At 63.5% G+C, this 223,287-nt stretch carries 220 protein-coding genes, 2 tRNA genes, 2 other RNA genes, 2 pseudogenes and 2 riboswitches (2 of these 228 only partly in view); of the genes and pseudogenes, 85 read left to right on the top strand and 141 right to left on the bottom strand.

Translation table 11 applies throughout. From position 1 onward, the window contains the following. The 4 genes in view from AC1D0N_RS14670 to AC1D0N_RS14655 are tightly spaced (at most 15 nt apart) and all read right to left on the bottom strand, a layout consistent with a single transcriptional unit that may run on beyond the window. Positions 1–765: the 5' portion of a cytosine deaminase gene (locus AC1D0N_RS14670; protein WP_477244983.1), read on the bottom strand. It extends 549 nt beyond the left edge of the window; only the first 765 of its 1,314 coding nucleotides appear in the window; it begins with the start codon at positions 763–765; its stop codon lies beyond the left edge, outside the window. A gap of 1 nt (position 766) precedes the next feature. Continuing rightward, a complete protein-coding gene (locus AC1D0N_RS14665; RefSeq protein WP_477244981.1) occupies positions 767–1,618 on the bottom strand; it encodes an ABC transporter permease in 852 nt (283 codons plus the stop codon). Continuing rightward, the gene (locus AC1D0N_RS14660) at positions 1,605–2,435 is read right to left on the bottom strand and encodes an ABC transporter ATP-binding protein (protein ID WP_477244979.1); all 831 of its coding nucleotides are present in this window, start codon (positions 2,433–2,435) and stop codon (positions 1,605–1,607) included. The genes AC1D0N_RS14665 and AC1D0N_RS14660 overlap by 14 nt, the downstream gene beginning before the upstream one ends. A gap of 15 nt (positions 2,436–2,450) precedes the next feature. Beyond that, complete coding sequence (locus tag AC1D0N_RS14655; protein WP_477244977.1) at positions 2,451–3,455, bottom strand: ABC transporter substrate-binding protein; 1,005 nt, start codon at positions 3,453–3,455, stop codon at positions 2,451–2,453. A gap of 253 nt (positions 3,456–3,708) precedes the next feature. On the opposite strand from AC1D0N_RS14655, the gene AC1D0N_RS14650 reads away from it, so the two are divergent. After that, complete coding sequence (locus AC1D0N_RS14650; protein ID WP_477244975.1) at positions 3,709–4,092, top strand: RidA family protein; 384 nt, start codon at positions 3,709–3,711, stop codon at positions 4,090–4,092. Positions 4,093–4,147: 55 nt separating this feature from the next. Continuing rightward, positions 4,148–4,951 carry a creatininase family protein gene (locus AC1D0N_RS14645; protein ID WP_477244973.1) on the top strand — a complete coding sequence of 268 codons (804 nt, stop codon included), beginning with the start codon at positions 4,148–4,150 and terminating at the stop codon, positions 4,949–4,951. Between the two features lie 217 nt (positions 4,952–5,168). Here the strand turns inward: AC1D0N_RS14645 and AC1D0N_RS14640 are convergent, their stop codons facing one another. Then, positions 5,169–5,678, bottom strand: coding sequence for a tyrosine phosphatase family protein (locus tag AC1D0N_RS14640; RefSeq protein ID WP_477245025.1), 510 nt, complete (start codon positions 5,676–5,678; stop codon positions 5,169–5,171). Beyond that, the gene (gene cobD, locus AC1D0N_RS14635; RefSeq protein ID WP_477244971.1) at positions 5,678–6,733 is read right to left on the bottom strand and encodes a threonine-phosphate decarboxylase CobD; all 1,056 of its coding nucleotides are present in this window, start codon (positions 6,731–6,733) and stop codon (positions 5,678–5,680) included. Before cobD ends, AC1D0N_RS14640 begins: the two co-directional genes overlap by 1 nt. Between cobD and cbiB the strand changes: the two genes are divergently transcribed. Next, positions 6,732–7,721 carry an adenosylcobinamide-phosphate synthase CbiB gene (cbiB, locus tag AC1D0N_RS14630; protein WP_477244969.1) on the top strand — a complete coding sequence of 330 codons (990 nt, stop codon included), beginning with the start codon at positions 6,732–6,734 and terminating at the stop codon, positions 7,719–7,721. The two genes, cobD and cbiB, sit on opposite strands and share 2 nt — an antisense overlap. A gap of 14 nt (positions 7,722–7,735) precedes the next feature. Here cbiB and AC1D0N_RS14625 read toward each other — a convergent pair whose 3' ends face one another. The 6 genes from AC1D0N_RS14625 to AC1D0N_RS14600 all read right to left on the bottom strand — a co-directional run bounded on the left by AC1D0N_RS14625 (position 7,736) and on the right by AC1D0N_RS14600 (position 11,113). Beyond that, a complete protein-coding gene (locus AC1D0N_RS14625) occupies positions 7,736–8,050 on the bottom strand; it encodes a hypothetical protein (protein WP_477244967.1) in 315 nt (104 codons plus the stop codon). A 24-nt stretch (positions 8,051–8,074) separates the two neighbouring features. Beyond that, positions 8,075–8,689: a cob(I)yrinic acid a,c-diamide adenosyltransferase gene (gene cobO, locus AC1D0N_RS14620; protein WP_477244966.1), complete on the bottom strand. Its 615-nt coding sequence runs from the start codon at positions 8,687–8,689 to the stop codon at positions 8,075–8,077. After that, positions 8,690–9,070: a bifunctional adenosylcobinamide kinase/adenosylcobinamide-phosphate guanylyltransferase gene (locus tag AC1D0N_RS14615; protein ID WP_477244964.1), complete on the bottom strand. Its 381-nt coding sequence runs from the start codon at positions 9,068–9,070 to the stop codon at positions 8,690–8,692. It lies immediately after the preceding gene. Between the two features lie 56 nt (positions 9,071–9,126). Next, positions 9,127–9,924: a CbtA family protein gene (locus AC1D0N_RS14610; protein ID WP_477244962.1), complete on the bottom strand. Its 798-nt coding sequence runs from the start codon at positions 9,922–9,924 to the stop codon at positions 9,127–9,129. A 15-nt stretch (positions 9,925–9,939) separates the two neighbouring features. Beyond that, on the bottom strand, positions 9,940–10,119 hold the full coding sequence (locus AC1D0N_RS14605; RefSeq protein WP_477244961.1) for a CbtB domain-containing protein: 180 nt from the start codon (positions 10,117–10,119) through the stop codon (positions 9,940–9,942). Positions 10,120–10,156: 37 nt separating this feature from the next. Then, positions 10,157–10,353: riboswitch (cobalamin riboswitch) on the bottom strand. Positions 10,354–10,420: 67 nt separating this feature from the next. Further along, positions 10,421–11,113, bottom strand: a complete 693-nt coding sequence (locus AC1D0N_RS14600) for a gamma-glutamylcyclotransferase (protein ID WP_477244959.1) — start codon at positions 11,111–11,113, stop codon at positions 10,421–10,423. Positions 11,114–11,249: 136 nt separating this feature from the next. On the opposite strand from AC1D0N_RS14600, the gene AC1D0N_RS14595 reads away from it, so the two are divergent. After that, entirely contained in the window at positions 11,250–12,431 is a 1,182-nt protein-coding gene (locus tag AC1D0N_RS14595; RefSeq protein ID WP_477244957.1) for an aromatic ring-hydroxylating oxygenase subunit alpha, read from the top strand. A 3-nt stretch (positions 12,432–12,434) separates the two neighbouring features. On the opposite strand, the gene AC1D0N_RS14590 is transcribed toward AC1D0N_RS14595, so the two are convergent. Next, positions 12,435–13,634 carry an MFS transporter gene (locus tag AC1D0N_RS14590; RefSeq protein WP_477244955.1) on the bottom strand — a complete coding sequence of 400 codons (1,200 nt, stop codon included), beginning with the start codon at positions 13,632–13,634 and terminating at the stop codon, positions 12,435–12,437. Between the two features lie 215 nt (positions 13,635–13,849). On the opposite strand from AC1D0N_RS14590, the gene AC1D0N_RS14585 reads away from it, so the two are divergent. Both AC1D0N_RS14585 and AC1D0N_RS14580 read left to right on the top strand, forming a co-directional pair. Continuing rightward, a complete protein-coding gene (locus AC1D0N_RS14585) occupies positions 13,850–14,848 on the top strand; it encodes an acetyltransferase domain-containing protein (protein WP_477244953.1) in 999 nt (332 codons plus the stop codon). Next, positions 14,845–15,321, top strand: coding sequence for a methyltransferase family protein (locus AC1D0N_RS14580; RefSeq protein ID WP_477244952.1), 477 nt, complete (start codon positions 14,845–14,847; stop codon positions 15,319–15,321). Before AC1D0N_RS14585 ends, AC1D0N_RS14580 begins: the two co-directional genes overlap by 4 nt. A 43-nt stretch (positions 15,322–15,364) precedes the next feature. On the opposite strand, the gene AC1D0N_RS14575 is transcribed toward AC1D0N_RS14580, so the two are convergent. Then, positions 15,365–16,543, bottom strand: coding sequence for an ROK family protein (locus tag AC1D0N_RS14575; RefSeq protein WP_477244950.1), 1,179 nt, complete (start codon positions 16,541–16,543; stop codon positions 15,365–15,367). A 114-nt stretch (positions 16,544–16,657) separates the two neighbouring features. Here AC1D0N_RS14575 and AC1D0N_RS14570 point away from each other — a divergent pair, with 114 nt between their 5' ends. From AC1D0N_RS14570 to AC1D0N_RS14550, 5 genes are all read left to right on the top strand, one after another. Next, complete coding sequence (locus AC1D0N_RS14570; protein WP_477244948.1) at positions 16,658–17,929, top strand: ABC transporter substrate-binding protein; 1,272 nt, start codon at positions 16,658–16,660, stop codon at positions 17,927–17,929. 61 nt (positions 17,930–17,990) lie between these two features. After that, positions 17,991–18,875, top strand: coding sequence for a carbohydrate ABC transporter permease (locus AC1D0N_RS14565; protein ID WP_477244946.1), 885 nt, complete (start codon positions 17,991–17,993; stop codon positions 18,873–18,875). Beyond that, positions 18,875–19,726 (top strand): carbohydrate ABC transporter permease, encoded by an 852-nt coding sequence (locus tag AC1D0N_RS14560; protein ID WP_477244944.1) that lies wholly within the window; start codon positions 18,875–18,877, stop codon positions 19,724–19,726. The genes AC1D0N_RS14565 and AC1D0N_RS14560 overlap by 1 nt, the downstream gene beginning before the upstream one ends. A 73-nt stretch (positions 19,727–19,799) precedes the next feature. Then, complete coding sequence (locus tag AC1D0N_RS14555) at positions 19,800–20,945, top strand: ABC transporter ATP-binding protein (RefSeq protein WP_477244942.1); 1,146 nt, start codon at positions 19,800–19,802, stop codon at positions 20,943–20,945. Between the two features lie 26 nt (positions 20,946–20,971). Continuing rightward, positions 20,972–23,116 carry a beta-galactosidase gene (locus tag AC1D0N_RS14550; protein WP_477244940.1) on the top strand — a complete coding sequence of 715 codons (2,145 nt, stop codon included), beginning with the start codon at positions 20,972–20,974 and terminating at the stop codon, positions 23,114–23,116. A 28-nt stretch (positions 23,117–23,144) separates the two neighbouring features. On the opposite strand, the gene AC1D0N_RS14545 is transcribed toward AC1D0N_RS14550, so the two are convergent. Both AC1D0N_RS14545 and mgtE read right to left on the bottom strand, forming a co-directional pair. Then, positions 23,145–23,531 carry a MerR family transcriptional regulator gene (locus AC1D0N_RS14545; RefSeq protein ID WP_006203215.1) on the bottom strand — a complete coding sequence of 129 codons (387 nt, stop codon included), beginning with the start codon at positions 23,529–23,531 and terminating at the stop codon, positions 23,145–23,147. Positions 23,532–23,687: 156 nt separating this feature from the next. Then, positions 23,688–25,106, bottom strand: coding sequence for a magnesium transporter (mgtE, locus tag AC1D0N_RS14540; RefSeq protein WP_477244938.1), 1,419 nt, complete (start codon positions 25,104–25,106; stop codon positions 23,688–23,690). Positions 25,107–25,380: 274 nt separating this feature from the next. Between mgtE and AC1D0N_RS14535 the strand changes: the two genes are divergently transcribed. From AC1D0N_RS14535 to AC1D0N_RS14505, 7 genes are all read left to right on the top strand, one after another. Continuing rightward, positions 25,381–26,055 carry a LuxR C-terminal-related transcriptional regulator gene (locus AC1D0N_RS14535; RefSeq protein WP_477244937.1) on the top strand — a complete coding sequence of 225 codons (675 nt, stop codon included), beginning with the start codon at positions 25,381–25,383 and terminating at the stop codon, positions 26,053–26,055. A 108-nt stretch (positions 26,056–26,163) separates the two neighbouring features. Continuing rightward, on the top strand, positions 26,164–27,354 hold the full coding sequence (locus AC1D0N_RS14530; protein ID WP_477244935.1) for an aminotransferase class V-fold PLP-dependent enzyme: 1,191 nt from the start codon (positions 26,164–26,166) through the stop codon (positions 27,352–27,354). A gap of 14 nt (positions 27,355–27,368) precedes the next feature. Continuing rightward, entirely contained in the window at positions 27,369–28,331 is a 963-nt protein-coding gene (locus AC1D0N_RS14525) for an HpcH/HpaI aldolase/citrate lyase family protein (protein ID WP_477244933.1), read from the top strand. A gap of 18 nt (positions 28,332–28,349) precedes the next feature. Further along, a complete protein-coding gene (locus AC1D0N_RS14520) occupies positions 28,350–29,534 on the top strand; it encodes a malate--CoA ligase subunit beta (protein ID WP_477244931.1) in 1,185 nt (394 codons plus the stop codon). A 14-nt stretch (positions 29,535–29,548) separates the two neighbouring features. After that, a complete protein-coding gene (sucD, locus tag AC1D0N_RS14515; protein WP_477244930.1) occupies positions 29,549–30,448 on the top strand; it encodes a succinate--CoA ligase subunit alpha in 900 nt (299 codons plus the stop codon). A 92-nt stretch (positions 30,449–30,540) separates the two neighbouring features. Then, a complete protein-coding gene (locus AC1D0N_RS14510; RefSeq protein ID WP_477244928.1) occupies positions 30,541–31,509 on the top strand; it encodes a 2-hydroxyacid dehydrogenase in 969 nt (322 codons plus the stop codon). Between the two features lie 66 nt (positions 31,510–31,575). Beyond that, complete coding sequence (locus AC1D0N_RS14505) at positions 31,576–34,260, top strand: phosphoenolpyruvate carboxylase (RefSeq protein WP_477244926.1); 2,685 nt, start codon at positions 31,576–31,578, stop codon at positions 34,258–34,260. A gap of 63 nt (positions 34,261–34,323) precedes the next feature. On the opposite strand, the gene AC1D0N_RS14500 is transcribed toward AC1D0N_RS14505, so the two are convergent. Both AC1D0N_RS14500 and AC1D0N_RS14495 read right to left on the bottom strand, forming a co-directional pair. After that, the gene (locus AC1D0N_RS14500) at positions 34,324–35,250 is read right to left on the bottom strand and encodes a TauD/TfdA dioxygenase family protein (protein WP_477244924.1); all 927 of its coding nucleotides are present in this window, start codon (positions 35,248–35,250) and stop codon (positions 34,324–34,326) included. 405 nt (positions 35,251–35,655) lie between these two features. After that, a tRNA-Leu gene (locus AC1D0N_RS14495) sits at positions 35,656–35,740 on the bottom strand. A gap of 180 nt (positions 35,741–35,920) precedes the next feature. Here AC1D0N_RS14495 and lipB point away from each other — a divergent pair. Then, complete coding sequence (lipB, locus tag AC1D0N_RS14490; protein ID WP_477244923.1) at positions 35,921–36,664, top strand: lipoyl(octanoyl) transferase LipB; 744 nt, start codon at positions 35,921–35,923, stop codon at positions 36,662–36,664. Between the two features lie 140 nt (positions 36,665–36,804). On the opposite strand, the gene AC1D0N_RS14485 is transcribed toward lipB, so the two are convergent. The 6 genes from AC1D0N_RS14485 to mce all read right to left on the bottom strand — a co-directional run bounded on the left by AC1D0N_RS14485 (position 36,805) and on the right by mce (position 43,140). Further along, positions 36,805–38,055, bottom strand: a complete 1,251-nt coding sequence (locus AC1D0N_RS14485) for a site-2 protease family protein (RefSeq protein WP_477244921.1) — start codon at positions 38,053–38,055, stop codon at positions 36,805–36,807. A gap of 500 nt (positions 38,056–38,555) precedes the next feature. Continuing rightward, on the bottom strand, positions 38,556–39,239 hold the full coding sequence (locus AC1D0N_RS14480) for an ABC transporter ATP-binding protein (protein WP_477244919.1): 684 nt from the start codon (positions 39,237–39,239) through the stop codon (positions 38,556–38,558). Beyond that, positions 39,236–40,522 (bottom strand): lipoprotein-releasing ABC transporter permease subunit, encoded by a 1,287-nt coding sequence (locus AC1D0N_RS14475; RefSeq protein WP_477244917.1) that lies wholly within the window; start codon positions 40,520–40,522, stop codon positions 39,236–39,238. Before AC1D0N_RS14475 ends, AC1D0N_RS14480 begins: the two co-directional genes overlap by 4 nt. Then, on the bottom strand, positions 40,519–41,847 hold the full coding sequence (gene proS, locus AC1D0N_RS14470; protein ID WP_477244915.1) for a proline--tRNA ligase: 1,329 nt from the start codon (positions 41,845–41,847) through the stop codon (positions 40,519–40,521). Before proS ends, AC1D0N_RS14475 begins: the two co-directional genes overlap by 4 nt. 607 nt (positions 41,848–42,454) lie before the next feature. Further along, complete coding sequence (locus AC1D0N_RS14465; RefSeq protein WP_477244913.1) at positions 42,455–42,739, bottom strand: DUF1467 family protein; 285 nt, start codon at positions 42,737–42,739, stop codon at positions 42,455–42,457. Further along, positions 42,736–43,140, bottom strand: a complete 405-nt coding sequence (gene mce / locus AC1D0N_RS14460) for a methylmalonyl-CoA epimerase (RefSeq protein WP_477244911.1) — start codon at positions 43,138–43,140, stop codon at positions 42,736–42,738. The genes AC1D0N_RS14465 and mce overlap by 4 nt, the downstream gene beginning before the upstream one ends. Between mce and AC1D0N_RS14455 the strand changes: the two genes are divergently transcribed. Continuing rightward, positions 43,139–44,131 carry an MBL fold metallo-hydrolase gene (locus tag AC1D0N_RS14455; RefSeq protein WP_477244909.1) on the top strand — a complete coding sequence of 331 codons (993 nt, stop codon included), beginning with the start codon at positions 43,139–43,141 and terminating at the stop codon, positions 44,129–44,131. The genes mce and AC1D0N_RS14455 overlap by 2 nt on opposite strands. A 16-nt stretch (positions 44,132–44,147) precedes the next feature. On the opposite strand, the gene AC1D0N_RS14450 is transcribed toward AC1D0N_RS14455, so the two are convergent. From AC1D0N_RS14450 to AC1D0N_RS14370, 17 genes are all read right to left on the bottom strand, one after another. Then, positions 44,148–45,818 carry a ribonuclease J gene (locus tag AC1D0N_RS14450; protein ID WP_477244907.1) on the bottom strand — a complete coding sequence of 557 codons (1,671 nt, stop codon included), beginning with the start codon at positions 45,816–45,818 and terminating at the stop codon, positions 44,148–44,150. A 21-nt stretch (positions 45,819–45,839) separates the two neighbouring features. Then, positions 45,840–46,661: a biotin--[acetyl-CoA-carboxylase] ligase gene (locus AC1D0N_RS14445; RefSeq protein WP_477244905.1), complete on the bottom strand. Its 822-nt coding sequence runs from the start codon at positions 46,659–46,661 to the stop codon at positions 45,840–45,842. Between the two features lie 2 nt (positions 46,662–46,663). Beyond that, a complete protein-coding gene (gene nuoN / locus AC1D0N_RS14440; RefSeq protein ID WP_477244903.1) occupies positions 46,664–48,100 on the bottom strand; it encodes an NADH-quinone oxidoreductase subunit NuoN in 1,437 nt (478 codons plus the stop codon). Between the two features lie 19 nt (positions 48,101–48,119). Beyond that, on the bottom strand, positions 48,120–49,628 hold the full coding sequence (locus AC1D0N_RS14435) for an NADH-quinone oxidoreductase subunit M (protein WP_477244901.1): 1,509 nt from the start codon (positions 49,626–49,628) through the stop codon (positions 48,120–48,122). Further along, positions 49,628–51,601, bottom strand: a complete 1,974-nt coding sequence (nuoL, locus tag AC1D0N_RS14430; RefSeq protein WP_477244899.1) for an NADH-quinone oxidoreductase subunit L — start codon at positions 51,599–51,601, stop codon at positions 49,628–49,630. The genes AC1D0N_RS14435 and nuoL overlap by 1 nt, the downstream gene beginning before the upstream one ends. An 11-nt stretch (positions 51,602–51,612) precedes the next feature. Further along, a complete protein-coding gene (gene nuoK, locus AC1D0N_RS14425) occupies positions 51,613–51,921 on the bottom strand; it encodes an NADH-quinone oxidoreductase subunit NuoK (RefSeq protein WP_477244897.1) in 309 nt (102 codons plus the stop codon). A gap of 1 nt (position 51,922) precedes the next feature. Further along, positions 51,923–52,543 (bottom strand): NADH-quinone oxidoreductase subunit J, encoded by a 621-nt coding sequence (locus tag AC1D0N_RS14420; protein ID WP_477244895.1) that lies wholly within the window; start codon positions 52,541–52,543, stop codon positions 51,923–51,925. A gap of 123 nt (positions 52,544–52,666) precedes the next feature. Next, positions 52,667–53,158, bottom strand: a complete 492-nt coding sequence (gene nuoI, locus AC1D0N_RS14415; RefSeq protein WP_023812382.1) for an NADH-quinone oxidoreductase subunit NuoI — start codon at positions 53,156–53,158, stop codon at positions 52,667–52,669. After that, a complete protein-coding gene (nuoH, locus tag AC1D0N_RS14410) occupies positions 53,158–54,201 on the bottom strand; it encodes an NADH-quinone oxidoreductase subunit NuoH (RefSeq protein ID WP_477244894.1) in 1,044 nt (347 codons plus the stop codon). Before nuoH ends, nuoI begins: the two co-directional genes overlap by 1 nt. A gap of 2 nt (positions 54,202–54,203) precedes the next feature. After that, positions 54,204–56,285 (bottom strand): NADH-quinone oxidoreductase subunit NuoG, encoded by a 2,082-nt coding sequence (gene nuoG, locus AC1D0N_RS14405; RefSeq protein ID WP_477244892.1) that lies wholly within the window; start codon positions 56,283–56,285, stop codon positions 54,204–54,206. 115 nt (positions 56,286–56,400) lie between these two features. Beyond that, positions 56,401–57,108 (bottom strand): NADH-ubiquinone dehydrogenase, encoded by a 708-nt coding sequence (locus AC1D0N_RS14400; RefSeq protein WP_477244890.1) that lies wholly within the window; start codon positions 57,106–57,108, stop codon positions 56,401–56,403. A gap of 81 nt (positions 57,109–57,189) precedes the next feature. Further along, positions 57,190–58,494: an NADH-quinone oxidoreductase subunit NuoF gene (nuoF, locus tag AC1D0N_RS14395; RefSeq protein ID WP_477244889.1), complete on the bottom strand. Its 1,305-nt coding sequence runs from the start codon at positions 58,492–58,494 to the stop codon at positions 57,190–57,192. A gap of 10 nt (positions 58,495–58,504) precedes the next feature. Then, a complete protein-coding gene (locus AC1D0N_RS14390; protein ID WP_477244888.1) occupies positions 58,505–59,812 on the bottom strand; it encodes an NADH-quinone oxidoreductase subunit E in 1,308 nt (435 codons plus the stop codon). A gap of 438 nt (positions 59,813–60,250) precedes the next feature. Beyond that, a complete protein-coding gene (locus AC1D0N_RS14385) occupies positions 60,251–61,441 on the bottom strand; it encodes an NADH-quinone oxidoreductase subunit D (protein WP_477244887.1) in 1,191 nt (396 codons plus the stop codon). A gap of 9 nt (positions 61,442–61,450) precedes the next feature. Then, complete coding sequence (locus tag AC1D0N_RS14380; protein WP_477244885.1) at positions 61,451–62,056, bottom strand: NADH-quinone oxidoreductase subunit C; 606 nt, start codon at positions 62,054–62,056, stop codon at positions 61,451–61,453. 5 nt (positions 62,057–62,061) lie between these two features. Further along, positions 62,062–62,643 carry a NuoB/complex I 20 kDa subunit family protein gene (locus AC1D0N_RS14375; protein ID WP_027025969.1) on the bottom strand — a complete coding sequence of 194 codons (582 nt, stop codon included), beginning with the start codon at positions 62,641–62,643 and terminating at the stop codon, positions 62,062–62,064. Beyond that, entirely contained in the window at positions 62,634–62,999 is a 366-nt protein-coding gene (locus AC1D0N_RS14370; protein ID WP_477244883.1) for an NADH-quinone oxidoreductase subunit A, read from the bottom strand. The genes AC1D0N_RS14375 and AC1D0N_RS14370 overlap by 10 nt, the downstream gene beginning before the upstream one ends. A gap of 332 nt (positions 63,000–63,331) precedes the next feature. On the opposite strand from AC1D0N_RS14370, the gene AC1D0N_RS14365 reads away from it, so the two are divergent. The 8 genes from AC1D0N_RS14365 (at position 63,332) to AC1D0N_RS14330 (ending at position 73,477) form a co-directional block, all read left to right on the top strand. After that, positions 63,332–64,531, top strand: a complete 1,200-nt coding sequence (locus tag AC1D0N_RS14365; RefSeq protein WP_477244881.1) for a winged helix-turn-helix domain-containing protein — start codon at positions 63,332–63,334, stop codon at positions 64,529–64,531. 29 nt (positions 64,532–64,560) lie between these two features. Further along, a riboswitch (cobalamin riboswitch) is annotated at positions 64,561–64,764 on the top strand. Between the two features lie 39 nt (positions 64,765–64,803). Next, the gene (locus AC1D0N_RS14360) at positions 64,804–65,232 is read left to right on the top strand and encodes a DUF1636 family protein (RefSeq protein WP_477244879.1); all 429 of its coding nucleotides are present in this window, start codon (positions 64,804–64,806) and stop codon (positions 65,230–65,232) included. 2 nt (positions 65,233–65,234) lie between these two features. Beyond that, positions 65,235–66,272, top strand: coding sequence for a cobalamin biosynthesis protein CobW (gene cobW, locus AC1D0N_RS14355; RefSeq protein WP_477244877.1), 1,038 nt, complete (start codon positions 65,235–65,237; stop codon positions 66,270–66,272). A gap of 18 nt (positions 66,273–66,290) precedes the next feature. Beyond that, on the top strand, positions 66,291–69,860 hold the full coding sequence (gene cobN / locus AC1D0N_RS14350) for a cobaltochelatase subunit CobN (RefSeq protein WP_477244875.1): 3,570 nt from the start codon (positions 66,291–66,293) through the stop codon (positions 69,858–69,860). Further along, entirely contained in the window at positions 69,857–71,326 is a 1,470-nt protein-coding gene (gene cobG, locus AC1D0N_RS14345) for a precorrin-3B synthase (RefSeq protein WP_477244874.1), read from the top strand. The genes cobN and cobG overlap by 4 nt, the downstream gene beginning before the upstream one ends. A 2-nt stretch (positions 71,327–71,328) precedes the next feature. Then, positions 71,329–71,961: a precorrin-8X methylmutase gene (locus AC1D0N_RS14340; RefSeq protein ID WP_477244872.1), complete on the top strand. Its 633-nt coding sequence runs from the start codon at positions 71,329–71,331 to the stop codon at positions 71,959–71,961. Continuing rightward, positions 71,958–72,716: a precorrin-2 C(20)-methyltransferase gene (locus tag AC1D0N_RS14335; RefSeq protein ID WP_477244870.1), complete on the top strand. Its 759-nt coding sequence runs from the start codon at positions 71,958–71,960 to the stop codon at positions 72,714–72,716. Before AC1D0N_RS14340 ends, AC1D0N_RS14335 begins: the two co-directional genes overlap by 4 nt. Beyond that, complete coding sequence (locus AC1D0N_RS14330; protein WP_477244868.1) at positions 72,713–73,477, top strand: precorrin-3B C(17)-methyltransferase; 765 nt, start codon at positions 72,713–72,715, stop codon at positions 73,475–73,477. Before AC1D0N_RS14335 ends, AC1D0N_RS14330 begins: the two co-directional genes overlap by 4 nt. Here AC1D0N_RS14330 and AC1D0N_RS14325 read toward each other — a convergent pair. Further along, positions 73,441–74,208, bottom strand: a complete 768-nt coding sequence (locus tag AC1D0N_RS14325) for a cobalt-precorrin-6A reductase (protein WP_477244866.1) — start codon at positions 74,206–74,208, stop codon at positions 73,441–73,443. The two genes, AC1D0N_RS14330 and AC1D0N_RS14325, sit on opposite strands and share 37 nt — an antisense overlap. Before the next feature lies 1 nt (position 74,209). On the opposite strand from AC1D0N_RS14325, the gene cbiE reads away from it, so the two are divergent. The 8 genes from cbiE to AC1D0N_RS14285 are packed head-to-tail and all read left to right on the top strand — an operon-like array spanning position 74,210 to position 81,278. Further along, positions 74,210–75,439, top strand: a complete 1,230-nt coding sequence (gene cbiE, locus AC1D0N_RS14320) for a precorrin-6y C5,15-methyltransferase (decarboxylating) subunit CbiE (protein ID WP_477244864.1) — start codon at positions 74,210–74,212, stop codon at positions 75,437–75,439. Next, positions 75,436–75,822: a cobalamin biosynthesis protein gene (locus AC1D0N_RS14315; protein ID WP_477244862.1), complete on the top strand. Its 387-nt coding sequence runs from the start codon at positions 75,436–75,438 to the stop codon at positions 75,820–75,822. The genes cbiE and AC1D0N_RS14315 overlap by 4 nt, the downstream gene beginning before the upstream one ends. Then, a complete protein-coding gene (gene cobM / locus AC1D0N_RS14310) occupies positions 75,819–76,583 on the top strand; it encodes a precorrin-4 C(11)-methyltransferase (protein WP_477244860.1) in 765 nt (254 codons plus the stop codon). Before AC1D0N_RS14315 ends, cobM begins: the two co-directional genes overlap by 4 nt. Beyond that, positions 76,580–77,398 (top strand): uroporphyrinogen-III C-methyltransferase, encoded by an 819-nt coding sequence (gene cobA / locus AC1D0N_RS14305; protein ID WP_477244859.1) that lies wholly within the window; start codon positions 76,580–76,582, stop codon positions 77,396–77,398. The genes cobM and cobA overlap by 4 nt, the downstream gene beginning before the upstream one ends. Continuing rightward, positions 77,395–78,705, top strand: a complete 1,311-nt coding sequence (locus AC1D0N_RS14300; protein WP_477244857.1) for a cobyrinate a,c-diamide synthase — start codon at positions 77,395–77,397, stop codon at positions 78,703–78,705. The genes cobA and AC1D0N_RS14300 overlap by 4 nt, the downstream gene beginning before the upstream one ends. Before the next feature lie 3 nt (positions 78,706–78,708). Then, on the top strand, positions 78,709–79,485 hold the full coding sequence (locus tag AC1D0N_RS14295; protein WP_477244855.1) for an adenosylcobinamide-GDP ribazoletransferase: 777 nt from the start codon (positions 78,709–78,711) through the stop codon (positions 79,483–79,485). A gap of 24 nt (positions 79,486–79,509) precedes the next feature. Next, on the top strand, positions 79,510–80,520 hold the full coding sequence (gene cobT / locus AC1D0N_RS14290; protein ID WP_477244853.1) for a nicotinate-nucleotide--dimethylbenzimidazole phosphoribosyltransferase: 1,011 nt from the start codon (positions 79,510–79,512) through the stop codon (positions 80,518–80,520). Between the two features lie 20 nt (positions 80,521–80,540). Beyond that, positions 80,541–81,278, top strand: coding sequence for a hypothetical protein (locus tag AC1D0N_RS14285; RefSeq protein ID WP_477244851.1), 738 nt, complete (start codon positions 80,541–80,543; stop codon positions 81,276–81,278). An 80-nt stretch (positions 81,279–81,358) separates the two neighbouring features. Here AC1D0N_RS14285 and AC1D0N_RS14280 read toward each other — a convergent pair. Together AC1D0N_RS14280 and AC1D0N_RS14275 are read right to left on the bottom strand one after the other, a co-directional pair. After that, positions 81,359–81,434: transfer RNA gene (locus tag AC1D0N_RS14280), tRNA-Lys, on the bottom strand. A gap of 206 nt (positions 81,435–81,640) precedes the next feature. Further along, a complete protein-coding gene (locus AC1D0N_RS14275) occupies positions 81,641–82,549 on the bottom strand; it encodes a PhzF family phenazine biosynthesis protein (protein WP_477244849.1) in 909 nt (302 codons plus the stop codon). A gap of 101 nt (positions 82,550–82,650) precedes the next feature. On the opposite strand from AC1D0N_RS14275, the gene AC1D0N_RS14270 reads away from it, so the two are divergent. From AC1D0N_RS14270 to AC1D0N_RS14260, 3 genes are read left to right on the top strand one after another with little or no spacing between them, the layout of a single operon-like run. Next, the gene (locus AC1D0N_RS14270; RefSeq protein ID WP_477244848.1) at positions 82,651–83,943 is read left to right on the top strand and encodes an efflux RND transporter periplasmic adaptor subunit; all 1,293 of its coding nucleotides are present in this window, start codon (positions 82,651–82,653) and stop codon (positions 83,941–83,943) included. A 3-nt stretch (positions 83,944–83,946) separates the two neighbouring features. Continuing rightward, entirely contained in the window at positions 83,947–84,654 is a 708-nt protein-coding gene (locus tag AC1D0N_RS14265) for an ABC transporter ATP-binding protein (protein WP_477244846.1), read from the top strand. Between the two features lie 2 nt (positions 84,655–84,656). After that, entirely contained in the window at positions 84,657–85,874 is a 1,218-nt protein-coding gene (locus tag AC1D0N_RS14260) for an ABC transporter permease (RefSeq protein WP_477244844.1), read from the top strand. Positions 85,875–85,992: 118 nt separating this feature from the next. On the opposite strand, the gene AC1D0N_RS14255 is transcribed toward AC1D0N_RS14260, so the two are convergent. Continuing rightward, positions 85,993–86,508 carry an SRPBCC domain-containing protein gene (locus AC1D0N_RS14255; protein ID WP_477244842.1) on the bottom strand — a complete coding sequence of 172 codons (516 nt, stop codon included), beginning with the start codon at positions 86,506–86,508 and terminating at the stop codon, positions 85,993–85,995. Continuing rightward, on the bottom strand, positions 86,486–86,851 hold the full coding sequence (locus AC1D0N_RS14250) for an ArsR/SmtB family transcription factor (protein ID WP_477244840.1): 366 nt from the start codon (positions 86,849–86,851) through the stop codon (positions 86,486–86,488). The genes AC1D0N_RS14255 and AC1D0N_RS14250 overlap by 23 nt, the downstream gene beginning before the upstream one ends. A 168-nt stretch (positions 86,852–87,019) precedes the next feature. Between AC1D0N_RS14250 and AC1D0N_RS14245 the strand changes: the two are divergent. Beyond that, positions 87,020–87,263: pseudogene (locus AC1D0N_RS14245) on the top strand (hypothetical protein). Positions 87,264–87,290: 27 nt separating this feature from the next. Here AC1D0N_RS14245 and AC1D0N_RS14240 read toward each other — a convergent pair. Beyond that, positions 87,291–87,767 (bottom strand): Lrp/AsnC family transcriptional regulator, encoded by a 477-nt coding sequence (locus tag AC1D0N_RS14240; RefSeq protein ID WP_477244839.1) that lies wholly within the window; start codon positions 87,765–87,767, stop codon positions 87,291–87,293. A gap of 146 nt (positions 87,768–87,913) precedes the next feature. Here AC1D0N_RS14240 and AC1D0N_RS14235 point away from each other — a divergent pair, with 146 nt between their 5' ends. Continuing rightward, positions 87,914–89,035, top strand: coding sequence for a 1-aminocyclopropane-1-carboxylate deaminase (locus AC1D0N_RS14235; protein ID WP_477244837.1), 1,122 nt, complete (start codon positions 87,914–87,916; stop codon positions 89,033–89,035). Positions 89,036–89,087: 52 nt separating this feature from the next. Here AC1D0N_RS14235 and AC1D0N_RS14230 read toward each other — a convergent pair whose 3' ends face one another. Together AC1D0N_RS14230 and AC1D0N_RS14225 are read right to left on the bottom strand one after the other, a co-directional pair. Continuing rightward, entirely contained in the window at positions 89,088–89,819 is a 732-nt protein-coding gene (locus AC1D0N_RS14230) for a hypothetical protein (RefSeq protein ID WP_477244835.1), read from the bottom strand. Positions 89,820–89,826: 7 nt separating this feature from the next. Further along, positions 89,827–90,939, bottom strand: coding sequence for an endonuclease/exonuclease/phosphatase family protein (locus tag AC1D0N_RS14225; RefSeq protein WP_477244833.1), 1,113 nt, complete (start codon positions 90,937–90,939; stop codon positions 89,827–89,829). Positions 90,940–91,107: 168 nt separating this feature from the next. Here AC1D0N_RS14225 and AC1D0N_RS14220 point away from each other — a divergent pair, with 168 nt between their 5' ends. Together AC1D0N_RS14220 and AC1D0N_RS14215 are read left to right on the top strand one after the other, a co-directional pair. Next, entirely contained in the window at positions 91,108–91,713 is a 606-nt protein-coding gene (locus tag AC1D0N_RS14220; RefSeq protein WP_477244831.1) for a BA14K family protein, read from the top strand. Between the two features lie 175 nt (positions 91,714–91,888). Beyond that, the gene (locus AC1D0N_RS14215; RefSeq protein WP_477244829.1) at positions 91,889–92,179 is read left to right on the top strand and encodes a PilZ domain-containing protein; all 291 of its coding nucleotides are present in this window, start codon (positions 91,889–91,891) and stop codon (positions 92,177–92,179) included. Positions 92,180–92,217: 38 nt separating this feature from the next. Here AC1D0N_RS14215 and AC1D0N_RS14210 read toward each other — a convergent pair whose 3' ends face one another. Continuing rightward, complete coding sequence (locus tag AC1D0N_RS14210; RefSeq protein ID WP_477244827.1) at positions 92,218–92,709, bottom strand: MarR family winged helix-turn-helix transcriptional regulator; 492 nt, start codon at positions 92,707–92,709, stop codon at positions 92,218–92,220. 57 nt (positions 92,710–92,766) lie between these two features. Here AC1D0N_RS14210 and AC1D0N_RS14205 point away from each other — a divergent pair, with 57 nt between their 5' ends. Further along, positions 92,767–93,186 (top strand): cupin domain-containing protein, encoded by a 420-nt coding sequence (locus tag AC1D0N_RS14205; protein ID WP_477244825.1) that lies wholly within the window; start codon positions 92,767–92,769, stop codon positions 93,184–93,186. 119 nt (positions 93,187–93,305) lie between these two features. Here AC1D0N_RS14205 and AC1D0N_RS14200 read toward each other — a convergent pair whose 3' ends face one another. Both AC1D0N_RS14200 and AC1D0N_RS14195 read right to left on the bottom strand, forming a co-directional pair. Beyond that, positions 93,306–93,926, bottom strand: coding sequence for a hypothetical protein (locus AC1D0N_RS14200; protein WP_477244823.1), 621 nt, complete (start codon positions 93,924–93,926; stop codon positions 93,306–93,308). Beyond that, on the bottom strand, positions 93,919–94,440 hold the full coding sequence (locus AC1D0N_RS14195) for a hypothetical protein (protein WP_477244821.1): 522 nt from the start codon (positions 94,438–94,440) through the stop codon (positions 93,919–93,921). The genes AC1D0N_RS14200 and AC1D0N_RS14195 overlap by 8 nt, the downstream gene beginning before the upstream one ends. Before the next feature lie 73 nt (positions 94,441–94,513). Between AC1D0N_RS14195 and AC1D0N_RS14190 the strand changes: the two genes are divergently transcribed. Next, positions 94,514–94,873 carry a hypothetical protein gene (locus AC1D0N_RS14190; RefSeq protein ID WP_477244819.1) on the top strand — a complete coding sequence of 120 codons (360 nt, stop codon included), beginning with the start codon at positions 94,514–94,516 and terminating at the stop codon, positions 94,871–94,873. A gap of 19 nt (positions 94,874–94,892) precedes the next feature. On the opposite strand, the gene AC1D0N_RS14185 is transcribed toward AC1D0N_RS14190, so the two are convergent. The 5 genes from AC1D0N_RS14185 to AC1D0N_RS14165 form a co-directional block, all read right to left on the bottom strand. After that, complete coding sequence (locus AC1D0N_RS14185; protein ID WP_477244817.1) at positions 94,893–95,843, bottom strand: DUF3592 domain-containing protein; 951 nt, start codon at positions 95,841–95,843, stop codon at positions 94,893–94,895. A gap of 128 nt (positions 95,844–95,971) precedes the next feature. Further along, positions 95,972–96,280, bottom strand: coding sequence for a hypothetical protein (locus tag AC1D0N_RS14180; protein WP_477244816.1), 309 nt, complete (start codon positions 96,278–96,280; stop codon positions 95,972–95,974). Positions 96,281–96,378: 98 nt separating this feature from the next. Next, positions 96,379–97,398: a ketol-acid reductoisomerase gene (gene ilvC, locus AC1D0N_RS14175; protein ID WP_477244814.1), complete on the bottom strand. Its 1,020-nt coding sequence runs from the start codon at positions 97,396–97,398 to the stop codon at positions 96,379–96,381. 25 nt (positions 97,399–97,423) lie between these two features. Next, complete coding sequence (locus AC1D0N_RS14170) at positions 97,424–98,074, bottom strand: TetR/AcrR family transcriptional regulator (RefSeq protein WP_477244812.1); 651 nt, start codon at positions 98,072–98,074, stop codon at positions 97,424–97,426. Positions 98,075–98,229: 155 nt separating this feature from the next. Further along, positions 98,230–98,688: a MarR family winged helix-turn-helix transcriptional regulator gene (locus AC1D0N_RS14165; RefSeq protein WP_477244810.1), complete on the bottom strand. Its 459-nt coding sequence runs from the start codon at positions 98,686–98,688 to the stop codon at positions 98,230–98,232. A gap of 97 nt (positions 98,689–98,785) precedes the next feature. On the opposite strand from AC1D0N_RS14165, the gene AC1D0N_RS14160 reads away from it, so the two are divergent. The 3 genes and pseudogenes from AC1D0N_RS14160 to AC1D0N_RS14150 all read left to right on the top strand — a co-directional run bounded on the left by AC1D0N_RS14160 (position 98,786) and on the right by AC1D0N_RS14150 (position 99,824). Beyond that, positions 98,786–98,911 (top strand): Rieske (2Fe-2S) protein, encoded by a 126-nt coding sequence (locus AC1D0N_RS14160; protein ID WP_477244808.1) that lies wholly within the window; start codon positions 98,786–98,788, stop codon positions 98,909–98,911. Further along, positions 98,912–98,983 (top strand): annotated as a pseudogene (locus tag AC1D0N_RS14155) (Rieske (2Fe-2S) protein); the annotation flags it as partial. It abuts the gene before it with no gap. Between the two features lie 109 nt (positions 98,984–99,092). Next, a complete protein-coding gene (locus tag AC1D0N_RS14150; RefSeq protein WP_477244807.1) occupies positions 99,093–99,824 on the top strand; it encodes a glutathione S-transferase family protein in 732 nt (243 codons plus the stop codon). Here AC1D0N_RS14150 and AC1D0N_RS14145 read toward each other — a convergent pair. Beyond that, complete coding sequence (locus AC1D0N_RS14145) at positions 99,772–101,007, bottom strand: FAD-dependent oxidoreductase (RefSeq protein WP_477244806.1); 1,236 nt, start codon at positions 101,005–101,007, stop codon at positions 99,772–99,774. The genes AC1D0N_RS14150 and AC1D0N_RS14145 overlap by 53 nt on opposite strands. Before the next feature lie 71 nt (positions 101,008–101,078). Then, positions 101,079–101,489, bottom strand: coding sequence for a winged helix-turn-helix transcriptional regulator (locus AC1D0N_RS14140; RefSeq protein ID WP_477244804.1), 411 nt, complete (start codon positions 101,487–101,489; stop codon positions 101,079–101,081). 137 nt (positions 101,490–101,626) lie between these two features. On the opposite strand from AC1D0N_RS14140, the gene AC1D0N_RS14135 reads away from it, so the two are divergent. Next, entirely contained in the window at positions 101,627–102,520 is an 894-nt protein-coding gene (locus AC1D0N_RS14135) for an SDR family oxidoreductase (protein ID WP_477244802.1), read from the top strand. A gap of 46 nt (positions 102,521–102,566) precedes the next feature. On the opposite strand, the gene AC1D0N_RS14130 is transcribed toward AC1D0N_RS14135, so the two are convergent. The 3 genes from AC1D0N_RS14130 to AC1D0N_RS14120 all read right to left on the bottom strand — a co-directional run bounded on the left by AC1D0N_RS14130 (position 102,567) and on the right by AC1D0N_RS14120 (position 106,406). Then, on the bottom strand, positions 102,567–103,607 hold the full coding sequence (locus AC1D0N_RS14130; protein WP_477244800.1) for an SDR family oxidoreductase: 1,041 nt from the start codon (positions 103,605–103,607) through the stop codon (positions 102,567–102,569). Between the two features lie 35 nt (positions 103,608–103,642). Then, a complete protein-coding gene (locus AC1D0N_RS14125) occupies positions 103,643–105,562 on the bottom strand; it encodes a potassium transporter Kup (protein WP_477244798.1) in 1,920 nt (639 codons plus the stop codon). Positions 105,563–105,665: 103 nt separating this feature from the next. Next, on the bottom strand, positions 105,666–106,406 hold the full coding sequence (locus AC1D0N_RS14120) for a pyridoxine 5'-phosphate synthase (RefSeq protein ID WP_477244797.1): 741 nt from the start codon (positions 106,404–106,406) through the stop codon (positions 105,666–105,668). 170 nt (positions 106,407–106,576) lie between these two features. Between AC1D0N_RS14120 and AC1D0N_RS14115 the strand changes: the two genes are divergently transcribed. After that, a complete protein-coding gene (locus AC1D0N_RS14115) occupies positions 106,577–106,984 on the top strand; it encodes a SpoIIAA family protein (RefSeq protein WP_477244795.1) in 408 nt (135 codons plus the stop codon). On the opposite strand, the gene AC1D0N_RS14110 is transcribed toward AC1D0N_RS14115, so the two are convergent. The 11 genes from AC1D0N_RS14110 to tmpA form a co-directional block, all read right to left on the bottom strand. Beyond that, entirely contained in the window at positions 106,977–108,104 is a 1,128-nt protein-coding gene (locus AC1D0N_RS14110) for an ATP-dependent DNA helicase (protein ID WP_477244793.1), read from the bottom strand. The two genes, AC1D0N_RS14115 and AC1D0N_RS14110, sit on opposite strands and share 8 nt — an antisense overlap. Positions 108,105–108,428: 324 nt before the next feature. Next, positions 108,429–108,794 (bottom strand): nitrile hydratase accessory protein, encoded by a 366-nt coding sequence (locus AC1D0N_RS14105; RefSeq protein WP_477244791.1) that lies wholly within the window; start codon positions 108,792–108,794, stop codon positions 108,429–108,431. Next, positions 108,781–109,440, bottom strand: coding sequence for a nitrile hydratase subunit beta (nthB, locus tag AC1D0N_RS14100; RefSeq protein WP_477244790.1), 660 nt, complete (start codon positions 109,438–109,440; stop codon positions 108,781–108,783). The genes AC1D0N_RS14105 and nthB overlap by 14 nt, the downstream gene beginning before the upstream one ends. Next, positions 109,437–110,042, bottom strand: coding sequence for a nitrile hydratase subunit alpha (nthA, locus tag AC1D0N_RS14095; RefSeq protein WP_477244788.1), 606 nt, complete (start codon positions 110,040–110,042; stop codon positions 109,437–109,439). The genes nthB and nthA overlap by 4 nt, the downstream gene beginning before the upstream one ends. A gap of 62 nt (positions 110,043–110,104) precedes the next feature. Beyond that, positions 110,105–113,272 (bottom strand): efflux RND transporter permease subunit, encoded by a 3,168-nt coding sequence (locus tag AC1D0N_RS14090; protein WP_477244786.1) that lies wholly within the window; start codon positions 113,270–113,272, stop codon positions 110,105–110,107. Then, complete coding sequence (locus AC1D0N_RS14085; protein ID WP_477244784.1) at positions 113,269–114,531, bottom strand: efflux RND transporter periplasmic adaptor subunit; 1,263 nt, start codon at positions 114,529–114,531, stop codon at positions 113,269–113,271. Before AC1D0N_RS14085 ends, AC1D0N_RS14090 begins: the two co-directional genes overlap by 4 nt. A 318-nt stretch (positions 114,532–114,849) precedes the next feature. Beyond that, positions 114,850–115,446, bottom strand: coding sequence for a LysE family translocator (locus AC1D0N_RS14080; protein WP_477244782.1), 597 nt, complete (start codon positions 115,444–115,446; stop codon positions 114,850–114,852). Positions 115,447–115,565: 119 nt separating this feature from the next. Beyond that, a complete protein-coding gene (gene ilvN / locus AC1D0N_RS14075) occupies positions 115,566–116,138 on the bottom strand; it encodes an acetolactate synthase small subunit (RefSeq protein ID WP_477244780.1) in 573 nt (190 codons plus the stop codon). An 84-nt stretch (positions 116,139–116,222) separates the two neighbouring features. Next, positions 116,223–118,004, bottom strand: a complete 1,782-nt coding sequence (locus tag AC1D0N_RS14070) for an acetolactate synthase 3 large subunit (protein ID WP_477244779.1) — start codon at positions 118,002–118,004, stop codon at positions 116,223–116,225. A gap of 429 nt (positions 118,005–118,433) precedes the next feature. Beyond that, a complete protein-coding gene (gene tmpB, locus AC1D0N_RS14065) occupies positions 118,434–119,018 on the bottom strand; it encodes a (R)-1-hydroxy-2-trimethylaminoethylphosphonate oxygenase (RefSeq protein ID WP_477244777.1) in 585 nt (194 codons plus the stop codon). Then, positions 119,015–120,166: a 2-trimethylaminoethylphosphonate dioxygenase gene (gene tmpA / locus AC1D0N_RS14060; RefSeq protein WP_477244775.1), complete on the bottom strand. Its 1,152-nt coding sequence runs from the start codon at positions 120,164–120,166 to the stop codon at positions 119,015–119,017. The genes tmpB and tmpA overlap by 4 nt, the downstream gene beginning before the upstream one ends. A 96-nt stretch (positions 120,167–120,262) precedes the next feature. On the opposite strand from tmpA, the gene AC1D0N_RS14055 reads away from it, so the two are divergent. Beyond that, positions 120,263–121,162 (top strand): LysR family transcriptional regulator, encoded by a 900-nt coding sequence (locus tag AC1D0N_RS14055; protein ID WP_477244773.1) that lies wholly within the window; start codon positions 120,263–120,265, stop codon positions 121,160–121,162. Positions 121,163–121,335: 173 nt separating this feature from the next. Further along, a complete protein-coding gene (locus AC1D0N_RS14050; RefSeq protein WP_477244771.1) occupies positions 121,336–123,138 on the top strand; it encodes an NAD(P)-binding domain-containing protein in 1,803 nt (600 codons plus the stop codon). Positions 123,139–123,146: 8 nt separating this feature from the next. Here the strand turns inward: AC1D0N_RS14050 and AC1D0N_RS14045 are convergent, their stop codons facing one another. Genes AC1D0N_RS14045 through AC1D0N_RS14035 form a run of 3 tightly spaced genes read right to left on the bottom strand, consistent with a single transcriptional unit; the run spans position 123,147 to position 124,576 of the window. Continuing rightward, positions 123,147–123,674, bottom strand: coding sequence for a GNAT family N-acetyltransferase (locus AC1D0N_RS14045; RefSeq protein ID WP_477244769.1), 528 nt, complete (start codon positions 123,672–123,674; stop codon positions 123,147–123,149). 22 nt (positions 123,675–123,696) lie between these two features. Continuing rightward, positions 123,697–124,005, bottom strand: coding sequence for a hypothetical protein (locus tag AC1D0N_RS14040; protein WP_477244768.1), 309 nt, complete (start codon positions 124,003–124,005; stop codon positions 123,697–123,699). A gap of 4 nt (positions 124,006–124,009) precedes the next feature. Continuing rightward, entirely contained in the window at positions 124,010–124,576 is a 567-nt protein-coding gene (locus tag AC1D0N_RS14035; protein WP_477244766.1) for a helix-turn-helix domain-containing protein, read from the bottom strand. A gap of 151 nt (positions 124,577–124,727) precedes the next feature. Here AC1D0N_RS14035 and AC1D0N_RS14030 point away from each other — a divergent pair, with 151 nt between their 5' ends. Further along, entirely contained in the window at positions 124,728–126,554 is a 1,827-nt protein-coding gene (locus AC1D0N_RS14030; RefSeq protein ID WP_477244765.1) for an ATP-binding protein, read from the top strand. A 280-nt stretch (positions 126,555–126,834) separates the two neighbouring features. Here the strand turns inward: AC1D0N_RS14030 and AC1D0N_RS14025 are convergent, their stop codons facing one another. Both AC1D0N_RS14025 and miaA read right to left on the bottom strand, forming a co-directional pair. Continuing rightward, on the bottom strand, positions 126,835–127,626 hold the full coding sequence (locus tag AC1D0N_RS14025; RefSeq protein ID WP_477244763.1) for a GGDEF domain-containing protein: 792 nt from the start codon (positions 127,624–127,626) through the stop codon (positions 126,835–126,837). Positions 127,627–127,755: 129 nt separating this feature from the next. Beyond that, positions 127,756–128,724 (bottom strand): tRNA (adenosine(37)-N6)-dimethylallyltransferase MiaA, encoded by a 969-nt coding sequence (gene miaA, locus AC1D0N_RS14020; RefSeq protein ID WP_477244761.1) that lies wholly within the window; start codon positions 128,722–128,724, stop codon positions 127,756–127,758. Here miaA and serB point away from each other — a divergent pair. Then, positions 128,714–129,601 carry a phosphoserine phosphatase SerB gene (gene serB, locus AC1D0N_RS14015; RefSeq protein WP_477244759.1) on the top strand — a complete coding sequence of 296 codons (888 nt, stop codon included), beginning with the start codon at positions 128,714–128,716 and terminating at the stop codon, positions 129,599–129,601. The two genes, miaA and serB, sit on opposite strands and share 11 nt — an antisense overlap. Further along, on the top strand, positions 129,598–130,167 hold the full coding sequence (locus tag AC1D0N_RS14010) for a GNAT family N-acetyltransferase (protein ID WP_477244757.1): 570 nt from the start codon (positions 129,598–129,600) through the stop codon (positions 130,165–130,167). Before serB ends, AC1D0N_RS14010 begins: the two co-directional genes overlap by 4 nt. 49 nt (positions 130,168–130,216) lie before the next feature. Here the strand turns inward: AC1D0N_RS14010 and AC1D0N_RS14005 are convergent, their stop codons facing one another. The 7 genes from AC1D0N_RS14005 to AC1D0N_RS13975 form a co-directional block, all read right to left on the bottom strand. Further along, positions 130,217–131,734: a DegQ family serine endoprotease gene (locus AC1D0N_RS14005; protein ID WP_477244755.1), complete on the bottom strand. Its 1,518-nt coding sequence runs from the start codon at positions 131,732–131,734 to the stop codon at positions 130,217–130,219. Between the two features lie 123 nt (positions 131,735–131,857). Continuing rightward, positions 131,858–132,049 (bottom strand): DUF2065 domain-containing protein, encoded by a 192-nt coding sequence (locus tag AC1D0N_RS14000; protein ID WP_477244753.1) that lies wholly within the window; start codon positions 132,047–132,049, stop codon positions 131,858–131,860. Between the two features lie 5 nt (positions 132,050–132,054). Continuing rightward, positions 132,055–132,987: a protease modulator HflC gene (gene hflC, locus AC1D0N_RS13995; RefSeq protein ID WP_477244751.1), complete on the bottom strand. Its 933-nt coding sequence runs from the start codon at positions 132,985–132,987 to the stop codon at positions 132,055–132,057. After that, positions 132,987–134,105 (bottom strand): FtsH protease activity modulator HflK, encoded by a 1,119-nt coding sequence (gene hflK, locus AC1D0N_RS13990; protein ID WP_477244750.1) that lies wholly within the window; start codon positions 134,103–134,105, stop codon positions 132,987–132,989. Before hflK ends, hflC begins: the two co-directional genes overlap by 1 nt. Positions 134,106–134,259: 154 nt before the next feature. Beyond that, positions 134,260–134,874, bottom strand: a complete 615-nt coding sequence (locus AC1D0N_RS13985) for a dimethylsulfonioproprionate lyase family protein (RefSeq protein WP_477244748.1) — start codon at positions 134,872–134,874, stop codon at positions 134,260–134,262. After that, complete coding sequence (locus tag AC1D0N_RS13980; protein ID WP_477244747.1) at positions 134,871–135,401, bottom strand: dihydrofolate reductase; 531 nt, start codon at positions 135,399–135,401, stop codon at positions 134,871–134,873. The genes AC1D0N_RS13985 and AC1D0N_RS13980 overlap by 4 nt, the downstream gene beginning before the upstream one ends. After that, positions 135,401–136,414 (bottom strand): DUF4424 domain-containing protein, encoded by a 1,014-nt coding sequence (locus AC1D0N_RS13975; protein WP_477244745.1) that lies wholly within the window; start codon positions 136,412–136,414, stop codon positions 135,401–135,403. Before AC1D0N_RS13975 ends, AC1D0N_RS13980 begins: the two co-directional genes overlap by 1 nt. A 142-nt stretch (positions 136,415–136,556) precedes the next feature. Between AC1D0N_RS13975 and cobF the strand changes: the two genes are divergently transcribed. After that, the gene (gene cobF / locus AC1D0N_RS13970; RefSeq protein ID WP_477244743.1) at positions 136,557–137,318 is read left to right on the top strand and encodes a precorrin-6A synthase (deacetylating); all 762 of its coding nucleotides are present in this window, start codon (positions 136,557–136,559) and stop codon (positions 137,316–137,318) included. Between the two features lie 110 nt (positions 137,319–137,428). Here cobF and AC1D0N_RS13965 read toward each other — a convergent pair whose 3' ends face one another. The 4 genes from AC1D0N_RS13965 to modA all read right to left on the bottom strand — a co-directional run bounded on the left by AC1D0N_RS13965 (position 137,429) and on the right by modA (position 140,487). After that, entirely contained in the window at positions 137,429–137,770 is a 342-nt protein-coding gene (locus AC1D0N_RS13965; protein WP_258600902.1) for a winged helix-turn-helix domain-containing protein, read from the bottom strand. A 90-nt stretch (positions 137,771–137,860) separates the two neighbouring features. Then, entirely contained in the window at positions 137,861–138,973 is a 1,113-nt protein-coding gene (gene modC / locus AC1D0N_RS13960) for a molybdenum ABC transporter ATP-binding protein (RefSeq protein ID WP_477244741.1), read from the bottom strand. After that, complete coding sequence (gene modB / locus AC1D0N_RS13955; RefSeq protein ID WP_477244739.1) at positions 138,970–139,674, bottom strand: molybdate ABC transporter permease subunit; 705 nt, start codon at positions 139,672–139,674, stop codon at positions 138,970–138,972. The genes modC and modB overlap by 4 nt, the downstream gene beginning before the upstream one ends. Before the next feature lie 15 nt (positions 139,675–139,689). Next, a complete protein-coding gene (modA, locus tag AC1D0N_RS13950) occupies positions 139,690–140,487 on the bottom strand; it encodes a molybdate ABC transporter substrate-binding protein (protein ID WP_477244737.1) in 798 nt (265 codons plus the stop codon). Between the two features lie 172 nt (positions 140,488–140,659). Between modA and AC1D0N_RS13945 the strand changes: the two genes are divergently transcribed. Beyond that, positions 140,660–140,866, top strand: coding sequence for a TOBE domain-containing protein (locus tag AC1D0N_RS13945; protein ID WP_477244735.1), 207 nt, complete (start codon positions 140,660–140,662; stop codon positions 140,864–140,866). Between the two features lie 179 nt (positions 140,867–141,045). Here the strand turns inward: AC1D0N_RS13945 and AC1D0N_RS13940 are convergent, their stop codons facing one another. Both AC1D0N_RS13940 and AC1D0N_RS13935 read right to left on the bottom strand, forming a co-directional pair. Further along, a complete protein-coding gene (locus tag AC1D0N_RS13940) occupies positions 141,046–141,840 on the bottom strand; it encodes a thymidylate synthase (RefSeq protein WP_477244733.1) in 795 nt (264 codons plus the stop codon). A gap of 241 nt (positions 141,841–142,081) precedes the next feature. Then, positions 142,082–142,393 (bottom strand): DUF2853 family protein, encoded by a 312-nt coding sequence (locus tag AC1D0N_RS13935; protein ID WP_477244731.1) that lies wholly within the window; start codon positions 142,391–142,393, stop codon positions 142,082–142,084. A gap of 180 nt (positions 142,394–142,573) precedes the next feature. Here AC1D0N_RS13935 and ssrA point away from each other — a divergent pair. Next, positions 142,574–142,933, top strand: a transfer-messenger RNA (tmRNA) gene (gene ssrA / locus AC1D0N_RS13930). A 58-nt stretch (positions 142,934–142,991) separates the two neighbouring features. Here ssrA and AC1D0N_RS13925 read toward each other — a convergent pair. Continuing rightward, a complete protein-coding gene (locus AC1D0N_RS13925) occupies positions 142,992–143,855 on the bottom strand; it encodes a DMT family transporter (RefSeq protein ID WP_477244729.1) in 864 nt (287 codons plus the stop codon). 83 nt (positions 143,856–143,938) lie between these two features. Between AC1D0N_RS13925 and AC1D0N_RS13920 the strand changes: the two genes are divergently transcribed. After that, entirely contained in the window at positions 143,939–145,363 is a 1,425-nt protein-coding gene (locus AC1D0N_RS13920; protein ID WP_477244727.1) for an aminotransferase-like domain-containing protein, read from the top strand. 59 nt (positions 145,364–145,422) lie between these two features. Here AC1D0N_RS13920 and AC1D0N_RS13915 read toward each other — a convergent pair whose 3' ends face one another. Beyond that, the gene (locus AC1D0N_RS13915; RefSeq protein WP_477244725.1) at positions 145,423–146,628 is read right to left on the bottom strand and encodes a multidrug effflux MFS transporter; all 1,206 of its coding nucleotides are present in this window, start codon (positions 146,626–146,628) and stop codon (positions 145,423–145,425) included. A gap of 185 nt (positions 146,629–146,813) precedes the next feature. Between AC1D0N_RS13915 and AC1D0N_RS13910 the strand changes: the two genes are divergently transcribed. The 4 genes from AC1D0N_RS13910 to AC1D0N_RS13895 all read left to right on the top strand — a co-directional run bounded on the left by AC1D0N_RS13910 (position 146,814) and on the right by AC1D0N_RS13895 (position 148,610). Beyond that, positions 146,814–147,500, top strand: coding sequence for a TetR/AcrR family transcriptional regulator (locus AC1D0N_RS13910; RefSeq protein WP_477244723.1), 687 nt, complete (start codon positions 146,814–146,816; stop codon positions 147,498–147,500). A 119-nt stretch (positions 147,501–147,619) separates the two neighbouring features. Beyond that, the gene (locus tag AC1D0N_RS13905; RefSeq protein WP_477244721.1) at positions 147,620–148,162 is read left to right on the top strand and encodes an SspB family protein; all 543 of its coding nucleotides are present in this window, start codon (positions 147,620–147,622) and stop codon (positions 148,160–148,162) included. A gap of 23 nt (positions 148,163–148,185) precedes the next feature. Continuing rightward, positions 148,186–148,374, top strand: a complete 189-nt coding sequence (locus tag AC1D0N_RS13900) for a DUF4169 family protein (protein ID WP_477244720.1) — start codon at positions 148,186–148,188, stop codon at positions 148,372–148,374. Between the two features lie 11 nt (positions 148,375–148,385). Beyond that, complete coding sequence (locus tag AC1D0N_RS13895) at positions 148,386–148,610, top strand: ribbon-helix-helix domain-containing protein (protein WP_477244718.1); 225 nt, start codon at positions 148,386–148,388, stop codon at positions 148,608–148,610. 97 nt (positions 148,611–148,707) lie between these two features. Here AC1D0N_RS13895 and AC1D0N_RS13890 read toward each other — a convergent pair whose 3' ends face one another. From AC1D0N_RS13890 to AC1D0N_RS13880, 3 genes are all read right to left on the bottom strand, one after another. Then, positions 148,708–152,655, bottom strand: coding sequence for an AsmA family protein (locus AC1D0N_RS13890; RefSeq protein ID WP_477244716.1), 3,948 nt, complete (start codon positions 152,653–152,655; stop codon positions 148,708–148,710). A gap of 181 nt (positions 152,656–152,836) precedes the next feature. Further along, positions 152,837–153,310, bottom strand: a complete 474-nt coding sequence (locus AC1D0N_RS13885) for an STM3941 family protein (protein WP_477245023.1) — start codon at positions 153,308–153,310, stop codon at positions 152,837–152,839. A gap of 49 nt (positions 153,311–153,359) precedes the next feature. Continuing rightward, positions 153,360–154,775 (bottom strand): FAD-binding oxidoreductase, encoded by a 1,416-nt coding sequence (locus AC1D0N_RS13880; protein ID WP_477244714.1) that lies wholly within the window; start codon positions 154,773–154,775, stop codon positions 153,360–153,362. Positions 154,776–154,966: 191 nt separating this feature from the next. On the opposite strand from AC1D0N_RS13880, the gene AC1D0N_RS13875 reads away from it, so the two are divergent. Together AC1D0N_RS13875 and AC1D0N_RS13870 are read left to right on the top strand one after the other, a co-directional pair. Continuing rightward, positions 154,967–155,452, top strand: a complete 486-nt coding sequence (locus tag AC1D0N_RS13875; RefSeq protein ID WP_477244713.1) for a thioesterase family protein — start codon at positions 154,967–154,969, stop codon at positions 155,450–155,452. A gap of 148 nt (positions 155,453–155,600) precedes the next feature. Next, entirely contained in the window at positions 155,601–155,798 is a 198-nt protein-coding gene (locus AC1D0N_RS13870) for a hypothetical protein (RefSeq protein WP_056582983.1), read from the top strand. 18 nt (positions 155,799–155,816) lie between these two features. Here the strand turns inward: AC1D0N_RS13870 and AC1D0N_RS13865 are convergent, their stop codons facing one another. Next, positions 155,817–156,296: an Lrp/AsnC family transcriptional regulator gene (locus tag AC1D0N_RS13865; RefSeq protein WP_477244710.1), complete on the bottom strand. Its 480-nt coding sequence runs from the start codon at positions 156,294–156,296 to the stop codon at positions 155,817–155,819. Between the two features lie 89 nt (positions 156,297–156,385). Here AC1D0N_RS13865 and AC1D0N_RS13860 point away from each other — a divergent pair, with 89 nt between their 5' ends. After that, on the top strand, positions 156,386–157,285 hold the full coding sequence (locus AC1D0N_RS13860) for an EamA family transporter (protein WP_477244708.1): 900 nt from the start codon (positions 156,386–156,388) through the stop codon (positions 157,283–157,285). 10 nt (positions 157,286–157,295) lie between these two features. On the opposite strand, the gene AC1D0N_RS13855 is transcribed toward AC1D0N_RS13860, so the two are convergent. Further along, positions 157,296–158,186, bottom strand: coding sequence for a dienelactone hydrolase family protein (locus AC1D0N_RS13855; protein WP_477244707.1), 891 nt, complete (start codon positions 158,184–158,186; stop codon positions 157,296–157,298). Between the two features lie 212 nt (positions 158,187–158,398). Between AC1D0N_RS13855 and AC1D0N_RS13850 the strand changes: the two genes are divergently transcribed. The 4 genes from AC1D0N_RS13850 to AC1D0N_RS13835 all read left to right on the top strand — a co-directional run bounded on the left by AC1D0N_RS13850 (position 158,399) and on the right by AC1D0N_RS13835 (position 161,334). Then, positions 158,399–159,772, top strand: coding sequence for a cytochrome P450 (locus tag AC1D0N_RS13850; protein ID WP_477244705.1), 1,374 nt, complete (start codon positions 158,399–158,401; stop codon positions 159,770–159,772). 9 nt (positions 159,773–159,781) lie between these two features. Next, positions 159,782–160,576, top strand: coding sequence for a class I SAM-dependent methyltransferase (locus tag AC1D0N_RS13845; RefSeq protein ID WP_477244703.1), 795 nt, complete (start codon positions 159,782–159,784; stop codon positions 160,574–160,576). A gap of 136 nt (positions 160,577–160,712) precedes the next feature. After that, positions 160,713–160,871, top strand: a complete 159-nt coding sequence (locus AC1D0N_RS13840; protein ID WP_477244701.1) for a hypothetical protein — start codon at positions 160,713–160,715, stop codon at positions 160,869–160,871. A 22-nt stretch (positions 160,872–160,893) separates the two neighbouring features. Further along, on the top strand, positions 160,894–161,334 hold the full coding sequence (locus tag AC1D0N_RS13835; RefSeq protein WP_477244699.1) for a hypothetical protein: 441 nt from the start codon (positions 160,894–160,896) through the stop codon (positions 161,332–161,334). A 43-nt stretch (positions 161,335–161,377) separates the two neighbouring features. Here AC1D0N_RS13835 and AC1D0N_RS13830 read toward each other — a convergent pair whose 3' ends face one another. Continuing rightward, on the bottom strand, positions 161,378–161,932 hold the full coding sequence (locus tag AC1D0N_RS13830; RefSeq protein ID WP_477244697.1) for a TetR/AcrR family transcriptional regulator: 555 nt from the start codon (positions 161,930–161,932) through the stop codon (positions 161,378–161,380). A 105-nt stretch (positions 161,933–162,037) separates the two neighbouring features. On the opposite strand from AC1D0N_RS13830, the gene AC1D0N_RS13825 reads away from it, so the two are divergent. Then, positions 162,038–162,460 (top strand): tautomerase family protein, encoded by a 423-nt coding sequence (locus tag AC1D0N_RS13825; protein WP_477244695.1) that lies wholly within the window; start codon positions 162,038–162,040, stop codon positions 162,458–162,460. A gap of 18 nt (positions 162,461–162,478) precedes the next feature. Here the strand turns inward: AC1D0N_RS13825 and AC1D0N_RS13820 are convergent, their stop codons facing one another. After that, on the bottom strand, positions 162,479–164,794 hold the full coding sequence (locus AC1D0N_RS13820; protein WP_477244693.1) for a glucose/quinate/shikimate family membrane-bound PQQ-dependent dehydrogenase: 2,316 nt from the start codon (positions 164,792–164,794) through the stop codon (positions 162,479–162,481). Between the two features lie 261 nt (positions 164,795–165,055). Here AC1D0N_RS13820 and AC1D0N_RS13815 point away from each other — a divergent pair, with 261 nt between their 5' ends. From AC1D0N_RS13815 to AC1D0N_RS13805, 3 genes are all read left to right on the top strand, one after another. Continuing rightward, positions 165,056–166,696 carry a LuxR C-terminal-related transcriptional regulator gene (locus AC1D0N_RS13815; RefSeq protein ID WP_477244692.1) on the top strand — a complete coding sequence of 547 codons (1,641 nt, stop codon included), beginning with the start codon at positions 165,056–165,058 and terminating at the stop codon, positions 166,694–166,696. A 123-nt stretch (positions 166,697–166,819) separates the two neighbouring features. Next, the gene (locus tag AC1D0N_RS13810; protein WP_477244690.1) at positions 166,820–168,103 is read left to right on the top strand and encodes a flavin-containing monooxygenase; all 1,284 of its coding nucleotides are present in this window, start codon (positions 166,820–166,822) and stop codon (positions 168,101–168,103) included. 141 nt (positions 168,104–168,244) lie between these two features. After that, complete coding sequence (locus tag AC1D0N_RS13805) at positions 168,245–170,962, top strand: ATP-dependent helicase (RefSeq protein WP_477244688.1); 2,718 nt, start codon at positions 168,245–168,247, stop codon at positions 170,960–170,962. A 236-nt stretch (positions 170,963–171,198) separates the two neighbouring features. Here AC1D0N_RS13805 and AC1D0N_RS13800 read toward each other — a convergent pair whose 3' ends face one another. From AC1D0N_RS13800 to AC1D0N_RS13780, 5 genes are all read right to left on the bottom strand, one after another. Beyond that, positions 171,199–172,242, bottom strand: a complete 1,044-nt coding sequence (locus tag AC1D0N_RS13800) for an ABC transporter permease (protein WP_477244686.1) — start codon at positions 172,240–172,242, stop codon at positions 171,199–171,201. Further along, on the bottom strand, positions 172,239–173,036 hold the full coding sequence (locus AC1D0N_RS13795) for an ATP-binding cassette domain-containing protein (RefSeq protein WP_477244685.1): 798 nt from the start codon (positions 173,034–173,036) through the stop codon (positions 172,239–172,241). The genes AC1D0N_RS13800 and AC1D0N_RS13795 overlap by 4 nt, the downstream gene beginning before the upstream one ends. An 86-nt stretch (positions 173,037–173,122) precedes the next feature. Next, positions 173,123–174,130, bottom strand: a complete 1,008-nt coding sequence (locus AC1D0N_RS13790) for a substrate-binding domain-containing protein (protein WP_477244683.1) — start codon at positions 174,128–174,130, stop codon at positions 173,123–173,125. Between the two features lie 99 nt (positions 174,131–174,229). Beyond that, positions 174,230–175,135, bottom strand: coding sequence for a sugar phosphate isomerase/epimerase family protein (locus AC1D0N_RS13785; protein WP_477244681.1), 906 nt, complete (start codon positions 175,133–175,135; stop codon positions 174,230–174,232). Further along, the gene (locus AC1D0N_RS13780; RefSeq protein ID WP_477244679.1) at positions 175,135–176,169 is read right to left on the bottom strand and encodes a Gfo/Idh/MocA family protein; all 1,035 of its coding nucleotides are present in this window, start codon (positions 176,167–176,169) and stop codon (positions 175,135–175,137) included. The genes AC1D0N_RS13785 and AC1D0N_RS13780 overlap by 1 nt, the downstream gene beginning before the upstream one ends. 196 nt (positions 176,170–176,365) lie before the next feature. Between AC1D0N_RS13780 and AC1D0N_RS13775 the strand changes: the two genes are divergently transcribed. Beyond that, positions 176,366–177,385, top strand: coding sequence for a LacI family DNA-binding transcriptional regulator (locus AC1D0N_RS13775; protein WP_477244677.1), 1,020 nt, complete (start codon positions 176,366–176,368; stop codon positions 177,383–177,385). 34 nt (positions 177,386–177,419) lie between these two features. On the opposite strand, the gene AC1D0N_RS13770 is transcribed toward AC1D0N_RS13775, so the two are convergent. Then, positions 177,420–177,734 carry a ferritin family protein gene (locus tag AC1D0N_RS13770; RefSeq protein ID WP_477244675.1) on the bottom strand — a complete coding sequence of 105 codons (315 nt, stop codon included), beginning with the start codon at positions 177,732–177,734 and terminating at the stop codon, positions 177,420–177,422. Positions 177,735–177,968: 234 nt separating this feature from the next. Between AC1D0N_RS13770 and AC1D0N_RS13765 the strand changes: the two genes are divergently transcribed. Further along, the gene (locus AC1D0N_RS13765) at positions 177,969–179,444 is read left to right on the top strand and encodes an esterase-like activity of phytase family protein (RefSeq protein WP_477244674.1); all 1,476 of its coding nucleotides are present in this window, start codon (positions 177,969–177,971) and stop codon (positions 179,442–179,444) included. A 75-nt stretch (positions 179,445–179,519) separates the two neighbouring features. Here the strand turns inward: AC1D0N_RS13765 and AC1D0N_RS13760 are convergent, their stop codons facing one another. Next, positions 179,520–180,314: a L,D-transpeptidase gene (locus AC1D0N_RS13760; RefSeq protein ID WP_477244672.1), complete on the bottom strand. Its 795-nt coding sequence runs from the start codon at positions 180,312–180,314 to the stop codon at positions 179,520–179,522. A 170-nt stretch (positions 180,315–180,484) separates the two neighbouring features. Between AC1D0N_RS13760 and AC1D0N_RS13755 the strand changes: the two genes are divergently transcribed. Together AC1D0N_RS13755 and AC1D0N_RS13750 are read left to right on the top strand one after the other, a co-directional pair. Continuing rightward, positions 180,485–181,957: an MATE family efflux transporter gene (locus tag AC1D0N_RS13755; protein WP_477244670.1), complete on the top strand. Its 1,473-nt coding sequence runs from the start codon at positions 180,485–180,487 to the stop codon at positions 181,955–181,957. Between the two features lie 94 nt (positions 181,958–182,051). After that, positions 182,052–182,627 carry a TMEM175 family protein gene (locus tag AC1D0N_RS13750; protein WP_477244668.1) on the top strand — a complete coding sequence of 192 codons (576 nt, stop codon included), beginning with the start codon at positions 182,052–182,054 and terminating at the stop codon, positions 182,625–182,627. A gap of 12 nt (positions 182,628–182,639) precedes the next feature. On the opposite strand, the gene AC1D0N_RS13745 is transcribed toward AC1D0N_RS13750, so the two are convergent. Beyond that, positions 182,640–182,921, bottom strand: a complete 282-nt coding sequence (locus tag AC1D0N_RS13745) for a hypothetical protein (protein WP_477244666.1) — start codon at positions 182,919–182,921, stop codon at positions 182,640–182,642. A 130-nt stretch (positions 182,922–183,051) separates the two neighbouring features. Between AC1D0N_RS13745 and AC1D0N_RS13740 the strand changes: the two genes are divergently transcribed. After that, positions 183,052–183,918 carry an SDR family NAD(P)-dependent oxidoreductase gene (locus AC1D0N_RS13740; protein WP_477244664.1) on the top strand — a complete coding sequence of 289 codons (867 nt, stop codon included), beginning with the start codon at positions 183,052–183,054 and terminating at the stop codon, positions 183,916–183,918. A gap of 3 nt (positions 183,919–183,921) precedes the next feature. On the opposite strand, the gene AC1D0N_RS13735 is transcribed toward AC1D0N_RS13740, so the two are convergent. The 4 genes from AC1D0N_RS13735 to AC1D0N_RS13720 form a co-directional block, all read right to left on the bottom strand. Then, the gene (locus tag AC1D0N_RS13735; RefSeq protein WP_477244662.1) at positions 183,922–184,350 is read right to left on the bottom strand and encodes a low affinity iron permease family protein; all 429 of its coding nucleotides are present in this window, start codon (positions 184,348–184,350) and stop codon (positions 183,922–183,924) included. A 135-nt stretch (positions 184,351–184,485) separates the two neighbouring features. After that, on the bottom strand, positions 184,486–185,127 hold the full coding sequence (locus AC1D0N_RS13730) for a DapH/DapD/GlmU-related protein (protein WP_477244660.1): 642 nt from the start codon (positions 185,125–185,127) through the stop codon (positions 184,486–184,488). 68 nt (positions 185,128–185,195) lie between these two features. Next, complete coding sequence (locus AC1D0N_RS13725) at positions 185,196–185,684, bottom strand: CreA family protein (RefSeq protein ID WP_477244658.1); 489 nt, start codon at positions 185,682–185,684, stop codon at positions 185,196–185,198. A 62-nt stretch (positions 185,685–185,746) separates the two neighbouring features. Continuing rightward, positions 185,747–186,253 carry a cytochrome b gene (locus AC1D0N_RS13720; protein ID WP_477244656.1) on the bottom strand — a complete coding sequence of 169 codons (507 nt, stop codon included), beginning with the start codon at positions 186,251–186,253 and terminating at the stop codon, positions 185,747–185,749. A gap of 198 nt (positions 186,254–186,451) precedes the next feature. On the opposite strand from AC1D0N_RS13720, the gene AC1D0N_RS13715 reads away from it, so the two are divergent. The 3 genes from AC1D0N_RS13715 (at position 186,452) to AC1D0N_RS13705 (ending at position 189,866) form a co-directional block, all read left to right on the top strand. Continuing rightward, the gene (locus AC1D0N_RS13715) at positions 186,452–187,030 is read left to right on the top strand and encodes an SCO family protein (RefSeq protein WP_477244654.1); all 579 of its coding nucleotides are present in this window, start codon (positions 186,452–186,454) and stop codon (positions 187,028–187,030) included. A 10-nt stretch (positions 187,031–187,040) separates the two neighbouring features. Then, positions 187,041–187,913 (top strand): 50S ribosomal protein L11 methyltransferase, encoded by an 873-nt coding sequence (locus AC1D0N_RS13710; protein WP_477244652.1) that lies wholly within the window; start codon positions 187,041–187,043, stop codon positions 187,911–187,913. 108 nt (positions 187,914–188,021) lie between these two features. Then, positions 188,022–189,866, top strand: a complete 1,845-nt coding sequence (locus tag AC1D0N_RS13705) for an aminopeptidase P family protein (RefSeq protein ID WP_477244650.1) — start codon at positions 188,022–188,024, stop codon at positions 189,864–189,866. 98 nt (positions 189,867–189,964) lie between these two features. On the opposite strand, the gene AC1D0N_RS13700 is transcribed toward AC1D0N_RS13705, so the two are convergent. Continuing rightward, positions 189,965–190,261, bottom strand: a complete 297-nt coding sequence (locus AC1D0N_RS13700; protein WP_477244648.1) for an AzlD family protein — start codon at positions 190,259–190,261, stop codon at positions 189,965–189,967. Beyond that, complete coding sequence (locus tag AC1D0N_RS13695) at positions 190,258–190,986, bottom strand: AzlC family ABC transporter permease (RefSeq protein ID WP_477244646.1); 729 nt, start codon at positions 190,984–190,986, stop codon at positions 190,258–190,260. Before AC1D0N_RS13695 ends, AC1D0N_RS13700 begins: the two co-directional genes overlap by 4 nt. A 123-nt stretch (positions 190,987–191,109) precedes the next feature. On the opposite strand from AC1D0N_RS13695, the gene AC1D0N_RS13690 reads away from it, so the two are divergent. Next, positions 191,110–191,868 (top strand): SDR family NAD(P)-dependent oxidoreductase, encoded by a 759-nt coding sequence (locus AC1D0N_RS13690; RefSeq protein WP_477244644.1) that lies wholly within the window; start codon positions 191,110–191,112, stop codon positions 191,866–191,868. Between the two features lie 30 nt (positions 191,869–191,898). On the opposite strand, the gene AC1D0N_RS13685 is transcribed toward AC1D0N_RS13690, so the two are convergent. The 21 genes from AC1D0N_RS13685 to mraZ form a co-directional block, all read right to left on the bottom strand. Then, a complete protein-coding gene (locus tag AC1D0N_RS13685; RefSeq protein WP_477244642.1) occupies positions 191,899–192,591 on the bottom strand; it encodes a DUF2461 domain-containing protein in 693 nt (230 codons plus the stop codon). Next, positions 192,591–194,795 carry an NAD-dependent DNA ligase LigA gene (gene ligA / locus AC1D0N_RS13680; RefSeq protein ID WP_477244640.1) on the bottom strand — a complete coding sequence of 735 codons (2,205 nt, stop codon included), beginning with the start codon at positions 194,793–194,795 and terminating at the stop codon, positions 192,591–192,593. Before ligA ends, AC1D0N_RS13685 begins: the two co-directional genes overlap by 1 nt. Positions 194,796–195,078: 283 nt before the next feature. Next, positions 195,079–196,752 carry a DNA repair protein RecN gene (gene recN, locus AC1D0N_RS13675; RefSeq protein WP_477244638.1) on the bottom strand — a complete coding sequence of 558 codons (1,674 nt, stop codon included), beginning with the start codon at positions 196,750–196,752 and terminating at the stop codon, positions 195,079–195,081. Between the two features lie 280 nt (positions 196,753–197,032). Then, entirely contained in the window at positions 197,033–197,902 is an 870-nt protein-coding gene (locus AC1D0N_RS13670; protein ID WP_477244636.1) for an outer membrane protein assembly factor BamD, read from the bottom strand. Positions 197,903–198,109: 207 nt separating this feature from the next. Then, positions 198,110–199,057 (bottom strand): UDP-3-O-acyl-N-acetylglucosamine deacetylase, encoded by a 948-nt coding sequence (gene lpxC, locus AC1D0N_RS13665; RefSeq protein WP_477244634.1) that lies wholly within the window; start codon positions 199,055–199,057, stop codon positions 198,110–198,112. A 276-nt stretch (positions 199,058–199,333) separates the two neighbouring features. Next, positions 199,334–200,989, bottom strand: coding sequence for a cell division protein FtsZ (gene ftsZ / locus AC1D0N_RS13660; RefSeq protein ID WP_477244632.1), 1,656 nt, complete (start codon positions 200,987–200,989; stop codon positions 199,334–199,336). A 68-nt stretch (positions 200,990–201,057) separates the two neighbouring features. Further along, positions 201,058–202,365 (bottom strand): cell division protein FtsA, encoded by a 1,308-nt coding sequence (gene ftsA / locus AC1D0N_RS13655; protein WP_477244631.1) that lies wholly within the window; start codon positions 202,363–202,365, stop codon positions 201,058–201,060. Beyond that, the gene (locus AC1D0N_RS13650) at positions 202,362–203,300 is read right to left on the bottom strand and encodes a cell division protein FtsQ/DivIB (RefSeq protein ID WP_477244629.1); all 939 of its coding nucleotides are present in this window, start codon (positions 203,298–203,300) and stop codon (positions 202,362–202,364) included. The genes ftsA and AC1D0N_RS13650 overlap by 4 nt, the downstream gene beginning before the upstream one ends. Then, positions 203,288–204,214 (bottom strand): D-alanine--D-alanine ligase, encoded by a 927-nt coding sequence (locus AC1D0N_RS13645; RefSeq protein ID WP_477244627.1) that lies wholly within the window; start codon positions 204,212–204,214, stop codon positions 203,288–203,290. Before AC1D0N_RS13645 ends, AC1D0N_RS13650 begins: the two co-directional genes overlap by 13 nt. Positions 204,215–204,660: 446 nt before the next feature. Then, positions 204,661–205,626 carry a UDP-N-acetylmuramate dehydrogenase gene (gene murB, locus AC1D0N_RS13640; protein WP_477244625.1) on the bottom strand — a complete coding sequence of 322 codons (966 nt, stop codon included), beginning with the start codon at positions 205,624–205,626 and terminating at the stop codon, positions 204,661–204,663. Then, positions 205,623–207,029: a UDP-N-acetylmuramate--L-alanine ligase gene (murC, locus tag AC1D0N_RS13635; RefSeq protein WP_477244623.1), complete on the bottom strand. Its 1,407-nt coding sequence runs from the start codon at positions 207,027–207,029 to the stop codon at positions 205,623–205,625. Before murC ends, murB begins: the two co-directional genes overlap by 4 nt. Next, positions 207,026–208,153 carry an undecaprenyldiphospho-muramoylpentapeptide beta-N-acetylglucosaminyltransferase gene (gene murG, locus AC1D0N_RS13630; RefSeq protein WP_477244622.1) on the bottom strand — a complete coding sequence of 376 codons (1,128 nt, stop codon included), beginning with the start codon at positions 208,151–208,153 and terminating at the stop codon, positions 207,026–207,028. The genes murC and murG overlap by 4 nt, the downstream gene beginning before the upstream one ends. 1 nt (position 208,154) lies before the next feature. Continuing rightward, positions 208,155–209,306 carry a putative lipid II flippase FtsW gene (gene ftsW, locus AC1D0N_RS13625; RefSeq protein ID WP_477244620.1) on the bottom strand — a complete coding sequence of 384 codons (1,152 nt, stop codon included), beginning with the start codon at positions 209,304–209,306 and terminating at the stop codon, positions 208,155–208,157. Then, positions 209,306–210,706 (bottom strand): UDP-N-acetylmuramoyl-L-alanine--D-glutamate ligase, encoded by a 1,401-nt coding sequence (gene murD, locus AC1D0N_RS13620; RefSeq protein WP_477244618.1) that lies wholly within the window; start codon positions 210,704–210,706, stop codon positions 209,306–209,308. Before murD ends, ftsW begins: the two co-directional genes overlap by 1 nt. An 8-nt stretch (positions 210,707–210,714) precedes the next feature. After that, complete coding sequence (mraY, locus tag AC1D0N_RS13615) at positions 210,715–211,797, bottom strand: phospho-N-acetylmuramoyl-pentapeptide-transferase (RefSeq protein ID WP_477244616.1); 1,083 nt, start codon at positions 211,795–211,797, stop codon at positions 210,715–210,717. A gap of 26 nt (positions 211,798–211,823) precedes the next feature. Continuing rightward, positions 211,824–213,257, bottom strand: coding sequence for a UDP-N-acetylmuramoylalanyl-D-glutamyl-2,6-diaminopimelate--D-alanyl-D-alanine ligase (locus tag AC1D0N_RS13610; RefSeq protein WP_477244614.1), 1,434 nt, complete (start codon positions 213,255–213,257; stop codon positions 211,824–211,826). Continuing rightward, entirely contained in the window at positions 213,254–214,708 is a 1,455-nt protein-coding gene (locus AC1D0N_RS13605) for a UDP-N-acetylmuramoyl-L-alanyl-D-glutamate--2,6-diaminopimelate ligase (protein ID WP_477244612.1), read from the bottom strand. The genes AC1D0N_RS13610 and AC1D0N_RS13605 overlap by 4 nt, the downstream gene beginning before the upstream one ends. Positions 214,709–214,762: 54 nt before the next feature. Then, positions 214,763–216,490 (bottom strand): peptidoglycan D,D-transpeptidase FtsI family protein, encoded by a 1,728-nt coding sequence (locus tag AC1D0N_RS13600; RefSeq protein ID WP_477244611.1) that lies wholly within the window; start codon positions 216,488–216,490, stop codon positions 214,763–214,765. Beyond that, positions 216,487–216,879, bottom strand: coding sequence for a cell division protein FtsL (gene ftsL / locus AC1D0N_RS13595; protein WP_477244609.1), 393 nt, complete (start codon positions 216,877–216,879; stop codon positions 216,487–216,489). Before ftsL ends, AC1D0N_RS13600 begins: the two co-directional genes overlap by 4 nt. 4 nt (positions 216,880–216,883) lie before the next feature. Beyond that, a complete protein-coding gene (gene rsmH / locus AC1D0N_RS13590) occupies positions 216,884–217,900 on the bottom strand; it encodes a 16S rRNA (cytosine(1402)-N(4))-methyltransferase RsmH (RefSeq protein ID WP_477244607.1) in 1,017 nt (338 codons plus the stop codon). Further along, positions 217,897–218,355 (bottom strand): division/cell wall cluster transcriptional repressor MraZ, encoded by a 459-nt coding sequence (mraZ, locus tag AC1D0N_RS13585; protein ID WP_477244605.1) that lies wholly within the window; start codon positions 218,353–218,355, stop codon positions 217,897–217,899. Before mraZ ends, rsmH begins: the two co-directional genes overlap by 4 nt. Before the next feature lie 412 nt (positions 218,356–218,767). On the opposite strand from mraZ, the gene AC1D0N_RS13580 reads away from it, so the two are divergent. After that, positions 218,768–219,883, top strand: coding sequence for a cystathionine gamma-lyase (locus AC1D0N_RS13580; protein WP_477244603.1), 1,116 nt, complete (start codon positions 218,768–218,770; stop codon positions 219,881–219,883). A gap of 9 nt (positions 219,884–219,892) precedes the next feature. Here the strand turns inward: AC1D0N_RS13580 and AC1D0N_RS13575 are convergent, their stop codons facing one another. The 4 genes from AC1D0N_RS13575 to AC1D0N_RS13560 all read right to left on the bottom strand — a co-directional run bounded on the left by AC1D0N_RS13575 (position 219,893) and on the right by AC1D0N_RS13560 (position 221,719). After that, the gene (locus AC1D0N_RS13575) at positions 219,893–220,186 is read right to left on the bottom strand and encodes a type II toxin-antitoxin system RelE/ParE family toxin (protein ID WP_477244601.1); all 294 of its coding nucleotides are present in this window, start codon (positions 220,184–220,186) and stop codon (positions 219,893–219,895) included. Next, entirely contained in the window at positions 220,183–220,467 is a 285-nt protein-coding gene (locus AC1D0N_RS13570; RefSeq protein ID WP_477245021.1) for a type II toxin-antitoxin system ParD family antitoxin, read from the bottom strand. Before AC1D0N_RS13570 ends, AC1D0N_RS13575 begins: the two co-directional genes overlap by 4 nt. 177 nt (positions 220,468–220,644) lie before the next feature. Beyond that, an RNA gene (rnpB, locus tag AC1D0N_RS13565) (RNase P RNA component class A) lies at positions 220,645–221,042 on the bottom strand. An 80-nt stretch (positions 221,043–221,122) separates the two neighbouring features. Beyond that, on the bottom strand, positions 221,123–221,719 hold the full coding sequence (locus tag AC1D0N_RS13560) for a lytic transglycosylase domain-containing protein (protein ID WP_477245019.1): 597 nt from the start codon (positions 221,717–221,719) through the stop codon (positions 221,123–221,125). Between AC1D0N_RS13560 and AC1D0N_RS13555 the strand changes: the two genes are divergently transcribed. Continuing rightward, positions 221,616–221,846, top strand: coding sequence for a hypothetical protein (locus AC1D0N_RS13555; protein ID WP_477245028.1), 231 nt, complete (start codon positions 221,616–221,618; stop codon positions 221,844–221,846). The two genes, AC1D0N_RS13560 and AC1D0N_RS13555, sit on opposite strands and share 104 nt — an antisense overlap. A gap of 165 nt (positions 221,847–222,011) precedes the next feature. Here the strand turns inward: AC1D0N_RS13555 and AC1D0N_RS13550 are convergent, their stop codons facing one another. Beyond that, complete coding sequence (locus AC1D0N_RS13550) at positions 222,012–222,779, bottom strand: N-acetylmuramoyl-L-alanine amidase (RefSeq protein ID WP_477244599.1); 768 nt, start codon at positions 222,777–222,779, stop codon at positions 222,012–222,014. Continuing rightward, positions 222,776–223,287 carry the 3' portion of a TerB family tellurite resistance protein gene (locus AC1D0N_RS13545; RefSeq protein WP_477244598.1) on the bottom strand. 208 nt of this gene lie beyond the right edge of the window, so only the last 512 of its 720 coding nucleotides appear in the window; its start codon lies beyond the right edge, outside the window; the stop codon is at positions 222,776–222,778. Before AC1D0N_RS13545 ends, AC1D0N_RS13550 begins: the two co-directional genes overlap by 4 nt.

The raw sequence follows: 223,287 nt of genomic DNA, 5'->3' as shown, positions 1-223,287 counted from the left end.
CTCAAAACCGTTCCACAGAGCTGCCTCAGCAATCTTCTTCAGCGAGATCGCTGCGACATCGTCGGTCTCGTCGGCATGGAAATCGAGGTCGAGGCCATGTTTGATCGCTTGCGCAAACACCTGGTCGAGAAGCTCTTCCAGATCCGGCACCATATAGGTGACGACGCCGAGCACGCCCTTGGCCGCCGCCACCCGCTTGGCCAGTCTCTCGAACCATTTTCTGTCGCGCACGCCTTCGATGCCGAGCAGGCAGGCTGCCTGCAGCTCGATGCGGTCGCGCCATTTTTCCCGCATGGTCTCGAACACCGGCCAGGAAATCTCCTCCTGTGGCGGCACGCTGTCGAGATGGGTGCGCAGCGCCCTGGTGCCGTGCGCGTAGGCTGAGCGCAGCGAAAAATCCATACGGCGGGCGACATCCTCGGCGCTCCAGCGTGCCGAGCGGTCGGCGCCGGTGGCGTTCAGCGCGCCCATGAAGGTGCCGTCGGGATTGGGCTTGCGCGGCCAGATATGACCCTTGTCGATATGCGTGTGGCAGTCGACGAAACACGGCAGGATGATGCGGCCACCAAGGTCGACGCCCGCCGGAGCCTTCGCTCGTCCATGCGCGACGATGCTGGAAATCTTGCCGTCGGCGACGGAAATATCGGCCAGCGCAAATCCATCGGTGTCGAAAGTTGCGGCAAGTCCTGGCGTCAGCGATGCATGAAGCCGGACGTTGCTGAGGACATAGGAACTGTCCTGCGGAATGCTGAACGCTTCCGGCACGCTATCGCTCCTGCTTCAATGCACTTTCGTGCCAGCGCCGCAGGATCAGATGCGAAATCAGCGACAGCACCAGGAAGATCAAAATGCCGGTAAATGAAATCAGGATCAGCGCCGCAAACAGCCGCGGCGCGTTGAGCCGGTAGCCGGCCTCGATGATACGCGAGGCAAGCCCCGACGACTGTCCCTGAGCGCCGGCGACGAACTCGGCCACCACAGCGCCGATCAGCGACAGGCCGCCGGCGATCTTCAGTCCACCGAGGAAATAGGGCATCGCCGCCGGCAGCCTGAGATAGCGCAATTGCTGCCAGTGGGTCGCGCCGTTGAGCTTGAACATGTCGCGCAGATTGCGGTCGACGGAATTGAGGCCGAGCGTGGTGTTGGACAGGATCGGGAAGAAGGCGACGATCCAGGCGCACAGCAGCAGTTTCGTCGTCTGGTTGTCGACATAGATGTTGATCAGCGGGAAGATGGCAACGATCGGCGTCACCTGCAGCACGATGGCAAAGGGGAAGAACGACATCTCCACCCATTTTGATTGCGCAAACAGCACCGCCAGCCCGACGCCGCCGATGACGGCGAGCCCCAGGCTGAGGAAGGTGATTTTGAGCGTCACCAGCAGCGAGGAGAACAGCAACCCGGCATCGTCAAAAAGCGTCTGCAGCACCACGCCCGGGCGCGGCAGGATATATTTCGGGATCTCGTTCCAGACACAGACACGGTCCCACAACCAGATCGCCAGGATCATGATCGCCAGCGGCAGCAGCCACTTGCCGATCCGTTCCAGGCGCTCCTCGCGCACGCGGCGCGCCTCCTCCGGGTCGAGGTTCACCGCAGGTTGGTCAATGGCCGTCATGATGCGGTCCGGCGGTTGAGTTGATGGCGTGTACCAGGACATCTGAGGCCTGGCGGCAGAGCGCGGCATAGTCTGGCGAGGTGCGAAACACCTCGTCGCGCGGATAGGGCGCATCGACGGCAAGCTCGCCGAACACCCGGCCCGGCCGCGCCGCCATAACGACGACGCGGTTGGACAGGAACACGCTTTCGAAGACGCTGTGGGTGACGAAGACGACGGTAAAGCGCTCGTCCTGCCACAGTTCCAGAAGATCATTGTTGAGCTTGAAGCGGGTGATTTCGTCGAGCGCGGCGAACGGCTCGTCCATCAACAGCACGCGCGGCTTGGTCACCATGGCGCGCGCGATCGAAACGCGCATCTTCATGCCGCCGGAAAGCTCGCGCGGCACGGCATTCTCAAAACCGGTCAGATGAACCCGCGCCAGCATCTCCATCACCACCGGCGCCGCCTTGGCCCGCGACACGCCTTTCAGCCTGAGCGGCAGCCAGACATTGTCGAAGACATCCGCCCAGGGCAGCAGCGTCGGCTCCTGAAAGACGAAGCCGATGTTCGAGCGGTCAAGCGAGCCGCTGCCGCGCCAGTCGAGCACACCGGAAGTCGGCGTCGACAGGCCGGCAATCAGGCGCAAGGCCGTCGACTTGCCGCAGCCCGACGGCCCGAGAAGGCTGAGAAAATCGCCTTCCCGGATCGTCAGATTGACGTCGCTGAGTGCCGTCACGCCGTTGGAAAAAACCTTGCCGACGCCACGCAATGCCAGCAACATCGGGCTTTCTCCCGATGTGCTTGCCGGCGCTTGCGCCACTTTCTCCTGCATCATGTCAGGCAGACCGGCCTACTTCTTCAGCTCCAGCCCGACGCTCTTGTTGACGAAGGCAAGCGTGTAGGCCTTCTTGATATCGATGCCCGCCGGCGTGACCTTGGCCTTGACCATCTTGTCGTAGAAGCTCTGGATGCGCGCGTCGGTCATGGCGCCGATGCCCAGCTTCTCCGTGTCGCCGGAATCGACCACGCCGAACTTCTTCAGCTGCTCGATCGAGAAGGCGATCTGCGCATCCGTCATGTCGGGATTGTCTTTCTTGATCATGTCGTTGGCGGCCTTGTTGTCGCCGTAGAGGTAGTTGTACCAGCCCTTGGCCGAGCCATCGACGAAGCACTGCACCACCTCCGGCCGCTTGTCGATCGTGGCCTGCATGGTCTCGACCGTGGTCGCATAGGTGTCCCAGCCGTAGTCGGCCAGCAGGAACTGGTTCGGCAGGAAACCACCCTCTTTCTGGACCGCGAACGGCTCAGAGGTGACGTAGCCCTGCTGGATCGACTTCTTGTTGGCGATGAAGGGCGCGGAGTTGAAGGTGTAGGGCACCCGCTTGGCGGCGTCGAAGCCGAGTTCCGTCACCATCCACTGGAAGAAGGTCTGCACGCCCTCGTCGCCGAGGATGTACTGGTCGGCCGTCTTCAAATCCTCCCACTTGTCCAGGCCCTGACCGGGTTGGGACATGATGACCTGCGGATCCTTCTGAAAGTCCGCCGCCACCACGCGCATCGGAATGTCCTGCTGCACGGCATCGAACGCCGACAAAAGATTGCCGCCCATGTAGAAATCGATCTTGCCGGCGAGCAGCAGTGGCCGGCCACTGACCTGCGGGCCGCCCTGCATGATGGTCACGTCGAGGCCGCACGCGGCATAGGTGCCATCGGCCACGGCCTGGTAGTAGCCGCCATGCTCTGGCTCAGCTAGCCAGTTGGTGCCGAACGTCACCTTTTCGTTTGCTGCCGCGCTCAGCGCGCTCGAAGCCAGCATGGCGATCGCCGCCGCCGAAACCGTCAGTTTTCCGTACATTAACACCACCCTCTGTTTGCTCCGGCGCGCTCCGCGCCGGGCTCGACACCATTGGTTCAAGAAGCAAGACACATGCCACCGCCAGGACCCCGCGCTTGCGCAACAGTCGCGCGCGAAGGCCGGACGGGTCATGCTGTACGGGAGGCATCGTGCCTATTTTTTGGACGCCTGTCCACAATCGCGCCAATGCCATGCACTGCATCTTGAAGGTGCAATCGATCCGGTCTTAGGTGGCGGCAGATCGGAGATTGCCATGTTCAAATTTCTCAAACCGAAGTCGATCAAACCGCCCTTTGCCCGCTACAGCCACGGCGTCGAGGTGCCGGCAGGAAAGCGTCTGGTCCTGTGCTCGGGCCAGCTCGGTATCAGCGCGGACGACGTCGTTCCGGAAGATGCAGGCGCCCAGACCGAACTTTGCTTCAAGAACGTGGCAGCCATTCTGGGCGAAGCGGGATTGGGGCTGAAGGACATCGTGCGCGTCAACGCTTTCGTCACCGACCGCGCCTATCTGCAGCCCTATATGGACGTCCGCAACAGGCTGTTCTCCGACCCGGCGCCGGCCTCGACGCTGATCGTCGTTTCCGGCTTCGCCCGGCCGGAATTCAAGGTCGAGGTCGAGGTGCTGGCGGCGGGGTGATCGACAGGCCGCCCTTATGGCTCTAAGTCTGGCCCGTCCATCTGAGAGGCATGCGATGACCGTTGCAAAAAAACGCGTGTGGTGGGGCGACTATCGAACCACCGAATACGCCACGAGCGACCCGGAGGCGACGATCGCCGTGCTGCCGGTGGCGGCGATCGAGCAGCACGGTCCGCATCTGCCGGTTTCGACCGACACCTCGATCATGAACGGCATGCTTGAAACGGTGATTGCCCGCCTGCCCGGCGATCTCGACATCCGCATCCTGCCCGTCCAGGCGGTCGGCAAGTCGAACGAGCACCTGCATGCGCCGGGCACGCTCACGCTGCCGGCAACGACGCTGGTCGAAGCGTGGACCGAACTCGGCCTGTCGATCGCACGCGCCGGCGTGCGCAAGCTCATCGTCGTCAACTCGCATGGCGGCAATGAGGAGATCATGGGCATCATCACCCGCGAATTGCGGGTGCGCGCAAAGATGCTGGCGGTGAAGACCAGCTGGCAGCGCTTTGGTCGCCCGGCCGGCATGTACACCGACCTCGAGGATCGCCACGGCATCCATGGCGGCGATGTCGAGACCTCGCTGATGCTGCATTTCCGGCCGGACCTCGTCGACATGGCAAAGGCCGACAATTTTGTCTCGAATGTCGCCCGCGCCGAAAAGGAATTTTCGCTGCTGCGTCACACCGGCACCCACGCCTTCGCCTGGATCGCCAGCGACCTCAACCCGAACGGCGTGGTCGGCGACGCCAGCATTGCGACGGCCGAAAAAGGCCGGCTGACATCAGAGCATCAGGCTGACGGTTTCATCAGCCTCTTGCGCGATGTGCGCAAGGCGAAGCTCTCCGACTGGCTGGCCTAACAACCCCCAGGGTATGTTGAGATTCAGGTCAGGCCGAGCTGAGAATGATGGATTTCGAGAACCGGCCTACGCCGTCCGTAGCTCTTCATAGAGCGAAGGCACTTATGAGGGCTTCGGCCGGCGAAGGCCGGAGCGGAGCGTACATTTAGGTACGTGAGCACCGGAAGCGCAGAAAACCATCGTTCGCAGGCCGGCATCACCTGAATATCGACATGCCCTAGCCGTCGATCCTCAGTGCGAAGGGGGTGCCTTCAAAAGCGTCCGCGCCACGCCCGATCGCCTGGATCGCCTCAACCATCCGGCCATTGCGATCAAGCAGCGCATCGGCGACCGCAATCAATCGCGGATTGGGTGTCGCCGAGGGCGACAGGGCGCGCAGCGTCTGCGCCAACTCGACCTCGTCGCGCTTCGGCGCCAGCGCCGCGGCGATGATGTAGGCAGACGCCGTCGAACGGCTGATGCCGGCATAGCAATGCACGACCATCGGCTTCACACGATCCCATTGACGGGCGAAATCGAGCAGATTGCGCACATGCTCCTCGCCCGGCATGGTCATGCCTTCCTGCGCCACCGCAATGTCGTGCATGACCAGATGCAGATGATTTTCCGGAACGATCGAAGCCGGGCGCACCACTTCGGTTCCCGCCGCCAGCAGGGAAAGCAGCCGCTCGGCGCCGGTCTTCGTTACGGTTTCATCGACTTTTGCCAGTGAACAGACATGGATCATCATCGCGCGATCTCCTCAGCGACAGCGTCGCGCTTGTGCACCCACTCGGCAAGAGCGGATTCGAGCCGCTGCCATTCCTCCTGACTTCCCGGCAGTCCGGCGCGCAGCAGATGCGGCCGGTCGGTGAAATGGCGAAGCAGGACTCCGCGCTCGCCAAGCGCCGAAAATAGGCCGGCTGCGTCCGCCAGCCTTAGATAGCGGAACAGCGTGGTGCCGCCGGCGACCGGAACGCCAAAGCGGCCGAACAAGGCATCCAGCCGCTCCCCCTCAGCCTTGAGTGTCGCGCGCATCTCGGTCTGCCAGCCGCTGTCGGCGAGCGCCCGGATGCCGTATTCGAGCGCCGGGCCGGCAACCGCCCACGGCCCGAACTGCGCGTCCAGCCGTTCGACCGTCTGCGGATCGGCCAGCGCAAAACCTAACCGCAAGCCGGCGAGGCCAAAGAACTTGCCGAACGAGCGCAACACGACGATGCCGCCCTGGTCGACATCGCCGGCCAGGCTCTCGGCGCGCGGACCGACATCCATGAACGCCTCGTCGACGACCAGCAGCCCGCCCTTGGCGCGCAATGTCTCGGCAAGTTGCAGCAGCCTTTCGCGCTCTATGACGCGCCCGTCCGGATTGTTGGGATTGACGACGATGGCGAGGTCGGCACCGGCCAAAGCCTCGAAATCGTCGACTTCCGCGACCGAATGGCTGGCGATCGCGGCTGCGCGAGCATGTTCGGCATAGGTCGGACCGAGCACCAGCGCCCTGCCGGGGCTGACCAGCGAAGCGACGCGCGGCAACAAGATCTGTGTGCCGGGAGCCAGCACGACATGCGCTGCCGACGGCGCGCCATAGGCCGCGGCAGCGACCTTGGCCAGCTCGCGACCACGCCCGGCTTCCGGCAATCGCGACAGGGCGGTGGCGGGCAGCTCAAAAAGCGGATAGGAGTGCGGATTGATACCCGTCGAAAGGTCGACGAAAGGCTGTGGCGCGTGAGGGAAGAGCGCGCTCGCCCGGCCCAAGCTCCCGCCGTGATCCACGGCAGCAATCGCTCCTTCAAGAAGCTTCATGTCGATCCTGATCGCCTTCCTGTCATTGGCCATTGAACGTGCCCTGGGCTACCCGGACTGGCTGTTCCGCGCCATCGGCCATCCCGTCACCTGGTTCGGCAGGCTGATATCCTTTCTCGACCGCAGGCTCAACCGCGCCACTGATTCCGACGCGCTGCGTCGCCGGCGAGGCGTCCTGGCATTGCTGGTCATCGTGCTGGTGCCGGCGACAATCGCCTTTGTGCTGCAAATCGTGCTCTGGCAGATATTTCCCACCGGCATGATCATCACCGCCATTCTGGCGACGTCGATGCTGTCGCAGAAGAGCCTGGCCGAGCATGTCGAAGCGGTGGCCGACGCGCTCGATACCGGCGGTCTCGCCTTGGGTCGTATCGCCGTTGCGCGCATTGTCGGCCGCGATCCCGAAAAGCTCGACAAACCGGGCGTTGCCCGCGCCGCAATCGAAAGCCTGGCCGAGAATTTTTCCGACGGCATCGTCGCGCCCGCCTTCTGGACCGGCGTTTGCGGCCTGGCCGGCGGCGTCGCCTACAAGGCCGCCAACACCGCCGACTCGATGATCGGCCACCGCACCCCGCGCCACGAGGCCTTCGGCCGGGCGGCGGCGCGTTTCGACGACTGGATCAACCTGCCGGCTTCGAGGCTGACGGCGCTGCTGATCGTTGCTGCTGCCTTTCTCGTCCGCGACGCCGATCCCCGCAATGCCTGGCAAGCGGTGCGGCGCGACGCGAAAAAGCATCGCTCGCCCAATGCCGGCTGGCCGGAAGCGGCGATGGCCGGTGCGCTTGGCCTGGCGCTGGCTGGGCCGCGCAGCTATGGCGGTGTCATCGTCGAGGATGCCTTCATGGGCGAAGGTGGCCGGCGCGAGGCGGAGAGCACCGACATAAGGCAGGCGCTGAAGCTCTACCGGGTCGCGGACTGGCTGCTGATCGGCCTGTTCGCGATTCTGTCGGCGGCCCTCATTTGTCTGGATATCTTGATCTCGCAGTAAATGGGCCGCCTGACTCACCAGGAAACACGGACTTCCTTGGCGTTTGGATCCACGGCCGCGCCAAATCTTTTGATCGCGTAGCCACCGGCGGCCACAGCCGAGGATTTCAGCACAGGCTCAATCACAAGGAAAAGCCTCTCGGCGTCTGGCCCATACAGATAGAGGGTGCATTTGCCCTCGCCAAACTCGTCACCATCAAATTCGCCAACATGCGCATTCGTAACAGCTTGTTCCATCCGATCCTCCAGAACTTGGACCGATTGCCGCTCTTCCGGCGCGCCGAACTGACCGCCGCTCAGAAGAAGATAGACAATCACGGCTTGTTCCAACGGTCATCTCCCGAAGCTAGGCCCTCAGAACTCGATCCCCTGCTGCGCCTTCACGCCGGCCGAGAAATGGTGCTTGGTCACGCCCATCTCGGTGACCAGATCGGCGGCCTCGACCAGCGCCGGCTTGGCGTTGCGGCCGGTGACGACGACATGCAGGCCTTCGCGCCGCGCCTTCAGCGCCGCGACCACTGTGTCCAGGTCGAGATAGTCATAGCGCAGCGCAATGTTCAATTCGTCGAGCACCAGCAGGCTGATCGACGGATCGGCCATCAGTTCGAGCACCTTGGTCCAGGCAGCCTCCGCGGCGGCGATGTCGCGCTTCAGATCCTGCGTCTCCCAGGTAAAACCCTCGCCCATCGTGTGCCAGACGACGCGGTCGCCGAAGGCGGCAAAGGCGTCCTTCTCGCCGGTGTGCCATTTGCCTTTGATGAACTGGACAACGCCGACGCGCTTGCCATAGCCGAGCATGCGCAGCGCCAGCCCGAAGGCGGCGGTGGTCTTGCCCTTACCGGGACCGGTGTTGACGATCAAAAGTCCCTTCTCGACCGTCTTGGCTGCTACCTCGGCATCCTGCACCGCCTTGCGCTTGACCATCTTGGCGCGGTGGCGTTCCTCGTCTTTTGCATCGATATCGGTCATTTATTTCACCTTGAGCGGCAGCCCGGCCACCATCAATAGCACCGTATCGGCAGTTGCCGCGACCTGCTGGTTGAGTCGGCCGGCGGCGTCGCGAAACCGGCGTGCCAGCGCATTGTCCGGTACGATACCTTGCCCGACTTCGTTGGAGACCACGAACCACGGCCCGCGCGGCCGCGCCAGCACGTCGGCCAACCGCCGGCATTCTGCGTCGAGATCATGGTCTGAAAGCATATGATTGGTCAGCCACAGCGTCAGGCAATCGACGAGCACGGGCTGATCGTCAGGCAAGGTCTCGAGCGCACCGGCAAGATCGAGCGGCGCATCGATAGTCGCCCATCCCTCGCCGCGCCGCGAGCGATGCAGCGCGATGCGCTCGCGCATTTCGTCGTCTCTTGCCGGAGCGCGCACCGCCGATGATGAAGGTCAGTGCTTTGCGATCAGGCAAAGCTGTCGCGCAGGCTAGTCGCCGTTCCTGTGAAGCGTCCGCGCACCACGCCGACGGCTGCACCAAGCACCAGCCAGAACACCAGATTGGTCACCGTAACCGCCACCACGAACTGATGGTGCAGGCCTTCCGGGATTGCTGTCACGAAGCTGTCCGGCTGCGGCGCGCCGACGATATGTGGCGCCACGATCAAAGCCACGGCAAGGATCGCCAACGGCAGCGACTTGCGGAAGGCGAGAAGGCCCAGGCCAGCCGCTGTCGCCGCCACTGTTGCCCACCACCAGATCTGGCGCTGCATGAGGTCGGCCGCCGGCATTGCCGGCAGTTCGGGCGGCAGGCCAAGGCCCGGCGCCAGCGTGAACACCGCAAAGCCGGCCAGGCCCCAGAACACGCCCTGGCGCCAGCTGCCGATACCGCCAGCGAACTCGGAAACCGCGACCAGAATCAACGCGAAGCCGATGCCGGTGACGATATTGGCGACGACACTGAAGGCAAAGCGCTCGAAGCCGTCGGCCGGCGACCAGCCTTCGTCTTCAGCCGGAGCCGCCGCTTCGACAGGCGCTGGCGCTGAGCTCATGGCGTTTTCCGCCGGTGCGGCACTGCTCATGGCATTGGTGGTGCTGGCGGCGGGTGCCGCAGCATGATCGTGCTGGTGGCCGCCAGCCTTCTCAAAAACTTCGGCCTGGTAGATCAGAGGGTCGGTGGCAAAGGCCTGCATGCAGGCGAGAACGACGCCAGCCACGAGCCCTGCGATCGCCGCGATGAACACGACGTTGCGAAACAGGTTCATGATGTCAATTCCTCGTCAGTGGCAGGGGAACGCCATCGAGTGGCGATAATCGTGCGCAGCGTTGTGGACCACATCGATATGCGAGAAGCCGACAACCCCGACAACGAACATGCCGAGAAATGCAGTGAGCACCAGCTGCATGAAGCGCGACTGCGAGGAAACGGAAGCGCCGAGAGAGACGGAAGCGGTATTCATGTCTTGTCCTTTCGCCCTCCACCCGAGGGCATAGAAGTCACTGTCCCTGTCGCCGGCAGGTCTCCTGGCTCGCGGATCAGCGCCCTTCCCCACCTTCCCGAAGAAAAATCTTCAGTGGCATATGGAGAGGACTACCGCACACAGTTGCGGGGGCAGCCACGGCATTGGGCAACAACTCAGCCCGCACCGCATTCCCTCTTGGCTCCAAACGGAACCGACGACAGCCGCGACTATAGGCAAAATCGCAGCGCCCGGCAAACCAAATTCCGCCGGTTACCAGCGCGAATGCGCCACCTTAGCCTCAGGATGCGGACGCGGCGATCCGCTCGGCAACGAGGCGCTGCAGCCGCCACAGATGGCGGTCGTGAATGCCGCGCTCTTCCAGGTTTTTCACCGTGTTGTAGAGATAGTCGGCGCCTGAGCCCCAGTGCCCGCAAGATGTGGCCAGCCTGTCGACAACCCTCTCTTCGGCGAGCGGGCCGGCATAGGTCGTACCGTTGCGGTTGATGACGAAGGCCAAAGCCTTTACCGGGCCGCTGTCGCTGGACAGGCTGAGCATGCGGGGATGGTAGCTTGTCGGCTTCAGCGTCACTTCGCGCCGCAAAAGCTTGCCCAGCTGCTGCCGCCTGTTGTCGTCGGCCAGCCGAAAGGCGACGCCCTTGCACTGTCCGCCGCGGTCCAGCGCCATCATCAGGCCGGGGCTGTCCTTGGTGCCGCGCCAGCGCGTCATGTTCATGCAAAAGGACCGGTGCCAGCCGCGCGCCGTGGCGACACGTTCCTCGACATGGTCGATTTCGGGTTTCCAGATCAGCGAGCCGTAGCCGAACAGCCACAGCGGTTCCGAGTCGGGGAGTTCAGCCTGCAATGCGTCCAGCAACGAATCATAGTCGCCTTCATCCAGATGCGCAGCATCAGGATCGGGACCGGTATCCTCGATCGCGCGCCAGCAGCGCGCGACCAGTTCCGGCGTAAGCGACATCTGTCGTGCAGCCAAGTCTCGCTCCTCTTGTTCAACGACATGATTAGGCATCGTGGTAGAAACCGGCAATGCCGTGGCGTGCCAAATGCCGTCGCCAGAATTGACAAACGATTTGCCGGGGTGTCGGCTGGCGCATCACAGGAAACCAGCCATGCAACCCAACCCGGGCGAGCGCGACCTTTATAACGGCTTGACCCGGCTTGAGCCGACGCTGCCCTCCTCGGCCTATTGGGACGCAAACGCCTATCAGCGCGACCTCGACGCCATCTGGTACAAAAACTGGCTGCTGGTTTGCCGCGAGGCCGACCTCGCCCAGCCGCTGGCTTTCAGGACCTTTCGCGTCGGCACGCAGGAGATCGTCGTGCTGCGCGACGACACCGGCGTGCTGCGCGCCTTCCACAACACTTGCCGGCATCGCGGCTCGCAGCTTTGCCAGGAGAGCAAGGGCCGGCTGAAGGCGCGGCTCATCACCTGCCCCTATCACGCCTGGTCGTATTCGCTGCGCGGCGACCTCGTGCGCGTTCCCTCGAAATCGCTGCCCGAAGGTTTCGACAAGGCCGATCACCCGCTCTACCGCGTGGCGCTGTCGGTGTGGCGCGGCTTCGTCTTCGTCAATCTCGCCGAAGATGCCCACGGCTCGGCCGAAACATCTTTCGATCCTGCATCCGGCAGCCTCGCCAACTGGCCGCTGGAGACGCTGGTCAGCGGTCACGTGCTCAAGAAGGTGATGAACTGCAACTGGAAGATCTTTTGGGAGAACTTCAACGAGTGCCTGCACTGCCCCGGCGTCCACAAAGACCTGTCGCGGCTGGTGCCGATCTATGGCCGTGGCCTGATGGGCCGCCATGACGACCCGGACTGGGTTCGCCATGCCGACAATGACGCGCCGGAATTTTCCGGCGGCTTGCGCGCCGGTGCCGAGACATGGTCGCGCGACGGAAGGGCGCATGGACCGGTGTTTTCCGGGCTGACGCCGGCCGAGCGCGCCGCCGGCCAGACCTACGCCACGTCACTACCGTCGATGTTCATCGTCGGCCATGTCGACTATGTCAGGACCGTGCGGCTGGTGCCGCTTGGCCCCGAACAGACCGAACTCACCGCCGAATGGCTTTTTTCGCCCGAGGCACTGGCAGCACCCCAGGCCGATATCGACAACATCGTCGCCTTTGGCCGGCAGGTGCTGGAGGAAGACGCCGCGATCTGCGAGGTCAACCAGAAAGGACTGCGCTCGCTGCGTCACGAGGCTGGCGTGCTGATGCCCGAGGAGTACGACCTGCACCGCTTTCACAACTGGGTGCGTGACCAGCACACAGCACTGGCACCCAAGCCATGACCGTCAAAGCGATTTCGGCAGATACCGCCAGGTGACAAAACCGCAGACGGCTGCCAGCAGGCCAAGCGTCGCGAACACCGAGCCCAGTCCGAAGAACGCCAGCACCACCGAATAGACCAGCGGCGGCGTCAGCTCGGAAAAGTCGAGATAGGTGCGATAGACCGCCGCCATCTGCGCCCGCTCATAGGAGCGCACCGAGCGCATGAAGGCGGTGGAGCCCAGCGCATCGAGCGCAATGGTGAAGAACGCGCCGCAAAGCAGGAAGGCGCCGGTGAGCAACGGCACGGTTTCGCCGACCGCGCCCGCAGCCAACAGCATCGCCGACATGGCGAAATAGGCAAAGGTCATGGTGCGCCGGCCACCGAACCGCTTTCCCGCCTTGCCCCAGAAGATGGCCATGAACAGAAGTGCGTTGCCGGCCGAAACCAGCAGGCCGCCGGCGAGTTTGCCTTCCCCGGTGATCACCATGAGCAGCGGCCCATAGACGAAGAACGTCGTCCAGAAGCAAGAGCGGCCGAAAGCGATCAGCCAGGCCAGCCTTAGTCGCGGTTGTGCGACGAAGCGTCCGATATTGGCCAGCGGATTGGCCGGCCGCGTCTTGCCCGGCCGGATCGACGGATTGTCGCCGAGCCTGTAGGTCCAGAACAGCGCCAGCAGGATCATGGCAAAGACGGCAACCGCGCCATGCGCGGCATAGATGCCGAAGCGCGTATAGAGAAAGATGCCGAGCGTCGGCCCACCGGTCCAGGCAAACATCGACCATGCCATGCGCAGCGATTCTGCCTGCATGAAGTCGGTCTTGCGGATGTGGTCCATGATGTAGAGGTTGAGCGTGATCGACAGTGCGCTGGCGCCCATGACGCGACACAGCATGCCCGCCAATTGCCCGGCCAGCGTGTGGGTGATGAAGAACAGCGAGCCGATGGCCAGCAGACAGGCGCCGGCCGTGTAGACCCAGCGCCGGGCAAAGCGGCGGATCAGCATCGGCATGAACAGCGTTACCGACAGGCCGAGCATCGCCACGACGGTGTAGAGTATCGAGACGATCTGCTCGTTGTGCAGGATCTCGTAGGCCTGGATTGGGATGACGCTCGACACCGTGGCGCGCGCGAAGGACTCGACCGCGTAGAGCGAGGCAAAGGTGCGTGCATCCGCCGGCCGCAAGGCCGGAAGCCAGATCGGATGGCGCACATGGGTGGACATTGCTTTCCCCAAATCAGACTCGCGCGGCCAATCTGGCGTGGCGTTCCTGGTGTCGGTAACAGGAAACCGACCCGTTCCCGGCAAAAAGCGAAGCCGGCCAAAGGCTTTCCGGTGCTGGCCTAAAGCAAGCCCTGATGCGGTGTCTTCCCTGCCTTCTTTTGTCCGGTGCAACCGTGCTAGTCGTCTCGGGTCAGTTGAATCAGAATTACGAGACCATGAGCATCGATAAGCCGCCCGCCGCCATCCCGGATCAACCGAAACGCGTTGTCGCCATCGACATCGTGCGCGGCATCGCGCTCATCGCCATGGCCAGCTATCATTTCACCTGGGATCTGGAGAACTTCCACTACACCGATCCCGGCCTGACCGCCTTCGGCTGGTGGAAGATCTACGCGCGCTGCATCGCCTCGACCTTCCTGTTCCTCGTCGGCGTCAGCCTGTTTCTCGCCCATGGCGGGCAGATTCGCTGGAGCGGCTTCTGGAAACGCTTTGCCATGGTCGCTGTGGCGGCGGTCGCCATTTCGGCAGTCACTTGGTTCGTCACGCCGGACAGCTTCATCTTCTTCGGCATCCTGCACGAGATCGCGCTGGCTAGCCTGCTCGGCCTTTTGTTCCTGCGTCTGCCGTCAATGCTGACGTTGCTTGTGGCGGCGGTGCTGATCGCCGCGCCGATCTACTTCAGATCCGAAGCCTTCGACCATCCTGCTTTGTGGTGGGTTGGTCTGTCGGCGATCAACCCGCGCTCCAACGACTACGTACCCGTCTTGCCATGGTTCGGCGCGGTTCTTGTCGGCATCGCCGCTACAAAGCTCGCTTCCAACGCCGGCGTGCTGGCGCGGTTGGCGACGCTCACGCCCGGACGATGGGCCAACCCGCTGATCTTCATCGGCCGTCACAGCCTGGCTTTCTACCTGATCCACCAGCCGCTGCTGTTTGGCTGTGTCTGGCTGTTCTCGCAGATCATGCCGGCGCCGGTGGAAACAAGGGAAGTGACCTTCCTGAAAGAGTGCCAGGTATCCTGCGAGCAGCAGCGCGACACGGAGTTCTGCGCCAGCTATTGTGTGTGCATGCTGGATACGCTGCAAAGCGAGGCAACATTCGATCGGCTCTACAATGGCGACCAGACGCCGGAGTTCAAGGCGCATCTCGGCGAGCTCGCCGGCACCTGCACCGCCAAGACCGAGAGCTCGATGATGGAGGGAGGGCAGCAATGACCGACAGTCAGCCGAAACCCGGGCTCATACCATGGCCGCCGCTGATCTATGTCGCGGCCATCGCCATCAGCATCGCGCTCGGCCTGCTCTACCCGCTGCCATGGATCGGCGACATTGCCGGCGACCTGCTTTTCGCCGCCGGCTGGGTGGCGCTGTTCGGCGTCGCCGCACTCTGGTTCACCGCGATCCGCAGCATGATACGGGCCAAGACGACGTTCAACCCGAACGCCGTGCCGGACCATCTGGTAACGTCAGGCCCTTTCGGCATCACGCGCAACCCGATGTATCTCGCCAACACGCTGCTGTTGATCGGCGTCGCCTTCGTCTCGGGCATCGCATGGTTTCTGCCGCTGGCCCTGATCGCGGCCTTCGCAACGCAAAAACTCGCGATCGAGGGCGAGGAAAAGGTGCTGGCCGCCAAATTCGGCAAGAAATATCGCGACTACGCCAAAAGGGTGCGGCGCTGGATTTGAACAGCCAAGGCCACCGCTGCCAGACTTGAACAGGTTTTCTTGCCTAGACAACGACCCTGATTTCCCCAGGCCGGCTTTCGAAATCGAAAAGCCTCTGGGTAGCGAGGGCCGCGGCGCCCCGCGCCCAGGAATCGTCGGCCCAGTCCGGCGTGATCGGCGGCGGTGCCCACATGGCGTAACGCCCCAGCGCGTTGCGCATAGGCTCGAAGAGATAGTCGCCGAAGCTGACGGCTTCGCCGCCACCGACAATCACTTCCGGATCGATGATGTTGCAGAAGCCGCCCAGAAACCTGCCGATGCCTTCGCCCGCTTCGCGCAACAGATTCACCGCCGTCTCGTCGCCGGCCTTCGCCGCTTCGAGCATGTCGTAGCGGTCAACGTCGCGTGACAGGCCTTTCGCCTCACGCCACCGCTTCACCAATCCCGGCTCGGAGAAAAACGTTTGAAGGCAGCCGTGGCGGCCGCACTCGCATAGTGGCCCATTCGGATCGTAGATGGAGTGCCCCATCTTGCCCGCGGCCCCGCTCGCACCGTGATGCACCGCGCCATCGACCACCACAGCGCAACTGATGCCGGCGCCAATCGCCAGCGCGCCGACAGTGCGGTGATGCCGACCGAGGCCGAACAATTGCTGCGCCAGCGCGAAAGCATTGGTGTCGTCGTCGGCCCAGACGGGCACGTTCACGAGGTCGGCGAGCATGGCCGCTATCGGCACGTCGGTCCAAGCGAACCGGTGACTGAGCCGGCAGACGCCATTGTCGATGACGCCGGGCACCGCGATGCCGATGCCGCTGAGCTGCGCGCCGATTGGCGCATCGCGATCCGTAAGCAATTGCTTGACGGCGGCGGCACAGGCATCGACCACGCTCTGTGGTGACTGATCCGGCACTGCGACCTGCTTGGTAACAAGAGGCGTCGTGGCGAGGTCGGTCAGCACGCATTCGATTGCACCGACCATCAGCTTGAACCCGACAACGAGGCGGCCCGCATAATTTATGTTGATCGGGATGGGCCGCCGTCCCGGTGCTCCGACGCTGGCTTCTCCCTCTACCAGTATGTTCTCGGTCAACAGGTCGGAGACGACGAACGTCACCGCCGCAGGGCTTAATCCGGTGATCGCGGCGATCTCGGCGCGGCTGATCGCCCCTTCCCTTCGCAGCAGGTTGAGGATCAGTCGACGATTGATCGACCGCGACGTCTGCTGGTCACCTTTGAGTTTCATTCCTGCCTCATTGTTAATTTTGTAAATTAAGTATTGACCGGCTTCGCCTGCATACGCTACGACTTGCCTCGGTTCAATTGGAATCCGGCTGTTCTCAGGGAGGAGATAAAAGCCATGACCATCACCGCTACGACTCTGTTCACGACAAGGCGCCGCTTCCTGAAGGGCACCGGCGCTGCTCTTGCGGCATCCGCCACCGGGGGCCTTTGCTTGCCGGCTCTGGCGCAGTCGCAGGAAATCACCATCATCTCCAATATTGGCAACGCGGCTCAGCGCGAGGTGCTGCAGCGTCTGGCAGGCGAATACGAGAAGGCCTCTGGCGCCAAGGTTACCATCAACAACATGGACCACGAGGCGCATAAGACTGCAATCCGCAGCTACCTCGTCGTTGGCGCCCCCGACATTTGCTTCTGGTTCTCGGGAAACCGCATGAAGGCCTTCGTGAAGAAAGGTCTATTCGACGATATCTCCGACCTGTTCGCCCAAGAGAACTACAAGGACGTGCTTGGCGCCACGACGAATGCGGTCACGGTCGATGGCAAGCAATACGGCCTGCCGATGGGCGGCCTGCTTTGGGGCCTGTTCTACCGCAAGGACGTCTTTGCGGAACACAATTGGACGCCACCGAAGACCTGGGGCGAATTTCTCGCCCTTGGCGAGGCGGCGAAATCCGCAAGCATGATCCCGATGAGCATGGGCACGAAAGAACTCTGGCCTGCGGGCGGCTGGTTCGACCACATGAACCTGCGCATCAACGGCCTCGACAAGCACATCGCCCTGATGGACGGAACGGTGCAATACACCGATCCGATGCTGACGCCGGTCTTCGACAAATGGAACGACCTGCTCAAGGCCGGTTTCTTCTCGCCCAACCACAGTTCCTTCGGTTGGGAACAGGCAGGTGCTGCGCTGGCGCAGAAGAAGGCCGCCATGATGGATCTCGGCGGTTTCGTCAGATCCGCCTTCCCGGAGGCAGACATCCCGCAACTCGCCTACGCGCCATTTCCCGAAATCGTCCCTGGCGTCGCCAGGTATGAGGATTTTTCGGTCAACTCCGTCCATGTCCCTGCCAATGCCAAGAATAAGCAAGGCGCGCGCGAATTCCTCGCCTATTTCTACAAGCCGGAAAACCTGGCGGCTTTCCTCGCTGCCGAGGGAGCCATCCCGCCGCGCAACGACTGCCCACCAAGCAAGGATCCGCTGGTGAACGCCGCCGTCGAGGAACTGAAGAAAGTGGTCGGCACGTCCCAGTACTACGATCGCGACACCGATCCTGATATGGCGCAGGAAGGCATGACCGGGCTTCAGGAATTCATGGTCAAGCCTGAACGGCGAGACCAGATTCTCGCGCGGCTGGAAAAAACCCGCAAGAGAATTTTCGGCTAGTCCTCCCGGACCAGGCGGGAGGCAGTCCAGGGCTGCTCCCGCCCCTTTTTGGATGAATCCAATGCAACGCTTCTGGCGCCGAAATCGTCATTGGTTGACGCCGGCCTTGTTCCTCCTGCCGGGCCTCGCCCTGTTCAGCGCGGTTATCCTCGCCGCCTCGCTGGAGACGATCTGGATCTCCCTGCACGAATGGGACGGCATAGGCCCGAAGATCTGGGTCGGTGTCGCCAACTATGTCGAACTGGCCGACGACCCGCAATTCTACGTCTCGCTGAAGAACAACGTCATCTGGTTGCTGATCTTCATGCTGGCGCCTCCGATCGGACTCGCGCTGGCGTTGATCGTCAACCAGCAGATCGGCGGCATGCGCATCTTGAAGTCGCTGTTCTTTGTCCCCCTGGTGCTGGCGACGGTGACCGTGGGCGTCGTTTTCGGCTGGGTCTATGATCCCACTTATGGCCTGCTGCAGTTGATCTTCGGCCTGTTCGGCGGCACCGCGCCGGCGCTGCTGTCCGACGAGAACTTCGCCACCTTCGCGGTTGCCGCCGCAGGCCTTTGGCCGCAGATCGCCTTCTGCATGGTGCTGTTCCTGGCGGGGTTGAACAATCTCAACGATGACCTGATCGGCGCCGGGCGCGTCGATGGTGCGCGCGGCTGGCCCATGCTGCGCCATGTCGTCCTGCCGCAGCTATCGCAGGTCGGCTTCATCGCTATCGCGGTGACGGTCATCGGCGCGCTGCGCTCCTTCGACATGGTCGCCGTGATGACCAGTGGCGGCCCTTACGGTTCCTCGACGGTGCTCGCCTACCAGATGTACGAGGAATCGATCTTTTCCTATCGCTTCGGCTACGGCGCGGCGATCGCCACCGTGCTCTTCGTGATCATGACCGCCTTCATCGCCTGGTATCTGCACGGCCTGATCAAGGCCGAACGGAGCAACGCCTGATGTATCCGCGCCCCATTCCCGAAGACGCCAAAATCAAGCGCGCGCTTTACGTCGGTGGCGTAACCCTCGTCGTTGCGCTTTGGCTGGTGCCGCTGCTTGCTGTCATGCTGACATCGATCCGCTCCAACGAGGAGCTGATGGCGGGCAACTACTGGGGCTGGCCGCAGAAATTCAGCCTGATCGAGAACTACACCGCGGTCTTCGAGCAGACCGCAATGCTGCGCTTTTTTCTCAACAGCCTGCTGATCACCATTCCCGCGGTGATCGGCGTCCTGATCCTGTCGACATTGACCGGCTTCGTTCTGTCTCGCTATCCATTCCGCGGTTCAAATCTCATTTTCGCGCTGTTCGTCGGCGGCAATTTCCTGCCGGCACAGGTCATGATGATCCCGGTGCGCGACCTGATGGTGAGGCTCGGTCTCTATGACACCATCTACGCGTTGATCATATTCCACGTCGCCTTCCAGACCGGCTTTGCGACGCTGTTCATGCGCAACTTCATCGCCGCCCTGCCGGGCGAATTGTTCCAGGCGGCGCGCGCCGAGGGCGCGTCACCATTCCAGGTGCTGCGCCATGTGGTGATTCCCCTGGTGCGGCCGGCACTGGCGGCGCTCGCCATCCTCACCTTCACCTTCGTCTGGAACGACTATTTTTGGGCGATCGTCCTGACCCAGAGCGACGCGGTCAAACCCGTTACCGCCGGGCTGAACAATCTGCGCGGCGAATGGACGTCGGCCTGGAACATCGTGTCGGCGGCAACGATCTTCGTCGCCCTGCCCCCGGTCGTCATGTTCTTCCTGATGCAAAAACACTTCATCAGCGGCCTCACCATGGGGGCGGTGAAGGGGTGATGTTTGGCAACCGCCGGAAATCCAAATCGGGTCGCATGGGACGCAACCCGCAAACACGGAAAGGCGCCTGGCAATGAGCAGCGTGGAATTGCGCAAGGTCGACAAGCACTATGTCGGCTATCACGCCCTGAAGACCATCGACCTGAGGATCGAAAAGGGCGAGTTCGTCGTCATGGTCGGACCGTCCGGTTGCGGAAAGTCGACCTTGCTGAAGACGATCGCCGGACTTGAGACCATTAGCACCGGCCAGATCGTCATCAACGGGCGCGATGTCACCAAGGAAGAACCCGGCGATCGCGGTATCGCGATGGTGTTCCAGTCCTATGCGCTCTACCCGCACATGACCGTGGCCGAGAACATGGGTTTCGGTCTCAGGATGGCCAAGCGGCCGAAGGCAGAGATCGACGCCGCCGTCAATCGCGCAGCACAGATCCTTCGTCTGGAAGAACAGCTCGACAAGCGTCCGAAGCAACTGTCTGGCGGACAACGTCAGCGCGTCGCGATCGGCCGTGCGATCACGCGTTCGCCGGAGGTCTTCTTGTTCGACGAACCACTGTCGAACCTTGACGCGGCGCTGCGCACCCAGATGCGCGTCGAACTGTCGACCCTTCACAGCCAGCTCGGTTCCACCATGATCTACGTCACCCACGACCAGGTCGAGGCCATGACGATGGCCGACCGGATCGTGGTGCTGAACAAGGGCCAGATTGAGCAGGTCGGCTCGCCTCTCGAACTCTATGCCAATCCAGCGAACATCTTCGTCGCGGGCTTTCTTGGTGCCCCGCGCATGAACTTCGTCGAAGCGCGGGTGGCGGACATTCGCGGAAACAGCGTCAAGGTGACGTTGGAGAGCGCCTCGGCATTCTCCTTCGAAAGTGCCGACATATCAGGTCTCTCCGTCGGCACCAGGGCAACCGTTGGCGTTCGACCGGAGCATCTGCGGATCGTCGAGCAATCGGCGGGCGAAGCGGCCATATTTGGCGGCGAGGTGCGGCTGGCGGAACATCTGGGGCGAGAAACCGTTCTCTATCTCGACGCCTCTCCCCTCGAGACGGTCAACTCGGACAGCGGCACCGGGAATTTTACGGTCCAGCTCAACAAGGTCTCCCCGGTGAGCGTCGGAGCTCCATTGAGGATCGGCTTCGCGACCGGCGACGCATATCTGTTCGGTCCCGATGGCCGCACGCTCACGCCGCGCAAGCCACTGCCAACAACTTGACCCCTGAATTTGAAAGCCGATCGACTATGCATCGCATGAAACCGGCCCCGCTTTCCGTGTGGCGACCACTCAATCTCGACCGCTTCTTGCTGGGGGCACCGCACTACCCGGAACATGTCGACGAAAGCTCGTGGCAACCCGACGCCGAGCGCATGGCCGCCGCCGGCGTCAATACGGTTCGCATGGGTGAATTCGCTTGGCATATTTTCGAACCCCGCGAAGGCAAGTTCGACTTCGGGCTTTTTGACCGGGCAATCGAGGTTCTCGGCGCCGCAGGCATCGACACGATCATGTGCACGCCAACCGCGACGCCGCCGCGCTGGCTGACGGTCAACTATCCCGAAGTGCTGCGGGTCGACCTCAACGGTCACCCGACAAGCCATGGATCGCGTCAACACGCCGACACCACCAGCCCGGTGTTTCGCAGCCACAGCCGCCGTATCACGCGCGCCATGGCCGGGCACTACAAGGACAATCCCCGTGTCATCGGCTGGCAGACCGACAACGAGCTCAACACCACTGTCTCGGAATCCTATTCGGACGTCACACGGCTGGAGTTCCAGAAATTCCTGCAGCAGAAATATGATGCGATCGACGCGCTGAACTTCGCCTGGGGCGGCCATTTCTGGGCGACGGCCTATGACGATTTCTCACAGATCGAACTGCCGCGGCCGCTGATGCCGTCCTTTCCCAGCCCCGGCCACGTGCAGGACTACCACCGCTTCCTGGCTACGGCGACCGCGGCTTTCCAGCACGATCAGGTCGAGATCCTGCGTGCTACCAATCCGGACTGGTTCGTCTTCCACAATCTCGGCCAGCTCGTCGACATCGACTTCCGCGGCCAGTTCGGACAAGACCTCGACTTCATCGGCTTCGACATCTACCCGATGCTGTACGATGAAATGCGGCGCACCGGCGGCCATGCGGCCACACAGGCGCTGCATCTCGACATCTGCCGCTCCTATACCGGCAACTACATCGTGCCGGAGCAGGCCTCTGGCTTCGGCAGCCAGCCGGGCTTTTCAACCATGACCCCGGAGCCTGGCGAGATGCGCCGCATGGCGATGACGTCGGTGGCGCGTGGCGCCGATGGCATCATGTTTTTCCGCTGGCGCCCTGCACATTTCGGCGCCGAGATCTACTGGATGGGGGTCATCGACCACGACGATGTGCCCCGCCGCCGCTACGACGAAGCAAGCCGCTTCTTTCATGAGATCGCCGCCATCAAGGACCAGATCCTCGGCACGGTCGTGCGTATGGACCTCGGCATCGCCGGCGCCGATTTCGACAACCAGGAAGCGCACAAGACCTATCCGATGGGATTGCCGAGCCCGCTGGAAGACGCCACGCTGCTGCACCGGTACTGCTACCGGAACGGCATAGCCTGCGGTTTCATCCATCCCGAAGACGACCTGTCGCGACTGAAGGCGCTCTATGTTCCGCATTGGGTGATGTGGAAGCAGGAATGGAATGCCGCGGTCGAGACCTTCGTGCGCAACGGCGGCACGCTGATCCTGTCGGCGCTAACCGGCACAAGGGACGACAACAACCACATCGTGCGAGAACAGGCACCCGGGCACGATCTTTCTGCGCTCAGCGGCGTCAGGGTCGCCGAGTTCGGCCGCCTCGTTCCGACGGGCGGCACCGGACTGTTTCCCTTGTTCCGCCAGGCCGCGATGGGCGCCTATGTGCCGCCATCGCCTCTCCCTGCCTCGTCGGCGGAGCGCAAATATCACTTCACCTTCGGCAACAGGCAGTTCGAGGCCGCGCATCTCTACGAACTGCTCGAGGTCGAGCCGCAAACCGAGGTGCTCGGCACATGGTCGAGCCGCTTTTGTGCCGGACAGTCGGCGATCACCTCTAGGCAACTCGGCAAGGGCCGCGTCGTCTATGTCGGCACCTATCTTACTTCAGAGCTTGCCGAAGCCGTTGCCGATGTCGTTCTTGCCCAGGCCGGTGTCGCGCCCTTGCTTCCTGAATTGCCCGCCGGAGTGGAAGTGTCGATCCGCGAGGCTGAAGATCGCCAGCTGATGTTCATCCTAAACACCACGGAAACTCCGGTCACCGTGCCGGGCGTTCCCTCTGGTACTGACCTGCTGACCGGTCACCCGACTGCAGGCCCCCTGCAGCTCGAAGCCTATGGCTGCGCGGTGATTCACCTCGGCCCTTGAGAAAGGCCGTAGAAAGGGGCGACGGCGTTCAGGTGTTGACGCCGAGCTCCACCAATCGCTCGACGCAGGATTCCTCGGCCTGGTCGAGTTCGGCAAGCGTCTCCTCGAGGTCGCGTCGCTTCTGCCTGAGATCTTCGCGCTTTTCCTCGATGCGCTTGATCATCAGCTTGAGTTGACCGACCTCGCCGGGCGGCTCCTTGTACATCTGGATGATTTCGCGGATTTCGTTGATCGAGAAGCCGAGCCGTTTTCCCCGCATGATCTGGCGGATGAGATGCCGGTCCGAGGGGCGAAACAGCCTCGTGCGGCCGCGCCGCACCGGTTGCACCAGCCCTTCATCCTCGTAAAAGCGCAGCGTCCGCGTCGACACGTCGAATTCGCGCGTCAGTTCGGTGATCGAGTAGTATTCCCGCATTGTCACTCCAGATGCCGGAATCCCGGGCGATCGCCAAGCGGCGTCGCCCTTTTGTCCCGAACCAAACCCATGCCATGCCGGAATCGACAAGGCGCCCCGCGCAAGCCTCGCACGGCATTTACGTAAAAGTCAATTGAGGGCGTATCACCGTGGCCCTCAGGGCACGGCGAACCACCACGTGGCAAGCCCCAGAAAGGCAAAGAAGCCGACGACGTCGGTGACCGTGGTAACGAAAACCGCCGAAGCCACCGCCGGGTCGATCTTGAAGCGGTCGAGCAGCAGCGGGATCAGGATGCCGGCAAGGGCTGCCACGAACATGTTGATGATCATCGCCGCCGCAATGATGCCGCCGAGATTGGGATCCCAGAACCACGCCGCCGCGGCGATACCGATGAGGATGGCGAAGATGATGCCATTGATGAAGCCCACCCCCATCTCGCGACGGATGATGCGGCCGGCATTGTAGATGTCGAGATCCTTGGTCGCCAGCGCGCGCACGGTGACGGTCATGGTCTGCGAACCGGCATTGCCGCCCATGCCGGCAACGATCGGCATCAGCACGGCAAGCGCCACGATATGCTCGATCGTGTGGTCGAACAGGCTGATCACCGACGCCGCCAGGAATGCCGTCAAGAGATTGATGAGCAGCCAGGGAACGCGCGAACGCGAGGTCGAGACAATGCTGTCCGACAGCTCTTCGTCGCCGACGCCACCCATGCGCAAAAGGTCCTCTTCAGCCTCCTGCTGGATGACGTCGACCATGTCGTCGATGGTCAGCACGCCGACCAGCCGCTCGTTCTCGTCGACGACGGCGGCGGAGAGAAGATCGTATTGCTCGAAATCGCGCGCCGCCTCTTCCTGGTCCATCGTGGCCGGAATGGCGTGCCTTGTCTCATGCATGACCTCTTCTACCTTCACCGAGCGCTTGGTGCGCAGGATCTGGTCGAGATCGATGGCGCCAAGCAGCTTGAAGCTAGGATCGATGACAAAGATCTGGCTGAAGCGGTCGGGAAGGTTCTTGTCCTCGCGCATGTAATCGATGGTCTGGCCGATGGTCCAGAACGGCGGCACGGCGACGAACTCCGTCTGCATGCGGCGACCGGCGGTCTCTTCCGGGTAGTCGAGCGAGCGGCGCAGCCTGATCCGTTCGGTGAACGGCAGTTGCGACAGGATCTCGTCCTGATCTTCCTTTTCGAGATCTTCGAGAATGTAGACCGCGTCGTCGGAATCGAGTTCCTGCACCGCCTGGGCAATCTGCGCATTGGGCAGATTGTCGACGATCTCCATGCGGATCGCCTCGTCGACCTCGGTCAGCGAGGAAAAGTCGAAGTCGGCGCCCAGGAGTTCGACCAGCACGCGCCGCTGTTCTGGGTGAAGCGCTTCGAGCAGGTCGCCGAGTTCCGACTGGTGCAGATCGTCGACTTCGCGCTTCAGTGTCAGCGTGTCGCGATCGGCGATCGCCGCACCGATCTGGGCCAGGAATGACGATAGAATGACGCCGTCCTCGCCATAGATATCGGCGTGGCTGTCTTCAGCGGCTCTGGCGCCGGTCGTCTGTTCGTCCTGGCGTTCCACCAGCGCCTCCCGCCATCGGAATCCCGGAAAAGGTGCCTGTCAGGTCTAGCGCGCAACGCACGGGAATATCAAACGAAATGCGCCCTGCCCTGCAGACGGGACGAGGGTCCTTTCATCAAAAGATGACACTGCCCAGACTTCAGGCAGCGCGACAGCGCATGTCGCTGGGGAAAGAGCACCCATTCGCGGATAGGGCAGAATTGCCGTCGTGTAAGCGCTGGAAAACCACCGCATCCGCCTGTGCCCGTAATGTGGCCAAGATAACCGGAAGCCCTTGACCGTAAAGTCACAGAGAACGAATGAGACAATCGCAGGACAACGCGTTCGCGTCGTCGTCGCCGAGCGCAATCCGCTCGTTGTGTCGGCGATGCGCGAAATGCTGGAATGCGACGGGCGCTTCGAGCTTTTGGCCTGCGTGCAAAGCGGCAGGCATTTCCTCGAACTGGCAATGGCAGGCGAATTCGACGTCGCCGTCATCGGCTGGAAACTCGCCGACATGGACGGCGCCGATGTCCTTGCCGAGATCCAGAGCCGCAAGCTCAATGTGCGCATCACGGTCTTTTCCAACGACCACGATATCGGCATCCTGAAGCAGTGCGTGCGCCTCGGCGCGCATGGCTACTGTTTTCAGTTCGACGACCCGCCGATCATTTTCGAGACGATCCTGGCGGTCGCGCATGGCCGCATCTGCATCCCTTACATCGACATCAACAAGGTCAACGACACGCCGTTGGCGCAGCTCACGGTTCGGGAACGGGAACTGCTGGCGGTGCTTTCCGACGGTTGGACCAACCTTCAGATCGCGACCCGCACCGGCATCTCCGAGAATACAGTGAAGTACCACCTGAAAAATCTCTACGACAAGCTTGCCGTTCGCAACCGGGCGATGGCGGTCGCGCTATATTCGAGCGAGAAGCGGCGTCCCCTTTCGGGTAGGCCGACCGGGTAGGACGAACCTACCCGCGCGCCGCGAATACTTACCCGGCAAGGTGTTGTTGCGACACGCCGTCCAAACGACACTTCCTCCACAATCCCTAGGCATCGGAGGAGATCGCATATGGCCGGGTTCACCCATCTTTTCATTCCAGGACCCACCAACATTCCGGAGCGGGTCCGGCAGGCGATGAACCTGCCGATGGAGGACATGCGCGCCGGGTCATTCCCCGATCTCACCCTGCCGCTGTTCGAGGACATCAAGAAGGTCTTCAAGAACGAGACCGGCCGCGTCTTCATCTACCCCTCCTCTGGCACCGGCGCCTGGGAAGCAGCGATGACCAACGTGCTCAGCCCCGGCGACCGGGTGCTGATGTCGCGCTTTGGCCAGTTCTCGCATCTGTGGATCGACATGGCCGAGCGTCTCGGCTTCGAGGTCGATGCGATCGACTGCGAGTGGGGAACAGGTGTTCCGCTCGAGCTCTACGCCGAGAAGCTGAAGGCGGACAAGGCGCATCGCATCAAGGCGGTCTTCTGCACGCAGAACGAGACCGCCACCGGCGTCACCAGCGACGTCGCCGGCTGCCGCGCCATACTCGATGACGCAAGCCACCCAGCCCTGCTTTTCGTCGACGGCGTGTCGTCGATCGGCTCGATCGACTTCCGCCAGGAGGAGTGGGGCGTCGACTGCGCGGTCAGCGGCTCGCAAAAGGGTTTCATGCTGCCCGCCGGCCTCGGTTTCCTCTCCGTAAGCAAGAAGGCGCTCGTAGCCTCGAGGACGGCGACCCACCGGCGCTGCTTCTTCTCCTTCGAGGACATGATCCGCGCCAACGACGCCGGCTACTTCCCCTACACGCCGGCGACGCAGCTGCTGCGCGGCCTGCGCGCCTCGCTCGACCTCATCGCCGAGGAAGGGCTGGACAACATCTTCGCCCGTCACCATCGCCTCGCCGAAGGCGTGCGCAAGGCGGTCGACGTCTGGGGGCTGAAACTCTGCGCAAAAGCGCCGAAATGGCATTCAGACACGGTCAGCGCCATCCTGGTGCCTGAGGGCATCGATAGCGGCGATGTCGTCAAGCGCGCCTACCAGACCTATCAGACCTCGCTCGGTGGCGGCCTCAACAAGGTGTTCGGCAAGGTCTTCCGCATTGGCCATCTCGGCTGGCTGAACGAGGTGATGGTGCTGGCCTCGCTTTCCGCCGCCGAACTGGCGCTGCTCGACTGCGGCGTCAAGCTGGCACCGGGCTCCGGCGTCGGCGCAGCGATCGCGCATTTCCGCCGCTCGCAGCAATCCGCCATCGCCGAAGCCGCCTGATCCCGGAGCGCACCATGAGCCACACAATCAACCACCTCAGAAAACTCCGGCTGCAGCGCAGCGAACTGGCCGTTCCCGGCTCAAGCCCGGAGATGATCGACAAGGCGGCGAACAGCGCCGCCGACTTCATCTTTCTCGACATCGAGGACGCGGTCGCCCCGCCCGACAAGGAGCGGGCCCGCAAGAACATCATCCAGGCGCTCAACGACATCGACTGGCACGCCAAGGGCAAGACCGTCTCGGTGCGTATCAATGGCCTCGACACGCATTACATGTATCGCGACGTGGTCGACGTGATGGAACAGGCCGGTGACCGGCTGGATACGATCCTGGTGCCGAAGGTCGGCGTCCCGGCCGATCTCTATATGGTCGAGGCGATGGTCAACCAGATCGAGATGGCCAAGGGCTACAAGACCCGTGTCGGGCTGGAAGCGCTGATCGAGACCGCGCTCGGCATGGCCAATGTCGAGGCGATCGCAGCGTTTCCGGGGCGGCTGGAAGCGATGCATTTCGGCGTCGCCGACTATGCCGCCAGCAACAAGGCGCGCACCGTCAACATTGGCGGCCTCAATCCCGATTACCCCGGCGACCAGTGGCATTTCGCCCTGTCACGGATGACCGTCGCCTGCCGGGCCTACGGCCTGCGCGCCATCGACGGACCGTTCGGCGATTTCTCCGATCCGGAAGGCTACATCGCCGGCGCCAGGCGCGCGGCAGCTCTTGGCATCGAAGGCAAGTGGGCCATCCATCCCTCGCAGATCGCGCTTGCCAATGAGGTCTTCTCGCCGCCGGAAAAGGACGTGACGCGGGCCAGGCGCATCCTCGAAGTGCTCAAAGAGGCTGAGGCGCAGGGCAAGGGAGCGGCGGCGCTTGACGGCAAGATGATCGACGCGGCGTCGGAACGCATGGCGCGCAACGTGTTGGTGGTGAACGAGGCAATCGAACGCGCCGGTCAACCGCGCGCTGCCGCGCATTGATGATCCGGGGAGGATAGAATGGACATTCACGAATATCAGGCCAAGGAACTGCTCGCCCGCCACGGGGTCCACATCCCGCGCGGCGGCCTCGCCTACAGCCCGGAGCAGGCGACCTACCGCGCCCGCGAAATCGGCGGCGGCAAATGGGTCGTCAAGGCGCAGGTTCACTCCGGCGCGCGCGGCAAGGCCGGCGGCATCAAGCTGTGCGCCAATGACGAGGAGATCGCGGAAGCCGCCGAGGCCATGCTCGGCCGCAAGCTGGTGACCCAGCAGACCGGTCCACGCGGCAAGCTGATTTCGCGGCTCTACCTCGAGGAAGCCGTCGACATCGCGCAGGAACTCTATGTCGGCTTCGTGCTCGACCGGAAGGAGGAGCGCGTGATGATCGTGGCCTCGGCTGCCGGCGGCATCGAGATCGAGGACATCGTCGAAAGGGCTCCGGATTCCATCATCCGCACCACGGTCGATCCCGGTGTCGGCATGCAGCGGTTTCAGGCGCGCGAGATCGCGTTCGGGCTCGGCCTCGACCAGAACCTGATCGGCAAGGCGACCGAAACCATCCTCGGCTGCTACCAGGTGTTCCGCGACTACGACGCCTCGATGCTGGAGATCAATCCGCTGGTGGTGACCCGCGACGGCAACCTCGTCGCACTCGACGCCAAGATGTCGTTCGACGAGAACGCGCTGTTTCGCCGGCCCGAAATCTCCGAATTGCGCGACAAGAGCCAGGAAGACGCGCGCGAAACCTTCGCCAGCGACCGTGGCCTCTCCTATGTCGGCCTCGACGGCAATATCGGCTGCATCATCAATGGCGCCGGCCTCGCCATGGCGACGATGGACATGATCAAGATCGCCGGCGGCGAGCCCGCCAACTTCCTCGACATCGGCGGCGGCGCCTCGCCCGAGCGGGTTGCGAAATCGTTCCGCGCTGTGCTTGGCGACAAGAATGTCGAGACCATCCTGGTCAACATCTTCGCCGGCATCAATCGCTGCGACTGGGTCGCCGAGGGTGTCGTCAAGGCGATCCGCGAAGTCGGCGTCAACGTGCCATTGGTGGTGCGGCTCGCCGGCACCAAGGTCGAGGAAGGACGTCGCATCCTGGCCGATTCCGGCGAGGCGGTGATCGTCGCCGACACGCTGGCCGAAGCCGCCGAAAAAGCCGTCGCCGCCTGGCGCGCGGCCACCAAGAAAAAAGCAGCCTGAGGGAGGTCGAAAAAATGGCAATCCTGCTCAACCGCAGCACCCGCGTCATCGTCCAGGGCTTCACCGGCAAGATCGGCAGCTTCCATGCCGAGGACATGAAGCGCTATGGCACCAAGCTTGTCGGCGGCGTGACGCCCGGCAAGGGCGGGCAGACGCATCTCGGCCTGCCCGTCTTCAACACCGTCAAGGGCGCGGTGCGCGAAACCCGCGCCGAAGCCAGCATCGTCTTCGTGCCGCCGCCCTTTGCCGCCGACTCGATCATGGAAGCAGCGGATGCCGGCATAAAGCTCTGCATCTGCATCACCGACGGCATCCCTTCGCAGGACATGATGCAGGTCAAGCGCTACATGCGCCGCTACCGCTTCGAGGATCGCATGCGGCTGATCGGGCCGAACTGCGCCGGCATGATCACGCCCGGACAGGCCCTCATGGGCATCATGCCCGGCAGCATCTACCTGCCCGGCCGCGTCGGCATTGTCGGGCGCTCCGGCACGCTCGGCTACGAGGCGGCCTCGCAGATGAAAGCGCTCGGCATCGGCGTCTCGACCAGTGTTGGCATCGGTGGCGATCCGATCAACGGCTCGTCCTTCAAGGACATTCTGAAGCTGTTCGAGCAAGACGACGACACCGACGCCGTGGTCATGATCGGCGAGATCGGCGGGCCGCAGGAAGCCGAAGCCGCGCTCTGGGCGCGCGACAATATGCGCAAGCCCCTGATCGCCTACATCGCCGGACTGTCCGCCCCGAAAGGCCGCCGCATGGGCCATGCCGGCGCGATCATCTCGGCCTTCGGCGAGTCGGCGCAGGAGAAGGTCGAAATCCTGAAGGAGGCCGGCGTCGTCATCGTGCCGACGCCGTCGTCCTTCGGCGAAGTCGTGGCGGACACGCTGGCGCAAGCGAAGAAGGCGGCGTGAGCCGCCGACCTGCGAACGCCGCATACAGCAAGATGTGAAATCTGTTTCGGGTCGGCGCAAGCATCGCCGTCCTCCGATTGGCAGGATATCAGATGAAACCGCGTTTGATTGTCACCCGCAGATGGCCGGCCCCCGTCGAAGCGATCCTCGCCGAGCGCTTCGACACGACGCTCAACACCAGCGATACGCCGCTGAGCCCTGCCGCAATGACATCGGCCTTCGCGGATTTTGACGCGATCCTGGCAACGGTCAGCGACCGCTTGCCTTCCCAGGTGTTTCCCGACAGCGAGGCCCGCACCCGGATCATCGCCAATTTCGGCGTTGGCTTCAGCCATATCGATGTCGCGGCGGCGCGCGACCGCGACATCGTGGTGACCAACACGCCGGGTGTGCTGACCGATTGCACCGCCGACCTCGCCCTCAGCCTGATCTTGGCTGTCGCGCGCCGGACCGGTGAGGGCGAGCGGCAACTGCGGGCCGGACAGTGGCGTGGCTGGTCGCCGACCCACATGGCCGGCGCCAAGGTGTCGGGCAAGACCTTGGGCATTGTCGGCATGGGGCGCATCGGCAAAGCGACGGCCAGGCGCGCGCATTTCGGCTTCGGCATGAAGATCGTGTTCTTCAACCGGTCGCCCATCGATGATGACGAGACGCGCGCCATGGGCGCAGTGCAGATGCAGACTCTGGAAGGGCTGCTCACAGCATCCGACTTCGTCTCGCTGCACTGTCCGGGCGGCGCGGAAAACCGCCATCTCATCGATGCTCGCAGCCTGCGGTTGATGAAACGTGGCGCGTTCCTCATCAACACGGCGCGCGGCGACGTCGTCGATCAGGATGCCCTGATCGGTGCGCTGCAAAGGCGCGAGATCGCCGGCGCGGGTCTCGACGTCTTTGCCGAAGAGCCGGCCGTTCCGGAGGCGCTGAAACAGCTGGAGAACGTCGTGCTTTTGCCGCATCTCGGCAGTGCGACCGAGGAAACGCGGGTGGCGATGGGCATGAAGGTGGTGGAGAACCTGACCGCCTTCTTCGAGGGTCGTCCGGTCCCCGACCGGGTCGCCTGACAGCCGGCGCCGGTCTCGCTCCAGGGCGCGGCTGCAATTGCAATCGATGCGGACGAGGAAGCGGCTTTGGAACAGAGCAGACGCATCAACTTTCGTGAGGACGAGCGCAGCCTTTTGTTGCGCCTGCTGCTTCACGTCGCAAGCGCGCGTGAGCCCGAGATCGCCGCCGTTCTGAGCGGACGTAGGTCGCTTGTCTCGCTTGCCGCGGAGCAGCGCATCCCGGCGCTTCAGGCGAGCGGCGTATGGTTCCAGTTGCTGGCGATTGCCGACGAGTTGCTTGCCATGCGCGCGCGTCGCGAACTCGAACAAGGCGCGGGTGTCGACGAAGTGCCCGGGTCCTTCGCGAGCGTGATCGCGCAGATGGCAGCGAACGGTCAGTCAGCGGACGAAGTCCAGGCGGCGCTCGATGAGCTTTGCGTCGGTCCGACCATGACCGCGCACCCGACGGAGGCCAAACGCGTCACGGTGCTGGAGATCCACCGCCGTATCTATCGCAAGCTGACCGAGCTCGACCAGCCGCGCTGGGCGCCGCGCGAACGCGACCTGTTGGTCGCCGATCTGAAAAGCGAGATCGAGCTTCTATGGATGACGGGCGAACTGCGACTGGAGCGCCCGACGGTCGAACGCGAAGTCGCCTGGGGCCTGCATTTCTTTCGCGAGGTCATCTTCGAGGCAACGCCGCAGCTCTATGGCAAGCTCGAGGGCGCCTTCGAGCGTCATTATCCGGGAAAGCCGATCAGAATTCCCCCCTTTATGCGCTATGCCTCGTGGATTGGCGGCGACCGCGATGGCAATCCAAATGTAACGGCTGCGGTCACCAACCATGCCATGGCCGAATACCGCAATACCGCCATAGGCTGGTATCTGACGCAGGTTCAGCGGCTGGTGACGGTGCTCAGCGCCAGTTCGAACGTCATCGACCTGCCGGCCAGCTTCACGCCGGTGCTGCAGACGGCGCTTGATAGAAGCGGAGAGGCGCAAGTGATCGCCGCCCGCAACCCTGACGAACCGCTTCGCCAGTTCGCATCGGCCTTGTATGCCCGGCTGGAGGCCACGCGAGGTGGCGGTGCGGCGGCGTATCTCTCGGCGGAGGCATTTTGTGCCGATCTGAACGGGCTGTCTTGTGTTCTCGACGCGATCGGAGGGCGCGCTGTCGCCAAGCGCTTTGTCCAGCCTCTGCTTTGGCAAGTCGCAAGCTTCGGCTTCCGCACCGTCTCGCTCGACGTCAGGCAGAACTCCACGGTCGTCAACCGGGTGCTGGCTGAACTGTTTGCGCTGACAAATCCCGCCGATCCCGTCGCGGCCGGCACTCCGCAATGGTCGGCGCGCATTCGCTTAGGCCTCAGCCAGGGCGAGCGGCTGGAGATCGACGCTGGCCGGCTCTCGCCTGAAGCGGCTGAACTGCTTTCGACATTCTCCGTCATCGCCAAGCACATCTCCACTTCGGATGCCGACGCCGTCGGCTCGTTCATTCTCAGCATGACCCGCTCCGTCGACGATCTGCTCGCTGTCTATCTGCTGGCGCAATATTGCGGACTTTCAACCGCGCCCGGTGGCGGCGGCACAATCAGGCTGCGGGTCGTGCCCTTGTTCGAGACCATCGCCGATCTGCAGGCCGCCCCTGCCATTCTGAATGATTTGCTCGGCATTTCGCTGGTGAGGCGGACGGTGCGGGATTTTCGCGCGCGCCAGGAAATCATGCTCGGCTATTCGGATTCCAACAAGGACGGCGGTTTCCTGGCGTCCAATTGGGAACTGGCAAAAGCGCAAAAGCGCCTCGCTGCCGTGGGGCGCAAGCATAAGGTCAGGATCAGTTTCTTTCACGGTCGCGGCGGCTCGGTCAGCCGCGGCGGCGCGCCGACCGGCCGGGCGATCGCGGCACAGCCGCAAGGCACTGTCACCGGGTCCATGCGGGTGACGGAGCAAGGCGAGGTCGTATCGTCGAAATTCGCCAATCGCGGCACCGGCCTCCACCAGCTCGAGGTTCTCGCCGCCGGCGTGCTGGCCCACAGTGTCGGATCGCCCGGTGATGTCGAGCCGAAGGAAACGCCGGAGTTCGACGAGGCGCTGGAAGCCCTGGCAGGCATGTCGCAGGCATCCTATGCCAGGTTGATGGCCGAGCCCGGCTTTCTCGATTATTTCAACCAGGCAAGTCCGGTCGCGGAACTGGCGCTCCTGAAAATGGGCTCAAGGCCGGATCGCCGTTTCGGCGCCAGCGGCATTGCCGACCTGCGCGCCATCCCCTGGGTGTTTGCCTGGAGCCAGAACCGTCATCTGCTGACCGGCTGGTATGGCATCGGCAGCGCGCTCAGCTCTTTCGTCGCGGTGCGCGGCGAGGCCGGGCGCGACCTTTTGGCCCGCATGTTCGAGCACTCGCGCTTCTTCCGCCTGATCATCGACGAGGCCGAGAAGACGCTTTACCAGTCAGACATGGAGATCGCGCGGCTCTACGCCGGCCTGGTGTCCGACAGCGATGCCGCGGCAAGAATCTACGCCCGCATCGTCGCGGAATACGAGCTGACGCGACGCCTGATCGGTGACCTCACGGGAGGCGATCTATCCTCGCGCTTTCCTATGTTCAAGCGGCGTTTCGACAATCTGCGGCGACAGATGGACGACATTCACCGGCTGCAGGTCGACCTGCTGCGTGAAGTTCGTGCCAATACCGGGACAGTCGATCAAAAACGCGCGACCGACGCTTTGCTCGTATCGATCAATTGCATCTCGGCTGGCCTTGGATGGACGGGATAGGCTCGTTGCCGAGCTGTCTCGTCATCGCCCAGCGCTACAGCGGCTCCCTAGGTTCGACCGCGCTCAGGCGGCCTTGTCGGTCGCGGGCTTCGCGACCTTGGTGCGGGTGGCGCTGCGGCGACCGTCGACGCTGATCGGAACGTCGCCGTCGACGGTGGCGCGACGCACCACCCGGTGCTGATCGCCATAGTCGTTGACCGCGTAGTGCTGGGTCGCCCGGTTGTCCCAGATCGCCACGTCGCCGGCCTTCCAGCGCCAGCGGACGGTGTTCTCCGGCGCGGTGACATAGGACTGGAACACCTCGTAGAGCCGCGCCGAATCGCTTTTGGAGAGACCGACCAGCCGTTGCACGAAATTGCCGAGCAGCAGCGTGCGCTCGCCTGTTTCCGGATGGACGCGGACGACGGGATGCTCGGTCTCGTAGACCGTCGAGGTGAAGACCTCCTCGAAATGCTTCTTTTCGGCAGCGCTCGCGCGCGGCCGGACCGCGGCGTAGTCGTAGGCATTGCTGTGAACCGCCCAGAGATTGTCCGCCAGCAGCTTCAACGGCGCGGGCAGGTCCTGGTAGGCCGCGGCGGTGTTCGACCAGATGGTGTCGCCGCCGGCCGGCGGTATGACGACGCCGCGCAGAACGGAGAATTTCGGATAGGCGTCGACGAAGGTGACGTCGGTATGCCATTGATCGGCACGACCGCCGCCACGGCTTGAATCGAGCTCGAGAATGGACGCCGTTCCCTTGATGGGACCTTGGGTCGGATGCGGCACCAGGTCGCCGAGACGATGGGCGAAGCGCTCCTGCCCAACATCGTCGAGATGCGCCTGATCGCGGAAGAACACCACCTTGTGCCGCAACAGGATCTGGTTGATCGCCGCCACCGTCTGCTGCGGCAGGTCGCCGGAAAGCCGTATGTTCCTGATCTCGGCGCCGACACGTCCCGTCAGCGGGACAATATCGGCTTCCGGGATTATCTGCTCTACGAGTTTGGTCATGGGAACCTCCATTCTCTAAAATCGCTGGCGCAACTTTGCCGAGGAGGCGAAGGCCTCGTCAGAACTTGGCGACCAGTACCGAGATCCTATCCAAACATAATTCTACAAATTCCATAGAAAGAGTATTTCAAAGATCTGCAGCTGGGAGAAAAATGCCATCTGCTTGGATTGATTTGGGAGCTATCGGCGGCATGGAGCGCGCCGGCAATGGCAGGCGCCAAATCGTGCCGGCTTTGCCAGCGAGGGCTATAGGGAAGCTTTTCAACAGGGTGAGAGGCCGTTTCAGGACGGACGGACTGCGCTATACGAGAATGCATCTCCCGCCGGGACGACACTGGTTGCAGGCCCTGGATAGCGGCGGGCTCGATCGCCTTGTCGTTAAGGACAACAAATCGAGAGCAGATATGGTGCGGTCGAGAAGACTCGAACTTCCACGGGTTGCCCCACAGCGACCTCAACGCTGCGCGTCTACCAATTCCGCCACGACCGCACGTGGTAGGAGCCGGAACGAACCGGCTCGCGGCGTGTAGCAAATCGTTTCCGGCGAAACAAGGGCGCGCAGCGCAATAATCGCCGGGGATTTGGCATAAGTCTGCAAAGGCCTGGACCGCGCCCGGAACTGGACGTTTTGATCGATTGCCGCCATATGAGGGACAGCAAGAGATACGCCATGCCAGAACGCAGCCAGATCGCCACGTCGTTCCTGCCCTTGCCCGGTTCCGCGCCGGTCGAATGGCGGATCGAGCCCGGCTTGACCACCTACCCCGAAGCGCTCGCGGTGATGGAGGCGCGCGCCGATGCGATCAGAACCGGCGCTGCCGGCGAGATGGTCTGGCTGGTCGAGCATCCGCCGCTCTACACGGCCGGCACAAGCGCCCACGTCGAGGACCTGATCGAGCCCGACCGTTTCCCCGTGTTTGCTGCCGGGCGCGGCGGTGAATACACCTATCATGGGCCGGGCCAGCGGGTCGCCTATGTGATGCTCGACCTCAAGCGGCGGCGCGAGGACGTCCGCGCTTTCGTCGCGGCACTCGAACAATGGATCATCGGCACGCTCGCCGCCTTCAATGTGCGCGGTGAACGCCGTGAGGACCGCGTCGGCGTCTGGGTTGTGCGGCCAAATCGCCCTTCCCTGCCCGACGGATCGCCGGCCGAGGACAAGATCGCCGCCATCGGCATCAGGCTCAGGCGCTGGGTGAGCTTCCACGGCATTGCCATCAATGTCGAGCCGGATCTCGGCCATTTCAGCGGCATCGTGCCATGCGGTGTTTCGGATCACGGCGTCACCAGCCTTGTCGACCTAGGCCTGCCCGTGACCATGGCCGACCTCGACCTGGCGCTGAAGTCCGCCTTTGAGGATGTGTTCGGTCCGGCTGCAACTCCGCCGGTCGAGGCAACCCGCAAGGCAGGCTAAATTCTTATCCGGGTTAGGATGTGTCGAGATTCAGGTCAGGCCGAGTCGAAAATGGCTGATACCGAGAACCGGAGCGGAGCGTACTTTTGGGTACGGAAGCTGCCATTTGCAGGCCGGCCTCACCTGAATATCGGCACAGCCTAGAGGAGGCGCGCTGAGGCCCACAGCAGGCCGTAGCCGTGAATGGCGAACACTGCCAGCAGTGCACCGGCCATGGCGAAACGGTCGAAGGTGCGGATCGGCTTCAGCTCGTGGCGCGGTTTTACCGCGCTGCCCATGGTCAGCAGGCTGAGGATCGAAAAGACAGCACCCGCCACCAGCAGAAAGCCTTGGGAAAAGCCGGCCAGCCAACCAACTGCCAGCAAGGCGGAGAGCAGGGAAAACGACGCCAGCGCCAAGGCGATCGGGCCCGGGCAAATCTGGCGCAGCACCTGGCCGCCATCGAACTTCCAGACAGGTACCAGATTGGCGATGTTGAACAGGGCGGAACAGCCGGCAAGCGTCGCCAGCAATCCAGCGGCGAGCCGATGCCCCTCGCCGCCTGCGAACACGCTGGCGGCGATCAGCAGCGGCACCAGGAAAGCGGAAAAGCCGGCGCCCATCAGCGCCACGAAGGCCACTTCGAAACGGCTGTCATAGGGCCGCCCGCCAATGGCGATGCCGCCGAGCAGCGGGATGAAGATCATCCGCGCCTGGTGATGCCCCGCCAGCCGGAAGGCTGCCATGTGGCCAAGCTCATGCAGGGCCACTACCGAGGTCAGGATCGACGCCAGCGCCAGGCCGCCAAGATTGAGCCCGAAGAACGGCCACAGCAGGAACGCCGAAAGAACGGCAAAGCCGACCTGGCTGAGCGGGTGCTCGAACCAGCCGCCTTTGCGGTATTGTCCGGTCCTGGCCCAGATCTCAAGCTTGCCGAGTTCGCGACGCATGGCGAAGTAGCGGAAAACCAGGAAGGCGATGCCACGATAACGATCGGTCTGGCTGAGGCTCACCCGCGTGCTGCTGCCCTCCGAGACGAGTTCGGTGGTCTCGCAAAAGTCCTTCCAGAATGAAGCATCGAGCGCGGTATCCTCGATGACCCGCATCGAAAAACGACTGCCTTCGACAACATCTTCGAACTGCGACCTGCGCTCGATCGGCTGGCCATCGCGGCCTTCCCAGGACAGTATGATGCGAGCCACGCCCTGCCCGTCCAGCGCCTCGGCCGACAGGATCTCGCCCGACCAGCCGGCATCGCTGCCAAACGGCCACAGCGCCTGCCACAGACGCTGCCGGTCCGCTGACACCAGCCGGCTGAGCCTGATCGTGCGCATACCGAGCGGCGCGGTCATCAGCAGAAAGATCAGCCCGAGATTGCTGGCCACGAGGATGGCCGTCACGATCGGCGACACCGGCGTTGCTCCCTGTCTTGCAGAGGCACCCTAGCGTCATGGCGGCAAGAAAAGCTTAACGACACAACGCCCTCCTGCCCGCCTCAAAACACTGCGGCGAAACCGCAGATCCTCACATGGCGCCGATCCACATCGCCATGGAAACGAGAAACGCACTCATGCACACCAGCGAAACGACGTCCTGAACCAGATCGGCCATAACTCACTCCTGTTGTTGCTATGTTCATATTTTGTTCTAATTTTGTTCGAATGTCAACGACCGCAATCCCGGGCATTTCCGGAATCGACGGCGATCAATTTCTCAGGGTTAAGGAAAGGTTGACGCGGCGAATGCCCGGTCATCAAGCGCCGACCAGGGCACGTCGAGACTCAGGTCAGGCCGAGTCGAGAATGGTGGATTCCGAGAACCGGAACGGAGTGTACTTTTGGGTACATGAGTACCGGAAGCGCGGGAAGCCGCCTTTCGCAGGCCGGCCTCACCTGAGTATCGCCGTGCCCTACTAAAGCGGCACCACCTTGCCGTCGGCCAGCGTCACGCGCCGATCCATGCGCGATGCAAGCTCGTGATTGTGGGTGGCGATCAGTGCCGCAAGGCCCGACTGCCTGACCAACGCCTCAAGCGCTTCGAAGACATAGGAAGCGGTGACCGGATCGAGGTTGCCGGTCGGCTCGTCGGCCAGCAGCACCAGTGGCGCATTGGCGACGGCGCGCGCAATGGCGACGCGCTGCTGTTCGCCACCGGACAGTTCGGACGGACGGTGCGACGCGCGCTTGCCGATCTGCATGTAGTCGAGCAGCTGCGCCGCCCGCTCGGCGGCTTCCTTGCGCGTCAGCCCTTTGATCAGCTGCGGCATCATGATGTTTTCCAGCGCCGAGAATTCCGGCAGCAGGTGATGGAACTGATAGACGAAGCCTACATCGTTGCGGCGAATGGCCGTGCGTTCCTCATCGGAAAGCCGGCCGCAGGCACGTCCGGCCAGGATGACGTCGCCGGCATCGGGCCGCTCCAGCAGGCCGGCGGTGTGCAGCAGCGTCGACTTGCCGGTGCCCGACGGCGCCACCAGCGCCACCATCTCGCCGCGCTTCAGCGAAAAATCGGCACCGTTCAAGATGGTGAGCTTGCGCGGCCCCTGGACATAGTGCCGCTCGACGCTCTTCAATTCGATAATGGCCTCGGCCATCATTCGTACCTCAAGGCTTCGACCGGATCGAGGCGGGCGGCCCGCCATGCCGGAAACACCGTTGCCAGGAAGGAAAGCCCCAGCGCCATCAGCACGACATAGGTCGTTTCGCGCGGATCCATCTTCGCCGGCAACTGGCTGAGGAAGTAGAGCTCCGGATTGAACAGCACCTTGCCGGTCATCCAGGAGAAGAACTGGCGGATGGACTCGATGTTGAAGCAGATGAGAACGCCGAGCAGGACGCCGGCGAGCGTGCCGGTGACGCCGATCGCCGCCCCCGTCATCAGGAAGATGCGCAGGATGGCCCCTCGCGACGCGCCCATGGTGCGCAGGATGGCGATGTCGTGACCCTTGTCCTTCACCAGCATGATCAGGCCCGAGATGATGTTGAGCGCCGCCACCAGCACGATCAGCGTCAGGATCATGAACATGACGTTGCGCTCCACCTGCAGGGCGGAGAAGAATGTCTCGTTGCGCTGGCGCCAGTCGACCATGTCGATCGGTCGCTGCGCCGCCTCTTCGACCTTCGGTTTCAGCGCGTCGACATCGTCTGGATTGTCGACATAGATTTCGATCGTCTGCGCCCGGCCGTCCATGTTGAAATAGAGCTGCGCTTCGGAAAACGGCATGTAGACGATCGACGTGTCATATTCCGACATGCCGACCTCGAAGATCGCCGTGATCGGGTAGCCCTTCATCCGCGGCGTCGTGCCGATTGGTGTCACGTCGCCATCCGGCGAGATCAGCGTGATAGTATCGCCGAGCACCAGGCCGAGATTCTCTGCCATGCGCTTGCCGATGGCGACTCCTTCGCCGGTGTCGAAGCCGGCGATCGAGCCCTGCCTGATGTTGTTGGCAACGATGGCGATCTTGCCCAGATCGTCACCTCTTATGCCGCGCACCAGCGCGCCGGTGCCGCCGCCGACATTGCCTTGCGCCAGCACCTGCCCGTCGATCAGCGGAATGGCATATTTGACGCCTGCCACGCCGTTGATGCGGCTCGCAACCTGAGCATAGTCCTCCAGCGGTGAATCGAGCGGCTGCACGATCAGATGGCCGTTGACGCCGAGGATGCGCGTCAAAAGCTCAGCGCGAAACCCGTTCATCACAGCCATGACCACGATCAGCGTGGCGACGCCCAGCATGATGCCAAGGAAGGAGATCGAAGCGATGACCGAGATCACCGTCTCCTTGCGCCGCGACCGCAAATAGCGCCACGCGACCATGCGCTCGAACATGGAGAATGGGCCGGCGACCGTGCGCTTCGCTGCTGCCGCTTCGCTCATGCAGCAATCCCGAAGCGTTTCTTGACGTCCGCGATCGGCAGCGTCTCGCGCTCGCCGGTCCTGCGGTTTTTGATCTCGATCTCACCGGCGGCAACGCCGCGCGGCCCGACAATGACCTGCCAGGGCAGGCCGATCAGGTCGGCGGTGGCGAACTTGCCGCCCGGCCGCTGGTCGGTGTCGTCGTAGAGCACATCCCTGCCGGCAGCGACGAGGGCCGCATAGAGCTCGCCGCAAACGCGGTCGCAGTCGGCATCGCCGGCCTTCATGTTGATCAGGCCGACATCGAACGGCGCCACCGATTCCGGCCAGATGATGCCGTTGTCGTCATGGCTGGCTTCGATGATCGCCGCGACCAGCCGCGACGGTCCGATGCCATAGGAGCCCATCGAGACAAAACTGTCCTTGCCGTCAGGCCCGGTCACCTTGGCGCCCATCGGCTTGGAATATTTGTCGCCAAAGTGGAAGATATGGCCGACCTCGATGCCGCGCGCCGAAACCTTGTCGCTTGTCGCCAACTTTTCCCACGCCGCTTCGTCATGCATCTCGTCGGTGGCTGCGTAAGGTGTCGTCCAAATCTTGACGATATCGGCGATCTCGGCGTCGTTGGCGAAGTCGGTGCTCGCTCCGGGCACAGCAAGCGAAAGATAATCGCGATGGCAGAAAACCTGGCTCTCGCCGGTATCGGCCAGGATGATGAATTCGTGGCTGAGGTCGCCGCCGATCGGTCCGGTATCGGCGCGCATCGGGATCGCCTGCAGTCCCATGCGCGTGAAGGTCCTGAGATAGGACACGAACATGCGGTTGTACGCCGCCTTGGCGCCTTCATAATCGAGGTCGAAGGAATAGGCGTCCTTCATCAGGAACTCGCGCGAACGCATGACGCCAAAACGCGGCCGCACCTCGTCGCGGAATTTCCACTGGATGTGGTAGAGATTGAGCGGCAGATCCTTGTAGGACCTGACATAGGAGCGAAAAATCTCGGTGACCATTTCCTCGTTGGTCGGACCGTAGAGCATGTCGCGGTCCTGGCGGTCCTTGATCCGCAGCATCTCCTTGCCGTAATCGTCATAGCGGCCGCTTTCGCGCCACAGCTCGGCCGACTGGATGGTCGGCATCAGGATTTCCAGCGCACCGGCGCGGTCCTGTTCCTCGCGAATGATCCGGCAGACCTTGTCCAGCACCCGCTTGCCCAATGGCAGCCAGGAAAAGCTGCCTTGCCCTTGCTGGCGGATCATGCCGGCGCGCAGCATCAGCCGATGCGAGACGATTTCGGCCTCGCGCGGATTTTCTTTGAGGATAGGCAGGAAATAGCGCGACAAACGCATGGACTGGTCCGTGAGTGAGGATAGCCGCACCGGAATCGGCGCGCACTGGCTGCTTGCCCCGGCTTCATAGCTATTTCGTGACGGAATGGAAACCCGACCTGCCGCATCGGCCCGAAATCGGAAAAATCGATTTTACTTTGCTGACCTCCGGTTTGGACCGGCACGAAGCTTGGCTTCACAGTGCTGGAGCGTCCTTTGCACATTCAGGGACGCACGGCGCTCGGGGCCGCAACAATGCCGCATCCGGCCTGTTGATCGATTCACAAGCAAAGCCTGCCGTACTATTGTGCACTGCAGCACGAGAATGCCTGTTTCCGGGCAAAATTCTGCGTGACAATTTCATCCGCCTTAGGCTAGTGTGCCCCGATAACCGAGAGGGTAGAGAAAAATCTGCTCTCCTACGCGGTCAAAGTCTTGGGAGGATGCGATCTAGGCGCGGTTACTCGCTGCCGCCGGAAACCGGAAACAGATCGGACGCGTTTAAATTGCAAGGCCTTGTGCCTTGCATTTTTTTTGTGCAATCACCTGCTTAGCGCCAAAGATTACCAAACCACATGACCTTGCGTCAGCCTGTGTAGGCCCCGATTCCATCGGGACGAACCAGGCCCTATTGCGCTGGTGTCTGGTTGAACTCCGGTATGATGTGCGGGATCTGGTCGAGGCTGAGACCAAGCCCTCGAGTCAGGCCGTAGAAAATGCCCATGACGATCGCCGTAACGATGGTGGTGCGGATCACGGCGCGCAACATATGTGACCCGCGCGGTGCGCTGGGAACGGTACCGAGCGTCACATCGTGATCGTCATCCTGCGTGTGCACGCTGAACGGAAGCACGACAAACAGCACCAGCCACCATGTGATGAAGAACAGCGCTGCAAACGAAATCCAGCTCATGCCTGCTCCAGTTCGACCAATGTGCCGAAGAAATCCTTGGGGTGCAGGAAGAGCACCGGCTTGCCGTGCGCACCGATCTTCGGGTTACCGTCGCCCAGCACGCGGGCGCCGCCGGCCTTCAGCCTGTCGCGCGCGGCCAGGATGTCGTCAACCTCGTAGCACACATGGTGCATGCCGCCCGACGGGTTCTTCTTCAGGAAGGCCGCGATCGGCGAGCCCTCGCCCAGCGGCTCCAGCAACTCGATCTTGGTGTTGCCGACATCGACGAACACCACGGTGACGCCATGCTCGGGCAATGCCTGCGGCGCGGTCACCTTGGCGCCCAGCGTATCGCGGTAGGCAGCGATCGCCGCGGCCAGATCCGGTACGGCAAGCGCGACATGGTTCAGTCGTCCCAGCATGAAACCTCCAGCTTCGATGCTGGCGTCTTACGTCAAATCGGCCGATACCAATAGCCTCTCCCGAGGCGCGCAAGGTCGCACTTCGGTGAACCGCCAGCCTGTTCCAATCGACAACAGCGAAGTACAAACGGCAATGCCCGATCCTGTCCGCCCCCGTGTTTTCAGCTTCGATCTTGGCTCATTCAGGATCGCTGCCCTGCTCGACGCGGTCGACATCCGCGACAATCTCGCCGCGGCCTTCGCTGCCGGACAATCGCCAACCGCGGTGCAGGAACTCGCAGTCTCGAACTTTATCGACCGCGATCGATACGAGCATTGTTTCATCCCGACGCTGGTCGACACTGGTGCCGAAAAGATCCTGTTTGATACAGGATGCGGAGACGCGGACAGCTCGCTCCTGGAATGTCTGCAAGACCTTGGGCTCGGCCCGAACGACATTGACGTGGTGATCATCACCCATGGCCACCCGGACCACATCGGCGGCCTTGTGAGCAATGGCGAACCCGTTTTCAGACGCGCACGTTATGTATTTGGCGCTGCCGAATTCGCCTTCTGGACCGAGGGAAATGCAGTACGCGAGGCCCGACTGAGCAATCGCGATCTGTTCAGGCAAGTTTGTACCAACCTGGCCGACCGGGCGACATTCATAGCGCCCGGAGATCAGGTCGTGCCGGGTATTACCGCCATCGACGCAGCTGGTCACTCTCCCGGGCTCTTGGCATTTCTCGTCGAAAGCGACGGCCAGCAATTGCTCGTCTGGTCGGACGCCTTCCTGCACTACGTCGTGTCCATCCAGCATCCGGAATGGCACGCTGATTTCGATGATGACAAGAACCGGGCCGTCGAAACCCGCAAGCGATTGCTAAAGATGGCCGCAGAGCAGCGTCTGCTGATCGCTGGCCATCACATGCCATTTCCGGGTCTGGGCTACATCGTGCCGGTGAACGGCTCTTTTCGCTGGCTTCCTGTCAGCTATCAGCTGAACGTCTAGCGGTTTGCTGCCGCCCTCACCGCGTGACGAACACCGTCACCAGAGGCTTCTTGCCCCAGGCTTCGTTGGCGGCACCGCGCACGGCGCGCCGCACCGCCTCCTGCACCAGGTCGAGGTCCTTCCGGCGCTGGCGGGGAATCGAGTCCACGGCGCCGACTGCCGCGTCGATCATCAAATCTTCGAGGTTCTCGCCGCTGGCATCGGCCTCGGCAACGCCGATGGCGACCAGATCGGGATCGCCGGCCAGCTCATATTTGTCGTCGAGCACGACATTGACCGCGACATGACCGGCAAAGGATAGCTTGCGCCGGTCGCGAATGCCCATCGCCTGATCGCTGCCGATCAGCCGGCCGTCCTTGTAGATGCGGCCGAACGGCACCTGGTCGATGATGGTGGCAGCACCTGGAGCAAGCCTGAGCATGTCGCCGTCGCGCACCTGCGCCACCTGGCCGATGCCGGACGTCGACATCAGCGAGCCCTGCGCCACCAGATGCGCCGCCTCGCCATGCACGGGAACGCCGATCTGCGGCCGCACCCATTCATACATCTTGCGCAATTCGTTGCGCCGCGGATGGCCGGAGACATGCACCAGCGCGTCGCCGTCCTCGATGATCTTGATGCCGAGATCGATGAGACGGTTCTTGATCTCGAGGATCGCCTTCTCGTTGCCGGGAATGGTGCGCGAGGAGAACACCACCGTGTCACCGGCTGTAAACGACACCGATTTCATCTCGTCGCGTGACAGCTTGGCCAGTGCAGCAAGCGGCTCGCCCTGGCTGCCGGTGCAGATGATGACCAGGTTCTCGCGCGGGATGAAACCAAAGTCCTCCTCGGCGATGAACTCAGGCAGCCCGTCCATATAGCCGAGCTCGCCGGCCACATCGATGACGCGCTTCAGCGAGCGGCCGAGCACCAGGCACTGGCGGCCGGCATCGCGCGCCGCCCTTGCGATCGAAACAATACGTCCGACATTGGAGGAGAAGGTGGTGACGGCGACACGGCCCTTGGCGCTCTGGATGACGCCCTTGAGTCCCTCGCCCACGGCCACTTCCGAAGGCGACTCGCCTTCCCTGAGCGCATTGGTCGAATCGCAGATCAGCGCCAGCACGCCCTTGTCGCCATACCAGCGGAAGCGTGCCTCGTCGGTCTTCGGCCCGATCGTCGGCTCCGGATCGATCTTCCAGTCGCCGGTATGGATGACAGTGCCGGCTGGCGAGGTGATGGCCAGCGACATCGGCTCGGGGATCGAATGCGCGACCGGGATGGCTTCGATCTCGAAGGGACCGACGGTGAATTTTTCGCCGGCCCGGTAGATCGTCAGCGGGATCTTCGGTGCGCCTTGCTCGCCCTGCCGCTTGGCCTCCAGCAAGCCTGCGCTGAACGGCGTCATCCACACCGGCGCCTTCAGCCTCGGCCAGAGATCGAGCAGCGCGCCATAATGGTCTTCATGGGCATGGGTGATGATGATGCCGCGCAGATTGGCGAGGTTCTCCTCGATGAAGCGCGTATCGGGCAGGATCAGATCGACGCCGGGATGCGACGCGTCGGGAAAGGTGACGCCGACATCGATGATGATCCATTCGCGCGCGCTGGCCGGCCCATAGCCATAGAGGGCGAAGTTCATGCCGATCTCGCCGACACCACCCAGCGGCACGAACACGAGTTCGGCGTTGTCAGCTTTCGCCATGATCTTCCCTTTCCTGCCGGGTCAAACCCTGGCGGACGCAACCGCGCCGAAATGCACATCGCCGGCGGCAATCGTCAGAACCGAGCCCTCATCGTCGCGGATCACGAAACGGCAGTCCTCGTCAATGGTCTCAAAAGTACCGCGCACCACATTACCGTCAATCCTGACAGCAACCTCGCCGCCAAGCCCCGCCGCACGCACCAGCCAGCGCTGCCTGACGGCGGACAATCCGCGACCGTCGTTCCACAGCCGCGCATTGTCGCTCCAGGCATCCGACAGCGCCAGAAACAGCGTTTCCGCATCGCATGTCGCGCCCAGCGCGCGCAATGATGTTGCCGGATAAGGCAAATCCTCGGGATAAGCCACCACATTGACACCGATGCCGACCGCCACCGCGAAATGGCCACCGTCGAGGATTGCCGATTCCAGCAAGATACCGGCAAGCTTGGCGCCAGAGGCCAGCACGTCGTTCGGCCATTTCAGCTCGAACCGGTTCTTGCCCTGGCTTGCGCCGTCGAGACCTATGGCGATCTTGCCGTTCGGCACCACGGCGTCGAGCGCGTCGGCCAGCGCCAGTCCGGCAACAAAGCCGAGCGTCGCGGCAAGCCGCAGCTCTCCGGTCGTGATGACCAGCAGCGTCGCCGCCAGATTGCCTTCGGGCGTCGCCCACACCCGGCCACGCCGGCCCCGTCCGCTTTCCTGCTTTTTGGAAACGACCCAGAGTTTGCCCCGATCGCCCTTGCGCGCATGCTCCAGCGCCAGCGCATTGGTGGAGCCGACCGTGTCATGGGCCTCGAGCCGGAACCCTTCCGTCTCAGCGGTTGGAGCCAGCCTGAACGTCACCGTCAGAAGAAGGTCTTGGCGGCAGCTTCGGCATAGGTGCCGATCGGGCCGCCGATCAGCACATAGAACAGCACGAAGGCGCCACAGACGCCGAGCACGACACGCAGTTCGCTAGCCATCGGCACGAAGCCGCCGACCGGTTCATCAAACCACATGATCTTGATGATGCGCAGATAGTAATAGGCACCCACCACCGAGGCCAGCACGCCGATGATCGCCAACGCGTAGAGATTGGCGTTGATGGCGGCGAGGAACACGTACCACTTCCCCCAGAAGCCGGCGAGCGGCGGAATGCCGGCCAGCGAGAACATCAGGATGGTCAGGATCGTCGCCATGACAGGATTGGTCGAAGACAGGCCGGCAAGATCGCTGATCTGCTCGACGTTGCCTTCCTTGCGCCGCATGGCGAGGATGAAGGCGAAGGTGCCGAGCGTCATCACCAGATAGATCAGCATGTAGATGGCGACGCCGCGCACGCCGGCCTGGCTGTTGGCGGCAAGGCCGACCAGCGCATAGCCCATATGGCCGATCGAGGAATAGGCCATCAGTCGCTTGATGTTGGTCTGGCCGATCGCGGCGAAAGCGCCCAGCGCCATCGAGGCGATCGAGATGAAGACGATGATCTGCTGCCAGTCGGAAGCGATCGGCTTGAACGCACCCATGGTGACACGCACCAGAAGCGCCATCGCCGCCATCTTGGGTGCTGCCGCGAGGAAAGCCGTCACCGGCGTCGGCGCGCCTTCATAGACGTCCGGCGTCCACATGTGGAACGGCACCGCCGAGATCTTGAAGGCAAGGCCGGCCAGCACGAAGACCAGGCCGAAGACGAGCCCAAGCTGGCGCTCGCCGCTGCCAAGCGCCGTAGCGATCTCCTGGAAGCCGGTGTTGCCGGTGTAGCCGTAGACGAGGCTGATGCCGTAGAGCAGCATGCCCGACGACAGCGCGCCGAGGACGAAGTACTTCAGGCCGGCTTCCGTCGAGCGCAGATTGTCGCGATTGATCGCCGCCAGCACATAGATCGCCAGCGATTGCAGTTCGAGGCCGAGATAGAGCCCGATCATGCTGTTGGCCGAGATCATCAGCAACATGCCGAGCGTTGAGAGCAGGATCAGCACCGGATATTCGAACTTGTCGAAATGCTCCGCCTTGGCGAAGCGTATCGACATGACCAGCGTCACCGCCGAGCCGACCAGCGACAGCACCTTCATGAAGCGGGCGAAGGAATCCTGGACGAAGGCGTTGCCATAGGCACTGCCCTGCCCGGTGGAAAACACCATCCAGGCGCAGGCGACAACCAGGATGACGACGGCAAGAGCGGTCACGGTCGTGGTGGTGTTTGCGCGCGAATAGGCGCCCACCATCAACAGCGCCAAAGCACCGATGGCGAGGATCAACTCTGGCGTCGAGAGCGACAGGCTGGAGAGAAGGTCTGGCGTCATGGTTCGCAAAACCCTTGGGTTAATTCGCCGCCGCGGTCTGCGCGGAGCCGATGGATGCGGTGACATTGGTGACGAGCGTCTTGACCGATTCGGCCGTCGCGTCGAAGACCGGCGCCGGGTAGACGCCAAAGAAAATGACCAGCACGACCAGCGGATAGATGATCACCTTCTCGCGCGTCGACAGGTCAAGCAGGCCCTTCAGGCTTTCCTTGGTCAGCGCGCCGAAGATCACCCGGCGGTAGAGCCAGAGCGCGTAGGCCGCCGACAGGATGACGCCGGTGGCGGCGAAGAACGCCACCCAGGTGTTGACCCGGAACACGCCGAGCATGGTCAGGAACTCGCCGACGAAGCCGCTGGTGCCGGGCAGGCCGACATTGGCCATGGTGAAGACCATGAACACGGTGGCATATTTCGGCATGTTGTTGACCAGCCCGCCATAGGCGTCGATCTCACGCGTGTGCATGCGGTCGTAGATCACGCCGACGCACAGGAACAGCGCGCCCGAGACGAGGCCGTGCGATAGCATCTGGAAGATCGCGCCCTGCACGCCTTCCTGGTTCATGGCGAAGATGCCCATGGTGACGAAGCCCATATGGGCGACCGACGAATAGGCGATCAGCTTCTTCATGTCCTCCTGCATCAGCGCCACCAGCGAGGTGTAGATGATGGCGACGACGGAGAGCGTGAAGACCAGCGGCGCGAACATCTCCGAGGCGAGCGGGAACATCGGCAGCGAGAAGCGCAGGAAGCCGTACCCGCCCATTTTCAAGAGGATGGCGGCCAGGATCACCGAACCTGCGGTCGGCGCCTCGACGTGAGCGTCGGGAAGCCAGGTATGCACCGGCCACATCGGCATCTTCACCGCGAAGGAGGCGAAGAAGGCCAGCCACAGCCAGGTCTGCATGCTGGCAGGGAATTGGTGGGTCAAAAGCGTCGGGATGTCGGTGGTGCCAGACTGGTAGAACATCGCCATGATGGCGAGCAGCATCAGCACCGAGCCGGCCAGCGTGTACAGGAAGAACTTGAACGAGGCGTAGACCCGCCGCTTGCCGCCCCAGACGCCGATGATGATGAACATCGGGATCAGGCCGGCTTCGAAGAAGACGTAGAACAGCACGATATCAAGCGCGCAGAACACGCCGATCATCAGCGTTTCGAGCAGCAGGAAGGCGATCATATAGGCCTTGACCCGCTTCTCGATCGATTCCCACGACGCCAAGATGCAGAGCGGCATCAGGAAGGTGGTCAGGATGACGAACAGCATCGAGATGCCGTCGACGCCCATGTGGTAGGAGATGCCGGAATCCAGCCACGCAAACTTCTCGACGAACTGGAAGCCGGCCTGCGAATTGTCGAAACCGGTCCAGATGAACAGCGAGACCAGGAAGGTGATGCTCGTCGTCCACAGCGCGATGGCCCGGATGTTGCGGCGCGCATTCGGGCTGTCGTCATTGATCGGCAGAATGAGCAGCACACCAACCAGCGGCAGGAAGGTGACCAGCGAGAGAAGGTTGGACCAGGCGGTCATCAGAGCATCATCCAGGTGACGAGTGCGGCAACGCCAATCAGCATGGCGAAGGCATAGTGATAGAGGTAGCCGGTCTGCAGCTTGACGACGCGGTTGGTGACATCGACGACGCGCGCTGAAACGCCATCCGGGCCGAGGCCGTCAATGATCGTTCCGTCGCCGGTCTTCCACAGGAAGTGGCCGAGGGCCTTTGCCGGCCGCACGAACAGGAAGTCGTAGAGCTCGTCGAAATACCATTTGTTGAGCAGGAACGCGTAGAGCAGGCGATGGTTGGCGGCGACGCTTCGCGGCAATTCCGGCGAGCGGATGTAGAATTTCCAGGCCATGGCAAAGCCGATCAGCATGGCGATGAACGGCGCCAGTTCCACCCACAGCGGCAATTCATGGATTTCGTGCAGGATGTGGTTGTCCGGCAGCGTGAACAGCGATGCCTTCCAGAACTCGGCATAGCCCTCGCCGATGAAGGCTCCATGGAAGATCACGCCGGCAAACAGCGCGCCCGCCGCCAGGATGAACAGCGGCACCAGCATCACCGGCGGTGATTCATGGACATGGTGCATGACCTCGTGGCTCGCCCGCGGCTCGCCGTGGAAGGTCATGAAGATCAGACGCCAGGAATAGAAGCTGGTGAAGCAGGCGGCGATGACCAGCAGAATGAAAGCGAGGCCGGCGACCGAATTGTGCCCGGCAAAGGCAGCCTCGATGATGGCATCTTTGGAGAAGAAGCCGGCGGTCCCGATGACCGTCACCGGGATGCCGACGCCGGTCAGCGCCAGCGTGCCGATCACCATCATCCAGTAGGTCTTCGGAATGAGCGCCTTGAGGCCGCCCATCTTGCGCATGTCTTGCTCGTCGGAGACGGCATGGATGACCGAGCCGGAGCCGAGGAACAGCAGCGCCTTGAAGAAGGCATGCGTGAACAGGTGGAAGATCGCCGCGCCATAGGCGCCAAGGCCGAGCGCCACGAACATGTAGCCGAGCTGCGAACAGGTCGAATAGGCGATGACGCGCTTGATGTCGTTCTGGACGAGGCCGACAGTCGCCGCGAAGAAGGCGGTGAAGGCGCCGATGAAGGTGACCACCGTCAGCGCCGAATGCGACAGTTCGAACAGCGGCGACAGCCGTGCCAGCATGAACACGCCGGCCGTGACCATCGTGGCGGCGTGGATGAGGGCCGAGACAGGCGTCGGGCCTTCCATGGCGTCCGGTAGCCAGGTGTGCAGCGGCACCTGCGCCGACTTGCCCATGGCGCCCATGAACAAGAGCAGGCAGACGATGGTCATCGCCGACTGCTTGTCGAGCGCATAACCGAGGAAGGTCAGCACGGCGGCCCCTTGCGGGGCGCCTTCGGCGGGGATGAACGTCGCCGCATTGGCAAAAATGGTACCGAGATTGACCGAGCCGAACAGCACAAAGACGCCGAAAATGCCGAGTGCGAAGCCGAAGTCGCCGACGCGGTTGACGACGAAGGCCTTGATCGCGGCGGCGTTGGCCGACGGCTTCTTGTACCAGAAGCCGATCAGCAGATAGGAGGCGAGACCGACGCCTTCCCAGCCGAAGAACATCTGCACTAGATTGTCGGCCGTCACCAGCATCAGCATGGCAAAGGTGAACAGCGACAGATAGGCGAAGAAGCGCGGCCGGTTCGGGTCGTGGTGCATGTAGCCGATCGAATAGATGTGGACCAGCGCCGACACCGTGTTGACCACCACCAGCATGACCACCGTCAGCGTGTCGATCCTGAGCGCCCACGACGCTTCGAGCCCGCCGGACTGGATCCAGCGCATCACCGGCACGGTGAACACTTCACCGTCACCGAAGCCGACGGCGAAGAAGGCGACCCACGACAGCACGGCTGATATCACCAGGAAGCCGGAGGTGATGTATTCCGACGCCTTGGCGCCAAGCGACGAGCCGAACAGGCCGACGATCAGGAAGCCGAGCAGTGGAAGGAAGACGATGGCCTGATACATGGTGGTTCCCGTCAACCCTTCATCATGTTCACGTCTTCGACCGCGATCGAGCCGCGGTTGCGGAAGAAGACGACGAGAATGGCAAGACCGATCGCGGCTTCAGCCGCCGCGACCGTCAGCACGAACAGCGCGAACACCTGTCCGACAAGATCGCCGAGTGCCGCCGAGAAGGCGACGAAATTGATGTTGACGGCGAGCAGGATCAGCTCGATCGACATCAGGATGACGATGATGTTCTTGCGGTTGAGGAAGATGCCGAACACGCCGAGCGTGAACAGGATCGCCGATACGGTCAGATAATGTGCGATGCCGACGACCATCTCAGAGCCCCTCGCCTGTCTTGACCTTGCGGATTTCCATGCCGGTCGCCGGCGTGCGGCCGACCTGGGCCGCGATCGACTGCCGCTTGACGCCCGGCTTGTGGCGGAGCGTCAGCACGATGGCGCCGATCATGGCGACCAGCAGCACGAGGCCCGAAATCTGGAAGTAGTAGAGATAGTCGGTATAGAGGATGTCGCCGAGTGCTGCCGTGTTTGTCCGTGCGGCAAGATCGGGGATCGGTTTTGACACTGTCGACGCCAGCTGCGGCGCGAATGTATAGCCGCCGAGCACGACGATCAGCTCCGCCGCCAGGATCAGCCCGACCAGCGCGCCGATCGGCGCATATTGCAGGGCGCCTTCCTTCATCTCGGCGAAATCGACGTCGAGCATCATGACGACGAACAGGAACAGCACCATCACCGCGCCGACATAGACGACGAGCAGGATCATCGCCAGGAACTCGGCGCCGGTCAGCATGAACAGGCCGGCGGCGTTGAAGAAGGTCAGGATCAGGAACAGCACCGAATGCACGGGGTTGCGCGACGAAATGACCATGAACGCCGACGCCACCGCGACAAAGGCGAAGAGGTAGAAAAAGGCCGCCTCTAGTCCACTCAGCATGGGGTTCCCCCGGGTTCCTGTCCAAACAGGACGCTCGTCCTGTTTGATTTTTGCGACCGCCTCCGGTCGGCAAGTTGCGTGTTTCCTTAGACGAGGCCCCTCGCCCCGTCCATGCGTCAAATGTCAGCGATAGGGCGAGTCCAGCGAGATGTTGCGCGCCAGTTCGCGCTCCCACCGGTCGCCATTCGCCAAAAGCTTGTCCTTGTCGTAATAGAGCTCCTCGCGCGTCTCCGTCGCGAATTCGAAATTCGGCCCCTCGACGATGGCGTCGACCGGGCAGGCTTCCTGGCAGAAGCCGCAATAGATGCACTTCACCATGTCGATGTCGTAGCGCACGGTGCGGCGCGTGCCATCATTGCGGCGCGGGCCGGCCTCGATGGTGATGGCCTGCGCCGGGCAGATCGCCTCGCACAGTTTGCAGGCGATGCAGCGTTCCTCACCATTGGGATAGCGGCGCAGCGCGTGCTCACCACGGAAGCGCGGGCTGGTCGGCCCCTTCTCGTGCGGATAGTTGATCGTCTCCTTCGGCGCGAAGAACTGGCGCATCGACAGGAAGAAGGCGCTGACGAAATCCTGCAGCAGCAGCGATTTGGCGGCCTGGGAAAGAGCGGACATCACGCAAACCCCGTAAGCTTGAGGAAGGCGGCGACGATCACCACCATCGCCAGCGAAATCGGCAGGAAGACTTTCCAGCCGAGCCGCATAAGCTGGTCGTAGCGGTAGCGCGGCACGAACGCCTTCACCATCGAGAACATGAAGAACATCAGGCAGACCTTGAGCACGAACCAGATCAGCCCCGGCACCCAGGTGAAGGGCGCGAAGTCGAAGGGTGGCAGCCAGCCGCCGAGGAACAGGATGGTGGCCAGCGCGCACATCAGCACCACGGCGACATATTCGCCGAGGAAGAACAGCAGGAACGGCGTCGACGAATATTCGACCATGTGGCCGGCGACCAGTTCCGATTCGGCCTCGACCAGATCGAAAGGCGGGCGGTTCGTCTCGGCCAGCGCCGAGATGAAGAAGATGACGAACATCGGAAACAGCGACAGCCAGTGCCAGTCGAGGAAGGTGTTAGGCAGGCCAAGCTTCGTGCCCAGCCCATCCTGCTGCGACATGACGATGTCCGACAGGTTGAGCGACCCGACGCAAAGCAGCACGGTGACGATGACGAAGCCGATCGAGACCTCGTAGGACACCATCTGTGCGGCCGAGCGCAACGCGCCGAGGAACGGATATTTCGAATTGGATGCCCAGCCGCCCATGATCACGCCATAGACCTCAAGCGAGGAGATGGCGAAGACATAGAGGATGCCGACATTGACGTTGGCGATGGCCCAGCCTTCATTGACCGGGATGACCGCCCAGGCCGAGATCGCCAGCACCGCGGAAACCAATGGCGCCAGCAGAAAAACGCCCTTGTTGGCGCCGGACGGGATAACCGGCTCCTTGAAGACGAACTTCAGCAGATCGGCGAAAGCCTGCAGCGTACCCCAGGGGCCGACGACGTTGGGACCGCGGCGCAACTGCACCGCCGCCCAGATCTTGCGGTCGGCATAAAGCAGATAGGCGACCGCGATCAACAGCACGACGATCAGCACGACCGACTTCAACAGGATGATCAGCGCCGGCAGCACGTAGATGGAGAAGAAGGTGTCCATGTCTACTCCGCTGCCTGCCTGAAGCCGTTTTTCGCCAGCGCCGAGCATTCCGCCATGACGGCCGAGGCCCGCGCGATCGGGTTGGTCAGGTAGAAATCCTTGACCGGCGAAGTGAAGGTACCCTTGTTCAGCCGCCCGCCGAGCTTCGCCACCTTGGCGATGTCGTCAGCGTTGCCGGCGGCGACCTGGTCGATGCGGGCGAGATGCGGGTAGTCGCCATAGAGCTTGGCGCGCAGCTGCCGCAGCGAATCGAAGGGCAGCTTCTTGCCCAGCACATCCGACAGCGCCCTCAAGATCGCCCAGTCCTCGCGCGCATCGCCCGGCGCGAAGCCGGCGCGGTTGGTCTGCTGCACGCGTCCCTCGGTGTTGACATAGGTGCCCGACTTCTCAGTGTAGGCAGCACCCGGCAGGATGACGTTGGCGCGGTGTGCACCCTGATCGCCATGCGTGCCGACATAGACGACGAAAGCGCCGCCGGTCTTGGCCATGTCGATCTCGTCGGCGCCGAGCAGGAACAGCACATCCATCCCGCCTAGCATGCCGGCGACGTTCTTGCCGCCCTCGCCCGGCACGAAGCCGAGATCGAGGCCGCCGACGCGCCCGGCCGCATTGTGCAGCACGGCAAAGCCGTTCCAGTCGGCGCGGGCTGCGTTGACGGCGGCGGCCAGCCTGGCCGCCTGGCCAAGCACCGCCGCGCCATCCGGGCGCGCCAGCGCGCCCTGGCCGACGATGATCAGCGGATGCGTCGCCTTCTTCAGCACCTGGAAGAACTTGCCATTGCCGTCAGCCAAATCCTTCAACGATTCCGGCCCGGCGCCCAGCTGTTCGTAGTCGTAGCGCGTGTCGCCGATCTCGCCGATGACACCGACCGGCAGATTGCCGATGCGCCAGCGCTTGCGGATGCGGGTGTTGAGCACGGAGGCCTCGAAGCGCGGATTGGCGCCGATGATCAGCACCGCGTCGGCCTGCTCGATGCCTTCGATGGTCGGGTTGAAGATGTAGCTGGCCCGGCCGAGCGACGGATCGAGCGCTGCGCCATCCTGGCGGCAGTCGGTGTTTTTCGAGCCGAGCGCGGCCATCAACAGTTTCAGCGCGTAGATTTCCTCGACCGCCGCGAGGTCGCCGGAAATGGCGCCGATCTTCTCAGGCGCCGCCTTCGACGCCGCATCCTTGATCGCCGAAAAAGCCTCGGCCCAGCCTGTCGGCACGAGCTTGCCGTCCTTGCGCACATAGGGGCGGTCGAGGCGCTGCGTGCGCAGTCCGTCCCAGATGAAACGGGTCTTGTCGGAAATCCACTCCTCGTTCACCGCCTCGTTGACACGCGGCAGGATGCGCATCACTTCGCGGCCTCTGCTATCGACGCGGATCGCCGAACCGACGGCGTCCATCACGTCGATGGATTCGGTCTTGGTCAGCTCCCACGGCCGCGCCTGGAAGGCAAACGGCTTCGAGGTCAGCGCGCCGACCGGACAAAGGTCGATGACATTGCCCTGCAATTCAGAGGTCATCGCGCTTTCGAGATAGGTGGTGATCTCGGCATCCTCGCCGCGGCCGATCAGGCCGAGCTCGGAAATGCCGGCAACTTCCGTGGTGAAGCGGACGCAGCGCGTGCAATGGATGCAGCGGTTCATCACCGTCTTGACCAGCGGCCCGATATACTTGTCTTCGACCGCGCGCTTGTTCTCGTGATAGCGCGAGGAATCGACGCCGAAGGCCATCGCCTGGTCCTGCAGGTCGCATTCGCCACCCTGGTCGCAGATCGGGCAATCCAGCGGATGGTTGATCAAAAGGAATTCCATCACGCCTTCGCGGGCCTTCTTGACCATCGGCGTGTTGGTGAAGATTTCCGGCGGCTCGCCATTCGGGCCGGGGCGCAAATCGCGCACGCCCATGGCGCAGGAAGCCTGCGGCTTGGGCGGCCCGCCCTTCACCTCGATCAGGCACATGCGGCAATTGCCGGCGATCGACAGCCGCTCGTGGAAGCAGAAGCGCGGCACTTCCGCGCCAGCGTCCTCGGCCGCCTGCAGCAGCGTGTAGTGGTCGGGTACAGTGATCTCTTTCCCGTCGACCTTGAGCTTTGCCATCAATTGCCCCCGGCGGTTTTCGCCGTCTCATATGCCTGAAAAAGATCGCTCAACCTGATGCCATTCATCATCATGCCGGCGATCTCAGCGTTTCTATCTTCAATTTGCCCCGCCCCTACTTCTTGGCCTTGGCGGCCAGCACAAGTGCCGCCGCCTGACGGGCCCACTCATCGCGGCCGATGCGGCCGTTGAGCGACAAATAATCCTCGACCCAGGCGATCTCTTCCGGAGCCCAGGCTGCGACCTGGGCAAATGTCCAGACGCCGAGGCCGTTCAGCACCTTTTCGAGCTTCGGCCCGATGCCCGATATCGCCTTGAGATCCGACGGCTTTGCCGGACGGTCCATGGCTTTGGGCTGCCTGAAATCCTCAGGCATCAACCCGTTCGCCGCTTTGCCGACAACGGCGCTCGCATCGATTGCGGCCGGCGTCTCCTCGACGGTCCGCGCAGCAATATCGGTCACATCTTGGGCGAAGGTCTGCGCCTCGGCGATCAAGGTCTTGGTCGCCGCGCGCGCCTTGGTGGACGAACTTGTCGTGGCCTCTGAAAAGCGTTCGCTTCTTGCTTCGAAATCGTCGACGATCGGCTGGAGAAGCCGCTGCGACGCCTCGGCGGCACCTGAAAGCGCGCCCATCCAGACACCGAAGGCGTGGTTGGCCAGCCCAATGCCGAGCGCCGACATCGCGGCGGCCCCCGCGACAGGGTGCGCCAAAAGGTTGACGGCGCTGGCCATCTCCTTTGGCATCATCCTCGTCAGATCCTGATTCATCTTCTCGTATTGGTCCATGTCGGGCATCGGGTAGGGTATCGAATACAGCGCCATCAATATCTCCTGGTCGTTTCTTCGTATGCCCCGCCCCGGTATGCCAGTTTCGGGCTTTCGCCCGCATTTCAAATTCTTCGACTATTCCGCCGCCACCATCACCGGTTCGGCCCGATGCGCGTTGCGTGAAAACTCGTCGATGCGCCGCTCCACCTCGCCGCGGAAATGCCGCATCAGACCCTGGATCGGCCATGCCGCCGCATCGCCCAACGCGCAGATCGTGTGGCCTTCGACCTGCTTGGTCACGTCGAGCAGCATGTCGATCTCGCGCTTCTGCGCCTCGCCGCGCACCAGCCGCTCCATCACCCGCCACATCCAGCCGGTGCCTTCGCGGCATGGCGTGCACTGGCCGCAGCTCTCGTGCTTGTAGAAGTAGGAAAGCCGCGCAATCGCCTTCACGACATCCGTCGACTTGTCCATGACGATGACGGCCGCCGTGCCGAGGCCCGACTTCAGGTCGCGCAACGCGTCGAAATCCATCGGCGCATCGATGATCTGCTCGGCGGGCACCAGCGGCACCGAAGCGCCACCCGGAATGACCGCCAGCAGATTGTCCCAGCCGCCACGGATGCCGCCGCAATGCGTCTCGATCAGCTCGCGGAACGGGATCGACATCGCCTCTTCGACGGTGCACGGATTGTTGACGTGGCCGGAGATGCAGAACAGCTTGGTGCCGACATTGTTGGGGCGGCCGAAGGACGAGAACCACGACGCGCCACGGCGCAAAATGGTCGGCGCGACGGCGATCGATTCGACATTGTTGACCGTCGTCGGACAGCCATAGAGGCCGACATTGGCCGGGAAAGGCGGCTTCAGCCGCGGCTGGCCCTTCTTGCCTTCCAGGCTTTCGAGCAGCGCCGTTTCCTCGCCGCAAATATAGGCGCCGGCGCCGTGATGCATATAGATATCAAAGTCATAGCCGGAGGTGTTGTTCTTGCCGATCAGCTTGGCCGCATAGGCCTCGTCGATGGCGCGCTGCAGCGCCTCGCGCTCGCGGATGAACTCGCCGCGCACATAGATGTAGGCGGCGATCGCGCCCATGGCGAAGCCGGCGATCAGGCAGCCCTCGACCAGCGTATGCGGGTCGTGGCGCAATATGTCGCGGTCCTTGCAGGTGCCGGGTTCGGATTCATCGGCGTTGACGACGAGATAGCTTGGCCGGCCGTCGCTCTGCTTGGGCATGAACGACCATTTCAGCCCGGTCGGGAAGCCAGCGCCGCCGCGGCCGCGCAAGCCCGAGGCCTTCATCTCGTTGACGATCCACTCGCGCCCCTTGGCGATCAGGCCGGGGGTGTTGTCCCAGGCGCCGCGCGCCATCGCGCCGGCCAGCGACTTGTCGAAGCGGCCGTAGATGTTGTTGAAGATGCGGTCTCTGTCAGCCAGCATTGTTCGTCCCTCAGACCGGCTTCTTGCCGAAGACGCGGATGTATTCGGCGACCCCACCCTTGGCGAGCGCCTTGGCCTGCTTGACCCAGTCGTCGCGCTCGATACGGCCGTGGAAAGCGAGATAGCCGTCCACCCACTCGCGCTCTGCCTTCTTCCAGGAAGCGACCTGCGCATAGGTGAAAATGCCAAGCGTATGCAGGGTACCCTCGATCTTCGGGCCGACGCCCGAGATCAGTTTGAGGTCGTCGACCAGCGCCGGCTTCTCGATGCCGGCCGGACGGTTCTTGTCCTCGAGCGACGGTTTGGCCTTGGCGGCTGGAGTCTTGACTTCCGGCGCCTTGAAGGCAGTCACCGGCTCCGCTTTGTTCTTGGGGCCACTGCGCTGTTTCGAGACGCCCTCGACTTCCGTCGCAGCCTTGTTGGCATTGGCGGCCGAATGCAATGGCGCCGAAACGCTCGCCGCCTTTTCCACTTCGGGTGCGACCTTGACCGGTGAAGGCGATTTCAGCGCCGGGCTGGTTTCGAGCGCGTCCGTCTTCGGCTTGCCGGCCTTCGACGGCGCAACGGGGGAAGCCGGCGCCTGTGACACCTTGGCAGCCGGCGCGGCGGCGGCCTGCGCGGTTGGAGCCGAGGCAGTAGAGGCTGCATCCTGGGCGGCCTTGGCTGCTGCCCTGGCTTCCTTGTCGCGGGTCGTCTTGAGGATCGCCTTTTCGCTTTTCAGCGTCGTCAGACCGGTGATTGGCTCCGACGTGGTGCGGCCATTCTGCGGTCCCGGCTGGACCTGCGCGCCCTTGCCGGCGCCGTAGAGGTCGATGATTTCGGCAAGACGTTCCGGCGTCAAATCTTCAAAAGTGTCCTTGAAGATCATCACCATCGGCGCGTTGACACAGGCGCCGAGGCATTCGACCTCTTCCCACGACAGCGTACCCTTGTCGTTGGTGTGGAACTGGTCGTGATGGATTTTCGACCGGCACACATCCATCAGCGCTTCCGAACCGCGCAGCATGCAAGGCGTGGTGCCGCAGACCTGGATATGGGCACGGGTGCCGACCGGGTTCAGCTGGTACTGCGTGTAAAAGGTCGCGACCTCGAGCCCTCTGATATAGGGCATGCCGAGCATGTCGGAGATGGTCTCGATCGCCGCCTTGGTCACCCAGCCTTCCTGCTCCTGCGCCAGCATGAGCAAGGGGATGATCGCGGATTGCTCGCGGCCCTTGGGATATTTCTTGATCCATTGCTTGGCCGCTGCCGCATTCGCCCGGTTGAAGGCGAAGGAGGCTGGCTGGACGCTGGCTTCTGCGAGACGGCGGACTGACATTGCGATTTCGCTTCTTGTGTTTCTACTGGGTAGAGATGTAGGCGCGATAGCAATCCTCGGATCGCCCAACCACACATACGAACTCTTCATTTCCACGCCTCAGGCGGACGTACTCGTCGTAACGGTCATTCCACCAAGTTACTCGTCCACAATCACCGGGCCGAGCCAAGCTCGGTACCTCTGCGACAAAGGTTCTCTCGCTCTTGCTACAGGGTTGCCCGCGCGGTGGACCGAGTACAAAAATTCCGGAATCCAGAAGCACATCGCCACCGAATTCGCGCACTGCGAGCAGATCGCCTTCCGCTACCAGCTTGAACCCCTCCTTAAGAAGGTCGGCCGACGACAGACCATCGTCGGATCCAGCAAGGGACGCTTCAGCGGAAGCGGCAAGGCAAACCGCCGCTAGAAACGCTTTGGATGGCCGGGCAGCTCCCATCATCACCGATCCACCTCACCAAAAACGATGTCGAGGGAACCGAGAACGGCGGTGACGTCGGCCAGCATGTGGCCGCGGCACAGAAAGTCCATGGCTTGCAAATGCGCGAAACCGGGCGCGCGCAACTTGCAGCGATAGGGCTTGTTGGAGCCGTCGGAGACCAGGTAAACGCCGAATTCGCCTTTCGGCGCCTCGACGGCTGCATAGACCTCGCCCGCCGGCACCCGGTAGCCCTCGGTGTAGAGCTTGAAGTGATGGATCAGCGCTTCCATCGAGCGCTTCATCGCCTGGCGCTTCGGCGGCACCACCTTGCCGTCGAGGTTCGACACCGGGCCGGTGAGTTCCCTGCCGAGCAAAAGGTCGACGCACTGGCGCATAATCTTCGCCGACTGGCGCATCTCTTCCATGCGCACGAGATAGCGGTCGTAGCAGTCGCCGTTCTTGCCGATCGGGATGTCGAAATCCATTTCCGAGTAGCATTCATAGGGCTGCGACTTGCGCAGATCCCAGGCAGCCCCAGAGCCGCGCACCATGACGCCGGAAAAACCCCAGGCCCAGGCGTCGGCCAACGACACCGTGCCGATATCGACATTGCGCTGCTTGAAGATGCGGTTGCCGGTCAGCAGCGCGTCGAGATCGTCGAGCGACTTCAGGAACGGGTCGATCCACTTGCCGATGTCCTCGACAAGCTTCTGCGGCAGGTCCTGGTGCACGCCGCCGGGACGGAAGTAGGCGGCATGCATGCGCGAACCCGAGGCGCGCTCATAAAACACCATCAGCTTTTCGCGTTCGACGAAGCCCCATAGCGGCGGCGTCAGCGCGCCGATGTCCAGCGCCTGCGTCGTCACATTGAGGATGTGCGACATGATGCGGCCGATTTCGCAGTAGAGCACGCGGATCAGCTGGCCGCGCTTCGGCACGTCGATGCCGAGCAGCCGCTCGGTGGCCAGCGCAAAGGCATGCTCCTGGTTCATCGGCGCGCAATAGTCGAGCCGGTCGAGATAGGGCACGGCCTGCAAATAGGTCTTGTGTTCGATCAGCTTTTCGGTGCCGCGATGCAACAGCCCGATATGCGGATCGACGCGATCGACGACTTCGCCGTCCAACTCAAGAACCAACCGCAAAACACCATGCGCCGCAGGGTGTTGAGGTCCAAAGTTGATGTTAAAATTGCGGACGGAGGTTTCAGCCATGCTGGCGTCTCAATTCGTCTTGGCTTTTTCATCGCCCGGCAGGACGTAGTCCGTCCCTTCCCATGGCGAGAGAAAATCGAAATTACGGAATTCCTGCTTCAATTCCACCGGCTCGTAGATGACGCGCTTGGCCTCGTCGTCGTAGCGCACCTCGACGAAACCGGTCAGCGGGAAATCCTTGCGCAGCGGATGGCCTTCGAAACCGTAGTCGGTCAGGATCCGGCGCAAATCGGGATGGCCGGAGAACAACACGCCATAGAGATCGTAGGTCTCGCGCTCGAACCAGTCGGCGCCTGGGAACACGCCGGTGAGCGACGGCACCAAGGTTTCCTCGTCGGCCTGAACTTTCAAGCGGATGCGCACATTCTGCTTCGGCGACAGCAAATGATAGACGACATCGAAGCGCTTGGCCCGCGACGGATAGTCGGCGCCGCAGACATCGATGATCGAGATGAACTGGCAGCGCGCATCGTCGCGCAGGAAGGTCACCACCTCGATCAGATTGCCCGGCTCGACAGCAACGGTGAGTTCGCCATAGGCAAACACCGCTTCGCCGATCCGGCCGGCCAGCTTTTCACTCAGATAGATCGAGAGTTCGCTCAGGGATGCACTCATTGGGCCTACCGTTCGATTGTGCCGGTGCGGCGGATTTTCTTCTGCAGCAGAAGAATGCCGTAAAGCAGCGCTTCCGCGCTTGGCGGGCAGCCGGGCACATAGATGTCGACCGGCACGACGCGGTCGCAGCCGCGCACCACCGAATAGGAATAGTGATAGTAGCCGCCGCCATTGGCGCAGGAGCCCATCGAGATGACGTAGCGCGGCTCCGGCATCTGGTCGTAGACCTTGCGCAGCGCCGGCGCCATCTTGTTGGTCAGCGTGCCGGCCACGATCATGATGTCTGACTGGCGCGGCGACGCACGAGGCGCAACCCCGAACCGCTCCGAGTCGTAGCGCGGCATCGAGGTGTGGATCATCTCGACCGCGCAGCAGGCGAGACCGAAGGTCATGAACATCAGCGAACCGCTGCGCGCCCAGGTGATCAGCGCCTCGGTCGAAGTGACGAGAAAGCCCTTGTCGGCCAACTCGTTGTTGATTTCGAGGAAGAACGGATCGTCAGACCCCACCGGCCGGCCGGTGTTGGGATCGATCAGGCCCTTGGGCTTCGGCGCGACGAGCGTGCCGGAACTGTCGCTCAATCCCATTCCAGCGCTCCTTTTTTCCATTCATAGGCAAAGCCGATGGTCAGCACCGCCAGAAACACCATCATAGACCAGAAACCGAGCATGCCGATTTTCGAGAAGGAGACCGCCCACGGAAACAGGAAGGCCACTTCCAGATCGAAGATGATGAACAGGATCGACACCAGGTAGAAGCGGATGTCGAACTTCATGCGGGCATCGTCGAACGAGTTGAAGCCGCACTCATAGGCGGAAAGCTTTTCCGGGTCGGGGCTGCGGTAGGCCACCAGGAACGGCGCCACAAGCAGCGCCAGGCCGACGACCAGAGCCACGCCGATGAACAGGACGATGGGCAGGTACGAACTCAAAAGTGCGGTCATGCAGCAGCTTCCCGTTGGCGGCCAATCCACTCTGATTACAGCAACGAACCTCAATGCGGAAGCGTGACAGTTTAACCGCTGAACCGTTTTAAGTGCCTATGCTGCAACGCGGCGAGGGTTAGCGCAGCGCTTTCGGCGAAGCAAGTCAAACCTTGTTCAAAAGACGGTGCTGGATGGCACTTCGAGAGAAACTGGTCCGTTCCGCTCCTGTTTGATTTCCTTCACTTTTTACTCCACTTTTCTCTCCTGACATGGATCCCGCCAAAACCCTGCTAGCATGACCCGGAATCACCGGCTCCATTTGCTCGAAAATCATCAGAGTCTCGTCTCCCATGAAGGAAAAGATCTCGCTTGCCATGGCTCGCCGCATCGCGCTTGCGGCCCAGGGTTTCAATGATACCCGCCCCACCGGCACGCCTGACCGCCGGCACTTCGCCCGCGTGCTTTCCCGCACCGGGCTGCTGCAGATCGATTCCGTCAGCGCCGTGGTGCGCGCTCACTATATGCCGCTCTATTCGCGCCTTGGCCCCTACCCGCTCGCTTTGCTCGACAACGCCGCCGTGACGCGCAAGCGCACGGTCTTCGAATATTGGGCCCACGAAGCCTCCTTCCTGCCGGTCGAAACATACCCGCTGATGCGCTGGCGCATGCAGCGGGCCGAGCGCGGCGACGAGATGTATCTGGGCCTGGCAAAATGGGGCCGCGAACACGCGGCCTATATCGAAGAGATCTATCGAGAGGTCGTGTCGCGCGGCCCGATCGCCGCCTCCGCCCTCGAAGGCCAGAAAGGCTCGGGCGGCTGGTGGGGCTGGAGCCACGCCAAGCATGCCTTCGAATGGCTGTTCTGGGCCGGCCGCATCACCACGGCGCACCGCCGCGGCTTCGAACGCTTCTACGACCTGCCGGAGCGCGTCCTGCCGCAGGCGATCCTCGATCTGCCGGTGCCCGCCCCGGAGGACGCGCATCGCGAATTGCTGCGCATTTCCGCCCGCGCCCACGGCATCGCAACAGCAAGCGACCTGCGCGACTACTTCCGCCTTTCGCCCGCCGATATGAGGGGGCGCCTCGAGGAACTGGTCGAGACCGGCGAACTTTTGCCTATGCGCGTCGAGGGCTGGGACAAGCCGGCCTATATGCACAAAGACGCCCGTTTGCCGCGCCGGATTGAGGCTCGGGCCTTGCTGGCACCCTTCGATCCGGTCGTCTTCGAGCGGACGCGCACCGAAAACCTGTTCAACTTCCGCTACCGCATCGAGATCTACACGCCGGCCGACAAACGGCAGTACGGCTACTACGTCCTGCCCTTCCTGCTGGGAGACCGCATCGTCGCCCGCGTCGACCTCAAGGCCGACCGTCCCGCCAGCGTGCTGCGCGTCCACGCCGCCTACGCCGAGCCCGGCGCGCCGCCTGAGACTGCCGCAGAACTGTTCGAGGAATTGAAACTGATGCAGGGCTGGCTCGGTCTCGAGCGTATGGAAGTGACACCCGCCGGCGACCTCGGGCAGCCGCTCGCCGACATCGCCGCGTCGTAGACGTGCGTTGACACGCCTGCATACACAAGCCTAAATCCGGTCCAGACGGTCTCTTCTCTTCAAAGGGAGGAGCCAAGAGGGAATGCGGTGCGGGATTTCGATCTCAAATCCGCGGCTGTCCCCGCAACTGTAAGCGAAGAGCCTGGGCCGAAAACCACTGGGTAACACCGGGAAGGCGGCACCCAAGGCGATGACCCGCGAGCCAGGAGACCTGCCGTCTAGGACATAAAGTATCCGATCGCCTGGCGGGTCTTCCGGGCAAGGAGCCTGATTTGGAACGCGACAGCAGTTTTTCGGCTGAAACAGCGGATATTTTGTCCGACGACAGCGATGCCTTGGCCGGCGTCACCGTCATCGTGTGCGCCTCGTGCCGCGACGAGACCGGCTCCGACGCCCACCCCCGCGCCGGCGAACTGCTTGCCGACGACACGCGCCGCGCCGCATCGGAAGACAACATCCGCATCCGCACCGTCGAGTGCCTCGGCAATTGCAAGCGAAGGCTGAGCGCCGCGATCCTGCGTGACGGCTGCTGGAGCTATGTCTTCGGCGACCTAACCTTGACCAGCGGCGCCGATCTCGTCACCGGCGCCAAACTCTTCGCCACCTCGACCGACGGCCTCATTCCCTGGCGCGGACGCCCCGATAGCCTGAAGCGCGGCCTCGTTGCCCGCATCCCTCCCCTCGACATGCTGAAGGACTGATCATGACCGCCAACCTCTCCCGCGTTCCCTGCACCGTCGTCACCGGCTTCCTCGGCGCCGGCAAGACGACGCTGGTCCGCCATCTCCTGGAAAACGCCGGCGGCAAGCGCATTGCCATCATCGTCAACGAGTTTGGCGACATCGGCATCGATGGCGAAATCCTCAAAGGCTGCGGCATCGACACCTGCCCGGAGGAAAACATCGTCGAACTGGCCAATGGCTGCATCTGCTGCACCGTCGCCGACGATTTCGTACCGGCGCTCGACCAGATCCTCGCACTAACGCCGCGCGTCGACCACATCCTGATCGAAACCTCGGGCCTGGCGCTGCCCAAGCCGCTGGTCCAGGCTTTCCAGTGGCCGAGCGTGAAAAGCCGAGTGACGGTCGACGGCGTCATCGCCGTAGTCGACGGGCCGGCGCTGGCCGAGGGCCGTGTCGCCAACGACATGGACGCCCTGCAGGCGCAACGCGCGCAAGACGAGACGCTGGACCATGACGACCCGGTCGAGGAAGTGTTCGAGGACCAGATCGCCTGCGCTGACCTGATCATTCTGTCGAAGAGCGACCTGATGGACGCCGCCGGCTCGGCTCGCGCCAACGCCATCATCAACGAACATTCCGCCCGCGCCGTGAAAATCGTGCCGACGTCGCATGGCAAGGTCGATCCCTCGGTGCTGCTCGGCCTCGGTCTCGCCGTCGAGGACGACATCGAGAACCGCAAGTCCCACCATGACGGCGCCTTCGACCACGAACATGACGACTTCGACACCTTCATCGTCGACATTGCCTCGATCGCCAATCCGGACGAGCTGGCAAAACGCGTCGCCACTGCCGCCGAGCAAGAAAACGTGTTGCGCGTCAAAGGCTTCGTCGATGTCGGCGGCAAGCCGATGCGGCTTTTGCTGCAGGCCGTCGGCCCGCGCGTCAATCACTATTACGACCGCGCCTGGACCGCCGAAGACGATCGCCGCTCGCGCCTTGTCGTCATCGGCCTGAAGGGGCTGAACCGCCCGGCGATCGAGCGTATACTCGCCGGCTGATCTCAGGCACGAGCCGCGATGCACATCCTCACCACCACATCCGCCTCGCTCGACGATCTCGCCGAGCCGGTCGACCTGCGGCAGACGCCGGCGGATATCGTGGCGCTGTCCTTCACCGACAGCGATCTGGCCGGGCTGGCGGCGGCGTGGAAAGCAGATGCTGAACGCCTGCCGTCGATGCGGCTCGCAGCCCTTCGCGACCTGCGCCATCCGATGTCCGTCGACCTCTGGATCGACAGCGTCGCCCAGCACGCCAAAATCATCCTTGTTCGTATCCTCGGCGGTTACGACTGGTGGCGCTATGGCTGCGACCAGCTTGCCGCGACCGCCCGCGCACGCGGCATCAAACTGGCGCTGTTGCCCGGCGAAAGCCACGACGAAGATCTCAGGCTGATCGAAGCCTCGACGCTGCCGCGCGAGGAACTCGACGGCCTGCTCGACTATTTCCGCGAAGGCGGCCCGGCAAATATGACCGCTCTGGTGCAGCGGCTGGCGCGGCTGGCTGGGTCGGAAGCAGAAATTGTCGAGCCGGTCGCAGTTCCGAAGGCTGGCTACTATGAGCCCGAACGCGGCGTCGTCCCCCTCCCCCTTGAGGGCAGGGTCCGGCCGCAGGCCGGGGGTGGGGTCGCCCGTGACGCACGCCGACCTAAAGAAACGCCACATCCAGTCGTACCGACCCCACCTGGCCCTGCGGGCCACCCTCCCCTCGAGGGGGAGGGAAAGGTCGTGCCTGTCCTCTTCTACCGTTCGATGCTGCTGGCCGCCGATGTCGCGCCCATCGACGCGCTTGTTGAAGCACTTCGCCAGCGCGGCATCACCCCGGTCCCCATCTTCGTCTCCAGCCTCAAGGACCCGACGTCACTCGCCTTCGTCGAGACCGCGCTCGCAACGCTCAAGCCTGCCGCCATCATCAGCGCCACCGCCTTCGCCTCCGGCGCCGAGCCCGGCGTCGAAACCCTGTTCGACCGCGCCGGCGTGCCTGTCTTCCAGGTCATCGTCGCAACCACCCGCCGCGACACCTGGCAAAACAACCAGCGTGGCCTCGCGCCTGCCGATCTCGCCATGCATGTCGTGCTGCCCGAACTCGACGGCCGTATCCTCGCCGGCGCCATCTCCTTCAAGGGCGAGAGCGAGACCGACCCGGCACTGGCCTTCCGCGCCTTGGCCAACCGACCAGAGCCCGACCGCGTAGCGCAGGTAGCAAACCGCATCGAAGCTTTTGTTCGCCTGCAGCAAGCGCCACGCGCGACGCGCAAGCTCGCCATCCTGATCCCCGACTATCCCAGCGCACCCGGCCGCACCGGCTATGCCGTCGGCCTCGACGTGCCGTCCAGCGTGCTCGCCATGCTGCACGACCTGAGGCAACAGGGCTACGCCGTTGAAGGGATTCCGCAAACGCCGCGCGAGTTGCTGCAGATGCTGGAGCGGAGTGGCGACGGGCTGGGGCTGGATGAGTATCGTACCTTTTCGACGGAGCTGCCCACAGCGGCAATTGCAGCGGTAGATGCGGCGTGGGGCGCTCCTTCACCCTCCCCCTTGTGGGGAGGGTCGGTTCGCGACATTCGCGAAGCGGATGGCGCGAAACGGGGTGGGGGTAGCGGCGCACCACCCCCACCCGGCCCTGCGGGCCACCCTCCCCACAAGGGGGAGGGTAAGAGCGCTTTCCCCTTCCGCGCCGCGACCTTCGGCAACATCACCGTGGCGCTCGCCCCCGATCGGGGACGCTCGGCCGACCGCCGCGCCGACTACCACGACCCAACCCTGCCGCCGCGCCACGAGCTGATCGCTTTCGGCCTGTGGCTGCGCAAATCGCTCGGCATCCATGCCCTCATTCATGTCGGCGCCCATGGCACGCTGGAATGGCTGCCCGGCAAGACCGTGGCACTCTCGGAAAACTGCTTTCCCGAGATCGTCACCGGCCCGCTTCCCGTCATCTATCCCTTCATCGTTTCCAACCCGGGTGAGGCAGCGCAAGCCAAGCGGCGCATTGCCGCTGTCACGCTCGGCCATCTGCCGCCGCCGCTGGCTGGCGCCGGGCTGGACGAGAACCAGCACAGGCTCGAGCGACTGGTCGATGAATATGCCCAGGCCGACGGGCTCGACCGCCGCCGCCGCGACCGGTTGGCGAAGCTGATCGTCGAAACCGCGCAGAAGACTGGGCTCGCCTCGGAGGCCGGCGTCGCCAAAAGCGACGCGCCCGACGAAGCGCTGCGCCGCATCGACGCCTGGCTCTGCGACCTCAAGGATTTCGCCATCAAGGACGGCCTGCATATCTATGGCCGCTCGCCCGAGGGCGAGGCCGATCCGTTGCGCAAACAAAGCGCGGTGAACGAAAAGGCAGCACTGCTTGCCGCCCTCGATGGTCGCCATGTCGCTGCCGGACCTGCCGGGGCGCCGGCGCGTGGCCGACGCGACGTGCTGCCCACCGGCCGCAATCTGTTCACCTCCGACCCGCGCACCATGCCGACGCCGACAGCCTATGATCTGGGCAGGGCGGCGGCGGAAGAGGTGGTGCGCAGCTACATGCAATCGCATGGCGACTGGCCGCGTTCGCTGGTCATCGACCTCTGGGGCTCGGCCTCGTTGCGCACCGGCGGCGAGGAGATCGCGCAAGGCCTGGCGCTGATGGGCTGCCGGCCGCAATGGGATTCGGCAACCGGCCGTATCACCGGCATCGAAGTGCTGTCGCCGGCAACGCTCGGACGCCCACGCGTCGATGTCACCTGGCGTATTTCGGGCCTGTTCCGAGACATGTTCCCGACCCAGATCGCGCTGATCGATGCCGCCGCCAACGCCGTCGCCACCCGCGACGAGGACGATTCGGAAAATCCGCTCGCCGCCAGAACCCGCGCTGACGGCAGGATCAGCCCGCGCATTTTCGGCACCTCGCCCGGCACTTACGGCGCCGGTGTCGAGGATCTTCTGGCAAGTGGCGATTGGGGCGCGCGCGAAGAGATCGGCCGCGCCTATCTCGATGCGACGTCGCATGCCTACGGCGGCGCCGAGGACGAAGGCGTCTCGGCGCCCGGCGCCTTCGAGGGACGCATCGCCGAGGCCGATTTGCTGGTTCATACTGGTGACGACCCCGGTCGCGATATCCTCGAAGGCTCCGCCGATGTCGCCTTCATCGGCGGTTTTTCGGCGGCGCTTGCGGCACTCGGCAAGAACGCCGACGTCATTGTGCTCGACACCACCGACCCGCAAAAGCCGAAGCCGCGCTCGATCAGTGAGGCGGTGGCGCGGGTGGTGCGCGCCCGCGCGGTCAATCCGCGCTTCATATCCGGCCAGATGCGCCACGGCCCGCGCGGCGCCTCGGAATTCGCCGAGACGGTCGATCGCCTGGTCGGCTTCGCCGAAACCACGAATGCCATATCGGGCGCGCTGATCGAGGCCGTGCATGACGCTTATCTCGGCGACCCCGAGGTTCGCGCCTTCATCCTGCGCGAGAACCCGGCCGCCGCGAAGATCATCGCCGAACGTTTCCTGTCGGCACGGCGGCGCGGCCTCTGGCATCCCTTGCGCAATTCCATCGACGACGATCTGGCGGCCTTGATTGCCGAGGCTCAGGCGCTGGGGGTGGCGGCATGAACGCCTTCTCGCGCCGCGGCGCCTGCCCTGCTCTGTCCGCGCCGATGCAGACCGGCGACGGCCTGCTGGTGCGGCTCAACCCGGTCGCGGGAGGATTGTCGCCGAAGCTTTTGATCGGACTCTGCGAATCCGCCCTGCGGCACGGCAATGGCATCATGGAAGTCACCGCGCGCGGCAGTTTGCAGATACGCGGCCTGACAGCGGCTGGTGCTGCGCGGCTGGCGACGGAGGTTGATGCGCTGGGTATCGCGGTGCGTACCGGTGTGCCGGTCGAGACGGGTCCGCTGGCGGGCATCGATCCGCAGGAGATTGCCGATCCCCGGCCGCTGGCCGAACGCATTCGCGCTGCGACCGAGCAGGCCAGCCTTCCGCCACGCCTTGGTCCCAAGGTTTCGGTCGTCGTTGACGGCGGCGGACAGTTGGCCATGGATGCGGTGACCGCCGATGTGCGGCTGAATGCGGTACGGACCGGCACCGGTGTCCAGTGGAGCGTATCGGTTGCAGGTGACAGCCAAAGCGCCAAGCCACTTGCGACGGTCAATGAAGATGCCGCGCGGGACATTGCCGTTGCGGTGCTTCGGATGGTTGCCGAAAAGGGCCGCGAGGCGCATGCGAGGGATTTGTCGGGGAGGCAATTGATATCTCTGGCAGGCTGGCATTCTGTCACGCCCCCCTCTGTCCTGCCGGACATCTCCCCCACGGGTGGGGAGATTGGCAGCTTTGGCGCCGGCTCTCCTTCTGCGGCGTTGGTGATTGGCGAGGCCGGCAATCGCAGGGCAATCTCCCCGCTTGTGGGGGAGATGTCCGGCAGGACAGAGGGGGGCGCGAAGGAACTCCGGCCTATTGGTATTTTCGACCTCGCCACCTCTGGCATCGCCCTCGGCATCGGCCTCCCCTATGGCAGCATGCCGGCCGACAAGCTTATCAACCTCGCCCAGCACAGCCTCACCCTCGGCACCACCGAAATCCGGCTGGCGCCGGGCCGCGCCCTGATATTCCTCGGCCTAGCGCCATCTGACTGCCCTCCGTTCCAGGCCACCGCAGCCGCCCTCGGCTTCGTCACCTTTCCCACCGATCCGCGCACGCGCATTGCCGCCTGCCCCGGCACGCCCGCCTGCGCCTCCGGCCGGATCGCAACCCGCGACATCGCCGAAACCATCGCAGCGCAAAACCGCGACATCTTCGATTCCTCGCTCACCCTGCACATTTCCGGCTGCGCCAAGGGCTGCGCGCACCCCGGCCTGGCCACATTGACCGTGGTCGGCGGCGAAAACGGAGCCGGACTTGTCGTGAACGCGACGGCAAAGGCCCTTCCTGCCGGCTACAGGCCGGGCTATGACGCCGCGCGCGGCGTCAGTCGCGTCGCGGCCAGAGTCCGCAGCGAACGACTTCCCGGCGAAACAGCCGCCGCTTGCCTGACAAGGCTTGGCGCGGCCGCCATCACCGAAGCCTACCGACAGGAATGAGCATGGCCGCCTACGACTACATCCATGACGGCACGGCGATATACGAGCGCTCCTTCGCCATCATTCGCGCCGAGGCCGATCTGTCGCACTTTTCCGAGGCCGAGGCCGACGTCGCTATCCGCATGATCCATGCCTGCGGCCAGGTCGAGGCCGCGAAGCACTTCGTTTTCTCCAGCGATTTCGTCGCCGCCGCGCGCGCAGCACTTTCGGCCGGCGCACCGATCTTCTGCGACGCAGAGATGGTCTCGCATGGCGTCACCCGCGCCCGCCTGCCGGCCGGCAACGAGGTGATCTGCACGCTGCGTGACCCGCGCACGCACGGCATCGCCGCGAAAATCGGCAACACCCGCTCGGCCGCGGCCATCGACCTCTGGGGCGAGCGCATGGCCGGTTCGGTTGTCGCCATCGGCAACGCGCCGACGGCCCTTTTCTACCTCCTGGAAAAACTGCGCGACGGCGCGCCAAAACCAGCGGCGATCATCGGCATGCCGGTCGGTTTCGTTGGCGCGGCCGAATCGAAGGACGCGTTGGCCGAGAACTCCTATGGCGTACCCTATGCCATCGTGCGCGGCAGGCTGGGCGGCAGCGCCATGACTGCCGCCGCGCTCAATTCATTGGCGAGGCCTGGCCTGTGAACGCGCTTCCCAAGGGACGTCTGGTCGGCGTCGGCACCGGTCCCGGCGACCCCGAACTTTTGACGCTGAAGGCGGCCCGCGCGCTGGCCGAAGCCGATGTCGTGGCGTATTTCGCCAAGCGCGGCAACAACAGCAACGCACGCGCCATCGTCGAAGCGCAATTCCGCCCGGGCATGACGGAACTGCCGCTGCTCTATCCCGTGACCACCGAAATCGACAAGGATCATGACGATTACCGCTCGCTAATCACGGCCTTCTACGAGGAGTCGGCAGAAAAGGTCGCCGAGCACCTCGATGCCGGCAGGATGGTCGCGGTGCTCTCGGAAGGCGATCCGCTGTTCTATGGGTCCTACATGCATCTGCATGTCCGGCTGGCGCACCGTTTCCCCACAGAAGTCATTCCCGGCGTCACCGCCATGTCCGGCTGCTGGTCGGCGACCGGCCTGCCGATCGTCCAGGGCGACGACGTGCTGACCGTGCTGCCGGGCACGATGAGCGAGTTCGAACTGACCCGCCGTCTCGCCGACACCGATGCCGCCGTCATCATGAAGGTCGGCCGCAATCTGCCGAAGATCAGGCGCGCGCTGCAAGCGACCAGCAAGCTGAGCCGCGCGGTCTATGTCGAGCGCGGCACCATGCCGGGCAGCGTCTTGATGCGGCTTGCCGACAAGCCGGACGACAAGGCGCCCTATTTCGCCATCGTGCTGGTGGCCGGCTGGTCCGGCCGTCCGCCGGTAGCGGGGGGCGAAGCATGAGCGGCCGCCTGACCGTCATCGGCCTCGGACCCGGCAATGCCGACCAAGTCACGCCGGAAGCCAGCCGCGCCGTGGCGCAGGCAAAATTCTTCTACGGCTACAAACCCTATCTCGACCGACTGGAGCTGCGCCCGGACCAGACCCGCGTCGCCTCCGACAATCGCGAGGAGCTTGCACGGTCGAAGGATGCGCTGACAAAAGCTGCGGAAGGGCACGATGTTGCGGTCGTTTCCGGCGGCGATCCCGGCGTCTTCGCCATGGCGGCCGCCGTCTGCGAGGCGATCGAGGCTGGTCCGACCGAATGGCGCGCCGTCGATGTCGCTGTCGTGCCCGGCATCACCGCCATGCTTGCCGTCGCCGCCCGCATCGGCGCGCCGCTCGGGCATGATTTCTGCGCCATCTCGCTGTCCGACAATCTGAAGCCATGGGAGCTGATCGAGTTGCGTCTGCTGGCGGCAGCCGGCGCCGGCTTCGTCATTGCGCTCTACAACCCGATCAGCAAGGCGCGTCCTTGGCAGCTCGGCCGCGCCTTCGAATGCCTCACCGCGATCCTGCCGGGCACCACGCCGGTGATCTTCGGTCGCGCCGCCGGCCGCCCGGACGAGCGCATCGAGGTTTTTTTGCTAGCCGATGTCGAGGCTCAAAAGGCCGACATGGCGACCTGCATCATCATCGGCTCGCCGGAAACCAGGATCATCAAGCGCAGCGACAGGCCGGCGCTGGTCTATACGCCGCGGTCGGCAGCGGGCCCGAGAAAATGATCGACCATCGCGGCAAGCGTTTCCAAGGATTCGGCGGAGGGAACGTCCGGCAAGGCCGGCCGGCGGACCATCACCACGTCAATGCCCAGCACCCGCGCCGCGGCGATCTTGCCGTAGGTCCCCTCGCCGCCGCTGTTCTTGGACACGACGACATCGATGCGGTGATCCCGCAGGAGGGCGTTTTCGTCGGCCTCCCGGAATGGCCCACGCGCCAGCAGATATTCAGCATCGGGAACCGCAAGCTTCGGCTCGACCGGATCGACGCTTCGGATGAGGTAGTGATGCTGCGGTGCCACCTCGAAGGCGGCGACCTCTTGCCGGCCGAGCGAAAGGAAGGCGCGGCGCGGCGCCGGTCCAAGCGCCTCGACCGCTTCGGCTACGGTGCCGACCAGCGTCCAGCGGTCGCCTGCTACAGGTTCCCAGCCGGGACGCCGCAGGGCGATGATCGGCATGCCCGTCTTGCGCGCGGCTTCCGCGGCATTGGCGGAGATTTGCGCCGCATAGGGGTGCGTGGCGTCGATCAGCAAATCGATGCGCATATCGTTGAGGTAAGCCGCGAGCCCGTTGGCACCGCCAAAGCCGCCGATCCGCGTCGGCACATTTTGCGCAACCGGGTTTTCCGTGCGACCGGCCAGCGACAGCGTGATCGACAGATCATCGCGCGCAGCCAGTTTTCCCGCCAGCTGCCGGGCTTCGGTGGTTCCGCCAAGGATCAGAATGCGGTGGGTCATCATGCCTGCTAAGGATCACTCGCGCGCCGCCTGGCTCACTGTCGTCGGCATCGGCGAGGACGGTTTAGCGGGTCTCGGCGACGAGGCCAAGCGGCGCATTGCCGGGGCCGAAGTGATCTTCGGCGGCAAGCGCCACCTCGCTTTGGTCGCATCGTTCGTCAAAGGCGAGGCACGGCCATGGCCCACCCCTTTCGATGCCGAGATGGCTGACGTGCTGGCGCTTGCCGGCAAACAGGTCTGCGTGCTCGCCTCCGGCGACCCGTTCTTCCACGGTGTCGGTGTCACCCTCGCCCGCAAGGTGAACGCGCAGGACATGCACGTCATCCCGGCGCCATCGGCCATTTCGCTGGCCGCATCCCGTCTCGGCTGGCCGCTGCAGGACATCGAGACCGTCTCGCTGCACGGCCGCCCGCTCGACCTGATCCGGCCGCTGCTGCAGCCTTGCGCCCGCATCCTGGCCCTGACCTCCGACGCCGACGCACCGGCGGCGATCGCCCGCCTGCTGACCGAACTCGACTTCGGCGCCTCGCAGCTGACGGTTCTGGAGGCGCTGGGCGGCCCAAATGAGAAATCGCGTTCGAACCGCGCGGATTCCTTCGACCTCGCAAACATCAATCCGCTGAACGTGCTGGCCATCGAAATTGAATCGACGCCGCAAGCCCGCATCCTGCCGCTGACGTCCGGCCTTGCCGATCATTTGTTCGAGCATGACGGCCAGATCACCAAGCGCGAAGTGCGCGCCATCACGCTGTCGGCGCTGGCCCCCCGGCGCGGCGAGTTGCTGTGGGACATCGGCGCCGGCTCCGGCTCGATCGGCATCGAATGGATGCTGGCTCATCCCTCGATGCGCGCGATTGCCATCGAGGCCGACCCGACCCGCGCCGCCCGTATTGGCCGCAACGCCGCCACCTGCGGCGTTCCCGGCCTTGTCGTGGTCGAAGGCAGCGCACCCAAGGCGCTTGCCGTCCTGGACACACCAGACGCGATCTTCATCGGCGGCGGCGGTAGCGATGCCGGCGTGTTGAACGCCGCCATCAAGGCCCTGCGCGCCGGCGGCCGCCTCGTCGCCAATGCGGTGACGCTGGAGATGGAAACATTGCTGCTTGCCCGCCATGCCTCGCTCGGCGGCGATCTCACCCGCATCGCGCTGTCGCGCGTGACGCCGGTCGGCTCGATGCAGGCCTGGCGACCGGCCATGCCGGTCACCCAATGGAGCTGGGTGAAGCCATGATGGTCGCGGGCATCGGCAGCCGAAAGGGCGTCAGCACAGGTGAAGTGCTTGCGGCGATCGAAACCGCGCTCGAAGCGCATGGGCTGGCGATGACGGCGCTTTCGGCGCTGGCCACCGCCCCCCTCAAGCGCGACGAAGACGCAATCTTTGCCGCAGGCCGCGAGCTCGACCTTCCGGTTGTTGTTGTCGAAGACGAGGCGCTCAAGGTGGCCTCATCGGGCACACTCAGCCGTTCCGACCTATCGCAGACACTCGCCGGGACACCATCGGTTTCCGAAGCCTCGGCCCTCGCCGGCGCCGGCGCGGGCGCAAGACTGCTCGGGCCGCGCACGGTGCTCGGCCCGGTCACCTGCGCCATCGCCATCAGCGGAGATGCGCCATGACCGTCCATTTCATCGGCGCCGGTCCCGGTGCCGCCGACCTGATCACACTGCGCGGCGCGAGGCTGCTGGCAAGCTGCCCGGTCTGCCTCCATGCCGGCTCGATCGTCGCGCCTGAATTGCTGCAGCACTGCACACCCGGCACCAAGCTGATCGACACCGCACCGATGTCGCTCGACGAGATCGAGGCCGAATATGTTGCGGCCCACGAAGCTGGCCATGATGTCGCCCGCCTGCATTCCGGCGACCTCTCGGTGTGGAGCGCCGTTGCCGAGCAGATCCGCCGACTGGAAAAGCATGGCATACCCTACACGCTGACGCCCGGCGTGCCGTCCTTCGCTGCTGCCGCCGCAGCGCTGCGTCGCGAACTGACGATTCCCGAAGTCGCCCAAAGCCTGGTGCTGACCCGCATCTCCGGTCGCGCCTCAAAAATGCCGCCCGGTGAAACGCTGGCCGGTTTTGGCCGCACCGGCGCCACGCTCGCCATTCACCTGGCCATTCATGCCATCGACCGCGTCGTCACCGAGCTGACGCCGCTCTACGGCGCCGATTGCCCGGTGGCGGTCGTCTTCCGCGCCTCCTGGCCGGACGAGCGCGTGCTGACCGGCACGCTGGCGACCATCGAAGCACAATTGGCGGCCGATCCGATGGAGCGCACGGCGATCATCTTCGTCGGCCGCTCGCTGGCGGCGGAAGGTTTTGGCGAGAGTTCACTTTACGACGCCCACTACCAGCGGCGTTTTCGCGGACGGGATGGATTGTGAGCGGCAGCGCCAAAAACAAAAGCGGAAACGCCACGGTCGAGCAGGCGCTGGCCCGGCTGAACTTCAAGCCGCGCCAGCTTGAGCCGGGCCATGTCTGGCTGGCCGGCGCCGGCCCCGGCGATCCCGGCTGCTTGACGGTGGAAGTGCTGGCCGCCCTTGGGCAGTGCGATGCCCTCGTCTACGACGCGCTGGTTTCGCCTGATGTTGTCGCCGTCGCCGAGAGCGCGGAACTGTTCTATGCCGGCAAGCGCGGCGGAAAACCGTCGATGAAGCAGGACGACATCACCGCTTTGCTGGTGCGGCTGGCGCGCGAGGGCCGCCGCGTCGTCAGGCTGAAGGGTGGCGATCCCTATATTTTCGGCCGCGGCGGCGAAGAGGCGCTGGCGCTGGCGCGCGAGAACATTCCCTTCCACGTCCTGCCCGGCCTGACCTCAGGCTTGAGCGCGCTGGCCGCGACCGGCATCCCCGCCACCATGCGCGGCATCAACAAAGCGGTGATCCTGGCGACCGGCCATGCCGCCGGCACCGATGACGACCTGGACTGGGCGGCCATCGCCCGCACCGGCCAGCCGGTGGTGATCTATATGGGCATGGCCAATCTGCCTGTTATAGCCGCCTCCTTGCTCGAGGGTGGGCTGGCGCCGTCGACGCCGGCAGCCGTGATCGTCGCCGCAACGACGCCGCAGGAGCGCATCGTCGTCGCCACGCTCGCCACCATCGCCGAGCAGGCCGCCGCCGCCGGCCTTGCTTCTCCAGCCCTGATCGTCGTCGGCGGCATCGTCGCCATGCGCGCGGCACTGGCGGGCGAACAATGACCCGCGCCATTATCATCGGCGCACCGCGATCCGGCTCGGGCAAGACCAGCGTCACCATCGGCATTTTGCGGGCGCTCGCCCGTCGCGGCCAGAAGGTGCGCGGCGCCAAATCCGGCCCGGACTATATCGATCCTGGTTTCCATACCGCCGCCACCGGCCTGTCCGGCGTCAACCTCGACAGCTGGGCGATGTCGCCGGCACTGCTCAACGCGCTGGCCGGCAACGCCACCGAGGATGCCGATTTCGTCTTCCTCGAAAGCGCCATGGGCCTGTTCGACGGCATTCCCGCGGCTCCGGGCCGCACCGGTTCCGCAGCCGATCTGGCACGGCTCTACGGCCTGCCGGTGCTGCTGGTGCTCGATGTCTCGGGACAATCGACCACGGCGGCAGCCGTCGCCAAGGGTTTCGCCACCTATGATCCCGATGTGCGCATGGCCGGCGTCGTGCTCAACCGGCTCGGCAGCGAGCGCCACCGCAAGCTGTGCAGCGAAGCCATCGAAGCGCTTGGCCTGCCGGTCGTCGGCGCCATCCTGCGCGATCCCTCGATCAACCTGCCGGAGCGCCATCTCGGCCTCGTCCAGGCCGGCGAGTACGACAACCTGATGGTCCATCTCGACCGCCTCGCCGACATGATCGAACGCTCGCTCGACCTCGACGCCATCATGGCGCTGGCGGCGCCATTTACGCCTGCGTCAGGCAGTTTCGGCGACGCGCTGTCGCCGCCCGGCCAGCGCATCGCACTGGCAGAGGACGCCGCCTTCACCTTCCTCTACCCGCATGTCGCCGCGCACTGGCGCAAGGCCGGCGCGGAGATCGTCCCCTTCTCGCCGCTCGCCGACGAAGCGCCGGCAGAGGACTGCGATGTCTGCTGGCTGCCCGGCGGCTATCCGGAGCTTCATGCCGGCAAGCTCGCTGCTGCAGGAAATTTCCGCGCCGGCATGGCTAGCTTTGCCGCGACGAAGCCGGTGCATGGCGAGTGCGGTGGCTTCATGGTGCTGGGGGAAGCGCTGGAAGACGCGGCTGCCGAGACGCATAAAATGCTCGGCCTGCTCGGCCATTCCACCAGCTTTGCCAAGCGCAAGATGAACCTCGGCTACCGCGAGGCGCGGCTGCGCGCTGATTGCCCGCTGGGGGCGCAAGGCGCGCTGATCCGCGGTCATGAATTCCACTATGCGCAAATGATTTCGACCGGCAATGACGAGCCGCTGGCTGACCTTGCCGACGGACAGGGCAATCCGCTCGGCGCCTCCGGCTACCGGCGCGGCCATGTCAGCGGCACCTTCTTCCATGCCATTGCGAGGGGCTAGAGCATGAAGCTCCAGAACATGAGGCTTTCGCCACGCCAAGTCGTCGACGACATCGCGCTCTGCCTGGTCTTCTTCACCAGGCTACCGCTGCCCGTCTTCGACTTTCGCGGCCGCAGCCTTGCCGCAGCGATCTGGGCCGCACCGGTCGCCGGCCTTGTCGTCGGCCTGATCGGCGCGGTCGTCTATGCCACGGCGGAAAGGTTTGGCCTCGCCATGGGGCCGGCGGCGGCACTTGCTCTGGCCGCAACCTTGCTCACCACCGGCTGCCTGCACGAGGACGGGCTTTCCGATGTCGCCGATGGCTTTGGCGGCGGCAAGTCGCGTGGCCGGAAACTGGAGATCATGCATGACAGCCGCATCGGCGCCTATGGCGCGTCGGCACTTGGCCTGTCGCTGCTGATCCGCTGGAGCACGCTTTCGCAATTCGCCGATCCCAACCAAGCCCTCTTCGCCCTCGTGGCCGCAAACGCGGCCTCGCGCGGCTTGCTCGGCTCCTTCATGCATCTGCTGCACCCGGCGCGGTCCGATGGCCTCTCGGCCGCAGCCGGCACCGTATCGCAGGAAGTCGCCATAGCCGGCGCCGTGCTCGGCGCGATACCACTCCTCTTGCTCGGGCTTGGCGGCGCGGTTTTCGCGCTCATCCTGCTCGGTCTTTTGTTTTTCGCCTTCCGCGCACTCTGCCTCAACCAGATCGACGGCCAGACCGGCGATACGGTCGGCGCGCTGCAACAACTGGCCGAGATCGCAATCCTGCTCGTCGCTTCCGTTTCCCTTTCCTGACTCTTCCTCGGAGAATTTGCCCCCATGCCCTTCAAATCGCTTGCTGAACTGCGCGCCGCGTGTCTCGACCTGCCTGCCGGCAGTGACACTGCGGCCAATGCCGTCGCCCGCCGACAGGACACGCTGACCAAGCCGCAAGGCAGCCTTGGCCGCCTGGAGACCATCGCCGCCTGGCTGGCGCGCTGGCAGGGTCGCGACATGCCGAAGCTCGACCGCGTCAAAGTCTTCGTCTTCGCTGGCAACCACGGCGTGACCGCGCAAGGCGTGTCGGCCTTCCCGTCTGAGGTCACCGTGCAGATGGTGGCCAATTTCGCCGGCGGCGGTGCTGCCATCAACCAGCTCGCCCGCATCGCCGGCGCCGAACTCGATGTCATCCCGCTCGACCTCGACCATCCGACGGGCGACTTCACGCAAGCGCCCGCGATGGACGATAAGGCGTTCCTTGCCGCCGTCTCGGCCGGCTACGACGCGGTGACGAAGGACATCGACCTCGTCTGTTTCGGCGAGATGGGCATCGGCAACACCACGCCGGCCGCAGCCATATCAGCTGCGCTGTTCGGCGGCGGTGCGGAGAAATGGACCGGGCGCGGCACCGGCGTCGACGATGCCGGTCTTAAGCGCAAGGTCACCGCCATCGAAGCCGGCCTCAAGCGCCATGCCGAAGCCCTTGCCGATCCGCTGGGGATAGCCGCCGCGCTCGGCGGCCGCGAACTCGCCGCCATCTTCGGCGCGACGCTCGCAGCCCGCCATCTCGGCGTGCCGGTGCTGCTCGACGGCTTCGTCTGCACCGCAGCCGCAGCGCCGCTGGCAAAGCTGCACCCAACCGGCCTCGCCCACACACTCGCCGCGCATGTCTCGGCCGAGTCTGGCCATCGCCGTTTGCTCGAAGCGCTTGAGCTGCCGCCGCTGCTCGATCTCGGCATGCGCCTCGGCGAAGGCTCCGGCGCATGCCTCGCCGTCAACATCGTCCGCTCGGCGCTGGAATGCCACGCCCGCATGGCTAGCTTTGCCGAGGCTGGCGTTTCGGAGAAGTAACCGCAACGCTTGGGTTACCAATGAACGAGCCGTCGCAGATTTTTGGTGATCCCAAACAGGGTCTTCGCGAGATTTTTGCGCGGATTGTCAGAGATTTCGATCGAAAGGTCGGAGCTTTTGCGGGGCTGAAATACAACTCGCCATGGACATTAGCTACGGAGGACTGGGCAGAGCGCTCAGGCCATACGGTCGAAGAATTGTGTGAGATGATTTCTCAATGGCGGATTTCGGTCAGATCCGACCAACCGGATCGGAGAACCATCCAGATTTTTGAAGATCTTCGCAACGCCGCGGAAGAGTGGAGAGCAGAAACCGGCTATAACGATCCGCCCACCCATCTAACTCCAGAAATGACAAAATTCCCAAATCGCAAGGAATTGAAAGCCCATACGCTCAAGTTATGGAGCTCCCTGGGATTGGCGGGGCAATGGCATGACTACGATGCCAGAAACCTTACTTTTGGCGGAGCTTTCGAGGACAGATTTGGTCATAATGTTGCAGTCAGCATGACGTTCAAGCTTGGATATGGCGGGCCAGTTTGGCTGTATTTTCGCTTCCCTTACTACGAGCTTGGTGACCCGACATCTTTTGAACTCCTTATGCTCTCGGGCTGGGGAGTAAATCGCGAGCTTCGTCTGCCGGAAGCCCCGGACCTCGAATGGATCGTCGGCAAAAGCAAGACAAGCTTCGAAGCTGTCGACGGCGTCCTCGCCATAACGCGGGCGATCCTCACCTATCTGCGACCAACCATCAAATAGCAATCGAATGAATGCAGCCATCGAACGGTGGCGAAACATCCCGCTTTCAGGGTCTTTTTCCACCAAGTCTTTGAAGAATTTGGTGGGTGCGCACAGGATTGAACTGTGGACCCGCTGATTAAGAGTCAGCTGCTCTACCAACTGAGCTACGCACCCACTCGACCGGAAAACCGGCGTCGGCGGGCATATAGCCGCCGATACCGGCCGTGTCCAGCCCTGCCGGAATCATTTCCCGACAAATCGCCTGAAGCATGATCCCGAAAAGTGGAATCCGGTTTTCGGAATAGATCATGCTCATGCAAAAACTTAGAGCCCCATCCCGATTCCGTCGGGATGGAACAGGCTCTAAGTGCCGCAGACAGTCAGACGAAGAGCTTGCCCTCAGCCACCTTGATGGCATGGCCGCCGATGCGCGCCGAGGCCAGTTTTCCGCCTTGCACCGTCAGTTCGAGGCGGATGCGCGACGGCCGTCCCATCTCCAGCCCTTGCTCGATCCAAAGCTGCGAACTGCCATCCGTCGGGGCGTCGAAATGCATGATGGCGCCGGCAAAGGCGGCTGCGGCCGAACCGGTCGCCGGGTCTTCATAGGAAGGCGTGCCCGGCACGATCATGCGGACATGGAAGGCGCTGTCGTGGTTCACCGTCTCGCGGCAATAGACATACGGGCTGGCGAACGCCCAGTCGCTCTTGCGCGGCGCCAGTTCCGACCAGGCCTGGTTGTCCAGTTTGATCCGCGCCGCCGCCTCCAGATTGGCGACGGGAATGGTCACGTAGGGCACGCCGGCCGACCAGAACGAGACCCGGTGATTCTCGAAGCCGATCTCATGCGGCGTCAGGCCAAGTGCCGCACCAATCGCCTCCGGGTCGGCGGACAGTTCCAGCGGCTCCGGCAGTTTGGCCAGGTCGAACTCGGCGAAGGTGGCGCCATCGTGCTTGCTGACGGCGCAGCGCACCGGGCCGATATTCTCTTCCAGCACGAAGATGCCGGCGCCGCCCTCGCCTGCCAGCTCGGCGAGCGCAATGGCCGCGCCCACGGTCGGGTGGCCGGCAAACGGCATTTCGTAGTCGGGCGTGAAAATGCGGATGCGGTTTCGGTGCTTGGGATTGTCCGGCGGCAGCACGAAGACCGATTCGGACAGGTTGAACTCGCGTGCGATGGCCTGCATGGCGGCGGTGTCCAGCCCCTTGCTGTCCAGCACCACGGCCAGCGGATTGCCGGCCAGCCGATCGGTCGTAAACACGTCGTAGAGCAAGTAGTTCCGGGTTTTCATTCTTGCCTCAATCCCAACATGGGCGAAATTTAATTTGATATTCGAACCAGCAAGCCTGATCTGTGCACTGATAGGGACATTGCGCATTATAGGGGTCCGGCGTGGACCAGATTGTCAATCTGCCAAAGACGGAATCGGATTCCGCCATCGAGACGGCGCTCGGCCTTGATCACACAGGGCGGCGCAAGACACGTCGCCGTGGCTGGCTCTATGGCCTGCTGGCGCTGATCATCATCGCCGCAAGCCTCGCCGGTTACCAGTGGTATGCCGGGTCCCCTGCCAAGATCGACTACACCACGGCGCCGGCCGCTGTCGCCGACCTCACCGTCGCGGTCTCCGCGACCGGCACGCTGCAGCCCCTCACCCAGGTCGACATTTCCAGCCAGTTGTCCGGCGTCGTCCGCTCGGTCTCGGTCAACGAGAACCAACAGGTCAAGAAGGGCGACGTACTGGCCGCGCTCGACACCGCCAAGCTGGAGGTGCAGATCGAACGGGCGCAGGCCTCCGCCAAGGCGGCCGCCGCCAATGTCGAGGACGCCACCGTCACGCTGACCGAAAACGAAAAGGCGCTGGTGCGTGCCGCTGAGCTGACCAGGCGCGGCATGGCGACCGACCAGTCGCTCGAGGCAGCGACCGCGACGCGCGACCGCTCCAAGGCGGCGCTCGATAGTGCCGAGGCCAATCTCGCCATCGCCAATGCCGATCTGAAATCACAGCAGACGGATTTGGCCAACAGCACCATCTATGCCCCGATCGACGGCATCGTGCTGACACGTTCGGTCGATCCCGGCCAGACGGTCGCCTCCTCGCTGCAGGCGCCGGTGCTGTTCATCATCGCCGCCGATCTCAGGAACATGGAACTGGTGGCGGCGGTCGACGAGGCAGATATCGGCGCGGTCAAGACCGGCCAGCATGCCCGCTTCACCGTCGATGCCTTCCCCGACCGGCCATTCGACGCCGAGATCCGCGACATTTCCTTTGCCTCGGTGACCACTGACGGCGTCGTCACCTACAGTGCGCGGCTCGAGGTCGACAACAACGAGCTTTTGTTGCGGCCCGGCATGACCGCCACTGTCTCGGTCGTCACCAGGCAGGCCAAGGGCGTGCTCACCGTGCCGTCCACCGCCTTCCGCTATCGCCCGGCGCAGCAAGCCGCCCGCACATGGAGCCTGAGCGACCTGTTCACCGGCCGCATGGGGCGTCCTGGCGGCAATCGCCAGCGCCAGCAGCCGACACCGCCCACCGACGGCTCGCGCACGCTCTATGTGCTGGAGAACGGGCGGCCGCACCCGGTCAACGTCAAGATCGGCTCCACCGACGGCGAACTGACCGAGATCACCTCCGGCCTTGGCGAAGGCGCACTGGTCATCACCGCGTCGCAGCAGCGGAGCTGAGCCGTGGCGGCGGGCGCGACCCTCATCAGCTTCGACCAGGTCTGGAAAACCTATGGCCAGGGCGAGGCCAAGGTGCATGCGCTGGCCGGTGTCGATCTCGCCATCCGCCGCGGTGAATTCGTCGCCATCATGGGGCCGTCCGGGTCCGGCAAGTCGACGGCGATGAACATCATCGGCTGCCTCGACACGCCGACCGCCGGCACCTACGCCTTCATGGGCGTCGATGCCGGCCGGCTCGACCGCAACCGCCGCGCTCTGCTGCGCAATCTCTATGTCGGATTCGTCTTCCAGGGCTACAATCTCCTGCCGCGCACCACGGCGGCGGAAAACGTCGAACTGCCGCTGATCTATCGCGGCGTGGCAAGCCGCGAGCGGCGCGATCTCGCCATGCAGGCGCTGGCGCAGGTCGGCCTCGTCGGCCGCGAGCATCATACGCCGGCCGAACTCTCAGGCGGCCAGCAGCAGCGCGTGGCGATCGCGCGCGCCATCGTCACCAGGCCGACGCTGCTCGTCGCCGACGAGCCGACCGGCAACCTCGACACCGCCCGCACGCATGAGATCATGGAGCTGTTGACGCGGCTCAACACCGAGCTTGGCCTGACCATCGCCATGGTCACGCACGAGGCCGATGTCGCCGGCTACGCCGAGCGCACGATCCGCTTCCTCGACGGCCATGTCGCCTCCGACACCGTGAAGCGGGAAATGGCCTAACCATGCTCTGGGAAACCGTCCGCCTCTCGCTCCGCTCCATCCGCCGCAACGTGCTGCGCTCTTTCCTGACGTTGCTCGGCATCGTCATCGGCGTCGCCGCAGTCATCGCCATGCTGACCATCGGCTCGGGCACCACCGAAAAGGTCAAGGCTGACATCTCCAAGCTCGGCAGCAATCTGCTTGTCGTCCGCTCCGGCCGCCCGGCTGGCCCCGGCGGACCGGGCGGACTCGACCAGGTCGTCCGCCCGCTGGCCGAAAAGGATCTTGCCGCACTGGTCGCGCATTTGACCGGGGCGCGCGCCATTTCGCCGGCCTCGCAAAAACAGGTCCGCGTCATCTTCGGCACCGAGAGCCTGACCTCTGGCGTCACCGGCACCGACAGCGCCTATCTCGATGCGCGCGACTGGAAGCTGGTTTCGGGCCGCCCGTTCAGCGATTCCGAGACACGCTCCGGCACCGGCGTGTGCCTTATCGGCGAGACGGTACGCCAGCAATTCTTCGGCGCCGGCGACCCCGAAGGCGAGATCATCCGCGTCAACCGCACCTCCTGCAAGATCATCGGCCTGCTGGAGCCGAAGGGCTATACCGGCTTCGGCCAGGACCAGGACAATGTCGTGCTGATGCCGCTCGCCGCCTACCAGCGCCGCATCGCCGGCAATCGCGACATCGACAACATCTATGTCGCCGCCGACGACAGGACGCCGACCAGCGAGTTGCAGCCGCGCGTCGAGGACATCTTGCGCGACACGCGCCGCATCACGCCCGACCGCGAGGATGATTTCTCGATCCGCGACATGACCCAGATCGCCGACGCCATGGCCAGCGCCACCACCACCATGACCGGCATGCTGGGTGCGGTCGCCGGCGTCAGCCTGCTGGTCGGCGGCATCGGCATCATGAACATCATGCTGGTTTCGGTCACCGAGCGCACCCGCGAGATCGGCATCCGGCTCGCCATCGGTGCGCAGGAAAAGCACATCCTCATCCAGTTCCTGGTCGAGGCGACGGTGCTGTCGTTGCTCGGCGGCATCATCGGCATCCTGATCGGCCTGGCGCTGGCCGGCCTTGCCTCGCTGACACTGGCCATCCCCTTCGCGCCGAGCCCGGCGGTCATCCTGCTCGCCGTCGGCTTCTCCGCGCTGATCGGCATGGTGTTCGGCTTTTTCCCAGCGCTGCGCGGCGCCCGCCTCGATCCGATCGACGCGCTGCGGCACGAGTAAGACCAGGCCAGCTCCATCACTGCGACCTCCATCCGCAACCTTGGATGTTACCGATTCCCACAATGCTGTCGCCGTACCGATCAGCGACCGGTCAACGCTGCTCCATGCGCGGACGACCTCATGACCCTCCGCCGCCCGCGCCCAGGGCGACGAGAAGTTCATCCAGTTGCTCGAACTGCTCGCCCATCGCATCCGCCGCGCCGGTCCCGGCAGCGTCGAGAGCTTCCTTCGAGGGATAGAGTTCGTGCAGGACCACCAGCGTCTTGCCACCCTTTTCCTCGAAGGTCACCGTGGTGACGGGTCCAACGTCACCACCTTCGTCATTGGTCCAGACGATGCGCGAGTGCGGTATCACTTCGACATACCTGCCGAAGAACTCGTCAGAGTTTGAGGCATCGTGGCCGAACGCCAGGCGGTACGTGCCACCGGTACGAACATCCATCTCGCAGGAACGCAGGAACATGCCCATCGACTTCGGCGCCCACCACCGCTTGAACAGCTCGGGCTTGGTCCACGCCTCGAACACGATGCGCGCCGGGCCGTTGACGGTTCGCGTAACGACCAGCTCTCGGTCGGACTTCCGTTCGACCGTCGTGCGGTTGTTCATGGGCTCACTCTCGCTTCTTTTGTCCATCGGCTTTCTCCTTCTGTTTCAATTCCTCGACAACCTTGTCCAACGCGTCGAAGCGTGCGTCCCAGACTTGGCGGTACCTCTCGATCCATGCCGCCTCTTCCTCCAGTCGGCGCAGGCCGAGCTTGCAGGTTCGCACGCGCCCGACCTTTTCCGTGGTGACGAGCCCCGCCTGCTCCAAGACGCCGACATGCTTCTTCATGCCCGTGAGGGTCATGTGGAACTTCTCGGCGAGCTCCGTGATCGAAGCATCGGAACGTCCGAGCTGCTCCAGAACGCCGCGTCGGGTGGTGTCCGAGATCGCGGCGAACGAGGCATCGAGATGGGGGCGAATATACTGAACCATATGGTTCAGTATCTAGCAGACGAATTGGCGGCATGCAAGGGGGCCCGAGCCCGTGCCGCGTTGCCGGCCGCCTTCGCTCCCAAATCGACGTCATTCGATGTAGATTCGATCGACTCGGCGATCTCCTGGCCCTAAGGCAAGATATCTTTGGTCGGAGGCGAACAACGCATGAGCAAGAAGGCACGATCTGATCTTGGTGATGTTCATCATCGAGGCCGCGCTGGCAGGCCTCTGGTGGTATCTCGCCCGCTACGGCATGGCCAACCCCGATCGCGTCCACGCCGACTTCCAAGAGGTCGTCGGCCAGACGATGGGAATGGCGATGGGCGGATTGCTCGGTCTTGGCGTCATCCTGTTCTTTGTCGCCGCCCGCAACGACCGCAAGGCAGCGCAGAACAAGGCGCCGCACTGACCCTCGCTCGCCGTTTGGTTGCCGCTGTCAAAACGGAAGCCGCGCATTCTCCTTGACCTCCTTCATGACGAAGAAAGTCCGGGTTTGCCGAACACCAGGTAGCGCAATCAGCTTCTGCCCGTGGAGCTTGTTGAAATCCGCCATGTCGCGAACTCTTATCTTCAACAGATAGTCGAAGTCGCCGGCCACGAGATTGCAATCCAACACCTCTTTGAGCTCGTGCACGGCCGCCTCGAAAGCGGCGAAGCTTTCTGGTGTCGAGCGGTCGAGCACGACGCCGACCATCACCAGCGCGCCAAGCCCCACCGCAGCGGGCGCGATCTCGGCCCTGACCCCTGTGATGTAGCCTTCATCGAACAGGCGTTGTGTGCGCCGATGGCAGGTGGCTGCGCTGACATTCACGCGGGTCGCCAGGTCCGCATTGGTCAGCCGTCCCTCGGCCTGAAGGAGGCGCAGGATCCTGACGTCGACGCGGTCGAGAGCTTCATCGGAAGATTCTTCCATTTCTTAGGATCCAAGTGGATGATTAGGCCAATGATACCGCAATTTTTTGTATTGCGTGTAAATTCCATAAGGAAGTTCGAGAGCACCTTTCGCATGAGTCCGCTTATGATCAGCCCATAGAAAACGACCACGGCGGAGACAGATCGATGTCACTTCTCGCAAAGTTCGAACGCTATCCGCTGACCTTCGGCCCCACGCCGATCGAGCATCTGCCGCGGCTGAGCGCGGCGCTGGGCGGGAAGGTGCAGGTTTACGCCAAGCGTGACGATTGCAATTCCGGGCTCGCCATGGGCGGGAACAAGCTACGAAAGCTCGAATACATCGTGCCTGACGCTATTCGCTCCGGCGCCGACACGCTGGTGTCGATTGGCGGCGTCCAGTCGAACCATACGCGCATGGTCGCCGCAACGGCCGCCAAGATCGGCATGAAGTGCGTGGTGATCCAGGAGAAGTGGGTGCCCCACTATGATGCGGTCTACGATCGGGTCGGAAACATCCTGATGACGCGCCTGATGGGTGCGGACTGCCGGCTCGTCGACGACGGCTTCGACATCGGCATCCGCAAAAGCTGGGAGGACGCGATCCAGTCGGTCAAAGACGCAGGCGGCAAGCCCTATCCAATCCCGGCCGGCGCCTCGGTGCACAAGTTCGGCGGGCTGGGCTATGTCGGCTTCGCCGAGGAGGTAGCGAGCCAGGAGGCCGAGCTCGGTTTCACCTTCGACTACATCATCGTGTGCGTGGTCACTGGTTCGACGCAGGCCGGCATGATCGTTGGCTTCGCCGCACAAGACCGCGCCGACCGGGTGATCGGCATCGACGCCTCCGGGACACCAGACCAGACCCGCGCGCAGGTCCGCCGCATCGTCGACGACACCGCCGCCCTCGTCGGGCTTGGCCGCACTGTGCGCGACGACGAAATCGTGATCAATCCGGACTATGCCTATCCGGCCTATGGCGTTCCGTCGGACGCCACGAACGACGCGATACGATTGGCGGCCCGCACCGAGGCCATGATCACGGATCCGGTGTACGAGGGGAAATCGATGCAGGGCCTGATCGATCTAACTGCGAAAGGCTTTTTCCCTGAGGGCTCCAGAGTTCTCTACGCGCATCTGGGTGGCGCCCCGGCCATCAACGGCTACAGCTATTACTACAAGGACGACGGCGCCCGCCTTCCGAAGCGGCCGGAACCAGCGGTGGTCCCAGCAGACGAACCTAGCAGCCGGGACAACTCGCAGTACGACGCGCTGCCGCCACTCTTCCCGTAGTTCGGTTTCGATTCAGGCGCTCACTCTGACGACGAGTCACCGCTCGGCGACATCACAGGCCGGGGTCCAGTTCACCACCCGCAAAATGCCACTCGACCAGCGGCTTCATGTGCGGCGATAGCCCGTCCGGCAGGTCGGTGGCATGACGGATGATCACTGGCCCCTCGATCTCCGGATCGGCCTCGGTCGCGACGAAGGCGCTGATGCGTTGAGCGATCTCGTCGGCGGGCGCCGTCTCGTGATAGCGGCGGAAGATCACGGTGCCGCTGTTGGTCGACAGGGCATGCCAGCGCTTGCCGCGTTTCGCACCGAACAGGTCGAGGCCGGTCTCTTCGCGCACCTCACGGATCATATTGAAATCGACATCGACCAGCCCGTCGCGAAAATCGACAGGCTCGAACGATCCGGCGGCAAAGTAGACACGGCCGGCATTGACGGTGTGCGGCCCCATGCGAATCGCCACCAGCGCATTGTCACCGGCCACGAGCATGGCATGCGCATAGGCGTGCTCGGCGCCGGAATTCTCGCGCCGCTTGCGCCAAAGCATGAAGGTCGAATAGCCGACGGCGTGGCAGCGGCCGACGAGGCGGTTGTCGCGCCATGCAAGTTGCGAGAGCAACACCACCGTGCCGTCGAACAGGGCCGGGTTGGCTATTGTCTCGCGCTGCCAGTTTTCGGCAATCGCCTCCGCATTATCCAGCGCGAACGGGTGCGGGCCGGGATCCAGCCGCACGTCGATGGCGTCGACCGGCAGGATGACGTTGCGTGGCAGATCGAAACTCAACGCAGCCTCAGACCATATCCAGGGTGATCGCCACCGGGCAATGGTCGGAGGCCTTCGGCCGGTCCCAGCCGGCGCGCGGAAAGCGGTCCACCGCCTGTCCCGCCGGGAATATGGTGCGCCAGGGTTGGCCGTTGCGGATGATGTCGGGAACGGCCGTCGCGTTGCTGGCCGCCAAACCCTTCGACAACAGGATGTAGTCGAGCTGGCACAGATGCCGCTCCTCCGGTCCGCGCGTGTGATAAAAGCTCCAGCGGTCCATTTCCGGCCGCCGCTCAACGACGTTTTCGCAAAAGCCTCCAGCGGTGAGCACATTGAGGCAGGACTGGCTCTCGTCGACCACCGTGAAGCGATAGCCATCGATATTGTCGCCCTCGATCTTCACCCGTTGCCGGTAGTCGTTCATGTCGCCGCAGATCGCCCAGCGCTTGTCGGCGGCATGGTCCTTGCTGAAGCGCTCCTCGATGATGCGGCGCACCGCTTGCGCCTCGGCGATACGCACCGGCATTGTCGCCTCGCGTCCGTCGAGACCGTTGCGCGGCGAGCCCATCGATTTGAAATGCACGAGGTACAGCGTCAGCGGCACGCCACCCACCGTCACATCGACCTCGAGGCAGTCGCGCCGGAAGATCCGCTCATTGGCCTGGTTTCCCAGTGCCGCCAGCTCCGGCGTATGCAGGCCGAACTGCTCGAACGTGACATAGGCATGGCTGGTCATGCGCACGAATTCGATCGGCTGGCCCTGCGCGGTCTCGTTGCGCATCATCACCGCAACGTCGATGCCGCGCGAATCATTGCCGGCGGTTGTGTATTTCTGCCGGTAGCCCTGCCCCACCATCTTGAACAGATAGCCGTATTCGAAAGCCTTCAGCGCCTCGATATTGTCGACCTCCTGCATGCAGATGATGTCCGCGCGCGTCGCAGCTATAGCCAGCGCCGTCAGCTGGCGCGTGTCGTCGGACTGCGCGATGGCGCGGGCCTGCTCCAGCATCTTGTATTCGGCCTCGCTCTGGATATCGAAAAGCGCCAGCGTGCGATCTTCGTTGAGCTGGTTGCGGTAGCCGGAGAAATCGAACCTGTTCATCAGGTTTTCGACATTGAAGGTAGCAAGGCGCAGCGACATGACCGTGACCTTTGCCTGCAAGCGGCCGCGAAGACAAGGGGCCGCTCCCATGCCCGTCATGGTTGATGGAACCTTTCCGTTCATCCTCCGTTCAGACGGGAAGTTCCATCAATACGGTTCTTCCCCGGGGTAGTCTGGGCGTGGGGCCTGTATCTCCAGGAGAGTGCAATGAACTCGCTCTTTTTGTCTTCTGTCCGGTCCGGGGTAATGACCCTCGGTCTTTTGGCGAGCCTGACGGCCCCATCCCTGGCCGGGCCCATCCTGCAACCCGATCCATCGGTCCCGGCCAATGCCGCGGCGCCGGAAATCATACCTGTCCGCGACGAGTGGGCCGGCAGCGGCCCCAACGGGCAAAACGAGGAGGATTGGCGCTGGCGCCGCCACGATGGCCGTCGGTGGTCCAACAATTTCGGCGAGCGCCGTTTTACCCGGTCGAACGATTGGGACAATGGCAACTGGAACGGCGGAGACAACTGGCGTTGGCGCCATCATCGCCATCATCGCGGCGGCGATTTTGATGGCGGCGCCGCGATTCTCGGCCTCGGTCTAGGGCTCGGCCTCGGCAGCATCTACAACAATGGGTACTACAACAACGGCTACTACAATGGCGGCTACTACGTGCAGCCGGCACCGCGCCGCTACTATCGGGCGCAGCGGCTTTCCAGCGCCCATGTCCAGTGGTGCTATGATCGTTACCGGTCGTATCGGGTTCGGGACAACACCTTCCAGCCTTACAACGGCCCGCGCCAGCAGTGCTGGTCGCCCTATAGCTGAGCAAGGCAGCCTGGCGAATTCCCTACGGCGCCGCGCATCGCGGCGCCGTTTTTCGTCAGCAGGCACCACAAAATCTGCGCAGCATTCCCGACGCTAACGCTATGTTTATCCGGCAGGACTATCGCTCAATTGATCAGACCGCTCCCCACGCGACGATCGCCCGGGATTTTGTGCGATGGCCGACGACGAACACGAACACAGAGACAAACACAGACAGCGCGTCCTCAAGGGCGCGACGATCCTGACCGGCCTGACCAATTCCGAGGTCAAGTGCACGGTGCGCAACATGCATGCCGGCGGTGCCGAGCTGAAAGTAGCGATCGACGCGCGCGTGCCGGACGAATTCCTGCTCTACGTGCCAACCGACGGCATCGGCTACAAGGCGGTGGTCCGCTGGCGCCGTGAAGACCGCATCGGCATCGTGTTCACCGGCACCGAGCCGAAACCCCACTGGCACTACGGCTGAACACAACACACCGTCGCGATCGTTCGGCTTGTTGACTGCTAGCCTGGATCTTTGGCGTGGTCCTCCTGCGCCCTGGCGGACAGCTGCTTCAACACGTCAAGGAAGGCGTTGAATCGCTCCTCACCGATCTCCGCCGCCCATTCCGCGTGCAACCGCCGCAGGCAGGTGAAAATCGTCTCGACAAGCTGCCACCCGCGCGCGCTCAGGTAGATGAGGCGCCGGTCGCTGCCCTCGGGAGAGCGCCGCTCGATATAGCCGAGCTCCTCGAGCTGGATGAGGAGGTAGTTGATCGCCTGCCTCGACATTCGCTTCTGGCGAGCCAGTTCCGACGGCCTTACGCCATCCGGAAGGGGATAGGAGAACACGGCGAAGTGAGCGTCCTGGAAGTCGGTGAAGCCGGCGTCATGAATGGCCTTGTGCATCTGGTTGCGAACGTGCTGCCAGGTGATGCGCAGGAGAGCCCCGAAGAAGGGCGGGCGCAGCTCCCTGTCGGGCTTCGGCGGTTCTTCCGTCTGACTGGCTGTTGACATTGTTGTAAAGTCCTTTTACAAATTCTGTAAAACCACTTTACAACAAGGAGCATGTCGATGGAAGCGGGTACACAGAGCGTCTTGAGGATCGGTGAGCTGGAATTGCGCTTCCTGGTCACCGACAAGGGTGCAACCGTGTTTGAATTCGTTGTCCCGTCCCGCGCCCGCGTACCGGCGCCCCACTTCCATCAGGAGGCGGACGAAACGCTGTATGGGCTGGAGGGCATTTTGACGATCACCGTTGATGGGCGAAAGCAGGAACTCGGCGCCGGCGATGCCATCTTCATTCCGCGTGGAAGTGTCCACCACCACGAGAACCTGCACGACGATGTGTCGCGGACTTTGGCCGTGATGACGCCGGGGTCCATCGGGCGCAGCTACTTCGACGAGATTGCCGAGGTGATCAACGTCCCCGGCAAGCCCGACCTGGCCAAGGCGAAGGAGGTCATGCTGCGCCACGGGCTCGTGCCCGCGTAGGTCCCCAGCTGCGACGACCGCGTCGGCGTGCTGTTCACCGGCACCGAGCCAAAACCGCGCTGGCACTACGGCTGAACACCTCCGGGAATCGCTACTCTTTGCAGCCGGCGAGCGCGCGTCTAGCCAGGCGGCAGGATTTTCAGTGTCTGCTCGTCAAACAAGGGTTCGTCCTGGCCGACGCGAACAAACAGAAGTCTATCCGACTCGGACGATTGCACCTCGAAATACTGGATGCCATCGGGGGCTTCACCCCATTCGCCGCAAGGCGGCTCGCCAACCTCATCGGGATTGGCAAGGGCCTTCAACTCCTTTGCATAGGCGGCATTGGGGCTGAAAGTGTAGCGGATGACCCCCGCGGGCGTGGTCCCTTCGGTGTAACGCGTCAGCTCGCAGCGTTTGGCGACAGCCTTGTCGGTCTTTTCCTGGAATATGCGCTGCAATGCAGCCTCGGCGGTTTCGCCCGGCTGGACGTCGAAGACCTCGACCAGCGGATCGGCCGCGCCGCCATCGCTGTATTTGATGGCAAGTGCTCTGCCGACAAACTCGAAATGGATCTGGCGAAAGCCGAAATCACAGCGCTGCACCCAGGCGGCAAGCCCGACGCCCTGGTCCGCCAGCCTTTCCCAGGCGCATTTGTCGACAGGCGGACGTGACGGCTTGCCTTTGGCGGCATGCGCCCCGCCAGACATGGCGACAAGCGCCAACAGGGCGCGGGCGAACAATCTCACGCTTCTATTCATCGCTGCATCCAGTCAAGGTGAAGGCATCCCAGGCCGCGCTGTCGGGATTGGCATTGGCAAAATCGGGCCATTCGACAAAGGTCGCACCAAAATCCGGCAGCAACAGCCCTGTCGGCGCCGGCGACGCCTCATGGGCGTTCAGTTGCTCGGCACCACCTGCGTTCAACGCATAGACCTGCTCGTCCCACACCCGGCACAATCCACTGCCATCCTCGCTGCCAGCGTCGCGGTCATCGTCGGTGCAGGGATGCCGGATCGTGCCCAGTGGAAAAGAGTTCTTGCCATTGGTCCAGGTGATGTCGGACGGCAAACGGATGTCGGTATTGGGCACCGTCAGTGAAAACACCTCGGTCGTGAGCGCCGCCGGCTCGTTGGCGATGGGCCGGAACTGCATGGTCGCTCCCGAGCGCGGTTCGCGATAGGTGGCGTGGCTCAACAGACATTCCTTCGCATTCGCGACCTGCAACAGGCTGAGCATGCTCAGAACGATGACGCCTGCCTTGCGGATGATCATTGATTTCCCCCGTGAAGCATCAAGCGTGTAGCATCCGACCAGGGTCGTGGCCAAAGGGAAAGAAAATCCGGTGATGCAGCGTCTGATGGTGACGATCTCGATATGCGCATTGCTGGGCGGTCCTGCCCTCGGCGCCGAGCCCTATGTCGGCACCTGGTCTACGAATCGGCTGAACTGCACGGCTGCCGCCGACGTCCAGCGCCAGACGGTCTACACTCTGTACCGGAAAGCCCTTTCGGCTCCCGATCTCGGCTGCGAGCAGGCGAAATTTCGCAAGGACGCCACAGGCTGGCTGGTGCGGGCAAGCCAATGCTACGGCTCCGATCCATCGGCCGAAGAGCCATTCTCGCGGATCATCCATGTCGTTACCGACGGAGCGCTGTTGCGGTTGACCTGGCCTGGCTTCGACAGTGGACCGCTGGTCAGATGCTGAAGACAGTCGAGCTTGTCCCCTAGATCAGCCCGACGAGCAGCGCTGCCCCGCCAAGGAAGCCGGCAGCGCAGACCCAGAGAACCCATAGACCCCACACCTTGCATTCGAGCACGGCCGCGGCGGGATTGGCGGGATCATAGTGCACATCGACCTTGCTGCCCTCGACATAGCGTTTCGACTGGCCGCCGACGAGGCGCGGCAGCGTGGCCGTCAGCGTTCCACCGAAGGCGACGCGATCGGCGCTGTAGCGCTGGCCGGCGACGCTGTAGCTGTAGACGATTCGGGATTTGAAGACCGTGCGCCAGGGGCGGTAGCCACTGTTGCGGGTTTGAAATTCCTGCAGGCCGGAGGTGTCGATGCGTCCGGCGGTGACAGGCCATTTGGCCGCCTGTTCCGCCAGCGACTTCTGGGCAAAGCCCATGCGCAGGATGAACAATCCCATGACCAGCAAAAGCACCGCGGCGCTAAGGTTCTGCGGCTTGGGCAAATGCGGCCCGATCGCTTCCAGCGCACCGCCGACGGAAAGGACCAGCACAAGCGCACCAACCACCAGCCCCGTGGAGAGCGTGGCCATGAACTTGAAGGCGCCTTCAGGCATGGTGCGCTCGATCACGGCCTTGGCCGGATTGGACGGGTCGTAGAAAACGGTGACGGCGGCCCCCTTGGGAAAGCGCGCGAGGGTTTCAGGCACCTCGAAATTTCCGAGGTTCTCCTGCACACTGTAATGCGAACTTTGAAATGACTTGCCACCCACCTTGTACTGAAAGGTGATCGCCGGAAAATTGCGGATCTCGGTCGAAGTGCTGCTGTCCGAGCCGGATCCCGAACTGGTCACCTCACGGGCTTCCACCCGCGACGAGATGATCCTGCCCGGCGTCGGCAACCAGCGACTGACCGCGCGCACCTCTCGCCACTTCAACAACGTCACAAGGCTGAGCCCACCGGCGCCCAGGCATGCGAACCCGATCAACAGAAACTTGATATCCAAAACGCACCCCCTGGCATGCATGCCCAGGACCAATTGGTCCTACCCTGCACACGCATAGCACGGATGGTGAGAACAACGCGTCTGTTCAAAAACCTTGGGGAGATCGCGCCTCAGTCGACGAATTCGACGCCGACAAGCGTCATCGAGCGCCAGCACACGCGTGCTGCACGGCTTCGCGCCGCACCGTTGATCGCCAGATCGAACCCCGAAGGCACGCCGGTTGCATCGCCGAAGCTCAGCAGTGTCCCATTTTCGGACTCATTGCGGACGACGCCTTCCATTGTGCCAAAGCCTCTGTTGAAGCGCAGCACAGCGCCTTTGAGTGCGCGCCGCCGCCGATCCACGCGGCGCTCGCTGATCGCGTTGCTGTCAACCGTCATCTGCATCGTCCCAGCTCCGTTACCGTTGATGACGGTCAAGCGAGTTTCGTGCCAGTCTCTTCGTGCCGGAATGGCACGACCGCAAAAAGCCGGCGGATCGCTCCGCCGGCTTTCTTGTGCAGTGATGAAATTGCGAACTAGTTCTTGGCCTTGTCGACCAGCTTGTTCTTGGAAATCCACGGCATCATCGCGCGCAGCTTGGCGCCGACTTCCTCGATCTGGTGGCTGTCATTGTTGCGGCGGATGCCCTTGAAGCGCGACATGCCGGCGCGGTATTCCTGCATCCACTCCGAGGTGAACTTGCCGGTCTGGATGTCCTTCAGCACGCGCTTCATCTCGGCCTTGGTGTCGGCGGTGATGATGCGCGGACCCGAGACATACTCGCCCCATTCGGCGGTGTTCGAGATCGAGTAGTTCATGTTGGCGATGCCGCCTTCATAGATCAGGTCGACGATCAGCTTGACCTCGTGCAGGCACTCGAAATAGGCCATTTCAGGCGCGTAGCCGGCTTCCACCAGCGTCTCGAAGCCGGCGCGGATCAGTTCGACCAGACCGCCGCACAGCACCACCTGCTCGCCGAACAGATCGGTCTCGCATTCCTCGCGGAAATTGGTCTCGATGATGCCCGAACGGCCGCCGCCGACGCCGCAGGCGTAGGACAGAGCGAGATCGAGCGCGTTGCCCGAGGCGTCCTGGTTGACGGCGACCAGGCACGGCACACCGCCGCCCTTCTGGTATTCGCCGCGCACCGTGTGGCCAGGGCCCTTCGGCGCGATCATGACGACGTCGACTGTCGACTTCGGCTCGATCAGGCCGAAATGCACGTTGAGGCCGTGCGCGAAAGCAATCGCCGCGCCATCGCGGATGTTCGGGGCGATCTCGTTCTTATAGATGTCGGCCTGCAATTCGTCAGGCGTCGCCATCATCATCAGGTCGGCCCATTTGGCGGCGTCCGCCACGCTCATCACCTTGAGCCCGTCGGCCTCGACCTTCTTGGCGGTCGCCGAGCCGGCCTTGAGACCAATGGCAATCTCCTTGGCACCGGAATCCTTGAGGTTGAGCGCATGCGCCCTGCCCTGGCTGCCATAGCCGATGATGGCGACCTTCTTGCCCTTGATCAGGTTGAGATCGGCGTCGCGATCGTAATAAACACGCATCTTTTGCTTCCTTCCCGTTTGAAAATCAGAGGCCTTGCGGCCCGGCTTTTGCTCCGTATAGAGCGAGAAACTGCTGCGTCGCCCGGGCGGCATCGCCACCGATTGCCGCGTCAGTCGATTCCAGCCGGTCGCCGAGCAGCAGACGGATCTGCACGTCACGGGCGACCAGCCCGAAAAAGGTGCGGAACGCCGTTTCGGCATCCGTAAAGTCGAGCAACCCGGCCTGCTTGCCGGCTTCCAGCACCGGCTTCAGCCGCCTGGCCAGCGCAAAGCGACCATTCTCCAGCACGATGGCGCCGAGATCGTCCTTGCCGGAGCCAGCATGACTGACCGCCACGCGGTTGAGCGCGATCGAGGTGTCGCTCGAAATCACCTTGAGCCAGTCGCAAGCGAAGCGCTCGAGGCTCGCCGTCAGCGAGGCGAGATCAAGCCCCTTCCGGTCGACCTGTGCCACCCGCACTTTCGACGCCTGCCACTGCACGGTCGCCGTCAACAGCCCGTCGCGGTCGCCGAACCATTTGTAGAGCGTTTCCTTGGAGCAGCTCGCCCGCCGCGCCACGGCGGTCATGGTCAAATGATCGCCCTCCTCGACCAGCAAGCGCAGTGCAGCGTCCAGCACGGCCTGCTGCCGTTCTGTCAGCGCTTCGCTGCTGTCGATGTCGGCGCTTGCCTGCAACAAAATCTTTCCCTGCCCGCTGACGTCTGGGGTTCTCGCCCGAAGGCGTACCGTACGTTACGGTTCGGCATATTGCGCAATCCGGCGCCCGGTGCAAGAGCCGATACGGAAAAAATCACCAACTGCAGATGCCCAATGCCCGCTAAGGCCTTGGCTCAGTCGCTTGCGGGTGGGAGGCGCAGCCGTCCAAGCAGGCCAGACAAGGTGTCGAGTTCATTCTGTGAAAGCCTGGCACCGACCAGATCGGCGATCGACTTTCCGTAGACCGCCCACATCTGGCGGCGGGTCTCGCGGCCTTTGCCGGTGATGCGGATGGTCTGGCCACGGCCGTCATCGGCAACCCTGAGCTTCTCGACCAGGCCGTCGGCCTCGAGCCGCGCCAGCAGCCGCGAGATGTTGTATTGCGCAAACAAGGTGCGCTCGATGAGTTGGAACGGCCGCAGCCCGCCTTCGCCCGCCTCGGCAAGCTCATGCAGCACATCATACCAGGCAAGCGGCGGCAGGCCACCGGCCTTCAACGCGGCCTCGGCGCTTTCCACCAACTGGCGTGAAACCCGCATCAGGCGGGCCCAGCCTTTGATGGCCGCCGGCGAAGGCGTGGCTTTCTCTGTCATGGCCGTATCCTAGGCGATAGATGCAGTTGCATCAAGCTTGACGATCAATGCACATGCATCTATATAGATGCAATTGCATTAACTGAGAGAAAATCCGATGAAGCACGAAATCTGCAAACTCGCCGACATCCCGCAAACAGGCAGCCTGATCGCGCCGTTCTTCGGCCGCGAGGTGCATGTCTACCGCAGCGGCGACCGGATCCGCGCCGCCGCCAATGTCTGACTGCATTTCGGCGGGCCACTCGACTGCAAGGACGGCAAGCTCGTCTGCCAGTGGCACGGTGCCTCGTTCGATATGGAAAGCGGCGACCGCCTCGAAGGCCCGGCGCCAAAAGCCTCCCGGCTGATGTTCCTCTCCACCCGCGTCGAGGACGGCGCCCTGAACTATGTCTGGGGAGAGTGAGATGACCGACAAGTTCATCCTGGTCAGCCACCATCTCTGTCCCTATGTGCAGCGCGCGGCGATTTCGCTGGCCGAGAAGGGCGTGCCGTTCGAGCGCGTCACCATCGATCTTGCCAACAAGCCGGACTGGTTCAAGGCGATGTCGCCGCTCGGCAAGGTCCCGCTGCTGCGCGTGCGGCATGAAAGCGACGAAACGGTAATTTTCGAATCGGCCGTCATCCTCGAATTCCTCGAGGAAACACAGGACAACCCACTCCACCCTGCCGATCCCTATGCCCGCGCCCGACACCGCGCCTGGATCGAATTCGGCTCGGCAACCCTGAACGCCATCGGACGATTCTATTCGGCGCCGACGCAAGGATCCCTGCTTGCCGAAGCCGAGGCGCTGTCGGCGATGTTCGATCGTCTCGAAGCCGAACTCGCGGATGGTATCGATCGGTCAGGGCCATGGTTCGCCGGCGAGCGCTTTTCACTCGTCGATGCGGTCTACGGCCCGATCTTCCGCTACTTCGATGCCTTCGACCGCATCGCCGATTTCGGCATGCTGAGCGGCAAGCCGCTTGTTCAGGCCTGGCGCAAGGCATTGGCCGAACGCCGGTCGGTGAAGAACGCGGTCGCGCCCGACTATCCGCAGCGCCTTGACGCGTTTCTGCTGGCCAAGGGCTCGCATCTGTCGGCCCTCATTCGCCGAAACGATCCGGCCACTGCGCTTCAACAAGCCCGATCGGCCTGAACGGATCGATCAGCGTTCCGGCCACCATCGAGGCAAGCACGCTTGGCACTGGCGGGATTTTAGCGATGGTCGCCACCAGCCTGTCACGGAAAAAGGGCAGCATCGTTCCGTCCGACTGGTAGAATGGCGTCAGCGCCAGCGACAGCAGTTGAAAGACCCGGATATGCCATCGCCGCGCCCGGGCGTAGGCTTCCAGCGCTGCCTCGACGCTGCCCGCTTGTGCCAATGCATGGCTGAGCGCGGCCGCGTCGAGCAGCGCCATGTTGGCGCCCTGCCCGAGCTGCGGGCTGGTCGAATGCGCAGCGTCGCCGATCACCGCCAGCCTCCGGCCGGTCGGCAGCTTCATCGTGTGATGGCCATAACGCGCCAGCGACAGCTGGTCGAAACTGTCGATCTGGCTGGTGAACGCCTCGCACTCCGGCCATAGCGAGACCAGTCTTGCTTTCCAGGCGTCGAGTCCTGCTGCCCGAACCTGTTCGACATCCGCCGGCTTCAGACTCCAGAAAAACGCTGCCATCTTTTCAGCACTCGGCTCCGGGCGGCCGATCGGCAGCACGCCGATCATCACGCTGGCCTTGTGGTAGCGCTGCAACAGCGCGTTCTCGTCGAACCCTTCGCGCCAGCCGAGCGACGCCCAGAACGCGCCGTAGGTAAGCGGCCGCGGCTCGGCTGGATCGTTCAGGCACTGGCGCAGCTTCGAGCGCGAGCCACTGGCGTCGACGACGAGGTCGAACGGCCCTGCCTTACGGCCATTATCGAAGATCAGGCTCGCCCGCTCGCCCACGTCCAGCGTCTCGATCTCGACGCCGGTTTCGATGGCTATGCCTTGGCGCTGCGCGGCGCGGAACAACACGTTGAACAGCGCCGCCCGATGCACCGCCAACCCAAAGCGTCCGCCGCTCTGTGCATCGTAGCGCACGGCGAGCACGGTGCGGCCGGTGCTGGCGTCGGCGCCATGCAACCGGTCGATGCGGCTGCCCAGCGCCAGGATGTCGTCGAGCAGGCCAAGATCGGCAAGCACCGTCAGCCCGGTCGGCTGCAGGATCAGCCCGGAACCGACGGGCTTCGGCTCCTCGAAGCGCTCGAAGACGGTGACCCGGTGCCCGGCGCGCTTCAGATAGAGCGCGGCGGCCAGTCCGGCCGGCCCGGCGCCGGCAATCGCGATGTCGAGAGAAATGCCCATTGCCCGCCGAGTCTTGCCCAGGCCGGACAATCCTTCAGCGGTGTCGCTAAATCAAGTTGCGGTCGGGGCTTTCACGCCTGGTCAGCATCAAAAACAGCCCGCGCATTGCGCACTGCATCGTGGTTGAGCTCGGCCCACTGGATCAACTGGTGCAAGGCGCCGAACATCGAGCGCCCGAGATCGGTGAGACTGTATTCGACGCTTGGCGGTTTGGTCGGGAACACCTGGCGACGCACATAGCCGTCGCGCTGCAGGTCGTGCAGTGTCTGGGTCAGCATGCGCTGCGAAATATCAGGCACCAGGCGGCGCAACTCGCCGAAGCGATAGTTTTTTTCGGCAAGTGCCATCATCAACAGCGAACTCCATCGGCTGCTGATGCCCTGGATCACATCGCGCACCGGGCAATCGGCGAGATTTCCGCCGCCGCTCTGCGCTTTGTAGATCTCGAGTTTCGACCTCAGATTGACGATGTTGCTGTCCACGGCTGGTTCCCTGTCTGTGCCTACCTCCCGTAAAACTGCCTTCTTTACGGGGGTCGGTCAATTCCTATTTTAGTGCTGGTCTCTTTTTGAGACCTATGTAGGCACCCGCCGCTTCGGCGCAACGACAGGACCTCCCAATGACCGAAACCCTTCTCGTCACCGGCGCCGCCGGCCAGCTCGGCCGCGGCGTCATCAATCATCTGCTGGACACGCACAAGGTTGCGCCGGCGAACATCATCGCCACCACCCGCAATCCTGAAAGCCTGTCCGATCTGGCGGCGCGCGGCGTCGATGTCAGGGCCGCCGACTTCAACGACGCGGCCTCGCTGGAAAGCGCATTCAAGGGCGCCGACAGGGTGCTGATCATTTCGACCGGCGATCTCGACATCAAAAGCGGCAGGCGTCTGAAGCAGCATGAGACGGCTGTAGCCGCGGCGAAGCAGGCAGGCGTTTCACATCTACTCTACACATCGATGCCCAATCCGGAGCCGGGTTCACCGGTGCTGTTTGCCGGCGACCACTACGGCACCGAGCAGGCGATCAAGGCCAGCGGCATTGCCCATACGATCTTCCGCAACGGCTGGTACCAGGAGAACCTGTTCATGGCGCTGCCGCACGCCATTGCCTCGGGACGGTGGTATACGTCGGCAGGCGACGGCCGCGTCGCCCATGGTGCGCGCGACGACATGGCAGCAGCCATCGCCGCCGGCCTCGCTTCCGGTTCGACCGACAGCAAGACCTACACGCTGACCGGCCCGCAAGCCTATACGACGGCCGAGATCGCCGCCCTGGTCAGCGAAGTCACCGGCAAGAAGCTGGACGTCATCCAACTGCCTGAAGAGGCCCTGATCGAAGGCGTGAAAGCGGCCGGCGTTCCCGAGGATTTCGCCAGCGTCATCGTTTCCTTCGACACCAACACGCGCTCAGGCCGCATCGCCCTGGTGACGGACGCGGTCGAGAAATTGTCCGGCAGAAAGCCGCAAACGCTGAAGCAGTTCCTCGAGGCCAACAAGGCCGCCTTGGCCGGCTGAAGCCTGCGCTGCGGGGAGCCGAATTCGAGTTCGGCTTCCCGCACTGCTACTTCGATTTCTTGAGCAATCCCAGTCGGATCAGGCTTTCGCCGGTTGCAACGATGGCCTCTTCCCGCGAGCGTGGCGCCCAGCCGAGCATGCGCATGGCCTTGGCCCCCGTCGCGTTCCTCGCCTTGCCGAGCTCGGTCACGATCTGGGCTGCCTGCCCGTCGAACAGTCCGACGATCCTCACCAGCCAATCCGGCAGCACCCGCGTCGGCACGCGCGAGGCCGCATTGCCCAGCCGGGCTTTCAGCGTCTGTGCAATCTCCAGCATCGTCATGAAATCGCCGCTGATGGCCAGGAACCGCTCGCCCTTGGCCAGCGGATTGGTCATGGCGCGCAGATGCAGGTCCGCCACGTCCCGCACGTCGACCACGCCGAACAGCATGCGCGGCAGGCCCGGCATTGCGCCGTCCATCAGGCGTCCTATGAACTCCGTGGAGGTCGAATGATCCGGCCCCAGGACCGGTCCGAAGATCCCGACCGGATTGACGACCGCCAGCTCCAATGCACCGCCTTGACCGGCAATGAAATCCCACGCTGCCCGCTCCGCCAGCGTTTTCGATTTCACATAGGCGCTGACCTTTTCCGCCAGGTTGCTCCAGTTCTCCTCCGTGAACGGACGGCCGGCAACCGGCGCCTGGCCATAGCCGACGGCGGCGAAGGACGAGGTCAGCACGACACGCTTGACGTCGGCATCGCGCGCGGCCCGCAGCACGCGCAGGGCGCCTTCGCGCGCCGGGATGATCAGCTCGTCTTCATGCCTGGGCACATCGGGCGGGAACGGCGAAGCGACATGAAGAACATACGCGCATCCGGCGACGGCTTCCGGCCAGCCCGTGTCGGTCATCAGATCGGCATAGGCAAAGGAAAGCGCCTCGCCGGGCTCGCTACCGCCGACCTTCAGCATGGCGAGAACGTCGGCTTCGCGCTTGGCTGAGCGCACCGTGGTGCGCACGCGATAGCCTGCGTCCAGCAGAGCCAGGATGCAGTGAGCGCCGAGGAAACCCGACCCGCCGGTAACAAGCACCAGTTCGCCGCTCATGCCCGCCTCCGCAATGGTCTATGCGTTCGAGACCCTCAAATCGCCACCTGCGTTCCGATCTCGACCACGCGTCCGGTCGGGATCTGGAAATACTCCGTCGCATCTGCTGCCGTGCGCGCCAGGCCGATGAACAGCTTGTCCTGCCACACCGGCATGCCGGAATTGGGCGAGGCCTTGAGCGAGCGCCGCGACAGGAAGAACGACGTGGTCATGATGTCGAACTTCCAGCCCTGCTTGCGGCAGATCGCCAGTGCACGCGGAATGTTGGGCTGTTCCATATAGCCGAAGGTCAGCGTCACCCGCATGAACAGCTCGTTGACCGTCTCCATCTTGACGCGGTCGCTGTCGGGCACCACCGGCTGCGGCGCCGTCACCACCGACAGGATGACGTTCTGTTCGTGCAGCACCTTGTAGTGCTTCAGGCTGTGCATCAGCGCGGTCGGCGCGCTCTGCGGATCGCTGGTCAGGAACACGGCCGTACCGGACACCAGCTGCGGCTTCTTCTTCAACAGATTGCCGGCCAGGAAATCGAGCGGGATCTCGTTCCTGCGCGTCTTGTCGAACAGATAGCGGCTGCCGCGCACCCAGGTCGCCATGGCCAGAACGATGGTGAAGGCCACCGCCAGCGACGCCCAGCCGCCCTCGAACACCTTGACGATGTTGGAGGCGAAGAAGCCGATGTCGATGAACATGAATACCGCCGTCATAGCGATTGCCACCCAGAGCCGCCATTTCCAGATGCGGGTCATGACGACATAGAGCAATACCGTCGTCACCAGCATGTTGCCGGTCACCGAGATACCATAGGCGGAGGCCAGCTTGCTGGATTCACCGAAGCCGACCACCAGAAGCATCACCACCAGCGCCAGCAAAAGGTTGACGCGCGGCATATAGATCTGACCGGATTGCCGTTCCGACGTATGCAGGATTTCCAGGCGTGGCAGCATGTTGAGCTGCACCGCCTGTCTGGTCAGCGAGAAGGCGCCCGAAATCACCGCCTGGCTGGCGATGACGGTGGCGGCGGTCGCCAGCAACACCATCGGGATCAGCGTCCAGCCCTGGTTCATCTCGAAGAACGGATGGCCCACCACGCCGTTTTTCGCCAGCACGAAAGCGCCCTGTCCGGCATAGTTGAGCAGCAGGCAAGGGAAAACGATAGCCAGCCAGGCGAGCACGATGGGCTTGCGCCCGAAATGGCCGAGATCAGCATAGAGCGCCTCCGCGCCGGTGACGGCGAGGAAGATCGCGCCAATGGTGACGAAGGCAACATCGGGGGAATTGATCAGGAACGCGACAATGTAATGCGGGCTGACAGCCCAAAGGATTTCCGGATCGGCGATGATGTGGTTCAAACCGGAAAGGCCGATGGCCAGGAACCAGACCGCCGTGATCGGTCCGAAAATCAGCGCAACGCCACCGGTTCCGAATCGCTGCACCGAAAACAGGATCGCCAGGATGAGCAGTGTCAGCGGCACCACATAGGGCTGGAAGGTCGGCGTGACGACATTCATGCCTTCCACCGCCGAGAGCACCGAAATCGCCGGCGTGATCACGGCATCGCCATAAAACAACGACGCGCCAACCATGCCGATGCCGAGGATCAACGCCGAGCGCGTCGGGAAACTGCCGCGCGCCAGCGCCATCAACGACAGCACCCCGCCCTCGCCGCGGTTATCGGCCCTGAGCACGAAATTGATATATTTGATGGTGACGATGATCGTCAGTGACCAGATGATCAGCGACAGCACGCCGAGAATATCGCCGCGGTCTGCGACTTCGCCCCCGGACGACGCCACCAGCGCCTCACGGAACGCATAGATCGGGCTGGTGCCGATGTCGCCATAGACCACACCGAGCGCGCCCAGCATCAACACCTTGGTGCTATGCTGTTCGATCTCTGGATGGCTCGATTGTTCGACGGGTTCTGCCTCACTACCAGTGTTGGTAAGGGCCATGGACGACACTCCGATAAGCGCGCGGTGCTCTACGCTTGCTGCGATGCAATATCAAGTGCCCTCACGTAATGGCTGCCATGCCGTAACGCCAGGGTTCTTCACTCTACCACCCGCAGGCTTTCAGAAACCGCCCAACCGTGCCGGCCATGCCATACTCCAACGCATCGGCTGTCAACCCATGTCCGATTGACACTTCGGCCAAGGCCGGGATGCGCTTTGCCAGTGCCGGCAAATTGTTCACCACCAGATCGTGCCCGGCGTTGACCTGGAGCCCGGCGACAAAGGCTGCGTCGGCGGTTTTTCCCAATCTTTCCAGTTCCTTGGCCGCCTTGGCGGAATCGGAATGACAGCTGCCGTAAGGCCCGGTGTAGAGTTCGATCCGGTCGGCGCCGGTATCACGCGCGGCCTTAATGCCTTCGGGATCGGAGTCGGAAAACAGCGACACGCGAATGCCCGCCTTTTTCAGGCGCTTGACGATGGGCGTGAGGAACGCGGCCTCGGCGACAAAATTCCAGCCATGGTCGGAGGTCGCCTGCGCCGGGTCGTCCGGCACCAGCGTCACCTGTTCGGGCTGGTGTTTTTCCACCAGCGCCAGAAAATCCTCGTTCGGATAGCCCTCGATGTTAAATTCGGCCTTGGGGAACTCGTCGTCGATCAACGCCCTGATCTCCGGCAGGTCGGAGTGCCGCGTGTGCCGTTCGTCGGGGCGCGGATGCACCGTCAGCCCATGCGCGCCGGCGGCAAGAGCAAGGCGCCCGAGCCCGATCACGCTCGGCCATGGCAGGTCGCGCCGGTTGCGCAGCATGGCGATGGCATTGAGATTGACAGAAAGCTTTGCAGGCATGGGCTTCGGGTCCGGTTTGGTGCTTGTCGCCCAAAACTGCGCAGCGGTTTTGGGGCAACGACATGCATGGAAACAGAGATTTGCAGCGCATCTATACTGCCTTTGATGGGAACAGACAGGGGGTTTCGGGTGTTCCAGTCGGGTATGTGCCTGGCAAGAGAGGACAGCCAATGAATTTTCTCAACTCCGTGCCGGCGATCCGCCGCATCGACACCGACCGCGAGGACCTTTTCGCCATCGAAATCGTTGGCCATGTCTCGGCAGCCGACGCGGAGAACCTGTTCGGGTTGCTGGAGGCAGCCTATGCACTCCACGCCAGAATAGACATGCTGGTGCGGCTGATCGACCACGAGGGCATCGACTGGGCCGACATCGCGGACGACACGATAAAGCAGGGAACCGTCCACGCATTGGCGCATATCGGACGCTGCGCGGCGGTCGGCAAGCCGAACTGGGTCGCCGACGCGCAAAGCTTCCTGCCCGCTTCACCATCTGTCGAACTCAGGCATTTCAGCGTCGACGACGAAGCGGCCGCCTGGCAATGGCTCGGCGCCAAGCCGGTCGTATCAGCTACCTGACGATGGTCAGCCTCTCGGCAGCGCGGGTGATGGCGGTGTAGAGCCAGCGCTGGCGGGTTTCCTTGAACGCCCAGCTTTCATCGAAAAGCACGATCTCGTTCCACTGCGAGCCCTGCGCCTTGTGCACGGTCAGCGCGTAGCCATAGTCGAAATCATCAAAGCGCTTCTTCTGCTGCCAGGGAATATCGGCATCCGGATCCTCGAACGCCGATTTGAGCAGCTTGATCTTGGCAACGCCGCGGTCCGGATCGTCCTCTTCCGGCGACACCAGAAGGTTGATGCCGGGCTTTATCGTCTCGCGTGACGAGGTCATCACCTTCCACAGCGAGCCGTTGAGCAGCCCTTTGGCCGGGTCGTTGCGCAGGCAGACCAGCTTGTCGCCGGCCTGCGGGTAGTCGGCGTTGAAGCCCTTCAACTCACGCAGGCGCTGATTGTAGCGGCGCCGCGTGCGGTTGGTGCCGACCAGCACCTGGTCCGCCTTCAGCACCAGCTCCTGGGTGACGTCTTCCTTGCCGATCACTTGCGCCGTGCCATAGTCGCCGCGCATGAACTCGCGGCCCTCGCGCACGTCGAGCGCCAAGCGCAGGATCGGATTGTCGCGCGCCTGGCGGTGGATTTCGGTGAGCAGGATGTCTGGCTCGTGGTCGGTGAAGAAGCCTCCGCCGGAGATCGGCGGCAACTGGCCGGGATCGCCGAGCACGAGGATCGGCGTGCCGAAACTCATCAGGTCGCGGCCAAGCTGCTCGTCGACCATCGAGCATTCGTCGATGACGACAAGTTTGGCGCGCGAGATCGGGCTTTGCCGATTGAGCGAAAAGGTCGGCGTCATCGAGGTCTTGCCGGTGACTTCGTCCGACACCGATTCCTCGCCCTTGGGCCTGTAGATCAGCGAATGGATGGTGCGGGCATTGACCGCGCCCTTGGAGCGCAGCACCTGCGCCGCCTTGCCGGTGAAGGCGGCAAATTGCACCTGGCCATCGACATGTTCGGCAAAATAGCGCGCCAGCGTGGTCTTGCCGGTGCCGGCATAGCCGAACAGCCGGAACAGTTGTGGCCGGCCCTCTTTGAGCCAGCGCGCAACTGCCTGCAGCGCCTCATCCTGTTGGGGAGAGAATTCCATCAGCGCGAGAGACCGGATTCGCAAGGGAAAGACAAGGCCGCCACCATCAATGCCTTCAGGCGGTCAGGCTATCAGGGCTGAATTGGAACGTAAAGGGAACAAACGCAGCGAAGGAAGCAAATCGCACCCAGATAAAGGGCAACCGTCCGCGCTGCCCCTCATTGCCTTGCCGGGCATTTCTCCCCGTATAGGGACGGGGAGAAAGGGCTGGCCGCAGCCTCTGTGCCATCATGAGATGCTGGAGATTAGCGAAACCGTCGGCGACAGGCAGGTGAGGGGCAGCTCAAACGCCGCAAGGACTTCATCCACCGTCGAGAGACGGGCCTAGCCACCAAGTCCGGGATCGTTCTCCAACAAAATCGGCTTGCCGTGCGGCGTTGCATGCGCGGCGCGTTCCCAGGCGGCGGCAAGCGTGTCGACGTCGACCTTGCCGGCGACACCCTTGGCCGACAGCAGCGCTTCCAGCGCCGCCAGCCAATGCTCGTAGTAATCATGGCCATCTGCCGCTGCACCCGGCTGCTTGACCTCGGCGGACAAGGCGTCCGCCCACTCGCTCCAGGAAAACAGGCCCTTGTCATGCAGCGCCACCGTCATGGCGAAAGCTTCGGCTTGCCATGGCTCGGCGAAGACCGGCGCGTCGACGCCTGCAGGCAGACGGGCAGCGCGTGGGTTCGCCTCATGCCGGTTCAAGATAGCTCTCCCAAGCGTCGATCGACACAACAAGCGTCGGGTCGGCGCCCTCGCCCCAGATTTCTCCGCCGGTGAAAGCCACCGTATAGACCCATTGCGGATTTTCGCCCTGCCCACGCGCATTGCTGTCGGGAAACACAAAACCGTCGCGCACGGCCTCGATCGTCCCCTGCTTGCCGCGCGCATAGCGCGGTAGCCGCGTGTGGCCGGTGGGACTAAAATTCTTCGTCCGCACGGCCTGCCCTGCTTTGAATCGCGCCGGTGTCGCAACCGGACGATCGCACGGCCCACCCTTGGCCAGCACCGCAGGTACGTTTTCGGCCTTCAGCACCCGTTTGGGTGGCGCGGCGGGATCGACTGCTTTGCCGGCTGCGAGATCGCGCTCACTGATGAAGCCATGTCGCTTCAACAGCACCTCCAGCGCCTTGATCCAGATCTGGTAGTAGCTGGAGGCATAATAGTCGGCCGGATGCAGCGATTCCCTGGCATGCCGACTCTCGTCGATGTTCCAGGCGCCCATGGCGCCGGCGGTCAGCGTCACGCCAAGCGCCCGCCTCTCCCATGCGGCATGGAAATAGGGCTCGTCCTTTTCAGGCGCGACCGGCCCAAAACCCATCTGCCCACCGAGATCCTGAGGGCCGTTCATGCCGGCTCTCTCGCCAGCGCCGTGCCGATCATCGCATCGCGCGTCACCAGTTCCGCAAGCCGCTCCTCGCTCCAGCCCTCGGTGTTTTTGGGCCGCATCGGCACCACGAGATAGCGCAGCTCGGCGGTTGAATCCCAGACGCGGATCTTTTTCGCCGCCGGCAAGGTCAGCCCGAATTCCTCGAGCACGCCGCGCGGATCGATCACCGCACGCGAGCGATAGGGCGGCGCCTTGTACCAGACCGGTGGCAGGCCAAGCACCGACCACGGGTAGCAGGAGCACAGCGTGCAGACGACGAGGTTATGGGTCTCATCGGTGTTGAACACCGCCTGCATGTGCTCGCCTTGCCGGCCGGTATAACTCAGCGATTCGATCGCCGCCGTCGCATCGCGCTTCAGCCAGGCGGCGAAGTCGGCATCAGCCCAAGCCTTGGCCACCACCCTGGCGCCGTTGCGCGGGCCGATTTTCGTCTCATAGGTGTCGACGATGACGTCGATCGCCAACGGATCGATCAGCCCTTTCTGGGTGAGGATCGTTTCCAGCGCGCGCACCCGCGCGGCAAAGGGATCGAGTTCGTTGTCGTGGTCATGATCGTGTGCCATGGCGGCAAATTACGATCGGGAGCACGAGGCCGCAAGCACGACGGTTTGGGCCAGGACCGTCGCTACTCGGCGGCCGCCCTTTGCGGTTCGTCCAATGGCTCTTCTTTGGCGTCGAACAGCGAAGGCTGGTCGACGGCCTCGATCGGGCGCGGTTCGCTGCCCTGGGGCCGCGTCCACAGGCCAAGCAGCCAGCCGGAGAAGCGCTCCATGTAGACATAGATGACCGGTGTCACGAACAGCGTCAGCGCCTGCGAGGCGACAAGACCGCCGACGACCGCCACGCCGAGCGGCTGGCGCAGTTCGGCGCTGGCGCCGGTGCCGAGCGCGATCGGGATGGTACCCATAAGGGCTGCCAGCGTCGTCATCATGATCGGCCGGAATCGCATGATGCAGGCTTTGTGGATGGACTCGATCGGTGGCATGCCGTCTCGTCGCAGCTCCAGCGCGACGTCGATCATCATGATGCCGTTCTTCTTGACGATGCCGATCAGCATCAGGATGCCGATGACGGCAATCACCGACAGGTCCATCCCCGCCAGCCGCAGCGCGACCAGCGCGCCCAGCACGGCCGAAGGCAAGCCGGTCAGGATGGTGAGCGGGTGGATGAAGCTCTCATAGAGGATGCCGAGCACGATGTAGATGGTGAGGATGGCGCCACCGATCAGCAGGCCCTGGTTGGCCAGCGAATCCTGGAACGTCTTGGCCGTGCCGGCGAAGCTGGTCGAGATCGTCGACGGCAGCCCGATCTTGTCCTTCAGCGCATTGATGCGCGTGACGCTGTCGCCTAGCGCCACGCCTTGCGGCAGATTGTAGGAGATGGTCACCGCCGGAAGCTGGCCGAGCTGGTTGACGGTCAAGGCGCCGGCGGTGCGATCGACACGCGCAAAGGCGCCAAGCGGCACCAGGCTGCCGCTGGCCGTCCGCACCTGGATGGCCAGCATTCTCTCGGGCGACCACTCGATCTTCGGATCGAGCTCCATGACCACCTGATAGCTGTCTGCCGAACCAAAAATGGTCGAGACCTGCTGGGTGCCGAAGCCGCCATAGAGGCTGGAGCGCAGCGTATCGGTGTCGATGCCGAGCGTTGCCGCCTTGTCGCGGTCGACCACCAGCGTCGCCTGCAAAGCGTTGTTCTGCAGATCGTTGGTGACATCGGTGAAGGCGCTGTGATCCGCGGCCATCGCATCCGACAGTTTTTGCGCCCAGATGTCGGTCGCGCCGGTGTCGAGGCCCTGCACGACGAGCTGATAGGCGCTGGCGGATGAACGCGATCCCAGCCGCAGGTTCTGCACCGGCTGCATATAGGCCTCGATGCCCGGCACAGTGGCCAGTTGCTTGCGCAGATCCGACTGCACCTTCTCGATATTGGGGCGCTTGTCCTTGTCCTTCAACTGCACATAGAGCTGGCCCTGGTTCAGCGCGTTGCCGCCGCTGCCGGCCGACCACGCCACATGCGAGACATAGGGCGAATGCGAAAAGACGTTCGCCACCTGGCCCTGCAGCTTGACCATGGCGTCGAACGAGATGTCCTGGCGCGCGATCGTCGTCACCGAAATCTGGCCGATATCTTCCTGCGGGAAGAAGCCCTTCGGCGAAATCTGGATCAACCAGACAGACGCTGCCGCCGTGCCGATGAAGACCAGGAAAACCAGAAACGTATGGCGCAGGCAAAACGTCAGCAGCCAGTCATAGGCGCGGGTGACGAAGTCATGCCGGCGGCCTTCGCCACGCGCGGCGTCGCGCTCGGCCTTCGACACCGACAGCAGCCGCGAGCACAGCATTGGGGTCAGCGTCAGCGAGACGAACATCGATGCCAGGATGGCGACCGTCACCACCACCGCGAACTCGTTGAAGATGCGCCCGATCACCCCGCCCATCAAAAGCACCGGGATGAACACCGCCACCAGCGAGATCGAGATCGAGATGATGGTGAAGCCGATTTCGCGCGCGCCCTTCAGCGCCGCTTCCATGGCCGACAGCCCGTCCTCCTCCATATGGCGGAAGATGTTTTCCAGCATGACGATGGCGTCGTCGACGACTAGGCCGACGGCCAGCGTCAGCCCCATCAGCGAGATGTTGTCGATGGAAAAGCCGAACAGGAACATCACACCGAGCGTGGCGATGAGCGAGATCGGCACCGCCACCGCTGGGATGATCGTCGCCGTGACACGGCGCAGGAACAGGAAGATCACCATCACCACCAGCGCGATGGTGAGCAGCAGCGTGAACTGCACGTCATCGACAGCGGCGCGGATCGAGGTCGAACGGTCGTTGAGCAGTTTGATGCTGGCCGCCGCCGGCATCTGCTCCTTGAAGGACGGCAGCATCGCCTTGACGCGGTCGACCACCTCGACGGTGTTGGCGTCCGGCTGGCGCTGCACGGCCAGAATGACCGCGCGGGTGCCGTCATACCAGCTTGCCGTCGTCGTCGTCTGCACGGAATCTATGACGCGTGTCACCTCGCCGAGCCGCACCGGATGGCCGTTCTTGGTGGCGATGATCAGATTGGAAAAGCCCGCGGCATTGGTCAGCTGCGTGTTGGCCGTGATCGTCAGCTGCTGCTGATCGTTCTGCAGCACGCCGAGCGGCGTGTTGCTGTTGGCCGAGGCGATAGCCGTCTGCAACTGGTCGATCGAGATGCCGCGCGCGGCAAGTGCTGTCGGATCGATCTGGATGCGCACGGCGTATTTCTGCTGGCCGAAGATCGAAACCTGCGCCACGCCGTCGAGCGTCGACAGCGACGGCGAGATCACGTTCTCGGCGAAGGCGTCGAGATCGGTCAACGGGACCGTGTCGCTGACCAGCGACATCAACAGGATCGGCGCATCGGCCGGGTTAACCTTGCGATAGCTGGGCGGGCTGGTCATCTCCGGCGGCAATTGCCGCTGCGTGCGCGCGATCGCCGCCTGCACGTCCGCCGCCGCGGCATCGATGTCGCGGTCGAGCACGAACTGGATGGCGATCGAGGTCGAGCCGAGCGAATTGGTGGTCGAGATCGAATCGATGCCGGCGATGGTGGAGAACTGCTTGATGAGCGGCGTTGCCACCGAGGTCGCCATGGTTTCCGGCGAGGCGCCCGGCAGTGACGCCGAGACATTGACCACCGGAAACTCGGCGCTCGGCAAGGCCGCCACCGGCAGGAACTTGTAGGCAAACAGCCCACCCAGAACCAGGGCGAACGACATCAGCAGCGTGGCGACGGGCCTGCGTATGCAGAATTCGGAAATCATGGACGCGCCCCGCCGGCTTTATCGGCGCCACCGGCTTTGTCGGCTTGCGCGACCTTCGGCGCCGCCTGGTCATCGGCGGCAGTCGCCTTGCCTTCGTGGATAGCGGCCCCATTCTTCAGCCTGGTCTGGCCCTCGACCACGACCCGCTCACCACTCTTGAGGCCCTGGCTGATGGCGCTGTTGCCGCCTTCGGTCAGCGCCACCTGCACGGGCCGCATCTCCACCGTGCTGTCGGCCTTGATGACATAGACGAACGGCCCCTTCTGGCTGGGCTGAACCGCGACCGTCGGCACGGACGTCATCTGCGGCATGGTGCCGGCATCGAGCACGACATTCACATACTGCCCGGGCCACAGCGACAGATCGGCATTGGGTATGCTCGCCCGCGTTGCAATCGTGCCGGAGGCCGTGTCGACGCTGGAATCGACGAAGTCGAGCGTGCCCTTGCCGATCGGCGCCGGGTTGCCGTCCTTGGTCAGCGTCACCCCGCCCACCAGCGGTGCCGCCAGCGCCTTGTGCAGCAAAGCGAGATCGCTTTCGGGAAGATTGAAGTTGACCTGCAGCGGGTCCATTTCGGTGATCGTGACCAGCGGCGTTGCGGTGCTGCTGCTGCCGTTGCTGGTGGTGACGAGATCGCCGACCGCGACGTTGACCGCACCAAGCCTGCCCGAGATCGGCGCGGTGATGGTGGCAAAGCCGAGCTGCACCATATCGGCATCGAGCGTCGCCTTGTCGGCATCGACGGTGGCTGCGGCCGCCTTTTGCGCCGCGACCGCCTGATCGTAGGTTTGCTGCGTGCCGGCCTGCTTGGCGACGAGGTCCTTGGCACGCTGAAGATCCGACTGCGTGCTGGCCAGCAGCGCCTCGTCCTTGGCCAGCGTCGCCTGGTCCTTGGCCAGTTGCGCCTTCAGCGCCCTGTCGTCCAACGACAGCAGGACATCGCCGGCCTTGACCATCTGACCGTCCTTGACGGCGATCGACACGATCTGGCTGGAAACCCGGGCGTTGATGCTGACGACGGCCGGAGACGAGACAAATCCGATGGCATAACGCCGGACAGGGAAATCGGCCGTCGAGGCGGTGGCGGCCAGCACCGAGGTTGAACGCGGGGCGTTTGCCCCTGCCGCCGGCTTGTCAGCCGCCGTTTGCTTGCCTGCCAGCAATTGCTGAAGACTGCCCATGGCGGTGGGCGAAAGATAGAGCCAGGCCGCCACGACGCAGGCCACGGCCACCACCGCCAGAACGATCTTTCCACGCATCGACAACATGCCTTCTTCATCCGACACGCCGAAGCCGGTGGTCGCATTCTAGCGTAACTCGCAAGCTCTTGCCGCGATTTCGCCGAATAGATAGGACGAGCCTTTGGCGGAAAAGGGCCAAAACACGGCATTACGAAGATTTAATGTGCACTGCACAATAAGGCGGCAGTCGAACTAAGGTGTGTTGAGGTTCAGGTCAGGCTGAGCCGAAAATGGTGGTTTTCGAGAACCGGAGCGGAGCGTACTTTTTGTACGTGAGCACCGGAAGCGCAGAAAACCACCGTTTGCAGGCCGGCATCACCTGAATATCAATGCACCTTAGCGCAGCATAGGCCACAGCGTCGCCGCCAACAGCACACCCATGGCGATGTTGAACCATTTCAGCCGCACCGGGTCCGACAGAAAACCGCGCAGCGCCGTGCCGAAACCGGCCCATACCGAGACGCTTGGCAGGTTGACGACTGTGAAGGCGATGGCGACCAGCGCCACCGACAGAAACGGGTGCTCAGGGTTGGCATAGACGGCCATGGCGGTGATCGCCATCACCCACGCCTTCGGATTGACCCACTGGAATGCGGCCGCATCGATGAAACGCATCGGCTGCGCTTCCGTCTCGCCCTTGCCGCTCAGCGAGCGCGACATCGCGATCTTCCAGGCGAGGTAAAGCAGATAGACGCCGCCGGCGATCTTCAATCCCGCATGCAATGCCGGAAACGCCGTCAGCACCGCGCCAAGGCCGAAGCCAACGGCCAGCAGCAGCACGAGAAAACCCATGCTGATGCCGAACATGTGCGGAATGGTTCTGACGATGCCGAAATTGACGCCTGACGCCAGCAGCATCAGGTTGTTCGGCCCCGGCGTGATCGAGGTCACGAAGGCGTAGACCAGCAAGGCAAGGAAGGCGTCGAGGGACATTGTATCCTCCCAGATACGTCAGCAGTATTGTCCTTTCAAATCGGACGCACAAAGGCCACAGCTGCCTCGCTGCGGGGCCAGATGGTCACCTTTTGAAAGAGGCGGCGCGAGGCCGAGGGCTACATGCCCTGCGCGCCGCGGTTCAATGCCGCCACGCCGGTGCGGCAGATTTCGACCAGGCCGAGCGGCTTCATGATGGCGATGAACTGATCGATCTTGGAACCCTTGCCGGTGATCTCGAAGATGAAATGCTCGGTGTTGGCGTCGATGACGCTGGCGCGAAAAGCGTCGGCGAGCCTGAGCGCCTCGACACGGGCTTCGCCGGTGCCGGCGACCTTGACCAGCGCCAGCTCGCGCTCCAGCGGCCGCTCCTGGCCGAGCTCGTGCGAGCGCACGGTGAGATCGACGACGCGGTGCACCGGCACGATGCGTTCGAGCTGGTGCTTGATCTGCTCCAGCACATGCGGCGTGCCGCGCGTCACGATGGTGATGCGCGAGAGATGTTTCTCATGCTCTGTCTCGGAGACCGTCAGGCTCTCGATGTTGTAGCCGCGCCCGGAAAACAGGCCGATGACCCGGGCCAGCACGCCCGGCTCGTTGTCGACCAGCACGGAGAGCGTGTGGTTCTCCGGCTTTTCCGTTTCCTTGGCGATGAAATAGGCCGAGCCGGTCGGCTGAAGCTGTGCGTTCATGACATGAATCTCGATTTCAAACTTTTGAGCTAATTCTCTGTTTGCGCACGGCTTCTCTAGACAAGCCCTGCCTCGGCTTGTTGGCTACACCAGTTCCCTGCCCTTGGCGTCGATGGCGTTGGCCACGGCCTCGTCGGTGGCTTCGTCCGGCAGGAGCATCTCGTTGTGCGCCTTGCCCGACGGGATCATCGGGAAGCAGTTGGCGAGCGTCGCCACGCGGCAGTCGAAGATCACCGGCTTCTTGACCGCAATCATCTCCTTGATGGCGTCGTCGAGCTCGTCCGGCTTTTCGCAGCGAATGCCGTGGCCGCCATAGGCCTCGGCCAGCTTGACGAAATCCGGCATCGCCTCGGTGTAGGAATGCGACAGCCGGTTGCCGTGCAGCAGCTGCTGCCACTGCCGCACCATGCCCATATACTGGTTGTTGAGGATGAAGATCTTGATCGGCGCATTGTGCTGCACCGCGGCACTCATCTCCTGCATCGTCATCTGCACCGAGGCGTCGCCGGCAATGTCGATGACCAGCGCGTCGGGATGCGCGATCTGCACGCCGAGCGCGGCCGGCAGGCCATAGCCCATCGTGCCCAGCCCGCCGGAGGTCATCCAGCGGTTCGGCTTCTCGAAGTGATAGTGCTGCGCCGCCCACATCTGGTGCTGACCGACCTCGGTGGTGATGTAGGTGTCCATATGCTTGGTCAGCTCATAGAGCCGCTGGACGGCATATTGCGGCATGATCACGTCGTGGTTCATCTTGTAGGCGAGCGAATCCCGCGCCCGCCATTTGGCGATCTGCTCCCACCAGGGGTGCAGCGCCTTCTTGTCGGTCTTGGCGGTCGCCCGCCACAGTCGCACCATATCCTCCAGCACCCGGCCGACATCGCCGATGATCGGCACTTCGGTGTGGACGTTCTTGTTGATCGATGACGGATCGATGTCGATGTGGATCTTCTTCGAGTTCGGCGAGAACGCGGTCAGCCGTCCGGTGATGCGGTCGTCGAAGCGCGCGCCGATGCAGATCATGACGTCGCAATCATGCATGGCCATGTTGGCTTCATAGGTGCCGTGCATGCCGAGCATACCCATCCAGTTCTTGCCCGATGCCGGATAGGCGCCCAGACCCATCAGCGTCGAGGTGATGGGGAAGCCGGTGAGATCGACCAGCTCGCGCAGCAGATGGCTCGCCTCCGGGCCGGAATTGATGACGCCGCCGCCCGAATAGATGATCGGCTTTTTGGCACCGGCCATCAGCTCGACCGCTGCCTTGATCTTTTCCAGATCGCCCTGGACCTTCGGCTGGTAGCTGGTGCGCGGCGCCGTCTGCGGCGGCACATAAATGCCCTTGGCGAACTGCACGTCCTTCGGAATGTCGACCACGACCGGACCGGGACGGCCGGTGGTGGCGACATGGAAGGCTTCATGGATGGTGGCGGCGAGTTCGTTGACGTCCTTCACCAGCCAGTTGTGCTTGGTGCAGGGGCGCGTGATGCCGACGGTGTCGCATTCCTGGAACGCATCGGAGCCGATCAGCGAGGTCGGCACCTGCCCGGTCAGGCAGACCAGCGGGATCGAATCCATCAGCGCGTCCTGCAGCGGCGTCACTGCATTGGTGGCGCCCGGCCCCGAGGTCACCAGCATGACGCCGGCCTTGCCGGTCGAGCGCGCATAACCTTCCGCCGCATGGCCAGCGCCCTGCTCGTGGCGGACCAGGATGTGCTCGACTTCGTCCTGCTGGAAAATCTCGTCATAGATCGGAAGCACAGCGCCGCCGGGATAGCCGAAGATATGCTTGACGCCATTGTCCTTCAGCGCCTGCACCACCATTTCGGCGCCCGTCATCTCACGCCGTTCGTTCTGTCCGTTGCTCATCGGTCTGGTCCCGTACTGTCGCCGTTTGGGCGTTGCCATTTGGGTGTTACTGGTCGTTTAGTCGTGTTTCGGGCAATAAAAAAGGCCCCCGAGGGAGCCTGTGTCGTGCGCATGGGGGGATTTCGCCCGGCGGTTACACCGCCTTGCCCACGCGCTTTCCTACGAGAATGAGTGCCTTTTTCATGGTGGCGGACAATAGAATTGGTTTTGCGCGGATGTCAACGGCGAATGTGCACGTCCTCGGCCTGTCCGGACGCGCAGATCATATCAGGTTCAATCAACTTGCCGGGAGGAGACGTTGGTAGCGCAGCGGGGCTGCTTGTGGCTGGCAGGCGTTCCCGGCAGTCGGCGGGCCGGTATGCAGCCACCGTCCCTTCACCATCGAAGCAAAAACACATGGGCTGTCTCCTCACCGGTGATCCGTCACCGTCAGGCGCGTTTTTTGAAGTCGCGAACAACCCGCCGCAGCATCGGCACGTAGTCGCGGAACGCCCGCGTCTTCATGTTGGCGACCTTGCCGCCCTCGTCCCATCTGCGGACTCGCACCGCTTCTTCATGGTACGGATTCTCACGGAACTCGGCGACTTCCTCGGCGTTCATCGGCCCGCCCTGCAGCGACAGCGTGTGAACCGAAGCCGGCGACAGCCGGGAGAAATACGTTGGGTCGGTGGCGCAGAGATAGCGCTTGGCGGACACGTGCAACCTGACGCATTCGACGATGACCGGCGGGAAGAACGGCGCCAGCACCTCACCGCCGGCTTCGTCATGGTGCTTGTCCTCGACATCGTCGGGCGAATAGGTGCCGAACTCGCTGGTGTAGTGGCCGATATCGTGCAGCAGGGCTGCCGCTATCAGGACGTCGGGCGCGCCGTCCTTTTCGGCCAGCCAGGCGCCTTGCAGCATGTGCTCGGACATCGTCACCGGCTCGCCAAGATAGGACTCGGCACCGCGCCGCTCAAAGATGTCGGCGATGAATTCGACGATAGTGTCGACGGTCGGTTGTTGCTTGCTCATTCGGCTGCTTCCTTGAACCCATGTTCGATTGCGGCCAGCGTCGACAGCAGCCCGTCCTTGTCGGCGTAGCATCCTTGCAGCCAGCGCCTGCCGGTGCCTGAAAACGCCTTGCGCGCATGCATGACGCGGGTGTTGTCGACGATGAAAGCCTGTCCCGGTTCGAGCTTGAAGGCTACCTCGAAGGCGGGATCCTCGATCAGTTCGGCAAAGCGGCGATAGGCGGCGTAGTACGCTTCCATATCGGCGAACGGCACGTCGGTGGTGGCGGCAAGCGAGCGGTTGTTGAAGCGGATGGCGATCAGTTCGCCGTCCGGGCCGAGCTCGATCATCGGCCGCTTCGACTGAAGCCGCACACCGGACGAGCCGGCATATTCGAAACGGGCCGGACATGAGCTCAACAGACGAAACCCCTCGGGGTTTTCGGCTTGCAGCGCGGCGGCAACCGCAAAACCGTCGACGACGCTCGATTCACCGCCCTCGACGGTGTTTTCGATGCAGGCCAAAACCTGCAGCGTCGGCACCGGATCGCGATAGGGGTTGTCGGTATGCGCCTGCAGGCCGAGATTGGTGTAGGCGAGATTGCTTGGGTTGACCTCGGCGCGCACCTCGAACCAGCGCCCGTAATTGGTCTCCCTGATGTAGCCGAACAGGTCGACGACCTTGCACAGGGCTCCGGATTCGGTCGGCAGGCCATCCATCACGGCAAAGCCATAGCTCCTCACCGCCGCCAGCCAGCCTGCCAGCACCGCGGGATGGCGAGCCGCCGCGGCATAGCCGGCAAGTGGCAGTGTGTCCTGCATCGTCGCCTTGGTCCAGCGCCGGATGGTCTCGCCGGTCCAGCCTGCCGTGTCTGGCGCCTGGCGATCATAGCTGTTTGCGCTCAGCCACGCCGACGGGAATGTCACGTCCTTGCCTTCGGGCAGGAAACGCAGCCGCAGCTCGCCGTGTTCGATCGTAGCTTGGTCGATCCAGGTCTCCGCCGGAATGTCGAGAATGGTGATCAGCCGCTGGCCGTTGCCGGGGCTGCGTGTCTTGTCGTCGAGCGCGTTGTCGCGCAGCCAGATCGCATGAAAGCGGCCACGCTTGCCGCCGCTCCAGCTCAGTTCAACCGTTCGCCCGTCCTCGGCGATTTCCACATTGGTCAGCATGATCGGGGTCCCTGCCTGGCTTCCACCATTGCAACCTGACCCCTAGGCATGCATAATTCAAATTATCATTTTGCGACCTAAGGCCATAGAAATTTTATGACTGATGCGTCAGCAGGAAAGATGCCGCCACTGGACTGGCTGCGCAGTTTCGAGGCCGCCGCGCGGCTGTCGAATTTCACCGCTGCCGCCGCCGAGCTCGGCCTCACCCAAGCGGCCGTCAGCCAACATGTCCGCTCGCTTGAAGATCGGCTCAGGCAGCCGCTGTTCATCCGCCTGGCGCGCGGCGTCGAATTGACGCCGGAAGGTGCTGCCTACCTGCCGCATCTGCAATCGGCCTTTGCGGTGATCGGCCACAGCACGCGGGAGCTGTTCGAACCCAAGACGCTGCAGAGCGTGACGATACGCTCGCCGATTTCGTTTGCCGTGCTGATGATCGCGCCGATCCTGCCTGAAATGGCCAAAAGCCTGCCCTTCGTCCAGTTGCAGATCGAGACCATCCACACGCCCGCCGATTATGGCGAACGCTCCGGCGTGCTCGACATCCGCTTCGGCAACGGCTCTTTTACCGGCCGCCAGGCGGATCGCCTGACCCGGGAGACATTGATCCCGATGGCGGCGCCCGGCCTCGCCAAAACCCAGGATTGGACACAGCTGCCGATGCTGGGCGTCGTCGGCGCGCGCGAAATGTGGGGCGAATGGTTCGCCGCCGCCCGCATGACGCCGGCAATCGGTCCGACCCATAAATTCGATAGTTTCGTCACCGCCCTAGCGGCGGCAAAGCATGGCGCCGGCATGGTGCTCGGCTCACGCCCGCTGGCCGACGCGGCACTGCGCGACGGATCGCTCGTGACGCTGTCGGATTTCGCCCTGTCGAGCGGCGCCGGCCATTATCTGACCGCACCTTCCGGCGCCCATCTCAGCCGCGCGGAAGACGATGTCCGTCAATGGTTCGCGACTGTGTTCGCCCAACGCATGAGCGACCACCCCTCGCATTGATCCCGGCAGGGTCAGTCTCCCCGACTTTCCCGATAAGCCGCTGAAAACGCGCCAAACTATTTGACGACGTGACGCGGCGCCCAGTTTGCCGCGATACTGCGCAAGGCCGGACATCAAGCTTCGGCAGGTTCCGCTCATCCCAAGCGGCCACGAAAAAATTGCGGAGGAAACTGATGCTCGACAAGGCCCCCAACAAGAAGCTTTCCGACCTGCTCGACAAATTCGGCGCGGCACTTGCCGCCGGCGATATCGACAAGGCCGTCGCCTGCTTTCAGGAGGATTGCTACTGGCGCGACCTCGTCACCTTCACCTGGAACATCAAGACCATGGAAGGCCGCGACCAGGTGCGCGCCATGCTGGTGAGCCAGTTGGCGAAGACAAAACCATCGAATTGGGAAATTGCCAAAGGCGAAGACGCCAGCGAAAGCGACGGGCTGCTGGAAGGCTGGATCAGCTTCGAAACAGAGGTGGCGCGCGGCTTCGGCCACATCCGGCTCAAGGACGGCAAGATCTGGACGCTGCTCACCACCATGGTCGAACTGAAAGGCCATGAGGAACCGGCCGGCTTCGACCGCCCGCTCGGCGCCAAGCACGGTCATGGCAAGAACCGTCCAACCTGGAAGGAAGAGCGCGAGAAGGAGGCCGCCGAGCTCGGCTTCAAGACGCAGCCCTACACGCTGATCATCGGCGGCGGCCAGGGCGGCATCGCGCTCGGCGCCCGGTTGCGGCAGCTCGGCGTTCCGACCATCATCGTCGAAAAGAACGAGCGCGCCGGCGACAGCTGGCGCAAGCGCTACAAGTCGCTCTGCCTGCACGATCCGGTCTGGTACGACCATCTGCCCTATATCGATTTCCCCAGGAACTGGCCGGTCTTCGCGCCCAAGGACAAGATCGGCGACTGGCTGGAAATGTATGCCAAGGTCATGGAGCTGAACTACTGGTCGTCGACGGAGGCGAAGAGCGCCGTCTATGACGACAAGAAAAAAGAATGGACCGTTGTGGTGCGCCGCGACGGCAAGGACATCACCCTGAGGCCGAAGCAGCTGGTGCTGGCCACCGGACAGTCCGGCAAGGCCAATCTGCCGAAATTCAAAGGCATGGAAACCTTCAAGGGCGATCAGCACCACTCCTCGAAACACCCCGGGCCGGACGCCTATGCCGGCAAGAAGGCGGTTGTCATCGGCTCCAACAATTCCGCCCACGACATCGCCGCCGCACTTTGGGAAGCCGGCGCCGATGTCACCATGGTGCAGCGCTCGACCACCCATATTTCGAGATCCGACACGCTGATGGAAATCGGCCTGGGGTCGCTCTATTCGGAGAAGGCGGTGCAGAGCGGCATAACCACCGCCAAGGCCGACCTCATCTTTGCCTCCCTGCCCTACAAGATCCTGCACGAGTTCCAGATCCCGGCCTATGCCGAGATGAAGAAGCGCGACGCCGAGTTCTACAAGGGCCTGGAGAAGGCCGGCTTCATGCTCGACTGGGGCGACGACGAGTCCGGCCTGTTCATGAAATATCTCCGGCGCGGCTCAGGCTACTACATCGATGTCGGCGCCTCCGACCTGATCATCGACGGTTCGATCAAGCTGAAAAGCGGCGTCGACGTAAAGGAGATCAAAGAGCATTCGGTGCTGCTTTCCGATGGCTCGGAACTGCCGGCGGATCTCATCGTCTACGCCACCGGCTACGGCTCGATGAATGGCTGGGCGGCCGACCTGATCTCCAGGGATGTCGCCGACAAGGTCGGCAAATGCTGGGGCCTCGGCTCGAACACCACCAAGGATCCGGGCCCGTGGGAGGGCGAGTTGCGCAACATGTGGAAGCCGACGCAGCAGGAGGCGCTGTGGTTCCACGGCGGCAACCTGCACCAGTCACGCCACTATTCGCAATTCCTGTCGCTGCAGTTGAAGGCGCGGCATGAGGGCATCGCGACCCCGGTCTACGGGCTGCAGCAGGTGCATCACAAGAGTTAGACCAGCTGTTACCGACGCTGGCCGATGCGCTTCCAGTAGATGAGCGTGCCGGTCAGCCCGCCATGCGGCTTCAAGGCATAGTCCGGTATTTCGCCGGCAAGCGTGAAGCCGAGTCTCTCGTAGAGACCGGAAGCACCCTCCTCGGTGGCGGTGTCCAGCACCAGCAAGCTGCGGCCCCTCTCCACGGCAAGGTCTTCGGCGGCCCGCATCAGGCGGGTCGCAATGCCTTTGCCGCGATGGTCGACACGAGTCATCAGCTTGGCAATCTCGGCCCGGTGCGGCTGATTGGGCGGACAATCGAGCAGCAAGGTGACGGTGCCGACGAGAACCTCGCCATCCCATGCGCCGAGCACCGCTCTTTCGCCCCTCGCTGCCGCCGCCAGCGCGTTGTTCCAGAAGGCTTCCGCCAGTTGCCTCGACAACGGATGCATGAAGCTGACCGATCCGCCGGCCGCGACCGTTTCGATCAGCATGTCGGCCAGCATTTCTTGCGTTGCGGCAGCCTGGCTCAGAACTTTGATTTCCATGGAACCCATGCGTCCTGTGTCCTTGCTGTCTTCAATCCAGACGACTGACCCGGCGTCGCTTGCGCGCGGCCTTGATCGCGGCAATGCGATCGCTGTCCTGCGGCTGCAGATGCAGCCCGCGTTCGAGGATTTCGAGCGTGTATTCCTCATAGGTCAGGCCCAGCCGTTCGGCCTTTTCCATCCGCATCAGCATCACCTCGCGGCTCGGCGCTTTCCACGCCTTGGCGTGCGCGGCCTGCCAGGCGAGGAAGATGTAGGGGTCGCCCTTGCCCCATGGCGGCCCCTTGTAGTCGTCGAGCGGCGGCCCTCCATTGTCGGAGCGTTTGGGACGGCGTGCCATGCGTTCAGCCCCTGACCAGCGCGACCAGATAATCGGCGGCGTCCGGCCCGGCCGCGTGGAAGGTGCAGTCCGACGGCGCCCCGAGCGCCAGGCAGTCGCCAGGCTCGAGAGTGTGCACGACATCGCCCTCGATGAATTCCAGCCGCCCGGAGATCAACCACATCTGCTGCTTGATGAAGGCGTAGGATGCCGCGGGAAAACTCACCTTGGCGCCGGCCGGCAACTGCACCCTGACCAGTTCGAGCGGCATGTCCGACACCGGCGACAGATGCCGCCGGACATAACCCGTGGCGGGATCGCGCCACAGCGGCTGATCGCCTTCGCGAAGCAGGCCACCGCCTTGCAGTTCGGCCCGCGCGATGAGAGTCGAAAGCGTCATGCCGAAGGCTGCGGCGATGCGCACGAGCAGTGCCGCGGTCGGGCTCGTCTTGCCGCGTTCTATGGTGCTCAGCATGGCTTTCGACACATCGGAGCGGTCGGCGAGCTCAGCCAGCGACCAGTCCCGCAAAGTCCTCTCGGCGTGTATTCTTCTGCCGATGGTCGAGGAGATGTCATTCGCTATATCAGTCATTCGTCCAATATATCGAATTTATGAGACGGGAAAAGAGGCTAATCGAGTCAATTTTCGCAAAGAGCTTAACACCGCCTACACCATCCGACCTCACCCCGCCTTAACCCCGTCTGTGTAGGGTCGAAGCTCAGGGAAATGGGGACGGCTATTGATGTTTGTCGAACGCGAAGCCTCCGTCGGAGAACCGACATCGCAGGAGCGCCGCCACGCGGAACAGAACGACAAGCGCATTCTGGGCAATGTCGTGCAATGCGACGGCGCGCGGGCCACCATCAGCGCCTATGCCGACGACATCGAAGGCGCCATCACCGGCCTGTGGACGGTCGGCAAGATGATCTCCATCAATCTCGGCACGTCGCGAACCGTAGGTCTGGTCTATGAGATCGGCAAGTCGGATCGTGCCTGGAGCAATGAGGGCCAGAACCCGATCGAGGTCAGCGTCGAGCTCATCGGCGAGGTCCGCGACGGCGCCGAGCCTGGCGCCAAACCGATTTTCGACCGCGGCATCACCACCTATCCGCATATCGGCGCCATTGCCCACCGCATCCGCAGCCGTGACCTGCAGGCGGTCTACGATCTCGCCGGGCGTCATTCGATCACCATCGGCACCCTGTCGCAGGACGAGGCGATCGACGCCAACATCGCCATCGACGACACGCTGGCACGCCATTTCGCCATTGTCGGCACCACCGGCGTCGGCAAATCCACCGCCGTCTCGCTGCTGTTGCGCAAGTCGATCGCCGCCCGGCCCGACCTGCGTATCCTTATTCTCGATCCGCACAATGAATTCGCCGCATCGCTGCCCGAATATTGCGTCCGGGTCGATTCAAAGACGCTGGACCTGCCGTTCTGGATGTTCAGGCTCGAAGAGTTCGCCGAAGTGCTGTTTCGCGGGCGCGAGACTGTTCCGGAAGAAGTCGATGTCCTGCGCGATCTTATCCCGGCCGCCAAGAATCTGTACCGCAATCCGAATTCGGGCGCCTACATCAAGCGTGGCAGCGATGCGCTGACCGCGGACACACCGGTGCCCTATCGCATGGTCGATCTCATCAAGCAGATCGACGAGCGCATGGGACTGCTGGAAAGCAAGAACGACCGCCCCACGCTCAAATCGCTGAAGACGCGCATCGAATCGGCCGCATCCGATCCGCGCTACCGCTTCATGTTCAATTCGCGCCTGATCGAGGACACGATCCACGAGACGATCGGCAACATTTTCCGCGTGCCCCATCACGGCCGCCCGGTGACCTGCTTCGAGATGGCGGGCATGCCGTCCGAAGTGGTCAACTCCGTCTGTTCGGTGCTGGCGCGCCTGGCCTTCGACCTTGCGCTGTGGAGCGAAGGACGGCTGAAGCTGCTCCTGCTGTGCGAGGAAGCGCACCGCTACATGCCGGCCGATCCTCGCCTTGGCTTCGCGCCGACCAGGCATGCGCTGTCGCGCATCGCCAAGGAAGGCCGCAAATATGGCTGCTATCTCGGTGTCGTCACCCAGCGCCCGGGCGAACTCGATCCGACCATCCTGTCGCAGTGCTCGACCTTCTTTGCCATGCGGCTGGCCAATGAACAGGACCAGGCGATCATCCGCTCGGCGATCGCCGATTCCTCGGCCTCGACGCTGGCGTTCCTGTCGTCCATGGGCCAGCGCGAAGCCATCGCCTTCGGTGAAGGCGTAGCGACCACCATGCGGCTCAAATTCGAGAAACTGTCACAAGAACTGATCCCCGGCACCGCCAAGCGCGACGATTTTGAGTCCGAAACCAGCGGCGATGTCGATCTTGCCGCGATCGTCGAACGGCTGCGCAACGTGCCAAAGGCGCAATCTGCGATGGCCTTTGCCGAAGTCGTCGATTCGGGCCGGCAAGCCGGCGATCCCGACTACCGCAAGCCACCCGCGACGCGCATCCAGCCGGACGACGATTTCGACTTGCGCTACGGCCTCAAACCCGCAACGTTCGGCCTGCGCCCCCAGAACGACTGAGGCGAGAGGCCTAACCTCACTCCACCGAACGATCAAGAAGCCGCGTCAAGCTCTTGTTCGTTGCCCGCTTGGGTAAATCCCGTCAGGAAATTCGTCAGGCTGAGTCGGTTGGTGTCGACTTCGAGAACCGGAGCGGAGCGGACTTTTGGGTCCGTGAGCACCGGCCTACGCCGGCCGTAGCCTTGACAGTCACACCACTCATGACTGCTTCGGCCGGCGAAGGCCGGAAGCGCAGAAGCCGGCATCAAACGGCCAGCATCACGAATTTAATGACGGGATTTTAGGCGGAGACGCGATTGCGTCCCTGCCTTTTTGCTTCATACAGCTGGCGATCGGCGCGGCGATAAAAGTCCTCCGCCGATTCCTTGCGGTCCCAGACGGCAAGGCCGACGCTGGTGGTGATCTTCAGGCGGACATTGCCCGACAGTACCGACATATTGGCGACCGCCTTGCGGATGCGCTCGGCGAATTTGGCCAGAAGCTCGGCGTCCATATTGGGCGTGACCACGGCGAACTCCTCGCCGCCGAGCCGCGCCACCACATCGTGATAGCGTGTGATGCCCTTCAGGCAACCGGCGACGGCCCTCAGCACCTCGTCGCCGACATCGTGGCCATGGGTGTCGTTAACCTGCTTGAAATGGTCGAGGTCGAGGATCATTAGCCCGACGGGCTTCTCGATGCGGCGGAATTCCTCGAGATATTCCTTCAACGCATCGTCGAAATAGCGCCGGTTCTGCATACCCGTCAGGCCGTCGGTCAGCGCTGCGTGCTCCAGCGAATCCGAACGGGCGCTGAGCGAGACCGTCATGGCGCGCAGCTTGCCCTCTTCAGCCGCCTGCCTGCGGATCATCGGGTAGATGAAGAAAATACCGAAGAACAATGCGGTCGCCAAAAGCACGCCGGTCGCCAGCAACAGCTTGTTGAGATAGGCGATCTCCTCGGTCTTGGAAGGCGTGTGGACCTCGTCGGCAAAGGCCTGCAGAAGTCCATAGGCATGAAGCGTCACCAGGCCCGCGGCGAGGATCACGAAGATAAAGACGAAAAATGCGGATTCCGCCTTGTGGAAACGCATCTGCTCCCCGTTGGAAAAGTGCCCACAGACTTTATGGCATGCAGGGCCTTACGGAGGGTTAACCAGGACAACCTCGACGGGAAATCTACAATTAACGTCAACTTTTAAGATTGGTTGAGAAGCGTTGACTCAGATGGCGATTTCCGAGACGTCGCCGAGCAGCAATCTGCGCCATTGCGGGCCTAGCTGGTGCCTGAACCAGGTCGCCTGACGCTTGGCATATTGCCGTGTCGCGATCTTGGCCCGTTCAATGGCTTCGGCAAAGCTCATGTCCCCGGCCATCGCCGCCTGCAGTTCGCGCACGCCGATCGCCTTCATCGCCGGCATATCAGGGTCGAGGCCGAGCGCCACCAACTGTTTGACCTCTTCCAGCGCGCCCTGGTCAAGCATGCGGTCGAACCGCGCCTCGATGCGTTCCACCAAGGCCGCGCGGTCCGGCTCGATGACCAGGAATTTTGCGCTGTCGCGGTCGATCAGCGGCCGGCCGCGCGCCGCTTGCCACTCCCGGATGGAACGGCCAGACGCATCGAGCACTTCGAGCGCGCGCACGATGCGCTGGCTGTCGGTCGGCTTCAGCGACATGGCGACCGCCGAATCCTCATGCAGCAGGATGCGGTGCAGCTTTTCCGACCCCTGCTCCTTGAGTTCATAGCGCCAGCGGTCGCGGATCGACTGCGGAATGTCGGGCATTTCCGAAATGCCTTCCGCCAGCGCCCGGAAGTAAAGCCCGGTGCCGCCGACGAAAATCACTGGCCGTTCGAAGAACGTGCCATCAGGTCGCCCGGAAAGCGTGCCGTCGTCGATCAGCTTCATCACGTCGCGCAGCCAGGCGCCGGTGGAATAGGCGGTCGACGGAGGAACGTGGCCGTAGAGAAAGTGCGGCGCACGGAAGAGCTCGGCGGCACGCGGCCGCGCCGTCAGCACGTCGAGCACCGAATAGCCCTGCATGGAATCGGTGTTGACGATGACACCACCCTTGCGCTCGGCGAGATCGAGCGCCAGCGCCGACTTGCCGCTGGCGGTCGGCCCGGCTATCAGGATCGCGTTCTTCACGCGGCCCTCGCCCGCCTGCTCGTCGGAATTTTCAATGCCGCTCATCGCCACGCTTGTGTCCCATCCCGCCGGCCACGCATTGTCGGCCTCGCTTGCGAATATGGCGTCACGGTTGGTCGGCGCAAGCGCTGTTCGCTGGCTGGCCGAAGGCATCGCTTGCGATCTCGTCCTGCCCGAGGCGGCCAAAGCCACGGAGACGACCGCCAGCCTGCGCACCGCGCTGGCGTCCGAACCGCTCGACGTGATCGTCCAGCCATCTGACGGCAGGCGAAAAAAGATCCTCATCGCCGATATGGATTCGACCATGATCGACCAGGAGTGCATCGACGAGCTTGCCGACGAGATCGGCGTCAAGGATCGTGTCGCCGCCATCACGGCGCGCTCGATGAATGGCGAGATCGCGTTCGAACCGGCCCTGCGCGAGCGGGTGGCGTTGTTGAAAGGCCTCGACACTGCCGTGGTCGACCGCATCATCGCCAATCGGCTGACGCTGGCCTCCGGCGGCCGCGCTCTGGTGCAGACGATGAGGAAGAACGGCGCCTGGACGGCACTCGTCTCCGGCGGCTTCGACGTCTTTACCAGCCGCATCGCGGACATGCTCGGCTTTCAGGAAAATCGCGCCAACCGCCTGATCGAGGAAAACGGGCGCTTTGCCGGGCTGGTCGCCGAGCCGATCCTCGGCCGCGCCGCCAAGGCCGATGCCCTGAACGAGATTTCGGCCCGCCTGGGCCTGACTCCGGCCGACGCCATTGCCGTCGGCGACGGCGCCAACGACCTCGACATGATCCGGCTGGCCGGCACCGGTGTTGCGCTGCACGCCAAGCCGACTGTGGCCGCGCAAGCCAAGGTTCGCATCGACCATGGCGATCTGACGGCGCTGCTCTATCTCCAGGGCTATCACCAGGAGGAGTTTGCCGGATGAAACCGATGCGCACCGAGCGCCTGATCCTGCGCAACTGGGAAGACCGCGATCGCGAACTCTTTCATCGCATCAATTCGGACGAGCGGGTGATGGAATTCTTTCCGTTCCGCCGCGAGCGTGCCGAGACGGATGCCAAGATGGACGAATTTCGGGGCTGGATCGCCGAGGACGGCTTTGGTTTTGCCGCCGCCGCGATTGCCGCGACGGGCGAATGCATTGGCTTTGTCGGCCTCTTGGAGACCGATCACGTGCCGTCCATGCCTTCAGATACGATCGAGATCGGCTGGCGGCTGGCGCCCGAATTCTGGGGCAAGGGCTATGTCACCGAGGCCTCCGAAGCCTGGCTCGCCTTTGGCTTCGAAACGCTTGATCGCGACGAAATCGTCTCCTTCGCCGTAGCGGCCAACCGCCGCTCGACCGCCGTCATGGAGCGTCTCGGCATGACCGCCGATCCATCGAGAGACTTCGATCATCCAGAGATTCCCGACAGCCACCCTCATCTCAAGAGGCACGTCCTCTACAGGCTTTCGCGGCAGGACTGGCAGGCAAGAAAAAAGGCGGCTTAGTAGCCGCCTTTTTCATATCAGGATCAGAGCGTTATCGGCCCTTCCGGATTCAATCCATCCGGATCGTAACGAACCGCAATTCGCCGGTCTTGGACGCCAGCATCAGAAGTGCATTCTTGCGGCCCTGCTCCTTCAGCGCGCCGATCCGGTCCATGACGTCTTTCGGGGTCGCGACCGATTCCTGCGCGATCTCGGTGATCACCTCGCCGGCCTGGATGCCGCGTTCGGCGGCAGCCGAGTCCTTGGTAACGTCAGTGATGACGACGCCCGAGACATCGGCGGCGATGCCGAACTTGGTCCGCGTCTCGTCATTGAGTTCGCCGACGGTCATGCCGAGCACCGAAGCCGTTGAAACCGCAGGCGCCTTGTCGCCGCCCTTATCCTCGTCGGTAGTGCCGTCTTCGCCGCTGGCGAGCTTCTCGCCGTCCTCGAGCCGGCCGAGCGTCACTTTCACGGTCTGCTCGACGCCCTTGCGCACGATGATCACGTCGACCGCCTTGCCGACCGGGCTTTCCGCCACGACGCGCGGCAGGTCGCGCATTTCATGGATGTCCTTGCCGTCGAACTTGATGATGACGTCGCCGGCCAGGATGGTGCCGTTGTCGACCGGTCCGCCCTTGATGACCCCGGCGACCAGCGCGCCCTTGGCGGTCGCCATGCCGAGGCTCTCGGCGATGTCGTCGGTCACCGGCTGGATGCGCACGCCAAGCCAGCCGCGCCGCGTCTCGCCGAACTGGCGCAGCTGATCGACGACGCCCGAGGCAAGCTGCGAAGGAATGGAGAAGCCGATGCCGATCGAGCCACCCGACGGCGAGATGATCGCGGTGTTGATGCCGATGACCTCGCCGGTGCTATTGAACAGCGGCCCGCCGGAATTGCCGCGGTTGATAGCGGCATCGGTCTGGATGAAGTCGTCATAGGGACCGGAATTGATGTCGCGGTTGCGGGCTGAAACGATGCCGACCGTCACCGTGCCGCCGAGGCCGAACGGATTGCCGATCGCCATCACCCAGTCGCCGACTCGCATCTTGTTGGAATCGCCGAATTTCACCGCCGTCAGCTTGTGCCCTTTCGGATCGACCTTCAGCACGGCAACGTCGGTCTTGGTGTCGGTGCCGACCAGCGTCGCCTTTAGCGTGATGCCATCGGAGAAATTCACCTCGATATCATCGGCGTCGGCAATGACGTGGTTGTTGGTCACCACGATGCCCTGCTCGGCGTCGACCACGAAGCCGGAACCCAGCGACTGCACTTTCTGCGAGCCGCCATCCTTGTCGCCGCCACGGTTCTTGAAGAAGTCGTCGAAGAAGTCCTGGAAGGGCGAGCCTTCGGGAAGCTGCGGCATCGGCACAGCGCCCGGACCTTCCGTGCCCTTCACCGTCTGCGAGGTCGAGATGTTGACCACCGCGCCAAGCAGGCCCTCGGCAAGGTCGGCGACAGATGCCGGCCCGTCCGCGGCCACCGTCGGCGTCACGAAGGACGGGACGGCGACGGTGCCGACGAGAAGCGCCGCTGCGCCGGCGATGAACGTCCGCCTCGCTGCGCGCAGAAGGGTGTTGGATGTCATCGAGAGGCCTCCCGGTGTTTTAAGAAGAAGTAAAGCGCGTCGGCAAAATGCCGCGTCGCGCCATGTTGGCAAAAAATACGGCACGTTTGCGGCTATGACTACCGGCAGAGGATAAATCCTCCGTTACAGCCAGCCGCGCACCAGCCAGACGATGCCGACACCGATGGCGATCGCAGCCAGCCCGGCAATGCGCAGCGCATTCTCCGGCATCGACAGCACCTCCCCGGCGAGTTTTTTGGCGAGGTTCGGAAAACCGCCATAGACCAGGCCCTCGATGACGAGGACCAGGCCTATTGCCGCCAGGAAATCCTGCACCGGCCTTACTGGCCGGTGCTTGGCGGTGTAGCCGCTACAGCGGGAGCTGTCGGCGGAGCCTTGCCTTCGGGATCGCGGAAGAAGCGGAAGAACTCCGAGTTCGGCGACAGCACCATCGTCGTCCCGCTATTGTCCAGCGCCGTGCCATAGGCGCTCATCGACCGGTAGAAATCGAAGAAGGCAGGATCGCGTTTGTAGGCATCGGCGAAGGTGGCGCTGCGCTGGGCTTCGCCCTCACCGCGCAGTATCTCCGATTCCTTCTGCGCTTCGGCGACGATCTCAACCACTTCACGGTCGGCGCGGGCGGTGATGCGCTGCGCGGCTTCCTTGCCGCGCGCCCTGAGCCGCTCGGCTTCGGCCAGGCGTTCGGCCTTCATGCGGTCGAACGTCTGCTGCGAAACCTCAGCCGTCAGGTCGGTCCGGCGGATGCGCACGTCCTCGATCTGCAGGCCGAGCGAGGTGGCATCAGGCCTGAGCTGGTCGCGCACTTCGCGCATCATCACGGCACGCTCTTCCGAAAGCGCTGCCTCGAAGTCGCGCAGACCGTAGACACGGCGCAGTGCCGCATCGAGACGCGTCCGCAACCGTGCCTCGGCCAGTCCGATCTGACCGGATACGGCGGCGCGGAACACCCGCGGATCCGAGATGCGATAGGCGATGAAAGCATCGACCTCGTAGAACTTGCCGCCCGAAACCTGGACGCGGATGTTGTCGAGATCGAAGCGCAGCACCCGGTTTTCGATCAATTGCACGCTGTCGGCATCGAAGAAGGCGAAAGGCGCCTTGAAATAGATGCCGGGCTCATTCTTGACGTCGACGATCTCGCCGAAGCGCAGCACCAGCGCCTGCTGGCGTGCGTTGACCACGAAGACAGACGAATAGATCAGGAACAGGATGACCGCGGCGACGACCGCGAGGATGGGGAGACGGTTGGCCATCACTGGGCTACTCCCGTGGTCGTACCCAGCGCAGAAGGCGCCGGCGCCTTCTGCTGCAGTGCCGGCAGCGGCAGATAGGGAACGACCCCTTGCCCGTTGCCCTGTTCGACGATGACCTTGTTTGAGTCTTTCAGGACCTTCTCCATGGTTTCCAGATAAAGCCGCTTGCGCGTCACATCCGGCGCCTTGGCGTATTCGTCATAGACCGAGATGAAGCGCTGCGCCTCGCCTTCGGCCTCCTGCACGACACGGTTCTTGTAAGCGGCCGCATCCTCGCGGACCTGTGCCGCCGCGCCGCGCGCCTGGCCCAACTTCTGGTTGGAATACTGGTTGGCCTGCTCGACGAACTTGTCCTCGTCCTGCTCGGCGCGCTGCACTTCGTCGAACGCATCGGCGACATCGCGCGGCGGCGCCGCGTCCTCGATCGAAACCGCATTGACGTTCAGGCCGGCCTTGTAGCCGTCCAGGGTCGTCTGGATGATTTCGCGCACCGATGCCGCAATGCCCTGGCGGTCGTCGCGGAAGATGTCCTGGGCCGGTCGCCGGCCGACGGCTTCGCGCATGGCGCTTTCGGCGACCTGCTGCAGCATGCCTTCGGGATCGGAGACGTCGAACAGATAGGCCCGCGGATCGGAAACCTGATAGGCCACCGAGAACTGCACGTTGACGATGTTCTGGTCGCCAGAAAGCATCAGGCCGTTGCCGCTGGTGTTGCCGCCACCGATGTCGACGAGCTGCTCGGCGATGTTGGCCGTCTCGACCGTTTCGATCGGCCACCAATGGAAATGCAGGCCGGGTTGCGAGAGTTCGGCCTTCGGCTTGCCGAAGCGTAACTCCACCGCAACCTCATCGGGTTGCACGGTGTAGACCGCCTTGAATGCCCACAGCACGACCAGTGCGGCCGCGATCAGTGCGAAGACGGCGGGGCTGGCGCCGCCACCGCCGGGCAGCGCGCGCCGGAGCCTGTCCTGGCCGCGCCGGATGATGTCTTCAAGATCGGGAGGCGAGCCTTGCGGACCGCTCGGTCCCTTTGGTCCCTGCCCCCAGGGCCCCTGATTGTTGCCGCCGCCGCCGCCCCATGGGCCGCCGCCACCGCCGCTTTTATCGTTCCAGGGCATGAATGTCCTTTCGCTTGGAATTCCCTCGGCGCCGGCGTTGCGGCGCGAAATCCAGTTGTTCTTCTATAGGGATGCCCGGGCGCGCTTTCAACGCGATCCGACACTGCATTGTCCGATTTGAGCCGGCGAAAGCGGCAAATTCCAATAAGTCGCCCTATGAATGCGGCCCATTGTCTAAGGGCAGGCACCAAATAGCAAAAAGTGGCTTCGCGTTGGCACGCATGGCATGGACGATGTTAGCCGGATTGTAGACGACTCCGCCGACGCCCGGCTCGTGCCACGCGTCGGCATTCTGCCGCCACTCGCCCTGCGACAAGACAAGATAGAGCTCTTCCGGTGGATGCCTATGGTCGGGATACGTCGTGTGCGGCGCCATCACCGAGACTCCGATCTCGACTCTGCTGCTCGGGACGAAGCCTCGCGGACCGACAATGAAGGAATCGGCGTAGTTCTCAGCTAGCACCGCCGATTTGCGACGTTCGCTTTGGTTGTTCCAGCTGAGATTGGGTTCGATCTCACGCAACGCGACAGCGAGCTTGCCGAGATTGCCGCCGAGCTTTTCAAGATCGGCAAAGCACGCCGCAAGATGACGGCAGGCCGGCTGGCGTTGGGGCAGCTCATGGCTCGCCTGCGGCGCCTCAAGTGCCATGTCGCCGAAAATCCGCCTATGGGCGGCTTCGCGCGACGGATCATTTCCCATACGTGAGCGGATCTCCGTGCTGAGCAAATCCATGAAAGCACCGAGCGGCCGGTGCATGCTGACCGTCATGGAAATACCTGTGCCATTGGCCGGCGGCGTTCATAGACCGTATAGCGCGTCGCATGACTGTCCTTTTCACCGGCTGGGATATCCTGCGAACTGACAAGCCGCCACAAATCCGGGTCGATGTCAGGGAAATGCGCGTCGCCATCGACACTGGCCAGCACATGGGTGACGTGCAGACGGTCGGCCAGCGGCAGCGCCTGAGCATAGATCTCGCCGCCGCCGACGACGCAGATTTCGTCGGCGCCGGCCATGCAGCGCCCACGCACGGTCGCCAGTTTGATGGCCTCGTCGAGCGAATGCGCGATTTCGATGCCCTCGGCGCGCCAGGCCTTGTCGCGGGTCACCACAATATTCAGCCTGCCCGGCAAGGGCCGGCCGATGCCTTCATAGGTCTTGCGGCCCATGATGATCGGCTTGCCCATCGTATCGGCCTTGAAGCGCTTGAGATCGGTGGAAAGCCGCCATGGCAAGCCGCCATCGCGCCCGATCACGCCATTCTCGGCGATGGCAACATAGATCGCGACGTCCATCAGCCGCCATTCCCGTTGTCGCTGTCCGTCGGATCGAGGATCAGGATGTCGATGTCGTGCTCGGGGTAGAAATCGCTCGCCGTCATCTCGAATGTCGTCGCCCCGAGCTTCCTCACATTGTCGCCGCAGAACGAGATCAGCGCCTTCGGATTGCCCTTGTCGACGGTCAGCTTGAATTTGCCGATGGTTCCCGCCGCCCAATTACCGCCGGTGGTCAGGATATAGGCGATACGGCTCTCGAAATATTTCGGATAACCGTCGGGATCATCCTTCGCTGCCTTGCGCACCGCATTCTCGAAAGCGTCGTCCATGCAATAGCGGGGCTTGTAGGCGGCGTACTGGCCTTGGAACTGGCCGTCATAGAAGAAGCTGACCGAGGATGTGCCGCCGACGCTCGGCTTGTAGCGATGCGAAACCTTGACCGCCTTGTTGGCCGGAAAGGTCGAACGCCACCAATAGGTCGAACGCAATTGCCAGAACGGCGCGTAGACGGGTTTCGAGGCCGCGTCGTCAGACGAGTCCTGGATGATGATGCCGCGGTTGACCCAGTCATCGGCAACCGCCTGCGGTAGTTTTTCCAGCGCCGCCTTTGCCGCATCCCCGAACGGATTGAACGGCACGTTTTGCGCCTTCAAATCGGCGCCGATGTCGATGCCGAGTGCAAACACCTTCTGCTCGAGTTGCGGCTTTGCCGCGACGCCATCGATCGTCACTTCGAAACCGAGGAAATTGTCGCTTTGATTTTCAGGGATCGCCGGGCTCTCCTCGGGATCGCCTGAAATGTCGGGCATCGGGAAGGCAACGATCGCGTCGACATCCTTGTCGGTGTTGTTGCGGAAGACATAGTCGACCGTGACCTTTTCCGGCGAGATGTAGAGGTCCTCGCTTTCCATCGACACGGCGTCGCTGCGCGACAGGATCAGCCCGCCGGTGCCCAGTTCGGCAACCGAATCATTGGCCAAGGCAGGTGCGGCCGAAAGCGCCAGCGCTGCGGTCAGGATAGAGCGAAACATGGAAGCCCCCTCGGCGAGAATGCCGTCGCGACACTAGCCGTTTCAATGTGGCGTTTCAAAGCCCTTCGGCACGCTCGCCTACGCTTGCCCACACGTCATGCTTGTCTGGACATGCCGGTTCCGATCGGGCAGGAGTTCGCCCATGCGCACGCTTCTCGTCATCGGCATCGGCGCCGGCAATCCCGACCACATGACGGTCCAGGCCATTGACGGCCTGAACCGCGCCGACGTGCTGTTCATTCCCGACAAGGGCGCGAAAAAGATCGACCTCGCCGAACTGCGCCGCCAGATCTGCGACCGTTTCGTTACCAACCCGAACTCGCGCCGTGTCGAATTCGATGTGCCGGTGCGCGCCGAGCCAGCGCCCTCCTACCGCCCGACCGTCGATGACTGGCATGAGGCGATCGCCGCGATTTATGAAGACCTGATCCGCGACGAGCTTGCCGAAGACGGCTGCGGCGCCTTCCTGATCTGGGGCGACCCCTCGCTCTACGACAGCGCGCTGCGCATTCTGGAGCGCGTGCGCCTCAGGAACAATGTCGCGTTCGAGCTGGAGGTCATTCCCGGCATCACCGCCGTTCAGGCACTGGCCGCCGGCCACAAAATGGCGCTGAACCGCATCGGCGATTCCATCCTGGTCACCACCGGCCGCCGCCTCACCCACGAAGGCATGCCCGAAAATGCCGGCAGCACGGTCGTCATGCTGGACGGCAAATGCGCCTTCAACACGCTGGACGACAAGGATCTGGTCATCCACTGGGGCGCCTATCTCGGCACGCCCGACGAGATCCTCATCTCCGGCCGCCTCGGCGATGTCGGCGCCGAGATCGAGAAAACCCGTGAAGAAGCCCGCCGGAAAAAAGGCTGGATCATGGACACGTATCTGCTGCGCAAGCAGGAATAGGGAGTAGTCGATAGTGAGCGGTGAAGCCGGCGTCGTTCCCTACTGCCTACTGCCTACTGCCTACTGCCTACTGCCTACTGCCTACTGCCTACTCACTACTGCCTATTCCCTCACCCCGCATCAATCTCCGCCTGCAGTGCCTCCATATGCGTCGCTGCCGCGGACGTCGCCGCCCGTTCTATGGCGCGAAAGCGGCTGACCACGGCGAGCCCTACAGACGTCAATTGGGCGCCGCCGCCTTTTCTGCCACCGGTCTGCGCTGCGACCAGCGGCTTGCCGAACACCCGGTTCATGTCCTCAACCAGATCCCAGGCGTGCTTGTAGGACATCTCCATGCCGCGCGCCGCGGCCGAGATCGAGCCGAAGGCGGCGATCTGCTCGAGAAGCTCGATCTTGCCGGGTCCGATGCGCCCGTCCGGATCGAGGTTTATGCGCAAGCTCAGCGATGGCATTTCCGGTCCTCCGCAGTCACGTCCTTACCCACATTAGGCCCTCAACGCGCTCACCGCTATTCCAAATCGATATAACGACATCGTTCGCGACTATCCATGCGCCTCGGCAGGCAGGCCGGCGCCGGTATTCGCCCGATCGAAGCTCACCGTCTTGACCACCGCGAAGACTTTTCCGCCGAGCCGCAATTTCAGCGTCTGCCGCGACTGCTCGGTGATGCGGGCAAGCACGATGGCGCCGTTGCAGTCGATGCCGATTTCGACCGAGGGTCCCTCGCCCGGCTTTATCGCGATGATCGTGCCTGGCAAAATGTTGAGTGCACTGAGCCCCGCCGGCTGCTCGGTGGCGATCATCACGTCGCGGGCGCGAATACGGATGCGCACCGGGGCACCGGCCGCCATTGCCAGCCGCGGCACACGGATCTCGCCCGCTGCCGAGCCAAGCACGGTCATGCCGAACGCCTCGTCGTGGCGCAGCACGCTGGTGTCCAGGACCGCGCCGCCTTGTCCGCGCTCTTCCGCCGGCAGAAGGTCGAGCCGCTGCATGATCGCCCCGGTCGGGCCGAAAGCGGCTACCTGGCCTTGCGACAGCACCACCACGTCGCTTGCCAGCCGCGCCACCTCGGCGACGGAATGGCTGACATAGACGATCGGGATTTTCGTCTCGTCGCGCAGCCGCTCGACATAGGGCAGGATCTCGGCCTTGCGGGCTTCGTCGAGCGAAGCCAGCGGCTCGTCCATCAAAAGCAGTTTCGGACTGGCCAGCAGCGCCCGGCCGATCGCCACGCGCTGTTTTTCGCCGCCGGAAAGCTTTGCCGGCCGCCGGTCGAGCAGATGAGCGATGCCAAGCAAGTCGACCACCGCATTGAAATCCGCGTAGCGCTCCGCCGTCGGCGTAAACCAGTGGCCATAACGAAGGTTGCCGGCGACGCTCAGATGCGGAAACAGCCGCGCGTCCTGGAACACCATGCCGATTCGCCTTTTGTGCTTCGGCATGAACAGGCCGGCATCGGTATCGACCAGCACACGGCCGTCGACTTCGATCCGCCCCTTGTCGGGCCGGATCAGCCCGGCGATCAAATTGATCAGCGTCGTCTTGCCGGAGCCGGAGGGCCCGAACAGCGCGGTCAGCCGCCCGTCGCTCTCGAAGCGGGCGTCGATGCCGAAATCGCCGAGGCGATGGCTGATGTCGACGAGAACACTCATTCGATGTCCATCCGCCGGCCGACGCGCCGCGCCAGCACTTCCGAGGCGACCAGCGCCGCCATCGAGATGACGATCGAGATCAGCGTCAGCCGCAGCGCGCCTTCATCGCCGCCCGGCACCTGCGTAAAAGTATAAATCGCCGACGGCAGCGTCTGCGTCTCGTTGGGGATGTTGGAAACGAACGTGATGGTCGCGCCGAATTCGCCCATCGCCTTGGCAAACGACAGGATGGCGCCGGCAATCAGGCCGGGCAGGATCAGCGGCAAAGTGATGGTGGCAAACACCCACAGTGGGTTGGCGCCGAGCGTTCCCGCCGCCGCTTCCAGCTTGCGATCCACCGCCTCGATCGACAGCCGAATCGCCCGCACCATGAGGGGAAAGCCCATGACGCCGCAGGCGAGTGCCGCACCCGTCCAGCGAAAGGAGAAAACAATGCCGAAATGCTCGGCAAGAAAGGCGCCGGCCGGGCCGCGCTTGCCGAAGGTCAGCAGCAGCAAATAGCCGGTCACCACCGGTGGCAGGATCAACGGCAGATGCACCAGCCCGTTGAGCAGCGTCTTGCCCCAGAATTGGCCTCGGGCAAGCACCAGTGCGATCAATATGCCCGGTGGCAGGCTGGCGAGCATCGCCACCGTCGCTACCTTGATGGACAGCCGGACCGCATTCCATTCGTCGGGAGTGAGGTCCAGCAGCCAGTTCATGCGTCAGGCGTTGCCTTAGTTGCTCGGCGCCAGGATCGTGAAGCCTTGTGCCTTGAACAGTTCCGCCGCCTTGGCAGACTCAAGACACTTCAGGAAAGCCGGCGTATCCTTGTCCTTGGAATCGGCCGTCTGGGCAACCGGATAGATGATCGGCGGGTGCGAATCCTCGGGGAAGGTGCCGACCACCTTCACAGCTTTGTCGGCATGCGCGTCGGTGGCGTAGACGATGCCGAGCGCCGCTTCCCCGGTCGAGACCAGCTTGAGCGCTGCGCGCACATTCTCGGCCTGCGCCGCCTTGCCCTCGACCGAGGACCAGACGCCGAGCGATTCAAGTGCGGCCTTGCCGTATTTGCCGGCCGGCACCGCCTTGAAATCGCCCATGGCGAGCTTGCCGTCGCCGATAAGCTTGGCGAGGTCGAAACCCTTCTCGATCTTGGTCTCGGCCTTCGAATCCTTCGGCGCCACCAGCACGATCTGGTTGCCGAGCAGCTTCACTTCCGTGTCGGGCTTGGTCAGCTTCTTGTCGGAAAGGTATTTCATCCAGTCGAGATCGGCCGAGATGAACACATCGGCCGGCGCGCCGCCCTCGATCTGCTTGGCCAGCGCCGAGCTTGCCGCGTAAGAAATGGTCGCGGCTTCGCCGACATCGGCCTCGCAGGCCTTGTTGACGGCGTCAAGGCCGTCCTTGAGGCTCGCCGCGGCAAAAACCACGACCTTGTCTTCGGCATGCGCCGCCGGCACGGCAGCCATCAGCGCCGCCGCAAAACCACCGATCGCAATCGCCCTCAATCCGAAATCTTTGCGCGTCAGCATGAAACTCTCCCTGGGTTTGAAACCTGATCGGCTCGCGGCCTGCCGATCGATATATCCGGATGAACATAACAATGGAAGGTTTTTGCTCCAAGCCACCATTGTATCTTGAGGCTGCCGCGACCTACGATGATTTCAGTTGGATACAGCGAAATAGAGATCAAAGGAGACGTCTATGAAAATCAGTGCCCGCAATATCCTCAAGGGAACGATTGTCGAGATCGTCAAAGGTGCCACCACTTCGCACGTCCGTATCGACATTGGCGGTTCGGTCGTCACCGCCTCGATCACCAACGAGGCCGTCGCCGATCTCAAGCTCGAAAAGGGCAAGCAGGCCTTTGCCGTGATCAAGGCCTCGGACGTCATGGTCGGCATCGATTGACAGCGATGGTCGGGCAGACGTCCTGCAAATTCCGACATTGAACCTAAGGTGTGTTGAGATTCAGGTCAGCCCGAGTCGAAAATGGCTGATACCGAGGCGGAGCGTACTTAAGTACGTGAGCACCGGAAGCGCAGGTATCAGCCATTTGCAGGCCGACCTCACCTGAATATCGGCACGCCTTAGACCGCGATCGGCGCCTTGATCGTTGCGTCGGCGAGGTAGTTCTCGAGCCTGAAATCCTCGAAGCGGAAAGCAAAAAGATCCTTCACCTCGGGATTGATCCACAGCGTCGGCAGCGCCTTGGGCGTGCGCCGCAACTGTTCGCGCGCCTGCTCGAAATGGTTCGAATAGAGATGCGCGTCGCCAAGCGTATGGATGAAGTCACCCGGCTTCAGCCCGGTGACTTGCGCCACCATCAGCGTCAGCAGCGCGTAGGAAGCGATATTGAACGGCACGCCGAGAAAGATGTCGGCCGAGCGCTGGTAGAGCTGGCAGGAAAGCTTGCCTTCCGAGACATAGAACTGGAACAGGCAGTGGCAGGGCGGCAGCGCCATGGCTTCCACCTCGGCCGGGTTCCACGCCGAAACGATCAGCCGCCGCGAATTAGGGTTCTTGCGTATCTCCTTGAGAAGGTTCGCAATCTGGTCGATCCCGCCGCCACGGCCATCCGGCCACGAGCGCCATTGCTTGCCATAGACCGGGCCGAGGTCGCCGTTCTCGTCGGCCCATTCGTCCCAGATGGAGACGCCGTGGTCGTTGAGATATTTGATGTTGGTGTCGCCGGCCAGGAACCACAGGAGCTCATGCACGATCGACTTCAGGTGCAGCTTCTTGGTGGTGGTGACCGGAAAGCCGCGCGCCAGGTCGAAGCGCATCTGGTAGCCGAATACGCCACGCGTGCCGGTGCCGGTGCGGTCGCCGCGATCGGTGCCGTTTTCCAGCACATGCTTCAAAAGGTCGAGATATTGGCGCATCGGTTCGCCTCGATTCGGGGTCTCACCAATCATAGCGCAAGTATGCCCTGACGCCACGCCTGTCTGAAATCTTACCCATCCTGGCAGGCTGATGCGGTGGAGACCTTTTTCAGAATTCGCTCTGGCGAGTCGAATGGCGTGGTTTTCGAGAACCGGAGCGGAGCGTACTTAAGGTACGTGAGCACCGGAAGCGCAGAAAACCGCGCCAGTCGGCCGCCAGAGTAGAATTATCAAAAAGGTCTCAGAGGGAGCCGAGTTTGCCCAGGTCCTTTGCGACCAGATAGTAGAAGGTCACCCGGCTCTTGGTGTTGTCGGCCGCCATCGCCTTGCAGGCCTTTTCGATCGAGGCATCGGCCTTGCTGCCGTCGGTGATGCCGAGCTTCTTGGAAACCCAGCCCGCCTTGACCCGATCGAGTTCCTTGGGATCGGTGCACGACACCAGCGAGGAATCGCGGTTCCTCAGCGCGATGCCGAGATGCTTGACGATCTTGGCGACCGCATCGGCGCTTGCCGCGGCGTCGTATTTCTTCACGTCTGCGAGATAGTCGGCCATCAAAATTCCCCACGTCGGCGCCACGGATCCGATCGATGAGGGTTGTGGCGCGCTGCCGCAACCTGTGCGCTAGGTCGTTCACTCCTCACCACCGCGAAGCTTCGGTTGAGACCGTTTGCAAGTCAACCCTTCGTGTCGCCGTTTGGGGCACCCTTTGACGCGAGCACAAAGCATCAATGCGGCCTTTCATTTTTTGCGATGGGCCCCTATATTCGTTTTGTCGGCTTGACCGACTATGGCGATAAATGGGCGATGAAATAAGCCGTTCGGACCCGGGGGCGGTACCCGGCGCCTCCACCAAGAACCGCTCTGTCATTCGGAGCGGCTGTTGATGGGGGCGAAATAGGATCGACGAAGGTGTAAAGATCGTACTTTTGCCCGGCATGGTACCACCGTCATCGGGCTAAACCTGTAGTTGCAAATGACAACTATGCGGAAGCACGTCTCGCCGCGTAAGCGGTGCGATAGCTTCAATTCAAGCCCTAGAGGTTCGCACTTCTAGGCGGGGTTCGGAGGTACCTGGCAACAGAAACCTCCACTTCTCCTCTCACCTCATGTGTTTTCGCTGCAGCCTGAAGCTGTCTTCAAGCGGCACGCGTCATTTGGCGAAGCGTTTGGCGCCCGCGACACAGAGAACCACGGCGGCGGTGACGGCAACCATGGCCCAACTCACGGCTTCATGCAGCAAGGTCGCGGCCAGGATCAGCCCGAAAAACGGCTGCAGCAGCTGCAATTGCCCGACGGCGGCGATGCCACCCTGGGCGAGCCCCCGGTACCAGAAGATGAAGCCGATCAGCATGCTGAACAGCGAGACGTAAGCGAGACCGATCCAGGCCGCCTGCCCCGTTCCGGCAAAAGACGCCGGCATCATGGTGATGGCCAGTGTTGCCATGATCGGCAACGAGATAACCAGCGCCCAGGAAATTACCTGCCAGCCGCCGAGCGTTCGCGACAGTTTTGCACCCTCGGCATAGCCAAGGCCGCAAACGACGACGGCCGCAAGCATCAACATGTCACCGACCGGCGAAACGGAAGAACTCTGCGTCATCGCAAATCCGGCAACCAGGCTGCTGCCAAGGCAGGAGAACAGCCAGAAGGCCGGGCGTGGTCGTTCGCCGCCGCGTATCACCCCGAAAATCGCCGTCGCCAGTGGCAGCAGGCCGATGAAGACAATGGAATGCGCCGAGGTGACATGTTTGAGCGCCAGCGCCGTCAGCAAGGGGAACCCGACGACGACGCCAAGGGCGACGACGATCAGCGAAACGATATCGGTCGCCCCCGGCCGCTTCTCGCGAAAAGCCAGCAACAGACAGAGCGCCAGGACGCCGGCGATTCCCGCGCGAGCGGCAGTGAGGAACACCGGGTCAAAGGCGGCCACCGCCACCCGTGTCGCCGGCAGCGATCCGCTGAAGATCAGCACCCCGAGAAAGCCGTTGATCCAGCCGCTGGTCGCCTTGTCCATCACACCTGTCCTGTTTCGTCGCAGTATCGGTTGCACGGTGACGGATTCTAAGAGACAGTGCATGACAGTTTTGGCAAACTGTCATGGCTGCAGGAGCAGTACGGATGGACACCAGACTCGATAGTCCGAACGACACCGGCACGCTTGTCGGGCGCATCATGGCGGCGATACGGCAACGCATCGTGGGACGAACGCTCGCACCGGGCGCGAAACTGCCCTCCATCCGCGGCTTTGCCAAAGTCATGGACGTTTCGAAGTCGACCGTGGTCGAAGCCTATGACCGGCTCGTCGCCGAAGGCGTCGTCCAGTCGCGGCGCGGCTCGGGATTCTATGTCGCCGGCCACCTGCCGCCTTTGGCTCTTGCCGAGATCGGCCCGCGGCTGGATCGCGCCGTGGATCCGTTCTGGGTGTCGCGGCAATCGCTGGAAGCCGGCGGCGACACAATGAAGCCGGGCTGCGGATGGCTTCCCGCCACATGGATGCCGCAAGCCGATTTGCGCCGGTCGCTCCGCGGCCTTGCCCGCGCCGATGCCGCTGTTTTGACCGACTACGGCACGCCGCTTGGCCTTTTGCCGCTGCGCCAGCTTCTGTCGCGGCGCATGGCCGAGCGCGGCATCGAGGCAGCACCCGACCAGATCATGCTGACGGAATCCGGCACGCAGGCGATCGACCTGCTGTGCCGGTTCCTGCTCGAGCCAGGCGACACTGTGCTTGTCGACGACCCCTGCTATTTCAATTTTCTTGCCCTGTTGCGCGCGCATCGCGCCAAGGTCGTCAGTGTTCCCTACACGCAATCCGGCCCCGACATGGAGCTGTTCGGGCAAGCGCTGAGCGAGCATCGGCCGCGCCTCTACATCACCAATTCGGCGATCCACAATCCGACCGGGGCGACGCTCTCGCCTGTCGTTGCACACCGGCTGCTGAAGCTCGCCGAGCAATCGGGGCTGACCATCATCGAGGACGATATTTTCGCCGACTTCGAACACGAGCCCGCGCCGCGCCTGGCCGCGTTTGACGGGCTCGACCGGGTCATCCACATCGGCAGTTTTTCCAAGACGCTGTCGGCAGCAACGCGGTGTGGGTTCATCGCCGCCCGACGCGATTGGACGGATGGGCTGATCGACCTGAAAATCGCCACCTCATTCGGCGGCAGCCCGATTGCCGCCGAGCTTGTGCTCGGCATTCTCAGGGATGGAACCTATCGCAAGCACATCAACAGCCTGCGCGATCGCCTGTCCCGCGCCATGGCGGAAACCGGCGCGCGGTTGAAGGTCATGGGCATCAAGCCATGGATCGAGCCAAGGAGCGGCATGTTCCTGTGGTGCACGCTGCCTGAGGGCCTGGACGCGGCCGATATTGCGCGCCGCGCACTGGCTGAAAACATCGTGCTGGCGCCGGGAAATGCCTTCAGCCTCGTGCAATCCGCCACCGGGTATCTGCGTTTCAACGTTGCGCAATCATCGGATCCGCGCATCTTCTCGGCGCTTGAACGGGCGATGCAGGGCTGAAATGCGCTCATGAAAAAGGCCGGCACTGACCCGGCCTTTTTCGATCTCGGTGGTGTTGCTTATTCTGCCGGCGCTTCGACCGCGTCGCGCGAACGGCCAAGCGTCACCTTCGCCAGTGTGAACGAGATCACCGCGCAAAGCGTGATGCCGGCCACCATCGGCAGCGGCGTGCCGTCGAAGAACACACCGGCGACACCCATGGCGACTGCGCCGATGGCGAAGTGCAGCGTGCCCATCAGCGCCGAGGCCGTTCCGGCGATCTCGCCATGCTCTTCCATGGCCAGCACCGACGTGGTCGGGATGGCGAGACCGAGGAAGCCGTAGCCGACGAACAGCAATGCGGCCATCACGTCGAGCCGGTCGACGCCGGTTGCCATCACCGCAAACAGCACCACCATGGTCGTCGCATAGCCGGTCACCGCGACACGCACTACGCGCCGCAGCCCAAACCGCTCGGCTAGCAATCCGGTCAGCTGCGACATGCCGATGAAGGCAACCGCGTTGATCGAGAAGAACACGCTGTAGACCGAAGGCGACAGCCCGTAATGGTCGATCAGGATGAAGGACGAGCTGGAGAGATAGACGAAGAAGCTGGCAATGCCGAAGCCTGCGATGGCCACTAGGCCGAGGAAGTTGCGGTCACCCATCAGCAAGCGGTAGCCTGAGAGCGCGGTGCCGAAGGAAGAACCGACGCGGTCTTCGACCGGCCGTGTCTCCTTGAGCGAGGTCGCCAAAAGGATGGTGGCGAGCAGCGCGGCACCGGTCACCGTCCAGAACACGGCGCGCCAGCCGAAATTCTCGATGATCTGGCTGCCGGTCAGCGGCGCCAGGATCGGCGACACCGAAAACACCAGCATCAACAAGGACATCAGCTTGGCCGCTTCAGTGCCGGTGTGCAGATCGCGCACGATCGCCCGCGGCACCGCCATGCCGGCGCTTGCGCCAAGGCCCTGCAGGAAGCGGAAGGCGATCAGCCATTCGATGGTCGGCGCCAGCGCCGAGCCGACGCCGCCGATCATGAACAGCACCAGGCCGCCATAGAGCGGCAGCTTGCGGCCGACCATGTCGGAAATCGGCCCAACGACGATCTGGCCGAAGCCCATGGAGAGGAAAAAGATCAACAGGCTCATCTGTACGGCAGCGGTGCCGGCGTGCAGATCCTGGCCGATCGAGGGCAGCGCGGGAAGATACATGTCGATGGCGAAGGGGCCGATGGCGGACAACAAACCGAGCACGACCGCGATGCGGAGGAATTTGGGACTCATGATAATGGCTTCTTTCGAATTCTGGTTGCCGCCGCAAAGCGGCGTCTACCCTAGGACGTTCCATCCCGTGAAATCCCGACTCCAGAGCGAATAAATTCGTCTCTCCGGAGCGAAATCTCTTTGTGTTATGTCCACAAATTTAGACAGTCTTGTCTAATTCGTCAATCACCTCTATATAGATTTTCATGAAACTGCACGTCTCTCCTGACATTTTCCCGCCACGCGGCCATGAGGCCAAGCGCATATCGATTGTTGATGCTGCAGCCTCGGTGTTTTGCCGGGAGGGCTTCGCCGGCGCCAATATCGACCTTATCGCGGCTGAGGCCGGCGTCTCGCGCCAGACCGTCTACAACCATCATGGCGACAAGGAGAGGCTGTTCGTTGCCGTGGTGCGTGACCTCACCGAGCGCTGCAATGCCGGGATCTTTGCCACCTTCGCCAGCTTCCCCGACCAGCCCAGGGATCTCGAGGCCGACCTGATCGGCTTTGCGGTGCGCATGAACCGCAATTGCATCTGCAACCGCGATGGAAAATTCCTGCGCAAGCTGATCCAGACCGAAGGCGAGCGCTATCCCGAGCTTTTTGCCGAGTGGCGCGACCAGGGGCCAGGCCGGACATGGCCCGCACTTGCCGCCCGTTTCGCCCGCCTCGCCCATGCCGGGCACCTGACGATAGACGATCCCGATGTCGCGGCGCGCCAATTTCTGGCGCTGGCCAACGCCGAACTGCAGACAACCTTTATGCTCGGCGGCTCGCCTCGCGACGATGAGGTGCTGCAGTCGGCAACCAATGGCGTGCGCACTTTCCTGCGCGCTTTCGGCAAGCGGCAGGCGGTTCGCGCCGACAAACATAACGCCCTCGCCGGCGCCTGAGCGATCAAATCGCAGGCATCGCCCCCTCGCATCTGCGAAGTCGGGCGCTATATCCGGTTTACGCCGCCCTCAAGCTTGATTACAGCTATGCGGACGATTCAACGGAACCCGACCGCCACATGGCCGACGACCACATCCGCTACGACATTCTGGCCCAGGAGGCGTTGCGCGGCGTCATGCGCAAGGTCCTGGCCGAAGTCGCGCGCACCGGCCTGCCTGGGAACCATCATTTCTTCATCACCTTCCTCACCGGGGCGCCGGGCGTGCGCGTGTCTTCAAGGCTGCGCGAGCGCTATCCAGAACAGATGACCATCGTCATCCAGTTCCAGTACTGGGACCTGAAAGTGACCGACACCGGCTTCGAAGTCGGACTGTCCTTCTCCGACGTGCCGGAAAAATTGGAAATCCCGTTCTCGGCCGTGCGCGGCTTTTACGACCCCTCCGTCAACTTCGAACTCGAATTCGACGTCAAGACGGACACGGCGGCAGAGGACGAACCATCGGCCAAGCCGGCTCCCGAACCGCTGGCCATCGTCACCGAGAAAAAGCCGAAGGCGGAGAAGAAGGCTGCCGCCGAGGCCGAAAAGAAGCCTGCCGTGGCCGACGCCGCCGCCGGCAAGAGCGCCGATGTCGTCTCGCTCGACGCCTTCCGCAAGAAGTGAGCCCGACAGGTCTTCGCGAAAAAATGGCCGACATCGTCAATCTCCGCCAGGCCCGCAAGCAGAAGGCACGGATTGAGAAGGACCGTCTGGCCAGCCAGAACCGGGCGCTGCATGGCCGCACCAAAGGCGAGCGCGAGCACGATCGCCTGACCGCCGACAAGGCCGAAAAGTTCGTCGCCGGCCATCATCGCGACAAGTCCGACCCGGAATAGGGCGAGACGACGTGAGCCCGGTCGAAAAACGCTCGGTCACCATTCGCGGCCACCGCACCAGCTATTCGCTCGAAAAGCCGTTTTACGACGACCTCAGCGTCATCGCGGCTGCGCGAAAACTGACATTGGCGGCGCTGGTCGCCGAAATCGACGAAACCCGTCCGCGCGACGCCAACTTGTCCTCGGCGCTCAGGCTCTACGTGCTGGACTGGGCAAAGCGCGGGATGGGAGCCTAGAGCATGATCCCGAAAAGTGGGAACCGGTTTTCGGAAAAGATCATGCTCAAACAAAGAGATAGAGTCCCATCCCGATTCCATCGGGATGGAACAGGCTCTAGCCGCCGCCTAGCGACTTCAGCAGATTGTCTACCGAGAACGGGTTGGCCTTCGGCTTCGGCGGGGCCGGCGGTGGATTGTCGTTGACGCCAGGGAGCGATCGGTCGACCTTTGGCGCCTGCTCCGCAGCCTTGCGCTCGGCTTCGAGCCTGGCCTTTTCCTGCGACGCGATGCGCATCGCGTCTTCCGCCTTCTTGCGCTGCTGCTCCTCAGCCTTCGCTGCTTCCTCAGCAGCCTGCTGCTCGGCCTGCGCCTTCGCATCGGCATCTGCCTTGGCCTTTGCGTCAGCTTCAGCCTGGGCTTCCGCATCCGCTGCAGCTTTTGCCGCGGCGTCGGCCTTGGCTTTTGCGTCCGCCTCGGCCTGAGCCCTGGCGTCGGCTTCCGCTTTCGCCTTGGCGTCCGCTTCAGCCTGCAACCGCGCCGCCTCCTCCTGCTTGCGCAATTCCTCGGCCGCGTTGTCGCGTTCGGTCTGCAGCGCCGCGTAATAGCGGACCTCGCGCCGCAGCCGCTGTTTTTCAAGCAGTGCCGCCTGCATCGCCTCGACCCGTTGCTGTTCCTTCTCCAGCGCGCGCTGGGTCAGGAACTGCGCCAACGGTTCGCTGTCGAACTGCCGCTTCGCCGCACCGAACGGCCCGTCGACGCTGAAATTCATCGTCGGCTCGGAGCCGACCAGCGCCTCGTCGCCTGGTCTGTAGGCGATCGATCCCGCTGCAGCGACAGTGCCGGCATTCAGGTCCGCCGTGATGCCGGCGGACAGTGTCGCCTGCGGATTCTCCAGCTTGACGGGCGGTGCTCTCAGCGTGCCGCCGGCGATGGCGAAGGCAACATCCGTGTCCTGCGCCGGAAAACTGCCATCGGCGGCAATCTGCGGCGCAAAGTCGGCGGTCTTGGCGGCATCGATATCGCGCCCGATCGTGTCGGCCTCGGCAATGAAGGCGCCAAAGGCGTCAGGATTGACGCCAGCAATGGTCAGGCCTTTCAGCGCCGCCGTGCCGGAGCCGGACAACGCCGCCACCATTCCGTCGACCGATTTGCCGCTGGTCGAAAGCGACGTGGAGAAATCACCCTTTCCAGTCATTCCGGCGTCCGGCAGCACGGTGGCCAGATCGGCGCTCGACAGTTTCATCTGACCGGTGAAAAGCCCGGTGCCGTCAGTATTCTTCAATTCGAACAGCCCCGTCAGCGCACCACCCAGGAGCTTGGCCTTGAGGTCCGAAACGCGAATCCCTTCCTGGTCGAGCTTCAGCGTAAAGCCTGCGTCGTAGGCTGTGGCGAACGAGCCGGCGGCAAGGGCCGCCGTGGTCAGGTCGAGGTCGGCGGTAAACGGCAGGCTGGACTTCTGGCTGAAAGGCGCCGTCGGCCAAGCGCCACCTTCACCAAGGAAAGCCTGGTCGCCGAACAGCGTTACCGCCATCGGGTCGAGGTCCAGTTCGTCGAGTGTCAGCGCGCCGGCTAGATGCGGCAGGCCGTCCTTCGCGTCGATGTTGAGGTCGCCGGCAACCGCCGCTTCGTTGATGGCGCCGCTGAGCCCGCTGAGCACCAGCAGGCCGTTGCCGAAATCGGCGTCGGCCGCGAGCGACGTCGACATCCCTGCCCCCATGCCCGGTAGCCCGACCCCAGCCGTCATCAGCCATGGCTCGATGTCGGTGGCCTCGAGGCTGAGCTTGCCCTTGGCGGTCGCCCCTTGCGGCGTGTCGGCGAACGTCCCGTCAAAGCCAGCCTTGAAGTCGTCGGCGGCAAGGCTGACGCTCGTTGCCAAGCCGCCGCCAAGCGTGCCTTTCGCGGAGACGTCAGTGGTTGCCTGGCCGAGCATGCCGAGCGGCAGCGCCGGAAAACCATAGAGCGCCAGCAGCGCCGTGGCGTCAGGATTTCTCGCATTGAAGGTCAGTGTCATCGGCGCATCGAGAAGCCGGTCGGGCGCCCCCTTGCCGGACAGCGACGCCGAAAAGGCCGAGCCGCCGGCCTTGCCTTGCCCGCTGACCGCGAGCCCCGTGGTGCCGTCGCCATTGTCGGCGGCACTTGCCACCAAATCGATGCGCGCGTCCTGGAACAGGTCGGGATAGGCCGCTGCGCGTGCCGAGAGCCCTTTCAGCACCACGTTGTCGGGATAGTGTTGTGCGGCAACATCGATCAACGGCTTGAGGTCGACAGCGACCACCGACGCGTCGAGCTTGCCGGTCGGGCTCTCCGGAAAGTCCTTGATCCGGCCGGTGGCGCTGATCGATGCACCGGCCAGCCCGCCGAGCGACAGCCGGTCGATTTCGAGCAGCCCGTCACGCAGTCGCAACGCCGTATCGACCGTGTCGGCGGTCAGCCCGCCGGCACTGACTGGCCCCGCCTTGATCTGGAAATCGAGGTCGCGGTCGGAAAAACGGTTGGCGCCCTTGTCGCTGACGAAGATCGAGGCAAAGGCCGCGAGACCATCCACGTCGAGTTCGCCGCCTTGCAGCCGCATCAGCACCGACGGCTTGGCATCGTCCGGCTGGCTGGAATCGATGCGGCCGGAAAATTTCGCCTTGCCGAGGATGAGTTCGAGATCGCTGAAGGCCTGGCGCTTCTCCGAGAGATCGACCTTGGCCTTGAAGCCGGCAGCGGGCAGCAGCCGGATTGCCTCGTCGACATCCTTCGACACCCAGGCGGCAAAGCCGGAAGGCTGCGCCACGGCCAGCAGCAGCGAGCCGTTGAAGTTGAACTGATCCCCGACGCTGAGCAGGCCGTTGGCTTCCAGCGTGGCGCGGCCGGGCAGCGTCGCGGCCAGCGACTTCACCGACCAGCCGCCATCGGTCGGTTCGGCGGAGAGATGCACGTCGCGAACCGTCGTGTCGCCGGCCACCACCGCCGGCAGCTTGACCTCGACGGTGCCGGGTATGGTCGGCTTCGGCAAATCGAGCAGCGCCTGCTCCAGTGCTGCGATGCGCTTGGAAAGCGTCAGCCCAGTGCCGGCCGCGGCTCCGACAGCTTCGTCGAACTGCACCTGCGCGCCATTGGCCTCGATCGAAAAGCGCGGCTTCAGTCCAAGATCGACGGTGGCCTTGCCGTCGGCGGTGTAGGGATTGTCGAGCGGCCCGGTTTCGAAGCGGAATTCATCGACGCCGAGCTTCTGGTGGTCGAGCGAAAACTTGCCGTTCAGCCGGAACCCGGGATCCGGCTTGCCGGCGCTGACCTTGACCTTCTCGCCATCGGTGCCGCGCAGCTCGGCCGAGTTCTTGTCGGCACCGGAAATCTTGAACTGGCCCGAATAGACAGCCGCGCCCTTGACGATACCGGCATTGCCGTCGCTCTCGATGACAACAGGATAGGCATTCGGATCGGCCTTGAGCCGGAGCCGCATCTGGCCAGTGCCGTCAGCCTTGCCGGTGGAAGCGGTGATCGCGGTGCGCAACCCGTCGAGCCGCAGCGATCCATCCATCCGCCATGGCCCGGCCAGCGACTTGGCCGAGATCGTCGAATTGATTTCGGAAATGAGATGGCTGCGCCCGCCGGCGGCATGGCTCAACGCGATCTCTCCTTCGGTCACCGTCAGCTTCTCGATCGAGATCTGGTTGAGGTCGAAGGGCGAGGACGGCCGCATCGCCCAGTCGACGGTGCCGTCGGCGGCGATGTCGATGGTCGCCTTCGGCCGCACCAGCCGCATGTCGAAGATCAGCACCTCGCCGCGCAGGAAGGGCGCCAATTCCGCATCCATCGAAAACGTCTCGACGGTCATTGCCGGCTGGCCGCCCGGACCGCCGGCGACGGTGACGTTCGAAAACGTCACCGAGGGGAACGGCAACAGCCTCGCCGTCGCATCGCCCTCGACCGTGACCTTGCGGCCCAGGACCGCGCTCGCCTCGCGTTCGAACTCCGCGCGATAACCTGTCCAGTCGACAAAATACGGCACCACCAGCGCCGCACACAGCACCAGCACGAAAAGGCCACCGAAGATCACGAACAGGCGTGCGAGCATCAGCTCCGATTGGGTTGGTTGAATGCCAGCCGCACTCTACCCGCATCAGCGTGTCGATAAAGAGGCAATTCATCCGCTGTTGCGTGATCTCCAATATCTGGAGGACTGGAGAGTTTCGGATGCCTGCATGCCGATCTATGCGAAGGGCGTAGAGGCTGCCCTCGCGCTCAACGGTCTTACGTTATCGCGCCAAGGCCTCTCGGCGGTAGTCGTTCAGAAGCTCCGCCATCTCCTCGGCCGACAGTGGCCAGCCCTTGGGTAATGCGGCTTCGGCCCCCAACCGTCTAGCGACGCTACGGAGAGCAGAGTCTTTTCTGGCCCCTGGCTCAAAATTGTAACCAATCATCTTGCCGCCTCTCGGCAAGCTGTAGACGTAGAAGCCTTGGACGTCTTGCCATGGAATGTGATGTGGCGATCGAACAAAAGCGCCACCGACGGCGAAGCCATTTCCATCCAGCATCAGCGTCTGTGGACGGACAAGCGCCCAAGCGAATACCAACGCGCAAAGTCCGAAGAAGGCTATGCCCCACCAAAGACCTGTTTCATCAGAAGCTGAGTCACGGATCAGGAAGACGCTAGCAAAGACGAAGACGAGGCTGGCGAACAGGTACAACAGTGTCTTGCCGCGCGATCCCGTTATGATCCTGGGCTCCATCGTCTTGATTAGGTTCCGCGTCACCGCCCCCGCCTGCTCGCCTTTATGCCTACCCCGCGCCCGGTAATATCTTGCCCGGGTTCATAATGTCTTGCGGATCGAGCGCCTTTTTTATCGAACGCATGATATCGACGCCATGGCCGAGCTCGTGGCGCAGGAAGCCGACCTTGCCCTGGCCGATGCCATGCTCGCCGGTGCAGGTGCCATCCATGGCGATCGCCCGCATGTTCAGCCGCGCGACGAATTTTTCGGCCAGCGCGATCTCCTTGGGGTCGTTCACATCCATCAGCACCAGCACGTGGAAATTGCCGTCGCCGGCATGGCCGACGATCGGCGCGATCAGCCCCATCTCGGCTATGTCGGCCTCGGTTTCGCTGACGCATTCGGCGAGCCGCGAGATCGGCACGCAGACATCGGTCGACAGTCCCTTGGCGCCCGGCCGCAGCGTCAGCGACGACCAGTAGGCGTCGTGCCGGGCCTTCCACAGTTTGGTGCGCTCCTCGGCGACGCTGGTCCACAGGAACGGCCCACCGCCATTGTCCTCGGCGATCGCGCCAAAAGTTTCCGCCTGCTCGGCAACGCCGGCATCGCTGCCGTGGAATTCGACGAACAGGCACGGACTCTCGGGATAATCGAGCTTCGAATAATTCTTCATCGCCCGCATCTGCAGCGCATTGACCAGTTCGATGCGCGCCACCGGGATGCCCATCTGAATGGTTGCGATGACCGCGTTGCAGGCCGCCTCGAGGCTCGGAAACGGGCACACACCGCCGGAGATCGCCTGTGGTATGCCTTGCAACTTCAAGGTCAGCGAGGTGATGATGCCGAGCGTGCCTTCCGAGCCGACCAAAAGCCGCGTCAGATCGTAGCCGGCCGAACTCTTTTTCGCCCGCTTGCCGGTGGTCACCGTCTCGCCATCGGCCATGACGGCCGTCAGCGACAAAACGTTCTCGCGCATGGTGCCGTAGCGCACCGCATTGGTGCCCGACGCCCGCGTCGCCGCCATGCCGCCGAGCGAGGCATTGGCGCCCGGGTCGATCGGAAAGAACAAGCCGGTGTCGCGCAGATGCCGGTTCAAATCCTCGCGCGTCACGCCGGGTTCGACGGTGCAATCGAGATCCTGCGGGTTGACCGCAAGGATGCGGTTCATCCGCGACGTATCGAGCGAGATGCCGCCGCCCGGCGCATTGGTGTGCCCCTCCAGTGAGGAGCCGACGCCAAACGCGATCACCGGCACGCGGTGAGCGGCGCAGGCGCGCACGATCTCCTGCACCTCTTCAGTCGTCTCCGGAAAGGCGACGCCATCCGGCGCCTGCGTCGGGATATAGGTGGTGGTGTGGGCGTGCTGCGAGCGCACAGCCTGGCCGGTCTGGAAGCGTTCGCCAAGTTGCTGCTTGAGGATGCCAAGCACCGCGGCGATGCCTTCTTCGTTGCGCTCGACCGGATTGAGGTCGCTCAGAGCCATGAATTCCTCCGCGAATGGACCAGCGTCCACGCTTGTTATGCGATTATGGATGATGCCTAAAGCAATTCCAGGAAAAGTGTGAAGCGGTTTTCCCGGGAAAAGCGAACAGCGCTTTCCCTTGGGGATTGCGTCAGACCAAAAGACTCTCACCAGCCACGCTCTGTCCAGCAAAGACGAAAAGGAAGTCTTCCATGCCCATCCCTGCCCCCTTCGTCTCAAAACCCATGGACATCGAGAAGGACTGGATCGACTACAACGGCCATCTCAACATGGCCTATTACAACGTGCTGTTCGATCGCTGCTCTGACGAAGCCTTCGAAGCCATGGGCATGGGGCTGGATTACGTGAAGCAGCGGCGGCTGACCATCTACACGGCCGAAGTCCATGTCTGCTACGTCCAGGAGCTGCATCTCGACCACAAGGTCGTCGTCTCCTTCCAGCTCATCGACCACGACGAGAAGCGGTTGCGGGCCTATCAGGAAATCCGCCATGTCGACGGCTGGCTCGCCGCCACCTCCGAAACCCTGTCGCTGCATGTCGACATGTCCGGCCCCAGGGTGGCGTCCTTCCCCGCCGATGTGCTGGCCAAGGTCGAAGCCATGCGCGCCGCCCATGCCGTGCTGCCGATGCCGGAGCGTGCCGGCCGCTCGATCGGTATTCGCCGCAAGACATCTTGAACCCGGAGCCGACCGCCGTTAACCTTACCGGGGTTTTAACGTGAACAAGCGAATTGAGGCGTTGAACGACTCAGCACGGCGGTAGAAACCGTTCGTATCGGGTTTGCGATACGGGCGGCGGGGGCGGAAGCCGGTTCGGGGGAAGTGCATGAAAACCGACATCAAGGTCGAGGTCGACAGGTTGGCCGCCGATCCGCGCATTACCGACTATGATTTCTGGCGCTCGTTGAAGAACGTCAACAACGAGATCTTTCACATCGCCAACAGCAACGAGCCGATTCCGTTCGACATGATCCGCTGGCGCGCCATTCTGAAACAGGCGCGCATGAAGCGAGGCCACGCCTGAGAATCACCGCCCTTAGAGTCACTGCCCTCTGACCACGGCTTCCAGCGGCGAGCGTGCCACCACTGGTGACGACTGGATGATCGCCGTATTGGTCATGGCATAGGGGATGATGCGGTCGATCACCCGTTCGAGCTCGCCCACCGAGCCGACATGCGCCAGCGCGATGAAACAATCCTCGCCGGTCACCCGGTCGCATTGCGCGATTTCCGGCAGATCCCGGATGATCTCGGCCACGACCGCCAGTTGCCCCGGCACCGGCCTGATCCGCAGCCATGCCGACAGCTTCATGCCAAGGGCGGCCGGATTGATCCTGACCGTATAGGCCTCGATGACGCCGCTCTCCTGCAGCCGCTTGATGCGCTCGGCCACACTTGGCGCCGAAAGGCCGACCGCCCGCGCCAGTTCCGCCGTGCTGGTTCGCGCATCCTTTTCCAGCAGGCGCAGGATTTTCAGATCCGCCGCATCCAGATCGGCTGTTTCGTTTCGAAGGCGTTTCATGGAAAAATCCTTGCATCCAAATAGTAGGGAGCGATCTATGCTATCCCTCACCCATATAAATCGTGTAAATCGCCTGCGATACTGATCGCATGGATGATCGAACGCAAGCACCCGTCGCCAGCCCCGCCCGCGCTGTCCATGCAAACCTGGCAAGCTCGCTGCCGCCGCATGTCTGGTTCGGCGTCAGCGCCGTGTTTCACTACCTCGGGCCGGCTTTCGCCGTGCTGCTCTTCCCGCATGTCGGCGTGCTTGGCATGGCATGGCTGCGCATCGCCACCGCCGCCCTCGTCTTTGCGCCGCTGACCAAGCCTTGGACGGTCTTTGCCCGCGCCGACCGTTCGACGCGGTTGCTGCTCCTGGCCTTCGGCGCTTGCCTGGCGGTGATGAATTGCTCGTTCTACCTCGCGCTCGACCGCTTGCCGATCTCGCTGGTGGCGGCGATCGAATTCGTCGGCACCATCGGCGTCGCGCTGCTCGGCCTCAGAAGCCCGCGGAATCTCGCCGCCCTTGCCGTCGCCGTTACAGGCACCTTGCTGCTCATCGACGTCAAATGGGCAAGCGATCCGGTCGGCCTGTCCTGGGCCTTTCTCAACGGCGCGCTGTTCGTTGGCTACATCGTGCTCGGCCACCGCGTTGCCGGTGCCGGTGCCGGCGACGGCATAGCCGGCCTGGGTGCGGCGATGGCGGTCGCCTTCCTCATCGTGCTGCCGGTCGGCTTCACCGACGCGCTGCCGGCCTTCTTCTCACCGCCGCTGCTGCTTGCCGCCATCGGCGTCGGCATCTGCTCGTCCGTCATTCCCTATATCTGCGACCAGCTCGCCATGTCGCGCCTGCCGCGCTCGAGCTTCGCCCTGATGCTGTCGCTGCTGCCGGTCACCGCAACGCTGATCGGCATCGTCGTGCTCGGCCAGATTCCGAGCATCCGCGATTGTCTGGGCATCGCGCTGGTCGTCGCCGGCGTCGCCTTCCACAAGCCGGCCCCGGACTGATCCGGATCGGCTATGCGAGCTTCTCCTTCAGGAAAGCGATCGTCCGCCCCCAGGCGAGATCCGCTGCCTTCTTGTCATAGCGCGCGGTCGATGTGTCGTTGTTGAAGGCGTGGTTGACGCCGTCATAGACATAGACGGTGTATTCAACATGGGCGGCGTCGAGCGCCTTCTTGTAGGCATCGATGCCGGCGTCGATGCGCTCGTCCAGGCCGGCATAGTGCAACAAAAGCGCTGCCTTGATCTTCGCTACATCCTCGGCCTTGGGCTGCATTCCGTAATAGGCGACGCCGGCCGCGAGATCGGGCGCGTTGACGGCCAGCGTATTGACCGTGCCGCCGCCCCAGCAGAAGCCGACCGCGCCGACCTTGCCGTTGCCATCCTTCTCGCCCCTGAGGTAGGCGATAGTCGCCACGCCATCGGCCGTGACCTGGCTGGCGTCGAGCTTGGTGAACATGTCGCGCGCCTTGTCCTCATCTCCTGGCGTGCCGCCGAGCGGCGACAGAAAATCCGGCGCCAGCGCCACGAACCCTTCCAGCGCCACGCGCCGCGCCACGTCGCGAATATGCGGATTGAGCCCCCTGTTTTCATGCACGACGATGACCGTGCCGAGCTTGCCGGTCTGCGCCGCCGGTTTGACCAGATAGCCCTTCATCTCACCGCTGCTGCCGGGATAGGTGATGTCCTCGCCGTTCACGCGCGGGTCGCCGTCGGCGACGATCGCCGCCTGCGCCGAATTGGCGGCAAGCAGCGGCGCGATCGCGGCGGCCGCGGCACCCGATCCGGCCAGCCTGGTCAACTGCTCCATGAAGCGGCGGCGGTCGAGCGTCAGATGCGTGTATTCGTCATAGGCATCGATCATCGCCTGGGTAATGGCGGGCTTGGTGCTGGCGGTTTTGGTCATCATACGCTCCTCGACTTCGGAAATGTCTGCTGCGCAAGATAGGGGCGAGGTCCGCATGGTCCAGTCACGGGTGAGTGAGACGCCGCGTGAAGAAATCGGCGCGTTGCCCTTTTTGCCGATCTTGCACAAGCCTATGGACCGATGAAGGGATATCCGTAAGGTGACGCTTCGAGGAACAGGCGAATTTGCGCTGAGATGGGCGTCGGGGTGGTATGCTTGCACGCAAGGTGGGTAAATGGCGCACACTCGGGCTGATGGCCCGTTTCGCGGCTGAACCGCTGACCGCAGCGCGCGACGCACACCGTGTTTTCGGCCCTTTTATTCGCGCCGAATACCCCCATTCGACGACGGCAAAGCCCAGGCGTGTCTTCATGATCGCCGATGCCGGGCTGTATCGGACCATGCTGTCCGACACAGACACCTGGCGCAACGTCCAGATCAGTGCGACCAGCAAGCGATCCGGCGCCTCGAACCGGCTTTCCTACGGCATGACGCGGCTGCGCGGCGAGCGCCATGAGCACTACCGCAAACTGTTCGCACCGCCGTTGAAACGCCCCGCCGTCATGGCGATGAGCCCCGAAATGGCGAGGATCGCCGCCGAGCAGGTTTCAACCTGGCCCATCGGTACGCCCTTCGCGTTGACCGAAGCCGCCAAGACGATGGCCAAGCACCTGGCAATCGGCCTTCTCTTTGGCGACGATCATGCGCGCGCCATGCCGATCGCCGAGATGATCGCGCGCGCCATGCAGGCAAGCTGGATCCTTCCCACCCCGGCCTACTTCCGCTGGTTGCGGGAGGCCGAAGGCCAGGAACGCGCCATCCTGTCATGGGCCGAAGAGAAACGCGGCAACAAGGACGCACAGGACATCCTCTCGATCCTGGTCAACAACACCGATGAAAAGGGCAATCCGCCCGCTGTCGAATTGATCGGCGGCATCGTCAGCTTCGTCTTCGGAGCCGCCTACGACACCTGTCAGAACGCGCTGGCCTGGACGTTGATCCTGCTGACCCAGCATCCTGACGCGATGGCGGAGCTTGTCGCCGAAATCGACGCCGCCACCGGCGGCCATCCCGCGACCATGGACCGGATCGGCATGCTGCCTGTGCTCGATGCCACGATCCGCGAGGCCATGCGGCTGTTTCCGCCGGTGCCGCTGCAAATGCGAAAGGCGACACGCCCGACGAATTTGGGCAATGAGCGCGTCGCCAAGGGCGAACTTGTGCTGATCAGCGCCATGACGATCAATCGCGATCCCGAACTCTACCCCAACCCGGACAGTTTTCAGCCCGGACGCTGGGCGACGATCAAGCCATCGCCGTTTCAATATACGGTGTTCGGCGCCGGCGGCCACATGTGCCCGGGCGTCACCTTTGGCATGCAGATGATGAAGATCGCGCTCGCGACCATCCTGTCGACACGTACCGTGGAACTGGCGCCAAAGGCGCGGATCGCCTATCGAACCCGTGTGACGCTGGCGCCGATCGGCAACGTCGAGGTGATCATGCGCCAGCGCGGCCAATCCGTTCGCCCGGGACGGGCTGTCGGCCGCTTTCTCGAACTGGTCGACCTCCCCGCATTGACATAAGGACTGCCGATGACCGCGCAGCAGAAAATGGTCCGCATCTACGATCGGGTCATGAAAAGCAGCAAGCAGCGCCGCTACTATGGCGGCAGCGGCTTCTATAATTTCGGCTATTGGGCGACGGGCGCCACATCGCAGCGCGAAGCCAGCGAAGCCCTTGTCGACACATTGCTGGCGCGGCTGCCAAAGAAGACGGGCAGCATTCTCGATGTCGCCTGCGGGCTCGGCGCGTCGACGAAGCGCTTGCTGCTCAGCTATCCGCCGGAGGCGGTCACCGCCATCAACATCTCCGACGCCCAGGTCGCTATAGCGCGCCAGAACGCGCCGGGCGCAACGGTGCTTCAGATGGATGCGGTCAAGCTCGCCTTTGCCGATGCAAGTTTTGACGCGGTGATTTGCGTGGAAGCAGCTTTCCATTTCGACACACGCGCGGCATTCCTCGCGGAAGCGTTTCGCGTTCTCAAGCCGGGCGGCGCGCTGGTTCTCTCCGATATTCTGTTTCGCGGCTTCACATCGTCGATCTCGGATCGGCTGGGCGTTCCGAAAGCCAATCTCGTGCCCGATACCGCGGCCTATCGGGCGCTCTTCGCCGATGTCGGCTTTCAGGACGTCAAGGTGGAAGACGCAACCGACGATTGCCTCGGCGGCTTCCGCCGCAGCCTCCTCGCTTGGCCGATGTCGGAACGAAGAAAAGGTGCCATGAGCCTGAAGTCCGCCCTCGGCACGGCCGCCGTCTGCCGGCTGATCGCGGGTTATTTTGGCGCGGTCAGCAAGTGCTACTTGCTGGTGTCGGCAAAAAAGCCCTGACGCGAAGGCCTTAATCACATTTTGGTCATTTCCGACAATCTTGATGCTGCCGCCACAATATAAAGGGAAGCTGCCGGTGGCGGTCTCGTCCCTACACTGCAGTTGCGCCCATTCTGACCAAGAAGGAACAACGCCCATGACCTTCCCCACTCCGATCCTCGCCGGCGCGTTCATGCTTGCCGGCGCCGCCTTGCTGGCGCTGCGGTCCGCTGCCTTGGCTGCGACGAAGCGATCGATGGTCAAGGTCCGCAGCAACCGGCCCCGGCCCGCTGGCCGCTCGAAAACCAACGACTGAAACCCAAGCCTGAGGGAAGACCATGGACGCCCAGGACATCGTGAACACCGTCTCCCAGAAGGCCGGTCTCAATCAGGCAACGACGGAGAAGGTCGTCGGCACCATTTTTTCGGTGCTCGAGCATGAGGCGGAAGGCACCAGCGTCTCCTCGTTCTTCGCCAAGATTCCCGGGGCCGACGCCCTCGCCCAGAAATACGACGTCATGGCTGCCGGCGCGGCCGGCGGCACCAGCGGCGGCGGCTTGCTGTCGTCGCTGCAAGGTGCGCTCGGCGGTGTGCTTGGCGAAAAGGCCGGCGCGCTGATCAACGGCGTTGCCGCGCTCAAGGCATCCGGCCTCGACATGGCACAGATCCAGAAGGCCGGCACGACCCTGATCCAGCAGGCGGAAGCCGCTGCCGGCCCCGACCTGACCGGCCAGGTGCTTAGCTCGGTGCCCAGCCTGAAGAGCCATCTCGGGCTCTGATCTTTTCAACTCCGGGTAGGAAGGTCTCCGCGTCTGCCGTCCTCTACGGCAGCAGCCGCATCAGTTCCTCGGCGACGGTATCCAGCGGGGCGCTGCTTCCTTCCGCGCGACACAGGATAAGCGCGCCTTCCATGCCGGCTACCGTGGCAAGCGCGATCGGCGCCGCGCGGGCGGGCGGAACACCGGCGGCTTCGAATTGCTCCGTGAGCAGGGCAACCCAGGATCGGAACGTCGCCCGCACCACCTCGATGAGCCCACCCTCGCCCGGACCGCTGTCGATGGCTACGCCCGCCACGGCGCAACCCGACGCGCCGGCTGAGGCCAGCACCACCTGACGCCAGAGATCGACGAAGCACGAAAGCACGTCCGCCGCCGTGGTGCCGGCGCAGGCGCCCTGGCGCGCCAGCACCCACGCGCCGGTCAAGCGCACGGCATCTTGCGCGAGCTGGTGTTTCCCCTCTGGAAAATGGTGGTAGATCGAACCGCGCGGCGCCCCGCTGTCGGCAAGCACATCCGAAAATGACGTCGCGTTCACCCCGCGCGAAGCGATCAGCAACGCCGCGCTGCGCACCATCTTCGCCCGGCTATCCAATTCCATCACCGCTCCCCCAATTCATCGCCATGCCATTGACTATGACGGTCGTCATATGGCATTGCTGAACCTCCTATGATGCCCGTCATAGTTTTCCGAGAGGACCACTTCATGCCCATGATCGACGTGTACGCTGCCAAAGGAACATTCCGCAACAAACGTGAGCTGACCAAGGCGCTCAACGAGGCGCTGACGCGGTGGGAAAAGGTGCCGCTCATTCCATGGTTCACCGACAACACTGCCACCTTTATCCACGAGCTGGAGCCGGATACGCTGGCAAACGCCAATGGCGACAGCAACTATGTCCGCATCCAGGTGCTGACGCCGGTTGGCGTTCTCGATCGCGACAAGAAAATCGGTATCACCAAGGATATGACCGATATCGTCGTCGCCGCGGCCGGCGACCCGACGCTCAGGGAACGCACCTGGGTACAGATCGTCGAAGCGCCGGACGGTGGTTGGGGCATCGACGGACACGCCTATACGAATGAGGAAATCGCCACTGAAGCCCGGCGCCAGCTTGCGGCACGCTAATATCCCTCCAGCCTCCTCCTACTTCGGCAGCGTATAGGCCATCACATAGTCGCCCGGCTTGGTGCCGACCGAACCGTGGCCGCCGGCAACAATGACGACGAACTGGCGTCCATCGACGACCGTGTAGGTCATCGGCGTCGACTGGCCGCCGGCCGGCAGCCGCGCCTGCCAGAGTTGCTTGCCCGATGTCAGGTCATAGGCACGCACATAGTCGTCAACCGCGGCACCCAGGAAAGCAACGCCGCCGGCGGTGATCATCGGCCCGCCAATGCCCGGCACGCCGACCTTGAGCGGCAGCGGCAACGGCGTCATGTCGTAGACGGTGCCGTTGCGATGCTTGTAGATGATCTTGCCGGTCCTCAGATCGGCGCCCGCCACATAGCCCCAGGGCGGCGCCTGGCAGGGAATGCCGAGCGGCGACAGGAATGGTCCCATCACCACCGCATAGGGCGCGCCCTCGTTGCGGTTGAGCCCCTGCTCGCTACCCTTGGTGTTGTCGCCCGGCGGCGGCACATCCGCGCGCGGCACAAGCCTCGACGTGAACGCCAGATAGGTCGGCATGCCGAACATCACCTGCCGCACCGGATCGACCGCGACGCCACCCCAGTTGAAGGTGCCGAAATTGCCGGGATAGATCAGCGAGCCCTGCACGGAAGGCGGCGTATAGCGCCCCTCATAGCGCAGTTTCTTGAGTTCGATCCGGCAGGCCAGCTGGTCGAACATGGTGATGCCCCACATGTCGGCGCCGGTCAGCGGCTTCGGATTGAGGCTCAGGTCCGAAGCCGGCTGTGTCGGCGAGGCCTGGTCACCTTCGACCGCGCCACCAGGCGCCGGCACTTCCTTGATCGGAACGATCGGCTCGCCCGTGCGCCGGTCGAGCACATAGAGGTCGCCCTGCTTGGTCGGCCCGACCAGCGCCGGCACCACGCCGGCGGCGGTGGTGATGTCGACCAGTGTCGGCTGCGCCGGCACGTCCATGTCCCAGAGGTCGTGGTGTACGGTCTGCCGCACCCAGCGCAACTGCCCGGTGGCGAGATCGAGCGCCGTGATCGAGGAGGAAAACTTCTCGACATCGGCGCTGCGCCCGGCGCCGAGCTGGTCAGGGGTCTGGTTGCCGAGCGGCACATAGAGCAGGCCGAGCTTCTCGTCGGCGCTCGCCGTCGACCACATATTGGGTGAGTTGTTGGTGTAGGTCTGGCCCGCCGCCAGCGGCGTCGTCTCACCCGGATTGCCGGAATCCCAGTTCCACACCAGGGCGCCGGTGTCGACGTCGAAGGCGCGGATGACGCCGGACGGTTCCTGCGTCGAATAATTGTCGTTGACCGCACCGCCGACGATGATCTTGCCGCCCGATATCAGAGGCGCAGAGGTCGAATAATAATAGCCCGACTTCGGGTATGGCATGTTGGCGAGCAGGTTCAGCGTCCCGGCTTCGGCAAAGGACGGGCACACCTGACCGTTCGCGGCGTCGAGCGCGATCAGCCGCGCGTCGGACGTCGGTAGATAGACGCGCGTCGCACAGGGCTGGCCGGAGGCGATCTTGGCGTCGGCATAATAGGACACGCCGCGGCAGGTCTGGTGCTGGCGATCCTTGTCCAGCTTGATCTTGGGATCGAAGCGCCATTTCTCCTTGCCGGTTGCGGCATCGATGGCGATGGCGAAATTGTGCGGCGTGCAGATGTAGAGCGCGTCGCCGATCTTCAGCGGCGTCACCTGGTAGGTCGTCTCGCCAATGTCGTCGGGACCCTTCACGTCGCCGGTACGATAGGTCCAGGCCGGCTGCAGCGTGGCGACATTGTCCGATGTGATCTGGTCGAGCGGCGAATAGCGCTGGCCATACTGCGTGCGGCCATAGAAGTGCCATTCGCCTGCAGGCACATTGCCGCCGAGATCGGCGGTCGGCGTCACCTTGTCGCTGTTGAGTTCGCCGGCAATGTCCTTTGGATCGGCGGTCATCGAATAGCCGGCGACGGCGAGCGAGGCCAGCACCGCCAGGATCAGCGGGGCCCGCGCGTCGGGGCCGGTCAGGCCGCGCCGCGCCCACGGTGTCAACAGCCACAGCGCCAGAAGCACGATGACGCCGCCGCGCGGGCCGAGTTCCCACCAGTCGAAGCCGATTTCCCAGACCGCCCAGCACAGCGTCCCGATGACGATCGCCGCATAGAGCCACAATGCCGTGGACCGGCGCCTGTAGAGCAGCCAAGCTGCGATCAGGAAGGCGATGCCTGTGATGACGTAATACCAGCTGCCGCCCAGCATCGCCAACCGGATGCCGCCGCCGCCAATCACCAGTCCGATAACAGCCAAAATCAGGGCGGTGAGGACGGTTGCCATGACGACACTCCTTCAGGCCAACAGGCGAGCGGCCCAAACCGCCACCATGAAATCGAAACGTAGCTTTCTTCCGATTCTATTTCACCCGCTGCCGCAGTTTTCCGCCCGCCTGCGCCCGGTGTCAAATTAGCAGAACAACATCCTTTGATGCCCCCGACTTTGCTTTGCCATCCTCTGGTCGTGCCCCCACTCACGTCGAAATGACAGGGCGCGGCATTCGCCATTCTTCTGCCGCTCGTCGGGCAATGCTATGCTTTGCCGATGAAAGCCGATGCCGCCTCACTGCTCGAACAGGCCCGCAATGCCTATGGGCAGCGCGCATGGGCGGATGCATTCGAGCTTTTGCGGGCGACGGATGAGATCGCGCCGCTAGGCCCGGAAGACCTGGAAAGGCTGCTCTGGACGGCCGGCATGCTGGACCGCGATGAGGACAGCTTCGCCACCGGCGAGCGCCTCTTCAACATGCTTATCGAAGCCGGTCGCGACGACCGGGCGGCGTATTGGGCATTCTTCCGTGGCTTCCGGCTTTTCGCATTGGGCGAAGAAGGCCACGCAACCGCTTGTATCCAGCAGGCGCAGCGCCTCGCGGATGGCTTCGGCCGCGAGTGCGCGGCGCATGGTTACCTGGTGTTGTTGGCCGCCCAAAAGGAAAGCATGACCGGCAACGATCCGGCATCGGAGGTGCTGGCAAGGCAGGCGCTGGCGATCGGTGAACGCTGTTGCGACATCGACCTGATCGCCTTCGCCAGATGCTATCTCGGCCGTGCCCTGACGCGGCAGGGCCGGATCGAGGAAGGCATCGCCTTGCTCGACGAGGCCATGCTGCCGGCTGCGGAAGGCAAGCTCTCGCCCATCGTCACCGGCCTCATCTACTGCAACCTCATCGCTGCGTGTCGGCAGGTCTACGCGCTCGATCGCTCGCGCGAATGGACCGACGCGCTGTCGAACTGGTGCGGAGCACAGCCGCAGCTGGTTCAGTTCCACGGCATCTGCATGCTTCACCGCGCCGAGATCCTGGAGTTGAACGGCGCCTGGCAGGAATCCATTACCGAGGCACGGCGCGCGACGCTGTCGCTGGCCCATGCGATCGGCAACGAGATGGAGGCTGGAGCCGCCTACCAGGAGGCCGAAATTCACCGGCTGCGCGGCGAAGTCTCCGCCGCCGAGAAGCTCTACCGTTCCGCCAGCCGGCTCGGCCTCGAACCACAGCCCGGCATGGCCCTGCTGCGTCTCATGCAGGGCCGGGCTGAACAGGCAGCGGCAACCATTCGCCGCGTGCTGGCCACGACCAAGGCCCCGCTGAGCCGGGCCCGCCTGCTGCCGGCGCTGGTCGAGATCATGATCGCCGTTGGCGCCAAAGAGGAGGCGCGCGACGCCTGCCAGGAATTGCAGGCGATCTCCAACCGCTTCGCCACCGACATTCTGGCCGCGATGGCCGCGCAGGCGAAAGGCGAAATCGAACTGGTCGAAGACAACCCGGCAGCAGCGCTCGGCCATTTCCGTGCCGCACTGACGACCTGGCAGCGCGCCGGCGCGCCCTATCTGGAGGCACGTTTGCGGGTCCTCGCCGGGCAGGCTTGCCGCAAGCTCGGCGACGAGGACAGCGCCGGGCTTGAATTCGATGCCGCCCGGGAGATCTTCGCCGAACTTGGCGCTGCGCCCGACCTCGCCCGCATCACTGCTCTGACTGGACCAACCAATTCGCGTCCGCACGGCCTGACCCGGCGCGAGATCGAAGTGCTCGGCCTTGTCGCCACCGGCAAGACCAACAGGCTGATAGCGACCGAATTGGGCCTCAGCGAAAAGACCGTCGACCGGCATCTGAGCAACATATTCGACAAGCTCGCGGTCAACTCGCGCGCCGGAGCGACCGCTTACGCCTTCCAGAACGGCCTGCTCTGACGCTACGGCATGGGGGGAAATCCCCATGCCGTTTCTTTTGTCGTCTGGGGTATCTCCCCGAAGCGCCGCCGAGCCGGTTCGCTATCTTTGATCCATGACTGACGAAACCGCATGGAGACGATCATGACCCCGACTTCGGAATCCGGCCCAATCTCAACGCATGGAATTAAGCCCCGCAGCAGCCGTGTCGGCATCGCCGAGACCAGGGCGCGTGCCGGCGCGCTGCTGGAACAAGGCGTGGCGTTCATGCAACTGGAGGCCGGCACACTGCAGGCAGTTGGCAGCCAGGCGCCGATCGGCGACGAAACGCGACCAGTGCCGAGGGAAGAACATGTCGATGTCGTCGTCATCGGCGCCGGACAGAATGGCCTTTCCGTCGGCTATCACCTCGCCCGCCGGGGCGTGAAATTCGTCATGCTGGAGGCCCGCGAACGCGTCGGTGACATCTGGCGTTCGCGCTGGGATTCGCTGCGCCTGTTCACACCAGCGCGTTTTGACGGGCTGATCGGCATGCCCTTCCCCGCTGGTCGTTATTCCTTCCCGACCAAGGACGACATGGCCGACTATCTGGAGACCTATGCTGGAAAATTTTCCTTGCCCGTGCGCACCGGCGTCAAGGTCGACGAGGTGACCCGCATCGACGGCCGCTATGTCGTGACGGCTGGCCGGACGCGGTACATCGCCAATCATGTCGTGGTCGCGGCCTCGAGCTACCAGAAGCCGAAGATCCCGGAATTCGCGGCCTCGCTCGATCCGTCGATCCGGCAATTCCATTCGGTCGCCTACAAGAACCCCGAGCAACTCAAGCCGGGCAGCGTGCTGCTGGTCGGCGCCAGCAATTCCGGCGCGGAAATCGCCATGGATCTCGTGCCTACGCACAAGGTCTGGCTGGCCGGCAGGCATCCAGGCCACATCCCGGTCGCCTACAATGGCTATCTCGCGATGCGCCTGATCCTGCCTGTCGTCTTCCGCTTCGTTTTCCATCGATTGCTCACCGTCGATACGCCAATGGGCCGCAAGGCAAAACCCGGGCAGCTCGCCCATGGCCTGCCGCTGATCCGGGTCAAGCCTCGGGATCTGGATGCCGCCGGCGTCCTCCGGGTCGCCCGCGTTGCCGGGGTCCGCGACGGCAAACCGCTGCTCGACGACGGCCAGCTTCTTGACGTTTCCAACGTCATCTGGTGCACCGGATTTCGGGCCGGACTGGATTGGATCAAGCTGCCGATCTTCGACGACAGCGGCCGGGTGAAGCAATATCGCGGCGCTGTGGAGGGCGAACCCGGCCTCTATGTCTGCGGCTTGCACTTCCAGCATTCGACCTCTTCCACCATGATCCACGGCGCGGCACGCGATGCCGGCTTTGTCGCCGACAAGATCGGCGAGCGGATGCGGGCGGCCGCAGGGTAAGGCCGAGCGGGAGGGTTTTGCACAGCTTGCCGGGTGCTGCGGCGACAATATTCGCACGGCGCCCGGGAATCTGGCTTCCAAACCAGAACAAAACGTAGACACTTCTGGCCTTTCGCCGCCGAATCACTACATTCGGAGGCGATGTCCGGCTTTTCGGAAGACATGCCCTTTTTTGACGAACCGAATGCGCGGCCCATGGCCCCGTCGGGCATAGCCGCGCGCGCCATGGCGGCCCGCAGCGGCCACAACAACGCGCCCGATTATCTGAACGGCCTCAACCCCGAGCAGCGGCTGGCGGTGGAAACCACCGAAGGCCCGGTTCTGGTGCTGGCCGGCGCCGGCACCGGCAAGACGCGCGTTCTGACCACCCGCATCGCCCACATCCTTGCCACCGGCAAGGCCTTCCCCTCGCAGATCCTCGCCGTCACCTTCACCAACAAGGCCGCGCGCGAGATGAAGCAGCGCATTGGCCTCCTGGTCGGTGAAGCGGTCGAAGGCATGCCCTGGCTCGGCACCTTCCACTCGATCGGCGTCAAGCTTTTGCGCCGCCACGCCGAGCTTGCCGGGCTCAGATCCGATTTCACCATCCTCGACACCGACGACGTCGTGCGCCTGATCAAGCAGTTGATCCAGGCCGAAGGCCTGGACGACAAGCGCTGGCCGGCCAAGCAGTTCGCGCAGATGATCGACGGCTGGAAGAACAAGGGGCTTGGCCCCGCCGACATTCCCGAGGGCGACGCCCGCGCCTTCGCCAACGGCAAGGGCCGCGAGCTCTACAAGGCCTATCAGGAGCGGCTGAAGACGCTGAACGCCTGCGACTTCGGCGACCTTTTGTGCCATCCGATCCGCATCTTCCGCGCCAATCCGGATGTGCTGAAGGAATACCACAAGCGCTTCAAATACATCCTCGTCGACGAGTATCAGGACACCAACACCGCCCAGTACATGTGGCTGCGCCTGCTGGCGCAGCGGCCGCAATCCTCCCCCCTCGAGGGGGAGGTGCCCGCGAAGCGGGCGGAGGGGGTCGGCGCAGAAGGCACCTCCCAGTCATCAAACACCAGAACGTCGAGCACTGCCGCTCGGACCCCACCCGACCGGGCTTCGCCCGGCCACCCTCCCCTCAAGGGGGAGGGAAATCAGCGCCCGGCCACCGTCAACATCTGCTGCGTCGGCGACGACGACCAGTCGATCTATGGCTGGCGTGGCGCCGAGATCGACAACATCCTGCGCTTCGACAAGGACTTCCCCGGCGCCACCATCATCCGGCTGGAGCGAAACTACCGTTCCACCGCGCACATCCTCGGCACCGCTTCCCACCTCATCGCCCACAATGAGGGCCGTTTCGGCAAGACGCTGTTCACCGAAAAGATCGCCGAGGACGACGAGAAGGTGCATGTCCACGCCGCCTGGGATTCCGAGGAGGAGGCGCGCGCCGTTGGCGAGACCATCGAGACCTACCAGCGCGCCAGGCACAATCTCAATGACATGGCGATCCTGGTGCGCGCCTCCTTCCAGATGCGCGAGTTCGAGGACCGCTTCGTCACGCTCGGCCTCAACTACCGCGTCATCGGCGGCCCGCGCTTTTACGAGCGCCTCGAAATCCGCGACGCGCTGGCCTTTTTCCGCGTCGTCGCGCAAGGCGCCGACGACCTTGCCTTCGAGCGCATCGTCAATGTGCCCAAGCGCGGCCTTGGCGAAGCCACCATCCGCCAGATCCACGACACCGCGCGCGCACTGCGCATCCCGATGCTGGAGGCGGCGGCGAAACTAGCCGAAAGCGACGAGCTGAAGCCGAAACCGCGCGCCGCGCTGCGCGAAGTCGCCGCCAATTTCGAGCGCTGGCAGAAGGCGCTGGAAACCACGCCTCATACCGAGCTCGCCGAGACCATTCTGGAGGAGAGCGGCTACACAGACATGTGGAAGAACGACCGTTCGGTCGAAGCACCTGGCCGGCTGGAAAATCTGAAGGAGCTGATCCGCTCGATGGAGGAGTATGAATCGCTGCGCTCCTTCCTCGAGCATGTCGCGCTGGTCATGGATGCCGAGCAGAATGCCGAGCTCGACGCCGTCAACATCATGACGCTGCATTCGGCCAAGGGCCTCGAATTCGAGACCGTTTTTCTCCCCGGCTGGGAGGAAGGCCTATTCCCGCACCAGCGCGCGCTGGATGAGGGCGGCCGCTCCGGGCTGGAGGAAGAGCGCCGCCTCGCCTATGTCGGCCTGACCCGCGCCAAAAAGAACCTGCACATCTGGTTCGTCTCCAACCGCCGCATCCACGGGCTCTGGCAGTCTACCATCCCGTCGCGTTTCCTCGAAGAGTTGCCGGACGCCCATATCGAGATCGCCGAAAGCGGCAATTCCTATGGCGGTTATGGCAATTCCTATGGCGGCGGTTCTTTTGCCTCCGGACGTGGCGGCCAAGGGGCAGGAAGGCAGAACCCCTATGGCGCCTCGCGCTTCGACAATGTCGGCGCCAACACCGGCAGCTCGGAAAAATCCGGTGCTTTCTCCAACACCTATGCAACGCCGGGCTGGCAACGCGCGCAGGCCAACCGCACCGAGGCAACCGACCGCAACTGGGGCTCGCGCTCCGGCCACCAGGTCGAGCGCATCGGCTATGGCGAGACCGACAGCGGCTACGGCGCCGGCCGCACCTCAGTCAAAGGCCGCACCATCGACGGCGAACTGGTCGCCAAATCCGTCGCCGACACGCCGTCCGCCTTCAGCGTCGGCGATCGCGTCTTCCACCAGAAATTCGGCAACGGCAACATTTCCGCCATCGAAGGCAACAAGCTGACCATCGACTTCGACAAGGCCGGCCAGAAACGCGTGCTGGACGGATTTGTCGCGGCAGTGTGAGCGCCCACTGTCCCCGTTGTCCTACAAGTGACCGCTTTGTAATCCCTCAACATTCCACATATCCAGTAATGGCGTCATTCTCTGGCGGAAGCCTCGCCACCCTCGTCATCCACGGGCGAAGCAGGAGCGAAGCGACGTCGCGGAGATCCGAGGATGACGAAGCGACTGATGTCTGCCCCAATCGCCGGGGCCTGCGGTCCATCAAGCGTCCCGTCAATTAGCTGCGCCGCCCGGTCTCACCGATACCGCGCCTGGTTCCACTTATGGCCGAGCAGCGACAGGATGATGATCAGCCCGTTGAAGAACTGGACGTAGAAGCCGCTGAGGCCCGCCGCCACGACGCCGGTCTGGATGAAGGACACGGTGACGGCGCCGATGGCGCCGCCGACGACGGTGCCGATGCCGCCCCAGGTCGGCGTTCCCCCGACGAACACCGAAGCCAGCACCGGCAACAGATAACCGTCGCCAGCTGTCGGCCACCAGGTGAAGTTGATCATCACCGAAAAGGTGCCGGCGATCGCCGCACCGATGCCGACAAAGACGAACACCTTGACCCTGACACGCTTGACGTCGATGCCCATCTGCTGGGCGCTGTCAGGGTTGTCGCCGACCACCCTCACCTGCGCGCCGAAGCGATGGCGGTTATAGAGCATCGCCGACAGCACGACAAAGGCGATGGCCCAGAAGATCTGCACCGGAATGCCGTAGAGCTGGCTGGAGAAGATCTTGTAGGCCCAGCTGTCGGCAAGGCCGGTCAACGCCATCGACTTGCCCTCGTTGATGATCTGGATCAGGCCGCGCAGCAGGAAATTCATGCCGAGCGTGGCGATCAGCGACGACAGCCCGCCATAGACCACGAGTGACCCCACCAGGAAGCCGAGCAGCATGCCGGTGACCAGTGCGGCGGCGATGCCGAGAAATGGATCATAGCCGGCCTGCACGACCAGCGCGAAGACCCATGAGGCAAAGCCCATCGTCGCCGGAAACGACAGGTCGATCTCGCCGCAAGTGACGACGAAAACCAGCGGCACCACCACGAACAGCGCCACCGGCAGCGTGGTTAGCACGGAGCTGTAGAGATACCAGGTGGTGAACACGGTCGGGTTGGCGATCATGAACACCGCCATCATCACCACGAACACGCCGAGCGTGCCGAGCGACGCGCGGTTGTCGAGGATGAAGCCGCGCATCCAGTGATCGGATGGGTGCTTCCACTCTTTCTCAGAGCTGGGCCGAGGAATGCCGCCGGGGTGCAGATCTGGTTCCATGGTCTTGCTCATCGTGTTGCCTGCTCCGCGTCGCCGGCATCGTGCAGCCCGGGCAACCCGCCCGGATGCGCGACGTCTTCCATGAAATTGATGAGATCCTCGGCCGACTTGACTTCGCTGCGGTCCGCGGTTAGCGCGACCTTGCCGCGGTCCATCACCACGAAGCGGTCGGCAATGTCGAAGACATGATGGATGTTGTGGCCGATGAACAGGATCGAGCGGCCGCTCGCCCGCACCTGGCGCACGAAATGAAACACCTTGGCGGTCTCGGTCAGCGACAGTGCCGTCGTCGGCTCGTCGAGGATGATCAGCTCCGCCTGCTTGTAGATGGCGCGTGCGATCGCCACGCCCTGGCGCTCGCCGCCGGAGAGTTGGCCGACGATCGACTGCGGCGTGAACACTTTCGAGGTGAAGCCGATCTCGCGCATCAGCCGGCTCGCCTCCTCGATCTCCTTGTTGACCTTCAGCCAACCCATGAAGCCGGTGAGCTCGCGGCCCATGAAGATGTTGCGCACGATGGTCTGCTGCACGGCGAGCGCCCGGTCCTGGAACACCGTCTCGATGCCGGCGTCGCGCGATCGCGCCGCGCTCCAGCCGGTCACCGGCTTGCCGCGCACGAGGATCTCGCCGCTGGTCGGCTTGACCACGCCCGACAGGATCTTGATCAGCGTCGACTTACCGGCGCCATTGTCGCCGATCAGGCCGACCACCTCGCCGCGGTCGACGCTGAGATTGACCCCGCCCAGCGCATAGACCTGGCCATAGGACTTGCTGATGTCGCGCAGTTCGATGATGCGTTCGGCCATCGTATCCTCGCTTGATTGTCGCTTGCCAGCCTCTTTGCCGGCGGTCCCGCCGGCCGGGCGAAATCCCGGCCGGCAGCCTTGGGAGGTCAGCGCAGCGCCTGCTTGGCCAACTCGGAAACGATCTCGTAGTTCTGCGGCGTGACGAAGCCGGCGCCGGTGTCGACATTCATTGGCGCCAGCCCAAGCACCACTTGCTGGCAGAGGCTGAGGATCGGCAGATAACCTTGCATGAACGGCTGCTGGTCGGCCGTCAGCTGCACCCAGCCGCCCTTGAAGGCCTCGACGATCTGCGGGCTGGTGTCGAAGCCGAAGTTGAAGATGTCACCGGCCTTCCTGCCCGCGGCCTGCATGTAGGTCGGCACATTGCCGAGCATCTGTCCGCCGGGATAGCCGACCGCCTTGACGGTGGGGTTGTTGAGCAACGCGGCGGTGATCACCGGGATCGCGAGATTCGGATCTGCAGCCCATTCGGGTACAGAATTGATTTGAATGACATCGATGCCGGCCTCTTTCAGCGCGGCCACCGTCCCACGCTCGCGTGCGCCCCGGCTCTCATTGTCGAACGGGCCGATCATGATCGCCTTGTCGCCGGATTTCAGCCCGGCCAGCTTGAACGCCTCGGCGCCGAGCGCACGGCCCTGCTGTTCCTGCTGGGCGCCGACATAGCCGCCGCCGAACGCCGCCGTCACCGTCGGCACAGGCACGTTCTGGTACATCATCTTGATGCCGTCCTTATGCGCCTGCTCGGCGAGCGGCATGATCGCGGCGTCGCCCGGATGGCCCATCATGGCGATGCCGGCGGGCTTGACCGCGACCGCCTCGCGCAATTGCTGCACCATCTTTTCGACGTCCCAGCCGGAGAAGATGTAATCGACCTTCGGCCCGAGATCGGCCTCGGCCTGCTTGGCGCCATTATAGACGATGGTGCCGAAGGCGTCGCCCTCGGCGCCGCCGACGAAGAAGCGGATGTGGACGTCCTTGCACCATTTGGCGTCGAGCGCCTGCGCGGGCAAGGTCGAGATCGCAGCGGCGAGCGCGGTGGCGGCGGCCACGACGGTCGAGCGCAGAAGTGTCCTTCTCATCGTCATGCTCATGCACTTATCCTCCCTTTGTTCCCTCGCAAGCCGAGGGGTTTCGACGATCGGCAATACGCCGCAATCTTGGCTGGCCGGCACCTTCCCGCCGGCCCGCACTCACACCGGATTCGGCAAGAAGCTGGCACCTCCCCGGCATTGCTTGAGATAGTCCAGCGCCCGCACCTGGCCGGTGATTTCGAGATCGTCGCGATAGACCGGGTCGTGCCAGCCCTCGATGTCGATGGCGCCCTTGTAGCCGGCCAGCCGCAATTCGCTGATCACCCGCATCCAGTCGCTGTCGCCGAAGCCCGGCGTGCGCATCTGCACGAAGGGCAGACGGCCGAACACGCCATGCTCGCGGATCACGTCCCAGCGCACCGTCGCGTCCTTGCCGTGCACGTGGAAGATGCGCGGCGCCCATTTGCGGATCTGCGGCATCGGGTCGATCAAATAGACGAGCTGGTGGCAGGGCTCCCATTCCAGGCCGAGATTATCGTCAGGCAATTCGTTGAACATCATCTCCCAGGCATCCGGATTGTGGGCGATGTTCCAGTCGCCCGCCGCCCAGTTGCCGTCCATGGCGCAGTTCTCGAAGGCGATGCGCACACCCTTGTCGGCGGCGCGCCTGGCCAGGGGCCCCCAAACCTCCTTGAAGCGCGGCAGGCTTTCCGGCAGCGGCTTGCCGCGAAGGCGGCCGGTGAAACCGCTGACCGTGGAGGCGCCGAACAGATGCGCGTTGTCGATCACCGTTTCCCAGGCCTTGAGCACACCGCGATCGACATCGCCGCTCTCCAGCGGATTGCCGAACACGCCAAGCGAGGAGACCGTGACGTCGGCATCGCCGATCGCCTCGCGAATCTCACCGGCGAGGCGCGGCAGGTCCTTGCCGCCCAGCGTCTGCCAGAAGAAGGGCTGGACGCTCTCGAAGCCGAGCGGCAGGATCGCCTTGATATAGGCGGCTGGGTCTTCAAGATTGGCCCGCACCATGGTGCCGATCCTGATGTCGAGAAGCGGGTTTGGCATCATTGTTGTTCCTGTGAAGCGATCGCCACCCGGCGCCCGGTCTCGGCGCTCTCGATGGCGCCAAAAACCATGGCCAGGCTCTTGATGTTGTCGGATCCGCGCGTTTCCGGCTCGGTGCCGGTCTCGATGGCGCGCATGAAATCCTGGATGATGCCGAGATGGCCGCCAATGCGGTCGGCGGGATCGAGCGGCGGCACGATGATCGGCTGGGTCAGGTCGAACAGGCCGTCGCGGACCGACAGAACAACTTCCGCCTTCAGCCCCTCCTCGCCGTCCCAGACCAGGCTGCCGTTCTCGGCGATGATGCGCCACGTGCTTTCCCAGCTGGTGCGGAAGCCGGCGGCGCACCAGCTGCCGGCGTAGGTGAAACGCTTGCCGCCGCCGAGATCGAAGACGGCGCTTGCCGACGATCCCTGCCGGTACCAGGAATTGGCCGGCTCCCATTCCTGGCAGTAGACGCCGGCCGGTTCGCCGGCGACCATGTAGCGGGCGGCATCAAATGTGTGGATCGCCATGTCGAGCAGCAGCACATGCGCCATCTCTTCGCGAAAACCGCCGAAATGCGGCGCGACGAAGAAGTCGGCATGGATGCTGGTTGGCGCGCCGATGGCGCCGGAATCGAGAAAGCGCCTGATGCGCCTGACATTGGCGACATAGCGCCGGTTCTGCACGACGGCATGGATACGCCCGGCACTGCGCGCCGCCTCGACGATGGCGCGCGCATTCCTGGGACTGTCGGCGAGCGGCTTTTCGGTCAGCAGATGGCAATCATGGGCAAAGGCCGAGAACGCAACGTCGCGCCGCGCGGCGGGAACAACGACGTCGAAAACGGCATCGGGCCGGGTCTGGTCGAGCACCGCGTCGAGGCTGGTGCCGATGACGGCGCCGGTGAGCTCGTATTCGCGCGCCCTCGCCTTCGCCCTGTCGGCGTCAAGGTCGACAAGGCCGACAATGGCGAGCCCGGCAACCTGCCTGGCTGCATCAAGCCAGGCCTTGCTCATCGCTCCGCAACCGACCAGGACGACGTTGATCATCTAGCACTCCTCCCTCTCGGTCCCTCCAGACCGGTCGTCACGGCATTCACGGCTTGACCGTAAACGTTTTTCCGTAAACGTTTACGAGAACACACCCGATGAGGTAGAATGTCAATCGCCTGCTTGTAAAAAATCGTCTTGTCGCCTTGGCCTGAGCAGCCGCCGGTGATAGCGAGGGTTGGGGGAGAACTGTCCTTTGGCGTCCAGCATTCACGACCTTGCACGTCACCTGAACATTTCGATCGGCACCGTGTCGCGGGCGCTGAATGGACGCGCCGACGTCAATGCCGATACGCGTCAGCGCGTGCTGGCGGCGGCCAAGACGCTGAACTATTCGCCGAACCAGTCCGGTCGCAGTCTGCGCCAGGGCGCCACCCATTCGATCGCCTTCATGCTGCAGCCGCATCCGGGTGACCAGCAATATGGCGAGCCGTTCTTCATTCCGTTCCTGATCGGACTCCAGGCTAAACTGGCTGAGAGCGGGCTCGACCTCACCGTGGTCATGGGCGCGCCCGGCGACTATCAGTCGGAACGTCTGCGCCGTGTCGTCGAGACGCGCCGCGCCGACGCCGTGGTGCTTGCCTGGACGCGGCGCGAAGACGAGCGCATCGATTATCTGACCCAGGCCGGCTTCCCTTTCGCCACGCTGGGCCGCAGCCGCTCCGGCGCCAAATCCTATCCCAGCCTCGACCTTGACTTCGAAAAGGCCGGTGCCGACGCGGTCGACCGGCTGGTGGCGCGCGGCCACCGCCGCATCGCCGCCATCCGTCCGTCGCTTGACCTCAATTTCGGCTATCTGTTTCTCGACGGCTATCGCAAGGCCCTGCGGCGGCATGGCATCGAGGTCGACCCCGCTTTGATTGCCTCCGGCTTCATCAACGAGGCCGGCGGCTACGAGGTGACACCGCAGGTCATGCACGCCAAGCCGACCGCCATCATCTTCAACAATGACGCGATGGCGCTTGGCGGCTGCAAGGCGTTGGCCGAGATGGGCATCAAGCCCGGTCACGACATGGCGGTGACCGTCATCGTCGACACGCCGCTCTGCCGCTACTTCTCACCGGCGCTGACCGCCTTCCGCCCGGCGCTGGAGCCGATGGGCCAAAGGCTCGCCGAGATTCTGCTGGCCTCGATCCCGGCCTTCGCCGGCCCGGACGGCCCGCGCCTCATCCGCGAGGTCTGGCCGCTGGAGTTGGTCGCGCGCGACAGCGATTGATCTGGAGCAGCGGCTGGTGGCTAAGGCCGGTAGCTCAATCCACCTTCTTCTCGCCCCTCTCGCCAGCCTTCACAATATCGCCAGTGGTGAACAGTATCTCCTTCAATTCCGCGCGCCAGTCCGTCTTCTGACGCAGCAGGAATTCCAGATCCATGCCGAAATGCTTGAATTCCTCGCCTTGCGCGTTCTTCATGATCGCCTTGGCCTGAGGGTCTTTTTCCACCGACATGCGCTGTTCGTACCAGCCGATCGCCTCCGCCTCCTCGATCAGCGAGGTGATCATGCGGGCAAAGGTTCGCACCTTCTGCGACAGTTCTTCCGGCGGCTCGTGATACTGATCGAAACCCATTTCTGTCCCTTCCTGATCCCATAGCCCGGCCGATCACGCGAAGCGGCACCAGGCTTCGTTGCAACGGATCAGAATGGAGAATGGTTCCGGCTGCCAACGAGCCCGCCCCTGTCACGCCAGTATCATGTTCGCGTCCTAGACCGCTTCCGGGAAAAGGGCTCGCGGCATCGTCCGATGCGACGTGGAGTCCTTTCGGGTTTTGGCCGCTCCGGCTTTGTCGCAAAGAGGATAATCATGAAAAACTCGCACCGAACCCTGTCGCTCGGCGTCGCGCTGGCGCTGTTCGGCGCCGTGACGCCGACGCTGGCCGAAGGCACCGCCACCATCGGCGGCCTCGTCAACAAGGGGCTGGTCGGCGTCGGCCGCATCCCGGCCAACCTGAAGGACAAGTTCGGCGAGACCTTCGGCTCCGGCTCCGGCATGTCGATCGACACCGCTGGCTGGACGCATGACGCCGACGGCTACAGGGGCTCGCTGTGGCTGCTGCCGGACCGCGGCTACAACGTCGTCGGCACCACCGACTACCGGCCGCGCCTCAACACGATCGGCATCGAGTTCACGCCGGTGGCACCCGGTGCCGCTGCTGCGGCCGGACAGGAGCAGACGGGCGTCAAGGCGACGCTCGCCGACACCATGCTTTTGACCGACGACAAGGGTGCTGACGCCACCGGCCTCGACCCGCTCAACGGCGTTCGCGCGGCAAGCCGCGACCTGCCGATCCTGCCCGAGGTCAACGGCAAGCTGGCGCTCGACAACGAGGCGATCGCGCGGCTGCCGGACGGCACGATGTTCATCTCCGACGAATACGGCCCCAACATCTACCGCTTCTCGGCCGACGGACACCTTCTGTCGGCCACGCAGCCGCCGGCCGCCCTGGTGCCGATGCGCCATGGCGCGCCGAATTTCGCGTCCGACAATCCGGGCCCGGGTGCGGCCGAGCCCGATCCGAAGGATCCCGACACCGGCCGTCAGAACAACCAGGGCCTCGAAGGCATGGCGCTGACACCGGACGGCAAGTTCCTCATCGCCGTCCTTCAATCGGCGCCGCGGCAGGATGGCGGCGATTCTGGCTCGACGCGCCAGAACACCCGCGCCCTGGTCTATGACGCCTCCGACCTCGCCCATCTGAAACTGGCGCATGAATACATCGTGCCGCTGCCGGTGTTCACCGACGCCAAGGGCAAGACCAAAATCGCCGCGCAAAGCGAGATCGTGGCGCTGTCCGACCAGACCTTCCTGATGATCACGCGCGACAGCAACAACGGCCAGGGACTGAAAGGCGACACCTCGCTCTACCGCGAGATCAACATCGTCGATCTCTCCGCGGCGACCGACATCGCCGGTGGCGCCTTCGACGCGGCCGACAAGCCGGTGGCGCCCAAGGGCGTGCTTGACCCCTCGGTGACGCCGGCCAGGCTGACGCCGTTCATCGATATCAACGACAAGGGCGAGCTCGGCCGCTTCGGCCTGCACAATGGCAAGCCGAACGACAAGAACAACCTCTCGGAAAAATGGGAGGCGATGTCGGTGGTTAGCGTGCTCGATCCGGCGCTGCCTGACGACTATTTCCTGTTCGTCGCCAACGACAACGACTTCCTCACCCAGGACGGCTTCCAGGTCGGCGCGCCCTACAAGGCCGAGGACGGCGCCGATGTCGACACCATGTTCCTGGTCTATCAGGTCACGCTTCCGGGCCTCGCCAAGAAGTAGTCGGATACAATGGAAAAAAGCGGATGCGCCGGGCGCGTCCGCTTTTTTGTCGGCGATCAGCGGACCGCTGACGCCCTATTTCAGGATCTCCGCATCCCTCGGCACGCCGGCATCGATCGGCTCGGCGGTCCTGTTCGACACGGCGGAGTTCTCCCCGGCGACCGAGAAGGTCTCGCGCACATGGACCTGGGTTACGCCGTTGACCCGGCTGTACAGGTCGATGATGTCCTGGTTCATGAAGCGCACACAGCCGGACGAAGCGTTCTTGCCGATGGAATCCCATTCCGGAGTGCCGTGCAGCCGGTACATCGTGTCCTTGCCGTCGCGGAACAGATAGAGCGCACGGGCGCCGAGCGGGCTCTGCGGTCCCGGCGGCATGCCGTCCTTGTATTTCGCCAGTTCCGGCCGGCGCTGGATCATTTCTGGCGGTGGCGTCCACACCGGCCACTTCTTGCGCGCCTGAACGACAGCGGTGCCGGTCCAGCCGAAACCGGCCTTGCCGAGGCTGACGCCGTAGCGGATGGCCTTGCCGCCGTCGCGCACCAGATAGAGGAAGTGCTCCGACGTATCGACGACGATGGTGCCGGGCTTTTCTCCGGTCGGGTCGTCCACGATCTGGCGCACGAACTTCGGATCGAGCTTGGATATCGGGATCGCCGGCAGTTGGTAGCCCTCGTCGACACGTGCCGCGTACATGCTTTCGGCAGCGCCGAAAGCCGAATCGCTTGGCGGCGGCGGCGCTACCACCGGCGGCGGCGCCACGTCCGTCGTTGTGCAGGCCGAAAGCGCCACGGATGCAGCACCCAAGGCGGATGCCCCCAGAAACGCGCGCCGGTTCAGGCGCTCAGAAAAAAGCGGATTGTCGGACATGATCCCCCCGATTTGCGCCCCACGCGGCGACGATCCATATTCCATTCCGAATGCTTTGAGAACCTGATTGGCGCAGGCGCGCAAAGCGGAATGTTCCGATGCCGCATCGACCTTGTCCGTTAAATCGGCGATCATTGCGACCGGACTGAGACAGCGCCGAGCGGCCCACCATGGACGAAAAAATGCCCACGCGCCGGCGCACCGGCGACCTGACCAGCGGCCCAATCCCGCGCACGCTGCTGCTGTTCGCGCTGCCGGTGCTCGGCTCCAACGTGCTGCAGTCGCTCAACGGTTCGATCAACGCCGTCTGGGTCGGCCGCTTCCTCGGCGAATCGGCGCTGACCGCCACGTCCAATGCCAATCTGGTACTGTTCCTGATCCTCGGCACGGTGTTCGGCATCGGCATGGCGGCGACCATCCTGGTGGCGCAATCGGTCGGCGCGCGTGATCTGCCGGAGGCGCGGCGCATCGTCGGCACCAGCGCCACTTTTTTCTTCATCGTCTCGGTGGTGTTCGCGGTCTGCGGCTGGATCTGGGTTGATGCCATCCTCAACACGCTGGGCACGCCGGCCGACGCGCTGCCGTTGGCCCGCTCCTATCTGCGCATCATCTTCGTTGCCGTGCCGATGATGAACCTGTTGTCCTTCGTCATGACGGTGCTGCGCGGCGCCGGCGATTCGCGCACGCCGTTTTTCTTCATGGCGCTCGCGGTCGTGCTCGACATCGTCTTGAACCCGCTGCTCATCCGCGGCATCGGCCCCTTCCCCGAGCTCGGCATTGCCGGCTCGGCCACCTCGACACTGATCGGCCAGACGGTGAGCGTGATTGCCATCCTCGTCGTGCTCTATGCGCGCAAGCACCCGCTCAGGCTCGCCGGCGCCAACCTGGCCTTGCTGCGGCCGGACCCGGCGCTGCTGCGCATCGTCGTCTTCAAGGGCGTGCCGATGGGCCTGCAGATGATCGTCATCTCGGCGGCAGCGCTGACCGTGATGGGCATGGTCAACTCCTATGGCTCGCAGGTCGCCGCCGCCTACGGCATCGCCGCGCAGCTGTGGACCTATATCCAGATGCCGGCGCTGGCCATCGGCGCGGCGGTGTCCTCGATGGCGGCGCAAAATGTCGGCGCCGGCCGCTGGGACCGGATCGGCCGCATCGCCGCGTCCGGCGTCGGCTTCAATCTGGTTTTGACCGGCGCCCTGGTCGCCGTGCTGTTCGTCTTCGACCGTTCGGTGCTCAGCCTGTTCCTCTCCAGCGACAGCACCGCGATCGACATCGCCGCCCACATCAACAAGGTCGCCTCCTGGTCGTTCATCCTGTTCGGCATCACCATCGTGCTGTTCGCCACCGTGCGCGCCACCGGTGCGGTGATGCCGCCGCTGATCATCCTGGTGATCTCGGTACTGATCGTGCGCACCGGCTTTGCCTATTTCATGCGTAGCGTGATCGGCGAGGAAGCGCTGTGGTGGAGCTTTCCCGCGGGATCGATCACCTCGCTGCTGCTCGCCGCCGCCTACTACCGCTTCGGCCGCTGGCGCACCATGCACATGATCGAGGACAGGCCGGCGGCCGGTGAGCCGCCCGACACCGGCCTTGGCATACCGCGCCAGCGCGCCAATATTACGCCCGAGACACCAAACGGCTGAATGGTTTGGCGCCAGCCGGTTCGCCCAGCCACATGGCGGGTAGCGGTGCATCCGGCCATTGCGTAGATTTCAAAATGATTTGAGGGGAGCACATATGGGCAAAGGCCGGGTCGAGGCATTCACCGATGGCGTCGTCGCCATCATCATCACCATCATGGTGCTGGAGCTGAAAGTGCCGCATGGCGAGGATCTTTCAGCCCTGGAACCGCTGTGGCCGATCTTCCTCTGCTATGTCCTGTCCTTCATCAATGTCGGCATCTACTGGAACAATCTGCACAACATGTTTCACACCGTGCAGCGCGTCGATGGCGGCGTGCTGTGGGCAAACCTCAACCTATTGTTCTGGCTGTCCTTGATTCCGGCGACGACGGCCTTCATGGGCGAGAACCATTTCGCGCCGGTCCCCGTAGCGGTCTATGGCGTGGACCTGGTGCTGTGCGCGGTTGCCTACACCATTCTCGTCACCAAGCTGCACCATTTGCACGGCCACGAGACTGCCTTCGCCAAGGCGCTGGGCAATGACCGCAAGGGCAAGATCTCGGTGGCCCTCTACATCTGCGCCGTCCCGCTTGCCTTCGTCAACCAATGGATCGGCGTTGCGATCTTCGTGCTGGTGGCCGCGATCTGGTTCGTGCCGGATCGGCGTTTTTCCCGGGTGCTCGAAAAGTAGCGCCTGCCGCTTCTACTTGCGCATCGCCTTCAGCTTTTCGGCGACCGAAGCGGCGAGATCGGCATAGCGCTCCTCCAGCCGCTCGGCCGCCTTGATGATTGAAAAATCATGGCCGAATTTCTCCAGCGCCATGCGCAGTTTCTCGACGAACTCGGCCTGCTTTTCGAGCGCCGAAAACAGCGTCTTCACCTGCGCCTCGCTGATATCAGGATTGGCCAGCATTTGCGGCACCTCGCGACCCATCTGGTCGCCTGTGGCGGTCTGTTCTCTAAGGATCTCGATCCAGTCGGCCAATCCGCAGTCTCCCTGTTCAGCCGCAACATGCGCAGCCGTCGCGGACGCGGTCAACCCGAACACGCTGGACGGCCTTGCACGAAGCGCATCCCGCGCTAAGTTCGGCGCAACCCAAGACAAGGAAGAAATCATGACCACCGATGCCGAGATCCAGACCGCTCTGCCCGCCCTTAGCCCAGGCAACGTCGCCGTCATCACCGGCGGCGCCAGCGGCATCGGCCTTGCCGCCGCCAAGCGGCTGGCGGCGATGGGCATGAAGATCGTGCTTGCCGACATCGCTGGTGCGCGCCTCGACGAAGCCACCCGCACTGTTGCCGCGATTGCCGGCAACGATGGGGTTCTCGCCATCGCCACCGACGTTGCGAAGGCCGACGACCTCAACCGGCTGGCCGAAAAGACGTTCGCCGCCTTCGGCGACGTGTCGCTGCTGATGAACAATGCCGGCGTCGGCAACAATCCGGGAAAGCCCTGGGAGAACCGCGACGCCTGGAAGCGGCTGCTGGACATCAATTTCTGGGGCGTCGTCCACGGTGTCGAGGCCTTTGCCCCGCGCATGCTGGCATCGGGAAAAGCTGGCCTGATCGTCAACACCGGCTCCAAGCAAGGCATCACCACGCCACCCGGCAACCTCGCCTACAACGTCTCCAAATCAGGCGTCAAAACGTTCACCGAGGGCCTGGCGCATGCATTGCGCAACGAGCCGGGCGCCAGGATCAGCGCACATCTGCTGATCCCGGGCTTCACCTTTACCGGCCTGACCGAGGGGGCGACTGAAAAGCCGGCCGGCGCCTGGACCGGCGAGCAGGTCATCGACTTCATGCTGGCGTCGCTGCTGCGTGGCGATTTCTATATTCTGTGCCCCGACAACGAGGCAGCGCGGCCGATGGACGAAAAGCGCATGGCCTGGGCGATCGGCGACATCATCGAAAACCGCCCTGCTCTGTCGCGCTGGCACCCCGACCACAAGGATGCTTTCGCAGCTTTCATGAAAGGCTGACGCTCAAGCCGCCTGCTTCTTCGCGCCGCGCTTCTGCGCCACGGCCTTCTTGGCGGCCATATCGGCGATCTCCCGGTCATGCCGCTTGGCCGCGCGTTCGCAGCGGTCGCGGATTTCCTCGACTTCGGATTCGGTCAGGTGCTCGATGCCGATGAAATGATTGTGGCCTTTGCTGACCCGGATCAGCTCGTCGAGCTTGGCCTGGATCGCCGCACCATCGCGGTTCTGCGTGTTCTGGATCAGAAACACCATCAGGAAGGTGATGATCGTCGTGCCGGTGTTGATAACCAGCTGCCAGGTATCGGAAAAGCCGAAGAGCGGCCCGCTTCCCGCCCAGACCACGATGATCAGGCAACAGGCGGCAAAAGTCAGCGGCAGGCCGGCAAGGTGCGCGACCTCGTTGGCGACCTTCGTAAAAAGTTTCTCGAACATCTGAAAAATCCCAAAATGGCGGCGACGAGATGACCCCGGACGAGATCATCTCGCGCCGGGGAGAAACAACCGGCTGCCGCTCCGGGTTCCCTGCCGAAAAGGATTTCGTGAACAACGCATACACGCCTGACGAGCTCAGGAAGCGTCGTTTTCCCAGCGGTCGAGGAAAGCCTCGATCGGCATGGCCTGCATATCGGGGACCGCTTTAGCCAGCTTTTCCGGCGTCCAGTCCCACCAGGCGAGGGTTTCGATCCGCGCAGCAATCTCACCAGTGAAACGCGGCCGCAGCGGCTTGGCCGGCACGCCGGCGACAATCGCATAGGCCGGCACATCGCGTGTCACCACCGCATTGGCGCCGACGATCGCGCCATTGCCGATGCTCACGCCGGGCATGATCACCGCGCCATGACCGATCCAGACATCGTGGCCGATGGTGACCGCCTTGGCCTGCCGCCGCGCCTTGAACGCGGTGTCGACACCCAGCCAGCGGAAATATTCGTTCGGCCGGTAGCTGACCTTGTGCTGGGTCACCCGTTCGATCGGATGCTCCAGCGCATTGATGCGGCTGTTGGCGGCGATCGAGCAGAATTTGCCGATCGTCGAGTAGATCGCTTCCGAATGGCGCTCAAAATAGGAGAAATCGCCGACCGTCACTTCGCGCAGCACGACGCGCTCGCCGATCGAGGCGTAGCGCCCAAGCTTGCACGCCTTCAGCTCCGCGGTCGGATGAATGCGCGGTTCGGGGTCTTTCAGGACAAGGTTTTCCGGACGGTCCATGCGGGCGATTTACGCCCGAGCGATTGGTCCCGCAAGCGGGACCAATCGTCCGTCAGCTGTTGCCAACCTTATTTCGGCTTGCCGCTGGTCCACACCACGTTCTGGCCGTAGAGCGGAACGGTAGTGACCGACATTTTGGCCGAGCCGTCCTGCACCTGGCGTGAATGCGACAGGTAAATCAGCGTTTCGTTGGTCTTGTCGTAGATGCGGTTCACCACCTGCTTCTTCCAGATCAGGCTGATGCCTTGCTTGAACACCTCCTCACCGGCCTCGCTCATGTCGATATCGCCGATGGTGATCGGCCCGGTCTGGCGGCAGGAGATCGAGGAATCGGAAGGGTCCTCGAACCAGTTGCCTTTCTGCAGGCGGTCGATGACGCCGCGATCGAAATAGGAGACGTGGCAGGTGACGCCCTCGACCTTGGGATCCTTGATCGCCTCGACGATGATGTCGTTGCCGAGCCAGTCGACGCCGACCTTGCCGACTTCCTCGGCAACAGCTGAGCCGGCACCAAGGACAAAGCATGCGGCCAACACGCCGCCGATCAGTTTCTGCAAGGGAGCCTCCTGCGGGTTCGAGTTGCCGACATCAGGTGGGATAAGCTCGCCCCGTTTACAAGCTAGGCCTGGCCGAACGCGAGCATCCGCCGCAGCACGTCGCTCCTAAGGACAAAATGCTGAACCAGCGCGCCGGCCGTGTGCAACAGCACGACATAGAGCAGGATGTTCTTGCCCAGCACATGCACCAGCCCTGCCCCCGGCACACCAAGGAACCAGGCGGCGGCGCCCGACAGCGGCACGATGAAGATAAGCCCATAGATGACAAGATGCGTCGCCTTGGCCAGCAGCCGCAGCGCTTTGTGCTCCATCCCCGAAACCGGCGGAACGCCGCGCGTGGCCTTGAGCCAGAGCCGCCAGCTTGCCAGGACCAGCACAGCGAGGCCGATCACGACATGCAAATAGGCCAGCGGCACATCGCCGGGCGACGCCTCCTGACCCCGGCGCAAGGCGCGCCAGACATGTTCCATGCCGTCATGGGCGAGGAATTGCACCAGGATCAGCACGGCAATGCTCCAGTGCAGCCAGATCTGGGACTTTGAATAGGAGGCGACAGGCATGTCCGGCATGGGCTGGTTCCGCTGCAAAAGCGCAGACAATCAAAATAGGCGGGGGTCCGAACCGTTCAAATTACGATTTGGTAAGGTGGTATCGAAGACCGGTTGCGGCAACGCGACCTCTTTGCGTGTGCGCGGGCAACCCGCTAAGAGTGTTCGCCGAATGGTGCTGATCCAGCACCCAATGAAAATCACGACGGACAATCCCTGATGATGCGTTCAATTCTGGTCGGCATTCTCGTCCTGATGGCGGCGGGCATCGGCTGGCTCACCTTCGACTGGTACCGGGGACACTATGGCGGCGAGCCATATGGCGGCGCCTTCACGCTGGTCGACCAGAAGGGCGCGCCGATCACCGAAGCCGCCTTCAGAGGCCATCCCAGCGTCGTCTTCTTCGGCTTCACCCACTGCCCGGAAGTCTGCCCGACCACTTTGTTCGAACTCGCGGGCTGGCTGAAGACGATGGGCGACGACGGCAAGAACCTGCACGCCTATTTCGTTTCGGTCGATCCGGAGCGCGACACGCCCGAACTCATGAACACCTATGTCAGCAATTTCTCCGACCGCATTGTCGGCATCAGCGGCGATCCGGACAAGGTCCACGCCATGGCCAAGTCCTTCGGCATCTACTGGAAAAAGGTCGACACCGGCGACGGCGACTACACGATGGACCATACGGCCTCGGTGTTGCTGCTCAACGGCAAGGGTGAGTTCTCCGGCACGATCGCCTATGGCGAAAGCCCGGACGCCGCCATCGCCAAGCTGAAGCGGCTGGCGGCGGAAGGCTGACATACCGTCTATGACCCAGACACGTCTCCACTTCACCGCCGGCAAGATCGACGCTGACCGCATCTTTGCCGCCCTTGAGACGGCCTTCGAGGATGACGGCCTGCCGATCGCCGTGCTGGAGGTCGACGAAGACCGCGACATCCACGAAGTGTCGCTCTACGCCGACGATGACGTCGATGCCGTCGAGACGCGCGTCAAAGACATTCTCGCCGGCCTCGCTCTGTCGAAGCCGATCGAGCGCGAATCCCTGCCCGACATCGACTGGGTGGCGCACTCGCTGGAGGGGTTGAAGCCGGTGCGCGCCGGCCGCTTCTTCGTCCATGGCGGGCATGACCGCAGGAAGCGCCACAATGGCGAGCTCGCCATCGAGATCGAGGCGGGGCTGGCCTTCGGCACCGGCCATCACGGCACCACCGCCGGCTGCCTTGAAATGCTGGAGCAAGTCGTGCGGCGCGAGCACCCGCGCAACGCGCTCGACCTTGGCACCGGCAGCGCGGTGCTGGCGATCGCCGTTGCCAAGCTGGCGCATATTCCGGTGCTGGCGACCGACATCGATCCGATCGCCGTCAAGGTCGCTGCCGCCAACGCCCGCCTCAACCACGTCAAGGCGCTGGTTGAAACGGTGACGGCGCCGGGCTTCCATCACCCGATCTTTGCCGCGCGCGCGCCGTTCGACCTCATCGTCGCCAACATACTGGCGCGGCCACTGATGCGGCTGGCGCCTGAGATGGCCAGGCATATTTCGCTCGGCGGCTCGATCGTGCTGTCGGGCATCCTCGACCGTCAGCGCGACGCCGTGGTGTCGGCCTATGTCGGCCAGCAATTCCGCCATGTCAGGACCACGCACCGCGAGGGCTGGGTGACGATCCACCTCAAGCGGTGATCTGGACCAAATCAGAGCTATGGATTGCCGGTCTGGAACGTCCGGAAATCGATTCCGGTTTTCGGGCTCATGCGCTACGCTTGGCCCCAAGCACCCGAGGAGGCCACTATGTTCCAGACCTTCGATTCCGCCGGCGACCCCTCAGTGGGCAAGCCGCGCGTGGCGCTGCTGCGCCAATGGCTGGCGGCCAACGGGCTGGACGGCTTCATCGTGCCGCGCGCCGACGAGCACCAGGGCGAATACGTCGCCGACCGCTCGGCGCGGCTGAAATGGCTGACCGGCTTCAGCGGTTCGGCCGGCGTCGCCATCGTGCTGGCCGACCGCGCCTTCATGTTTGTCGACGGACGCTACACGCTGCAGGTGCGCCATGAGGTCGATCTCGAGATCTTTTCCATCGAAAGCCTGGTCGACAACCCGCCGGCCAGCTGGATCAAGGATAATCTCGGCAAGGGCGCGCGGCTGGGTTTCGATCCGTGGCTGCACACGCTGGGCGAGGTCAAGGCGCTGAAGGCTGCGGCCGAACAATCGGGCGCGACCCTGGTGCCGCTCGACAGGAACCCGATCGACATCATCTGGAAGGATCAGCCTGAGTTGCCACTGGCGCCGGTCGAGATTCACCCAATCGGCTTTGCCGGCGAGCTGGCCAAAGACAAGCTGGCGCGGCTGGCCGCGGCAATCGCCAAGGACGGCGCCACCCATGCCGTGCTGACCGACCCCTCTTCCATCGCCTGGACCTTCAACATTCGCGGCGGTGACGTGCCGCACACGCCGCTGGCGCTTGGCTTCGCCGTGCTCGCCGCCGACGGCAAGCACCAGATTTTCATGGACCAGCGCAAATTCTCGCGCACCGTCGCCGCCTATCTCACCCAGCTCGCCGATCTGCATGAGCCCGGCGAATTCGAGGCTGCGATCATGGCCCTTGCCAAGAGCGGTGCCAGGATCGCGCTCGACCCGGTGCTGGCGGCGGAAAGACTGAAAATGCTGATCGAGGACAATGGCGGCGCCGTCATATCAGCGGCCGACCCTGCCCGCATTCCGCGCGCCACCAAAAACCCGGCCGAAATCGCCGGCAGCCGCGCCGCGCACCGCCGCGATGGCGCGGCCGTCGCAAAGCTGCTCTGCTGGCTGGAGCGCCAAAAGCCCGGCAAGCTCGACGAGATATCAGTCGTCACCAGGCTGGAGGAAACCCGCCGTACCACCGGCGAGGAAACGCAGATGCCGCTGCGCGACATCTCCTTCGATACCATTTCCGGCGCCGGCCCCAACGGCGCCATCATGCACTACCGCGTGTCGCGCGCCACCAGCCGCAAACTGGCGAATGGCGAACTGTTCCTGCTCGATTCCGGTGGGCAATACCAGGACGGCACCACCGACATCACCCGCACCGTACCGATCGGCAAGCCGACCGAAGAGATGCGCGAGCGCTTCACTCTGGTGCTGAAAGGCATGATCGGCATTTCCATGCTGCGCTTTCCCCCGGGCACGCGTGGCTCCGAAATCGACGCCGTGGCGCGGATGGCGCTGTGGAAGCATGGCTGCGACTTCGCGCATGGCACCGGCCATGGCGTCGGCTCCTATCTCGCCGTGCATGAAGGGCCGCAGCGCATTGCCCGCACCGGCACCGAAAAGCTGCTCGCCGGCATGATGCTGTCCAACGAGCCTGGCTACTACAAGGAAGGCTCCTACGGCATCCGCATCGAGAATCTTGTCCTGGTGACGCCGACTGAGGCGGTCGAAGGCGGCGACATCGCCATGCACGGCTTCGAGACGCTGACGCTGGCGCCGATCGACGTCAGGTTGATCCGCACCGACCTGTTGACGCGCGACGAATTGCATTGGCTCGACCAATACCATGCGCGCGTGCTGGCCGAGATCGGACCGATGCTCGACGGCGAGACGCTGGCCTGGCTGGAAAAAGCAACCGCGCCGCTACCCCACGACGCCAAGATTTGAGGAGAGCCTCTTTCTCCCCGTCACTATACGGGGAGAAATGCCCGGCAGGGCAATGAGGGGCAGCGCATGCGTTCGAAGCAATTGCGAAGGCACGCGCCCTATCCCACGAACTGCCGCGCCAGGATAAGCACCGCCGCGCCGGCCAAAAACATCACCATCAGCCCGCCGCGCAGCGACACCAGACCGGCAACGATCAGCGCCGCCCATTCGGCCGGCCCGGCGCCAAGCGCGGCTGGCGCCACCAGTGTGGTCAGCACCGCCGCCGGCACGGCGTTCAGCCCGGCCTCGACGCGTGAGTGGATGTTGTCGAAGCGCGAGATGACCAAGTGGCCGCCGATGCGGGTGAGATAGGTGGCGACCGCGCCGGCGATGATGATCCAGAAGGTCGCGCTCATGGCCGCGCCTCCACGCCACTATGGTGCGGCGGCAGGATGACGGCTAGCAGCACGCCGGCAATGGCGCCGATGGAAACGTGCCATGGCGACCCCACCGTCTTGTAGGCGATGATCGAGGCGACGGCACTGGCGATGACCACCGGCAGCCACAGCGGCCGCTTGCGAAAGCCCATGACCAGGCCGAGGAAATAGATCGGCAGCAGGAAATCGATGCCCAGCGCATGGGTGTCTGGGATAAGCTTGCCGAATACCGCGCCGAGTGCGCTTTCGATCACCCAGAACAGATAGACCGGCAAGCCGAGCCCCATATACCAGGCGAAGCCGACCGTCTCGCCGGATTGCGCCTTGGCCTCCGCTACCGCGAATTGCGGATCGGTGAGCACGAAAAAACCCATGGCCTGCTGGATGACAGGCCAATGCGTCATGCGCCGGCCGATGCCGGCGGAATAGAGCACGTGGCGGAAATTGACGGCGAAGATCGACAGCACGATCAGCCATGGCGCGACGTGTTGGCCGAACAGCTCAATGCCGACCATCTGGCTGGCGCCGCCGAAGATCAGGGCGCTCATCAGAAAAGCCTCGAGCACGGAAAATCCGTTGTCGACGGCAACCGCCCCGAACAGCAGCGCAAACGGCGCCGACGCGACGACGACCGGCATCGAGAGCCGCACACCGTTCCAGAAATCGCTGGCTGCGGAATTTTCGGTTAAGGTCTCTGCCGACATGTCACATTCCTGAGTCGCGCTGATATGTAGGTTCGGGCGGCTGAAAAGTCAGACGAATTCGTTTGAGCCAACAGATCAGCGAAACTGATGTCACGAGTCGCCAAAGCACTGAGGGATTGCGAGATGATCGTTTATGATTTCACCGGCAGGCATGCGGTCGTCACCGGGGCCGGCGGCGGCATGGGCGAAGCGATCGCGCTTGCGCTGCTCGAAGCCGGCGCATCGGTCACCGCCATCGACCTCAAGGCCCGTCCGGCCACCCTGTCCTCCCACGGCGACAGACTGACCTTTGCCCAGGGCGACCTCACCGACGCTGCTTTTGTCGAACAGGTCGTGAGCACGGCGGGGCGTGAGCGCGGCGGCATCGACTATCTCGCCAATGTCGCCGGCGTGCTCTGGTTCGGCCGCGACAGATCGGCACTGGAGATGGATCTCGATGTTTGGGACCAGGTTTTCGCCATCAACCTGAAATCCTTCGTGCACACAGCGCGCTCCGTCGTTCCCGTCATGCGCGCGGGCGGGCGCGGCGGCGCCATGGTCCATTTCTCGACCATCCAGTGGTATCGCGGCGATCCGAAACCGCAGGACGCCTACCAGGCATCGAAGGCCGGCGTCTGCGCGCTTTCGAAGTCGCTGGCCATGCAGCTTGCCGGCGACGGCATCCGTTCGAACGCGATCTGCCCGGGCATGGCGCTCACCCCCTTGCAGGCGCGCTGGGATACCGAGGAGAAGCGTGCGGCGGTTGCCGACTATACGCCGCTCGGCCGCATCGGCACGCCGCAGGACATGGCCAATGCCGCGCTCTTCCTGCTTTCCGACGCAGCGAGCTACATCACAGGAATTGAACTCGCCGTCGATGGCGGGCTTTTGATGCGGATGTAGCCGGAATATCGAGGCCCCGGCGGGCGGAAACTAAATGCCCGACACCTTGCCCTGGATCGCCCTGCCCCAATCGAGCAGCGGCCTGGCGCGCAAGGTGAAATCGACGAGTTCATCGACGAGTGCAGCGGTATGAATTCCCGCCGGATCGATCGCATGGCGGACGGCGAAATGGCGGTTGCGAATGGCAGCCACAAGATCAGCCTCGGTGACATGCTCGAAGCCGCGCGGCGTGCGCTTCATGCAGTCTTCGGTGTCGAGCTCCAGACCGTTTTTCTTCAGCGCCGCAAGCAGGGCGCGGAATTCGGCGGGCCGGGTCGCGATGGCCTTGCGCATCGCCAGCAGCAGCTCCGGGCTCGGCTGCCACCAGGCAATGCCGGCAAAGCAGCGCTCAAGCCCGATGTGGACGAAGAACACGCCTTGTTCCATCTTGGTGCCGTCGGGCGACAGGATCGCGGACAGATGCCGGTTGTAGGGCCGCTTGTCCTTGGCGAAACGCACATCGCGGTTGATGCGGAACAGCGACTTCTTGCGGTCGCCGCGCAGGCCGAGGCCCGCCGCTGAGAAGCGCTCTGTCAGCGTCTCGACCAGATCGCCGAAGGGGTCGCGCAATTCGCGTTCGAAGAGGTCGCGGTTCTCCAGGAACCACTCCCGGCTTTGATGAAAATCCAGCGCCTTCAGAAAAGGGATGGCTTTTGGACCGAAGCCGTTGAACGCGCCGGCCATCACGCCTTGCCGACCCGTTGCAACCAAGTGTCCTCGTCGATGACTTCGACACCGAGTTCACCGGCAAGCTTCAATTTGGAGCCTGCACCAGGGCCGGCCACCAGCAGATCGGTCTTCGCGGAAACCGAGCCCGCCACCTTGGCGCCGAGCCGTTCGGCCATCGCCTTGGCTTCGGAGCGTGTCATCTTTTCCAAGGAGCCGGTGAAGACGATGGTCTTGCCGGCAACCTCACTGTCCGCCGAGACCGTGACGATATACGGCTTCGGCTTGACCTGCGCGAGCAGCGCGTCAAGCACGTCGTCATTGCGCTCATTGCCGAAGAAATCGCGCAGCGCGTCGATTACCGTGTCGCCAATGCCGTTGACCGATGGGAAAACGCTGTGCGGGTCGGCGGCTGCCGCTGTGTCCTTGCCGACGCGCATCAACTCCTCGATGGTCGAGAAGGTCCGGGCAAGCACGGCGGCCGTCGTTTCGCCGATATGGCGGATGCCGAGCGCGAAGATGAAGCGGTCGAGTTCCGGCTCGCGGCGCGAATCGATCGCAGCGAAGAGCTTGTCGAGGCCTTCGTAATTGCGGTCCTCGACACTGCGCACATTCTTGCGCGTCTTGCCCGATGCGGCCTCGCGCTGCCTGGCCTGCTCCTCGCGCCGCTCGGCCAGCGCCTTGGTGACGGCCGGACGGCGGTCCCTGAGCGTGAAGATATCGGCGGCCGTCTTGATCAATCCGGCGTTGAAGAACGTATCGATGTTCTCGGCGCCCAGGCCCTCGATATCCATGGCGCCGCGTGACACGAAGTGGCGCAATTTTTCCACGGCCTGCGCGGCGCAGATCAGTTCGCCGGTGCAGCGTCGACGCGAATCTTCCTTACCGGTCTTCTCGTTGATCTCACGCGTCGCCGGCGAGCCGCAGACCGGACAAATGTGCGGGAATTCGTACGGCACGGCATCGGCCGGACGCTTGTCGATGACGACGCTGACGATCTGCGGAATGACGTCGCCTGCCCGCTGGATCACCACCGTGTCGCCGATGCGCACGTCGATGCCGTCTCGGATCGGTTGGCCGGTGCTGTCGAGGCCCTTGATGTAGTCCTCATTGTGCAGCGTCACGTTTTCAACCACGACGCCGCCAACCGTGACTGGCGCCAGCCGTGCAACCGGCGCCAGCGTGCCGGTGCGGCCGACCTGGATGTCGATCTTCTGCACGGTCGTCGACGCCTGTTCGGCCGGAAATTTGTGGGCGATGGCCCAGCGCGGTTCGCCGGTGACGAAACCCCATCTGCGCTGCAATTCCAGCTGGTCGACCTTGTAGACGACGCCGTCGATGTCATAGCCAAGCGATGAGCGCTGAGCCTCGATGAGGCGGTACTGCGCGACCAAATCCTCGACCGACCTCGCCCGCACCATCAGCGGGCTGATCTGGAATCCCCAATCCCTGAATTTCTGCACGGATTCGTACTGGGTCGGCGCCGGATCTTCTGTCGTGTAGCCCCAGGCATAGGCGAAGAACCTGAGATTGCGGCTGGCGGTGACCGAGGCATCCTTCTGGCGCAGCGAGCCGGCAGCCGTGTTGCGCGGATTGACATAGTCCTGGCCGCCAACCGCCGCCGAGCGCGCCTTCAGCGCCTCGAACTCCGCATAGGTCATGTAGACCTCGCCGCGTATCTCGATCGTCTCGGGCCAGCCCGAGCCCTTCAGCTTCGCCGGGATGTCGGCGATCGTCTTGAGGTTGGCGGTGATGTCTTCACCGACAGCGCCGTCGCCGCGGGTTGCGCCCTGCACGAACACGCCGCGTTCATAGCGCAGCGACGCCGACAGCCCGTCGATCTTCGGCTCAGCCGTGAAGGCGATGTCGAGATCCTTGTCGCGGTCGAAAAACCGCCGGCCGCGCTCGAGGAAATCGGTGACGTCCTCGTCGGTATAGGCCTTGGCGAGGCTGAGCATCGGCACCGCATGGCGCACCTTGGCAAAGCCTTCCGCCGGCGCAGCACCAACGCGGCGCGACGGCGAGTCCTCGCGCACCAGATCGGGGAAGCGCTCTTCGATGGCAAGGTTGCGCCGCCGCAGCGCGTCGTATTCGGCGTCGGTGATCGTCGGCGCATCCTCGGCATGATAGCGGCGATCATGGCCGGCGATTTCCTCGGCCAGCCGCTGGAGCTCATCCGCGGCTTCGCTTTCGCTCAACGATTCGACTGGTTTTTCAGACATGCGCTGCGATCCTCGAATTCTAGCGAGCCACTATAAATCAGGTTTTGCCGCGAGGGAGATAGCCTGTGGAAAAATCATTCCTGAACAGCAGGATGCAGCCATCTGCTGACTCAGATTCCACGCATGGAGAATCCAGCACCCAGGATGTGTCGAGATTCAGGTCAGGCCGAGTCGAGAATGGCGGCTTCCGAGAACCGGAGCGGAGCGTACTTGAAGTACGTGAGCACCGGAAGCGCAGGAAGCCGCCCTTCGCAGACCGGCCTCACCTGAATATCGGCACAGCCTAGGCTGCAGCAATGTTCTCGCGCAACAGCCGCTCGGCTGCCGCACGGGCCTCGTCGGTGATGGTGGCTCCGGCCAGCATGCGGGCGATCTCTTCCTGCCGCGCCGCGCGGTCCATCTCGGCAATGCCGGTGGCGACCCGGTCGCTGCCGCCGGATTTGGAGATCAGGAAATGCGTTGCCGCGCGCGCTGCGACTTGTGGTGCATGTGTGACCGACAGCACCTGCACGCGCTTCGACAGCCGCGCCAGCCGCTGGCCGATCGCGTCGGCAACGGCGCCGCCCACCCCGGTGTCGATTTCGTCGAAGACCAGGGTTGGTGCCGAGCCGCGGTCGGCAAGCGCCACCTTCAGCGCCAGAAGGAAGCGCGAAAGCTCGCCGCCGGACGCCACCTTCATCATCGGCCCGGGCCGTGTGCCGGGATTGGTGCGCACCCAGAACTCGACCTGGTCGATGCCCTCTTCCATGCGGTTGTCGACGTCGCTCGTCATCTCGACAATGAATTCGGCCCGTTCGAGCTTCAACGCCGGCAGTTCGGCCATCACCGCCTTGGTCAGTCCGACCGCCGACGCATGGCGAAGCGACGACAATTGTGCGGCGGAAATATCGTAGGCCTCGCGCGCTGCAGCGGCCTGCTTTTCCAGCGCGTGCAGGCGCTCCTCGCCGGCGTCGAGATCGGCAAGGTCGGCGACCATCGTGTCGCGCAGTTGCGCCAGATCGTCGACCGCCACTGCGTGTTTGCGCGAGGCGGCGCGCAACGAAAACAGCCGCTCTTCGGCCTTCTCCAGCCGTTGCGGATCATATTCGGTGGCGCGAAGGGCTGCTTCAACGCCCGACTGCGCCGCATCGAGCGACAGCATCGCCTCGTCGAGCGATTTGACGACGTCCTCGAGCAAGCCGGGCGCCTCGGTCACCTTGCGCTGCAGCCTTCTCAATAGGCTGGCCAGTTGCGGCAAAGGCGAGGACGGCCCCGAGAGCACATCCTGCGCATCGTGGATTTCCGAGGCGATCTTTTCCACCCGCATCATCGAGGCGCGCAGTTCGGCAAGGTCGCTCTCTTCGCCGGGCTGCGGATCGAGTTTGGTCAATTCGGCGACCGCGGCGCGCAGATAGTCCGCCTCGCGCGCTGCCGCCTCGACCTTTGCCCGGTGACGCGTAAATTCCTGCTCGCAGCCGCGCCAGTAGCGCCACGCTTCGCCGGTCGCGCGCACGGCGCCGAGATGACCGCCAAAACTGTCCAAAAGTTCGCGATGCGCGCCTGGATCGACCAGCGCGCGCTCGTCATGCTGGCCGTGGATCTCGACCAGCGCACGGCCGACGTCGCGCATCAGCGTAACGCTGGACGGCTGGTCGTTGACGAAGACGCGCGTGCGGCCGTCCGCCGTCTGCACGCGGCGCAAAATGATGTCGCCATCGTCCTCTATGGCGTTGTCGACCAGCAGCATGCGGGCGGGATGGTTGCGCGGCACGTCGAAGACGGCGATGACCTGGCCCTGCGCCGCGCCATGGCGCACCAGCGAGGCGTCGCCACGCGCGCCAAGCGCCAACGACAAGGCATCAAGCAGGATGGATTTGCCGGCGCCGGTTTCGCCGGTCAGCACCGAAAGGCCGGGCTGGAAGTCGATATCCAGCTTCTCGATCAGGACGATATCGCGGATCGACAGTCTGGAAAGCATCAGAACCCGGACCTATTGCCTGTCGCCCAAAAGTGGACCCGGTGTTGGGACAACGAGATGCACAGAAACAAAATGCGGCGCGCGATCCGTTGGAATCGCAGCGCCGCACTATCTTTTTGTTTTAGCATCGGATCAATCCGAAAAAGCGCTGAACACGCTTCGGACCAATCTTCCCAGCAGGTTCCGCAAAAGTGTCCTGCGGTTTTTGCGACAAGAACCTGCGACAAACAAAGAAAACCAAGCAGACGGCGCTGGCGAAGCCCGCGAGGTCTGCTTGGCGTCAAGCGCCGGTGATCAGCTTCCCAGCCTTGGATATCCACGATCCGGCATTCTCGCGCGGCGCAAGCCCATTGCTCTGCAGGAGCTTGTAGGAATCCTTGTACCATGGGCTATCGGGATAGTTGGTGCCAAGCACTGCGGCGGCCGTCTGGGCTTCAGAGGTCAGGCCCATCGCATAATAGCTTTCGGTAAGACGCGCGAGCGCCTCCTCGACATGGCGCGTGTTGGAATAGTTTTCCACCACATTACGGAACCGCTTGACGGCGGCGATGTACTCGCGGCGTTCGAGATAATAGCGACCGATCTGCATCTCCTTGCCGGCCAGCTGGTCGGTGGCAAAACGGATCTTCTCCTTGGCGTCGTCGACATATTCCGACGTCGGCCAGCGTGTCACCAGATCCTGCATTGTCTGCACGGTCTGGCGCGCTTCCTTCTGGTCCTGGGTAACGTCCTTGATCTGCCGGTAGTAGCTCAACCCGATAATGTACTGGGCGTAAGCCGCATCATCGGTCGACGGATAAAGCGTCAGATAACGCTTGGCCGCGCTGATCGCCTCGTCATAGCTGCCCTGCCGATAGTCGGCAAAGGCGCCCATCACCATCGATTTGCGGGCGAATTCCGAATAGGGATGCTGGCGGTCGACCGCATCGAACTTGCGGCTCGCCTCTTGCAGACGCCCGGCGTTCAGATTGGCGAGACCCTGATTGTAGAGAACGTCGGCCGGCTCCGTCTGGTCGACATAGGTCGACAGATCGACATCTTTCTCGGACGACATGCAGGCCGACAGGAAGAGCGATGGAACAACCACCGAAAGCGCCAGGAAAACAGCCCGATGCGGCGCTTTCAATTGACCAACTCGCTTGAAGAACATGATTGGATTCCGCCCTTTCGGCGTCATTTTTCAGTCGACGGCAGCAGCCATAAACCATAATCGCCTTGCCCGGCAACGCTATCTCCGGCCAATCGCACATTTTTGTGGCGGTTTGACGTTACCTCAAAAGCAATATGATTTCACCCATTGGTGATGCATTCATGCAACACCGATCGGTCGCAACAAAAGCCTGAAAATCGTTAAAAATCAGATCACCCAGGGCGCAAAGACAGGCCCGGTGACGGCGATCATCTCGGCGGTGCGGCCGCGCTCGCGGCGTGTCGTCTCGACGACCTCGAATGCCGAACGGTCGGACAGCAGGCGCCTGAGCGCCGCAGCGTTCATTCTGTGGCCGCCGCGATAGGAACGGAAGCAGCCGATGAAGCGGGCGCCGGCCAACGCCAAATCGCCCATGGCGTCCATCGTCTTGTGACGAGCGAACTCATTGGGATAGCGCAGGCCGCCAATGTTGATCACCCGGTTGTCGTCGCCGATCACCAGCGAGTTTTCCAGCGAGGAGCCGAGCGCATAGCCGGCCGCCCACAGGCGCTCGACGTCCTTCATGAAACCGAAGGTACGGGCCCGCGCAATATCGCGGCGGAAAATGTCGGGGTTGATGTCGGATGCAAAGAGCTGGCGGCCGATCGCCGGGCTTTCGAAATCGATCTCGATCTCGAAGCGCGTCCCGCTATAGGGCCTGAATTCCGCCCAGGAGGCGCCGTTCTCGATGCGAACCGGCTTGACCACCCTGATGTAGCGGCGCTTGACCGGCAGCGTCTCGATGCCGGCCTGGTCTATGGCCTCCACGAACGCCACGGCACTGCCGTCGAGGATCGGAACCTCGCGGCCATCGATCTCGATGATGATATTGTCGATGCCAAGCCCGAACAGCGTCGCCATCAGATGTTCGACGGTGGCGATATGCTCACCCGAGGGATCGCCGAGCATGGTGCACAGGTCAGTGGCGCCGACTTCGGAAACGAGTGCGCGAAACTCACGGCCCTCGCCGCCATTCGAAAGCTGGAAGACGACACCCGTATCGGGGTCTGCCGGCAGAAAATTGACGGTAACGGGCTTGCCGCTGTGAACGCCGATACCCGTCAGCGTCGCACGCGATTTAAGTGTCGTCTGATAGTCTTGCAAGACAAACCCCATAGCCCAAACTGCCTACGGCCGCTTCATCAGCCCCAAGGGCTCGCGGCTCTTGATCTACGGCAGGCTGGGCCAACTCCCCGAATCCCGGCACACCGAACCTAGTCGAGCGAAGATAGTGGTCCGGTAGAAAGTCTCCAAATCACGGTTTCTTACTCTCTGTAACCGCCACCAGAATGCCAGCGGTTCGGTAAGCCGCTGTTTTACAATCATTTTAAGCGTTAACAGGCAAACAGTGTCCTGCTTGCCTGTTAACAATTGTTACGGACCGTTAACAGGTCAATTGGCCTGACGGCGCAGGAATGCCGGGATCTCCAGCTGATCGTCTTCCTGCATTGTCCTGGTCTGCGGCGCAAGGCGGCCCTGATCGTCCAACTGACCGCGGCGCGGTGCGTAGAGCTGCGGGTCCTGACTGGCAAGGCGGCGCATTTCGGGTGCCGCCTGACGCAGTTTCGGTTCACGCGGCTGTGCCGGCTGCAACCGGGCAGGCTCCTCTTCGCGCCGCGTCAGGCCGTTGGTCAGCCGCTTGAGCAGCCCCATCGGTCCGCTGTTCTCGTGGTCGGCCGGACGGCTCTTAGCTTCCACCTCAGCCTTCACCACCGGCGGAAAATCCTCGACGCGCGGCATGCGCTGGGGTGCCGCGGCAACCGGCTGCGGCATTTCACGCTGCGGCGCCGGCTGCATGACCTGCTGGACCATCGGCTGCGGTTGGGCCGGCGGCGCCTGGAAGATCTTGCTCTGCGGCCGGAAGTCGTCGGCCTGGGCAACCGGCACTGGGCGAGCCTGCGCCATCGCCGCTGCATTGGCCTCGGCAAGCTGGATGGCCTCGGCGACCGGGTCGGCCGCGCGCGGCTCATAGATCGCCTGCTGGACGGGCGGACGGCTGTCCGTGACCGGCACAGCCGGGCGGGCGGCCGGCTTCTGCGGCGCCGTGCGAATGGAGATCGGCGCGGAAGCGATGTCAGCCGCCGATTTGTCGATGCCGGTGGCGACCACCGAAACCCGGATCACGCCTTCGAGTTCTTCGTCGAACGTAGCGCCGAGAATGATGTTGGCGTCCTGATCGACCTCTTCGCGGATGCGCGTTGCGGCTTCGTCGACCTCGAACAGGGTCAGGTCGCGGCCACCGGTGATCGAGATCAGCAGGCCCTTGGCGCCCTTCATCGAGGTCTCGTCGAGCAGCGGGTTGGCGATCGCGGCCTCGGCGGCAGCCATCGCACGGCCCTCGCCCGAAGCTTCGCCGGTGCCCATCATCGCCTTGCCCATCTCGCGCATGACCGAACGGACGTCGGCGAAGTCGAGGTTGATCAGGCCTTCCTTGACCATCAGGTCGGTGATGCAGGCGACCCCGGAATAGAGCACCTGGTCGGCCATGGCGAAGGCATCGGCGAAGGTGGTCTTGTCATTGGCCAGCCGGAACAGGTTCTGGTTGGGGATGACGATCAGCGTATCGACGCATTTTTGCAGCTCCTCGATGCCGAGGTCTGCCGTCTTCATGCGGCGCTGGCCTTCGAAATGGAACGGCTTGGTGACGACGCCGACGGTGAGGATGCCCTTTTCGCGAGCAGCGCGGGCAACGACCGGAGCTGCACCCGTGCCGGTGCCGCCGCCCATGCCGGCGGTGACGAAGCACATATGGGTGTTGGAGAGATGATCGATGATCTCGTCGATGCATTCCTCGGCCGCCGCGCGCCCGACTTCAGGCTGCGACCCGGCGCCGAGGCCCTCGGTGACATGCGCGCCGAGCTGGATCAGCCGATCGGCCTTCGACATGGTCAGTGCCTGCGCGTCGGTGTTGGCGACGACGAACTCGACACCGCGCAAGCCGGCGGTGATCATGTTGTTGACGGCGTTGCCGCCACCGCCGCCGACACCGAACACGGTGATGCGTGGCTTGAGCTCGGTGATGTCCGGCTTTTGCAGATTGATGGTCATTGTCTCCGTCCTTTGCCTTTCCCGCCGCTTCGCCGCCGCGGCCGCCTATGGGGCTGTCCCCGTCAATTTTAGAAACTGTCTCTCAACCACTGACTCATTCGATGCAGTTTTCCGCCCGTACCAGTCATCCTGAGGCCGGAAATTCCTTTCGCAGGGCGGCTCTCGAAGCTCGCCATCTGCGGATAGATCAGAAGCCCGACCGGGGTCGAGAAAGCCGGCCCTTTGGCGGCTTCGGGCAGGCCTGCCACGCCGAGCGGGCGGCCGATGCGTACATTGCGTCCCAGAATGCGGCGCGCCGCCTCCGGCAGGCCGGCAAGCTGGCTGGCGCCGCCAGTGAGCACGACGCGCTTGCCGACGGCATTGCCATAGCCCGACTTGTTCAGCCGGTCGCGCAACAGTTCCAGCGTCTCGTCGATGCGGGCGCGGATGATGCGCGTCATCACCGAACGCGGTATTTGCAACGGCACGTCGCCATCCTCGCCGATCGGCTGGATCGAAACCAGGTCGCGGTCATCGGCACTGCCGGGCAGCGCCGAGCCGTGCATCACTTTCAGCCGCTCGGCGGCATCGAGAGAGGTCGACAGGCCCTTGGCCATGTCCAGCGTCACGTGATTGCCGCCGATGGCAATGGCGTCGGCATGAACGAACTTGCCTTCCGAAAACACCGAGATCGTCGTGGTGCCGCCACCCATGTCGATGCAGGCCGCGCCCATTTCGAGTTCGTCGTCGACCAGTGCTGCAAGCCCGCTGGCATAGGGCGTCGCCACCATGCGCTCGACCGACAGATGCGAGCGGTTGATGCAGAGCTCCAGATTGCGCAAGGGGGCCGCGTCACCGGTCAGCACATGCATGTCGACGCCAAGCTGGTCGCCGACCATGCCGCGCGGATCGCGCACGCCGCGCTCGGCATCCAGCGAAAAACCGACGGGAAGCGAATGGATCACCTCGCGCTCGGTCCTCAGCGCCTGCTTGGCGCCGGCGGCGAGCACGCGCTTGATGTCGGCCTCGTCGGCCTCGTGGCCGCCAAGGTTGATGGTGGCCGAAAAGGTTTCGCTCTTCAGCCGGCCGGCCGTCATGTTGACGATGAGCGAATCGACCGTCAGCCCCGCCATGCGCTCGGCAGCGTCGACGGCAAGGCGGATGGCGTGCTCGGCCCGGTCGAGATCGACGACGACCCCCGACTTCACGCCTTGCGATTTCTGGTGGCCGATGCCGATCACCTGGACGCGGTGCGAACGGCCGCGAAGCAGATTGCCGTCATCGCGCGGCTTGAGCTTTGCCACCATGCAGCAAACCTTGCTCGAGCCGACGTCCAGCACCGTTAGCGTGCCGGACCGGCGCGAGGAGGCATCGCTGTTGCCGCCAAGCCAGCTCATATCTTCGTCTCCGGCTTGCGCTTCAGGCTTTGCGGTTTTTCGTTGAGCGCGGCTTCACGCTGCGTCGCCGCTTCCGGCGTCAACTCGACGACCAGGCGGTCGGACAGGCGCATATCGACGGCGGCGATGTCGCGCGTCAGAAGCCCGTTGTCGTGGTCCATCCTGACGAGATCGGCGATCGCCTGATCTTCGTCATCCTCGGGAAGCTTGACCGTGATGCCGTTTTCCAGCTTCAGGTCCCAACGCCGTTCGCCGATGCGGATGTAGCCTTTGACCCGCGCCGCAAGCTCGGGATATTTTTTGATCTTGGCCAGAAAGTCCGGCGCCTTCGCCGGCGCGCCGGTGCCGATGATCAGCGGCAGCAATGCCTGCTTGCCACCCGAGAACGGCGCAATCACGGCGCCGGACCGTTCGATGACGGAGAGATCACTGCCTTGCTGCCAGAGCGCGAACGGCTCGCGCTCCTCGACGCGCACCTCCAGCGTGTGCGGATAGACCTTGCGCACCGCTGCAACCTCGACCCAGGGCAGCGTGCCAATGCGCTCGCGTGCGGCCTCTGCGTCAAAACCGATCAACGACGTCCAGCCGTCAAGTTCCAGCCTGTCAAGAATGTCGATCTCGGATGTTTCGCGATTGCCGACCACCTTGATCTGGTCGACGGCAAAACCGGTGCGGGCAGTGATGCTCTGGACGATCTCGTCAGTATCGCCCGAGAGATAGGCGCCGTAAGCGCAACTGGAGGCGATCAGCACGGCCGACATGATGGTGGCACAGAAACGCGGCGCCTGGACTTCACCGCCGCCCAGGCGCGCCAGCACCCGCACCGGCCGACGAAGCAGGCGCGGCAGCACGAAATGGTCGAGCGACAACGGCATGCCGAACAGCGTCGGCCCGGCCGCGCCTGTCTTGCCCTGTCCCCACTTCAACGCAGACACGAAGCGTCCTCCACCATCCAACTCAACAAATCGCCGAACGAGTGTCCCGCTTGCGCGGCGATTTCCGGCACCAAAGACGTCGGCGTCATACCTGGCTGGGTGTTGACCTCGAGCCAGACAACCTCGCCGTTTTCGGAGTGACGGTCATCGTAACGGAAGTCCGACCGGGAAACGCCCCGGCAGCCGATAGCTAGGTGAGCCTTGAGCGCCAGTGTCTGTATTTTTTGGTAAATATTCGGTGAAATTTTTGCCGGGCATTCGTGTTTTGATCCGCCCGCGACGTATTTTGAATCATAGTCGTAGAAGGAATGACCGGTCGGGATGATTTCGCAGACGCCAAGCGCCACATCGCCCATCACAGCGCAGGTCAGCTCGCGTCCATGGACGTAGCGCTCGACCATGACGGTGTCGCCATACTTCCATTCGGACGAGCCGATGACCTGCGGCGGATGCGACTGGCCTTCATGCACGATGACGACGCCGAAGCTCGACCCCTCATTGACCGGCTTGACCACATAGGGCGGCTTCATCGGATGCTTGTTCTGGATGGCGAAGCGATTGGCCACCTTCGATTCCGCTATCGGAACGCCGGCAGCCTTGGCGATCTTCTTGGCCTGCTCCTTGTTCATGGCAAGCGCCGAAGCGAGCACGCCGGAATGGGTGTAGGGAATGGCGAGATATTCGAGGATGCCCTGAATGGTGCCGTCCTCGCCGAAAGGACCGTGCAGCGCGTTGAAAACAGCATCAGGCTTGAGTTCGGCAAGCACAGATCCGACGTCGCGCGAAACATCGACGCGGGTGACCTGGTAGCCTTCAGTCTCGAGCGCATCGGCACACGCCTTCCCCGAGGACAGAGACACGGGCCGCTCGGACGAGAATCCTCCCAGCAGAACAGCCACATGCTTACTTTTCATTTCCCGTCATCCCCTAATACGGCGGGCCCGCAACACTGTTTTCGCGACATTGAGTCCGAGTCTTCCGGCAGGTTGCCCCCCAGACGGAAAACGCGAGTAACGCGTCGCAACGACTCAAATCAGGAAACGCTTGAGGGCAGAGAATCAGAGAGTTGATTCGCTGGCAAGTGCTTACGATTCCGAGAGATTCACTTTCCGTGAAAACGACCGCGAAAAGCGCGTTGTTGAGTCTTTGCTGCAACGGTCGCGCGGGTATTTCAGGGGGCTTGAAGTTAAAGCATTACGCGAACTTCAGCTTGCGCTAAGGTGCATTGAGATTCAGGTCAGGCCGAGCCGAAAGCGATGGCTTTCGAGAACCGGAGCGGAGCGGACGTTCGGGTCCGTGAGCACCGGAAGCACAAAAAGCCGTCGTTTGCAGGCCGGCATCACCTGAATATCAATGCGGCTTAAAGCAACTGTCCGAGAAACTCCTGCACCTCATGGCCAGGCCGGAAGTTGCCGATGCGCTTGATCTCCCACTGCAGCCGGATGCCGGATTTTTCGAGCACCCGGGCGCGCACCGTCTCGCCCAGATATTCGAGGTCGTAGCCGGTCGCGGTTCCAGTGTTGATCATGAAGTTGCAGTGCATCGGCGACATCTGCGCGCCGCCGATCATCAGCCCGCGACAGCCGGCCTTGTCGATCTCTTTCCAGGCCGACGTCCCTTCCGGATTCTTGAAGGTCGAGCCGCCGGTCTTCTCGCGGATCGGCTGCACCGTTTCCCGGTGGTTCTGCACGGCGTCCATCGCCGCCTTGATCGCCGCCTTGTCTTCCGGTGCACCTTCGAACACGGCCGACGTGAAGATCAGCCCGGACGGTGCCGCCGAGTGGCGGTAGGCGTAGCCCATGTCGGCATTGCTCAGCGTATGAAAACTGCCCTTGCGGTCGAGCGCCCGCACCTCGACGACGCGCTCGCGGGTCTCGACGCCATTGGCGCCGGCGTTCATCCGCAGCGCGCCACCGATGGCGCCAGGAATGCCATGGTAGAAATGAAAGCCGCCAATGCCCGCCTCATAGGCAAGTGCGGCGACGCGCTTGTCGGGTGTTGCAGCGCCAGCCTTGATCGTGGTCGGTCCGACGATTTCGGCTTCGCCAAAGCCTTTGGCCGAAAGCCGGATGACGAAACCCGGTATGCCGCCGTCGCGCACCAGAAGGTTCGAGCCGACGCCGACGATGGTCAGTGGAATGTTTTCGGGAACCGCCTTCAGGAACGCCGCGAGATCGTCCTCGTCGGCGGGCTGGAACAAGGCTTCCGCAAGCCCGCCGGCGCGGAACCAGGTGATCTTGTCCATCTCGGCATTCGGCGTGATGCGGCCGCGCAGACCGGCAAGCCGGTCGCCAAGTCCGTCGATCAAGGCCTGGCCGCGCATCATGAGACGGTTCCGCCAAGGTCCTTGGGCAGCGCATAGGCCCATTGGGTGATGTTGCCGGCGCCGAGGAAGACGACGAAATCGCCGGGCTGGGCCAGATCGCGGATAACCGGCGCGATCGCAGCGGAGCCTTCGATGTAGCGCGCGTCGCGATGGCCGCCGGAGCGGATGCGCGACACCAGCGCCTCGGAGGTCACCCCGTCGATCGGCTCCTCGCCGGCCGCATAGACCGGCGCCACCATCACCGTGTCGGCATCATTGAAGCAGACGGAAAACTCGTCGAACAGATCATGCAGCCGGGTGAAGCGGTGCGGCTGGGCAATGGCGATGACGCGGCCGTCCGTGGCGCTGCGCGCCGCCTTCAGCACCGCCGTGATCTCGACCGGATGATGACCATAATCGTCGAACACCTCGACGCCGTTCCACGAACCTGTGTGCGTAAAGCGCCGCTTGACGCCGGCAAAGGACGACAGGCCCTTCTTGATCGCCTCGGGCGACAGGCCAAGCTCATGCGCGACCGCGATCGCCGCCGTCGCGTTGGAGACGTTGTGGCGGCCGGGCATTGGCAGGCGCAGGCCGGCGATCGCAATCTGGCCACGGCCCTTGCGGTCGCGGATCACCACGTCGAATTCCGAGATGGCACCCGCCATGCGGTGGTTGGTGAAGCGCACATCGGCCTGCGCGTTCTCGCCATAGGTGATGACGCGGCGATCCTCGATGCGGCTGACCAGCGCCTGTACCTCCGGATGATCGGTGCACATCACGCCGAAGCCGTAGAACGGCACGTTCTCAACGAACTGACGAAACGCCTCTCGCACCTTGTCGAAACTGCCATAGTGATCGAGATGCTCGGGGTCGATGTTGGTGACGACCGCAATCTCGGCCGGCAGCTTCAGGAAAGTGCCGTCGCTCTCATCGGCCTCGACCACCATCCATTCGCCGTCGCCCATGCGGGCATTGGTGCCGTAGGCATTGATGATGCCGCCATTGATCACCGTCGGGTCGAGCCCGCCGGCTTCCAGCAGCGTCGCCACCATTGAGGTCGTCGTCGTCTTGCCATGCGTGCCGCCGATGGCGACAGCCTGACGGAAGCGCATCAATTCGGCCAGCATTTCGGCGCGGCGCACGATCGGCAGCAGCTTTTCACGCGCTGCCTTCAGTTCCGGATTGGATTTCTTGATCGCGGTCGACACGACCACCACTTCGGCTTCACCGATGTTCTCGGCCTTGTGGCCGACGAAGCACTCGATGCCCTTGTCGCGCAGCCGCTGCACATTGGCGCTGTCGGCCTGGTCGGAGCCTTGCACCTTGTAGCCGAGATTGTGCAGCACCTCGGCGATGCCGCTCATGCCGATGCCGCCAATGCCTATGAAATGCACAAGGCCGATCGTCTGCGGCATCTTCATGCGTGCGTCCCCTTCCTGAATTCCGAAACGGTTTTCCTGGACGCAATAGCCTCTGTCAGATCGGCGAGCAACCGCGCCGCGTCCGGTTTTCCAGCCGATCTGGCTGCCGCCGCCATGGCAGCCAGCCGGGCCGGTTCCTGCATCAACCCGCCGATCAAGGCAGCGATACGCTCGGGCGACAGCGTCGACTGCGGATGCACTTCCGCCCCGCCTGCCGCGGCAAGCGCCGCGGCATTCGCCGCTTGGTCATGATCGAGCGCATGCGGGTACGGCACCAGCAGCGCCGGCCGGCCAATGACGGCGATTTCCGACACGGTGGACGCACCCGAGCGCGACATCACCAGCTGCGCTGCCGCCATGCGCGCCGCCATGTCGGTGAAGAACGGCGACACTTGCACGTCGACGCCAAGCGCCGCATAGGCCGTCTTCACCCGCCCCACATCGTCGGCGCGGGCCTGTTGGGTAATCACCAGCCGCTTGCGCAGCGCTTCCGGCAGCAGCGCAATAGCCGCCGGCACTGCGTCGGAAAAGAACTGCGCGCCCTGGCTGCCGCCGAACACCAGCAGCCGGAACGGCTCTTCTCCGGCCGATGCCGCGTAGGGCATCTTTGCCGCTTCCATGACTTGCGGCCGGACCGGATTGCCCGTCGTCACCGTCTTGGCGCCTGCCGCACTTGCATCTTCCGGCAGGAAGCCGCCGGCGATCGCATCGACACGACCCGCCAGTGCCCGGTTGGCCCGGCCCATCACCGCGTTCTGCTCGTGGATCAGCGTCGGCACTTTGCGCCTTGTCGCCGCATAGAGCGGCGGCAGCGTCGGATAGCCGCCGAAACCGACAACGGCGTCGGGCTTGATCCTGCCGATGATGGCTGAGGCCTGCCGCACCCCACGCCAGATCTTCCAGAAGGCGGCGAGCACCGCCACCGGGTTCTTCGAACCCATAGTCGCCGACTGGATCGGATGGACGGCTGCCGCCGGGAAATGGCCGGCAAAGCGCTCGGCGCGGTCATCGGTGGCCAGATGTACCTTCCAGCCGCGCTCGTTCAGCTCGTGTGCCAGCGCCTCGGCCGGGAAGAGATGCCCGCCCGTGCCGCCAGCCGCCAGAAGGATCACACCCCTCGACATCTCACTCCGCCGGCATGGCGCGTTGCGACAGGGCAAAGCCCATCTGCTTGCGCTTTTCCGGCCGCCTGCGCGTCAGCGCCAGCACCATGCCCATCGAGATGGCGATGGCGATCTGCGACGAGCCGCCATAGGAGATGAACGGCAGCGTCATGCCCTTGGCCGGCATCAGCTGTAAATTGACGGCCATGTTGATGACCGACTGCAGGCCGAAGACGGTGACCAGGCCGCCGACGGCATAGCGGGTGAAATCGTCCTGCTCCTTCAGTGCGGTGCTCAGGCCGCGCAGCACGATGAAGGCGAAGATCGACATGATGAAGAAGCACATGATCAGTCCGAATTCCTCGCCGGCGACCGAAAAGACGAAGTCGGCGTGGCTGTCCGGGATGACCCGCTTGACCGTGCCCTCGCCCGGTCCGACGCCGAACCAGCCGCCATTGATCAGCGCCTCGCGGCCCATGTCGACCTGGAACGTGTCGCCTTCGCCGGTGACGAACTTGTCGATGCGGGCAGCGACGTGCGGAAACACCGAATAGGCGGCGAAGACGCCGCCGAGGCCGGCGGCGCCCAGCGCTATGATCCACATCCATGGCAGACCGGCCATGAAGAACATGACGCCCCAGGTGCCGAGCACCAGCATGGTCTGGCCGAGATCGGGCTGCGCCACCAAGAGCGAGATGACCAGGGCCAACAGCAGCATGGCAAACAGGTTGCCCGGAATATCGGGCTGGCGCTTGTGTTCGGCAAACAGCCAGGCGCACATGATGACGAAGGCAGGTTTCAGGAATTCGGAGGGCTGGATCGACAGACCTGCCAACGACACCCAGCGCCGCGCGCCTTTCACCTCGACGCCGACATAGAGAACCACCACCATCAGCACGAGCATGATGCACAGCATGACCAGCGCCATGCGCCGGATCTGCCGGGATTCGAGGAAGGAGACGGCGAGCATCACGCCGAGTGCCGGCACGGTGAAGATGATCTGCCTGGTGGCGAAGTGGAAGCTGTCGAGGCCGATGCGTTCGGCCACCGCCGGGCTCGCCGCGAAGGACAGCACGATGCCGAGCCCCATCAGCGACAGGAACGCCGCCAGGAACCAGCGATCGATCGTCCACCACCAGGTCGCTACCGGACTTTTGTCGAGACGGCTTTGCATTATCGTGCCCCTCCGATGGGTTTCACGCCCTCGATAGCATTCGCAGCTTGCCTGAAGGCTTCGCCGCGCACTTCGAAATTCTTGAACTGGTCGAAACTGGCGCAGGCGGGCGACAGCAGCACCACCACCTCGCCGCTGTCGTCATTTGCCGCATCACGCGCCGCGTGCTCGACCGCGGCGGCAAGCGTGCCCGATATTTCATAGGGCACCGCTTCGCCCAGCGTCGCCGAGAAAGCAGGCGCCGCCTCGCCGATCAGATAGGCCCTGGCGATGCGCGGGAAGAAGCCGCGCAGTGGCTCGATGCCGCCCTCCTTGGGCAGGCCGCCGGCGATCCAGTAGATGCGCGGAAAGCTCGACAGGGCCGGTGCCGCCGCATCGGCATTGGTCGCCTTGGAATCGTTGATGAACAGCACATGGTCCTTGCGGCCGACCTGCTCCATCCGGTGCGCCAGTCCGGGAAAGCTCTCCAATCCGGCCTGGATCTCGCCGAGATCCAGCCCGACCTTGAGGCAGGCGGCGACGGCGGCCAGCGCGTTTTGCGCATTGTGCTGGCCGCGCAGCGAGCCGATGCCTTCGAGAAAGGCAACGCGGCTGTAGCGGCCGTGCACGGCCTCCATCAGATTGGAGCCGTCGGCGAAGTAGCCGTCGGTCAGCGGCAGACGCTTGGAAATGCGGATCACCTGCTTGCCCGCCCGCTCCAGCCGGTCGGCGATCTGGGCGCACCAGGAATCGTCGATGCCGACGATGGCCGTTTCGCTGCCGGCCACCAGCCGCTCCTTGATCGCGGCGTAGTGCTGCATGGTGCCGTGCCGGTCGAGATGGTCGGGCGTCAGATTGAGCAGGATGCCGGCCGTCGGGTTGATCGAGGGCGCGAGATCGATCTGGTAGGAGGAGCACTCCACCACATAGTGCCGATCAGGCTGCGGCGGATCGAGCGTCATGATGGCACGGCCGATATTGCCGCCCATCTGCGTGTCGCGCCCGGCCGATTTCAGGATATGCGCGGTCAGCGCCGTGGTCGTCGACTTGCCGTTGGTGCCGGTGATGGCGACGAAGGGTGCTGTCGGCGCGCGGGCAATCCGTTCGCGGCAGAACAGCTCGATGTCGCCGATCACCTCGACGCCGGCGCCACGCGCCAACTCGACCGTCCAGTGCGGCTTCGGATGCGTCAGCGGCACGCCCGGCGAAAGCACGAAGGCCGAGAACCCCGCCCAGTCGGCGCCGCGCAGGTCGGCGGTAACGATGCCGAGCGCCGCCGCCTTGCCGACGCTGTCGGGATTGTCGTCCCAGGCAAGAACATCCGCCCCACCCTCGATCAGCGCGCGCGCGGTGGCGATCCCCGAGCCGCCAAGCCCGAAGAGCGAAACACGCTTGCCTGCGAAGGATGCGGCGGGGATCAAGCGGGCTCCTATCTCAGCTTGAGGGTCGACAGGCCGACCAGTGCCAGGATCACGGCGATGATCCAGAAGCGGATCACCACCTGGCTTTCGGTCCAGCCGAGCTTTTCGAAATGATGGTGGATCGGCGCCATCAGGAACACGCGCTTGCCGGTCATCTTGAAGTAGCCGACCTGGATGATGACCGACAGGATTTCCACGACAAACAATCCGCCGACGATGACCAGAACGATCTCGTGCTTGGTCGCCACCGCGACCGTGCCGATCAGCCCGCCCATCGCCAGCGAACCGGTGTCGCCCATGAAGATCGCGGCAGGTGGTGCATTGAACCACAGGAAGCCGAGGCCGGCGCCGATCACCGCGCCAAGCACGACCGCCAGTTCGCCGGTGCCGGGCACGAAATGGATCTGCAGATACTCGGCGAACACCGCATTGCCGGAGAGGTAGGCGATGACGCCGAAGGATGCCGCGGCAATCATGATCGGCACGATCGCCAGCCCGTCGAGACCATCGGTCAGGTTCACCGCATTGCCGGCGCCGACGATGACGAAGCACGAGAACGGAACGAAGAACCAGCCGAGATTGACGATGAATTCCTTGGCGAAGGGAAAGGTCAGCGACGACGAGAACGGCGCCTGGCCATTGTGCATGATCACCCAGGCGGCAATGCCGGCGATGACGAATTCCAGCGCCAGCCGTGCCTTGCCGGAAAAGCCGAGATGCGACTGCTTCGTCACCTTGAGATAGTCGTCGTAGAAACCGATCGAGCCGAAACCCAACGTCACCAGCAGCACCACCCAGACATAGATGCTGGAAAGGTTCGCCCACAACAGCGACGAGCCGACGATGCCGCACAGGATCATCAGCCCGCCCATGGTCGGCGTACCGGCCTTCTTGAAGTGGGTTTGCGGCCCGTCGGCACGGATCGGCTGGCCCTTGCCTTGCCGCAGCCTGAGCGAATTGATGATGGTCGGTCCAAAAATGAAGACGATCAGCGCAGAGGTGATGAGCGCCCCGCCGGTGCGGAAGGTGATGTAGCGGAAGACGTTGAAGACAGAGACCTTGTCCGCAAAATCAACGAGCAATGTAAACATGCTATTCCGTCCCCCGGACCCGACCCCTAGGTCTGTTTGCTGGTTGTGGCTTCCGCCGGAAATTTGCCGAGCAGCGCGTCGACCAGCTTTGAAAAACCGATGCCCTTCGACGATTTGATCATGACCACGTCGCCAGCTTTCAATGCCGACAGCAGCACCGGCTTCAGATCCTCGGCGCCGGCGCGATACTCGGTCTTGATGTCGTTAGGCAAGATGTCGGCCAGCGCCTGCATTTCCGGGCCGCCGAGAAAGACGGTGCGCGTCTCGGTGCCGACGATGAGGTCGGCCAGCGCTGCATGCAGCTTTGCCGAATGGTCGCCGAGCTCCAGCATGTCGCCGAGCACTGCGATGCGCCGGCCCTCGCCCGATACCGGCGTCGCATTGAGCAGCGCCATCGCCGCATCCATCGACGCCGGATTGGCATTGTAGCTCTCGTCGATCAGCGTGATCGGCCCCTTTGGGTGGCGCAGCACATGGCGCTTGCCACGGCCGCGTTCCGCCGACAGATCGGCGAGCGCCAAGGCCACCTTGGCAAGGTCGGCGCCAACCAGATGCGCCGCACCCAGCACCGCCAGCACATTCTGCACCATGTGGCGGCCGGGCGCGCCGATGCTGGCGGCAACCTCGTGGCCATCGATCCTCACCATGATGTCGGAATGATCGGCATGCAGCACGCATTTGGTGAGCTTGTAGGTCGAGCGCGCATTCTCGCCGAAGCCGAAGACATGCTCGACGCCGGCAGCGCGCGCCATCTTGTCCAGCAGCTTCCAGCGCGCATCGTCACGATTGAGCAACGCTGCGCCGCCGGGCTCGATGCCTTCGAAAATCTCGGCCTTGGCCTTGGCGATCTCGTCGAGATTTTTGAAGAAGCCGAGATGGGCTGCCGCGATCAGCGTGACGATGGCGACATGCGGCCGGACCATCTTGACCAGCGGCCGGATTTCGCCCGGATGGTTCATGCCAATCTCGAACACGGCATAGTCGCAATCGTCAGGCATCCGCGCCAGTGTCAGCGGCACGCCCCAGTGGTTGTTGAACGACTGTGCTGACGCATGGACTTTGCCAACGGCGGACAGCACATGGCGCAGCGCTTCCTTGGTGGTCGTCTTGCCGGCGGAGCCTGTCACGGCGATGATTTTGGCGTTCGAACGCGCGCGCGCCGCGACGCCGAGCTTTTCCAGTGCCGCCAGCACATCCTCCACGACGATCATCGGCGCCGTCAGCCGGCCGAGCGACGGCAACTTGCCTTCGGCCACGACCAGCACGCCGGCGCCGGCCTTGATTGCCGAGGTCGCGAAATCATGGCCATCCATCGCCTCGCCCTTGATGGCGAAGAAGGCATCGCCCGGCTGCAGGCTGCGGCTGTCGATCGAAATGCCCGAAATGCCTTCCGGCATCGGGCCGAGCGGCCGTCCATCCATGGCGGCGACCAGCGCATCGGCGGTCCACAGGAAACTCATGCGGCACGCTCCCGCAGCGCCGCGCGCACTTCCTCATGATCGGAGAAATGAAACGTCTCGGCGCCTATGGTCTGGCCTTCCTCGTGGCCCTTGCCGGCCACGATCAGCGTGTCGCCGGCGTGGAGCATGGCCACCGCTTCGTGGATCGCCTTGCGCCGGTCGCCGATCTCGACGGCGCCGGGCGCGGCAGCGAGGATCGCAGCGCGGATCGTTTCCGGCACTTCCGAGCGCGGATTGTCGTCGGTGACGATGACGACATCGGCAAGCCGGGTGGCGATCTCGCCCATGATCGGCCTTTTGCCGCGGTCGCGGTCGCCACCGCAGCCGAACACGACGATGACGCGGCCGGTGGTGAACGGTCGCACCGAGGCGAGCACATTTTCCAGCGCATCCGGCTTGTGCGCGTAGTCGACGTAGACCGGCGCGCCATTGGCCGTGGTGCCGACAAGGTCGAGCCGACCCGGAGCACCCTTCAGTTTTTCCAATGCCATCAAGGCCTTGGCGGCAGGTGTTCCAGTCGAAATGGCGAGACCAGCCGAAACCAGCGCATTGGAGATCTGGAAATCGCCGGCCAGCGGCAGGTCGACCTCGTACAAAATGCCATCGGCTTCGACCTCGGCACGCTGGCGGTGGCGCTCGTGCTCGACCCGCTTCAGCCGCAGGAAATCGCCGTGCCGGCCGACCGTCAGCACGGTCAGGCCCGCCGCGCGTGCCGCACGCACCGTCGGCTCCGACCACGGGTCGTCGGCGAAGATCACGGCCGGCGCCCCTTTGGGCAGCAGCGTATCGAACAGCCGCAGTTTGGCGCGATGATAGTCCTCGACCGTCGGATGATAGTCCATGTGGTCACGGCCGAGATTGGTGAACCCGCCGGCGGCGAGCTTCACCCCGTCGAGGCGGCGCTGGTCGAGACCATGGCTGGAGGCTTCCATCGAGGCGTGGGTGACGCCGGCATCGGCCAATTCGCTCAGCAACTGGTGTAAGGCTATCGGGTCGGGCGTGGTCAGCGAGCCATACTCGTTGCGGCCCGGCGCCACCACGCCGGTGGTGCCGATCGAAGCCGCGGCAAAGCCGGCCTGCTCCCATATCTGCCTGGTGAAGGCGGCGACCGAGGTCTTGCCGCTGGTACCGGTCACCGCGACCATGGTTTGCGGTTGCCGACCAAAGAAGCGGGCAGCGCTCAATGCCAGTGCAAGGCGTGGATCATCGACCGAAAGAACCGGAACCGGCAGGCCGGCAACGGCACTGCCCGTGCCCGCCACAATGGCCACAGCACCCCGTCTGGCGGCATCGGCCGCGTAGGCCACCCCATCCGCCTTGGTTCCCGCGAGCGCGAAAAAGACCACGCCCGGTCTTGCCTGGCGCGAATCCGACGTAATCCCGGTAACCTCCATGTCGGGGGAAGCTGTTCCCTCGATAGGCAGGATACCGGCTAGATCTTTCAGCTGCATCGAGTTCCGTTCATTGCAACAAAATAGCGCGCAGTTGCCGGCGCGCCCCAAGAATCACTGATAGGACACCAGCGTTGCACCATTTTCATGGCTGAAATCTGGCTTCACGCCAAGCATCGAAGCCGAACGGCGGATGATGTTCGCAACAATTGGCGCTGCATTCGAGCCGGCGGTGGCACCCATGCCGGGTTTTTCCGGCTTCGGCTCGTCGATGATCGACAAAACGATGTATTGCGGATCGTCCATCGGGAAGGAAGCGACGAAGGCGTTGAAACGCACCGTCGACGAGTAGCGGCCGTTGATGACCTTCTCGGCCGTACCGGTCTTGCCGCCGACGCGATAGCCCGGAACCCTGGCGTTCTTGCCCGAACCCTTCTCGGCGTTGAGCGAGTAGAGATAGCGCATGCCTTCAACGGTCTTTTCGTTGACCACTTTCTTGGCCACCGTCATCGCCTGCTCTTGCGTGCGCGGCAGGAATGTCGGCTCGATCAGATAGCCGCCATTCATCAGCGCGGCGCAACCGACCGCCGTCTGCAGCGGCGTCGTCGACACGCCGTGACCAAAGGCGATGGTGATCGAGTTGACCTTCTTCCACACCTTGGGTTCGGTGGGGCGGGCGACTTCCGGCAGTTCGGTCTGCATCTTCTCGAGGATGCCCATGCGATGCAGGAATTCGCGGTGGCCCTCGATGCCCACCACGTCGGCTTCCCGGGCCGAGCCGATGTTGGAGGAATAGATGAACACCTCCGGCACACTCAGCACCCGGTTCTTGCCGTGGAAGTCATGGATGGTCTGGTGGCCGATCTGGATCGGATGCGAGGCATCGAACCGGCTCTCCATCGTCACCTTGCCGGAATCGAGCGCCATGGCGGTGGTGAAACTCTTGAACGTCGAGCCCATTTCGTAGAGGCCGGCCGACATGCGGTTCAGCCGGTCCTTGTCCTGCGCATTGTAGGGATTGTTGGGGTCGAAATCCGGCACTGAGGCCATCGCCACCACTTCGCCGGTCTTGACGTTGAGCACCACGGCGCCGGCGGCGATGGCATGATATTTTTCCATGCCGTTGGCGATCTCGTCGCGCACGATGTGCTGAACACGCAGATCGACCGAAAGCTGCACCGGCTTCAAATCCTTGGCTATCGCCAGGCCCGACGCCTGAAGGTCGCTCAGGCCCTGCTCGTCAATGTACTTCTCCATGCCGGAGATGCCCTGATTGTCGATGTTGGTGAGGCCGACAATGTAGGACGAGGTTTCGCCGGCCGGATAGAACCGGCGCTTTTCGGTGCGGAAGCCAAAGCCGGGAATGCCGAGCTGCATGATGTCGGCCTGCTGCTTGGGCGTCAGCTGCCGCTGCAGCCAGACGAAGCCGGCGCCGCTCTTGAGCTTGTGATAGGTCTGCTCGTAATCGATCTCGGGAAGCACCGTCGACAGCTTTTCGATCGCCTCGTCGGCATCGACGATGCGGCGCGGCTCGGCAAACAGCGACGCCGTCTTGATGTCCGTCGCCAGCACTTCGCCGTTGCGGTCGACGATGTCGGGCCGCGACGCCGTCACCCGGCTCTGCGGACCGCCGGACATGTCGGGGTTCTGGAAGCCGAGATAGACCAGCCGCCCGGCGATGGTCGAATAGATGCCGAAGAACACTGCCATCGTCATCACGATGCGGGTCTTGGCCTTGCCGCCAGTCGCCTTGCGGGCGCCGTCGACGACGATCGAGCCGTCTTCGCCTGATTTTGCGCGACGCTTCAGCAATCTGCCCATCGTTGGCAATTTGACGATCATTGGACGATGCCTCCGGTCACCACCGGGTCCTTGCCCAAAGGCCCCTTGCCGGAATTGTCGGCCATGCCGCCCAGCCGCTGGGACGACAGGTCCTCGATGTTGACCGGTTTTGCCGGCAGATCGTCGAGCCCGACGATCTGGCGTGCATTGACCGGCTCGAGCGCGAGCTGCGATTTGTAGAGTTCAGCGAGTTTCTGCAGGCGCGACGGCTGGGTGAGGAGGCTCCAATCGGCCTTCAAGAGGTCGATCGTATCCTCCTCGTAGCGGATCTGCGCCTCGATCTTCTGCACCGACGCCAATTGTTCCTCGGCCTCGCGCTTGGTCTTGTAGGTCAGGGCCGCGGCCGAAACCATGACGGCGATAAGGACTATGTCGCTGGTACGAAACACGTGCTCACCTCTCTCTCGGCCGATCGATGCCGGGAAGCTTTGGAAGGCCGAAAATCGAAAAATCACCGGCGCGCGCCGGCGCCTCGGTGCGGATCGCAGCGCGCAGTCTTGCCGAGCGCGCCCGCGGATTGGCTGCTGTCTCGGTGTCGCCAGGCGTCACGCCGCCGCCGGCCTTGCCGAAGGTCGCCAGGCGCGTATGCGCTTCGGGCATGTGCCGCGAGCCGGTCGCGGCATCGGCGCGGTCGGCAATGAAGCGCTTGACGATGCGATCTTCCAGTGAATGGAACGTCACCACGACAAGCCGCCCGCCCGGCTTCAGCACGCGCTCGGCCGCAAACAGGGCCTTGGCCAATTCGCCGAGTTCATCATTTACGAAAATGCGCAACGCCTGGAAGACGCGGGTTGCCGGATGGATCTTGTCCTTGGGCGCACGGCCAATATGCGTTTCGATGGCGTCGGCGAGGTCGAGCGTGCGCTCGAACGGATGTTTTTCGCGGCGGCTCTCGATCATGCGGGCGATGCGGCCGGCATGGCGCTCTTCGCCGAGGAAGCCGAAGATGCGGGCAAGGTCGCCCATCTTGAAGGAGTTGACGACATCGGCCGCACTGAGGCCCGCCTGCGCCATGCGCATGTCGAGCGGCCCGTCGGTGCGGAATGAAAAGCCGCGCTCCGCCTGGTCGATCTGCATCGAGGAGACGCCGATGTCGAGCACCACGCCGTCGGCGCTTTCGACCTGCTCGTCCAGCGTCGAGAACGGCGCCTGGACAAGCTTGAGCCTGCCGCCCGACTGCTGTTCGAGGGCGCGTCCTGCCGCAATGGCATCCGGATCGCGATCGATGGCGACGACCGAAGCGCCGGTTGCGAGGATCGCCCTGGTGTAGCCGCCGGCGCCGAACGTGCCGTCGACGATCAAATCGCCGGTTTTTGGCGCGAGCGCCTCCAGCACTTCGGCAAGGAGGACCGGAATGTGACGGGTCGGTCCGCCAACGGCGCTGATATCATCGCCGTGACCCGCCATCATTCCGGCCGCTCCCCAGGCTTCGTCCCCTGCCGAAGCTGCAAAAGCCGCGCGCGTGCCTGCGCCCCATAGGCGGCAAGCTGTTTCGGTTCCCAGATCTGAAAGAAATTGCCGCGGCCGACAAAGGCCACTTCCGCCGAAATGCCGGTGTGCTCGCGGATGAAATCGCTCATCGTGATGCGGCCGTCCTGGTCGAGCTTCAGGAACGTTCCGTCGCCATGGCAGAAGAACGACATGTCGTCCGCCGTCTGCAAAAAAGGGTCTTCCAGCGCGATGCGCTGCTCGTAGCGGTCGAGCAGGTCGAGACCGCCGACATCCATCGCCGGAACATCCAGACAGCGCAGCGCATAGAGCTCCGAATAGCCGCGTTTCTGCACGACCGCGCGGAAATGCGCCGGAACGGAGACCCGCCCCTTCGCATCGATCCTGTTCACTGCGCTTGACAGAAACCGGTCCATTACGCGTTACAGCCGCTTCCGCCGCCGCACCCCTTTCCATCTTGTCGTCCGCGCCGCCGCTGCGCGTCCCCTGCCGAACATTCGCTTCATTCCCAAAGGCGAAACCCCGCAAACGCACAGCCGCTGCCGCGGCTGCCCGATTGGCGTACGCTTCACCCTGACGCGGAACGAAGGCTTTGGTATCGAAATGGGATATCATGGGGCACTATGGGCGTCAACGGGAACAGGCTTCACAAACGCACGCGCCACAACCGGTGAGAGCAGCTTTGACGGCACTCCCTTCTTTATCGTCCATTAAGCCTAACGAAGGGTTTAGAGCCGTCTGGCCCAACCGGAGGCGGCTTGCCGCAAGCCGTAGCCTGACGCTAGGGTCGGCCGCATTTCTCGACCAAGAAACAAGGTTTGAAAATCGATGTCCGAAACCGCCAGGTCACGCGCTGCGGCCCTTCCTCATCTGCGTCGCGACAGACTGGCAAAGGGCGACCCGATTCCGCTGCCCTTGACCATGGCCGCGATTTTTCACGCTCCCGGTGACGCCACCGGCTTTGATCAGTATGGCCGCTTCTCGAACCCGACCTGGGATGCGGTCGAGCACATGCTGGCGCATCTGGAAGATGCGCCATGCGTTGCCTTCCCCTCGGGGATGGCTGCGATCTCGGCGGTGTTTTTTGGGCTGCTCAAGGCCGGCGACCGCATCCTTCTGCCTTCGGATGGTTATCACACCACCAGGGCGCTGGCGGAGCGCTTCCTTAAATCGTTCGGTGTCAGCTACGACGTCAGGCCGACATCGAACTTCCTGGACGGTGGTTTCGATGGCTATCGCCTCGCCTTCGTCGAAACCCCCGCCAATCCCGGCCTGGACATCTGCGACATCGCGGCTGTCACCCAGGCCGCTCATAGCGCAGGCGCGCTGCTCGTCGTCGACAACACGACGATGACGCCGTTCGGCCAGCGCCCGCTCGATCTCGGCGCCGATATCGTCATTGCCGCCGACACCAAGGCGCCCAACGGCCATTCCGACGTGCTGTTCGGCCATGTCGCCAGCCGCAATGCCGATATCATCGCTGCCGTGACCGACTGGCGGGAGACTTCCGGCGCCATTCCCGGACCGTTCGAAGCGTGGCTGGTGCATCGCGGCCTCGAAACGCTGGATGTGCGTTTCGACCGCATGTGTTCTTCCGCCGAAGTGATTGTGCGGCGGCTGAAAGACCATCCTGGGGTCAGCGGCCTGCGCTACCCCGGCCTCGAAGGCGATCCTTCGCACAACCTTGCCCGTGCCCAGATGGAACGCTTCGGCTTTCTCATCTCCTTCGTGCTGGCTTCGGAGAACAAGGCTGAGGATTTCATCAACAATTGCGCGCTGATGCAGGCCGCCACATCCTTTGGCGGCGTCCACACCTCGGCTGAACGGCGATCGAAAAGAGGCGATGCCGTCGCGCCCGGCTTCGTGCGCCTGTCGGTCGGCTGCGAGCCGGTGGAGGAACTGTGGCAGGCAATCGAGGCATCGCTCGACAAGCTCGGCGTCTGAGTGGAGCCGTCACGAATTCAGGTCGTCAGCCTCGATCTTGCGCCGGCCATGCAGGACGCGCAGGATTTCAATGGCGCCGTCAGCGATGCGGTAGAACGTAAGATATTCCCCCAGGACCAGGTGGCGGATACCTGGAGCAATGTCTTCGCGCGGCGCACCGGAGAACGGATGCAAAGCCAACAAGCGCCATCGCGCTTCAAAAGCATCCACCAGGCGAACCGCAGCAAATGGATTGTCGGCCGCGACATAGTCGCCAATAGCTTCAAGGTCGACTTCCGCCTGAGGAAGCAGGCGGTATTTCACTCATGGAAGCCTTTAGCCTCGGCCATTCTTAGATATTTCGCGCGCAACCGCTCCATGATTGGTTGCCCGTCCAGCGCCGGCCCGCTGTCGATTCCCTCCTGCACCAGCTTGCGCAATTCTTCCAGCGTGTAGCCATGCAGGTCGCGCCGGTCCTTCCATTGCCGCAAAGCGTCGCGGATCACTTCGCTTGCCGAGGCATATTCCCCCGCAGCCACCACATCGTCGACCGCCGCCGCCAGTTCCGGCGACAGCGTGATGCTGCGCTTGTCGACATGGCCCATGACGGCCCTCCTGATGCTATCTATTCGAGCAAGGTACGATTTAATCGCACCAATTTCAACAAAAGCTGCCACCTCTGTCCCAAGTTGATTCAGTTTCTGAAGCGGCTGAATCAACAGTCGCGCCCGAAGACGCAACCTGCTGATATCAGCCGATTTCACTGCAATATCGTGGAAAGAATTGCCAGCTGGCCTGTAAGCCGGGTTCTGTATGGCCCTCGCCCCTTGCGGTGCGAGAACGTGGCGGCCATTCATCTTGGGCGCATGTTGCCATGCGCCTCACGCAACCTACCCGAACGGTGAGCCGGAAACAGCCCTCGAGAGTTTCCCCTCGCACCGTCCCTATTCGGTCTTGCTCCCGGTGGGGTTTACCGTGCCGCTCCTGTTGCCAGTCGCGCGGTGGGCTCTTACCCCACCCTTTCACCCTTGCCCCGATAAATCGTGGCGGTTTGCTTTCTGTGGCACTTTCCCTGGGGTCGCCCCCGCCGGCCATTAACCGGCACCGTGTCTCCATGGAGCCCGGACTTTCCTCACCCGCAGCCTTTCGACTTCGCGGGTGCGGCCGCCCGGCCAGCTGGCAAGGCGTATAAAGAGGTTCAGGCTCGAAAACGCAAACGAAAAAGCCGGCGATCAGCGCCGGCTCTCGTTTGCCGGGCGATCAGAGCGCGGCCATCTGCACCTTGACCTTGCCGCAATAGGCGGCCGACACCGGGTTCATCCGCTTGGCGGCATGGCCGGCATTGTATTTCAGGATGGTGCCGCAGGTCGTGCCGCCACCAAGATCCTGCGCCATGGCGAGGTACTTCATGCCGTATTTGATGTTGGTGTCCGGATCGAACAGGCCCTTGACCGAGCCGTTGTACCCCATCATCCGCGCCGTCGCCGGCTTGATCTGCATCAGGCCGATCTCGCCGGCGCTGCCGACCAGATTCGGCCGATAATTGCTTTCGACGGTGATGACCGCCTTGGCGAGCGACACCGGCACGCCGTAGCTGGCGGCATAGCGGGCGACGATCGCCGAATACTGCCCACCGCCGGCCATCTGCGAAATCGATATCGACATCGCTGCGTTCTGCGGGCCGATCGACGCCGTTGTCATCCGATCGACCGCCTTCCGGTTGCGTTTGGTATGCCGCCTGGAGCCCGACTTCTTGGTCTTTACGGCAGCTGCCTTTTCCACTTTTGCGGTGGCGGTTCTCTTCACCTTTTCACCATGGCCCGCTTTCGGCGTGACGGTTTTGCCGGATGCTACAATGAAACCCTGGTCTGCCCTCTGGCTCAATGGCGCGCCATTGGCAGCACCGATGGCAAAAGTCATTACGCCGGCAGCAACAGCTGCCGTTAAAACGGTCAATTTCTGCATGTGGTCCTGTTCTGTCTGAACCGCGCGAAGATCTTCACGCAGCAACGCCTAATCAATATCGAAACATCCGGGGGGATAGATGTCCAATAACTTGCACAAGCTGCCTTTGACGGTCGAATTGGCGTCAAACAAGGCGGGGCAAGTCACTTTGAGTGACAGGTTGTAATTTAACGTCTGGAACAGACTATGTGGACAAAATTGTCCTTGCGGAAGCCAGCAGCCTTTCCAGCGTGCGGATTGTCGAGCCGTCGGCCACACCATCGACCAAGCGCGGTCGGAAATGGCGTTGAAAAGCCTCGACGACGATTTCGGTCTGCCGGTCGAAAGCGCCTGTTATCTCCACGCCATAGCCGTAGAGCGCCAGCATCGATTGCAACGCTTCGACCTCGGCGCCCGCATCGCCGGCCGTCAGCACGGCCCCGCGCCTGATCGGCGCCGCCGTGACCATATGGCCGACACCAGCGGCGAAGAGGAGCTGCCACGGGAATTTCTCGCCCGGATCGATCTTGCGGCCCGGCGCCACGTCGGAATGGGCCAGTACCCGTTGGGCCGGGATGGCATGGCGCCGGATGATCCCCTTGCACAGGCCGATCACCGCTTTGACTTGCCTCCGGGGAAAACCGGGATAGCCAAGCGTATGCCCTGGATTGACGATCTCGATGCCGACCGAACAGGAGTTGATGTCGGCGCGTCCGAACCACGAACCCTTGCCGGCATGCCAGGCACGATCGCTCTCGCGCACCATCTGCACGATGCGGCCATCCTCGTGGACGAGATAGTGCGAGGAGACCTCGCTGGCCGGATCGCACAGCCATGCTTCGGCGCCAGCGCCTGTCGCCATGCCGGTGTAGTGCAGCACGATCATGTCCGGCCTGAGCGTCTCGCGCCGCGGGCCGAAATTCGGCGATACCCTTACCTCGGCGCTCGGCTCGTCGGGCAGGAAGCCGCTCATGCGTGCCTGAGGCCCCGCTCGATCATCTCATAGGCCGTGTTGATCGCCGCCAGCCTGGTCGTGGCGATCTTGATGAACTCCTGTGGCAGGCCGCGCGCGATCAACCGGTCCGGATGATTGTCGGAAACCAGCTTGCGATAGCGCTTCCTGACTTCCTCGAACGTCTTTCCCCGCTCGATGCCGAGCACCACATAGGGATCGGCGGCGCCAAGATTGACGTGCCGCGCCAGGATGCTTTCGTAGTGCGCCTCGTCGATTTTGAAAATCTCGGCGATCCGGTGCAGGAACAGGCCTTCGTGCTCGTGGATCAGGCCGTCGGCCTTGGCGATGTGGAACAACCCGTCGAGTATGTCCTCCAGCATCATGCAGTTCGCATGGCCCGAGCCGCACAGTTGCGCCATGCGCTCGGCATAGGTCTCGAATCCGGCGACATCGCGCTTGGCCAGATCGTAGAGCCGCGCCACGTTGCGCGTCTGCTCTCTCGGCACCTCGAATATTTCCTGGAAGG

It is taken from the genome of Mesorhizobium sp. P2_E10, assembly GCF_056404235.1.
The sequence above is the reverse complement of the archived record's forward strand: the minus strand, read 5'-3'. Positions and strand labels throughout refer to the sequence as shown.

What these genes read in the sequence shown, in the direction of transcription:
- AC1D0N_RS14665 (WP_477244981.1), bottom strand. Translation starts at nt 1,618, where the DNA reads ATGACGGCCATTGACCAACCTGCGGTGAACCTCGACCCGGAGGAGGCG.
- AC1D0N_RS14660 (WP_477244979.1), bottom strand. Translation starts at nt 2,435, where the DNA reads ATGATGCAGGAGAAAGTGGCGCAAGCGCCGGCAAGCACATCGGGAGAA.
- AC1D0N_RS14655 (WP_477244977.1), bottom strand. Translation starts at nt 3,455, where the DNA reads ATGTACGGAAAACTGACGGTTTCGGCGGCGGCGATCGCCATGCTGGCT.
- AC1D0N_RS14650 (WP_477244975.1), top strand. Translation starts at nt 3,709, where the DNA reads ATGTTCAAATTTCTCAAACCGAAGTCGATCAAACCGCCCTTTGCCCGC.
- AC1D0N_RS14645 (WP_477244973.1), top strand. Translation starts at nt 4,148, where the DNA reads ATGACCGTTGCAAAAAAACGCGTGTGGTGGGGCGACTATCGAACCACC.
- AC1D0N_RS14640 (WP_477245025.1), bottom strand. Translation starts at nt 5,678, where the DNA reads ATGATCCATGTCTGTTCACTGGCAAAAGTCGATGAAACCGTAACGAAG.
- cbiB (WP_477244969.1), top strand. Translation starts at nt 6,732, where the DNA reads ATGTCGATCCTGATCGCCTTCCTGTCATTGGCCATTGAACGTGCCCTG.
- cobD (WP_477244971.1), bottom strand. Translation starts at nt 6,733, where the DNA reads ATGAAGCTTCTTGAAGGAGCGATTGCTGCCGTGGATCACGGCGGGAGC.
- cobO (WP_477244966.1), bottom strand. Translation starts at nt 8,689, where the DNA reads ATGACCGATATCGATGCAAAAGACGAGGAACGCCACCGCGCCAAGATG.
- AC1D0N_RS14615 (WP_477244964.1), bottom strand. Translation starts at nt 9,070, where the DNA reads ATGCGCGAGCGCATCGCGCTGCATCGCTCGCGGCGCGGCGAGGGATGG.
- AC1D0N_RS14610 (WP_477244962.1), bottom strand. Translation starts at nt 9,924, where the DNA reads ATGAACCTGTTTCGCAACGTCGTGTTCATCGCGGCGATCGCAGGGCTC.
- AC1D0N_RS14605 (WP_477244961.1), bottom strand. Translation starts at nt 10,119, where the DNA reads ATGAATACCGCTTCCGTCTCTCTCGGCGCTTCCGTTTCCTCGCAGTCG.
- AC1D0N_RS14595 (WP_477244957.1), top strand. Translation starts at nt 11,250, where the DNA reads ATGCAACCCAACCCGGGCGAGCGCGACCTTTATAACGGCTTGACCCGG.
- AC1D0N_RS14590 (WP_477244955.1), bottom strand. Translation starts at nt 13,634, where the DNA reads ATGTCCACCCATGTGCGCCATCCGATCTGGCTTCCGGCCTTGCGGCCG.
- AC1D0N_RS14585 (WP_477244953.1), top strand. Translation starts at nt 13,850, where the DNA reads ATGAGCATCGATAAGCCGCCCGCCGCCATCCCGGATCAACCGAAACGC.
- AC1D0N_RS14580 (WP_477244952.1), top strand. Translation starts at nt 14,845, where the DNA reads ATGACCGACAGTCAGCCGAAACCCGGGCTCATACCATGGCCGCCGCTG.
- AC1D0N_RS14575 (WP_477244950.1), bottom strand. Translation starts at nt 16,543, where the DNA reads ATGAAACTCAAAGGTGACCAGCAGACGTCGCGGTCGATCAATCGTCGA.
- AC1D0N_RS14570 (WP_477244948.1), top strand. Translation starts at nt 16,658, where the DNA reads ATGACCATCACCGCTACGACTCTGTTCACGACAAGGCGCCGCTTCCTG.
- AC1D0N_RS14565 (WP_477244946.1), top strand. Translation starts at nt 17,991, where the DNA reads ATGCAACGCTTCTGGCGCCGAAATCGTCATTGGTTGACGCCGGCCTTG.
- AC1D0N_RS14560 (WP_477244944.1), top strand. Translation starts at nt 18,875, where the DNA reads ATGTATCCGCGCCCCATTCCCGAAGACGCCAAAATCAAGCGCGCGCTT.
- AC1D0N_RS14555 (WP_477244942.1), top strand. Translation starts at nt 19,800, where the DNA reads ATGAGCAGCGTGGAATTGCGCAAGGTCGACAAGCACTATGTCGGCTAT.
- AC1D0N_RS14550 (WP_477244940.1), top strand. Translation starts at nt 20,972, where the DNA reads ATGCATCGCATGAAACCGGCCCCGCTTTCCGTGTGGCGACCACTCAAT.
- AC1D0N_RS14545 (WP_006203215.1), bottom strand. Translation starts at nt 23,531, where the DNA reads ATGCGGGAATACTACTCGATCACCGAACTGACGCGCGAATTCGACGTG.
- AC1D0N_RS14530 (WP_477244935.1), top strand. Translation starts at nt 26,164, where the DNA reads ATGGCCGGGTTCACCCATCTTTTCATTCCAGGACCCACCAACATTCCG.
- AC1D0N_RS14525 (WP_477244933.1), top strand. Translation starts at nt 27,369, where the DNA reads ATGAGCCACACAATCAACCACCTCAGAAAACTCCGGCTGCAGCGCAGC.
- AC1D0N_RS14520 (WP_477244931.1), top strand. Translation starts at nt 28,350, where the DNA reads ATGGACATTCACGAATATCAGGCCAAGGAACTGCTCGCCCGCCACGGG.
- sucD (WP_477244930.1), top strand. Translation starts at nt 29,549, where the DNA reads ATGGCAATCCTGCTCAACCGCAGCACCCGCGTCATCGTCCAGGGCTTC.
- AC1D0N_RS14510 (WP_477244928.1), top strand. Translation starts at nt 30,541, where the DNA reads ATGAAACCGCGTTTGATTGTCACCCGCAGATGGCCGGCCCCCGTCGAA.
- AC1D0N_RS14500 (WP_477244924.1), bottom strand. Translation starts at nt 35,250, where the DNA reads ATGACCAAACTCGTAGAGCAGATAATCCCGGAAGCCGATATTGTCCCG.
- lipB (WP_477244923.1), top strand. Translation starts at nt 35,921, where the DNA reads ATGCCAGAACGCAGCCAGATCGCCACGTCGTTCCTGCCCTTGCCCGGT.
- AC1D0N_RS14480 (WP_477244919.1), bottom strand. Translation starts at nt 39,239, where the DNA reads ATGATGGCCGAGGCCATTATCGAATTGAAGAGCGTCGAGCGGCACTAT.
- AC1D0N_RS14475 (WP_477244917.1), bottom strand. Translation starts at nt 40,522, where the DNA reads ATGAGCGAAGCGGCAGCAGCGAAGCGCACGGTCGCCGGCCCATTCTCC.
- proS (WP_477244915.1), bottom strand. Translation starts at nt 41,847, where the DNA reads ATGCGTTTGTCGCGCTATTTCCTGCCTATCCTCAAAGAAAATCCGCGC.
- AC1D0N_RS14465 (WP_477244913.1), bottom strand. Translation starts at nt 42,739, where the DNA reads ATGAGCTGGATTTCGTTTGCAGCGCTGTTCTTCATCACATGGTGGCTG.
- AC1D0N_RS14455 (WP_477244909.1), top strand. Translation starts at nt 43,139, where the DNA reads ATGAAACCTCCAGCTTCGATGCTGGCGTCTTACGTCAAATCGGCCGAT.
- mce (WP_477244911.1), bottom strand. Translation starts at nt 43,140, where the DNA reads ATGCTGGGACGACTGAACCATGTCGCGCTTGCCGTACCGGATCTGGCC.
- AC1D0N_RS14450 (WP_477244907.1), bottom strand. Translation starts at nt 45,818, where the DNA reads ATGGCGAAAGCTGACAACGCCGAACTCGTGTTCGTGCCGCTGGGTGGT.
- nuoN (WP_477244903.1), bottom strand. Translation starts at nt 48,100, where the DNA reads ATGACGCCAGACCTTCTCTCCAGCCTGTCGCTCTCGACGCCAGAGTTG.
- AC1D0N_RS14435 (WP_477244901.1), bottom strand. Translation starts at nt 49,628, where the DNA reads ATGACCGCCTGGTCCAACCTTCTCTCGCTGGTCACCTTCCTGCCGCTG.
- nuoL (WP_477244899.1), bottom strand. Translation starts at nt 51,601, where the DNA reads ATGTATCAGGCCATCGTCTTCCTTCCACTGCTCGGCTTCCTGATCGTC.
- nuoK (WP_477244897.1), bottom strand. Translation starts at nt 51,921, where the DNA reads ATGGTCGTCGGCATCGCACATTATCTGACCGTATCGGCGATCCTGTTC.
- AC1D0N_RS14420 (WP_477244895.1), bottom strand. Translation starts at nt 52,543, where the DNA reads ATGCTGAGTGGACTAGAGGCGGCCTTTTTCTACCTCTTCGCCTTTGTC.
- nuoI (WP_023812382.1), bottom strand. Translation starts at nt 53,158, where the DNA reads ATGTCCGCTCTTTCCCAGGCCGCCAAATCGCTGCTGCTGCAGGATTTC.
- nuoH (WP_477244894.1), bottom strand. Translation starts at nt 54,201, where the DNA reads ATGGACACCTTCTTCTCCATCTACGTGCTGCCGGCGCTGATCATCCTG.
- nuoG (WP_477244892.1), bottom strand. Translation starts at nt 56,285, where the DNA reads ATGGCAAAGCTCAAGGTCGACGGGAAAGAGATCACTGTACCCGACCAC.
- AC1D0N_RS14400 (WP_477244890.1), bottom strand. Translation starts at nt 57,108, where the DNA reads ATGGCGCTGTATTCGATACCCTACCCGATGCCCGACATGGACCAATAC.
- nuoF (WP_477244889.1), bottom strand. Translation starts at nt 58,494, where the DNA reads ATGCTGGCTGACAGAGACCGCATCTTCAACAACATCTACGGCCGCTTC.
- AC1D0N_RS14390 (WP_477244888.1), bottom strand. Translation starts at nt 59,812, where the DNA reads ATGTCAGTCCGCCGTCTCGCAGAAGCCAGCGTCCAGCCAGCCTCCTTC.
- AC1D0N_RS14385 (WP_477244887.1), bottom strand. Translation starts at nt 61,441, where the DNA reads ATGGCTGAAACCTCCGTCCGCAATTTTAACATCAACTTTGGACCTCAA.
- AC1D0N_RS14380 (WP_477244885.1), bottom strand. Translation starts at nt 62,056, where the DNA reads ATGAGTGCATCCCTGAGCGAACTCTCGATCTATCTGAGTGAAAAGCTG.
- AC1D0N_RS14375 (WP_027025969.1), bottom strand. Translation starts at nt 62,643, where the DNA reads ATGGGATTGAGCGACAGTTCCGGCACGCTCGTCGCGCCGAAGCCCAAG.
- AC1D0N_RS14370 (WP_477244883.1), bottom strand. Translation starts at nt 62,999, where the DNA reads ATGACCGCACTTTTGAGTTCGTACCTGCCCATCGTCCTGTTCATCGGC.
- AC1D0N_RS14365 (WP_477244881.1), top strand. Translation starts at nt 63,332, where the DNA reads ATGAAGGAAAAGATCTCGCTTGCCATGGCTCGCCGCATCGCGCTTGCG.
- cobW (WP_477244877.1), top strand. Translation starts at nt 65,235, where the DNA reads ATGACCGCCAACCTCTCCCGCGTTCCCTGCACCGTCGTCACCGGCTTC.
- cobN (WP_477244875.1), top strand. Translation starts at nt 66,291, where the DNA reads ATGCACATCCTCACCACCACATCCGCCTCGCTCGACGATCTCGCCGAG.
- cobG (WP_477244874.1), top strand. Translation starts at nt 69,857, where the DNA reads ATGAACGCCTTCTCGCGCCGCGGCGCCTGCCCTGCTCTGTCCGCGCCG.
- AC1D0N_RS14340 (WP_477244872.1), top strand. Translation starts at nt 71,329, where the DNA reads ATGGCCGCCTACGACTACATCCATGACGGCACGGCGATATACGAGCGC.
- AC1D0N_RS14330 (WP_477244868.1), top strand. Translation starts at nt 72,713, where the DNA reads ATGAGCGGCCGCCTGACCGTCATCGGCCTCGGACCCGGCAATGCCGAC.
- AC1D0N_RS14325 (WP_477244866.1), bottom strand. Translation starts at nt 74,208, where the DNA reads ATGACCCACCGCATTCTGATCCTTGGCGGAACCACCGAAGCCCGGCAG.
- cbiE (WP_477244864.1), top strand. Translation starts at nt 74,210, where the DNA reads ATGCCTGCTAAGGATCACTCGCGCGCCGCCTGGCTCACTGTCGTCGGC.
- AC1D0N_RS14315 (WP_477244862.1), top strand. Translation starts at nt 75,436, where the DNA reads ATGATGGTCGCGGGCATCGGCAGCCGAAAGGGCGTCAGCACAGGTGAA.
- cobM (WP_477244860.1), top strand. Translation starts at nt 75,819, where the DNA reads ATGACCGTCCATTTCATCGGCGCCGGTCCCGGTGCCGCCGACCTGATC.
- AC1D0N_RS14300 (WP_477244857.1), top strand. Translation starts at nt 77,395, where the DNA reads ATGACCCGCGCCATTATCATCGGCGCACCGCGATCCGGCTCGGGCAAG.
- AC1D0N_RS14295 (WP_477244855.1), top strand. Translation starts at nt 78,709, where the DNA reads ATGAAGCTCCAGAACATGAGGCTTTCGCCACGCCAAGTCGTCGACGAC.
- cobT (WP_477244853.1), top strand. Translation starts at nt 79,510, where the DNA reads ATGCCCTTCAAATCGCTTGCTGAACTGCGCGCCGCGTGTCTCGACCTG.
- AC1D0N_RS14285 (WP_477244851.1), top strand. Translation starts at nt 80,541, where the DNA reads ATGAACGAGCCGTCGCAGATTTTTGGTGATCCCAAACAGGGTCTTCGC.
- AC1D0N_RS14275 (WP_477244849.1), bottom strand. Translation starts at nt 82,549, where the DNA reads ATGAAAACCCGGAACTACTTGCTCTACGACGTGTTTACGACCGATCGG.
- AC1D0N_RS14260 (WP_477244844.1), top strand. Translation starts at nt 84,657, where the DNA reads ATGCTCTGGGAAACCGTCCGCCTCTCGCTCCGCTCCATCCGCCGCAAC.
- AC1D0N_RS14255 (WP_477244842.1), bottom strand. Translation starts at nt 86,508, where the DNA reads ATGGACAAAAGAAGCGAGAGTGAGCCCATGAACAACCGCACGACGGTC.
- AC1D0N_RS14250 (WP_477244840.1), bottom strand. Translation starts at nt 86,851, where the DNA reads ATGGTTCAGTATATTCGCCCCCATCTCGATGCCTCGTTCGCCGCGATC.
- AC1D0N_RS14240 (WP_477244839.1), bottom strand. Translation starts at nt 87,767, where the DNA reads ATGGAAGAATCTTCCGATGAAGCTCTCGACCGCGTCGACGTCAGGATC.
- AC1D0N_RS14235 (WP_477244837.1), top strand. Translation starts at nt 87,914, where the DNA reads ATGTCACTTCTCGCAAAGTTCGAACGCTATCCGCTGACCTTCGGCCCC.
- AC1D0N_RS14225 (WP_477244833.1), bottom strand. Translation starts at nt 90,939, where the DNA reads ATGTCGCTGCGCCTTGCTACCTTCAATGTCGAAAACCTGATGAACAGG.
- AC1D0N_RS14220 (WP_477244831.1), top strand. Translation starts at nt 91,108, where the DNA reads ATGAACTCGCTCTTTTTGTCTTCTGTCCGGTCCGGGGTAATGACCCTC.
- AC1D0N_RS14215 (WP_477244829.1), top strand. Translation starts at nt 91,889, where the DNA reads ATGGCCGACGACGAACACGAACACAGAGACAAACACAGACAGCGCGTC.
- AC1D0N_RS14210 (WP_477244827.1), bottom strand. Translation starts at nt 92,709, where the DNA reads ATGTCAACAGCCAGTCAGACGGAAGAACCGCCGAAGCCCGACAGGGAG.
- AC1D0N_RS14205 (WP_477244825.1), top strand. Translation starts at nt 92,767, where the DNA reads ATGGAAGCGGGTACACAGAGCGTCTTGAGGATCGGTGAGCTGGAATTG.
- AC1D0N_RS14200 (WP_477244823.1), bottom strand. Translation starts at nt 93,926, where the DNA reads ATGAATAGAAGCGTGAGATTGTTCGCCCGCGCCCTGTTGGCGCTTGTC.
- AC1D0N_RS14195 (WP_477244821.1), bottom strand. Translation starts at nt 94,440, where the DNA reads ATGATCATCCGCAAGGCAGGCGTCATCGTTCTGAGCATGCTCAGCCTG.
- AC1D0N_RS14190 (WP_477244819.1), top strand. Translation starts at nt 94,514, where the DNA reads ATGCAGCGTCTGATGGTGACGATCTCGATATGCGCATTGCTGGGCGGT.
- ilvC (WP_477244814.1), bottom strand. Translation starts at nt 97,398, where the DNA reads ATGCGTGTTTATTACGATCGCGACGCCGATCTCAACCTGATCAAGGGC.
- AC1D0N_RS14165 (WP_477244810.1), bottom strand. Translation starts at nt 98,688, where the DNA reads ATGACAGAGAAAGCCACGCCTTCGCCGGCGGCCATCAAAGGCTGGGCC.
- AC1D0N_RS14160 (WP_477244808.1), top strand. Translation starts at nt 98,786, where the DNA reads ATGAAGCACGAAATCTGCAAACTCGCCGACATCCCGCAAACAGGCAGC.
- AC1D0N_RS14150 (WP_477244807.1), top strand. Translation starts at nt 99,093, where the DNA reads ATGACCGACAAGTTCATCCTGGTCAGCCACCATCTCTGTCCCTATGTG.
- AC1D0N_RS14145 (WP_477244806.1), bottom strand. Translation starts at nt 101,007, where the DNA reads ATGGGCATTTCTCTCGACATCGCGATTGCCGGCGCCGGGCCGGCCGGA.
- AC1D0N_RS14135 (WP_477244802.1), top strand. Translation starts at nt 101,627, where the DNA reads ATGACCGAAACCCTTCTCGTCACCGGCGCCGCCGGCCAGCTCGGCCGC.
- AC1D0N_RS14130 (WP_477244800.1), bottom strand. Translation starts at nt 103,607, where the DNA reads ATGAGCGGCGAACTGGTGCTTGTTACCGGCGGGTCGGGTTTCCTCGGC.
- AC1D0N_RS14125 (WP_477244798.1), bottom strand. Translation starts at nt 105,562, where the DNA reads ATGGCCCTTACCAACACTGGTAGTGAGGCAGAACCCGTCGAACAATCG.
- AC1D0N_RS14120 (WP_477244797.1), bottom strand. Translation starts at nt 106,406, where the DNA reads ATGCCTGCAAAGCTTTCTGTCAATCTCAATGCCATCGCCATGCTGCGC.
- AC1D0N_RS14115 (WP_477244795.1), top strand. Translation starts at nt 106,577, where the DNA reads ATGAATTTTCTCAACTCCGTGCCGGCGATCCGCCGCATCGACACCGAC.
- AC1D0N_RS14110 (WP_477244793.1), bottom strand. Translation starts at nt 108,104, where the DNA reads ATGGAATTCTCTCCCCAACAGGATGAGGCGCTGCAGGCAGTTGCGCGC.
- nthB (WP_477244790.1), bottom strand. Translation starts at nt 109,440, where the DNA reads ATGAACGGCCCTCAGGATCTCGGTGGGCAGATGGGTTTTGGGCCGGTC.
- nthA (WP_477244788.1), bottom strand. Translation starts at nt 110,042, where the DNA reads ATGGCACACGATCATGACCACGACAACGAACTCGATCCCTTTGCCGCG.
- AC1D0N_RS14090 (WP_477244786.1), bottom strand. Translation starts at nt 113,272, where the DNA reads ATGATTTCCGAATTCTGCATACGCAGGCCCGTCGCCACGCTGCTGATG.
- AC1D0N_RS14085 (WP_477244784.1), bottom strand. Translation starts at nt 114,531, where the DNA reads ATGCGTGGAAAGATCGTTCTGGCGGTGGTGGCCGTGGCCTGCGTCGTG.
- AC1D0N_RS14080 (WP_477244782.1), bottom strand. Translation starts at nt 115,446, where the DNA reads ATGTCCCTCGACGCCTTCCTTGCCTTGCTGGTCTACGCCTTCGTGACC.
- ilvN (WP_477244780.1), bottom strand. Translation starts at nt 116,138, where the DNA reads ATGAACGCACAGCTTCAGCCGACCGGCTCGGCCTATTTCATCGCCAAG.
- AC1D0N_RS14070 (WP_477244779.1), bottom strand. Translation starts at nt 118,004, where the DNA reads ATGAGCAACGGACAGAACGAACGGCGTGAGATGACGGGCGCCGAAATG.
- tmpB (WP_477244777.1), bottom strand. Translation starts at nt 119,018, where the DNA reads ATGAGCAAGCAACAACCGACCGTCGACACTATCGTCGAATTCATCGCC.
- tmpA (WP_477244775.1), bottom strand. Translation starts at nt 120,166, where the DNA reads ATGCTGACCAATGTGGAAATCGCCGAGGACGGGCGAACGGTTGAACTG.
- AC1D0N_RS14055 (WP_477244773.1), top strand. Translation starts at nt 120,263, where the DNA reads ATGACTGATGCGTCAGCAGGAAAGATGCCGCCACTGGACTGGCTGCGC.
- AC1D0N_RS14050 (WP_477244771.1), top strand. Translation starts at nt 121,336, where the DNA reads ATGCTCGACAAGGCCCCCAACAAGAAGCTTTCCGACCTGCTCGACAAA.
- AC1D0N_RS14045 (WP_477244769.1), bottom strand. Translation starts at nt 123,674, where the DNA reads ATGGGTTCCATGGAAATCAAAGTTCTGAGCCAGGCTGCCGCAACGCAA.
- AC1D0N_RS14040 (WP_477244768.1), bottom strand. Translation starts at nt 124,005, where the DNA reads ATGGCACGCCGTCCCAAACGCTCCGACAATGGAGGGCCGCCGCTCGAC.
- AC1D0N_RS14035 (WP_477244766.1), bottom strand. Translation starts at nt 124,576, where the DNA reads ATGACTGATATAGCGAATGACATCTCCTCGACCATCGGCAGAAGAATA.
- AC1D0N_RS14030 (WP_477244765.1), top strand. Translation starts at nt 124,728, where the DNA reads ATGTTTGTCGAACGCGAAGCCTCCGTCGGAGAACCGACATCGCAGGAG.
- AC1D0N_RS14025 (WP_477244763.1), bottom strand. Translation starts at nt 127,626, where the DNA reads ATGCGTTTCCACAAGGCGGAATCCGCATTTTTCGTCTTTATCTTCGTG.
- serB (WP_477244759.1), top strand. Translation starts at nt 128,714, where the DNA reads ATGCCGCTCATCGCCACGCTTGTGTCCCATCCCGCCGGCCACGCATTG.
- miaA (WP_477244761.1), bottom strand. Translation starts at nt 128,724, where the DNA reads ATGAGCGGCATTGAAAATTCCGACGAGCAGGCGGGCGAGGGCCGCGTG.
- AC1D0N_RS14010 (WP_477244757.1), top strand. Translation starts at nt 129,598, where the DNA reads ATGAAACCGATGCGCACCGAGCGCCTGATCCTGCGCAACTGGGAAGAC.
- AC1D0N_RS14005 (WP_477244755.1), bottom strand. Translation starts at nt 131,734, where the DNA reads ATGACATCCAACACCCTTCTGCGCGCAGCGAGGCGGACGTTCATCGCC.
- hflC (WP_477244751.1), bottom strand. Translation starts at nt 132,987, where the DNA reads ATGGCCAACCGTCTCCCCATCCTCGCGGTCGTCGCCGCGGTCATCCTG.
- hflK (WP_477244750.1), bottom strand. Translation starts at nt 134,105, where the DNA reads ATGCCCTGGAACGATAAAAGCGGCGGTGGCGGCGGCCCATGGGGCGGC.
- AC1D0N_RS13985 (WP_477244748.1), bottom strand. Translation starts at nt 134,874, where the DNA reads ATGACGGTCAGCATGCACCGGCCGCTCGGTGCTTTCATGGATTTGCTC.
- AC1D0N_RS13980 (WP_477244747.1), bottom strand. Translation starts at nt 135,401, where the DNA reads ATGGACGTCGCGATCTATGTTGCCATCGCCGAGAATGGCGTGATCGGG.
- AC1D0N_RS13975 (WP_477244745.1), bottom strand. Translation starts at nt 136,414, where the DNA reads ATGTTTCGCTCTATCCTGACCGCAGCGCTGGCGCTTTCGGCCGCACCT.
- cobF (WP_477244743.1), top strand. Translation starts at nt 136,557, where the DNA reads ATGCGCACGCTTCTCGTCATCGGCATCGGCGCCGGCAATCCCGACCAC.
- AC1D0N_RS13965 (WP_258600902.1), bottom strand. Translation starts at nt 137,770, where the DNA reads ATGCCATCGCTGAGCTTGCGCATAAACCTCGATCCGGACGGGCGCATC.
- modC (WP_477244741.1), bottom strand. Translation starts at nt 138,973, where the DNA reads ATGAGTGTTCTCGTCGACATCAGCCATCGCCTCGGCGATTTCGGCATC.
- modB (WP_477244739.1), bottom strand. Translation starts at nt 139,674, where the DNA reads ATGAACTGGCTGCTGGACCTCACTCCCGACGAATGGAATGCGGTCCGG.
- modA (WP_477244737.1), bottom strand. Translation starts at nt 140,487, where the DNA reads ATGCTGACGCGCAAAGATTTCGGATTGAGGGCGATTGCGATCGGTGGT.
- AC1D0N_RS13945 (WP_477244735.1), top strand. Translation starts at nt 140,660, where the DNA reads ATGAAAATCAGTGCCCGCAATATCCTCAAGGGAACGATTGTCGAGATC.
- AC1D0N_RS13940 (WP_477244733.1), bottom strand. Translation starts at nt 141,840, where the DNA reads ATGCGCCAATATCTCGACCTTTTGAAGCATGTGCTGGAAAACGGCACC.
- AC1D0N_RS13935 (WP_477244731.1), bottom strand. Translation starts at nt 142,393, where the DNA reads ATGGCCGACTATCTCGCAGACGTGAAGAAATACGACGCCGCGGCAAGC.
- AC1D0N_RS13925 (WP_477244729.1), bottom strand. Translation starts at nt 143,855, where the DNA reads ATGGACAAGGCGACCAGCGGCTGGATCAACGGCTTTCTCGGGGTGCTG.
- AC1D0N_RS13920 (WP_477244727.1), top strand. Translation starts at nt 143,939, where the DNA reads ATGGCTGCAGGAGCAGTACGGATGGACACCAGACTCGATAGTCCGAAC.
- AC1D0N_RS13915 (WP_477244725.1), bottom strand. Translation starts at nt 146,628, where the DNA reads ATGAGTCCCAAATTCCTCCGCATCGCGGTCGTGCTCGGTTTGTTGTCC.
- AC1D0N_RS13910 (WP_477244723.1), top strand. Translation starts at nt 146,814, where the DNA reads ATGAAACTGCACGTCTCTCCTGACATTTTCCCGCCACGCGGCCATGAG.
- AC1D0N_RS13905 (WP_477244721.1), top strand. Translation starts at nt 147,620, where the DNA reads ATGGCCGACGACCACATCCGCTACGACATTCTGGCCCAGGAGGCGTTG.
- AC1D0N_RS13900 (WP_477244720.1), top strand. Translation starts at nt 148,186, where the DNA reads ATGGCCGACATCGTCAATCTCCGCCAGGCCCGCAAGCAGAAGGCACGG.
- AC1D0N_RS13890 (WP_477244716.1), bottom strand. Translation starts at nt 152,655, where the DNA reads ATGCTCGCACGCCTGTTCGTGATCTTCGGTGGCCTTTTCGTGCTGGTG.
- AC1D0N_RS13885 (WP_477245023.1), bottom strand. Translation starts at nt 153,310, where the DNA reads ATGGAGCCCAGGATCATAACGGGATCGCGCGGCAAGACACTGTTGTAC.
- AC1D0N_RS13880 (WP_477244714.1), bottom strand. Translation starts at nt 154,775, where the DNA reads ATGGCTCTGAGCGACCTCAATCCGGTCGAGCGCAACGAAGAAGGCATC.
- AC1D0N_RS13875 (WP_477244713.1), top strand. Translation starts at nt 154,967, where the DNA reads ATGCCCATCCCTGCCCCCTTCGTCTCAAAACCCATGGACATCGAGAAG.
- AC1D0N_RS13870 (WP_056582983.1), top strand. Translation starts at nt 155,601, where the DNA reads ATGAAAACCGACATCAAGGTCGAGGTCGACAGGTTGGCCGCCGATCCG.
- AC1D0N_RS13865 (WP_477244710.1), bottom strand. Translation starts at nt 156,296, where the DNA reads ATGAAACGCCTTCGAAACGAAACAGCCGATCTGGATGCGGCGGATCTG.
- AC1D0N_RS13860 (WP_477244708.1), top strand. Translation starts at nt 156,386, where the DNA reads ATGGATGATCGAACGCAAGCACCCGTCGCCAGCCCCGCCCGCGCTGTC.
- AC1D0N_RS13855 (WP_477244707.1), bottom strand. Translation starts at nt 158,186, where the DNA reads ATGACCAAAACCGCCAGCACCAAGCCCGCCATTACCCAGGCGATGATC.
- AC1D0N_RS13850 (WP_477244705.1), top strand. Translation starts at nt 158,399, where the DNA reads ATGCTTGCACGCAAGGTGGGTAAATGGCGCACACTCGGGCTGATGGCC.
- AC1D0N_RS13845 (WP_477244703.1), top strand. Translation starts at nt 159,782, where the DNA reads ATGACCGCGCAGCAGAAAATGGTCCGCATCTACGATCGGGTCATGAAA.
- AC1D0N_RS13840 (WP_477244701.1), top strand. Translation starts at nt 160,713, where the DNA reads ATGACCTTCCCCACTCCGATCCTCGCCGGCGCGTTCATGCTTGCCGGC.
- AC1D0N_RS13835 (WP_477244699.1), top strand. Translation starts at nt 160,894, where the DNA reads ATGGACGCCCAGGACATCGTGAACACCGTCTCCCAGAAGGCCGGTCTC.
- AC1D0N_RS13830 (WP_477244697.1), bottom strand. Translation starts at nt 161,932, where the DNA reads ATGGAATTGGATAGCCGGGCGAAGATGGTGCGCAGCGCGGCGTTGCTG.
- AC1D0N_RS13825 (WP_477244695.1), top strand. Translation starts at nt 162,038, where the DNA reads ATGCCCATGATCGACGTGTACGCTGCCAAAGGAACATTCCGCAACAAA.
- AC1D0N_RS13820 (WP_477244693.1), bottom strand. Translation starts at nt 164,794, where the DNA reads ATGGCAACCGTCCTCACCGCCCTGATTTTGGCTGTTATCGGACTGGTG.
- AC1D0N_RS13815 (WP_477244692.1), top strand. Translation starts at nt 165,056, where the DNA reads ATGAAAGCCGATGCCGCCTCACTGCTCGAACAGGCCCGCAATGCCTAT.
- AC1D0N_RS13810 (WP_477244690.1), top strand. Translation starts at nt 166,820, where the DNA reads ATGACCCCGACTTCGGAATCCGGCCCAATCTCAACGCATGGAATTAAG.
- AC1D0N_RS13805 (WP_477244688.1), top strand. Translation starts at nt 168,245, where the DNA reads ATGTCCGGCTTTTCGGAAGACATGCCCTTTTTTGACGAACCGAATGCG.
- AC1D0N_RS13800 (WP_477244686.1), bottom strand. Translation starts at nt 172,242, where the DNA reads ATGAGCAAGACCATGGAACCAGATCTGCACCCCGGCGGCATTCCTCGG.
- AC1D0N_RS13795 (WP_477244685.1), bottom strand. Translation starts at nt 173,036, where the DNA reads ATGGCCGAACGCATCATCGAACTGCGCGACATCAGCAAGTCCTATGGC.
- AC1D0N_RS13790 (WP_477244683.1), bottom strand. Translation starts at nt 174,130, where the DNA reads ATGAGCATGACGATGAGAAGGACACTTCTGCGCTCGACCGTCGTGGCC.
- AC1D0N_RS13785 (WP_477244681.1), bottom strand. Translation starts at nt 175,135, where the DNA reads ATGCCAAACCCGCTTCTCGACATCAGGATCGGCACCATGGTGCGGGCC.
- AC1D0N_RS13780 (WP_477244679.1), bottom strand. Translation starts at nt 176,169, where the DNA reads ATGATCAACGTCGTCCTGGTCGGTTGCGGAGCGATGAGCAAGGCCTGG.
- AC1D0N_RS13770 (WP_477244675.1), bottom strand. Translation starts at nt 177,734, where the DNA reads ATGGGTTTCGATCAGTATCACGAGCCGCCGGAAGAACTGTCGCAGAAG.
- AC1D0N_RS13765 (WP_477244674.1), top strand. Translation starts at nt 177,969, where the DNA reads ATGAAAAACTCGCACCGAACCCTGTCGCTCGGCGTCGCGCTGGCGCTG.
- AC1D0N_RS13760 (WP_477244672.1), bottom strand. Translation starts at nt 180,314, where the DNA reads ATGTCCGACAATCCGCTTTTTTCTGAGCGCCTGAACCGGCGCGCGTTT.
- AC1D0N_RS13755 (WP_477244670.1), top strand. Translation starts at nt 180,485, where the DNA reads ATGGACGAAAAAATGCCCACGCGCCGGCGCACCGGCGACCTGACCAGC.
- AC1D0N_RS13750 (WP_477244668.1), top strand. Translation starts at nt 182,052, where the DNA reads ATGGGCAAAGGCCGGGTCGAGGCATTCACCGATGGCGTCGTCGCCATC.
- AC1D0N_RS13740 (WP_477244664.1), top strand. Translation starts at nt 183,052, where the DNA reads ATGACCACCGATGCCGAGATCCAGACCGCTCTGCCCGCCCTTAGCCCA.
- AC1D0N_RS13735 (WP_477244662.1), bottom strand. Translation starts at nt 184,350, where the DNA reads ATGTTCGAGAAACTTTTTACGAAGGTCGCCAACGAGGTCGCGCACCTT.
- AC1D0N_RS13730 (WP_477244660.1), bottom strand. Translation starts at nt 185,127, where the DNA reads ATGGACCGTCCGGAAAACCTTGTCCTGAAAGACCCCGAACCGCGCATT.
- AC1D0N_RS13720 (WP_477244656.1), bottom strand. Translation starts at nt 186,253, where the DNA reads ATGCCGGACATGCCTGTCGCCTCCTATTCAAAGTCCCAGATCTGGCTG.
- AC1D0N_RS13715 (WP_477244654.1), top strand. Translation starts at nt 186,452, where the DNA reads ATGATGCGTTCAATTCTGGTCGGCATTCTCGTCCTGATGGCGGCGGGC.
- AC1D0N_RS13710 (WP_477244652.1), top strand. Translation starts at nt 187,041, where the DNA reads ATGACCCAGACACGTCTCCACTTCACCGCCGGCAAGATCGACGCTGAC.
- AC1D0N_RS13705 (WP_477244650.1), top strand. Translation starts at nt 188,022, where the DNA reads ATGTTCCAGACCTTCGATTCCGCCGGCGACCCCTCAGTGGGCAAGCCG.
- AC1D0N_RS13700 (WP_477244648.1), bottom strand. Translation starts at nt 190,261, where the DNA reads ATGAGCGCGACCTTCTGGATCATCATCGCCGGCGCGGTCGCCACCTAT.
- AC1D0N_RS13695 (WP_477244646.1), bottom strand. Translation starts at nt 190,986, where the DNA reads ATGTCGGCAGAGACCTTAACCGAAAATTCCGCAGCCAGCGATTTCTGG.
- AC1D0N_RS13690 (WP_477244644.1), top strand. Translation starts at nt 191,110, where the DNA reads ATGATCGTTTATGATTTCACCGGCAGGCATGCGGTCGTCACCGGGGCC.
- AC1D0N_RS13685 (WP_477244642.1), bottom strand. Translation starts at nt 192,591, where the DNA reads ATGGCCGGCGCGTTCAACGGCTTCGGTCCAAAAGCCATCCCTTTTCTG.
- ligA (WP_477244640.1), bottom strand. Translation starts at nt 194,795, where the DNA reads ATGTCTGAAAAACCAGTCGAATCGTTGAGCGAAAGCGAAGCCGCGGAT.
- recN (WP_477244638.1), bottom strand. Translation starts at nt 196,752, where the DNA reads ATGCTTTCCAGACTGTCGATCCGCGATATCGTCCTGATCGAGAAGCTG.
- AC1D0N_RS13670 (WP_477244636.1), bottom strand. Translation starts at nt 197,902, where the DNA reads ATGTTCTTCAAGCGAGTTGGTCAATTGAAAGCGCCGCATCGGGCTGTT.
- lpxC (WP_477244634.1), bottom strand. Translation starts at nt 199,057, where the DNA reads ATGGGGTTTGTCTTGCAAGACTATCAGACGACACTTAAATCGCGTGCG.
- ftsZ (WP_477244632.1), bottom strand. Translation starts at nt 200,989, where the DNA reads ATGACCATCAATCTGCAAAAGCCGGACATCACCGAGCTCAAGCCACGC.
- ftsA (WP_477244631.1), bottom strand. Translation starts at nt 202,365, where the DNA reads ATGAGCTGGCTTGGCGGCAACAGCGATGCCTCCTCGCGCCGGTCCGGC.
- AC1D0N_RS13645 (WP_477244627.1), bottom strand. Translation starts at nt 204,214, where the DNA reads ATGAAAAGTAAGCATGTGGCTGTTCTGCTGGGAGGATTCTCGTCCGAG.
- murB (WP_477244625.1), bottom strand. Translation starts at nt 205,626, where the DNA reads ATGATGCGCGGCCAGGCCTTGATCGACGGACTTGGCGACCGGCTTGCC.
- murC (WP_477244623.1), bottom strand. Translation starts at nt 207,029, where the DNA reads ATGAAGATGCCGCAGACGATCGGCCTTGTGCATTTCATAGGCATTGGC.
- murG (WP_477244622.1), bottom strand. Translation starts at nt 208,153, where the DNA reads ATGTCGAGGGGTGTGATCCTTCTGGCGGCTGGCGGCACGGGCGGGCAT.
- ftsW (WP_477244620.1), bottom strand. Translation starts at nt 209,306, where the DNA reads ATGCAAAGCCGTCTCGACAAAAGTCCGGTAGCGACCTGGTGGTGGACG.
- mraY (WP_477244616.1), bottom strand. Translation starts at nt 211,797, where the DNA reads ATGTTTACATTGCTCGTTGATTTTGCGGACAAGGTCTCTGTCTTCAAC.
- AC1D0N_RS13610 (WP_477244614.1), bottom strand. Translation starts at nt 213,257, where the DNA reads ATGAGTTTCCTGTGGACCGCCGATGCGCTGGTCGCCGCCATGGATGGA.
- AC1D0N_RS13605 (WP_477244612.1), bottom strand. Translation starts at nt 214,708, where the DNA reads ATGCAGCTGAAAGATCTAGCCGGTATCCTGCCTATCGAGGGAACAGCT.
- AC1D0N_RS13600 (WP_477244611.1), bottom strand. Translation starts at nt 216,490, where the DNA reads ATGATCGTCAAATTGCCAACGATGGGCAGATTGCTGAAGCGTCGCGCA.
- rsmH (WP_477244607.1), bottom strand. Translation starts at nt 217,900, where the DNA reads ATGATGGCGGGTCACGGCGATGATATCAGCGCCGTTGGCGGACCGACC.
- mraZ (WP_477244605.1), bottom strand. Translation starts at nt 218,355, where the DNA reads ATGGACCGGTTTCTGTCAAGCGCAGTGAACAGGATCGATGCGAAGGGG.
- AC1D0N_RS13580 (WP_477244603.1), top strand. Translation starts at nt 218,768, where the DNA reads ATGTCCGAAACCGCCAGGTCACGCGCTGCGGCCCTTCCTCATCTGCGT.
- AC1D0N_RS13570 (WP_477245021.1), bottom strand. Translation starts at nt 220,467, where the DNA reads ATGGGCCATGTCGACAAGCGCAGCATCACGCTGTCGCCGGAACTGGCG.
- AC1D0N_RS13550 (WP_477244599.1), bottom strand. Translation starts at nt 222,779, where the DNA reads ATGAGCGGCTTCCTGCCCGACGAGCCGAGCGCCGAGGTAAGGGTATCG.